Origin of the sequence: Microbacterium sp. EYE_78 (genome assembly GCF_023149035.1) — a bacterium.
Classification (GTDB): Bacteria; Actinomycetota; Actinomycetes; order Actinomycetales; family Microbacteriaceae; genus Microbacterium.
Map to the genome: position 1 here is coordinate 56835 of NZ_JAHXMY010000001.1, position 226229 is coordinate 283063.

Consider the following 226229-nt stretch of genomic DNA (forward strand, 5'->3'; position numbering starts at 1 on the left):
GCTTGCGCGCCTTGGGGACGACGCGCGGGTCGGCCGTGAAGATGCCGTCGACGTCGCTGTAGATCTCGCACACGTCCGCCTGCAGGGCGGCGGCGAGGGCCACCGCCGTCGTGTCGGATCCGCCTCGACCGAGCGTCGTGATGTCCCGGGTGTCGCGGCTGAACCCCTGGAAGCCCGCCACGATGACGATCGCACCCTCGTCGAGTGCTTCGCGCACGCGGACGGGCGTCACGTCCACGATGCGCGCGGCGCCGTGGGAGCTGTCGGTGATCATGCCCGCCTGGCTGCCCGTGAACGAGCGAGCCTCGAACCCCATCGAGTTGATCGCCATCGCGAGCAGCGCCATCGAGATGCGCTCACCGCTGGAGAGCAGCATGTCGAGCTCACGGGGTGCCGGCAGCGGCGAGACCTGCGACGCGAGGTCGAGGAGCTCATCGGTCGTGTCGCCCATCGCGCTGACAGCGACCACGACGTCATCACCTGCGCGGCGGGCGTCGACGATGCGTTTGGCCACACGGCGGATGCTCTCGGCGTCGGCGACGGACGAACCGCCGTACTTCTGGACGATCAGGGCCATGTCGGACACTCCCGGGTGGATGCCGGGCGCAGCCGGCGGGCGGAGACTCACGCCCGGACCCATCCTAAGGAGCGCGGCATGCGCACGCTGCCATGTGACGTGCGCAGTCACGTGCGCCGGGGGCTCCGACCGGTCGATCAGCCGCGCTGATTTAGGCTGGCGGACATGAGACGCCGCCGGATCCTTTCGTCTCTGCAGTCCCTCGTGCGAACCCCCGAGGTGACCTCGCCGCACACCGAGATGATCCCCGTCATCGACGACGCCTTCGCCGTCCGCGTGCTCGACCTCGCGATCCGGATCGGCGAGGCGATGCTCGCTGCGGGCGCCCCGGCGAGCGAGGTCACCCTGACGATCGTCCGCGTCGCGGGCATGTTCGGCCTCGACCCCGTCCACGTCGACGTCAGCTACAACTCCATCACCGTCGCGCACCACCGCAGCGGTGCGGATCGGCCGATCACGCTCATGCGCGTCGTGCGGACGCAAGCTCCCGACCACGCCCGGCTGCAGCGCCTGCAGGCACTGGTCGCGGAGATCCGATCCGGGATGCCGATCGACGCCGCACGTACCCAGTTCCGCGTCGTGCGCCGAACGCCGTTCGCCTACCACCCCCCGGTCGTCGTCGGCGCGCAGGCGCTTCTCGCCGTGGGGGTCGCCTTGATGTTCGGCGCCAACTGGCTCGTCATCCTCCTGACCTTCCTCGCCGCCGGCGCGACCGCGGTGACGCAGTTCCTCCTCGGCCGTGCGCGCGTGCCCTTCTTCTTCAGCCAGATCGCCGGTGCCTTCGTGCTCACCCTCATCGCGGCGCTCGCGCCGGGGCTCGAGGCCACCGGCTGGGCGGCGGCCGCCGACATCCGACCCTCCGTCATCGTGGCGTCGGGGATCGTGCTCATGCTCGCGGGCCTCACGGTGGTGGGCGCCGCGCAGGACGCGATCGACGGCTTCGCCCTCACCGCGATGGGACGCATCCTCGAGCTCACGACGCAGACCCTCGGCGTGGTGCTCGGCATCCTCATCGGCCTCGAGACCGCCCGAGTCGTCGGCGCCGGAATGGACCCGCCGAACGACCCGCTGCCCTTCGGTCCCCTGCCGCTGCAGTTCGTCGGCGCGGCGCTCATCGCCGTTGCGGTCACGATCTACAACGGCGCGGGTCTGCGGGTCGTCGTCGTCAGCGTCGGCCTGAGCGTCGTGGCCTGGGCGGGATACACCGCCTCGGTCGGACTCGGGTTCGACACCGCCGCGGCCAGCGGCGTCGGCGCCTTCGCCGGGAGCCTCCTCGGCATCGTGGCGGCGTACCGGCTGCACGTGCCCTCGGTCGCGATCACGACCGCGGCGATCCTTCCGATGGTGCCGGGAGCCGCGGTGTTCCGGGGTCTGCTCGGCGTCGTCGAGTCGGGGTACAGCACCGTCACCCTGCTCATCGGGTTCACCACGCTCGCCTCGGCGGCGACGATCGGCATCGCCCTCGCGGTGGGTGCATCGCTCGGCATCTATGTCGGGCAACCCCTGCGCGCCTCGCTCGGCAGCGTCATCAAGGCGCGAGCGCGGGTGCGCTCGTGAGCCCTACGCTCGAGGGATGAGCGCTGCGAGCGACGAGATCTGGAACCGCGCCCTGGAGGACGACGCCCCCACGACCGTGGGTGACGCCGCCGTGCGGCGGGTCGTGACCTTCCACGGCGCGGTGACGGACGCCGGACTCTGGTCGGCGATCGAGACGCACGCGGACGACGACGAGGCACCACTCGAAGCGATCGCCGACGCGTTCCGCACCCTGGGCCTCGAGGCCACCGCGGAGACCATCGAGCGCGCAAGCGCGGAACACGAGCAAACCGCCGGCATCGGCGACGACGACGCCTGGAGCGATGCGCAGGAGCGCGTCGACGACGAGTACATCGTCGAGGACGACGACATCACCGCCGCGATCGAACGCACCCTCGCGCAGGAGCCCGAGCTGTTCGCGCCGACCGGATGAGCGGCGTCAGCCGAGGGCTGCGGGTGGCGGCATCCGCCGTCGCCGAAGGCGGAAGCCCCCGGTGCCGGCGAGCCAGCAGCCCGCGATGACGAGCGGGAGCCCGATCGCGAGACCGACCGTCAACGCCTCGCCCAGCACGAGGGCACCGAGCAGGATGGCGACGATCGGGTTCGCATAGGTGAACAGGGGCGCCCGCACCGGACCGACCTCGGCGATGAGCGCGAAGAACACCACGAACGCGACGGCCGTGCACAGCACGCCGAGCGCGACGAGCGAGACGGTGCTCCTGACCGTCGGCATCTCGGGTGTCGTGAGCACACCGATCGGGAGGTAGAACAGGCCGACGGCGGCCATCGACAGCGTGATGGTCCCGAGCGAGGGGACGTCGTGCAGCTTCGTGGTGACGAGGAACGGCGCGATCGCGTACAGCAGCGCGACGAGCAGGACCTCGCCGATCGACAGGAGTCCCGGGATGCCGGCGACGGCCAGACCGGGACCCGCGACGATCACCACCAGTCCTGCGAACCCGAGGCCGAGCCCTGCCGCGCGCCGGGGTGCCAGGGCTGCGCGATCGCCGCGCACGAGCGCGATGAGTGCGGCGAAGAGCGGGACCGTCGCCACCAGCAGTCCCGTGAGACCGGACGGCAGGGTCTGCTCGGCGTGCCCCAGCAGGACGAAGGGACCCGCCATCTCGATCGCGCCGAACGCCAGCACCCACGGCCATCGGCGCAGGGCAGGACCCAGCGCACGTCGGTGCAGAGCGATCGGCAGGAGCAGGAGCGCCGCCAGCAGGGTCCGCCCGGCGACGACGGCCGCCGGGGAGTACGACGCGACGGCCTCTTTGATGAAGAGGTACGGCATGCCCCACAGGAGTGCCATCGCGGCGAACAGGAGCCAGCCACGGGAGGAGATCGTCGTCGTCGTCGACGGGGCGGATGCCTGGCTCACGCGCTCACGCTAGCGCGCCCCGACGACATCGACCGTCGCGGGCTCAGACGGTGCGGCGGCCCTCGAACGCGCGCCCGAGGGTGACCTCGTCGGCGTACTCCAGGTCGCCGCCCACCGGCAGGCCGGACGCGAGGCGCGTCACGCGGATCTCGAGCGTGTGCAGCAGGCGACTGAGATAGGTCGCCGTCGCCTCGCCCTCGAGGTTCGGGTTGGTGGCGAGGATCACCTCTGTCACGGTGCCGTCCGCGAGGCGCTGCATGAGCTGAGCGATGCGGAGGTCGTCCGGTCCGATGCCGGCGATCGGACTGATGGATCCGCCCAGCACGTGGTACAGACCTCGGAACTCCCTCGTGCGCTCGATGGCCGACACGTCTTTGGCGTCCTCGACCACGCAGATGAGGGTGCGATCGCGCCGGGGGTCACGGCAGATGGAGCACTGGGGCTGCTCCGAGACGTTGCCGCAGATCTCGCAGAACCGGACCCGCTCCCGCAGCTCGGAGAGCAGGTGGGCGAGCCTCGACACGTCGAAGGACGGGGTCTGCAGGATGTGGAACGCGATCCGCTGCGCGGACTTCGGGCCGATGCCCGGCAGCCGACCGAATTCGTCGATCAGGTCTTGGACGATGCCGTCGTACATGGATCAGCTGAACCTCGTGGGCGGCGTGTACGGCTCTTCTCGCACGAACCGCGCGCCGAGGATCTGCCGGACCACGGCCTCGCCGACGCGCTCGATGCCGCCCGGACGCGGGCCCCGCGGCGGCTCGGGTGGGCGGGGCGCGGGCACGGTCAGCGCCGGGATCGGGGCGTCGGCGTCCACCGGCGGCGGGACGTCATCCTCGTCCGGGGGCTCGAGCGCCTCGACCGGCATCACGTCGCCCTCGTGGACCGGAGCCGCCTCGCGCACCGCCGTGAGCGTCCGCACGGCGGACGGTGCGGCATCCTCGGGCTCGTCGTCGACGGCGAACTGCGCGGACGGGAGCCCGTCGTCACTCGGAATCGGTGCGACGGCCCATTCTGTCACCGGCGCGGCGCTCGCGGATGCGACGGCCGCGGGGGCTGAGCGCGAGGCCGACGGCGCGGCTGCGGTCGTCGATCCCCCGACGTCCCTCTGCGGACCGGTGTCGGGCGGGCCCGGATCGCGAGGACCCTCATGTCCTACCCCGCCGGGCGGTGGGGGCGTGGGGTCCGCGTCGTGGCGGGTCAGGTACTTCACGCGCACACCGAGGACGGAGAGGATCGCCGTCCGGAGGTCCTCGCTCGGCCCCTTGCCTGCGGTGAGCTTCTTGAACGACTGCACGTCCGAGTGGTTCTGGAAGGACAGGGTGAGGATGTCGCCCTCGGCGTACGCGACCGGACGGGATGCGGTCGCGATCATCCACGACGTGCGGCTGATGTCCTCGAGGCGCCGGAGGATCTCGGGCCACGAGTCGCGGATCTGCTCGAAGGTCACCGGCCCGCTCGGGACCGGTGGGGCGGGCGGCGCGGGTGTGGCGACGGCGGGCTCCGCGGGCGCGACCGTCCGGGCTGGTTCGGGGTTCGACGCCGACGGAGCCGGGGCAGACGCCACCGGGGCAGACGCCACCGGGGTCGACGGGACCGGGGCGGACGCCGGGGGCGCGGATGCCGGGACGGGCGACGCTGCTGCCGTCGCCGCGGGAGCGGATGCCGCGACGCCGGCGTCCGCGGTCGCGAGGACGCGGGCAACGAGCAGCTCGAGCTGCAGTCGAGGCGAGGTGGTGCCCGTCATGTCGTCGAGCGCCGTGACGACCAGGTCGGCGATGCGGGAGAGCCGGTCGGTGCCGAAGGCTGCGGCCTGGCGGCCCATCCGGTCGAGCTCGTCGGCGGGTACGCCGCGGAGGACGGCGCGCGCGCCCTCGCCGGTCGCGGCGACGATGATCAGGTCGCGCAGGCGTTCGAGCAGGTCGTCGACGAACCGACGCGGGTCCTGCCCCGTCTGCACGACGCGGTCGACGGCGCCGAAGGCCGCTGCGGCATCACGCGCCGAGAACGCGTCGACCACCTCGTCGAGGAGCTCGGCGTGGGTGTACCCGAGGAGCGCCACCGCTCGCTCGTAGGCCACGGCGCCGTCCTCGGACCCGGCGATCAGCTGGTCGAGCAGCGACAGGGTGTCGCGAGGCGAGCCGCCGCCGGCACGAACGACGAGGGGCAGGACGCCCGGCTCGACCGAGACGCCCTCGGCTGCGCAGAGCTGCTCGACGTACTCGAGCATCGCGGCGGGTGCGACCAGGCGGAACGGGTAGTGGTGGGTGCGCGAGCGGATCGTGCCGATGACCTTCTCGGGCTCGGTCGTCGCGAAGATGAACTTGACGTGCGCGGGAGGCTCCTCGACGAGCTTCAGCAGGGCGTTGAATCCCTGCGCCGTGACCATGTGCGCCTCGTCGAGGATGAAGATCTTGAACCGGTCGCGCGCAGGCGCGAACACCGCCCGCTCGCGCAGGTCGCGTGCGTCGTCGACGCCGTTGTGGGATGCCGCGTCGATCTCGACCACGTCGAGCGACCCTCCGCCGCCGCGGCTGAGCTCGCGGCAGCTGTCGCACTCGCCGCACGGGGTGTCGGTCGGCCCCTGTGCGCAGTTGAGGCAGCGTGCCAGGATGCGCGCCGAGGTCGTCTTGCCGCATCCGCGCGGGCCGGAGAAGAGGTAGGCGTGCCCGACGCGATCGCTGCGGAGCGCCGTCATCAGCGGCTCGGTCACCTGCGACTGCCCGATCATCTCGCCGAAGGTCTCCGGGCGGTAGCGGCGGTAGAGGGCGGTGGTCACCAGAACAGACTACGGCGTGGCACCGACATCCGACCCGTCGCCCGACGCCGCTCGGGAACACCCCGCCCCTGCGGGGCGTTGACCGCCGGCATGAGCGCCTCCCTCGTCGACGTCGCGGTGATCGGCGCCGGGCAGGCCGGGCTGTCGGCCGCCCACCACCTGCGACGGCGCGGGTTCGTCCCGGCGTCCTCGGGCGAGGACGGCCCGACGTTCGTCGTCCTCGATGCCGAGGACCGAGCCGGCGGAGCCTGGCAGCATCGATGGGCCACGCTGCGCATGGGGACGGTCAACGGCATCCACGAGCTCCCCGGTCATCCCGTGCCCCCGGCGGATCCCGCTGCGCCGAGCCGCGAGGTGCTGCCGGCGTACTTCGACGAGTACGAACGACTGCAGGACCTCCGCGTGCACCGGCCGGTCCGCGTGCGCTCGGTCCGCCGCGAGGACGACGATGCCGGCGGCCGCCTGCTCGTGACCGCCGAGACGCCGGACGGAGCGGCATCCTGGCGAGCGCGCTACGTCGTCAACGCGACCGGCACCTGGCGCCGTCCCTTCTGGCCCCACTACCCCGGGCAGGAGCGGTTCGCGGGCGTCCAGCTGCATGTGCACGACTACGTGGCCGCCGACGCCTTCGCCGGGCGTCGCGTCGTCGTGGTGGGAGCAGGGGTCTCGGCGATTCAGCTGCTTGACGAGATCTCGGCCGTCACCGACACCTTCTGGGTCTCGCGCGCCGAACCGAAGTGGGATGCCGACGCCTTCGACACGGCCGCCCGCATTCAGGCGATCGCCGGCGTCGAGGAGCGCGTGCGCCGGGGCCTGCCGCCCGGCAGCGTCGTCTCGGTCACAGGAGCGCACTGGTCGCCCTGGGCGCAGGCCGCGCAGGACCGGGGGGCGCTCGTCTGGCATCCCATGTTCACCGCCGTCGAACCGACGGGGGTGCGGATGCCGGACGGCACCCTCGAACCCGCCGACGCGATCCTGTGGGCCACCGGGTTCCGTGCCGACATCGCGCACCTGTCACCGCTGGGTCTGCGCACCGAGGCGGGCGGCATCCGGGTGCGGAACACCCGCGCGATCGACGAGCCGCGCCTCTTCCTCATCGGGTACGGCCCGTCGCAGTCGACGATCGGCGCGAACCGCGCCGGGCGGGACGCGGTGCGCGCGATCGTCGCGGCGATGCGGGAGACCGGATCGGCCTGATCCTCGGGACGACTCAGGCGTCGACGCCGACGTCGTTCGCGTCGACGGTGCGGATCTGCTGCGTCCGCGTGTCAGGCTCCAGTCGCGCCTGATCGTTCGCGCCCGAATCGGCCGTGACGATCGGGATCGTCCCGGTGTGCACCGGTACCGAGGTCGCCGCGGTCGCGTCGGGGACGGATGCCGACAGCAGCGTTCCGTCCTCACGGAGCTGTTCGCCGATCTGGCGGAGCGTCGGCCGCCCGGGGATGACCGGCCCCTGGCCTTCGAGCCGCACGGTGACGGTCTCTCCGCCGGCGACCGTGTAGCCCGCTCCCCGCACGGTGAACGAGACCGGGCCGCCCTCGCCGGCGGCGACCGTCAGCTCGTCGCGCCGGACCGTGACCTGCAGCCTCGTGCCGTGCCAGTGCAGCGTGTACGAGAGGGACGGCCACGCCGCGGGCAGTCGTGGATCGAAGCTCAGCGCCCCGCGGTGGTCGCGCATGCCGCCGAATCCGGCGACCAGCGCCGTCCAGACGCCGCCTGCGGAGGCGACGTGCACCCCGTCCGAGGCGTTGCTGTGCAGGTCGCCGAGGTCCACGAACGCCGACTGCCGGAAGTACTCGAGGGCGAGGTCCTGGTAGCCGACCTCAGCCGCGAGGATCGCCTGTACGACCGCGGACAGCGTCGAGTCGCCCGTTGTCAGCGCGTCGTAGTACTCGAAATCGGCGAGCTTCTCGGCGGGGGTGAACTGGTTGCCCTGCAAGAAGAGGGCCAGCACGACGTCGGCCTGCTTGAGCACCTGGTAGCGGTAGATCACGAGCGGGTGGAAGTGCAGCAGCAGCGGCCGCTGCTCCTTCGGGGTGTTCTCGAGGTCCCACACTTCGCGCTCCAGGAAGATCGCGTCCTGGGGGTGGATGCCGAGGGCATCGCTGTACGGGATGTGCATCGCCTCGCCGGCCGCCTGCCAGGCGATGGGTTCCGCTTCGTCGAGGTCGAGGCGGTCGACCATCGCGCGGTACGCTTCGGGCTCGTCGACCGACATCTCCCGCACGACGCGCGCCGCGTACCGGAGGTTGTACCGGGCCATGACGTTGGTGAAGAGGTTGTCGTTGACGACCGTCGTGTACTCGTCCGGTCCGGTCACGCCGTGGATGTGGAAGCTCTCGGGTTCGCCGCCCTCGGTGAAGCGCCAGAATCCGAGCGTCGCCCACAGCCGCGCGGTCTCGACGAGGATGTCGACGCCCTCGCGGTGCAGGAACTCCGTGTCGCCGGTCGCGCGGACGTACTTGCCGAGCGCGAAGGCGACGTCGGCGTTGATGTGGTACTGCGCGGTGCCGGCGGCGTAATACGCCGAGGCCTCTTCGCCGTTGATGGTGCGCCAGGGGAAGAGCGCACCCGCCTCGTTGAGCTGGCCGGCGCGCTTGCGCGCGGCGGGGAGCATGAGCGACCGCATCCGGAGCGCGTTCCGCGCCCACAGCGGGGTCGTGTAGGCCAGGAACGGCAGGACGTAGACCTCGGTGTCCCAGAAGTAGTGGCCGCTGTACCCCGAGCCGGTGACGCCCTTGGCGGGAACGCCGAGCGAGTCGGCGCGCGCCGCCGCCTGCGCGAGCTGGAACAGGCACCACCGGGTCGCCTGCTGCAGGTCGTCCTGCCCCTCGATCACGACGTCCGACCGCTCCCAGAACGCCTGGACCCAGGCCTCCTGGCGCTCGAAGAGGTGCGCGATGCCTTCGTGCTCGACGCGGTCGAGCGTCCGGCGGGCGCGCTCGACGAGCTCCCGCGCCGGGACGCCGCGGGAGGTGTGGTACGCGACGGCTTTGGTGATGGTGACGGGCACACCCTGGCGCGCCTGCACCCGGAAGACGTTCTTCGCGATGTCGGGTTCGACCAGCGACCTGGTCGAATAGTCGTTCTCCGTCTCGACGATGTGGTCGGCGACGACGGCCACGGTCATCCCGGATGCCGTGACCTTGTACGACAGCGCCGCACGGCTGCCGTCCTGCCAGTAGTCCTCGGGCTGGAGGACGCGATCGGTGAAGCCCTCTGCCTTCCGCGGATCGAAACCGGCGTCCTGCTTCCGGCCGGGCTTTCCGCCCCCGCCGTAGACGTCCTGACCGTCCTGCCGGTTCACCATCTGGCAGCTGACGGTCACCGGGGCGTCGGCGTTGAGGACCGTCACCGAGATGCGCATGACCGCGACGTGCCGCTCCTCGAACGAGACCATGCGCTCGTAGTCGATGACGACGTCCTTGCCGCTCGGTGTCATCCAGCGGATGTGGCGCGTCAGGACACCGCGACGCATGTCGAGGGCGCGCTCGTACTCCCGGAGATCGGCGATGTCGAGCGAGAGCGGCTCGTCGTCGACATAGACGCGCATGACCTTGCTGTCGGGCGCATTGATGATCGTCTGACCGACCTCGGCGAAGCCGAACGCCTGCTCGGCGTGCCGGATCGGGAAGATCTCGTGGAAGCCGTTGAGGAACGTGCCGTGCTCCTGCGCGTGCCGACCCTCGGGGTGGTTGCCGCGCAGTCCGAGGTAGCCGTTGCCCTCGGCGAAGAGGGTCTCGGTGACTCCGACGTCGTCGAGCGAGAACGAGGTCTCGACGAGACGCCACGGGTCCACGGGGAAGCGATGACGATCGATCATGCGGGTCTTTCTTCGGGTGGGGGGGTCGAGATGCCGGGGTCAGGCGAAGACCGCGAGGTCGTCGACGACGACGTGCGCGCCGACGCCCCGGAGGGTGTCGGCTCCTGCGCCGCGGTCGACGCCGACGACGAGTCCGTAGCCTGCGGCGACGGCCGACTGTACACCCGAATGGGCGTCCTCGACGGCGGCGCTGCGGGCGGGGTCGACGCCCAGCATCTCTGCCGCACGCGCGAAGACGTCGGGAGCGGGCTTGGACGCCAGCCCCTCCTCCTCCGCCACGACGCCGTCCATCACGACAGGGAACAGCTCGAGGATGCCGGCGGCCGTCAGGACCTCGCGGGCGTTTTTCGAGCTCGAGACGACCGCGATGGGGACGCCAGCCGCTCGGAGCTTCTGGACGAGGGCGAGCGATCCGGGGTAGGCCGCGATGCCGTCGGCGCGGAGCACCTGCTCGAAGACGGCGTTCTTGCGGTTGCCGATGCCGCACACCGTGTCCTGCGAGGGGTCGTCTGCGGGCTCTCCCCATGGGACCTCGACGTCGCGGGAGCGGAGCAGGCTCGCAACGCCGTCGTACCGCTTCTTGCCGTCGAGGTGCTCGAAGTAGTCCTCGTCGCGGTACGGCGGCTCGATGCCCCACCCCGAGAACAGCTCGGTGAACATGGTGCGCCAGGCGTGCATGTGAACCTCGGCGGTCGGTGTCAGGACACCGTCGAGGTCGAAGAGGACGCCGTCGTATCGGGTGAGGTCGGGGAGCTCGTCCATCGTCACCCTCTCAGGGTATCCGTCGGCGACCCCGCGATCAGGCGGCCTCCCGCGCTGGGCGAGGGCGTCATGCGGTCGCGACGGCGTGCGCCTGCCGCGCGATCTCGAGCTCTTCGTCGGTCGGGACGACGAGCACGGTGACCGACGAGTCGTCGGCCGAGATGACGCGGATGCCGCGATCGCCGGATGCGTTGCGCTCGGGGTCGATCCGGACCCCGGCGAAGCCGAACGTCTCGAGCGCCGCGGCGCGCACACCGGCCGAGTTCTCCCCCACCCCCGCGGTGAAGGAGATGACGTCGGCCCCGCCGAGTTCCGCGAGGTAGGCCCCGATGTAGGCGCGGAGCCGATGGATGTAGACGTCGAAGGCGAGGGCGGCGGCGGCATCCCCCTCCGCACGACCGCGTTCGACGTCGCGCATGTCCGAGACGCCGGCGAGACCGAGCAGCCCGCTCCGCTTGTTGAGGAAGGCGTCGAGATCGGCGGGGCTCATGCCCTCTCGGCGGGCGAGCACGCCGAGCACGGACGGGTCGACGTCGCCCGAACGGGTCCCCATGACCAGTCCTTCGAGGGGCGTGAGCCCCATGGAGGTGTCGACGGACGCGCCGCCCCGGATCGCCGCCGCGGACGCACCGTTGCCGAGGTGGAGGACGATCTGCGTCAGGTCGCCGAGCGGGCTCCCCACGAAGGCGGCCGCCGCCTCGCTGACGAACTTGTGACTGGTGCCGTGGAAGCCGTACTTGCGGATGCGGTGGCGCTCCGCCGTCTGCCGATCGATCGCGTAGGTGTATGCGGCGGCCGGCATGCTCTGATGGAACGCGGTGTCGAAGACCGCCACATGCGGGATGCCGGCGAACGCCGCTCGTGCCGCCCGGATGCCCTGGAGGGCGCCGGGGTTGTGCAGCGGGGCGAGAGCGGCGAGCTCGTCGATGTTGATCTCCACGAGCGGCGTGATCAGGGTCGGCTCGAAGAACCGGGCTCCGCCCTGCACCACGCGGTGGCCGACGGCGACCGGGCGGGTGTCGTCGAGGGACGGACCGTGCGCGGCGAACGCCTCGAGCATGACGGCGAACCCGGCGGTGTGATCGGGGATCGCCCGCTCGATCGTCGATGTCGCCTTCGTGGCCGCGACCGCGGGCCCGTCGGAGGCGAAGAACACGGTGTGGGTGGCGGACCCGGCATCCTCCCCGATCCGCTCGACGAGACCCGACGCGAGGCGCCGCTCGGTGTCGACGTCCACGAGCTGGTACTTGAAGGAGGACGACCCGCTGTTGATGACGAGGACGGGGGTCATGCGGATGCCTCCTCGGCGCCGGCGTTCTGCGCCTGGATCGCGGTGATCGCGATGGTGTTCACGATGTCCTCGACGAGCGCGCCCCGCGAGAGGTCGTTGATCGGCTTGTTCAGCCCCTGCAGCACGGGCCCCATCGCGACGGCGCCGGCGGACCGCTGCACCGCCTTGTACGTGTTGTTCCCCGTGTTCAGATCGGGGAACACGAAGACCGTGGCGCGGCCGGCGACGTCCGAGCCGGGCATCTTCGTGGCGGCGACGGCGGCGTCCGTCGCGGCGTCGTACTGGATCGGGCCTTCGACCAGGAGGTCGCTCGCCCGCTCGCGCACGAGCGCAGTCGCTTCGCGCACCTTCTCGACGTCCGCCCCGGAGCCGGACTCCCCCGTGGAGTAGGACAACATCGCGATACGCGGGTCGATGCCGAACTGCGCAGCGGTCGCCGCCGACGAGACGGCGATGTCTGCGAGCTGCGGCGCTGTCGGGTCGGGGATGACCGCGCAGTCGCCGTAGACGAGCACGCGATCGGCGAGCGCCATGAGGAAGACGCTGGAGACGACGTCGACGCCGGGCTTGGTCTTGATGATCTCGAAGGCGGGACGGATCGTGTGCGCCGTCGTGTGCGCCGCGCCAGAGACCATGCCGTCGGCGAGCCCGAGGTGCACCATCAGGGTGCCGAAGTACGACACGTCGGTCACGGTGTCGGCCGCCTGGCGGAAGGTGACCCCCTTGTGGGCGCGCAGCCGCTCGTATTCGCGCGCGAACTTGTCGACGTGCACCGCGTCGAACGGACTCAGCACCTCGGCCGCCTGGATGTCGAGGCCGAGCTCGAGCGCGCGCGAGCGGACCTCGATCGGCTCACCGAGGATCGTGATGTCCGCGATGCCGCGGGCGAGCGCGGTCGCGGCGGCACGGAGGATGCGGTCGTCGCCGCCCTCGGGCAGGACGATCCGGCGCCGGTCGCGCCGCGCGCGCTCGATGAGCCGGTACTGGAACATGAGCGGCGTGACGACGTCGGAGCTCGCGAGGCCGATCCGCCGCAGCAGGTCGTCCGTGTCGACGTGCTGGTCGAACAGGGCCAACGCGGTGTCGTACCGTCGCTGGGAATGGGCGGCGAGGCGGCCGCGCGCGCTCATGATGCCGCGCACCGTCTCATACGTGCCCTGATCGGTCGCGAGGATCGGCAGGTTCGAATCGAGGCCGTCGATGAGGCGCTCGACCGGGTCGGGCAGCTCGAAGGGCCCGTAGAGGACGATGCCCGACAGCGAGGGGAACGTCCCGGACGCGTTCGCGAGGAGAGCGGCCAGCAGGACCTCGGTGCGGTCGGCGGCGACGGCCAGGATCGCCGCGTCCTCGAGCCGCGGCAGCACGTTGTTCAGCGACATGCCCGCAACGACGACGTGCAGCACCTCGCGTTCGAGGAGCGCCTCGTCTCCCTTGACGAGGGTCGCACCGAGCGACCTCGCCACATCGCCGACCGACGGGGCCACGAGGTAGGCGTCCTCCGGGATCGCCCAGACCCCGATGTCGCCGGATGCGGCCGGGACCGCCCGCACGGCGGCCACCGTCTCGTCGAGCCGCGCGGGATCGGCGCGGTTGACGACGACGGCGAAGATCCCGGCGCGCTCGTGGGTGATCTCGCCGAGGGCCAGCGTCGCGAGGTGTCCGACCTGCTCCGGCGACAGCGCCGCCGAGTCCCGCTCGCCGTCGGCGTGCTGACCCGCGAGGACGACGAGGACCGGGGCGCCGAGGTTCGCCGCGATCCTGGCGTTGTAGCCGAGCTCGGCGGGGCTGCCGACGTCGGTGTAGTCGCTGCCGACGATGACGACCGCGTCGCACTGCGCCTCGACCGCCTTATAGCGCTCCACGATGCGGCCGAGCGCCGCCTCGGGGTCGGCGCGCACCTCGTCGTAGGTCACCCCGATGCACTCGTCGTAGCCGAGGTCGACACCGTCGTGATCGAGCAGCATCTCGAGGACGTAGTCGCGTTCCTCGGTGGAGCGTGCGATGGCTCGGAAGACGCCGACCCGGGGGGACTTGCGGCTGAGGGTGTCGAGCACGCCGAGGGCAATCGTCGACTTGCCGGAATGACCTTCCGCGGACGTGATGTAGATGCTCTGCGCCACGCGTCCAGCCTAGGCGGGTGCCCGATGACGGGGCTGGGAGCGCCGGAGAAAGAAAAGACTCTCCGCGAACCCGGCAGAGCCCGGTTACCCTTGCTACGTTTCCGTCCTGGGGGAGTTGGCCTGGATGCCGTCTCGCGGAGAGCTGCTGCAAGTCTACCCGACGTCCAGCGGGCTCCGACGACGCCCGGGTTAGCATCGGTCGGAGGCGCGCTGCCGCACTGACCGCCGAAGGGGGACGGATGACCGACGACCAGACGACGATGACGGCGCCCGGGGGGCTCGCACACGATCCCCGCCGACCGGCGGAGATCGATGCTGAGGTGTTCGCGTCGACCACGGCGGCGCTGACCGCGTCGGTCTCGAAGGTCATCGACGGCAAGCCCGAGGCCGTCCGATCCGCCCTCGTCTGCCTCCTCGCCGAGGGCCACCTCCTCATCGAGGACGTGCCCGGCGTCGGGAAGACGATGCTCGCACGCGCGCTCGGCTCGTCGATCGAGGCGACGGTGCGCCGCATCCAGTTCACTCCGGATCTCCTCCCCGGCGACGTGACCGGGGTGAGCGTGTACGACCCCGCGGAGCGCCGTTTCGAGTTCAAGCCCGGAGCGATCTTCGCCCACATCGTCATCGCCGATGAGATCAACCGCTCGTCGCCCAAGACCCAGTCCGCCCTGCTCGAGGCGATGGAGGAGCGTCAGGTCACCGTCGACGGGACGAGCCGCCGGCTGCCCGATCCGTTCCTCGTCGTTGCGACCCAGAACCCGCTCGAGATGGAGGGGACCTACGCCCTCCCCGAGGCGCAGCGGGACCGGTTCATGATGCGCATCTCGATGGGGTACCCGGATGCTGCGAACGAGGCGCTCATGCTGCGACAGCGCGACAGCGCGAATCCGCTGGACGCCGTCCGCGCCGTCATCGGATCCGACCGCGTCGCCGCCCTGATCGCGTGGGCGCGGAGCGTCCACGTCTCCCCCGCCGTCGAGGAGTACGCCGTGTCGCTGGCCCGGGCGACGCGCCAGCATCCGGACATCCGTCTCGGCGCGAGCCCTCGCGCGACGCTCCAGCTCGTGCGTGCCGCGAAGGTGTGGGCGGCGCTCGACGGACGCGAGTACGTCCTCCCCGACGACCTCGTGACGCTGCTCGAGCCGGTGTTCGCGCACCGGCTGATCGCTGCCCGCGGCACGACCGTCAGCCGCGGGCGCACGGGCGCCGACCTCATCGCGGCGACCCTCGAGTCGATCGTCGCCTCGGTGCGCGTCCCGGTCGCCACGCGGTGACCTCGACATGAGCAGGTGGCCGCTGACCCCGCGCGGGACCGGTGCGGTGCTCATCGCCGTGCTCTGTCTGATCCTCGCCCAGGCCCTCGGCGTCCCCGCGCTGGTCTTCTTCGGCGTGCTGCTGCTGGCAGCCGTCGGGATCTCGCTCGCCTCGCTCTGGGTGGGCCACCGCGACGACGGGGTCCGTCGCTCATTCGCACCGTCGGTGGTCGGCGTCGGCGGTGACGTCGACGTCCGCGCGCGGATCGAGTCGCGCACCCTCCTCCCCACCGTGGTCGGTCTTTGGGAGGACCGCCTCCCGCGCGGGATCGAGGGGGAGCCGGCCGGCGTCTACCCGGGGCTGCGCTCGGGACTCATCGCCGGCAGCCACGCCGTCGACGTCGCCTACCGTGTGACCGCTCGACGCCGCGGCGTCCGACCCATCGGTCCCCTCGTGGTCCAGACGACCGATCCGTTCGGACTCGCCCGCCGCACGCAGCAGCTCGGATCGACCGTGCCCCTCACGGTGACCCCGTCGATCGTCGAGCTCGAGGCGCTGGAGGACCTCCCCGGGGCGGCCGGCGGCACCATGCAGACGACGACGAACAAGCTCGGCGAAGGCGCTGACAACCTCATCCCCCGCGCGTACCTGCCGGGGGATTCGATGCGCCGCATCCACTGGCGCGCGAGCGCGCACCGGGGCGAACTGATGGTGCGTCAGGAGGAGCGCGAGTCGAACCCCGAGGCCGTGGTCGTCTTCGACCGCAGTCTCGCTCGGTGGAGCGCGGATGCGCTCCGCGCCCCCGGTGAGGACGCCGGCTTCGAGGCGGCCGTCTCGGCCGTCGCGTCGGCGACGTCGCGGTTCGTCCGCGAGGGGTACGCGGTCTCGGTCGTGGACGTCGACGGGACGGAGCTGGTGGAGACCATCGACGGCGGCGACAGCGCGGCCCTGGAGGCGATGGTGATCGGCTTCGCGACGCTCACGGCCCGCCGCGACGGGTCGCTCTCGCAGGTGGCGCCGCTGTTCGCCGGGTCGACGCTCGGTCCCGTCGCGGTCGTGACCGGCGAGATCGACGACGCGGATGCCGCCGCGCTCGCGCCCGTCGTCGGCCACAGCTCGCTCCCGGTGCTCTTCGCGCTCGGCGGCGAGGGCGACGCGCTCCGGATCGCGGCCGAGGGCGGCTGGCGCGTGCGGCCGCTCGAGGCCGAGGACGAGATCGACCGGCTCTGGGTCGACGTCGCGCGGGCCGACTTCGCCGCCGCCGAAAGGAGCCGTCGTGCCTCCTGAGAACCGCCGCGTCGAACGACCGCGTCACGACGGCGTGTCCACGATCGCGCTGCTCCTGGCCCTCGCCGCGGCGCTGGTGCCGCTGTTCTCGGTCATCGCCCCCGGCGCGTGGGTGGGTCTGTGCCTGCTGCTGACCGGAGCGCTTCTCGGCGCCGGGTATCTGCTGCGCCGACTGCGCGTGGTCGCGGCCCTCGTCACCCTCGTCCAGGCCCTCCTCTGGATCGCCGTGATGACGGCCGTCTTCTTCTCCGACGTGGCGTGGCTGCTCGTGGTCCCCTCCCCCGAGGCGTTCGAGCGCATCCCGCGGCTCATCGACATCGCGGTCGAGGACATCGCCGTCGGCGTCGCCCCGCTCGACGCGTCCGCGTCGCTCACCTTCCTCATCGTCGGCGCCGTGGGCCTGCTCGTCGTGGCGCTCGACCACGTCGTCCTCACGGCACGGATGCCCCTGCTCGCCGGCGTCGCCCTGATCGCCGTCTGGCTCATCCCGACCCTTGCCGTCCCCCGGGGCGTCGATCTCTTCGCGTTCGCGCTGCTCGCGGTCGCGCTCCTGTGGCTGCTGCGCACCGAGACCCGCCACCGGGCGCGCGCACGATCGGCCACCGCCCCGATGGGCGGCGTCGGCGTGGTCTCGGCGGTGATCGCGGCATCCGCCATCGTCGTGACCGTCATCGCCGCGCCGGCGCTCCCCGCTCCCACTGCGGCGGGCGGTGGCTTCGGCGGCGGCACGGCGATCGACGCCACGCTCAACCTCGGAGACGATCTGCGGCGGCCCGCCGAGGTCCCTGTCCTCCGCCAGTGGGGCGGGGTGGGCGGCCCCTCCTACCTGCGCGTCGCCACACTGACCGCCCTCGACGGCGAATCCTGGCGGCCCGATCGAGCCCGGACGGTCCCGCTCGAGGAGTGGACCCCCGGTGACGACTCGGGCGGCGACATCGACGTCCAGGAATCGACCACACGCATCCGGATCCTCGACCTCGCGTCGGCACAGCTGCCCGTCCCCTACCCCGCGACCGGCATCGAGGGGGTCACGGGGAGGTGGCGCGTCGCTCCGGAGGGGCGCACCGTGTCGTCCTCCGAGACCGCCGCGCGCGGCCAGGAGTACGAGGTGACGACGCGGATGCCGCGGCCCACCCTCGAGCAGGCGCGGGCGGCCGATGCGGGCGGCGGGCCCGAGGCCGCCCGCAGCCTCCCGGTCTCGATGCCCGACGACATCGGCGCGATCGCCGCCGAGGTCACGGCCGAGGCGACGAACGACTACGACCGGCTGCTCGCGCTGCAGAGCTGGTTCCGCGGCCCGGACTTCGACTACTCGCTCGACGCGCCGGTCGAGGACGGCTTCGACGGATCCGGCGTCGATGCGGTGTCGCGATTCCTCCAGGTGCGTTCGGGGTACTGCGTGCACTTCGCGTCAGCCTTCGCGCTGATGGCGCGCACGCTCGACATGCCCTCCCGCGTGGTGGTGGGGTTCCTCCCCGGCCTGCCGACCGGCGAGCTCGTCGGCGACGCGCGCGTCTACCAGGCGACCACCGCGCAGCTCCACGCGTGGCCCGAGGTCTTCTTCCCCGAGATCGGCTGGATCGCCTTCGAACCGACGAAGAGCCTCGGCACACCGCAGCGCTTCCTCTCCGAGGACGGCGGGTCGAACGAGCCCGAGGCGGGCCCGACGCCCAGCGCGAGCGCGGAGCCCAGCGCGAGCGCGTCGGCGGCCCCGAGGCCCGAAGAGGACGTGACGGCCGGCGGCACCAGCGCCGGGGGCGTGTCCGGAGTGAACCCCCTCCCCGGCGTCGCCGCGCTCGGCGCATTGCTCGTCGTCTTCGGCGCACCAGCGCTCGTGCACGCCCTGCGCGTCCGCTCCCTGCGCCGCCGCGCACGTGAGGGCAGCGCGGCGGCGGGGTGGCGGTTGACCCAGGATGCCGCCATCGATCTCGGCATCCCGGTCCCGGCGACCGAGTCCCCGAGGATGTTCGGCGACCGCCTCATCGACCGCCACGGCGCTCCGCGCGAGGCCGTCGACCGCCTGGTGGGTGCGATGGAGCGAGCGAGCTATGCCGCGCCGGCTGCGCAGCTCGCCGACGGCGGCGACGGGCTCGTCGCGGATGCCGCAGCCACGCGTGCCGCGATGTTCGCCGTCTCGACCCGTCGGCGACGGGTGTGGGGACGCGTCTTCCCCCGCTCCCTCGTCGTCCGTCCCGGCTCGACCTTCGCCGAGATGACGGCCGCAGACGTGCAGGCTGCGCGCACGAAGAAGCCCCGCACTGCATGAGTGCGGGGCTTCTCGAGCGCGGAAGCGACAGGATTTGAACCTGCGAGACGAGTTACCCCGCCTACATGGATTCCAGCCATGCTCCTTCGGCCGCTCGGACACGCTTCCAAAGGAAGACCCTACCACGGGGGCCATCTCCGGCCGATCAGCGCTGGCCCTCGAGGGGGACCCTCGACGGCGCCCTCAGGTCGACCGGCGGAAGGGCGCGGTCGGGTCGGCGCCGTCCGCGCGCAACCTGACCGGCGCGAGCCACACCGCGACCAGGAGCGCGGCCGCCCCCGCGATGAGCTTGTCGGCCATCGACGCCGCGAGGTTCGTCGACGACACCGCGACCCAGGACGGCGCACCCTCGGCCACGAGTGTGACGATCCACGGATCGGTGCCGTGCCCCGACAGCTCGCCGTAGATCAGCAGGGTGATCGGCACGGCCACGAGGGCGCAGGCCGCCCCCGCGCACACGCTGAGGGCAGCGAAGCGGACCAGGGGATGCCGCCCGCCGATGCGCCGAACCCCGTACCCCCAGACCAGGGCGCCGGCGACGTTCACCAAGGCGAACAGGATCGTCTCGGGCGTCGCCGTGAGTGTCCCCAGCAGGTTCGTGACGACGCCGACTCCCGCACCGAGCCACGGACCGAGGACGATCGCGACCACGGCGGTCCCGATCATGTCCAGGAAGACGGGGAGGTCGAAGCGCTGGGCGAGCGCACCACCCGAGAGGTTCATGAAGACGCTGCCCGCGAGGAGCGTGCCGACCAGCGCGCGTCGGAGCCACGGGTCTGCTCCCGGGTCCGGGTCGAGAGCGATCGAAGCGGTGGGTGGAGGTGTCGGAGCGAGGCGCTGATCCCCCGGCGTCGGAGTCGACGGCTCGGGCGCCGGGACGCCTGCCTGCGCGGCTGCGACGCGACGTCGCCATGCGTCCGCATCCGCGGCATCCGCCCCCAGCGCTGCCGCGATGTCGGCGACGAGATCCGCGTTCAGCCGCGCCCGACCCTCCCGGAACGCGTCGAAGACGGAGGAGCGTGCGACGCGGGCACGCTCCGGGGACAGCCCGCGCGCCTCTCGGAGACGCCCGATGCGCAGGGCGATCTCGGCGTACGAGATACCGCCGGCATCCAGTCGGAGTCGTTGCAGATCGCGCGTCACGTCGTCGAGTCGTGCCGTCGACGACGTCGAGGCAGCACCGTCCCCCGCCGTCGCGGACTCCCCGCTCATCACGCCTCATTCCTCCGCCGCGCGCACGCACGGCGCGTTGCTGCTCCGCGTCCGTCACACCCCCGCGCAGACGCCTGGACGACCCTATCGGAGACGGTCGGGGCCGGCCGAACGCGCCCGACGGGCGCCCCGGCCGGCCCTCTCGCTCCGCGGTCGGTGGACTCAGTTCAGGGGACGGGTGCTCGACGGGATCCGCCCGGCCGCATACAGGTCCGCGGCCACGTCCTGCAGCGCCGTGAGGGCGACCCGCTGCGTCAGCGGTCCGTAGGAGATGCGTTTCACCCCGAGGGACTCGTACTCGGCGGCCGAGAGGGCGCCGGGCAGCCCGATGACGCTGATGCGCCCGATGCCCTCCACCAACTGCGCGGTGGTGGCCTCGTCCAGGACGCCGGGGACGAACACGACGTCGGCGCCCGCGTCGAGGTAGGCACGGCCGCGTGCGATGGCATCGGCGATCGACTCCTCCAACGGCCGGTCGCCGCCGCGGACCAGCGCGTCGGTCCGGGCGTTGAGCGCGAACGGCACCCCCTCCGCGTCCGCGGCGGCGACAGCGGCGGCCACCCGCGCGACCGACTCGTCGAAGGGACGCAGGCGGTCCTCGATGTTCGCGCCCACGATGCCGACCCCGACGGCGCGGCGGACGGTGTCGGCCGTATCGGCGTACCCGTCGTCCAGGTCTGCGGTGACGGGGACATCCCCCGCGACGGCGACGATGCGCGACACCAGGTCGAGGGTCGTCTCGAGCGGGATGGTGCCGTCGTCGTACCCGAAGGTCGCCGCGATCGAATGCCCGGCTGTCGCAAGGGCGCGGGTGTCGGGCAACGCGAGGACGGCCTTGGCCGAGACGACGTCCCAGACGTTCACGACCCGGAGGATCTCGGGGGCGTCGTGCAGTTCGCGGAGCCGCCGTGCGCGGTCTGCCGTGGAGAGTGTGCTCATGGATCCACCCTTCCATGACATCGGATGCACCGGGGCGGAGTCGCGGGGTCCGCGTCACGGCATGTCATCGCGCTCGTCGCGGACCGGACGAACAGCAGCGACCCGGTGGCCGGAACCACCGGGTCGCCTACGGTCGGACGGGCCGACCGCTAGCCCACGTCGCCTCTCCAGGCACCGGTTTCAGCTCCGCGGGACTCGATGAACTCCTTGAACCGCTGCAGATCCTTCTTGACCGCGTGGTCGTCCACACCGAAGGCGGCGCCGACGGTCTCGACGAAGCCCTCCGGCTTCCAGTCGAGCTGGACGGTGACCCGGGTCTCGGTGTCGCTCAGACGGTGGAACGTGACGACGCCGGCGTGATCCTCGTCGACGCTCCTCCACGCGACCCGCTCGTCGGGATGCTGCTCGGTGATGTGGGCGGTGAACTCGCGCTCGGCGCCGCCGATCTTGACCTTCCACCGCGTCGTCGTGTCGTCGAGCTGGTCGATCGACTGCACGTAGCTGAGGAAGTGCGGGAAGGACTCGAACTGCGTCCACTGGTTGTACGCCGTCGTCACGGGTACCTCGACGTCGACGGTCTCGATGATGCTGGCCATGGGGCCTCCCCTTCCGTGCCGGTATGGCATCCATTCTCAGAAGGATGATCCGCAGGCCACAGGGGCTTGCGATCCGCGCGGATGACCTGTTACCGACCGTCAGCCACGGAAGTCGTCGGGATCGACGTCGTCGAGGAATCGGCGGAACTCCTCGACGTTCTCCTCCGGATCCTCGTCCTCGCCGGTGATGTCGGCGATGCCGGCCTCGTCGATGACGTCGTCGGCGACGAAGATCGGGGCACCACTGCGCGCGGCCAGCGCGACGGCATCCGACGGACGCGCGTCGAGCGCGACCGTTCCCGCCGCCAGCGACAGCGTCACCTCGGCGAAGAACGTCCCGCTCTCGATGCGGGTGACCTCGACCCGCTCCACCGCCGCATCCGTCGCCGTCACGATGGCTCGCATCAGATCATGCGCCAGCGGCCGAGGAGCCTGCGCACCCTCGATCGCGATGAGGATGGAGGTCGCCTCCTGGGCGCCGATCCAGATCGGCAGCACCCGCCCCGCTCCGGGGAGGGCATCGAGCGGCTTCAGCAGGATCACGTGGTCGCCCGCCGCGTCGACCGCGACACCCGCCACCCGCACCTGGACCATGGGACCTCCGGACGACCATGCTAAGACCCGGCCGGCGCGCCGGGTCAGCGGCGAGCGAGGATCTCGAGCGCCTCGCCCGACATGCGCTGGGTCGTCCACTCGTCCATCGGCTCCGCACCCACGGAGCGGTAGAACGCGATCGACGGGGCGTTCCAGTCGAGCACCGTCCACTCCAGACGCGAGTACCCCCGTGCGACCGCGACCTCGGCGAGGGACGACAGGAGCGCCTTCCCGTATCCCCGGCCTCGCTCGGATCCGTCGACGAACAGGTCCTCGAGCCAGATCCCGTGACGCCCTGTCCACGTCGAGTAGGTCACGAACCAGATCGCGATCCCCCGGATGCGGCCCTCCCGTTCGACGACGTGGGCGAAGACCTTCGGGTCGTCCCCGAAGAGCGCCTCCGTCAGCAGGGCCTCGGAGTTCGCGACGGCGTCGGGCTCACGTTCGTAGACGGCCAGGGCCTGGATGGAATCCAGCAGACCCGCCTCGTCTCCGGGAGCGGCGGCGCGGAGGACTGCTCCGTCGGCCAGGCTGCGGGACGTGAGCTCTGGTGTGCGCTGCATCCCTCGAGCGTACGGGGACGCCGCGCGGTCGCGGGATGTCCGGGCTCGTCCGGGAACCCCGTCCGGCGCAGAGGACCCGGCCTCGCGGTCACTACATTCGAAGGACGTGCCGCGTCCTGGGGGGGATGAGTACGGAACCGGTCGGGCCCGGTCCGCGCGTCGGCACTCCTGTCCGACCAGCGGGACACGGCGGGGCGGATGTCGGAAGGGACGGCATCCGTCCCCACCTGCCGCTCGGGCGCGGCAGATGATCGACCCGACCTCCGGTGCCGCCGACGCGGGCGCGCTACGCTCAAGCCAGCCTTTCCCGGAGCGAAGCGAGTTCACCATGGCCAGACGCGGCGCCAATCAGCCGAGCGTCGGCGGCTACAACGAAGCCGTCGTCCTCGACCAGATCCGCCGCTCGCACGGGCACAGTCGGGTGGAGCTCGCGGACGCGACCGGACTCTCGGCGCAGACGGTGTCCAACATCGTGCAGCGCCTGCTCGAAGCCGGCATCGTCGAGGAGGCGGGGCGGACCAGCTCCGGACGGGGCAAGCCCCGGACGACGCTCCGGCTCGTCGGCACGAGTCGCTACGCCGTCGGCGTCCACCTCGACCCCGGCGTCCTGTCCGTCGTCGTGCTCGGCATCGACGGCGACGTCGTCGCGCGGAACACCCGCGCCACGCCCGATCCGCACGACCCCTCCCGGACGGTGGGGGTCGTCACCCGCGACATCGAGAAGGTCATCGTCGACTCCGGCATCGACCGCGATCGCATCGTCGGTGTCGGCATCGCGGCCCCGGGGCCCATCGACGCCGCGCGCGGGGTGATCGTCGATCCGCCGAACCTCGCCGGATGGCATCGGGTCCCCCTCCGCGACGCGATCGCGAAGGAGACCGGCCTGGCGGTCATGCTCGACAAAGACGTCACCGCCGCGGCCGTCGCGGAGAAGTGGGTCGCGCCGCCCGGTGACGTGCAGAACTTCGCCTTCCTGTACCTCGGCACCGGTCTCGGCGTGGGGCTCGTCATCGGCGATGAGGTCGTCCGAGGCGGTTCCGGCAACGCAGGCGAGATCGGCCACATCGTGACCGACCCCGACGGCCTGCCCTGCGGCTGCGGGATGCGGGGGTGCGTGGCCGTCAGCTGCGCGCCCGCGCCGGTCGTCGAGGAAGCGGAGCGGCTCGGCGTGCTTCCGGCCGGGCGCGCGGGAAGCGATCCTCTCAGCATCGACGCCGCGTTGACGGCGCTGGTGGCGCTCGCCGACGGCGGGGACGTCGGCGCACAGGACCTGCTGCGCCGCGCCGGCGCGCGCGTCGCCCGCGCGCTCGCCGTGGTCAGCAATCTGCTCGACGTCGACCGCGTCGTCCTCGGCGGTCCCCTGTGGGATCGTGTCGCGCCGTGGTATTCGGCGACGATCCCGGACGCGCTCGAGCAGCTGCGGGTCGCCCGCGACATGCACCCGGTGACGGTGTCGGGCACCGCGCTCGGCTCGGATGTCGGTGCCATCGGGGCGGCCTGCCTGATCCTGGACGAGGCGTTGACACCGCGCACGACCTCCCTCCTCGTGCGGCACGCCTGACGCATCCCGTCACGACCCGCTCACCGCCTTGACGTCGCTATGTCCAAACGTTTGACTTACCGTGCCCGGACGACGAGTGCGGGCGTCGACGCCTGGAGCAAGGGGGCCCCATGAAGATCCGCATCGTAGTCGCATCCGTCTCCGCCGCCTCGGTGGCCGCGCTCCTCCTCGGCGGCTGCACCGCCGATCCCGGCGGTGGAAACGAGGACACCGTGACGGTCGTCTATTCCAAGACCGACGCCTTCACCGTGCTCGACACCCTCCTGCAGACGGCGAAGGAGGAGTTCGAAGCGGAGAACGAGGGCATCACCATCGACCTCCAACCGATCACGGCGACGGACGACGACTACAAGACACGGCTGCAGCTCTCGCTCGCGTCCCCCGACACCGCACCCGACGTCTTCTACGAGGACACCTTCAACGTCCGCAGCGACATCGAGGCGGGGTACCTCCTGAACCTCGACGACCGTCTGTCCGAATGGGACGACTGGGACATGTTCGGCGAGAGCGCCCGCAGCGCCGGTCAGGGCGAGGACGGCAGCATCTACGCCCTGCCACTGGGCACCGACACCCGGGTCATCTGGTACAACAAGACGGTCCTCGAGACGGCGGGCATCGCCACCCCGTGGCAACCCGAGTCGTGGGACGAGATCCTCGAGGCGGCCGCGCAGATCAAGCAGTCGCAGCCCGACGTGGTCCCCTTCAACATGTACGCTGGCACGGGCACCGGCGAGGGCACCGTCATGCAGGGCTTCTACGAGCTGCTCTACGGCACCGGCGACGGCACGGGACTCTACGACGACGAGACGGGCAAGTGGGTCGTCGGCTCGCAGGGCTTCGTCGATTCGCTCGCCTTCCTCGAGACCCTGTACGACGAGGGCTACGCGGTCACCCCGGATCAGGCGCTCGACCCCAACGTGTGGCAGGCGGTGTTCGGCGAATGGTTCCCCGAGAACACCCTCGGCGCGACCGTCGAGGGCTCGTACACCCCGTCCTTCTGGGTCGAGGGCGGTTCGTACCCGTGGGCCGAATACGGCGACGTCATGGGCGTCGCGCTGTTCCCGACGCAGAACGGCGAAGCGCCCGGCGGCGTGAGCATGTCGGGTGGCTGGACGCTGGCCGCCTCCGCGGAGACCGACGTCCCCGACCTCGCCTTCGAGTTCATGACCACGGTGCTCAACAAGGAGAACGCGCTCTGGTACGCGATCAACAACGCGCAGATCGCCGTCCGGACGGACGTCGCCGAGGACCCCTCATACCTCGAGGCGAACCCCTTCGTCGGGGCTGTGACGGATGCCGTAGCCGTGACCCACTTCCGTCCGGCGAACAGCGACTACCCGCAGATCTCCGTCGCCGCGCAGCAGGCCACCGAGGCGGTCATCACCGGACAGCAGAGTCCCGAAGAGGCCGCCGCGGCGTACGACGAGGCCGTCCGGCGGCTCGTCGGCGACGACGGGGTCGTCACCGGCTGACGGATGACCTCGACGATCGGACCGGCGACCGAGCTCGCCCCACCACGCCCGCGCGGACGACGTCGTCGTTCGCGCGTCGGCTCGCAGGCGACGCCGGCACGATCGCTGCCGCTCCTGCCTGCGATGGGTCTGCTGCTGCTGTTCCTCGCCGGTCCGATCGTCTGGGCCGTCGCGGGCTCCCTGACCGATCGGGCACTGAGCGGCGTCCGGGCGGCCCGGCCCGAGTTCGTCGGACTCCAGAACTACGAGCGGCTGTTCGCCGACCCCGTCCTCCCGCTCTCGGTGATGCTGACGGTCGTCTTCGTGGTGGGTTCGGCGATCATCGGACAGAACGTCCTCGGGATGCTGCTCGCGGTGCTCTTCCGCTCCGGCAGCCGAGTGGTCGCCGGCGCCGTGGGCGTCGTCGTCGTGACCGCGTGGGTGCTCCCCGAGATCGTCGCGGCCTTCGTCAGCTACGCCTTCCTCTCGGCCGACGGCACCTTGAACGCGATCCTCGCCGCCGTCGGCGTCGACGGCCCCAACTGGCTGTACACCTTCCCGCTGCTCGCGATCATCCTGGCGAACACCTGGCGGGGGACGGCGTTCTCGATGATGATCTACCGCGCCGCGCTCGATGATGTGCCGCCCGAGGTGACCGAGTCGGCGATGATCGACGGCGCCGGCGGATGGCAGCGCTTCCGCTCGATCACACTGCCGATGATCCGCTCCACGGTGTTCACGAACCTCATGCTGACCACGCTGCAGACGCTGTCGGTCTTCACACTCATCTGGGTGATGACCAAGGGTGGACCCGGGGAGCTCTCCAGCACGCTTCCGGTCCTCGCGTACGCGGAGGCGTTCTCCTTCGGCGACATCGGCTACGGCAACGCCATCGCCATCGTCATGCTGGCCCTCGGCGCGGTCTTCTCGGTCGGGTACGTCGTGTCGCTGCGACGGGCGGGGGCGGCCAGGTGAGCGCGGCGACGGCGACGCGGAGCATCGCAGCGCCCACGCGGTCGGCGACGCGGTTCTGGGCGAACCTCGTCCTCATCGTCATCGGGGCGCTGTTCGCGGCGCCGCTGCTGTGGGTGGTGCTCGCATCCGTCGACTCGGTCGCGAGCTATCAGGTCGCCTGGCCCGAAACGTTCACGCTCGACAACTTCACCGACGTCCTGACGCCCGAACTGACCCTGCTGCCGCTGCTCAACAGCATCCTGCTGTCCACCGGCACCGCTGTGGTCACGGTCCTCGTCGCGATCCTCGCCGCCTACCCGCTCTCGCGCTACCGTTCCCGCTTCAACGGCCCGTTCCTCTACTCCGTGCTGTTCGCGAGCTGCCTCCCCATCACCGCGATCATGGTGCCGGTGTACAGCCTCTTCGTGCAGCTGCGGCTGATCAACCAGCCGTGGGCGGTGGCGCTGTTCCTCGCGGCGAGTTCGCTGCCGATGGCGCTGTGGATGACGAAGAACTTCATGGACTCCGTGCCCGTCGAACTCGAGCAGGCGGCCTGGGTCGACGGGGCGAGCGCGATGCGGGCGCTGTGGACCGTGGTCGTCCCGCTCATGCGCCCCGCGCTCAGCGTCGTCTTCGTCTTCGTTTTCCTGCAGGCGTGGGGCAACTTCTTCGTTCCGTTCGTGCTCCTGCTCACGCCCGACTGGCAGCCCGCGGCCGTGTCGATCTACTCGTTCTTCGGCCAGTACGGCACCGTGGCGTACGGGCGCCTCGCCGCATACTCCCTGCTCTACTCGTTGCCCGTCCTCGGGCTCTACCTGCTCGTCACCCGCAGCCTGGGCGGCTCGTTCGCCCTGTCCGGCGCGGTGAAGGGCTGACGCCCGCACTCCCCCGACCCCCGCCAGGAGAGAAGCCCCCATGCATCGCAACGACCGTCTCGCCCTCCAGCGCATCGATCGGCTGACCGCCGACCGGCTCGCGCCGGCGACGCATCGCGAGCGGGCAGCGCTGCGCATCGAGGCCTGGGAGGTGCCGGGCGAACCGGTGCCGTTCGACGAGGCGGTCCGCCAGGCATACACCCCGGTCGAGATCGGCGCGTCCTGGGGACGTCCGTGGGGGACGGTGTGGTTCCACGTGACGGGCGCCGTGCCGGCGCACTGGCGCTCGCAGCCGGGCACCCGCCCCGAGATCGTCGTGGACCTCGGGTTCGACGGCTCGGCGCCCGGCTTCCAGGCCGAGGCGCTCGTCTTCCGCCCCGACGGTTCCATCGTCAAGGCCGTCGAGCCCCGCAACGCCGCCGTCCCCGTCGAGTCGGACGAGATCGACCTCTGGATCGAGGCGGCGGGCAACCCGAGTGTCGCCGGGACCTTCACCTTCGCCCCGACGCCGCTCGGCGACCGCGACACCGCGGGCGACGAGCCCATCTACCGACTGGCCCGCCTCGACCTCGCGCTCCTCGACGAGACGGTGTGGGAGCTGCGGCAGGACGTCTGGACCCTGCGAGGGCTCGTCGACGAACTCGACCCCGACCGCACGCGCCACGCGCGCGTCCTGGCCGCGCTCGGCCGTGCGCTCGACGCGGTCGACCCGGACGACGTCGCCGGTACGGCGAGCGCCGGGCGCGACGCGCTCCGAGCGGTCCTGTCCGCGCCGGCATCCGCGTCCTCCCATCAGGTGACGGCGGTGGGGCACGCCCACATCGACTCGGCGTGGCTGTGGCCGGTACGCGAGACGGTGCGGAAGGTCGCGCGCACCTTCTCCAACGTGCTCGATCTCATGCGCACCGAGCCCGATTTCGTGTTCGCCGCGTCGTCGGCCCAGCAGTACGCGTGGGTGAAGGAGCACTACCCCGAGCTGTACGAGCGGATGCGGCGGGCCATCGCCGAGGGCCGATTCGCCCCCGTGGGCGGCATGTGGGTGGAATCCGATACGAACATGCCGGGGTCCGAGGCCCTCGCCCGCCAGTTCATCGAGGGCAAGCGGTTCTTCCTCGAGGAGTTCGGGATCGAGCCGCTGGAGGTGTGGCTGCCGGACTCGTTCGGCTACTCCGCGGCGCTGCCGCAGATCATCACCGCCGCGGGATCACGGTGGTTCCTGACGCAGAAGATCTCGTGGAACGAGACCAATCGGATGCCGCATCACACCTTCCTCTGGGAGGGGATCGACGGCACCCGCGTCTTCACCCACTTCCCCCCGGTCGACACCTACAACGCCGAGCTGTCGGCGGCCGAGCTCGCCCGTGCGGAGCGCCAGTTCGCAGAGAAGGCGGATGCCGCATCCTCCCTCGTCCCCTTCGGGTGGGGCGACGGGGGCGGCGGACCCACGCGCGAGATGATCGCCGCAGCGCGCCGGACGGCGGACCTCGAGGGGTCGCCGAAGGTGCGTCTGGGCTCACCGTCGCAGTTCTTCGCCGACGCCGAGGCCGAATACCCCGATGCGCCGGTGTGGTCCGGGGAGCTCTACCTCGAGTACCACCGCGGCACCTACAGCGCGCAGGCGAGGACCAAACGGGGCAACCGGCGGAGCGAGCATCTGCTCCGGGCGGCCGAGCTGTGGGCGGCGACCGACACCGTCCGGACCGGCGCGGAGTACCCCGCCGAGCGCCTCCGCGAGCTGTGGCGCACGGTGCTGCTCAACCAGTTCCACGACATCCTCCCGGGCACCTCGATCGCCTGGGTGCATCACGAGGCCGAGGCCGCGTACGCCCGCGTCGAGCGTGAGCTCCGGCACATCATCGACGACGCCGTCCGCTCGCTGGCGGGGACCGGCGAGGTCCCGTTGACCGCCAACGCCGCGCCCGTCGGCATCGCCGGCGCGCCCGCCCTGGGTATCGCCGCCACGGCCGCCCCGGAGATCGTCGCTCCCGAGCGCGACGGCGACGGGTGGGTGTTCCGACACGACCGCTTCCACTGGGCGATCGACGCACGCGGACTCGTCGTGGGCGGGGTCGACCTGACCACCGGACGCGACCTGATCGATCCGTCGCACCCCGCCGGGCTCCTGCAGCTGTTCCGCGACACCCCGCGCGAGTGGGATGCCTGGAACATCGACGCCGAGGACGGCGCGATCCACACGGAGCTGGTGGAAGCCGCGCGCGTGGACGTCGACGGCGGCGACCTCGTGGTGGTGCGCGAGTTCGGCCGATCGCGGGTGGAACAGCGCTACCGGGTCGATCCCGGGTCCGGCGCTCTCGAGGTCGCGGTCGAGCTCGATTGGCACGAACGGCAGAAGATGCTGAAGCTCGCCTTCCCGCTGCGCGTGCGCGGCGAGCGCGCCGAGTCCGAGATCCAGTTCGGTCACCTCTCGCGGGGCATCCACGCGAACACGACGTGGGATGCCGCGAAGTTCGAGACCGTCGCGCACCGGTGGCTGCGGGTGGTCGAGGGAGACTACGGCGTGGCGGTCGCGAACGACTCGACGTACGGCCATGACGTGCAGCGTGCGCCCGGCGCTGACGGCGGGGCCCGCACGGTCGCGCGCGTGACGCTGGTGCGCGCTCCGCTGTTCCCCGATCCCGAGGCCGACCAGGGCTCGCACGACTTCCGTGTCTCGCTCCTGCCCGGCGCGACCGTCTCCGCCGCGGTCGCCGAGGGGTTCCGCCTCAACCTCCCAGCGGAGCAGATCCGCGGTGCCCGCGAGGTCGACGCGCTCGTGACGGTTGACGACCCCGGGGTCGTCGTCGAGGCGGTCAAGCTGGCCGACGACGGCTCGGGCGATGTGATCGTCCGACTCTACGAGGCGCTCGGCTCCGCGCGGCGGGCGACGATCGTGCCGGGGTTCGTCACGACGGGTGTGACCCAGACGGACCTGCTGGAGCGGACGATCGATCCCAGCGCGCTGCGGGAATCGGCGGACGAGGCGGTGCGGCTCGAGCTGTCGCCGTTCCAGCTGGTGACCCTGCGCATGGCGCGCTGAGGTCAGTCCAGGCCGCGGACGGGCACGCCGAGCCACTCACCGAGGTCGCGGATCTCGGCCAGGACCATCTCGCGCTCGTCGTCGTCGAACGGGACGAGTTCGTGGACCGCGCCGACGACGAGCGTCTCCTTCTTCTTGTCGAGGGCGGCGTCGAGGAGCCCGATGAACCGGTCTCCGACGAGGATCGGGTGCGCGAAGTATCCGTAGACGCGCTGGTGCTTCGGCTTGAACTGCTCGAGCACGAACGTGAAGTCGAACAGCTCCGTCAGACGCGGCCGGTCGAACAGCATCCGGTCGTACGGGTTGAGGATCGCCGCCCGCCCGCCCGGGTCGTCGGCGAGGGCTTCGACCGCCTCGGGGTCGACACGCCACCTCCACGCGCTCCCCTCGACGGTCGCCTCCTCGCCCGCCGCGCCGACGCCCGCCCACGGCGACTTCTGCCGGGCGATGCCGTACGCCTGCAGCCGTCGCCCCGCGAGGACGGCCTCGGCCTCCGCCGGGTCCATCGAGGCATCCACTCCGTCGTAGACCCGTTCGGCGAGGTCCCACACCCGCTGTCGCCCCACCCGCCCGCTCACGGCGACCTCGCCGAGGTACGACATGAGCTCGAGCATCCGGGGCACCTGATTGGAGCCGTACCAGCCGCTTTCGTTCTTCGCCTGCACGGCGCTCGTGTCGGGGATGTCCGCGGCGAGGAGCGCACCCTCCCGACCCAGCCGGGCGAGGATGTCCGCGCGGAACGCGGCATTCGCATCGAGGTATTGCCGGGTCGCCTCGCGCACCCGGCGCGTGCGCATGAGCGGCCAGAGCGCGGGCAGCAGCGACGACGGCCGGAAGTGACCGTCGTACTCGAAGAGCAGGCGGTCGTCCTCCACCGCCTTCGACAGCTGCCCGGGCTCGTACGACCACCCGATCCGCGACCAGCAGATCGAATGCTCGCTCGGGGCGATCACCGCGGTGGGATCGATCTTGATGGCGCCCAGCTGCTCCGCGAGCTCGACGACGTCCGCCGGACGGTCGGCATCGAGCAGCTGCGCCCGCACGGCGATGCGGCGAGCGTCGTCCCTCGTGAGCCGGTGCATGGCACGAGGCTAGCGGTGCCCGGCGACACCCCCTCGCGGACGTCCGGTCAGGTCGAGGGCGCGAGCGTCGGATCGACGGTGCGGCGCTCGTCGAACACGAAGCAGTCCCCGGTCCACCCGTCGTCGCCGACGTGTTCGAAGTACCCGAGGATGCCGCCCTCGAGCTGCAGCGCCGAGATGCCTTCCTCGCGCAGGTGCAGGGCCGCCTTCTCGCACCGGATGCCTCCGGTGCAGAAACTGACGACGGTCTTGTCCACCAGCTGGTCGCGGTGCGCCGTCGCCGCATCCGGGAACTCGGTGAACTTCTCGAGCCGCCAGTCCAGCGCGCCGTCGAACGTGCCGTGATCGACTTCGAACGCGTTGCGCGTGTCGAGGAGCACGACCTCGCGACCGGCGTCGTCGACACCCTGCCGCAGCCAGCGGCGCAGCGTGACGGGATCCACGGCCGGTGCGCGGCCGCTCGCAGGGCGGATCGTCGGCCTGTCCATGCGGATGATCTCGCGCTTGTGCTTGACGAGCATCTTCCGGAACGGCTGCGTGGCCGACCAGCTCTCCTTCGTGGTGAGGGCGGCGAAGCGCTCGTCCTGCTGCAGGTCGGCGACGAATCCGCGCACGCCATCGGCGTCGCCGGCGAGGAACATGTTGATCCCCTCCTCCGCGACGATGATCGTCCCGAGCAGCTCGCGCGTCAGCGCACGCTCACGCAGGATCGGGCGGAGGGCGGCAGGATCGGCGATGCGGGTGAAGAGGTACGCCGAGATGTTCAGGACGGATGCCGCCGTCCCACGCGAGTCGGCGTTCACCCGGCGACGAAGGATGCCGAGGCCGCGTCCAGCGCGGCGACCTGCTCGTCGGTGAGATCGATCGTCGCTCCCGCGATGAGCGCCTCGACCTGGTCGACCCGCGACGCGGAGGCGATCGGCACGGTGCCCTTGGCGCGCAGCCACGCGAGGGCGGCGGAGGCGACGGCGACGTCGTGGGCGGCCGCGACATCATCGAGCGCGGCGAGGACACCGAGGCCCGCCGGCGTCGCGAAGGCGGCCGCAGACCCTGCCCGCGGCGAGGACTGACCGGCGGCGTCGGCGCTGCGGTACTTGCCTGTGAGGAAGCCGCTCGCGAGCGCGGAGTACGGCACGACGGCGAGGCCCAGGTCGCGCGCGGCGGGCAGGATGTCCCGCTCGATGGACCGGTCCACCAGGTTGTACCGGGGCTGCGTGGCGATCGGCACGGCCGAGCCCTGTTCTCGCGCGATGGCGACCCACTCCCGGGTGCGCTCCACGGAGAAGTTGGACACGGCGGCGTGACGGACGACGCCGCGGGAGATCAGCTCGCCGAAGGCGGCGACGGTCTCTTCGAGCGGCGTGGCGGGGTCCTCCTCGTGGGCGTACAGCACGTCGATGGTCTGCACACCGAGGCGGGCGAGGGATGCCTCGGCCGCCGCACGCACGTTCGCCGCCGAGAGGCCGGGGAAACCGGGGTGCTTGGCGAGCTTGGTGGCGACCACGACGCCGCTCGGCCGCCGCGACCGCAGCCACTCGCCGATGATCGTCTCGCTCTCGCCGCCGGCATTGCCCGGAGCCCACGCGCTGTAGACGTCGGCCGTGTCGATGAGGTCGCCGCCGGCGGCGACGAAGGCGTCGAGGAGGGCGAAGGACGTGTTCCGGTCCGCCGTCCAGCCGAAGACGTTGCCGCCGAAGGCCAGTGGGAAGACGTCGAGGTCGGTCGCGCCGAAAGCAGTCATGCGTCCGATCCTCCCATCAGTGCGCGACGATCTCCTCGGCGTTCGCCTGGATCCAGACCATGAGCGGCATCATGCGCTCCATGAGCTCCTCGCCCATCGGGGTCAAGGAGTACTCCACGCGCGGCGGCACCTCGGGGTACGACGTGCGCGCGACGAGGCCGTCCTTCGCGAGCGTGCGCAGGGTCGAAGCCAGCATCTTCTCGCTGATGCCGTCGACACTGCGCCGCAGCTCTCCCCAGCGGCTCGTGCCGTCCGTGAGGGCGAGCAGGACGAGCACACCCCACTTGCTCATGATGTGATCGAGCACGGTTCGCGTGGGGCAGCCATCCTGGAAGACGCCCGGCGCCTCGGCACGCAGATTGCTGAAACTGACGACCATGTCGATAGCTTACCTGAAAGTGGGTACCCGAGGTTCGGAATGTTTCGTGACTTCCCGGGGGTTCTCTCCCTTCGACGCACCCCTCGCGTCCAGTGAAAGGACAGACCCATGACCATCCTCGTCACCGCCGCCGGCGGCGCCCTCGGCCACCTCATCGTCGACGCCCTCATCGCGCGCGGCGCCCTCGCCGGCGACATCGTCGCCGGGGCGCGCACCGTCTCGAAGGCCGCGGACCTCGCTGAGAAGGGCGTGCGCGTCGTGCCCCTCGACTACGGCGTGCCGGAGTCCATCGACGCCGCCCTCGAGGGCGTCGACTCCGTCGTGCTCGTCTCGGGCTCCGAGCCCGGCGTCCGCGTCGCCGGTCACCGCAACGTCATCGACGCCGCCGTCCGCGCGGGGGTCGAGCTGATCGCCTACACGAGCATCGCCCACGCCGATTCGATCGAGCTCCCGCTGGGTCCCGACCACAAGGCGACCGAGGAGGCCATCCTCGCCAGCGGCCTGCCCTTCGTCCTCCTCCGCAACAACTGGTACATCGAGAACTACCTCGGCGACCTCGCGCAGGCGGCGCACACCGGCATCCTCACCTCGTCCGTGGGCGACGCGACGGTCGCCGCAGCCGCGCGCATCGACTACGCCGAGGCCGCCGCCGTCGTGCTGCTCGAAGAGGGCCACGCCGGGCGCACCTACGAGCTCGCCGGACCCGCCGTGGGCTACGCCGACATCGCAGCCGCGATGGGCGAGGTCCTCGGCCGCGAGGTCGCCTACGTCGCCGTCTCCTCGGAGGACCTCGCCGCAGGCCTGGCCGCCGCGGGACTCGACGAGGGCACGGCGGGATTCGTCGTCGCACTGAACGAGGGCATCGCCGGGGGCGAGCTGTCGGACGCCGACGCGACCCTCGCGCAGCTCATCGGCCGCCAGACCACCTCGTGGGTCGACGCCTTCCGCGTCGCCCAGGCGAGCACGGTCGCCGCGCACTGAGCGTTCTCATACCCCGCGGCATCCATTCAGCGGAATGGATGCCGCGGGCGTAACGTTCGATCCATCATGGAACGCTTCGGAACCCTCTCCTTCGGGCACTACGGACCGCTCGGCGGCGGTCGCGAGCTGACCGCCGGCGACTCGATGCTGCAGGCGATCGACCTCGCCCAGGGCATGGACGAGCTCGGCGTCGACGGCGTCTACGTCCGCGTGCATCACTTCGCGCGCCAGCAGGCCGCCCCGATGCCGCTGCTGGCGGCGATGGCGGCGCGCACCTCGCGCATCGAGGTCGGCACGGGCGTGATCGACATGCGCTACGAGAACCCGCTCGCCCTCGCAGAAGAGGCCGCTGCGGTCGACCTCATCAGCGGCGGCAGACTCGCCCTCGGCGTCAGCCGCGGGTCACCCGAGAGCGTCGTCCGCGGCTACGAGGCGTTCGGCTACACCGGCTCGAAGGACCCGCGCGGCGCCGATCTCGCCCGCGAGCACTTCGACCTCTTCCTCCGCGCCATCGACGGCGAGGGCCTGGCCGAGCGCGACCCGAACAGCCCGTTCGGCGGCGGGCACGGCCTGCAGCGCATCGAGCCGCACTCTGCCGGCCTGCGCTCGCGCGTCTGGTGGGGCGCCGGCAACCGCGACTCGGCGGAGTGGGCGGGACGGATGGGCGTCAACCTGATGTCCTCCACGCTCCTCACCTCCGCCGACGGCCGACCGTTCGACATCCTCCAGGCCGAGCAGATCGACGCGTTCCGCACCTCGTGGCGCGAGGCCGGTCACGCCGGGACGCCCCGGGTCTCGGTCAGCCGCAGCATCTTCCCCATCACGACGGCCGAGGACGCCATGTACTTCGGCGGGCGCTCGGACGGCGACCAGATCGGCGTCATCGACGGCATGCGCTCCACGTTCGGCAAGACCTATGCCGGCACACCCGATGAGCTCGTCGAGCAGCTGCAGCACGATGCGGCCGTGCGGGAGGCCGACACCCTGATGCTGACGATCCCGAGCCAGCTGGGCGTCGCATTCAACCTCCGCCTCGTCGAGTCGTTCGCGACGCACGTCGCGCCCGCGCTCGGGTGGCGCTCCCCCGCGGCGACGCATGCGTGAGCACTGCGGCGACGCCCGCCTGAGTACTGCGGCGACGCCCGCCTGAGCCCTGCGGCGACGCCCGCCTGAGCCCTGCGGCGACGCCCGCCTGAGTACGGCGAGGTCCCATTCCGGCCGGGTATCGGCGCCCCGTTCCCGGCCGGAGTGGGACCTCGGCGCTCGCGGACAGGCGAGCCGCACGGTCAGCCGACGAGCGGGCCGCCCTCGCGCCAGTAGCCGAGGAAGGCGACGCGGTCCTTCGGGATGCCGTGGGCACCGACCAGCAGACGGCGCAGCCTCGTGACGGTCGCCGTCTCGCCCGCGAGCCAGACGTAGACCTCCTCCGGCGGCGCGTCCCGGGCGGCGCGGGCCCACGAGCGCACCGCCTCGTCGAGCGTCCCCGGCTCCTCGCGCTCCACCTGCCGCACCCGGTGCGGCGGCGCGACGGCGCCCGACAGGAGGTCGTCCGCGGGGTGCGCGGCATCCAGCAGCACTCGGCGACCGCGCCAGCGGGGAGCGACGCGACGATGTTGCGGGCCGCCGGGTAGGCCGTCTCGTCGGCGACGAGCAGGACGCGACGCGCGGATCCGGGATGCCAGTGGATGCCGTATCCGGTCCACCCCATGCGCCGGTCGGGCCCGGTGACCACGACGCGGTCGCCGGGACGAGCGGACGCCGCCCAGGCCGAGGCCGGTCCCGCTGGCGTGTGGAGGTACACGTCGACGTCGATCTCACCGGCCTCCGGTCTCACGGCCGCCGGCGTGTAGGTGCGCAGGACGTTCCCGACGGGCACCTCCGCCGGCGCGATGACGATCCGCCCGACCAACCCAACCACACCCACCCTCCCCGCCACGGTTGACCAGGATCCGGGCGGGCGACAGACTCGACACCACCCGCCGTCCCGCCTCCTGGAGCGCTGCATGACACGCATCCGCGTCGACCTCAACATCTCCCTCGACGGGTTCGCCACGACCACCGACCAGACCTCCGAGAACCCGTTCGGAGACGACTGGGGCCGACTCGTCGCCGACTACACCGCGACGCGCACGTTCCGCTCTCGCGTGCTGCACGACACCTCCGGCGAGGGCACCACGGGTGTCGACGACCGATACGCCACGCGCTACTTCGATCGACTGGGCGCCGAGATCATGGGCGCCGGCATGTTCGGCCTGCACCTGCACGGCGACGATCCGGACTGGCAGGGATGGTGGGGCGACGAGCCGCCGTTCGGCTTCCCCGTGTTCGTGCTGACGCACGCACCGCGTCCGTCCATCGAGATGACGAACGGCACGGTGTTCCACTTCCTGAACGCGACGCCCCGCGATGCGCTGGAGCGCGCCGTCGCCGCCGCAGGTGGAGCCGACGTGCGGATCGGCGGAGGCGGGGAGACCGTCCGCTCGTTCCTCCGCGAGGGGCTCGTCGACGACCTGCACGTGGCGATCGTGCCCATCCTCCTGGGCCGCGGCATCCGACTCTGGGACGACCTGCGGGGACTCGAACAGGGCTACCGGGTCACGTCGGAAGCCGCCGACAGCGGTGTCGTGCACATGACGTTCACGCGGGAGGCGTGATCACCACCCCATCGACCCCGGTGCACCCTTGAAGGGCCCGACGACGTCGGAGGTGATCCAGCCGCCGTAGAACCGTCCAGGCTGCGGGACCACGGTCTCATCCCCCACGGTGCACCGATCCATCTGCTGCGCGTAGACCGCGACCGTGTCGACGAGCGCCTCGTACCCGGGGCTCGGGTCGGGGTAGTTCCAGGCCGCACCGGCTCGGGCCTGGCCGCCGCCGTGGACGTCGAGGTATCGGGCCTGCCCCTTGTACTCGCAGAACGAGCTCCCCTCGGCGGGGGTCAGCGCACCCGGCACGAAGTCGGCGATCGGCAGGTAGTAGACGGGAGGATGACTCGTCTCGAGCACCCGCAGGGCGCGATCGGTCGTCACGATCCGTTCGCCGCCGAGCGTGATGGTCACGGTCCTTCGAACGGACTCGACCCGGGGCGGGCGCGGGTAGTCCCAGACGCTCTCCTGACCGGGACGGATGGGATCGGGGGTGGGATGCCGCATGCCCCCAGATTATGGGCGGAATCCCACCTGTCGGGCCGCCGGGGTCACCTCCGGTCCTGGGATGATGGTTCCATGACGTCACGGCGTCCCACTGCCTACAACGCGATCTCCACCGCCTCCCGCGTGGAGATCCTCCACCTGTTGCAGACGACGCCGCATCAGACCGTGGGAGAGCTGGTGCAGGCCACTGCCCTCCACCCGAACACGGTGCGCGAGCACCTCCAGCGCCTCGTCGAGCGGGGCTTCGTCGCGACCGAGACCGAGAAGCGGACCGTCAGGGGACGCCCCCGGGTCCTCTACCGGGCGGTCGACGGCGTTCGGGTGTCGAGCCCCGAGCATCGCCGCAAGGTGCAGGCGGCCGTCGAGCGGGGCGACCTCATGCGCCGGGTCATGCCCGAGACCGCGGGTGCGCTGACCGGCCAGGAGCAGCACCAGCTCGACGCCCTCGTCGAGCAGCTGCTCGACGGCGGTTTCGACCCCGTGATCGACGAGGACGACCTCACCATCGACCTCACCCCATGCGCGCACGCCGCCGATCAGGCCGAGACCCGCGAGACCCTCTGCGACGTCCACCTGAGCCTCATGCAGGGGGCGCTCAGCGAGGCCGGCGGTCCGCTCGCCGTCGACGGCATGCGGTCGACGTGCGACCCGCAGCAGTGCGTCATCACGCTGCTCCGTCGGCGTCCCGACGCCTGAATCGCCCTCCTCCGGAACCGTCGCTGACCGGGAGTTCTCAGGGCCCGCCATTTTGCACGGCCCATCGCACAGCGGGCCCGATCGCCGCGTCGTACCGTGAGTCCACACCCGTGGAAGGACCAAGCCCGTGGACGTTCTGGACCCGCTCATCCTGGCGCGCTGGCAGTTCGGACTGACGACGCTCTATCACTACCTGTTCGTGCCGCTCACCCTCGGCATGGCGCTGACCGTCGCCGTCTTCCAAACGGTCTGGCACCGCACCGGCGACGTGAAGTGGCTGCACCTGACCCGGCTCTTCGGCAAGATCTTCCTCATCAACTTCGCGATGGGCGTGGTCACCGGCATCGTGCAGGAGTTCCAGTTCGGCATGAACTGGTCGTCGTACTCCCGCTTCGTCGGCGACGTCTTCGGCGCGCCGCTGGCCTTCGAGGGCCTCATGGCATTCTTCTTCGAGGCAACGTTCATCGGCCTGTGGATCTTCGGCTGGGACAAGCTGCCGCGCCGCATCCACCTGCTGACCATCTGGGCGACCGCGTTCGGCTCCATCCTGTCGGCGTACTTCATCCTCACCGCCAACGCGTTCATGCAGAACCCGGTCGGCTACACGCTGAACCCCGAGACCGGGCGCGCTGAACTGACCGATTTCTTCGCGCTGCTGACGAACCCGGTGGCCCTCGCGGCCTTCCCGCACACGATCTTCTCGGCGTTCATGTTCGCGGCAGCCGTGATCATCGCCGTCGCCGCCTTCCACCTGCGCCGCGGTCAGCACGTCGAGACGATGCGTCCGGCGCTCCGGTACGGCATGTGGTTCATGCTCATCTCCTTCGCCGGCACCGCGATCAGCGGCGACCAGCTGGGCCTCGTGATGGTGCAGACCCAGCCGATGAAGATGGCCGCGGCCGAAGCACTCTGGGAGAACGCGTGCGGTGCCGACGCATCCTTCTCGATCTTCTCCATCGGCACCCCCGACGGGTCGGCCGAGGTGTGGTCGCTGCGCGTGCCGTACCTGCTGTCGTTCCTGTCCACCCACACGCTCGACGGATGCGTGGAGGGACTCAACGACCTGCAGGCCCAGTACACCGAGCAGTTCGGCGCCGGCGTCGACTACAGGCCCGAGATCTGGGTCACGTACTGGTCGTTCCGCTGGATGATGGGCTTCGGCGGCATCGCGACGCTCATCTCGGTCGTGGGGCTCTGGGTCACCCGCGCGAAGGCGACCCGCCCGGTCGCGGACTGGATGTGGCGCATCGCCATCTGGTCGGCTCCGCTCCCCCTCCTCGGCAGCCTCGTCGGGTGGATCTTCACGGAGATGGGCCGCCAGCCGTGGATCGTGTTCAGCCTCATGCTCACCGAGGACGGGGTCTCACCGAGCGTGCCCGGGTGGACGGTGCTCATCTCGCTCACGGCGTTCACGCTCATCTACGCCTCGCTCGCCGTGGTCGAGTGCCGCCTCATCCTGAAGGCGGCGCAGCAGGGCCCGGACCCCCTGCCCGGCCCAGACGACCCGGATCCGCGCGACCTGCCGATCGACCAGACCCCGTCCACGGTCTACTAGGAGCACGCCATGGATCTCGCCACCCTCTGGTTCTTCATCGTCGGCGCCTTCTTCGTCGGCTACTTCGTCCTCGACGGGTTCGACTTCGGCGTCGGCATGAGCCTGCCGTTGCTCGGGCGGAGCGAGGTCGCCCGGCGCCAGGTGATCAACACCATCGGCCCCGTGTGGGACCTCAATGAGACGTGGGTGATCGTCGCCGGGGCGGCGCTGTTCGCCGCCTTCCCGGAGTGGTACGCCACCTTGTTCAGCGGCTTCTACCTGCCGCTCCTGCTGATCCTGCTGGCCCTCATCCTGCGAGGCGTTTCGTTCGAGTACCGCCACCAGCGGGAGGGTCTGCCGTGGAAGCGGCGCTTCGACCGCATGATCGTGATCGGCTCCGTCGTGCCGGCACTGCTCTGGGGGGTCGCATTCGGCAACATCGTGCAGGGCGTGCCGATCGACGCCGACAAGGAGTTCACCGGCACCCTCCTCACGCTGCTGAACCCGTACGGGCTCTGGATCGGCGTCACGACACTGCTCCTGTTCTTCCTGCACGGCGTGTACTTCGTCGGGCTGAAGACCGACGGGCAGGTGCAGGAGGACGCCCACCGCCTCGCGCGCCGGGCGGCGCTGCCGACCATCGTCTTCGCGGCCGGCGCGGTGGTGTGGACCGTGGTCATCGCCATGGAGCGGGATGCGCCGCTGCTGTGGGCCGTGATCGGATGCGGCGCGGTCGCCGCCGTCGCGCTGCTCGCCTCGGCGATCGCCAACGCCCGCCGCCGCGACGGCTGGGCCTTCGCGCTCGGCGCCGTCACGATCGTGGGCGCCGTCCTCACCCTCTGGACCGCCCTCTTCCCGTTCGTGATGCCGTCCACCACCGACCCCGCGTTCTCGCTCACGATCACCAATGCGTCGAGCAGCGACTACACGCTCGGGGTCATGACCTGGGCCGCCGTCATCTTCCTGCCGGGCATCCTCGCCTACCAGGCGTGGACCTACTGGGTGTTCCGCAAGCGGGTGTCGCGCGCGCACATCGAGAAGGCGGATGCCGCCGCGGCGCACTGAACCGGACGCACCGACGATGGCACCTGACCCCACCGCCCCCGCGGCAGAGCTCCGGCAGCCGCCGGTCGACCCGCGCCTGCTGCGGTACGCCTCGGCATCCCGTGGCTTCTTCGTCGCGCTGGCGCTGCTCGCGCTCGTGCAGACCGCAGCCACCGTCGGGTTCGCGCTGCTGACCACGCGCGCGGTGGTCGACGCGATCGCGGGGGCGGAGCTGCCCGCGACTCTCGCGGCACTCGCCGGCGTCGTCGCACTCCGCTCGATCGCGTCGTTCCTGCGCGAGCGCGTCGCCGCCCGGGCGTCGGCGCGCGTGGAGTCGCAGCTGCGGACGGCGGTCCTGGATGCCGTCCGCCGCCTGGGTCCCGGCTGGCTGGCGACGCGCAGCACGTCGCGCGTCGCGCTCGTCGCGGGTCGCGGCCTGGATGCCCTCGAGCCCTATTTCGGCAGGTACCTGCCGCAGCTCGTCGCCACGGCGGTCTCGACACCCATCCTCGTGGCGGTCATGTGGGCGGCGGACTGGGTCTCGGGGCTGACGGTGCTGCTCACGATCCCCCTCATCCCGATCTTCATGATCCTCATCGGCATGGCGACGCGGTTCGTCCAGCAGCGCCAGTGGGACACCCTCGCGCGGCTCTCGTCACGGTTCACGGACACCCTTGCGGGGCTGTCCACACTCGCGGTGTACGGGCGCCAGCACCGCGCCGCAGCGTCGATCGGTCGAACCACCGACGACTACCGCCGCGAGACGATGAAGGTCCTGCGGGTGTCGTTCCTGTCGGGTTTCGCGCTCGAGTTCCTCGCGTCGATCTCCGTGGCCATCGTCGCCGTCTCGATCGGGTTCCGCCTGCTCGACGGGTCGCTCGCCCTCTCGGTCGGACTGTTCGTCCTGCTCCTCGCCCCCGACGCGTACCTGCCGCTGCGCCAGGTCGGCGTGCAGTTCCATGCGTCGAGCGAGGGCGTCGCGGCGACACGGGAGGTCTTCGAGGTGCTCGACGCGGCTGCGGGTCTGCCGGATGCGGCCGACGCCGACACCACTCCCCGACGGGTCGGGCTGCTCGCCCTCCGGGGCGTGGCCGTCCGTGGGCTGCCGCCCGTGCACCTCGTCGCGGCCGCCGGCGAGATCGTCCTCATCGAGGGGCCGAGCGGCGCCGGCAAGTCCAGCCTCCTCGCCGCGCTCCTCGGCACCGCGCCCTACACCGGCACCGTCGAGCTCGATGGCGCGGATGCCGCGTCCCGCCCCGCGTCGACGTGGCTCGCCTGGGCGGGTCAGCGCCCTGGCCTCATCGCGGGCACCGTCGCCGAGAACGTGGCGCTCGGTGATGCCGCGATGCCCGAGGATGTCGTCCGACGCGCGCTCGAGCTCGCCGCGATCCCGGACCTGGAGCCCGCACGCACGCTCGGCGTGCAGGGCGCGGGTCTGTCTGGCGGGCAGGCGCAGCGGGTCGCCGTCGCCCGAGCCATCGCACGGCACCTGCGCGGCGGGGCATCCGTCATCGCCCTCGACGAGCCGTCGGCCTCGCTCGACGCCGACACCGAGGAGCGGTTGTGGGGGTCGCTCCGGCGCCTCGCCGACGACGGCGCGATCGTGCTGCTCGTGTCGCATCGGGAGTCCGCCCGCCGGGTCGCCGATCGCACCGTGCGCCTCGACGGATCGGCGGTGACCGCGTGAGCGCGGCCTCGGACGTGCTCCGCGCCGCCCTCCCCGCGCCGCGCCGGATCTGGCCGGCGCTCGCCTCCGGCTTCCTGTCCGAGGCATCCGCGATCGCCCTGCTGGCGGTGAGCGCCTGGTTGATCGTCCGCGCGAGCGAGCAGCCGCTCGTCCTGTACATCACGCTCGCCGTCGTCGGGGTGCGCGCCTTCGCGCTGTCGCGGGCGGTGTTCCGCTACACCGAGCGCCTCGCCGGCCATGACGCCGTCCTGCACCGCCTGGCCGACACCCGCGCGGGCCTCGTGCGGCGGCTCATCCCGCACGCACCCGCGGGACTGGCGAGGACATCCCGCGGCGACGCCACCACGGCCCTCGTGGACGACGTCGACGAGCTGCAGAACCTCGCGCTCCGGGTCGTGCAGCCGCTCGTCTCATCGGCGACTGTGGCCGTCGGCGCCGTCGTGCTCGTCGCGCTCGTCTGGTGGCCCGCCGCGCTCACGCTGGTCGGCTGCCTCGTCGTGGCGGCGGTCGCGGCGAGCGCCTGGGGCTGGGCGGCGGGCGCCCGTGCCGAGCATGCCATCGCCCCGCGTCGCGCGCGCGTCCGAGCGACGCTGCAGGATCACCTGAGCGCGCTGGACGTCCTCGTCGCCTACGGGGCCGAGGGCGAGAGCCGCGAACGCGTGCGCGTCGCGGATGCGGAGCTGCGCGCCGCGGTGCTGCGGCGTGCGGGGGCGCAGGCGGGCACCGCGGCCGTCGTCGCCCTGGTCGCGGGCGCGGCGACGCTGCTCGCGCTCGTCGTGTCCGCACCCGCCCTCGCGACGGGCGGCCTGCCGGGGCCGGGCCTCGCCGTCGCGGTCCTCGTCCCGATGGCGGTGTTCGAGGTGTTCGCCTCGGTGCCCGCGGCCGCGTCGGCGTGGCGCCAGGTGCGATCGTCGGCCGACAGGATCGCGGCCGTCGTCCCCCGCACCGTCCCAGCGGAGATCCCCGCAGCCGGATCGCCGACCGGCGGGGCACCGCCCCTCGGCGACGGCCTGCGCCTGCGGGGCGTCGAGGCCCGGTGGCCCGGCGACCGGCATCCGCGTCTCCGGGGGGTGGATCTGGACGTCCGTCCCGGCGAGCGAGTCCTCCTCGTCGGGGCCAGCGGGGCGGGCAAGACCACGCTCGCCCACGCACTGGTCCGCTTCCTCGAGGTCGGTGGCGAGTACACGATCGGCGGGAGGGATGTGCGCGAGATCGCACCCGACGACCTGCGCCGCACCGTGGGACTGTGCGAGCAGCATCCGATGCTCTTCGACGAGGACATCCGCCATAACCTGCTGTTCGCCCGCGACACCGCCACGGACGGGGAACTGGAGGCGGTCCTCGACCGCGTCGGCCTCGGGGCGTGGCTGCGGGAGCGAGGCGGGCTCGACGCGCGAGTCGGCGAGCGGGGCGCGCTCGTCTCGGGCGGACAGGCCCAGCGGATCTCGCTCGCGCGGGCTCTCCTGCGCGGCTTCCCCGTCCTCGTGCTCGACGAGCCCACCGCGGGGGTCGACCCCGCCGCATCCGACACCCTGCTCGCCGATCTGCTGTCCGCAGTCGACGGCGAGCGCGCCGTCGTCGTCATCTCGCACGTGCAGGTGCCCGCCGCGCTCGTCGACCGCACGGTGCGCCTGGACGGCGGACGGATCGTCGAATGAGCCTCGGACTCAGGCCGCGTCGGGCTCCCGCTCCGCCGCCGCGGCGATGCGGTTCGCCATGCCCTGGAAGATGAACCCGTGGAACGGCAGGACGGCGAACCAGTAGAGCCGCCCCGCCAGGCCCTTCGGGAAGAAGACGGCCCGCTGGTCGTACCGCGAGCCGTCGCCGTCGGGGCTCGCCCGCAGCTCGAGCCATGCGAGGCCCGGCACCTTCATCTCCGCGCGCAGGCGCAGCAGGCGACCGTCCTCGACCGCCTCCACCCGCCAGAAGTCGATCGCGTCGCCCGCCGCCACCCGGCCACGGCTGCGTCTTCCCCGCTGCAGCCCGACGCCGCCGACGAGGCGGTCCATCCAGCCGCGGACGGCCCAGAGGAACGGCGAGGAATACCAGCCGTTCTCGCCGCCGATGCCGACGATGACCTTCCAGAGCCGGTCGGGCGAAGCCGAGGTCTTCGCCGTCTGCACGTCGGTGAAGACGACCCGCCCCGCCCACTCCGGGTCGCTCGGCAGCGGGTCGCTGGGCACCGAGGACACCTCTGCGTCCTGCCAGCTCGTCTCGACGGCGTCGGACTCGACCTTCCGCAGCGCCAGCCGGACCGCCTCGCGGTATGGCGTGAGTCCGCCCTCGGGCCGGGGCAGCAGGTCGTCGACCGCGTGGTCGTCCATGATGCATTCGTTCTGCAGCGACGCGATCAGCGGGCGCGCGATCGACCGGGGAACGGGCGTCACGAGGTTCACCCAGTGCGACGCGAGGCCCGGGGTGAGCACCGGCAGCGCCGCGATGGCGCGCTGGCGGAGCCCTGCCTCGAGGGCGTAGCCGTTCATCATCTGCCCGTAGCGCAGCACGTCCGGTCCGCCGATGTCGACCGCGCGGTTGACGTCGGAGCCGACCCGCGCCGCCGCGAGCAGATAGTGCAGGACGTCGCGGACGGCGATCGGCTGGATGCGGTTGCGCACCCACTTCGGCGCCGGCATGTAGGGCAGCACGTCGGTGAGGTGCCGGACCATCTCGAACGACGCCGAGCCCGATCCGATGACCACGCCCGCCTGCAGGACGAGGGTCGGGACCCCGCTGTGCAGCAGGGTATCCCCCACCTCGACGCGGGAGCGGAGGTGCGGGCTCAGCGCCACGCCGTCCGGGTGCAGTCCGCCGAGGTAGACGATGCGACCGACGGATGCCTCGGCCGCCGCATCGGCCACGGTCTCCGCCGCCCGGAGGTCCTTCGTCTCGAAGTCGCTCCCGCCACCCATCGAGTGCACGAGGTAGTAGAGGACGTCGACGTCGTCGACGGCCCGCGCGACGGCGTTCGCGTCCTCAGCGGCGCCCTCGACGACCTCGACCTCGCTCCCCCAGACGAAGGCGCGCAGGCGGTCCGGTGTGCGTGCCAGCACACGGACGCGATAGCCGGCCGACAGCAGCCGCGGCACGAGCCTGCCGCCCAGGTAGCCGGTGGCGCCGAGGACGAGGGCGCGGGGCGCGGACCCGTCCTCACGGGGCTGCGCGACGAGGGCCGGTTCGCGGCCGGTGGGGGCGGAGAGCTCGGTCATGCCGACACGATAGACCGCCCGTGACGGGGCTCGGGTCATGCCCACGGCATCCGGTTTGTCAAGGGATTCCGGGAGGGATGCGGGCGGCCGCGGCCCTCCGTACCGTGAAGAGATGGCCAGGTCACATCGTCCCCCGGTTGCGCCGTCCACACCCCGCATCACGCGGGCCCCCGCGCCGCCGCGACTCGAGGTCGACGACGTCATCGTCGTCGACACCAAGAAGGTGCGCACCGCCATCGGTGGCACCGTCGTCGGCAACTTCATGGAGTGGTTCGACTTCGGCATCTACGGCTACCTGGCCGTGACGCTCGCCGTGGTCTTCACGGCCGACCTCCCCGACCCGTGGGGCCTGCTCGTCACGCTCCTCGGCTTCGCCATCTCGTTCCTCGTCCGCCCCTTCGGCGGACTCGTGCTCGGGCCGCTCGGCGATCGCATCGGGCGACAGAAGGTCCTCTTCCTCACGATGGCGATGATGGCCGTGGCGACCGCGCTCATCGGGGTGCTGCCGACGAACGCGCAGATCGGCCTGTGGGCGATCGTGCCGCTCTACCTCCTGAAGATGGTGCAGGGCTTCTCGACGGGCGGCGAGTACGCCGGCGCGACGACGTACGTCGCCGAGTTCTCGCCCGACAAGCGTCGCGGGTTCTGGTCGTCGTGGCTCGACCTGGGCTCGTACGTGGGCTTCGCCGCCGGGGCATCCGTCGTCGCGCTGACCACCGTCATCACCGAGTCCGTCTGGGGCGAGACCGCGATGGTCGACTTCGGGTGGCGCATCCCGTTCCTCGTCGCGATCCCGCTCGGCATCGTCGCGATCTGGTTCCGTCTGAAGATCCCAGAGACGCCCGCCTACGAGAACGCAGCGCAGCACGACGCGGAGGTCGACCGCGAGGACCCGCTTGCCCGTCACGGGATCGGCGGCATCCTCCGTCACCACTGGCGCGAGGTGCTCATCGGCATCGCGATCGTGGCGGCGACCAACACCGCCGGCTACGCGCTCACGAGCTACATGCCCACCTACCTGGAGCAGGAAGTCGGGGTCTCCAACCTCGCCGCAGCCGTCGCGACGGTGCCGGTGCTGATCGTCATGTCCGCGTGCCTCCCGTTCATCGGCAAGCTCAGCGACCGCATAGGCCGGCGACCGGTCTACATGATCGCGGCCGGCTCCACGATCGTCCTCATGGTGCCGGCGTTCGCGATCATGCAGATCGGCGAGGAGTGGGCGGTGTTCATCGCCCTCGCGATGGTGGCGATCCCCGTCGCGTTCTACGTCGCCGTGTCGGCGTCGACCCTGCCCGCGCTCTTCCCGACGGCATCCCGCTTCGGCGCCATGGCGATCGCGTACAACATCTCGGTGTCGCTGTTCGGCGGCACGACGCCGCTGTTCAGCCAGGGCCTCATCGAGCTGACCGGCAACACGTTCATGCCGGCGTTCTACATCATGTTCTTCGCTGCGCTGGGCGGCGTCGCGCTGCTGGCGATGAAGGAGACCGCCAGGCGCCCGCTGCTCGGGTCGGTGCCCACGGTCGAGACGGCGGACGAGGCCCGTGCCGTCGTCGAACGACAGGATGCCGATCCGCTCATCGACACCTCGACGATGCCCATCCCGGTCGGCCGCCGCCGGTCATAGGTGGCGTCCGAATGCCCTCCCGCCGTGGCCCGAGGGCAGCGGCGCGAAACCGAGGCGGGTGTAGAACGCGAGCGCGCCGGTGTTTTGCGCCGACGCGACGAGGTGAACGCCGGACGCCCCGCGAGCGCGGAGCGCAACCGTCACGGCGTCGATGAGACGCCTGCCCCACCCCTGCCCCTGCAGGTGCGGCAGGAGGTCGATGTGCAGATGCGCCGGGAACGCGGCGGCGTGCGGCTCGGGCTTCGACCCGCGGCCGTAGGCGTAGAGGAGCGCACCGTCCTGCCGGGTCCGCTCGTGGTCCGGTCTCGGCCACCGGCGCGCGTGCCGGGGCCACCACTCGGCGCCGAACCACTCCTCGAACGCGTGCGTGTCGTCGGTGGCGACGGCGTACCCGGCGACCCGGCCCTCGTCGTCCTCCACGACGAATGCGAGGTCGGGGTGGCGCTCGGCGTAGGGCAGCACCCAGATGTGCCCCCAGATCGCATCGTCGTCGAAGATGCCGGTGGCGTCGGCCCCGGCATCCCCCGTCCTGACGCAGATCTCCTCGAGTGCCGGTTCGTCGCCGGGACGGAAGGGACGGATGCCGCTCACCCCGTCACCGCCTGCCGTTGCCGAACACGCCGCGGATGACGCTGCCGATGATCGACTGCGTCGTCTTCGAGCCGAGGATCTGCTCGAGCGGGGTCCTCTCGGGGCGGCGGGTGGTCCGCGTCCCGCCGGAGGTCTTCTTGATGAGACGGTCGTACTCGCGCTGCGCATCGCGCTCGGCCTTCTCCTGCGCCTTGTCCATCGCGGCCTTCTGCTTCGCGTACTCGGCGTCGGCCTTCGCCTTGTCGGCGGCGGCCTTGGCGGCATCCGCCTCGGCGTCGGCGGCGGCCATCTTCGCGGCGAGGATCTCGCGGGCGGACTCCCGGTCGACGGCGGTGCCGTAGGTCGCGAGCAGCGGCGACGCGGCGACCGCGGCGGACACGACCGCCTCCGGCGTCGGGGACATGAGGCCCTGCGGCGCGCGGAGCCGCGTCCACGCCACGGGCGTCGGGGCACCCTTCTCATTCATCACGGTGACGATCGCCTCGCCGATGCCGAGCTCCTGCAGCACCCGCTCGAGGTCGTACCCCGATGTCGGGTAGGTGCCGACGGTCGCCCGCAGCGCCTTCGCGTCGTCCGGGGTGAACGCCCGGAGCGCGTGCTGGATGCGCGATCCGAGCTGCCCGAGCACGTCGCTCGGCACGTCCTTCGGCGTCTGCGTCACGAAGAACACGCCGACGCCCTTCGAGCGGATGAGTCGCACCGTCTGGACGATGGCGGCGGTGAACGCCTTCGACGCGTCGCGGAACAGCAGGTGCGCCTCGTCGAAGAAGAAGACGAGCTTCGGCTTGTCGGCATCCCCCACCTCGGGGAGGATCTCGAACAGCTCCGCGAGCAGGTACATGAGGAACGTCGAGAACAGCTCGGGCTTGTCGGCGATCCCGGGCACCTCGAGCAGCGACACGATCCCGCGCCCGTCGGGCGCCGTCCGAAGGAAGTCCCGGACGTCGAACTCGGGCTCACCGAAGAACACGTCGGCACCGCCGTCGGCGAAAGTGATCAGCTCGCGGAGGATCACCCCCGCCGTCGCCGAGGACAGTCCGCCGAGCTCCTTCAGCTCGGGTTTGCCCTCGTCGCTCGTGAGGTGGGTGAGCACCGCGCGGAGGTCGGCGAGGTCGACCAGCGGCAGTCCGTGCGCGTCCGCGTAGTGGAACACGAGCCCGAGGCTCGACTCCTGCGTCTCGTTGAGTCCGAGCACCTTGCTGAGCAGCAGCGGCCCGAAGCCGGTGACCGTCGCGCGCACCGGCACGCCGGTGCCGATCCCGCCGAGCGCGAAGTACTCCGTGACGGATGCCGCCGGCTCCCACGCCTGCCCGATCGCCTCCGTGCGGGTCAGCAGCTTCGGATTCGACTCGCCCGGTGTCGCGACCCCCGTCAGGTCGCCCTTGATGTCCGCGGCGAAGACGGGCACGCCCTTCGCGGCGAGCTGCTCCGCGAGACCCTGCAGGGTGCGCGTCTTGCCGGTGCCCGTCGCCCCGGCGACGAGCCCGTGCCGGTTGGTCATCGCGAGCGGGATGCGGATCTGCGCCTCGCGGACCGGGTCGCCGTTCACGAGCGCACCGAGGTCGAGGGTCGCCTCCTCGAACGAGTACCCGGCGACGATGCGAGCGACCTCGTCCGCGTCGAGCGGTCCCTCCGATGGCGCGGATGCCGATGGGGCGGGTTCCGGCGCGGGCGCGGGCTCCGGCGACGCGGGGGCGGCTTCCGGCGAAGGCGCGGGCTCCGCCGACGGCGCTGCAGCCCCGGCGGGGTCGGTCTCCGGCGGGGCGGCTGCCGGGGACGGCGGCGGCGCGGCATCCGTCTCCCGACGGGCAGCGGACGCCCGTGCGGCGGCGAGCGCGGCCTGCGCCTGCGCGAGCTTCAGGGCGGCTTCGGCAGCGGCGGCCTCGGCTTCGAGTCGAGCGAGGTCTGCGGCGGCGGCATCTTCGGCGCTCATGGCGCTCAGCCTAGCGAGCGTCGACGCTCGCGCTCCCGGACGATCGGCACCGTCATGACCGCCGCGACGATGAGCGTGGTCGCGATCCCGAGGACGAGGGCGCCGAGGGTGTCCGTGAGCCAGTGCGCGTGCACCTGGGTGCGGCTGAACGCCATCAGCAGCGTCCAGCCGAGCCCGATGACGGCGACCCAGACGCGCGGGAAGAGGATGACGGCGACGGTCGCGATGACGGCCGCGTTCGCCGTGTGGCCCGACGGGAACGACCCGTGGTCCGAGATGACGAGGATCTCCTCGGGACGGAGGCGACCGAAGATGCTCTTCAGCAGCTGCACGACGAGGGCGCCGACGATGGATGCCGCGAGGAAGAACACGGCGCCCCAGGGTCGCCGCGCGGTCACGAGGAGCGCAGCGCCGGCGAGCGGGACGATGTAGGTCCCGACGATCCCGGCGCCCGCGACGTTCATGAACAGCGCGACCGGACGGATGCCGGGGAGGAAGGTCGCGACGTAGTCGTTCCACCAGGCGTCGAGGTCGATGAGCTCGGAATCGGTCGACTCGACGGCGATGCCGGTGGCGACGGTCACGATCAGCAGCAGGACGCCGATGACCGCCAGCCGCAGTCCGATGCCGACCTCGTGCTCGTGGGTGGGGACGCTCATCGCCCCATTGTGTCGGCGGGAGCCCACCGGCACGGACCCCTTGCGCGAGCACCCCGAACCCTGCATCCGGTGAGGGGAACCTATGAAGCCGCCCAGCAGGAGCCCGCTCCCCGGCTGTCGACGCATGTCGCCGAATAGGATTGGAGCCGCGCGCCCGCGCCGAACCCCGACGAACGAGGCCACACCTATGACCCCGAACGACTCCGCCGGACAGCGGAAGAGCGGCAACCCCGCCACGCAGGCTCAGCTCAACCTGACGGTCAAGCAGCAGCGTGAGCAGCAGAAGCAGCAGAAGCTCGCGGAGTACCAGCGTCAGCTGGCGAAGCGTCGCCGCACGAAGGCCACGTGGTGGATCGTCGGAGCGACCGCAGCCGTCCTCGTCATCGGTCTCGTCGTGGCATCCGTCATCTTCACGCCCCGCCCCGTGACGGTCGCCCGCGGCGACGGCGACGGCTCGGGCATCTCCGGGGTGCAGACCTACGAGCACACCGCGAACCACGTCGAGGGCGAGGTCGACTACGAGGAGACGCCGCCCACCGGTGGGGACCACAACGCGATCTGGCTGAATTGCGGCGTGTACGACCAGCCCGTGCCCAACGTCAACGCCGTCCACTCCCTCGAGCACGGCGCCATCTGGGCCACCTACGACCCCGCCCAGGTCGACCAGGCGCAGATCGACGCGCTCGAGGCGCAGCTGCCCTCGACCTACACGATCCTCTCGCCCTACGAGGGCATGGACACCCCGATCGCCGTGAGCGCGTGGGACGCGCAGCTGAAGGTCGACTCCCCCGACGACGAGCGCATCGGCGACTTCATCGAGGCGTACTGGCGCAACGTCAACGGTCCCGAGCCCGGCGCCGCCTGCTCGGGTGCCCTGGACGCGCCCGGCAAGCAGTGACCTCCGAGCCGATCGACGACACCGAGGCGGGGACGCGCACGCTCCCGCCCTGGTGGGTCCTGCTCCTGGTCGCGCTGGCGATCGGCGCGGTCGCATTCTCGATCGGACGGTTCTCGACCTTCGGCATCGCGGGGTCGACTCCCGCCGACGACTCCGCGGACGCCGGCTTTGCCCGCGACATGCAGGTGCATCACTCCCAGGCCGTCGAGATGGCCATGACGATCTACGCCGAGACCGACGACGACGAGCTCCGCACCCTCGCCTACGACATCGCGACCGGGCAGTCCGCCCAGCGCGGCGAGATGTTCGACTGGCTCGTCCAGTGGGGCCTGCCGCAGTACGGCAGCGAGCCGATGGCGTGGATGTCGGCGTCCGGCGACCCCGCCCACGGCGCGCATCAGGCGGCCACCGAGGACGGCTCGCCGATGACCGACGAGGAGATGCGCCAGGCGATGGGGATGGCCAGCGAGGAGGAGTTGCAGGAGCTCCGCGCGGCGACGGGGCGAGCCGCCGACTGCCAGTTCCTGACGCTCATGATCCGCCACCACGAGGGCGCCATCCCGATGGCCGACGCCGTCATCGAGCTCGGTTCCGACGAGCGCGTCACGACGGTCGCCGAGAGCATGAAGAAGGGGCAGACCTTCGAGATCCAGGCGATGACCTCGATGCAGCAGCGGTTGGGCTGCACCGGCTGATCCGTCCGCACACGGAAGAGGGGGATGCCGGTGGCCACCGGCATCCCCCTCTTCTCCGTTCCCGCCGGATCAGCCCTTCGTCGCGCCGGCCAGAAGACCGCGGACGAAGAACCGCTGCAGGGCGAAGAACACGATCAGCGGGACGATGATCGAGATGAACGTTCCCGCCGACTGCAGGAACCAGCGGTTGCCCCACGTTCCCGACAGCGAGTTCAGGGCCTGGGTGATCGGCAGCGCACCGGGCGACGCGAAGATCGTCGCCACGAGCAGATCGTTCCACACCCACAGGAACTGGAAGATCGCGAACGAGGCGATGGCGGGGGCGGCCAGCGGCAGGATGATCCGGAAGAACACCTGACCGTGACCGGCGCCGTCGACCCGCGCCGCTTCGATGATCTCGCCCGGGATCTCGGCGATGAAGTTGTGCAGCATGAACGTCGCCAGCGGGAGCGCGAAGATCGCGTGCGCGATCCAGACGCGGGCGAAGCTGTACTCGACCTCGTTCAGACCGAAGCCCGGGAAGATCGGCACATCACCGAGCGTCAGCCCATCGGAGAACAGGCTGAGCAAGGGCACGAGGGCCATCTGCAGCGGCACGATCTGCAACGCGAAGACGAAGATGAATAGCGCGCTGCGTCCTTTGAAGTCGATCCATGCGAACGCGTACGCCGCGAGCGACGCCATGACGATCGGGAACACCGTGGCGGGGACGGTGATCGCGAGCGAGTTGACGAAGCCCGACGCCAGCGTCGTCGATGTGCCGCCCGCCGTCGCCGCCTCAAAGTAGTTGTCGAGGGTGAATCCGGGATTCGCGAAGACGGTCCACCAGCCCGTCGACTGGGTGTCGGCGCCGGGACGGAACGACGTGACGAAGAGGCCGAAGGTCGGGATCGTCCAGAAGACGGCGATGATGACGGCCGCGATCGTCGCGCCCTTCGACGTCAGCTTCTTGTGCGCGATCGCCTCATTGCGGCGGGTCTCACGATCGACCTGCCGCTTGGTGCGGGTGTCGAGCGGTGCGGCCGGTGCCATCGGTGCGGCGGTCATCAGCGGATCTCCCTCTGCTTTGCCAGCGATCGCGCGTTGTAGATGATCAGCGGCAGGACGAACAGGAACAGCACGACCGCGAGCGCCGACGACTGGCCGTAACTCTGGAACCGCTGCTGCTGATTGACCATCTCGAAGCCGAGCACGGTCGTGTCGTCGCGCCCGCCGGTCATGACGGCCACGATGTCGTACACCTTCAGCGACGCGATGGTGATCGTGGTGAGGACGACGATCAGCGAGGAGCGGATGCCGGGGACGGTGACGTTGCGGAATCGCTGCCACGCGTTGGTGCCGTCGAGCTGCGCCGCCTCGAGCTGCTCGCTCGGGACCGCTTTGATCGCGGCCGAGAGGATGACCATTGCGAAGCCCGTCTGCGTCCAGATGAACACCACGAGGAGCATCAGCGTATTCACCACCGGCTTGATGGCGAGCCACGTGACCGGCTCCCCGCCGAACGCAGTGACGACGGCGTTCAGCAGACCGACCTGCTCGCCCTGGCGGGCGTCGTACATGAACTTCCAGATGATGCCGGCCCCCACGAACGAGATCGCGACGGGCATGAACACGAGGACCTTCAGGACCTTCTCCCCCCGAGCTCGGTCGATGAACACGGCGTAGGCGAGACCGATGGCGACCGAGACGGTCGGCGCGAGGAGTGCCCACAGCAGTGTGTTGATGACCGATACGGTGCCGGTCGGGTTCGTGAAGACCCAGATGTAGTTGTCGAGTCCGACGAACTCCGCGCCGGTCTTGTCGAAGAACGACTTGAAGAACGTGGAGATGGCCGGGTAGATGAGCCCCAGTGCGAGCATGATGCTGGCCGGCGCCATGAACAGAATGAGCTGGAACAGGTACCCGGCACCCTGACGGGATCGGAAGTCGGCGAAGAACAGCAGCGCGCCGACCAGCAACGCGATCGCGACGACGTAGAGGACGGCGTTGGCATAGGGGCGCAATAGGAGGAACGCGAGCAGCGGGATCGCAAGGCATGCGACCAGCCGCATGATGAAGTATCCGCGACCCGGCCTCGGCGCGAACTCGATGAGCACGAGGATGATCCCGACCACGGCGCCGAACACGAGCAGGATGACGGGGATCTGGATGAGAGGGTGCACGCCGCCCAGCCACACGAAGAAGCTGTTGAGCGAGAAGCCGATCGTGATGCGCGACGACTCCTCGCTCGAGGCGGTGAAGATCAGTAGCAGCAAAACTGAGGCGATGAGGATGAACCCGGCAGCGACGACGATGCGGGTGACCGCGCGCCCCTTCGGGTCGGCGGCGTGGACGGTTTCGGGTGTGGCTGTGTCGACGGGTCTGTCGACGGTCGTCTGCGACATGTGGAGCCCTTCTGGGTACTGCGGCGTACCCGAGCGACGGATGGGAGAAGCGGGGTCGGGCTGGTTCCAGCCCGACCCCGCTCGGCTCAGCCGATCGTCAAGCGACGATCAGTTCTCGTAACCGGCCTGGATGTCGGAGAGCACCGAGTCGGTGTCGCGACCGTCGATCCAGTCGACCATGCCCTTCCAGAACGAGCCCTGGCCCACGGTGGCGGGCATCAGGTCGGAGGCGTCGAAGCGGAACACCGTCGTCTCGTCCTGCAGCGTCATCATGGCTTCCTTCAGGAACTCGCTCGAGGCGAGGTCGGGGTTCGCGTTCTTGTTCGCGGAGATGACACCACCGAGCTCGACACGCGCGTCGGCGAACTCCGGCGACGCCATGAACTCGAGCACCTGCTGAGTGGACTCGTCGTCCGAGAACGCTGCGACGAACTCGCCGCCGCCCTCGATCTGGAGCTCGCCCTCGGTGTAGCCCGGCGTCAGGAAGGCGTAGACGTCACCGTCGGGCGCAACCTCCGGGGTGGCGCCGTCGGCCGTCTGCACGTCGAGGAAGTTCGCCGAGAGGAACGAGGCCTGGTGGGTGAGGGCGCAGTCGCCGCTCGCGACAGCGGCCGCGACGTCGCCGAACGCGGTGGAGTTGATGCTGCGCACGTCACCGTAGCCCGCGTTGACATAGTCCGGGTTGAGGAGGATTTCCCCCACCGCGTCGAATGCCTCCTTGATTTGCGGGTCGGTGAACGGAACCTCGCCGGCGACCCACTGGTCGTAGACGTCCGGGCCGGACTGGCGCAGGACGAGGTCCTCGATCCAGTCGGTACCGGGCCATCCCGACGCCGCCTCCGATGCGAAGCCGGCGCACCACGCCGGGCCACCGGTGGTCTCGACGATCGTGTCCGTCAGTGCAAGCATCTCGTCCCACGTCTTCGGGATCTCGACGCCCCACTCCTCGAACTGCTTCGGCGAGTACCAGACGTACCCCTTCAGGTTCGCGAGCATGGGCGCCGCGTAGAAGGTGTCGTCGAACGTGCCGTACTGCTTCCAGTCCGGCGACCAGTTCTCGTCGACCGCGCTCTCGACGGCCTCGGGGGCCGGCAGCACCTTGCCGGTGTCGACGAGGGCTTTGAGCAGACCGGGCTGCGGAACGATCGCGATGTCGGGGGCGTCGCCACCGGTGACCTTGGTCACGATGTTGCCCTCGAAGGACTTGTCGCCGACGTACTCGACCGTGATGCCGGTGTCCTCAGTGAAGCTCGCGAAGGACTCGTTGAGAGCGTCGGCTTCTCCGCCGGTGATGCCGCCCGAGATGCGAACTGTCGTCTTCCCCTCGCCGCTGCCGCCCTCGCCTTCCGTTCCGCCTTCCGCGCACCCTGCCAGCACCAGTGCTGCCGCGCCCACGAGGGCGACCGGGGCAAGAAGACGGTATCGCTGTGACAATGCCATGTAACTTCTCCTCTTTCGGGATCATCCGTCCGCCCAGAGGAGCCTTGTCCGCATCCATTGGGGAACCGATTCCAGGACAACCTACTGTCCAGGGCGCCCCCGGCACAACTGCGAAATATCAAGGTTCTGCAACCATTGATGCTGACTCCGGCCCCCTCGTGAGAGCGTTCTCAACTTGTTACCGTGGAACCGGTTCCCCGGGGCCGGTGCGACGACTACGCTGACATCCGACCGATGGGGACGGTTGGAACTGGTCGAGGAGGACCGATGCACACCATCGCCGACGTCGCCCGTGAAGCCGGCGTCTCGAAGGCGACCGCGAGCCGCGCCCTGACCGGCAGCCCACAGGTCTCGCCCGCCACCCGCGCGCGTGTCCACGAGGCAGCCCAGCGGCTCGGATACGTGGCATCCACGAGCGCCGTCAGTCTCGCCACGGGTCGTACCCGCAACGTCGGGGTCGTCATGCCGCACGTGAACCGGTGGTTCTTCGCCGAAGTCCTCGAGGGGATCCAGGAAGCCCTGCTCGAGCGTGGCTTCGACCTCACGCTCTACGACGCGACCCCGGGCAGCGAGAACCGTCGACGGGTGTTCGCCGAGTTCCTGAGCCGCAAACGGTTCGACGGCCTGATCGCCGTCGGCCTCGAGCCCGCCGAGAGCGAGATCGACACCCTGCTCGCCCTGCGGCAGCCCGTCGTGAGCGTCATCGGCACGCAGCGCACGACCAGCGTGGTCACGCTCGACGACACGCATGCGGCATCTCTCGCGACGGCGCACCTCGTCTCCCTGGGGCACCGGCGTGTTGCATTCCTCGGCGGGACATCGTCGACCCATTGGCCGCATGTCGAGTCGGCACGCTTCGAGGGGTACACCAACGAGATGCGGGACGCGGGCCTTGCGGAGCACATCACCCGCACGCCCGCCGAGCTGACGATGTCAGCCGGCTACGCGGCCGCCGTCGACCTGCTGAGCGACCCGTCCCAGCGCCCCACCGCGATCGTGGCCGCGTGCGACGAGGTGGCGATCGGTGCCATCATCGCGGCGCGGCGCCTCGGCATCCTGGTCCCGTCCGACCTCAGCGTCATCGGCATCGACGACCATGTCAACGCCGAGATGTTCGCCCTCACGACGCTTCGACAGGTGCCGCGAGATCAGGGGGCGACCGCCGTGGAGCTGCTGATGCGGCACATCGAGGACCCGACCGCGACACCGGAGAGCGTCGTCATCCGTCCCCGACTCGTGGTGCGGAACTCCACCTCCGCACCCGCCGGGGCGACCCCGGTCGCGGTCCGCGACGCCGCCTGGTCCTGACCGGCGCGCAGGGCAACGGCAGAGGGCCCCGGATGCCGAAGCATCCGGGGCCCTCTGAAAGGTGCGGGACCTTACTTGACGGTGACCGTCGCGCCGGCGGCCTCGAGGGCCTCCTTCGCCTTGTCGGCGGCTTCCTTGTTCGCGCCCTCGAGCACGGCCTTGGGAGCGCCGTCGACGACGGCCTTGGCCTCGCCGAGGCCGAGCGAGGTGAGCTCGCGGACGACCTTGATGACCTGGATCTTCTTGTCGCCGGCAGCCTCGAGGATGACGTCGAAGGAGTCCTTCTCCTCAACCTCTTCAGCAGCAGCGCCACCGCCGGCGCCGGCAACGGCGACGGGGGCAGCAGCGGTGACGTCGAACTTCTCCTCGAACGCCTTCACGAACTCGCTGAGCTCGACGAGGGTGAGGCCGGCGAACTGCTCGAGCAGCTCCTCGGTGGAAAGCTTCGCCATGATGTATCTCCTAGATAGATGGGGTTTGTGTAAAAGAGGTCGCTGCTCGCTCAGGCGGCGTCAGCGGTCTCCAGCTTTTCGCGAAGCGCGTCGATGGTGGCCGCAGCCTTGCCCATCGTCGCCTTCATCATGCCCGCAGCCTTCGCCAGCAGAACCTCACGGCTCTCGAGCGAGGCGTACTTGTTGACCTCGTCGGCCGTGAGGGCGTTGCCCTCGAAGATGCCGCCCTTGATCACGAGAAGCGGGTTGGCCTTGGCGAAGTCACGCAGAGCCTTGGCAGTGGCGACGAAGTCACCGTGCACGAAAGCGACGGCCGAGGGACCCTTAAGGTCCTCGTCCAGCACCGTGATCCCCGCGTTGTTCGCGGCGATCTTGGTCAGCGTGTTCTTCACCACGGCGTACTGCGCGTCCTGACGGATGTCGTTGCGCAGCTGCTTGAGCTGGGCAACCGTCAGACCGCGGTACTCGGTCAGCAAGACGGCGTTCGAGTCCTCGAAGTTCTTCGTGAGCTCGGCGACCGATGCATCCTTCTGCGCCATGGTCACTCCTTGATGTGTACGAGACGTCCCGCAGTGGCGGGACATCGACCTCGACGGTCGGGCTGCATGAGAAAAGCTCCGGCGCAAGCGCACGGAGCTTTGGGCCCGGTCTCCCGGAAGTCTGTCGTACACCTGCGTGGGCCCCTGCGATGCAGAGCTTCGATCGTGTGCGCGGACGCACGACGATGACCGACGGTCTTTGGCTTGTGCTCCAGTGTACGGCCCGTCCGCGCGGGCGCCAAATCCGGGCGGGACGCTGCGCCACCCGCATCCGCCAGCGCGCAGGCTCGTGCGGTTTGACCTGCGTGGGCTGCGCGCCACCGGCATCCACATCACGTTCTCTGGATGAGCGCACACGCTCTGAACGATTCACGACGTGTGGACTCGTGGCGAACACGTGATGTGGTCGGGCACAGGGCGGGCGGCGGGACGCGTGGGGACGAGAACGGGCGGCGGGACGCGTCAGCGCGGGAAGACGCCGAAGGCGCGCAGGCGAACCGCGAGCGCGTCCACCGACGCGATGTCGGCCCAACCGATGCGCACGACGCGATGCTGCGTCACGCCCCGGATCCAGTCCTCCCGCCGCTTCTCGGCCAGTAGGACCTCCTCGACGCTCCGACCGTCGCGCAGCCCGTCATCCCGGTACTTGATCTCGCCGTCGAACTCGACGAAGACGGCCTCGTCTTCGAGCTCGAGGTCCACCCGCAAGTCTGCACCCGACGGTCCGGGGACGCGCACCTGCATCCCGATGCGGCTGAACCCGATCTCCGCGAGCAGCCAGCGGGTGACGCTCTCCCCCGTGCTCTCCGCGCGGTCGTCCGCGAAATTGACGACCGAAACAGCCCGCCGCGCTCCCCGTGACGCGTGATGCCGCCGGCCGAGGTCGAGCACCGCCTGGCGGCAAATCTCAGCGGCCGCTCGATCGCCGCCAGCACCCTGCACTGCGCCGCGGAGTGCAGCGTCCACCGCCGCCACGCCGGTTTCGGGCGCCACTGTCCGGCACAGATCCCAGACAGTGCGGTGCAGCGTCGTGCACGGCATCCGGGACATGTCGGAAAAGAGGGAGACCCCACAGCACCGCCGCGGACTGGTACGAGAAGACGCTCGAGCCGCTGGTGCGCTCGGCATTCGCGGCGGCGATTTCGATCAGGTGTCGTGACTCCGGCCAGAGACCGGCGAGTGAAGCAGTGGGGACGTACCGATTGCGCTGCAGCCGGACGAGCCGACCGCCCCTGACCGCATCCGTGATGTCCCTCGACCGCCAGCCGGCCCGTTCGAGGGCAGCTCGATCGACGACTATCCGGCGTGCTTGCTCGATGGTGACGTTATGCAGCATGGGCAGAGCATGCGCCGCGAACCGGAGCGGCTCCGCCCGCGCTCAGCGATCGGGGACGTCGCGTAGTCTCGGCCAACTGGGGAGGAACCCCCCGGGCCGGTTCATGTTCTCCGGACGGGCACCCACGTCCCGACCCGCTCGAGACGTGGGTTGTCGTCGGGAGAACATGATGTGGACCCAAGGCGGGGGGATGCCGCAGCGCAGCGGACGCGTGCGCGCGTGAAGGGGCGCTCTCGCGGCGGGGCGCGGGCGCGGACGTCAGCGCGCGCTGAAGGCGGCGTCGAATGCGGCGGCGGCGGGCTCGTAGGTCGACAGGCGGCGGACGAAGGCGAGGGCTTCGGGCGCGCCGACGAGGCGGTCCATGCCGGCGTCCTCCCACTCCACCGACAGGGGGCCTGCGTACCCGATCGCGTTCAGCATGCGGAACGCGTCCTCCCACGGGACGTCGCCGTGCCCGGTCGAGATGAAGTCCCAGCCACGACGCGGATCCGCCCATGCGAGGTGGGACGAGAGCCGCCCGTTCCGGCCGTTGCCGAGGCGCTTCTTCGTGTCCTTGCAGTGCACGTGCAGGATGCGGTCGCGGAAGTCCCACAGGAACGACACCGGGTCGAGGTCCTGCCAGACCATGTGGCTCGGGTCCCAGTTCAGGCCGAAGGCCTCCCGGTGGCCGATCGCCTCGAGCGCGAGACGCGTGGTCCAGTAGTCGTAGGCGATCTCGGACGGGTGCACCTCGTGCGCGAAGCGGACGCCGACCTCGTCGAAGACGTCGAGGATCGGGTTCCAGCGGCGGGCGAAGTCCTCGTAGCCGGCATCCACCATGTCCTGCGACGCCGGCGGGAACATGGCGACGTACTTCCAGATCGACGACCCGGTGAAGCCCGTGACCGTCCCCACGCCCAGCTTCGCCGCCATGCGCGCGGTGTCCTTCATACCCTCGGCCGCGCGCCGCCGCACACCCTCGGCGTCGCCGTCGCCCCAGACACGGTCGGAGAGGATGTCGCGGTGTCGCTGATCGATCGGGTCGTCGCACACGGCCTGACCGCCGAGGTGGTTCGCGATGGCGAACGCCTGCAGCCCGTTGCGCTCGAGGATGTCCCGGCGACTGCGCACGTAGGCGGCGTCGTCCCAGCGGGTCACGTCGAGGTGATCGCCCCAGCACGCGATCTCGAGGCCGTCGTAGCCCCACTCCCCTGCGAGCCGCGCAACCTCCTCGAAGGGCAGGTCGGCCCACTGGCCCGTGAAGAGGGTGATCGGTCGCGCCATCGCGGTTCCTTTCTCGGAGGCCGGGCTCACCCGGCGAGCTCATTCGGTGGTCGATGTCCAGATGCTGCCCGCGGCGGAGCTGCGCTCGACGGCGTCGAGCACCCGCTGCACGTGCAGTCCGTCGGCGAAGGACGGCCGTGGGGCGGTGCCCTCGGCGATCGCCGTCGTGAAGTCACGAACCTGGTGCGAGAAGCCGTGCTCGTAGCCGAGCATGTGCCCCGTGGGCCACCAGGGTGCGAGGTAGGGGTGGTCGTGCTCGGTGACCAGGATGCGGCGGAAGCCGAGCTCGGTGCCAGGCGCGGTCGCATCGTAGAACTCGAGCTCGTTCAACCGCTCGAGATCGAACGCGAGGGCGCCGAGGGACCCGGAGACCTCGATGCGGAGCGCGTTCTTGCGCCCCGTGCGGAAGCGGGTCGCCTCGAAGGACGCCAGCGCGCCGGAGCGCAGCCTGCCCGTGAAGAGGGCGACGTCGTCGACGCTCACCCGCCCGCGCTCGACGCTCGCGGTCCCCGACAGCCCGATCCCCTCGCCGAGCAGCGGTCGCTCGTGGACGAGGGTCTCGACGATGCCCGAGACGCTGTCGACCGTCTCCCCGGTGATGAACTCGGCGAGGTCGATGGCGTGCGCCCCGATGTCGCCGAGCGACCCCGAGCCGGCCTTCGACCGGTCGAGTCGCCACGTCATCGGCGCCTCGGCGTCCATCAGCCAGTCCTGCAGGTACTCAGCGCGCACCTGTCGGATCTCCCCCAGCCGGCCCGCCGCGATCAGGTCGCGGGCGAACGTCGCGGCGGGGACCCTCCGGTAGGTGAACCCCACCATGGCCCGGATGCCGCGCGCCTCGGCGTGGGCTGCGGCATCCGCCATCGCCTCGGCTTCGGCGACGGTGTTGGCCAGCGGCTTCTCGCACAGCACGTGCTTGCCCGCTGCGAGGGCCGCCATCGCGATCTCGGCGTGCGTGTCACCCGGGGTGACGATGTCGACGACGTCGACGTCGCCACGGGCGATCGTCGCTCGCCAGTCCGCCGAGGACTCCGCCCAGCCCCACTTCTCGGCGGCTGCCGCGGCAGCCCCGGCATCCCGTCCGGTCACGACCTGCATGACCGGCTGGAGCGGGAGGTCGAAGAAGCGCGGCGCCACGCGCCAGCCCTGCGAGTGCGCGGCGCCCATGAAGCCGTGGCCGATCATGGCGACGCGGAGGGGTCCGGTCATGTCGGTGTCCTCTCGAGAGGGTGAGGGGGACGCCCGCGCACCGGGCGCCCCCGCCGGCGATCAGTCGAACGAGAGGTCGATGAACTGGTCGACGTTGTCCTTCGTCACGACCGGGGCGTCGAGGACGATCCGGTTCGGGATGCCGGGGGTCACGATGTCGCCCAGGGTCTTGTTCTGCGCGATCAGACGCGCGAGCGCCACACCGTCGGCCGCCTGCGTGGACGGGTAGATAACCGTCGCCTTCAGGACGGTGTCGTCGGCCTCGATCGCCTCCATGGCGCTGCGGCTTCCGGCGCCGCCCATCATGAAGAACTCGTCGCGGCCCGCGGCGTCGATGGCCGCCAGGACGCCGACGCCCTGGTCGTCGTCGTGGTTCCACAGCGCGTCGATCTGCGGGTTGGCCGAGAGCAGCTGCGACGCCGCCGACTCTCCGCCGGCGACGGTGAAGTCCGCCGCGACCCGGGCCGAGACCTCGAGTCCGCAGTCCTCGAGCGCGTCGGCGAAGCCCTGCGACCGGTCCTGCGTGAGGGGCAGCGAGTCGATGCCGGCGATCTCGGCGACGACGGCGTCGGGGTTGTCGCCGAGCTGCCCGCAGATGTAGGTGCCGGCCGAGACGCCCATGCCGTAGTTGTCGCCGAGCACGGTGGCGCGGGCGGCGAACGGGCTCGAGAACTCGCGGTCGACGTTGATGACGGGGATGCCCGCCTCCATCGCGGCGATCGCGGCCTCGGTGAGGGCTGCACCGTCGGTGGGCAGCAGCACGATCGCGTCGACACCGTCGTTGACGAAGGTCTCGACGGCGGCGATCTGTGCGATCGGGTCGTTCGTGCCCTCGGCGACACGCAGGTCCACGTCGTCGTAGCTGTCGGCCGCGGCCTGCGCGCCGGAGTTGATGGCGCCGAGCCAACCGTGGTCGGCGGCGGGGCCCGAGAAGCCGATGACGACGGTGTCGCCCGACTCCGCGTTCTCCTCGGTCGTGGTGCCCTGGTCCACGACGCTGTCCTCATCGGCGCCGGTGCCCGTGCACCCGGCCAGCAGTCCGATCGCGGCGACCGCGGCGGCCCCGGTCAGGACGAGGCGCGTCCGCGCCGTCATGCGTGAGCGCATGTCTTCCTCCTTGAATGTGATGCAGCTCTGGTGTGAAGCGACCAGCGCGCCTCTCGGCTTTCGAGTACGCACACGAGGAGGTCCGCGCTGACGAGGTCGAACATAACAGAACGAATGCCGTATGCGTCAACTTTTGTTTTTCTATCGTCAGAAGTCCGCGGCCCGCGACAGCTAGCGGGATGGTGCGGCCGATCACGGTCACATAACGACGCTCGGTATGTGGGGAGACCGCCATGAGTCCTCTGGTCGAATCAAACCCCGACGTGTTATGTTCGCCGCGTGATCAAAGTCGACCATGATTCGTCATTACTCGACGTCCGGGGAGTGACGAAGTCCTTCGCCGGCGTGCGGGCCCTGCGCGGCGTGGACCTCGAGGTGAGAGCCGGCGAGGTGCACTGCGTCCTCGGCCAGAACGGTGCCGGGAAGTCCACGCTCATCAAGACCCTCGCGGGCGTCCACCGGCCCGACGATGGTGAGATCCGTTGGAACGGCGACCTCGTCGACATCCCGGACCCGGATGCCGGCCTCGCTCTGGGCATCGCGACGATGTATCAGGAACTCGATGTCGTCGACGGGCTCACCATCGCCGAGAACATCTTCCTCGGGCATGAGCTGTCCCGCGGGGGCTTCACGCGTCGCGGCGAAGCGGCCGCCCGCACCCGCGAGCTGCTGCGGCGTCTCGGCCACGGCGGACTGTCGCCGCACGCCGAGGTCGGCTCGCTGAGTGCGGCGAACAAGCAGATCGTCGCGATGGCTCGCGCGCTCTCGCACGACGTCAGGCTCATCATCATGGACGAGCCGTCCGCCGTCCTCGACACGCACGAGGTCCAGAACCTCTTCGGCGTCGTCCGCGAGCTCACCGCGGCGGGCATCGCTGTCGTCTACATCACACACCGACTCGAGGAGATCCGGCAGATCGGCGACCGCATCACCGTGCTGAAGGACGGTCGCACCACGGCGACCAGCCTGCCGGTCGCCGAGACGCCGACGGCCGAGCTCATCAAGCTGATGACGGGCCGCGAGGTGGCGAACGTCTTCCCGCCGCACGCTCCCCCGGCGCAGGACGCCCCGGTGGTCCTCGAGGTCGAAGGGCTGTCGCTCCGCGGCGTCTTCGACGACGTCTCGTTCCGTGTCCGCGCAGGCGAGGTCGTCGGCCTCGCGGGGCTCGTCGGGTCCGGGCGCTCCGAGATCCTCGAGACCGTCTACGGGGCACGGCGCGCGACCGCGGGCAGCGTCCGGGTCGCCGGAAAGGCCCTGCGGAAAGGCTCGGTCGTCCACGCGGTGGCCGCCGGCGTGGGGCTGTCGCCCGAGGAGCGCAAGAGCCAGGGCCTCGTCCTCGACGAGCCGATCGCGATGAACGTCAGCCTTCCGTCGATGTCGAAGTTCTCCCGTGGCGGGTTCCTCGACTTCCGCGGGGAGCGCGCCGCAGCTCGCGCGCAGATCGACGCGCTCGAGCTGCGCCCCGCCGACCCCGACCGACCCGCGCGCACGCTCTCGGGCGGCAACCAGCAGAAGATCCTGCTCGCACGCTGGCTCGTCCACGGCACGCGCGTGCTGCTCCTCGACGAGCCGACGCGCGGTGTCGACGTCGGGGCCCGCGCCGAGATCTACTCGCTCATCCGGCGCCTGGCGGCCGACGGCAACGCCGTCGTCATCGTCTCGAGCGAGATCGAAGAGGTGATCGGGCTGTCCGACACCGTCCTCGTCGTGGCGGAGGGCCGCATCCTCTCCACCGTCCCGTCATCCCAGATCGACGAGCACGGTGTGCTCGACCTCGTCATGAAAGGAACCGCCGCGTGAGCGAGCAGACCACCACGGGGGCGGACACCCCGCTCACCCCGACCGACGCCGCCCCGACCACCTCGGCGATCACCACCGACGACACCCCCATGTGGCGCCGCATCCTCTCCGGCTCCGTCGGACGCAACCTCGGCCTCGTCCTGGCGCTCCTCGTCCTCGTCATCGTGGGAGCCGTGACCGCCCCGGACACCTTCCTCGGGCTGTCCAACATCATGGTGATCCTGCGGCAGGCGTCGATCATCGGCGTGATCAGCATCGGGATGACGCTGGTGATCATCGCCGGCGGCATCGACCTCTCCGTCGGGTCGGTCATGGGACTCGCCTCGGTCGTCGCCGCGCTCGCCGTCGTCCAGGACCTCGCCGATCAGTCGCACTGGATCGTCATGGTCGTCGTCGCCCTCGCCGTCGGCGTCTTCGCCGGCCTCCTCAACGGGATCGTGATCGCCTACGGCAACGTGGTCGCCTTCATGGCGACACTCGCGATGCTCGTCGGCGCCCGCGGGCTCGCCGAGATCCTCGCCGACCGACGCACCCTGCAGGTGGGCGGTCAGCGCGAGTTCATCACCTTCATGAACCTCGACATCCTCGGTGTCGACATGCTCATCTGGATCTTCCTCATCGTCGCCGTCCTCGGCTGGGTCCTGCTCAACCGCACCACGTTCGGTCGCCGCACCGTCGCCATCGGCGGCAACCGCGAGGCGGCGCGCCTCGCCGGCATCAACGTGAAGCGCCACGTCATGTACCTCTACGCGATCTCGGGACTGTGCGCGGGTGTCGCCGGCGTCATGATCCTCGGGCGCACGACGGCGGGCACGTCGGTCAACGGGGTGCTCTACGAGCTGGACGCCATCGCCGCCGTCGTCGTCGGTGGGACGCTGCTCATCGGCGGACGCGGCACGATCACCGGCACGGTCTTCGGCGTCCTCATCTTCGCGACCCTCACCAACGTGTTCGTCCAGAACAACCTCACGTCGTCCGTGCAGGCTGTCGCGAAGGGCGTCATCATCGTCGTCGCCGTCCTCCTCCAGCAGCGCTTCGCACGGCCGGCAGGCCGCTCGTCCTGAGCCGTCGCCGCGGAGCGTCATATGGACGGAGACCATAGCTCCGCGGAGGAGAATCGACGCGCGTGCCCGACTGCAGGACCCGGAAGAAGTGACCGATGACCGACTCCCCCACCGTGGCGCCCGGCGTCAGCGAACTCTTCCAGCTGCTGCGCGACGGCGCTCCGCGGACCCGCGCCGAGCTCGCGAAGTCCACCGGACTCGCCCGGTCGACGATCGCAGCACGGGTGGACGAGCTCATGCGGATGGGGCTGATCACCGCCGTCGCCGACAAGGTGTCGACCGGAGGGCGACCGCCGTCGCAGTTCGCGCTGAACCCCGGCGCGAAGGTGGTCGTCGCCGCTGATCTCGGCGCATCGCACGCGACCGTCGCGATCGCGGACCTCGCCGGCACGATCTTGGCCGAGTCGTCGGAGTCGATCGACATCGCAGACGGGCCGGATGCCGTCCTGACCTGGCTGCTCGACGGCGCGCGGCGCCTGCTCGCCGAGGTCGACCGCGACGACGCCTCGGTCGCGGCGATCGGGATCGGCGTGCCGGGGCCGGTGGAGCACTCCACCGGCAAGCCCACGAACCCGCCGATCATGCCCGGATGGGACCGCTTCGACGTCCCCGGCTGGCTGCAACGGCACATCGCCGTCCCCGTGCTCGTCGACAACGACGTCAACACCATGGCGCTCGGCGAGCGCGCGATCGCCTGGCCGGGCGTCGACAACCTGCTCTTCGTCAAGATCGCCACCGGCATCGGCGCGGGCCTCATCTCCGACGGCCACCTCCAACGCGGCGCGCAGGGGGTCGCGGGCGACATCGGCCACGTCCAGGTGGCGCGCGGGAACGACGTGCCCTGCACGTGCGGCAACCGCGGATGCCTCGAGGCCCTCGCCTCGGGCCCCGCGATCGCCCGCAGTCTGCGTGCGATCGGTGTCGACGCGCACACGGGCGGTGACGTCGTCGACCTCGTCAAGCGCGGCAACGTGGAGGCGATCCAGGCGGTGCGGCAGGCGGGTCGCGACATCGGCGAAGTCCTCACCACCTGTGTGAGCCTCGTGAACCCCTCCGTCATCGCGATCGGCGGATCGATGGCCCGTGTCGGTGAGCACCTCATCGCCGGTGTCCGCGAGGTCGTCTACGCGCGGTCGACACCCCTCGCCACAGCGCACCTCTCGATCGTGCAGTCGGCGACCGGCGCGCAGGCGGGCGTCCTCGGTGCGAGCATGCTCGCCGTCGAGCACGCCCTTTCCCGTGACGTCCTCGCGTCGGGTCTCGCGGCCGTCTGACCCCGCGGGGCGACGGATGCGGCGGGTCGGACGCCGGGCGCGGGAGGCCCGACTTAGGATCGTCGGGTGACCCCCGAACTCGCCGCCCGGATCGTCGCGGACTCCCGCGACCGGGTCGCGTGGATGCGGGCGCGCTCCCGCGGCATCACGGCGACCGACGTCGCGTCGCTCACGAGCGACCGCGCGATCCCCCGCGCCGCCGAGGCGAAGCTGAACGGGTCGGGCTTCAGCGGCAACGCCTACACCGATCACGGCAGACGCCGCGAGCCGGAGATCGCCGCCTGGGTCGCGGCGACCCACGGCATCGGCCCCTCGTCTGCGCTGTTCCACGCCGAGGTCGAGAAGCGTCACCTGGCGACGCCCGACGGGATCATGGTCGACACCGCGGGCCGCGTCGTGCTCGCCGAGATCAAGACCACCAACAAGACGTGGAAGTCGATCCCCCGCACCTACCTGCGGCAGGTGTGGTGGCAGCAGCACGTCCTGGGCGCCGAACGGACCCTCGTCGTCTGGGAGGAGCACCAGGACTTCGTGCCGCTCCGCGATGAGCCGCGCTGCGCCTGGATCGATCGGGACGAGACCGAGATCCACTCGTTGGTCCGACTCGCCACCGGCCTGATCGACGAGCTCTACCACCGGACCACGGGCAAGACCCCGCCGGTCCGCGAGACCGTCGCCGCGGTCAGCCGACGCGAGCAACTGCGCGAACGGGACATCTTCCGCGCCCTCGCCCTCGCGGACTGACGTCCGCCGCTCCGCCTGCCCCCTCCCGGGCGGTGTTCGTCATGGGCGGACGCCCGTTGGTTGACGCGGATCAATCATCGTCATATAGTTGACCTCTATCAATTGTTGACGTGCATCACCTATCTGGAGTCGAATGGCCACCTCCGCCCCGCCCGCCCCGCGCCGGGTCCTCGCCCCACTGTCAGGGCTCCTCCTCGGCATGTTCGTGTCGATGATCGCCTCGACGGTCGTCTCGACGTCGCTACCCGTGATCATCCACGACCTCGACGGCGACCAGGGAGCCTTCACCTGGGTCGTGACCGCGACCCTGCTGACCACTGCGATCTCGACCCCGATCTGGGGCAAGCTCGCCGACCTGGTGAACCGCAAGGCGCTCTATCAGATCGCGCTCGTCATCTTCGTCCTCGCCACGGCAGCCGCCGGCTTCGCGCAGGACCCCGCCACGCTCATCGCCTTCCGTGCGGTGCAGGGCCTCGGCGCCGGCGGGCTCGCGGCCCTCAGCCAGGTGCTGATGGCCGACATCATCAGCCCTCGCGAGCGAGGCCGCTACATGGGCCTGTTCGGCGCGGTCATGGCGGTCGCGACCGTCGGCGGACCGCTCCTCGGCGGCGTGATCACCGACGCGTTCGGCTGGCGCTGGAACTTCTTCGTCTCGCTCCCCGTCGCCGTCGCGGCGCTCATCATGGTGCAGCGCACGCTCCCCCACGCGAGCGTCAGCGCGCGTCGACCCAAGATCGACTACCTCGGCATCGTCCTGCTCTCGACGGCCGTCTCGCTGCTGCTCATCTGGGTCACCAGCGCCGGATCCAGCTTCGACTGGTGGGGCATCGAGACGATCCTCATGGTGGGCGGTGCGCTCGTCGCAGCCGTGCTCTTCGTGGTCGTCGAGCTCCGCGTCGCCGAGCCGCTCGTCCCGCTGACCCTCTTCCGCGACCGCACCTTCACGCTGTCCGTGGTCGCCTCGATCGCCACCGGCATCGCCATGTTCGGCGCATCGGTCTTCCTCGGGCAGTACATGCAGATGGCCCGCGGCGCGACGCCGACCGAGGCCGGCCTCATGACCATCCCGATGATCGCGGGCCTGCTCCTCTCGTCGGTCGGCGTCGGTGCGCTCATCACCCGGTACGGCCACTGGAAGCCCTACCTGATCGTCGGCAGCATCCTGCTCACCGCCGGTGCCACCCTCCTGTCGACCATCCACTACGACACCGACTTCTTCCTCGTGTCGGTGTACATGTTCCTGCTCGGCGCCGGCGTCGGCATGACGATGCAGAACCTCGTGCTCGCCGTCCAGAACAGCGCGAAGCCGTCGGAGATCGGCGTCGCCAGCTCGGGCGTCACCTTCTTCCGGAGCCTCGGCGGCACGGTCGGCGTCTCCCTCATGGGCGCGGCACTCGCCACCCGGGTGACCGACCTCTTCGGCGGAGCGCAGGAGCGCATCGTCGCAGCGCTGACCGCACTCGGGCCGGACGGTGCCACGTGGGCGAAGCAGCTGTCGTCGGGCACCCTTCCGCAGGTGTCGGCCATGCCCGAGCAGCTGCGGGTCATCGTCGAGGACATCTACGCGCAGGGCATCTCGTCTGCCTTCCTCATCGCCGTGCCGTTCGGCGTGATCAGCATCCTCGCGGTCCTGTTCCTCCCCAACCGCAGCCTCAGCACCATGACGACGACCGAGCGCCGGCACGCGTCCGAGGCCGACCTCGCGACGGTATCGGTGCCTGGAGGGATGGATGCCGTGACCGCTACCGGTTCGATCGCGATCCCCGCACAGGGCGTCCCGGGCGCCGACGGCGCGGAGACCCGCCGATAACATGGGCATGATGTCCGTCGAGTCCGACCGAGAGGCCCGCACCCAGGCGGTGCGGGCCCTCGAGGGCGAATTCAGCGACCTGATCACGCAGTTCCGGCGCCGGATCACCGAGAACGCGAACCGGGTCAGCCCCGGCATGCTGCCCGGTGCCTATAAGGTCTTCACGACCATCGTCCGCCACGAGCCCATCACCCAGTCCGCGCTGGCCGAGATGCTCGTGCTCGACAAGGGCCAGCTCAGCCGGACCGTCCGCGAGTTGACCGAGCTCGACCTCATCGAACGGACCCCCGACCCCAACGACGGTCGCTCGAGTCTGCTCACCTCCACCGCGCACGGTCGCGACCGCCTCGCCGAGGCCCGGATCCCTCAGGAGGGCGCGCTGCTGCGGGCGCTGGAGGACTGGCGCGTCGAGGACATCGAGAACCTCAGTCGCCTGCTCCACGCCCTCGTCGCCGGCGCGCGACCGGACGAGGAGGCGACCGCGTGATCGTGGATGCCGGGCGCCACCTCGCGGGCGGATTCTCGACTCGGTGACCACGGCGTAACACCGCCGAGACAATGGCGCGGTTGACTGGTGCTCCACCCAAGCACCACGCAGCGCCCGACGTCGAGCGCACGGTGAGAAGGAGCGTCCGATGCGATTCCGGCCGCTGCGATCCGCAGCCCCCACCGCCAGCGAGATCGTCGACGTGACGACTCCTCCCCCGGTCATGCGCGCCGTCGTCTACGACGCCACCGGCGACGCGGGCGTGCTGCACGAGTCCGAGGTCACCGTGCCCGAGCCCGCCCTCAGCGAGCTCCTCGTCCGCGTGATCGCGGCGGGCACGAATCCCATCGACGCGAAGACCCGGGCGGGGCGCGGCGTCTCACGTCATGTCGCGGAATACCCCACCACCCCGGGCTTCGACTTCAGCGGCGTCGTCGTGTCGAGCCCGTTCGAGTCGCACCCGCTGCAGCCCGGCGAGCAGGTGTTCGGCATGGTGCCCTTCCCCCGCACCGGCGGATCGTACGCGGAGTACGTCGTCGTTCCGAGTCTGTCGGTCACGCGCAAACCCGCCGCGCTCTCGCACGTCGAGGCGGCCGGCGTCCCCCTGGCGGCCCTGACGGCGTGGGGACTCGTCGTCGAGACGGCGCACGCGCACGAGGGTCAGCGCGTCCTCATCCACGCCGGCTCCGGGGGCGTCGGACACTTCGCGGTCCAGCTCGCGGCGTACTTCGGCGCCCACGTGACCGCGACGGGCTCGGAACGCAACCTCGGCTGGCTGCGCGAGCTCGGCGCGGCCGTCGCCGTCGACTACGCGACCACCCGCTTCGAGGACGTCGTCGGCGAGATGGACGTCGTCATCGACCTCGTCGGCAACGTGCACGACGACACGGGCGCGCGGTCACTCGGCGTCCTCCGCCCCGGCGGACTCTACGTCATGGTGCCCACGGGCGGGTGGCCCGACTACGCTGAGGCCGCTGCCGCGGCGGGAGTCCGGGCGACGACGTACAAGGTGATCCCCGACGGCTCCGTCCTCGCCACGATCGCGAGGCTGCTGGATTCCGGCGCGATCCAGGTGTACATCGACCGCGTCTTCGAGCTCGCCGACGCGGCCGAGGCCCACCGGGAGCTCGAGCGCGGGCATGCGCGCGGCAAGCTGGTCCTGCGCGTGGCGGACGCCTGATGCGCCGCATCCGCCTCGTCGTCCGCGGCGTCGTCCAGGGCGTCGGCTTCCGGTTCACTATGCAGCACATGGCGCAGCAGGCCGGCGCCACCGGCTGGGTCCGCAACCGCGGCGACGGCACGGTCCAGGCCGAGGTGCAGGGGACGGCGTCCGCCGTCGAGGCGGTCGTCGACTGGGCGGCGCGTGGGCCCCGCGGCGGGTCGGTCGACGACGTCGCGATGACCGAGATCGAGCCGCTGAGCGACGAGACCGGGTTCGAGATCCGTCGCGACGCCTGAGCGTCGCGGGTCAGTCCTCGAGCGGACGGAGGATCCGGTCGAGGAATCGCTTCGTGCGCTCCTCACGGGGTGCCGCGAACAGCTCGCGAGGATGCCCCCGCTCGACGATCCGACCGCCGTCGAAGAAGACTACCTCGTCGGCGACCTGCCGGGCGAACCCGAGCTCGTGGGTCACGATGACCATCGTCCACCCCTCCTCGGCGAGTTCCTTCAGCACCACCAGGACCTCGCCGACGAGCTCGGGGTCCAGCGCGCTCGTGGGCTCGTCGAACAAAAGGACGTCGGGCTGCAGTGCGAGCGCGCGGACGATGCCGACCCGCTGCTGCTGGCCACCGGAGAGTTCGTGGGGGTAGGCATCCCGCTTCTGCGCCAACCCCACCCGCGCGAGCAGCCGCTCGGCCTCGGCCGTCGCGACGTCCTTCGCCGTGCCGTGCGCGTGGACGGGACCCTCGATCACGTTGTCGAGCACGGTCAGATGCGGGAACAGGTTGTGGTGCTGGAAGACCATCGCGGAGCGGTCGCGGAGCGCTGCGCGCTCAGCCTTGCGGTCACGCGTCCGCGCGGGCGGCGCCGAGAAGTCGTGACGCTGCCCGTCGGCGAAGACGATCGTGCCCGATTCGGGGGTCTCCAGACCGTTCAGGCAGCGGAGGACCGTCGTCTTGCCGGATCCGCTGGGGCCGATGAGGCAGGTCACCTGTCCGCGTCCGACGGCGAAGTCGACGCCGTCCAGCACGACGGTGTCGCCGAAGGACTTCTGCAGGCCCGAGACGGCGATCAGTGGGGTCTCAGTGTGCGACACGGCGATCGAGCCTCCGTTCGATGCGGCCCTGACCGAAGGAGAGGACCAGGCAGAAGAGCCAGTAGATGAACGCCGCCTCGATGTAGACGACCATGAACTCGAGGCTGAAGGCGGCGATGTTCTGCGCGACCCGGAAGAGCTCGGCGACCGTGATGGATGCCACGAGCGAGGTGTCCTTCACGAGCGAGATGAACGTGTTCGACAGCGGCGGCACCGAGACGCGGGCCGCCTGCGGCAGAATGATCCGGCGCAGCGCGGTGGCGCGCGACAGCCCGACCGTGAACCCGGCCTCCCACTGTCCCTTGGGGACGGACAGGATCGCTGCCCGGATGACCTCGGCCGCGTACCCGCCGACGTTCAGCGACAGGGCGATCACCGCCGCCGGCCACGCCTCGATACGGACGCCGATCTGCGGCAGTCCATAGAACACGACGAAGATCTGGACCAGCAGCGGGGTCCCGCGGATGGCGGAGATGTAGAACCGGGCGATGCCGGAGAGCACCCGGTTGCCCGAGATGCGCATGAGCGCGGCGGCGATCGCGAGCGCGAGGCCGATCGCGAACGAGATCAGCGCGAGCGGGATGGTGACCGTGACCCCCGCCACGAACATCGGCCAGAAGGAGGTCAGGATCAGCTGCCACGTGTCGGTGTCCACCGGCATCCTCTCTCAGAACGGGAACGGGCTCGGCGAGACGCTGTGCAGCGCCGCGCCGAGCCCGCGGGAACGGATGTCACTCGGTGACGTCGGCTCCGAAGTAGGTGTCGCTGATCTCGGCGAGGGTTCCATCTTCGCGCAGCTCGGCCAGCGCGTCATCGATCGCGTCGATGAGGGCCGTCTTGTCCTTCGTCGCTGCGACGGCGCTCCGAGCGGGATCCGTTTCGGCCGCGATCTTGAGGCCGGTCGGTCCGTCGGTCTTCTCGTAGTCGAGGAAGGTGAGCTTGTCGTTGACCGTGGCCTCGACGCGGTCCTGGCGGAGCAGCTCGACGGCCTGGGCCCAGCCCTCGATGGGGGTGACGTCGGCGCCGGCCTCTTCGGCGAGCTGGTAGAAGTTGCTCGTCAGCGACTGCGCGGTCTTCTTGCCCTTCAGGTCGTCGAAGCTCTGGATCGAGTCGTCGCCCTCCTTGACGACCACGACGCTCGGCGAGACGGTGTACGGCTCGCTGAAGAGGTACTTCTCCTCGCGCTCGGGGTTGATCGAGACCTGGTTCGCGATGACGTCGAAGCGGCCCGCGTCGAGGCCGGCGAAGATGCCGTCCCACTGGGTCTCCTGGAACTCGATGTCGAGGTCGAGCTTCTCGGCGACGGCCTCGATGATCTCGACGTCGTAGCCGACGAGCGCGCCGCTCTCGTCGTGGTACGAGAAGGGGCGGTAGGTGCCCTCGGTCGCGACGGTCAGGGTGCCGGCCTTCACCAGTCCGTAGTCCTCCCCCTCAGCCGCGCCCGTTCCGGATCCGCCGGTGGAGCATCCCGCGAGGGCGATGACGGACGTGAGGGCGAGGGCGCCGAGAGCGGCGGTGCGGCGGGACATGGGTCTCCTTGGTGAGGGGAACGGGGGGCTGGCCACGCGTCGGGTGAGCGCGACCCCCCAGTACAACACCTCCGGGCGGAGGTTCTTCCCTCGTGTGACGATCTGTTGCTGTGAGCGTGCCCCACGCGGCGTCGGAGCGGACCGTCAGCGTGGGAGCCCGGCGACGAGCTCGGACAGCACGCCCGCCGCATCCCCACCCGACCCCAGCGCCGAGGCCTGCCCGGCCCAGAGCGACGACAGCTCGGCGTCGCCGGCGGCGGCCGCCCGGAAGACGCCGGTCAGCCAGTTCTGCGCGGGGAACGGTGCGATCGCATCCGCGGCCTCGATCTCGCGGACCGCACGATTCGGGATGCCCCGTGCCAGCCGCCCGCTCATGGCCCGGGTCAGGACGGTGCCGGTGTCGGCGGAGTCCGCAAGGGCGGCGCGGTGCCCCGCCGAAGCCGCGGACTGCCGCGAGCGCAGGAACGCGGACCCGACTTGGACGCCCGAGGCGCCCAGCGCGAAGGCTGCGGCGACGCCGCGGCGGTCGGCGACGCCGCCCGCCGCGATGACGGGGACGCCGACGGCGTCCACCACCTGCGGGATGAGCGCGAAGGTCCCGACGAGCGAGCGCTCGGCCTGCCCCAGGAACGTGACGCGATGACCGGCCGCCTCGGCGCCGCTCGCGACGATCGCGTCGACACCGCCGGCCTCCAACGCGCGCGCCTCGGCGACAGACGTCGCCGTCCCGATGACGCGGATGCCGCGGCGATGCGCCTCATCGACGACGCCGCGCGTCGGGACGCCGAACACGACGCTCAGGACGGCGGGCGCGGCATCCCACACCGCGTCGAGCTGCTCCTCGAACGGCGGCAGGAAGCGCGCCGGCGTCGCGGGCGGCTCGACACCGGCTGCGCGGTACAGCGGCGCCAGCGCGTCGCGTGCCGCCCCGAGGTCGACGTCGGCGGGGGTCACCTCGTCACCGGTCGGCAGCCACAGGTTCAACGCGAACGGCCGGTCGGTCGCCGCGCGCAGCGCCGCAGCGGTCTCGCGGATGCGCTCCCCGTCGTAGCCGTACAGCCCGAAGGAGCCGAGCCCGCCCCCGTCGCTGACCGCCGCGGTGAGGGCGACCGACGACATCCCGCCGAAGGGTCCGAGCACGATCGGGACGTCGATGCCGAGCATCTGCTCGAGTGTGCCGTGCATCCTCCGACGCTAGCAACGACGAAGGGGCCCCACCCGGAGGTGGAGCCCCTTGCGATCAGACGCGAGGTCAGACCAGTGCGTTGACGTCCAGCGGGATGCCGGGGCCGAACGTGGTCGAGACGGCGCCCTTCTGGATGTAGCGGCCCTTGGCGCTCGACGGCTTCAGACGCACGATCTCTTCGAGCGCGGCGTTGAAGTTCTCGTTCAGCTGCTCCTCGGAGAACGAGGCCTTGCCGACGACGAAGTGCACGTTGGCGTGCTTGTCGACGCGGAACTCGATCTTGCCGCCCTTGATCTCCTCCACGGCCTTGGCCGGGTTGGGGGTCACGGTGCCGGTCTTGGGGTTCGGCATGAGGCCGCGGGGCCCGAGGACCTTTCCGAGGCGACCGACCTGGCCCATGAGCTCGGGCGTGGCGACGGCCGAGTCGAACGCGGTGAACCCACCGGCGACCTTCTCGATGAGCTCGGCGCCGCCGACCTCGTCGGCGCCGGCGGCGATCGCGGCCTCAGCGGCTGCACCCGTCGCGAAGACGATGACGCGAGCGGTCTTGCCGGTGCCGTGGGGCAGGATGACCGTGCCGCGGACCATCTGGTCCGCCTTGCGCGGGTCGACGGCCAGCTTCAGCGCGACCTCGACGGTCGAGTCGAACTTGGCCGAACCGGTCTCCTTGGCGAGGGCGACAGCCTGCGCGGAGGAGTAGAACGTGGAGCGGTCGATCTTCGCCGCTGCTGCTTCGTAAGCCTTGGACTTCGCCATGATGATCTTCCCCTCAGCTCTCGACCGTGATGCCCATGGAGCGGGCGGTGCCGGCGATGATCAGCGAGGCGGCCTCGATGTCGTTGGCGTTCAGGTCGGGCATCTTCGTCTCGGCGATCTGGCGGACCTGATCCTTGGTCAGCTTCGCGACCTTGGTGGTGTGCGGGGTCGCAGAACCCTTCGCGACGCCGGCGGCCTTCTTGATGAGCTCCGCGGCGGGCGGGGTCTTCAGGACGAAGGTGAAGCTGCGGTCCTCGTAGACGGTGATCTCGACGGGGATGACGTTGCCGCGCTGCGACTCGGTCGCGGCGTTGTACGCCTTGCAGAACTCCATGATGTTGACGCCATGCTGACCGAGCGCGGGGCCGATCGGCGGCGCCGGGTTGGCTGCACCGGCGTTGATCTGCAGTTTGATCAGGCCGGTCACCTTCTTCTTCGGTGCCATTTCCTCTTCCTTTCACGAGCGAGGCGGAGGCCTCGTTCTCCCACGGTCCCGGCGGTTCCGGTCGTGGTGGTGTTCGCGCGCGCGACGAATCGGCGCACAAACCACATGAGTCTACCGCATCCGGCATCCTCCGGCACGACGAAGGCCCCGCCGGAGCGGGGCCTTCGCGGATCCTGCGGAGTCTTACTGCTTGGTGACCTGGTCGAAGCTGAGCTCCACCGGCGTCTCGCGCTCGAAGAGCGAGACGAGGACGGTGAGCTTGCCGCTCTCGGGCTTGATCTCGGAGATCGATCCGGGCAGGCCCGCGAACGAACCCTCCTTGATGGTGATCGTCTCGCCGATCTCGAAGTCGACCTCGGTGACGACGGTGCGCGCCTGGGTCGGCGAGCCCTTGGCGGCGCCGCCCTTCGCGGGGGCGACCTCCTTGGCCTCGACGAGCGGCTTGAGCATGTTGAACGCCTCTTCGAAGCGCAGCGGGGTCGGGTTGTGGGCGTTGCCGACGAAGCCGGTGACCCCGGGGGTGTGGCGGACGACGGACCAGGTGTCCTCGTTGAGCTCCATGCGCACCAGCACGTATCCGGGGATCCGGACACGGTTGACCATCTTGCGCTGGCCGTTCTTGATCTCGACGACGTCCTCCATCGGGACCTCGACCTGGTAGATGTCCTCTTCGACCTCGAGCGTGGACTTGCGCTGCTCGATGTTGGCCTTCACCTTGCGCTCGAAGCCCGCGTAGGAGTGGATGACGTACCACTTGCCCTCGAGCGAGCGGAGCTCCTGACGGAACGCCTCGTAGGGGTCCTCGGGGGTGTCGTCCTCGTCCTCGTCGGCGCCGAGCTCGGGGCCGTCGTAGGGCGCGACCTCGTCGGCTGCGGCGGCAGCGCGCTCGGCCTCCTCGTCGGCGAGCGACTCGGTGAGCACCTCGGCGGCGGCCTCGGCCTCGTCGGCCTGGTCGATCTCGAGCGCGTCGTTGACGACGCGGTCGGCTTCGGGATCCTCGATCACGACACTGTCCTCCCCGGTGGGCTCGTCGTCGACGGGCTCGTCGTCCTCGATGTGCAGCGCGGCGTGCTCGGCCGACTCGGCGGAGCGCTCCTGGTCTGCCAGGACGTTGCCCTCCTGCGCCTCGTCGTCCTCGCTGGACTGCTCCGCGGCGGTCGACCAGTCGGCGTCGTCGACGTATCTTTCAGTCACGTTGTTCACTTCCCTGGTTGGTCAGCTGCGGTGTGTTCAGCTGCGATGTTCGGGTGGGATGCCGGTGGTCGTCATCCCCTCGGAACGGGGTCGTCCGTCGTCAGCTCGGAACGCCGAAGACGACGTCGACGACCCAGGTGAACAGGAGGTCGAGTCCGTACACGAACGCCATCACGACGACGACGAAGGCCAGGACGACCAGGGTGAACTTCACCAGCTCCTGGCGGGTCGGCGTGACGACCTTGCGGAGCTCGGCGATCACCTGGCGGATGAAGAGGGCGATCCGCTGGAAGAAGTTGAGCTTCCTCTCGCGGGTGGCGCCGCTGCTGGCAGCGACGACCTCGCCGTTCGGCTCATCCTGGACCATTCAACCCACCTGTTGCTCGGTTCGAGTCAGCTGACGCTGACGCGCAGGGCGGACAGGAATCGAACCTGCAACCTGCGGTTTTGGAGACCGCTGCTCTGCCAATTGAGCTACCGCCCTAAGGTCTTGCGACCCGGGAATCCGCATCCTCCGGCGCCCATGGGCACGGCAAAAGATTGCAGACAACTGCGTCGTCCAGTGTACGTCATGGGCAGGGGCGGCGCGAATCACGCCGCCCCTGCCACGGCTCACGCGACGCGGACGAGCTTCTTGTTCACGAACTCGTCGGCGGCGAGGAGGCCGAGCTCACGACCGGTGCCGGAGCGCTTGATGCCGCCGAAGGGCAGCCCCGGCTCGTCGGCGAGGACGAGGTTCACGTAGACCATGCCCGCGTCGATGCGATCGGCCACCCGCGCCGCCTGCGCGTCGTCGGTCGTGAAGACGTAGGAGCCGAGGCCGAACGGGGTGTCGTTCGCGATGCGCACGGCCTCGTCCTCGTCCGCAGCTCGGTAGACGACGCCCGCGGGGCCGAACAGCTCCTCGCGGTACACGTCCATCTCGGGGGTGACGTCCGTCAGCACGGTGGGCGCGAAGAAGGCCCCGTCGCGCGTGCCGCCGGTGACGACCGTGGCGCCCTGGGCGACGGCATCCCGGATCTGCTGCTCGAGACGCTCGGCGGCGGCGACCGACGACAGCGGCCCGAGGACGGTGTCGGAGGACCACGGGTCGCCCACGCTGGCGGCCGACATTTTCGCGGTGAAGGCCTCGACGAACGCGTCGTAGAGACCGTCGACGACGATGAACCGCTTCGCGCCGTTGCAGGACTGTCCGGTGTTGTCGAGGCGCGCGTCGACCGCGGCCTGCGCGACGGCGTCGAGGTCGTCGGCCGACAGGACGATGAACGGATCCGACCCGCCGAGCTCGAGCGCGACCTTCTTGAGGTTGCGACCGGCGACCTCTGCGACGGCGGCGCCCGCGCGCTCCGACCCCGTCACGGACGCGCCGTGGATGCGGCGGTCGGCGATGACCTCGGCCGCCTGCTCGTTCGTCAGGTAGACGTTCGTGTAGGCCCCCTCGGGGAAGCCGGCGTCGCGGTAGATCGCCTCGATGGCCGCGGCCGACTCGGGGCACTGCGGGGCGTGCTTCAGGAGGATCGTGTTGCCGATCGCGAGGTTCGGCGCCGCGAAGCGCGCCACCTGGTAGTACGGGAAGTTCCACGGCATGACGCCGAGGAGCGCCCCCAGCGGCGCCTTGCGGATGACGGCGGTGCCGTCGCCCTCGATCGGCACCGGCACGTCGGCGGTGATCTCGTCGATGTGGTCGGCGTAGTACTCGGTGATGTCGGCCGCGAAGTCCACTTCGCCGAGCGCGCCGTCGATCTGCTTGCCCATCTCGCGGACGATGATCCCCGCGAGGTCCTGGCGGCGCTCTCGGTGCAGCTGCGCGACACGGCGCAGGAGGTCGGCGCGCTCGGCGGGCGTGGAGGTCCTCCCCCAGCCCTGTGCGGCGGCGTCGGCGGCGGCGAGGGCCGATTCGACGTCGTCGGCGGTCGCGGTCGGGTACGTGGCGTGGGTCTGCCCCGTGGCGGGGTCGATGACGGCGTAGTCGCTCATGATGCTCCTCTTCGTCCCGCTCAGGCGGGGATCAGGGTGTACTTCACGTTCAGGTACTCGTGGATGCCTTCGAGGCCGCCCTCGCGTCCCATGCCGGACTGTTTGACGCCGCCGAACGGCGCGGCCGCATTGGAGACGACACCGACGTTGAGACCCATCATCCCGGTCTCGAGACGGTCGATCATGCGGTGGCCGCGGGCGAGGTCCTTCGTGAAGACGTAGGACACGAGGCCGTACTCGGTGTCGTTGGCGAGACGGACCGCCTCGTCCTCGTCGGCGAAGGTCGCGATCGCGAGGACGGGGCCGAAGATCTCCTCGCGCAGGATCGCGCTCCCGGGCACGACCCCCTCGACGACGGTGGGCTCGTAGAAGGTCCCCGGACCCTCGGGCGCGCCGCCGCCGACGAGGACGCGCGCGCCGCGCTCGACGGCGTCACCGACGAGCTCCTGGGCCTTCGCCACCGCGCGGTCGTCGATGAGCGGACCGATCTGCACGCCGTCCTCCGTGCCGCGACCGATCCGCATCGACGAGACGCGCTCGGACACCCGGCGGGCGAACTCGTCGGCGACCGATTCGTGGACGATGAAGCGGTTCGCGGCCGTGCACGCCTGGCCGATGTTGCGGAACTTCGCGAGCAGGGCCCCCTCGACTGCCTTATCGAGGTCGGCATCCTCGAAGACGACGAACGGCGCGTTGCCGCCGAGCTCCATCGACACGCGGAGCACGCCTTCGGCGGCCTGGGCGATGAGCTTCTGCCCGACCGGGGTCGACCCCGTGAACGAGAGCTTCCGCAGCCGCGGGTCCGAGATGATCGGGCCCGACACCGCGCCGGAGGACGACGTCGTGATGACGTTCACGACACCGTCCGGCACGCCCGCCTCGGCGAGGATCTGCGCGAAGAACAGGGTGGTGAGCGGGGTGAGCTCGGCCGGCTTGATGACGACGGTGCACCCGGCTGCGAGCGCGGGGGCGATCTTGCGGGTCGCCATCGCGAACGGGAAGTTCCACGGCGTGATGAAGAACGACGGTCCGACGGGACGCTGCGACACGATCATGCGACCGGTGCCCTCGGGGTTCAGGCCGTACCGACCCGAGATCCGGACGGCCTCCTCGCTGAACCAGCGCAGGAACTCCCCGCCGTAGACGACCTCGCCGCGCGACTCGGCGAGCGGCTTGCCCATCTCGAGCGTCATGAGGAGCGCGAGGTCCTCCTTGCGCTCCTGCACGAGATCGAACGCCCGCCGCAGGATGTCGCTGCGCTCCCGCGGCGCGGTGGCCGCCCACGCCTCCTGCGCGGCCACGGCCGCGTCGAGCGCGCGGATGCCGTCCTCGGGCGTCGCGTCCGCGATGCGGCGGATGACCTCGCCGGTCGACGGGTCGTGCACCTCGAGCGTGCCGCCCTCCGCGGCATCCACCCACTGTCCGCCGATCAGCAGCTGATTCGGGATCTGCTCGAGCAGGTCGGTCTCGCGTGAGGTCATCGCGTGGTCTCGCTTTCTGCGCGCCGCGTTCGCGCGCTGGGTGGTGCGTCCATGGACAGCGTCTGCCCACGGAAGAAGGCCGGCCGGCGGACGGCCTGCCAGATCATGATGAGGATGCCGACCACGATGATCAGCACCCCGAGGATGAAGACGAGCCCCACGCCGAGGATCTCCGACCCCGAGCCGTAGTCGGGGTCCATCGAGTCGACGAGCGTCGTGACGAAGATCACCGCGAGGATGAGGCCGCCCACGAGCGGGCTGAGGAACGTCAGCAGGAACGAGCGCGCCGAGTCGAACCACTGCTTGCGGAAGTACCAGACGCACGCGAACGCGGTCAGCCCGTAGTAGAAGCAGATCATCATCCCGAGCGAGAGGATCGTGTCGGTGAGGACGTTCTCGCTCAGCAGCCGCATGACCGCGTAGAACACGGCCGCCACGATGGCCGAGACGATGGTCGCGTAGCCGGGGGTGAAGAACCGCGGGGTGACGGACGCGAACCGCTTCGGGAGCGCGCCGTAGTGCCCCATCGCGAGGAGCGTCCGGGCAGGACCGACGGCGGTCGACTGCAGCGAGGCCGCCGAGCTCGAGAGCACCGCGAGCGACACGAGGAACGCGAGCGGGCCGAGGACCGGATCGGACAGCGCGAAGAACACGTTCGCCGAGATCTCCTCGTTGCCGAGGCCCAGCGCCCCGGTGCCGACGCCGGCGAACATCATGAGCCCGATGGAGAGCATGAGGTAGAGCGCGACGACGAGGACGACGGTGACCATCGCGGCCCGCCCCGGGGTGCGGTCGGGGTCTTTCGTCTCCTCGTTCATGGTGAGGACGACGTCCCAGCCCCAGAAGATGAAGATCGACAGCGAGAGTCCCGCCGCGAACGCACTGAAGGACGAGACCTCGAACGGGTTCAGCCACGACCAGTCGAAGGCGAGGTGGTCGACGCCGTCGCCGCTGAAGCTCTTGACGAGCGCGACGACGGCGAACAGCACGAGCACCACGACCTGGAAGCCGACGAGCACGTACTGGAACTTCTGCGTCGTCTGCATGTCGCGGTACGAGACGAGCGTCGCCCCGAGGAGGAACAGCAGGCACACGGCGACGTTGATGAACGGGTTGAACGCGAGGTCGGCGATCCCGGCGTTGCCGCTGATCTGCGCGATCAGCAGGAAGAGGAACTCGACGGCGATGCCCGCGAGGTTCGACAGCACGATGACGGTGGCGGCGATGAGCCCCCACCCGGTCATCCAGCCGATCCACGGACCGAAGGCGCGGACGCCCCACGTGAAGCTCGTCCCCGAGTCGGGCATGACGCGGTTGAGCTCTCGATACCCGAGCGCGACCAGCAGCATCGGGATGAACCCGACGAGGATGATCGCCGGCACCTGCGTGCCGACGGCTGACACCGTCGGGCCGAGCGAGGCGGTGAGCGTGTAGGCGGGGGCGATCGTCGAGATGCCGATCACGACGGCGCCGACCAGGCCCACCGTCCCGGCGCTCAAGCCCTTGGCGGAGAGCCCGGCGTCCTGCCCTGCCGGGATCTTCTCGGGTGCATGCTGGCTCATCGTCGAGCTCCTTCGGGTCAGCGGGACGCTTCGGGTGTGCGGGTACGGGGAACGACGACCATCGGCACCGGGATCGAGCCGAGGAGCTTCGCCGCCGTGGAGCCGAGGAACAGGCGGCGGGGCTGCGCGAGGCGGCTGGAGCCCACCAGGATGAGCTCGCCGGGCAGCCAGTCGAGGTGGCCCACGGCATCCTCGATGCTGTCGCCCCGCGCGGTCACGATGTCGGCGCGGACCCCGTCGGGGATGGCGGCCAGGACGTCGTCCAGCACCTTCTCGGCGTGTGCGGCGCCCGCGAGACGGATGACGCCGGTGTCGACCGTCGGCGGCAGGTCGACGGTGACGAGGGAGACGAGCCGCAGCGACGCACCGGTCGCAGCCGCGAGCGCGACGGCCTCGTCGAGGAGGACGTCCGCTCCGGCGCGGGTGCCGACGGCGACGGTCAGTCGCGGGACCCCGGCATCCGTCACCCGCTTGCGGGCCCCGCGCGGGACGAGGACGACGGGGACGTCGGCGGAGTGGAGCAGCTGGCTCGTCGTCGAGCCGAGACGGTGGCGCCCGCGGGCACCGCCGTCAGCGGCACCCACGACGAGGTGCGACGCGCCGAACTCGTCCGCCGCCTCGACAAGCCCTTCGGCGAAGGATTCGCCGTAGCGGGCGTGCTCGCGGTGCACGACACCCGCGGGCACCGCGGCGGCCGCCTCGGCGAGCCAGGTCTGGGCCTGCTCGAGCAGGTAGCGGTCGTACGAGGCGTCCGGCGGCGTGATGACGCTGCGGCCCTCGGCGGGCAGGACGAGCACGATGTCGAGCTCGGACCCGGATGCCGCGGCGATCCCGGCCGCGACGGCCACTGCGTCGCGGCCCGCCTTCGTCGCGGTGTAGCCGACGACGATGCGGCCGGTCACGACCGGTCTCCCTCGAGGATGTTCCGTGCGGCGAGGCGGCCCATGCGGATCGCGCCGTCGACGTGTTGGTAGCCGGCTCCGGCGAGGTCGCTGCAGGCGAAGTGGATCGGACCGACGGGGGTGCGGAGGTCCGCGCCGTAGCGGTGCAGTCCGCCGAGGTCGAAGCTCGCGGCGTAGGCGCCGCGGGTCCACTCCTCGCTCCCCCAGTCGCTCTCGTAGTAGACGACCGTGTCCTTCGCCTCGGGCCCGTAGTAGTGCGAGAGCGACTCGAGGATCCGCTCCTTGCGCTCCTCGGCCGACAGACGGAAGACATCGTCGGCGTTGCGGTCCGAGACGAAGCCGACGAGGGTGCCGCGCGCGTCACCGTGGTTGGTGTTGTCGTACGCCTCGTGCACGAGCTCGTACGGACTGAACGCGGTGCCCGACAGCCCCTTGTCGCGCCAGAACGGCGTCTCGTAGACCGCGTGCACCTTGATGACGAAGCCCATCGACAGGTGCTGGTGCATCTGGTGCTGCAGCCGCGGCAGCGGAGGCACGAAGGAGATCCGGTTGTAGAGGACGGGTGCGAGCGCGAGCACCGCGGCGCGTGCGCGCACGGTCATGCCGTCGGCGTGGGCCGTCACACCGGCATCCGACCACTCGAGGGTGCGCACCGGCTGCTGCAGGAAGACGTCGTCGCCCAGGCGCTCGGCGAGATGCAGCGGCACCTGCTGCAGGCCGCCGACGACGCGCTTGTCGAGGATGAAGTCGGCGTCGACCAGGTGCGAATAGCTGCCGGCGCTGGCCGCCATGAGCAGGGACTGCAGGAGTGAGAAGGAGTGGGTGGGCTTCGTGAGCATGGCGGACCCGGTCGCGAACGCGAGGTTGCGGACGGCCTCGTCGTCGTCGGTCTGCTGCCGCAGCCAGGCGTCCCAGGTGACCGTGTCCCACTCGGCCGCCTTCGGGTGCGCGTAGGGCCGGTCTGGGTCGATCTCGGCCACCATCGCGTCGAGGCGGCGGGTGATCTCGTCGATCGTGCGCTCGGTCTCGGCGCTCACCGGGAACATCTCGCCGGTGAAACGGGAGACCTCGCCGGTCGGACCGATGTACACGCTGTCGCCCTCGCGGTAGCGACTGAACGTCTCGAGACCGAGGTCCTCGATCGTCTCGATGAGGGCGCTCTGGTCGGGCGAGACCCACTGCCCGCCGAGTTCGAGCATCTGACCGTCGACGACGTCGGTCCACAGCCGTCCCCCGACGCGCTCGCGAGCCTCGAGGACGGCCACCGACAGCCCGGCCCTGCGCAGCTCGTTGGCGGCGGTGAGGCCGGCGGCACCGGCTCCCACGACGACGATGTCACGGGTGATCTCGGTCATTCAGGACTCCTTGATGAGCGGGGCGGAGGTCGCCTGGTGGTCGGGACGGCGCTGGAGGTTCCGCCGCACGAGCGGCCAGAAGACGAGGAGCACACCGGTCGCGATGAGGCTCGTCCACACCTGCGAGCGGCCGGATTCGGTCGTCAGCATGACGATGACGACGGCCGCGATGGCGCCGATGAGGAGGATGTTCAGCCAGGGATGCAGCCACACCTTGAGCTTCAGGGCGGCGACCTCGTCGGGCGTCATCTTCTGCCGCAGCCGCATCTGCGTCAGGGCGATGAAGACGTACACGAAGAGCGCGACGAGGCCGGCGGAGTTCATGATGAAGTCGAAGATGCCCGAGCCCGGCGTGAGGAAGTTCACGAGCGTGGCGATGAGCCCGCCGATCGTCGAGGCCAGGAGCGCGACGACCGGCACCCCGCTCCGGGACTTCTGCGCGACGGCCTTCGGGGCGAAGCCCTTCTCGGCGAGCGCGGCGAACATGCGGGACGCGGAGTAGAGACCCGAGTTCAGCACCGAGATCACGGCGGTGAAGATGACCAGCTGCATGACGATGTCGGCGCCGGGGATGCCGAAGCGCGTCAGCGCGACCGTGAACGGCGCGTTGGCGACGTCGGTCGGCACGGGCAGCTCGTCCCACGGGACGACGGTCACGATGACGAGCACCGAGCCCACGAAGAAGAGCAGGATGCGCCAGATGATCGTGCTGGTGGCCTGCCGGATGCCCTTGGCCGGGTCGACGGACTCGGCCGAGGCCATCACGGCGATCTCGGTACCGAAGTACGAGAAGATCACGAGCGCGACGCCCGTGAAGGCGACGCCCAGGCCGTTCGGGGCGAAGCCGCCGTGCTCCCAGAGGTTCGGGACCGCGAAGGTCGCGTTCGGCCAGAGTCCCAGCGCGAAGAGGATGCCGGCGCCCAGAAAGACGACGATCGCGAGGACCTTGATGCTCGCCAGCCAGAACTCCACCTCGCCGAACGTGCGCACCGAGATCAGGTTCGTCCCCACGAACACGCCGATCAGGATGAGCGACCACGCCCACGAGGGCACCGCCGGGAACCAGGTGCTCATCGTCTCGCCGCCGAGCACCGCCTCGTAGGCGAGCACACCGACCCAGAAATACCAGTAGAGCCAGCCCACGAGGTAGGCGGCCCAGTCCCCGAGACCGACGCGGGCGTACTCCATGAACGACCCGATCGCGGGACGCGATGCCGCCATCTCGCCCAGCATCCGCATGGCGAGGAACACCAGCAGACCGCCGATCAGGTACGAAAGGATCGCGGCCGGGCCGACCTCGCGGATGACGTTCCCCGAGCCGACGAACAGGCTCGCCCCGATGATCCCGCCGAGCGTGATCATCGTGACGTGGCGCGAACGCAGCTTGCTCGAGCGCGCCTTCGTGACCGCGCCGAGCCCGGCGGAGGTCTCCGGCGACACCGGAGCATCCCACCCGTTCGAGCCCGGCACCCCCATCCTCAGAGCCCTCCGAGTGCGTCGGCGAGGACGCCGAGGCCCTCGCGCAGCAGCTCGTCGCCGATCGACAGCGGAGGAAGGAACCGGATGACGTTGCCGTAGGTGCCGCAGGTGAGGACGATGACGCCCTGCGCGATGCACGCCTTCGCGAGCGCCGCCGTGAGTGCGCCGTCGGGGGCGCCGGTGGTCGGGTCGACGAACTCGATGGCGATCATCGCGCCCCGCCCGCGCACCTCGGCGATGCGGGGGTCGGATGCGGCGATCTCGCCGAGCCGAGCGGTGAGGAGCGTCTCGATCTGCTGCGCGCGCTCGATGAGCCCGTCGTGCTCGAAGGCGTCGATCGCGGCGAGGGCGGCGGCGCATGCGACGGGGTTGCCGCCGTAGGTGCCGCCGAGCCCGCCGGTGTGGGTCGCGTCCATGATCTCGGCGCGACCCGTGACCGCGGCCAAGGGCATTCCCCCAGCGATGCCCTTGGCCGTGGTGACCAGATCCGGCACGATGCCGAAGTGCTCGCTCGCGAACATGGCGCCGGTGCGGGCGAACCCGGACTGCACCTCGTCGGCGATGAAGACGACGCCGTTCTCGCGGCACCAGTCCACGACGGCGGGGAGGAAGCCGTCGGCGGGGACGACGAAGCCGCCCTCGCCCTGGATCGGCTCGATGATGACGGCGGCGAGGTTGTCGGCGCCCACCTGCTTCTCGATCATCGAGATCGCCTTGGCCGCGGCATCCGCCCCGGACAGGCCGTCGCGGAGGGGGTACGAACCGGGCACGCGGTAGATCTCGGAGGCGAAGGGCCCGAAGCCGCTCTTGTAGGGCATCGACTTGGCGGTGAGCGCCATCGTGAGGTTCGTGCGCCCGTGATACGCGTGGTCGAAGGCGACGACGGCCTGCTTGCCGGTGAACTTGCGGGCGATCTTGACGGCGTTCTCGACGGCCTCGGCGCCGGAATTGAACAGCGCGCTCTTCTTCGCGTGGTCGCCGGGGGTGAGCCGGTTGAGAGCCTCGGCGACGTCGACGTAGGAGTCGTACGGCGAGATCATGAAGCAGGTGTGGGTCAGCTGCGCCGCCTGCGCGGCGATCGCCTCGACCACCTTGGGGTGGGCGACGCCGACCGTGGTGACGGCGATGCCCGACCCGAGGTCGATGAGCGAGTTGCCGTCGGCGTCGACGACGACGCCGCCCCCAGCGGCGACCGCCGCGATCGGGACGGTGTGCCCGACACCCGCGGCGACGGCGGCCGCCTTGCGGTCGATCAGCTCCTGCGAGCGCGGACCCGGGATGGCGGTGACGAGGCGACGCTCCTGCGGCAGGGACGGTCCGCCGAGGGGCGTGGTCGTGGGGGCGGTCGTGGTGCTCATGCGGCGAGCGTAGAGGTCGGGCGCGGCCCGGTCACTCGCCATTGCGTCTATTCTCGGGGCAAGACTGTACGTCACGTACAGCCAGGAGAGGTCGACGATGGTGGGTCGCGAGGCGGAGCCGACGATGCGGGCACTGCTCGCCCGGCGTGAGCTCGCCCTGCGGCTCGCGGACGACGAGGACCGGTTCGCCGCGGACGCGCTCGATCGCCCCACGCGCTGGGTGCACAGCTCCGACCTCGATGACCCGACGCCGTTCCTCGCCGAGGACCTGGTGCTCCTCACCACCGGGACGCAGTTCCCCGCGGACGGCGCCTACCCCTTCGAGGCCTATGTGCGACGGCTCGTCGAGCGGGGGGTCGCCGCGCTCGGATTCGGCACCGAGGTGGTGCGCGACGGCATCCCCCCGGGCCTCACCGCCGCCTGCCTCGAAGCCGGACTGCCGCTGTTCGAGGTGCCGTACAGCACGCCGTTCATCGCGGTCGCGCGGGCGAACGCCGAGGCGGTCGCCGCGCAGACGTACGCCCGGCGCACATGGGCGCTGTCGGCGCAGCGAGCGCTGGCCCTCGCAGCCCTGCGGCCGGACGGGCTCGGCGCGACCATCGCCGAACTCGCGCGGCAGCTCGACACGTGGGTGGGGATGTACGACGCGGCGGGCGAACTCGTCCGCGAGCACCCGGCCGGGGCGCTGTCGCCCGGGTCGACGGAGGTGCTGCACGCCGAGGTGGGCGCCGTCCTGCGTCGCGGGGCGCGTGCCGGCTCGGCGCTGCGGTCGGACGCCGACGCATTCACGCTGCAGACCCTCGGGCGCGGCGGCGAGCTCCGCGGCGTGCTCGCCATCGCCGCAGGCGAGCTCGACCGCGCCGGGCGGGACGTCGTGACCGCGGTGATCGCGATGGCAGGACTCGCGCTCGAGCAGCACCAGCGCCTGTCGCGGGCGCGCAAGGCGCTGCGGTCGGGGATGGTGCGCTCGCTCCTGACCGGCGACCCCGCGCTCGCGCGCCAGATCTCCCGCGACGTGTGGGGCGCCCTGCCGGCCGCTCCGGTGGTGGTGGCCGTGACGGATGCCGCCGGCAGCCGTTCCGACGCGCTGCTCGAACTCCTCGAGCTCCGGGCAGAAGAGCGCCACGGGGCACTGTTCTTCGGGAGCGTCGACGACGACGTGGTCGTGGTGGTCCCGGCATCCGCTGCAGCCGTCCTCGAGGAGTTCCCGGAGCGGTTCGGGGTGCGCCTGGGGGTGTCCGAGCCCACGCCCTACGCCGGGTTCGCACGCGCCGTCGACCAGGCACGCGCGGCGCGCAGTCGGGCGGCGGGTCCCGGCGTGGTGCGCTTCGCGGAGGTGCAGGCGGGCGGCATCCTCTCGGCCCTGTCGTCGGGGCAAGCCGCGACGGTCGCCGCGGCGTACCTCGACCCACTGCGTGCGCACGATCGCGAGCACGGTGCGCGGCTCGAGGAGACCGTGCGGGCATGGGTCGCCGCGGACGCCTCGAACGACGCCGCCGCCGCCGCGCTCGGCGTGCACCGGCACACCGTGCGCACGCGCCTCGCCGCCGCAGAGCGGCTGCTCGGCGTCGACCTGTCGTCGTTCGCCGGCCGCGCTGAGCTCTGGGCCGCCCTGCACCTCGGCGGGTGAGGGGTGGGCGCGCAGGAATCGGCGGCTCGCGCGAGCGTGCGCCAACTCCTCAGAACGCCACCGCCCTCAGGTCGACTCCCCGACCGCGACGCGTTTCGCGGCATATCTGAGGAGTTGGCGGCACACGCCCCGGCCTACTCCGGCGCGTGGGTCTCGAGGAACTCGTACAGGTCCGTCGTGTCGACGCCGGGGAAGGCCCCGGTCGGCAGCGTCGCGAGCAGCGTGCGGGGTGTGCGGACGTTCGGCCACGCCTGGTCGCGCCACGTGCGCTCGAGCTCAGCCGGTGGTCGTCGGCAGCAGACCTCGACGCCGTGCCGCGACACGCCCCGGTTCGGCGTCTCGCGGCCGATGAACCATTTCGTGTCGTCGAAGCGCACCCCGACGCTGACCGAGTGGGCGCCGTCGCTCGACGGCTCGACGCGTGCCGTGCACCAGTACGTCCCGTTGCCGGTGTCGGTGTACTGGTAGTACGGGTTGAACTTGTCGGGGACGTCGAAGACGACCCGGCTCGTCCACCGGCGGCAGCACAGCTGACCCTCGATCGACCCGAACCGGTCGGCGGGGAAGTTCACGTCATCGTTCTCGTACGCCTTCGTGATCGTCCCCGACTCGTGCACCTTCAGGAAGTGGACCGGGATGCCGAGGTGCCGGGTCGCGAGGTTGGTGAACCGGTGCGCGGCGGTCTCGTAGGAGACCGAATACGCGTCCCGGAGGTCCTCGATCGAGATCGCCCGGCGCGACTTCGCGTCCTGCAGGAACGCCGCGGCGTGCGACTCGGGCACCATCAACGCGCCGACGAGGTAGTTCGTCTCGACGCGCTGGCGCAGGAACTCCGCGTACGACCGCGGCTCGGCGTGCCCGAGGATGCGACCGGCGAGCGCCTGCAGCACCGGCGTTCGCGAGTCCCCGCGTCCCGGGATCGTGCTCGAGAGGTAGAGCCGACCGGTGCGGTTGTCGGCGACGGACCGGGTGGATGCCGGCAGGTCCGACACGTAGTGCAGCGAGTACCCGAGGTGCGCGGCGATCTCGGACGCGGTGCGCTGGGTGAGCGGTCCGCCGGGATGGTCGACGGCCGCGAGGATGCGCTCGGCTTGCTCCTCCAGGCCCTCGAAGTAGTTGTCCTGCCGCCGCATGAGGTGCCGCAGCTCGACATTTGCGCGCCGCGCCTCCTCGGGTGTCGCGGACCGCTCGTCGTTCAGCCGCTCGATCTCGCCGTGCAGCGCCAAGAGGGTGTCGAGCACGCCGTCCGGCACGGACTTGCCGATCCGGAACGGAGGGATGCCGAGGGCCTGGAACGTCGGCCCTTTCATGGCGCGCTCGAGGGAGATCTCGAGGGTCGCGCGCTCGTCGAGGGGTTCCGCGGCCAGCAGGGCGTCGATCGTCGTGCCGAGCGCGCGGGCGATCGACTGGAGGAGCGAGAGTTTCGGTTCACGCTTGCCCGTCTCGATCATCGACAGCTGGCTCGGCGCACGGGACACAGCGGCCGCCAGCTCGTCGAGCGTCATCCCGCGTGCGGTGCGCACCTGGCGGACACGTCGCCCGATGCTGAGGGCGTCCGGTGCGTGATCGGCGGATGCCGCATCCGCCCGATCTTCATCGATCGTCATGACCGGGAGTGTGTCACGAGAGCAGAAGAACGCGCAATCTTCACCTCGCAAATCTCCTCGACGACCGTCGTTCTTCTCGCACAGTGGTGTCACGACCCGCTCCCGACCCTCAGGAGGACGCCATGACCTTCCCCACGACACCCTCGGCCCGTCCGATGCGCGCCGGCGACCAGACGCAGACCGCCGCCGATCTGCAGGCGGAGTGGGATGCCGATCCGCGCTGGGACGGCATCGAACGCACCTACAGCGCCGAGGATGTCATCCGACTGCGCGGCTCGGTCCGCGAGGAGGCGACCCTCGCCCGCCGCGGCGCGGAGAACCTGTGGAACCTGCTGCACACCGAGGACTACATCAACGCCCTCGGTGCCTACACCGGCGGTCAGGCCGTGCAGCAGGTGCGCGCCGGCCTGAAAGCGATCTACCTGTCGGGGTGGCAGGTCGCGGCCGACGGCAACCTCGCCGGTCAGACCTACCCCGACCAGAGCCTCTACCCCGCCAACTCGGTGCCGTCCGTCGTCCGCCGGATCAACAACGCGCTGGCCCGACAGGACCAGATCGAGCACGCCGAGGGCGGCGCGACGCGCGACTGGCTCGCCCCGATCGTCGCCGACGCCGAGGCCGGCTTCGGCGGACCGCTCAACGCCTACGAGCTGGCGCACTCGATGATCCAGGCGGGGGCCGCCGGCATCCACTGGGAGGACCAGCTCGCCAGCGAGAAGAAGTGCGGCCACCTCGGCGGCAAGGTGCTGGTGCCGACGCAGCAGCACATCCGCACCCTCAACGCGGCGCGTCTCGCAGCCGACGTCGCAGGCGTCCCGACCGTCATCATCGCCCGCACCGACGCCCTGGCCGCCGACCTGCTCACGAGCGACGTCGACCCGCGCGACCAGGAGTTCACGACCGGCGAGCGCACGAGCGAGGGCTTCTACCGGGTGCGGCCCGGCCTCGACGCCGTCATCAGCCGCGGCCTCGCCTTCGCCCCGTACGCCGACCTGCTGTGGGTCGAGACCGGCGAGCCCGACATCGAGCTCGCCCGCGCCTTCGCCGAGGCGATCCACGAGCGGTTCCCGGGCAAGCTGCTCGCGTACAACTGCTCGCCGAGCTTCAACTGGAAGCGCCACCTCGACGACGACCAGATCGCGACCTTCCAGCGCGACCTCGGCGAGCTGGGCTACGCGTTCCAGTTCATCACCCTCGCGGGCTTCCACGCCCTCAACCACTCGATGTTCGACCTCGCGAAGGGCTACGCGGAGAGCGGCATGACCGCGTACGTGGCCCTGCAGGAGGCGGAGTTCGCCGCTGAGAAGGACGGCTACACCGCCACCAAGCACCAGCGGGAAGCCGGAACCGGCTACTTCGATCTCGTGTCCACGGCGCTCAACCCCGACAGCGCCACCCTCGCCCTGGTCGGATCGACCGAGACGGCGCAGTTCCACTGACATGACCGGATGCAGCTCGCATCCCCTTCTCCTCAGGAGTACGACATGACCCTCATCGACACCCCTCCCCCGCCCACCACCACGACGACCACCCTCACGATCCGCGGACCCATCCGCGAACGGTACGAGGAGATCCTGACGCCCGAGGCGCTCGAGTTCGTCGCGCAGCTGCACGATCGCTTCGGCGGACGGCGGCACGACCGCCTCGCCGACCGCATGCGCCGCCGCTTCGAGATCGGCAACGGGCAGGATCCGGCCTTCCGCTCCGACACCGCCCACATCCGAGAGGATGCTGAGTGGCGCGTCGCCGGCGCCGGACCGGGCCTCGAGGACCGCCGGGTGGAGATCACCGGCCCGACCGATCCGAAGATGACGATCAACGCGCTGAACTCCGGCGCACGGGTCTGGCTCGCCGATCAGGAGGACGCCACGAGCCCCACCTGGCGGAACGTCATCGAGGGGCAGCTGTCGCTGCGCGACGCGATCCGCGGGGAACTGCGGTACACGAGCCCCGAGGGCAAGGTGTACGAGGTCACCGCCGAGCGGACGCCCACGATCGTCATGCGCCCGCGCGGCTGGCACCTCATGGAGAAGCACATCGACGTCACCGACCGGCGCGGGCGGATCCTCGCGGCATCCGGTTCGCTCGTCGACTTCGGCCTCTACTTCTTCCATAACGCCGAGCGCCTCATCGAGGGCGGTCGCGGCCCCTACTTCTATCTGCCGAAGATCGAGTCGGCCGAAGAGGCGAAGCTGTGGGACGACGTGTTCACCTTCAGCGAGCGATACCTGGACATCCCGCACGGGACGATCCGGGCGACGGTACTCATCGAGACGCTGCCCGCCGCGTTCGAGATGGAGGAGATCCTCTTCGAGCTGCGCGACCACGCCGCGGGCCTGAACGCCGGGCGCTGGGACTACATCTTCTCGATGATCAAGAACTACCGCGGCCGGGGTGCGCGGTTCGTCCTGCCCGACCGCAGCCAGGTGACGATGACGGTCCCCTTCATGCGTGCCTACACGGAGCTGCTCGTGCAGACCTGCCACAAGCGGGGCGCATTCGCCATCGGCGGGATGAGCGCATTCATCCCGAACCGCCGCGACGCCGAGGCCACGCGGACCGCGTTCGAGAAGGTCGCCGCCGACAAGCGGCGCGAGGCGGGCGACGGGTTCGACGGCACGTGGGTCGCGCACCCCGACCTGATCCCGGTGGCCCAAGCCGAATTCGACGCCGTGCTCGGCACGCGCCCGAACCAGGTCGACCGGCTGCGCGACGACGTCACCGTGACGCCCGCACAGCTCATCGACTGCCACATCGGCCTGCCGATCACGGCGGCGGGCGTCCGGGGCAACGTGTCGGTCGGCATCCGCTACATCGAGGCGTGGCTGCGGGGGCTGGGCGCCGTCGCGATCGACGGGCTGATGGAGGATGCCGCGACCGCCGAGATCAGCCGCTCGCAGATCTGGCAGTGGATCCACCAGGACCTGTCGACCGAGGACGGCACGCCGATCACGCGGGACTCCGTCGAGGACCTCATCGCGCAGGTGCTCGCGGAGGTCCCGCGGCACGAGGGCGACCGGTTCGACGACGCGGCCGAGGTGTTCCGCGAGGTCGCGCTCGGCGCGGAGTTCCCCACGTTCCTCACGCTCGGCGCCTACGCGAGGTTCCTCGTCGAGGACTGAGCCCCCGGCATCCGCCCGTCACGGATCGCAACAGATCCCCGCCGACACGCCGCCCGCGACCCACCGCGGGCGGCGTGTCGCGCGGCACCCATTGCAATCTCGCACGCGTGCGTCAGTCGAGATCGACCGTCACCTCGCCGGCTTCGAGCCGGATCGGGGCGGTGTGGAGTCCGCGATAGATGTACTGCTCGTCCCAGCCGTGGAAGACGAGCACGTCGCCGTCGGGGGTGGGCACCACGTCCTGCCCGCCCGGTCCTCGGAAGGCACCGTCGCTGCCGGCGGTCGACAGGATCGGCTCGGACTGCTTCTCGTACGGCCCCTCGAGCTCGGCCGACCACGCGGCGCCGACGGCGTACGCATCCCCGCCGTAGTCGTTGGCGGAGTAGAGGAGGGCGTACCCGCCGTCCCGGGCCACGAGCGTCGGAGCTTCGACGAGCGTCCCCTCCCATGCCTGATCCTGCCGCAGCAGCTCCACCGCGTCGCCGTCCAGCGACAGGCCGTCCGCGGTCAGCGGCGCCATCATGATGCGGGTCGGCAGGGCGCAGCAGTTGCCGTCGGTCTTCCACAGCAGAAAGCGCGTGCCGCTCTCGTCGTCGAAGGTGGCGGCGTCGATCGCACCGCCGTCGTCGACGGGGCACACCAGGGGTTCGTCGGATGCCGGGGCGAACGCATCGTCGAGCGTCGCCGCGGTCGCGACACCGATGCACTGGCGCCCGGAGGCGGTGTGCTCGGCCGTCACATACATGACGTAGCCGTCGCCGAGGGCCGTCACCTCGGGTGCCCAGGTCCGCCCAGGCGACGCCCACGCCGGCAGGGTCGGCAGCGCATCGCGTCGCTCGACGGTCCATGCGTCGAGATCAGGGGAGGTCGCCACGCGGATGTTGAGCCCGTGACTTCCGGTCGCGAAGGCGACGTACCCGGCGTCCGTCGACACCACGTCCGGATCGGGGAAGTCCTCGTCGAGCACGAAGCCGGAGGCGGATGCCTGTCCGGATGCCGCCGGCGACGCCGCCGGTTCCGCGGCGCCGCATCCCACCGCCCCGGCGACGCCCGCGAGCAGGACGGCGATCAGTGCCGCGGCGCGCCTCATCCCTTGACCGCCGCCCCGGCGACGGAGTCCACGATCTGGCGCTGCGCGAAGGCGAAGAGGACGAGCACCGGGATCGACGCGATCGCCGCACCCGCCATCACGATGCCGAAGTGCGTGCGATACGCGCCCTGCAGCATGGCGAGGCCCGGCTGCAGCGTCATGTTCTCGGGCGACAGCAGCACGTACACCGGCCACAGGAAGTCGTTCCAGTTGCCCAGGAACGACAGCACGGCGAGTGTCGCGAGCGCCGGCTTCGCCAGCGGGAGCGCCACCTGGAAGAAGATGCGGAACTCCCCTGCTCCGTCGATGCGGGCGGCCTCCTCGATCTCGACCGGGACGCCGAGGAAGAACTGCCGCAGGAAGAACACGCCGAAGGCGCTGGCCGCGCCCGGAACGGTGATCGCGAGGACGGTGTCGAGCCAGCCGAAGTTCTCGACGATGAGGTAGTTCGGGATGAGGAAGACGACCGGCGGCACGAGCAGCGTCGCGATGATCAGCCCGAAGACGACGTTCCGTCCCGCGAACTCGAGGCGCGCGAGCGCGTATGCCGCCATCGAGGCGGTCACGAGGATGAGCACCGTCTGCAGCGTCGCCGCGGCGAAGCTGTTCCACAGCCACAGGAAGATCGGCTGCTGCCCGCTCAGCAGCAGCGTCTGGTAAGCCTCGAGCGAGGCCGGGTCGGGCAGCGCGTAGGGGTTACGGACGGCATCCGCATCGGTCTTCACCGACGTGAGCAGCATCCACACCAGCGGGAAGATGACGACCAGCGCGAGTGCGCCCAGGACGGCGTAGACGACGATGTTCCCGGGACGCCGCGGCGGTCGCCGGCGGGGCTCAGCAGGAGCCTGGGGCGGGGCGGGACGGACGGCGGTGTCGGTCATGAGACGGCTTTCTCGCTGCGCTCGCGCTGCAGACGGAAGTTGACGACGCTGATGATCGCGAGGAACGCGAACAGGACGTAGCTCATGGCGGATGCCGGGGCCATGTTGTTCTGCGAGAGCCCCTGATCGGCAATGTACATGATCGCTGTGCGCGTCTCGTTGCCCGGCCCGCCGTTGGTCAGCAGGAACGACTGCCCGAACATGTTCGCCGACGCGAGGATCGTGGTGGTCGTGATGAAGAGCATGACGGGACGCAGTCCCGGGAGCGTCACGCTGAAGAAGGTGCGTGCGGCGCCCGCGCCGTCCAGAGCGGCGGCCTCGTAGAGGTCGGTGTTGATGCCCTTGAGCCCGGCGAGGAAGATCACGGTGTTCAGCCCGGCGGTCCACCACACCGTCACGCCGACCAGCGACACCCAGACCCACGGCGTGTCGACCACCCAGGGTGTGTCGCCCGGGAGCCCCAACAGGCTCAGCAGATGGTTCAGGATGCCGGACTGCGTGTCGAAGACGTAGCTCCAGATGACACCGACGATCGCGACGCCCAGGACGTAGGGGGCGAAGAAGACGGTCCGGAAGAACGTCGCACCCCGCAGCCTGCGATTCAGCAGGACCGCGATGAACAGCGGGATCACGACGAGGAACGGGACGCTCAGCACGACGAACAGGCCCGTCGCGCGCATCGCGTTCCAGAAGTCCGCCGAGGTCGTCGACCCGGGGGTGAAGAGGTCGAGGTAGTTCTTCAGCCCGATGAAGTCCTGGCTGTCGCGGAACGGGCTCCAGTTCGTGAGGCTGATCCAGACCCCGAACACCGCCGGGACGATGACGAAGGTGACGAACAGCGCGAGGAACGGCGTCAGGAACAGGTAGGCGATGAGCGTCCGACGCCGGCGCGCGGGGCGCCCGGCGCGACCGCCCGGCCGACCGCCGGAGCGGTCGGCCGGAACGGCCGTCTTGGCGGCGAGGTCAATCGCCATACTTCTGCTGGTTCTGCTCGATGATCGCGTCGGCCTTCGCCTTCGCGTCGTCGAGGGCCTGCTGCGGCGACTTCTTGCCCGTCAGCGCCTCGTTGATGGCGGTGGTGATGAGGGCGTTGGCCTCGTTGATGCCGGGCGAGACCGTCTCGTAGTGCGCGTACTCCAGCTCCTCCATGAACGGCTCGAGGTTGGGGTAGTCCTCGAGGATCGCCGGGTCCTCGCGGACCGTGTTCGCGGCGGGGAGCTCCCCGGTCTCCGCCCATCCGGCGGAATTGTCGTTCATCCACTTCACGAAGGTCGCCGCGGCCGCGGTCTTGTCCTCGTCCTGACCCTTGTTGGCGGGGAAGACCCAGTGGGTCGAGCTCGACCAGACGGCTTTCTCGTCGCCGATCTGCGGGACCGGCGCCGCTTCCCACTCGAGGTCGCCGAAGGCGGTGTTGGTGGTCTGCCAGACGCCGTTCCAGTTGAACGCGGTGTCGCCGGCCAGGAGCGCCTTGATGTTGCCGTCCTGCGCGACGTTCTTCGGACTGTAGCCCTTGTCGACGAGATCGGTCATCCAGGTGAGCGCCTCGACACCGGCATCCGAGTTGAAGGTCGCCTCGGTGACGTCGTCGTTGTAGAGGTCTCCGCCGAACTGCCACAGCAGACTCTGGAACTCGAACGTGCCGGTGAAGACGTAGCCGTCGACCCACTCCCCCTGGACACCGGCCTGCTTCAGCTTCTCGAGCGCGTCGAGGTACCCCTCGCGGTCGGTCGGGATCTCGGTGAGGTCGGCCTTGGCCATGACGTCCTTGTTCGCGAACAGGCCGAGGGGAGTCACGCTCCACGGGACGGCGTACTGGGCGTCGCGGAAGTCGCCCATCTCGAACACGTCCGGCGGGAAGTCGTCCTCCCCGTAGCCGAGTCCGTCGATGATCTCGTCGGCGGGCTGCAGCAGGTTCTGGGCAGCATAGGTGGCGAGGTCGTCGCCGTGGAGGACCGCGACGTCGGGGCCCTTGCCGGCCTTCACGGCCAGCGGCATCTTCGAGGCGATGTCGGCCCACTCCTGGGGGACGTTCTTGACCGTGATGTTCTCGTGCTCGGCGTTGAACTGGTCGATGAGCTTCGGCACGATCGTCGGCGCCGCACCGCCCGTCCAGCCGTGCCAGAAGGTGACCTCGACGGCAGGACCGTCGTAGTCCTCGCCCGACACCCCTCCCTCGCCGGATCCGGACGCGCCGCAGGCGCTGAGTGTGACGGCCAGGGCCGCCGCGACGCCGAGACCGAGGCCCCGCGTGAGTCGCGTAGTCATGTGATTGCTCTCCTTTGAGTACGCCCTGCTCAGTCGCCTGAGCGCGCTGTGGTGGGTGCGGTCGAATGTACAGCGCTGAAAATTGACTGTCAACGGGGTCGGCGACGCCCCGCTCGTTCGGCGCTGTACTCTGTCCCGCGAACCCTTGGAGGGAGCCTCATGCGAGGACCGCGCCTGCAGGACGTCGCCGAACGCGCCGGCGTCTCGATGAAGACCGTCTCGAACGTCGTCCGCGACTACCCGCACGTGTCGGCGGCCATGCGCGAGAAGGTGCAGCGGGCGATCGACGAGCTGGGCTACCGACCGAACGTCTCGGCCCGCCGCCTCGCCACCGGCCGGACCGGCCTCATCGCCGTCGCCTTCGCCGACGTCGCCATCCCCTACTTCGCCGAGCTGGCCCACGTCGCATCGCGTCGCGCACCGGACTTCGACTACCGCGTGCTCCTCGAGGAGACGGACGCGACGATCGACGGCGAACGCGCGCTCATCGCGAGCTCCGAGGCGGGCCTCGTCGACGGGATGCTGTTCCAACCCTCCCGGATGAGTGCCGCCGAGATCGCCAGGCATCGCTCGGAGATCCCGATCGTCCTCCTCGGCGAGACCCCGGCGCCGCTCACGATGGACCACGTCATGATCGACAACGTGGCCGCAGCCCGCGAGATCACCGAGCACCTGCTCGCCCTCGGGCGGCGCCGGATCGGGTTCGTCGGACACGAGTCCACGGCGCTCAGCGAGACCTCCCGCCTGCGGCTGCTGGGGTACCAGGAGGCGCTGACCGGAGCGGGGATCACAGCAGATCCGCGGATGCTGGTGGCCACGGCATCCATCGACGCCACCGACACCGCGGCCGCCGTGCGCACCGCCCTGGCGGGCGGCTGGGACGTCGACGCCATCGTCTGCCGCGACGATCTCGCCGCCCTCGGGACGCTGCGGGCCCTGCAGGAGCGCGGCATCCGGGTCCCCGAGGACGTCGCCGTCACCGGGTGGGACGACACGCGACTGAGCGCCGTCACCTTCCCGAGCCTCACGAGCGTCAGCCCGGACGTCGACGCCCTCTTCGTCCGCGCCATGGCACTCCTCCTCGAGCGCATCGGCGGGTACGACGGCGTCGGACGGCACGAGATCGCCCCGCACCGCATCGCGGTGCGCGAGAGCGCCCCGTGCGCAGCCCGCAGCTGACCCGCAGCATCCCTCGGTATTGCGGGTTTACAGCGCTGCACAACCTGAGGCATGCTGGACGCCATGATCGACGACGACCACGGTCCGCTGCGCGCGAGCACGCAGGACGGCAGCCACCCCCGCCCGCAGATGATCCGTCCGACCTGGACCGACCTCAGCGGCGTCTGGTCGTTCGCGCACGACGACGACGATCGCGGCATCGCCGCGGGCTGGCCTGCGTCGGGGGTGTCCGAACGGGAGATCGTGGTCCCCTACCCGCCGGAGTCAGCCGCCTCGGGGGTCGGCGACACGGGCTCGCACCGTGTCGTCTGGTACTCGCGGGAGCTGACGCCCGCCGACCTCGCCGCAGCAGGGCACGCGGACGGCCGGCGCCTGCTGCTGCACTTCGGCGCCGTCGACTACCGCTGCGACGTCTGGATCGGCGGGATGCGCGTCGGAGCGCACGAGGGCGGTCACACGCCCTTCACGCTCGATGTCACCGAGTCCGCCACGCCCGGCGCGCAGATCGTCGTGCGCGTCGAAGACGACCCGCACGACATCGCCCAGCCCCGCGGCAAACAGGACTGGCGCGAGGACCCGCACGTCATCTGGTACCACCGCACCTCGGGCATCTGGCAGCCGGTGTGGGTCGAGAGCGTGCCGCCCGTGCACGTCACCGCGCTGCGGTGGACCACCGACCCCCGGGCGGGCGTCGTCCGCGCCGACATCGAACTGTCGGCGACGCCCGTGGGAGCCGTCGACATCGAGGTGGAGATCTCCTTCGAGGGGGGCCGTCTGGCAGCCGTCCGCACGGTTGCCGCGGCCGACGAGGTGTCGGTCGTCCTCCCCGTCGCAGCGCTCGGCAACGGGCAGGCGTACGAGGAACTCCTCTGGTCGCCCGAGCATCCGCGCCTGATCGACGCCGACGTGCGGATCGGCGACGACACCGTCGCGTCGTACCTCGGCATCCGCACCGCCGACGTCGGCCGCGGCCGCTTCTGGCTGAACGATCGGCCGTACTTCGTCCGCTCGGTGCTCAGCCAGGGGTACTGGCCGGACACGCACCTGGCCGCCCCGTCGGCGTCGGCGCTGCGCGACGAGGTCGAGCTGATCAAGTCGCTCGGGTTCAACGCCGCGCGTGTCCACCAGAAATTCGAGGATCCGCGGTTCCTGTTCGCGGCCGACTCGCTCGGGCTGCTGGTGTGGGGCGAAGCGCCCGCGACGTTCACCTTCACGACGAAGTCGGTCGAGCGGACCACGCGGGAGTGGCTCGAGGTCGTCCGCCGCGACGTCTCGCACCCCTCGATCGTGACCTGGGTACCGCTCAACGAGAGCTGGGGCGTGCAGCACATCGCCTCGGATGAGCGGATGCAGCACTTCGCGCGCTCGCTCGTGGCGCTGACGAAGGCGCTCGACCCGACCCGGCCGGTCGTCTCGAACGACGGCTGGGAGCAGGTCGACACCGACATCGTCGCGATCCACGACTACGAGTGGCGTCCCGAGGTGGTGCGGCAGCGCTACGCGACGGATGCCGACGTCCGGCGTCTCGTCGACGGCGTCGGCCCCGCCGGGCGCAGGCTGATCCTCAGCGGCGACGTCGACGGCGCGCCGGTGATGCTCACCGAGTTCGGCGGCATCTCGTTCGACACCGCGTCGGCCGACGGCGCATGGGGGTACTCCGCGGCCGCATCCGCCGAGGACTTCGACGAGCGGCTCACCGGACTGATGGAGGCCGTGCGCGCCAGCGAGGCCCTGGCGGGCTTCTGCTACACGCAGCTCACCGACACCCTGCAGGAGACGAACGGCCTGCTCACCGCCGACCGGGCGCCGAAGATCCCGGTCGAGCGCATCCGCGCGGCGATGCTCGGCGACGAGCGCCGCTGAGCGGCATCCGCCCGGCACCGGGCCCCCGGCATCCGCCCGTCACGGATCGCAATGGATCGTGGCCGACACGCCGCACGCGACCGTCCGCGGGCGGCCTGTCGCGCCGGATCCATTGCGATCGCGTACGCCGCGTGTCAGTCGAGTCGACCGCGAGGATGCCCCGTCAGTCGCGACCGTGCCGCGGCTTGCGCTCCGGGCGGTCGCCGTACGAGCGCGTGGGGCGGTCGTCGTAAGAGCGCTTCGGGCGCTCCCCGCCGGGACGGCCGCGGTCGGGGCGGATCTCGATGAGCTGGCCCGAGATGCGCGTCCCCTTCAACCGCTCGAGGACGGAGGCATCCATCGACGTCGGCAGCTCGACGAGCGAGAAGTCGGGCCGGATCGTGATGGCGCCGAAGTCGTCGCGGCCGAGGCCGCCCTCGTTGGCCAGTGCGCCCACGATCTGGCGCGGCTCGACGCGCTGGCGACGGCCGACCGCGATGCGGTAGGTCGTGAAGTCGCCCTTGCCACGCCGCTCGCGCGGCCCGTCGGCGCGGGCCGGCCGGTCCTTGCGCGCGCCGCGATCCGCGTCGGCGGCGACGGCCTTGGCGAGCTCGTCGCTCGCGGGGTCGAGCAGCAGCGGGGTCTCGCCCTGCGCGACGACGGCGAGGGCGGCGGCGACGTCCTGCTCGGGCACGTCGTGGTTGCGGACGTAGTGCGCGATGACGTCACGGAAGCCGGCGATGCGGTCGGTCTCGCCCAACGCGGCCGTGATCGCGTCGTCGAAGCGCGCAAGGCGCGTCGAGTTGATGTCCTCGGTCGTCGGCAGCTGCATCTGCGTGGGCGCCTGCCGCGTCGCGCGCTCGATGTGCGCGAGCAGGTAGCGCTCGCGCGGTGTGACGAAGCTGATCGCGTCGCCCTTGCGCCCGGCGCGGCCGGTACGGCCGATGCGGTGCACGTACGATTCGGTGTCGGTCGGGATGTCGAAGTTCACGACGTGGCTGATGCGCTCCACGTCGAGGCCGCGGGCGGCGACGTCCGTCGCGACGAGGATGTCGAGCTTGCCGTCCTTCAGCTGCTGGATGCTGCGCTCGCGCTGCGGCTGCGGGATGTCGCCGTTGATCGGCGCCGCGCTGAACCCGCGGGCACGCAGCTTCTCGGCAAGGGTCTCGGTCTCGTTCTTCGTGCGGACGAAGATGATCATCCCGTCGAAGTCCTCGACCTCGAGGATGCGAGTGAGGGCGTCGACCTTCTGCTGGTACGACACGATCAGGTAGCGCTGCGTGATGTTCGTGTTGGTGGAGGTCTTGGTCTTGACCGTGATCTCCTCCGGGTCGCGCAGGTACTGCTGCGCGAGACGGCGGATGGATGCCGGCATGGTCGCCGAGAACAGCGCGACCTGCTTCTCGGCGGGGGTCTGCGCGAGGATCTGCTCGACGTCCTCGGCGAAGCCCATCTTCAGCATCTCGTCGGCCTCGTCGAGGACGAGGTTCTTCAGCGCGGAGAGGTCGAGGGTGCCCTTCTCGAGGTGGTCCATGATGCGACCGGGGGTTCCCACGACGATGTGCACGCCGCGCCGGAGCGCCGACAGCTGCACGCCGTAGCCCTGACCGCCGTAGACGGGGAGGACGTGCACGTTCTTCATGCGGGCCGCGTAGGACTCGAACGCCTCGCAGACCTGGAGCGCGAGCTCGCGGGTCGGGGCGAGGACCAGCGCCTGCGGCGTCTTCTGCGTCAGGTCGAGGTTCTCCATGATCGGCAGCGCGAACGCGGCTGTCTTGCCGGTGCCGGTCTGGGCCATGCCGACGACGTCGCGGCCGCCGAGGAGGACGGGGATGGTCGCGGCCTGGATCGCGGACGGCGTCTCGTAGCCGAGGTCCTTGATGGCGGCGAGGACGGGACCGGTCAGACCGAGCTCATCGAAGCCCGGAAGGGCGGGGGTGTCGGGGGAATCGGTCTGGGTCTCGGGGGCACTCACCTCCCTAGCGTAGAGGAGTCGGCCTGGGAAGCGCCCCCGCGGGCATATGATGGTCCGTTGCGCCCGACGATGAAACGGAATGCTTCGTGATCGAGATCCTGACCCCCGACCAGATCGACCGTGCCCGCACGACGGGCGCCCTGGTCGGCGACATCCTGCACGGGATCAAGGATCGCGTGAAGCCCGGCACGAACCTGCTCGAGATCGACCAGTGGGCGAAGGAGATGATCCTCGGCGCCGGCGCCGAGTCCTGCTACGTCGACTACGCCCCCTCGTTCGGCCGCGGCCCGTTCGGCCACTACATCTGCACGGCCGTCAACGACGCCGTCCTCCACGGGCGGCCGCGCGACCAGCGGGTCGCCGCCGGCGACCTGCTCACCCTCGACCTCGCGGTCAAGACGAGCGGCGTCGCCGCGGATGCCGCGATCAGCTTCACCGTCGGCGGCGGAGCCCACGCCGAGAACGACGCCCTCATCAGCGCGACCGAAGAGGCCCTCGCCGCCGGCATCGAGGCGGCGCAGCCTGGCGCGCGGATCGGCGACATCTCCGCCGCCATCGGCGACGTCCTCACCGGCGCCGGCTACCCCGTGAACACGGAGTTCGGCGGTCACGGCATCGGCACCACGATGCACCAGGACCCGCACGTGTCGAACATCGGTCGCGCGGGCCGCGGCTACCGTCTGCGCCCGGGGCTCATGCTCGCGATCGAGCCGTGGGTCATGGTCGACACCGACGAGCTCATCGTCGATGAGGACGGCTGGACACTGCGCAGCAAGACCGGCTCGCGGACGGCCCACACCGAGCACACGGTGGCCATCACCGAGTCCGGCAACGAGATCCTGACGCGACCCAGCCGCTGAGCAAGGTCACCGCCTCGGGACGGTCGACCCCCGGATGACGAGCCGGACCGGGAGGTGACGGACGCCCTCGCCCATCTCTGAGCCGTCGATCGCCTCGAACACGCGCTGCGCCGCCCGCCGGCCGAGCTGCTGCAGATTGGCGTCGATGCTCGTGAGTTCCGGGCGTGAGTTGGTCGCGAGGAGCTCCCAGTTGTCGTATCCGATGACCGCGAGGTCCTCGGGCACCGACCGGCCGAGATCCCGCGCAGTGTCGAGCACGCCGCGGGCGATCTGGTCGGATGCCGCAAACACCCCGTCGATCTCCGGGTACCGGGTGAGCAGGGTGGCGGATGCCTCGCGCCCCCAGTGCTCCGACCAGTCCCCCGAGACCGGATCGCCGACGAAGTCCAGGCCGGCATCGGCCAGCGCCGCCTTCGCGCCCTCGAGTCGCTCCCGCGCCGCCGCGTACGTGGGGTCGCCGGAGATGTGCGCGATGCGGGTCCGCCCGCACGCGATGAGATGCTCGATGGCCAGGCGACCGCCGGCGCGATTGTCGGGAGTCAGGGAGAGGTCACGGTCGTCGTCCGAGGGCGCATACGCGTAGACGACCGGTACCGGGATGTCCTGACCGAGCGAGGGGCGCGGATCGGTCTGACGGCCCACGACGATGATGCCGTCGACCCTCCGGCTCAGCAGGGCTCGCAGATGATGCTGCTCGCGGATCGCATCACCACGCGCGTCGCAGAGGAAGACGTTGACCTGGCCGGCACCGAAGGCGTCCTCCGCCCCCATCAGGATCGGCAGCATGAAGCGACCGTCCAGGTCGCTGGTGAGCAGGCCCACGGTGCCCGTCCGCCCCGCCAGAAGGCCCCGCGCCATCGCATTCGGCGTGAAGGCGAGGTCCTCGGCGACGTCCAGGACGCGACGACGGGTCGCGGGGGCGACGTCGCTGCGACCGTTCATCGCCTTGGATGCGGTCGCCAGCGAGACGCCCGCCGCCCGCGCGACGTCGCTGAGCGTCGTCGTCCGAGCGCCGGTGTCGCCAGTGGTCATGCGAACCCTTTTCGAAATCATTTCGGTGGACTGCATTGACCCTACCCCTTCGTCCCGCTATCGTCCCGAAATGGGTTTCGATATTTTCGGAACCGGAGGCAGCACCCGGTGCCTGCGGCGCCCGCTGCAGCATCCACTCGACGAAGAGTTAGAGGACATCGCGATGAACACCTTCTCCCGCCGCTCCCGACGGCGGACACTCACAGCACTCCTCGCGGCCGGCGCCCTCGCCGGTTCGCTCGTGGCCTGCGCCGGCGGCGGCAGCCCCGGCACCACCGCACCGGAGGACATCCCGGCCGAGGGCGTCGACGACGGGTCGACCCTGACGCTCTGGACGCGAGCACCCCTCGAGAAGCAGGCGAAGCTCCTCGTCGAGGCGTACAACGACACGCACGAGAACCAGGTCGAGCTCACCGTCGTGCCGAACGACGACTACGTCGCGAAGGTCGGAGCCGCCGCCGGGTCGGGCGGCCTGCCCGATCTCTTCGCCGCCGACATCGTCTACGTCCCCAACTGGGTCGAGCAGGGCCTGTTCCAGGACATCTCCGCGCAGATCGACGGCCTCGACTTCAAGGACCAGATCAACAAGGGCCACCTCAACGCCGGGACCGTCGACGGCAAGGAGCACGTCCTGCCTTTCGTGCTAGACCTCTCGATGCTGTTCTGGAACAAGGAGCTCTTCGAAGAGGCGGGCCTCGACCCCGAGAAGGCGCCGGCCGATCTCGAGGAGTTCGCGGCGGCGGCCAAGGCGATCCAGGCGCTCGACAAGCCCGACGTCTACGGGACCGCCACCGGCCTCAACTGCGGCGGATGCCTCGTCTTCACCTGGTTCCCGACGGTGTGGGCCGATGGCGAGGACGTCCTGAGCGATGACGGGACCGAGTCCCTCCTCGCGAGCGACACCGCCAAAGAGGTGTACGCCACCTGGAAGGACCTGTGGGATTCGGGGGCCGTCCTGCCGAGCTCGCAGGACGAGGCGGGGCCGACGTGGACCGCCGGCTTCACCGAGGGCAAGGTCGGCCTCATGTACTACCCCGCCACCCTCCTGTCCTCGACGCCCTTTGACGCCGGCGTGGCCGGTATCGCCGGGCCCGACGGCGGCGCATCGACGTTCGTCGGCGGCGACGGGATCGGCATCTCGAAGGACTCGAAGCAATCCCCGCAGGCCTGGAACTTCCTGAACTGGCTCATGTCCGAGGACGCGCAGGTGGGCGTGCTCGCCAAGAACAAGGACGTGGTGTCGCGCGCCGACTTCTCGTCCAACGAATTCTCCGACGCCGACCCGCGTCTCGTGACGATCAACGAGGTGGCCGGCCAGGGCGACACCCCCGTCGCCCTGAACTTCCAGCAGGCGTTCAACGCCCCCGGGAGCCCGTGGCTGACGCTCGTGCGCAACGCCGTCCTCGGTGACGACGATTCCGTCGACGCCGACAACGACGAGATCACCGCCGTCCTCCAGCAGTGATCCAGCGGTCGGTGCCGCGCCGGTCCGTCGGCGCGGCACCGACCTCCCCCGCCCCCGAAAGGTCGACATGGTCGTCACCGCTCCTGCCGTCGCACGCCGACGGCGATCCCGTCCGCTCGGCGGCCCGGCGCAGGGCTGGGGGTTCGCCGCCCCCACCGCGCTGTTCGTCGTCTTCCTCTTCGTGATCCCGCTGCTGCTGGTGCTGCAGATGTCCGGCTCGGACTGGCCGCTGCTCGGCGGCAACCAGGGACTGAACCTTCCCGAGAACTATCTCGACGCCGTCGACCACCGACTGTTCTGGGACTCGATCCGATTCACGGTGCTCTACACCGCGGTGACGACGGTCCTCCTGATCGGTCTCGGTCTGGGTCTCGCGCTCCTCGTGCAGGAATCGACGCGATGGAAGGGGTTCCTCCGGACGGCGTTCCTCGTTCCGAGCGCCCTCGGCCTCGCATCCGCATCACTGCTCTTCTACGTGCTCTACTCGCCGATCGCGGGGCCGTTCGCCGACCTGATGGATGCCTGGGGCATCACCTTCCTCGGCACGCCGGAGGGCGCGCTGTGGTCGACGGTGTTCCTCATCGTCTGGCGCTACGCCGGCTTCTACATGCTCCTCATGCTCGTCGGGCTGCAGGGCATCCCCGACGAGGTGTACGAAGCCGCGCGGATCGACGGCGCGTCCCGGTGGCAGACCTTCCGCGACATCACCGTGCCGCTGCTGCGCCCGACCTTCGCACTGACGACGGTCATGTGCGTCACCGGATCGCTCCTCGCCTTCGAGCAGTTCTACATCCTCACCAAGGGCGGCCCCGACAACAGCACGGTCACCGTGGTGCAGCTCATCTACAGCGTCGCGTTCCAGGGCCAGAACGACCTCGGCATCGCGGGGGCGCTGTCGGTCATCGTGCTCCTCGCCCTGATCGTGATCAACATCTTCCAGCTGCGCGCCTTCCGGCGCCCCGACGAGAGCTGACCTCGATGACCGTCACCGCCACCCGCACCCTCATCGCACCCGGTTCGACACCGACCTCGCCCCGGCGCCGTCGCTCTCGCGCACAGCGCGTCGTGCTGGGCATCCCCTCCGCCGTCTTCACGACGGCACTCGCGATCATCTTCCTGTACCCGCTGATCTGGACCGCCGTCTCATCGTTGGGGCCCCGGGCGGGCACCAGCCAGACCGACGGCTGGGGGTTCGGCAACTACCTCGCCCTCGCCGACTATCAGGCGGGCGTGTGGGTCTACCTCGGCAACTCGCTCTTCGTGTCCCTCCTGACGGTGGCCCTCACCCTGCTCCTGTCGCTGACCGGCGGCTACGCGTTCGCACGGTTCTCGTTCCCCGGCAAGAACGTCCTGTTCCTGCTCGTGCTGGCGATCCTGATGGTGCCGTACGCGACACTCCTCATCCCGCTGTACGTGCTGCTGAACGCCGTGGGGCTCCAGAACTCGCTGGTCGGCGTGGCGCTCGTCATCACGATGTTCCAGCTCCCGTTCTCGATGTTCATGATGCGGGTGTCCTTCGAGTCGGTCCCCCGCGAGTTCGACGAGGCGGCGATGGTCGACGGCTGCTCGACCTTCAGTGCGCTGTGGCGCGTCCTCCTGCCCGCGGTGAAGCCCGGCCTGATCACCGTGGGGTTGTTCGCTTTCCTCACCGCGTGGAATGACTTCTTCGCCCCGCTGATCCTCATCAACGATTCCGCGCGGATGACGCTGCCGCTCGCGGTCGCGAACCTGCGCGGGCAGGTACAGGGGGTGGTGGACTACGGCGCGACCGAGGCGGGCGTCGTCGTCCTCGCGCTGCCGTGCATCCTCCTGTTCCTGATCCTGCAACGCCACTACGTCCGCGGCTTCATGTCCGGCGCTTTCAAGGGATGACCAAGATGCCTTCGACCACCGGGACCACTCCGGCCGCTTCCCCCACCGGGGCGACCTCGACCACCGCACCAGTGCTCTCCGGGCCGGTCGCGCCCGCTGTCCCCTCGAACGGCCGGCTGCGCCCCCTGGGGCTCACGGAGGTGCGCCTCACCGACGGGTTCTGGAACGAGCTCCAGGCGCGCAACGCGTCGGCGACGATCCCGCACATCCGGGCGCGCCTGGAATCGGAGGGGTGGCTGCCCAACTTCGACCTCGCCGCCGCCGGCGCACTGCCCGGCGGGCGGCGCGGACGGGAGTTCTCCGATTCCGAGGTGTTCAAGTACCTCGAAGCCCTCGCGTGGGAGCTGGGACGCAGGCCCGACGATCGTGCGGAGGAGGAGTTCCGCCGCACGGTCGCGCGGATCGCCGCCGCGCAGGAGTCGGACGGGTACCTGAACACGATGTTCGGACGCACAGGGCAAGACCCGCGCTGGTCCGCCCTCGAATGGGGCCACGAGCTGTACTGCCTCGGGCACCTCTTCCAGGCGGCGGTCGCGCGATCCCGCACCCGCCCCGACGCGGACGACGGACTCGTCGACGTGGCGCGACGCGCCGCCGACCTCGTCTGCCGGACCTTCGGCGACGGCGGCATCGAACGCGTCTGCGGTCACGCCGAGGTCGAGACGGGCCTCGCAGAACTCGGTCGCGCGCTCGCTGAGCCGCGCTACATCGCGCAGGCGTCGCTGTTCATCGACCGGCGCGGGCGCGGGACGCTCGCCGACATCGAGTGGGGCAGGTCCTACTTCCAGGACGACGTCCCCGTCCTCGAGGCGGATGCGCTCCGAGGTCACGCCGTCCGGGCGAACTACCTCGCCGCGGGCGCCGTCGACGTCGCCGTGGAGCAGGGAGACGATGACCTGCTGGATGCCGTCCGCCGCCAGACGGCGCACGCCGTCGCCCGGCGCACCTACCTCACGGGCGGCCAGGGGTCCCATCACCAGGACGAGGCGTTCGGCGAGGACTGGGAGCTCCCGCCGGACCGCGCGTATTCGGAGACGTGCGCCGGGGTCTCCTCGGTCATGCTCTCCTGGCGCCTGCTCCTCGCCGACGGCGCCACGGCGCACGCCGATCTCATCGAGCGGACGCTCTTCAACGTCGTCGCGACCGCCGTGGGGGACGACGGCAGGTCGTTCTTCTACGCGAACACGCTGCACCAGCGCACGCCCGGACAGGCGGTCGATCCGTCAGGGACGTCCCCTCGGGCGTCGTCGTCCCTGCGTGCACCGTGGTTCGACGTGTCGTGCTGCCCTCCGAACGTCGCGCGCACACTCGCCGCGCTCGGGTCCTACGTCGCGACCGCCGACGACGAGGGCGTGCAGCTGCACCAGTACGCCGCAGCCGAGATCCGCACCCGTGCACCGTTCGGCGAGCCCATCGGCCTGCGGGTGGAGACGGTCTACCCCGAGCAGGGGACGATCCTCGTGCACGTCACCGAGACGCCGGCGGCGCCGTGGACCCTCTCGCTGCGGGTTCCGTCGTGGGCCGGCGGCGCGACCCTGGTCGACGGCGGTTCCCGCCGCGCCGTCGACCCTGGACGGGTCGACGTCCGCCGGGCCTTCCGGGTCGGCGACGTCATCGAGCTGCACCTGCCGATGGCGCCGCGGGTGACCCACCCGCATCCGCTCATCGACGCCGTCCGCGGCTGTGTCGCCGTCGAACGCGGTCCCGTCGTCTACGCGCTGGAGTCCGTCGACCTCGGCGCATCGGTCGACACCGCGGTCGTCGCCGCAGACGTGTGCCCGGAGGAACGCGACGGCGGGATCTGGGTGGCCGTCGGCGTGCGGGATGCGGGTTCGGCGCCGTGGCCGTACGGCGACCCGGACGCCTCGGGGGTCGCACCGGCATCCGTCCGCCTCGTGCCGTACCGCGACTGGGGCAACCGAGGGCCGTCGACCATGCGGGTCTGGCTGCCGACCACCTCGTGAGCACCGTTCGGCCGGTGACCGCCGACCACCCCGACGGTACGCTCGGAGGGTGACCGAACGCGCACCCCTCTCCCGCAAACTGACCGCCATCGCCGAGTCCGCGACCCTGAAGGTCGACGCCAAGGCCAAGGCCCTCCAGGCCGCCGGCCGACCGGTCATCTCGTACGCGGCGGGAGAGCCTGACTTCGCGACCCCGCAGTTCATCGTGGATGCCGCGGCCGAGGCGCTTCGCGACCCCGCCAACTTCCGTTACACCCCCGCCGCGGGCCTGCCCGTGCTCCGCGAGGCGATCGCCGCCAAGACCCTCCGCGATTCGGGTCTGGAGGTCTCGCCTTCGCAGATCATCGTCACCAACGGCGGCAAGCAGGCCGTGTACCAGGCCTTCCAGGCGGTCGTGAACCCGGGCGACGAGGTGCTGCTGCCCGCGCCGTACTGGACGACCTACCCCGAGGCGATCGCCCTCGCCGACGGCGTGCCCGTCGAGGTCTTCGCGGGGGCCGACCAGGAGTACAAGGTCACCGTCGAGCAGCTCGAGGCTGCCCGCACCGACAAGACGACGGCGCTCGTTTTCGTCTCGCCATCGAACCCGACCGGTGCCGTCTACACCCCTGAGGAGACGAAGGCGATCGGCGAGTGGGCGCTGGAGCACGGCATCTGGGTCATCAGCGACGAGATCTACCAGAACCTCGTCTACGAGGGCGCCCGTGCGGTGTCGATCGTCGAGGCCGTCCCCGACCTCGCCGGTCAGACGATCCTCGTCAACGGCGTCGCGAAGACCTACGCGATGACCGGGTGGCGCGTGGGCTGGATGGTGGGCCCCGCCGACGCGATCAAGGCGGCTGCCAACCTGCAGTCGCACCTGAGCTCGAACGTGAACAACGTCGCGCAGCGCGCCGCACTCGCCGCCCTGACCGGACCGCAGGACGAGGCCGAGAAGATGCGGCAGTCCTTCGACCAGCGCCGCGGCGCCATCGTCGCCGAGCTGTCGAAGATCCCCGGTGTCACCGTGCCGAACCCGCTCGGCGCCTTCTACGTCTACCCCGACGTGACGGGCCTGCTCGGCCGGGAGTGGCACGGCGCGCGCGTGGAGACGTCGCTTGAGCTCGCCGACCTGATCCTCGAGAAGGCCGAGGTGGCAGTGGTCCCGGGTGAGGCGTTCGGGCCGTCGGGGTACCTGCGACTGTCCTACGCGCTCGGCGACGACCAGCTCCTCGAGGGCGTGCAGCGCCTCCAGCGCCTGTTCGCCTGACGCTTCGGCGCCGGATTCCGGCGAGGTGTCGAATCCGGGTGTCCTCGTGCGTCGATCATGCATACCGTGTCGATCACAACGAGAGGAAGATCCCGATGCGCTACATCATGTTCGTCGCCGTCGACCCCGAAGCCGAGCCCTATGACCGCGAGCAGGACACCATCGGCTCGTGGGTGGAGGAGATGACCGCTCGAGGCGTGGCGGTCGACGGCGAGCGGTTGCGCCCCGCGACCGATGCGACGACGGTCCGCGTCCGCGCCGGAGAGCTCCTCGTGACGGACGGCCCCTTCACCGAGTCGAAGGAGTGGATCGCCGGGTTCGACATCCTCGAGTGTCGCGATCTCGACGAGGCCATCGAGGTCGCGGCGAAGCATCCGATGGCCCGCTTCGGCCGACTCGAGCTCCGCCCGTTCTGGCCGCTGGAACTCGATGACGCCGGGCGTCCGGCCGAGCGGGACGCCCAGGAGTGAGTCATCACCGGTGAGGGGCGCGGTGAGGATGTCGCCGACATCCTCACCCGCGCCCACCGCGACGAATGGTCGCGCATCGTCGCGACGCTGATCCGTGCGACTGGCGACTGGACCGTCGCCGAAGACGCCGCGCAGGAGGCGTTCGCGCGCGCCGCAGCCAGCTGGCCCGCGGACGGGGTTCCCGATGCGCCGGGCGCGTGGCTGCTCACCGTCGCCCGCCGGGCGGCCGTGGATGCCCTGCGCAGACACGCCGCACAGCGTCGACGCGCGGACGCGCAAGGGATCGCCGACACCCTCGCCGGCCGGCACGTCTCGGGCGATCCGGCGGATCAGGCGACCCTCGGGTGGGAGGAGCGCGTGGACGACCGCCTGCGGCTCATCTTCACCTGCGCCCATCCGGCGCTCGCGCTCGAGGCGCGCGTCGCGCTGACCCTCCGGATCGTGGGCGGGCTGCAGACCGACGAGATCGCCCGCGCCTTCCTGGTGTCCACTCCGACGATGGCGCAACGGATCGTGCGGGCGAAGCGTCGCATCGCCGGAGCAGGCGTGCCCTACCGCGTCCCCGACGAGTCGGAGCTCCCGCACCGGCTGCACGGCGTCCTCAGCGTCCTGTACGTGATCTTCTCCGAGGGCTACTCGAGCGCGGGGGGTCAGCCGCTCCGCGACGACCTGGCCGGCGAGGCGATCCGACTCGCGCGGATGCTCGTCGAGCTCGTCCCGGTGGAGCAGCGGGACGACCCACGGGCGCTCCTGGCGCTCATGCTGCTGCAGCATTCCCGTCGGCGCGCGCGGGTCGTGGGCGGTGCCGTCGTCCCGTTCGACGAGCAGGACCGCTCGCTCTGGAACCGGGGCGACATCGACGAGGCGGCCGCGCTGCTGCGGGTGCCGGTCGTGCGGCGCACCTCCTACCGGGTGCAGGCCGAGATCGCCGGAGTCCACGCCCTCTCCGCCAGCCCCGCGCAGACGCCGTGGCGGCAGGTCGTCGAGCTGTACGACGAGCTGGGCGGGTTCGTGGACTCCCCCGTGGTCGCGCTGAATCGGGCGATCGCCGTCTCGTTCGCGGACTCGCCGGAGCGAGGGCTCATCGCGCTCGACGACACCGTGGCATCGGGGCATCTCGCCGGCGGGCACCTGGTGCCCGCCACCCGCGCCGACATGCTGCGACGTGCCGGCCGGCTCTCCGAGGCCGCCGATCTGTACGCCCTCGCCGCATCCCGTGCCCCCAGCGATCCGGAGCGGCGGTTCCTCGAACGTCGCCGTCTCGACGCGCTCCACCGCGCGGGGCGCTTCGACCCGCGGCGCGAGTGACCCGAGCGCTCAGAGCTCGACGTCGAAGAGCACCGGCTCGGGCTGCAGGAGGACGCCGAACTCGGACTGCACCCGCTGCTGGATCAGCCGGGCGAGCGCCGCGACCTCCTCGGCCGTCGCGTTCCCCCGATTGGTGAGGGCGAGCGCGTGCTTCGTCGACAGCGACGCCCGCGAGCGCGGCAGGTGGAAGCCCTTCCGCATCCCGGCCTGCTCGATGAGCCAGGCCGCGCTGATCTTGACGGGCGGCACCCCGCCCGGCTGCGGCGGGATGAACCCGTCGAACCGGTCGAGCGGGATGACCCGGTCCTCCCGCTCCGTGACGACCACCGGCCATCGCGGCGCCTCGGCGGGCAGTGTGGCGGCGAACCCGGCCGAGACGACGGGGTTCTGGAAGAACGAGCCGGCGCTCCACGTGTCGTGGTCGGCGTCGTCGAGGACCATGCCCTTGCGTCCGCGGATCTCGAGGACCGTGTCGCGGATCCACGCGAGCGAGACCGCGGCATCCGCCTCGAGTCCGAGCGCTGAGCGCAGCTGCTGACCGCGGACTCGCACGTCGCCGTGCCCGACCTGTGCGAGCTCGAGCGTGACGGAGAGGATCACGGCCGAGCGTTCGGGCACCGACCCGTAGTGCTTCTTGAGGACGGATGTCCGAAGGCCCAGCCCCAGTTCGGATGCCGGGACGGTCGAGACCTCGCCGGTCGCCTCGTCGATGAGGTCGACCTCGACGAGCGTCTCGACGATCTCCTGCCCGTAGGCGCCCACGTTCTGAATGGGTGCGGCCCCCGTCGTCCCCGGAATCCCCGACATCGCCTCGATGCCGCTGAGCCCAGCCGCCACGGTCTGGGCGACGAGGTCGTCCCAGGAGTGCCCGGCCTGCACCTTGAGCCGCACGCGACCCGGGTTCGGCGACGGCAGGCGTTCGATCCCCGACGTGCGCACCAGGATCGCGGTGCCGTCGAACTCGCCGTCCGCAAAGAGCAGGTTCGATCCGCCGCCGACGACGATCCAGCGATCGCCCGAAGCCCAGACGTCGCGGAGCGCCGCGACGAGCTCGTCCGTCGTCGTCGCCTCGACCATCCGCTCCGGGGTGCCGCCGACGCGGAGGGTGGTGAGGTCCGCGAGCGGACGCGGTGCGATCTCGGCCATGCGGATCAGGATGCCGCGCGCACGCGCACCTGCGCCTTGCCGAGGACCGTCGTGCCCTCGTGCGAGACGGTCAGATCGATGCGGAGGGCGTCGTCGTCCACGGCGCCGACCTTGGCGACGACCTGCACGTCGGCACCCGCGTCGGTGTCGACGACGACGGGGCGGGTGAAGCGGACGCCGTACTCCAGGATGCGGCCGGAGTCGCCGAGCCACTCGACGATCGTCTCGACCGCGACACCCATGGTCAGCATGCCGTGCGCCAGGACGCCGGGAAGCCCGACGCGCTCGGCGACGGCGTCGTTGTAGTGGATGGGGTTGAAGTCGCCCGACGCCCCCGCGTAGCGGACCAGCGCGGCTCGCGACAGGTGGACGGTCCGCTCGGCGACGACGGTGCCGATCTCGAGGGTCATTCGTCTCCTCCCACCAGCAGGACGCTCGTCGCGGTCACGACGTGGTCGCCCGCGGCATCCGTGATCTCGGCCTCACTCGTGACCATCGCACCCTTGCCGAAGGCGCGGATGCCGGTGACGGTCAGCTGGGCCGACAGCTCGTCGCCCGCGACGATGGGCCGCGTGTACCGGAAGCGCTGCTCGGCGTGCACGACCCGCTCGAGGACGATGCCCGAGTCCGGCTCGGCGAGGAGCTGCTGCAGCGTGATGTCCTGGACGACCATCGCGAAGGTCGGCGGCGCGACCACGTCGGCGTAGCCGAGAGCCTCCGCCGCGGCCGGGTCGTCGTGCTGCGGGTCGGTCGCGAAGACGGCGCGGGCGAACTCGCGCACCTTCTCGCGGCCGACGAGGTACGGGGTGGTCGGCGGGAACGCGCGGCCTTGCAACTCGGGATTCACGGGCACCGCTCGATCCTACCGGGCGCCCTTCCGACCCAGGCCGGGCGCCTCCCGCCCGAGGCCGAACGCCTCAGGCGCGTCGACGCGACCGCCAGGCCTTCACGGCCATCTGCACCGCGATGAAGGCGAGGTACGCCGCGAACAGGATGTTGGCGGTCAGCGGGTCGATGAGGGTGGCGATCCACGCGCCGAGCGCCGTGGTGGTGCACGCCGACACGCCGATGACGGCAGCGGCCACGAGGTCGACGTTCCGGCGACGCAGATTGCCGACCGTCCCCGAGATCGCCGTCGGGATCATCATGAGCAGCGAGGTGCCCTTGGCCTCGAGGTCGCTCGTGCCGAAGAGGAACATGAGCGCGGGCACCACGATCACTCCCCCGCCGACGCCGAGCAGGCCCGCCATGACACCGGTGAACACACCCAGGACGGCGAAGCCGATGCCGGTCAGCCAGGTGAGCGGCACCTCCGCATCCCGCGACGGCACGACGATGAAGAGCATGACGATGACGACGACGAGGAAGGCGACGAACCCCCACCGGATGGCGTTCTGCGACAGTCGGGCCAGCAGCCAGGTGCCGATCTGGGCGCCCCCCACGGCGAAGGCAGCCAGGATGATCGCGGGGATCCACGCGACCGATCCGGTCGCCGCGTACGAGACGACGCCGACGGCGGCCGTCGGGACGATCGCGGCGAGCGACGTTCCGGCCGCGAGGCGCTGGTCGAAGGCGAGCAGCCCCACGAGCAGGGGCACGATGACGGTGCCCCCGCCGACGCCGAACATGCCCGACATGAGGCCGGCGAGCAATCCGATCAGCAGCGCGCCGAGGTAGTACCGGGGCGTCCGCACGGAGGTCGCGGGGGCGGTCACGGGCGACGGTCCGGGGAACAGCTCACCGTCCGACCCTACTCCCGCCCTCATCGGCACCGGCCGCAGGAATACGATCGATGCATGTCGTCTTCGCTCGTCCTCGTGGCCAATGCCGGTGATTCCTCGATCAGCACGTTCCGCCTCACGGACGGCGCACTCGAGCGGCTCGCGGTGACGACCGGGATCACCGGCTGCTCGAACTTCGCCGTCGACGTCGACCGCGGTCTCGTCTACGCGTCGGTCAAGAGGGACGACGAGCATCCGGATGCCGGCATCCTCACCCTTTCGCTGGATCGCGAGACCGGCGAACTCACCCCGCGCTCGCGCCGAGCGCTGCCCGGCGGCGCGATGAACTACCTCGCGCTCACCCGCGACGGGGCAGCACTGCTCGGCGCCGCGTACGCAGGCGGATACGGGATCGTGTGTGCGGTCGGCGACGACGGCGCGGTGTCGGACCCGGTGTCGGAGGTCCGCTTCCCCCGACTGCACAGCGTGCTGGCGAGCGCGGACGGCCGGTTCGCCTACTTCGTCTCGCTCGAAGCCGACGTGATCGCGCAGTACCGGGTCGAGGACGACCTGACGCTCGCCCCGCTCGATCCCGAGGTCGTCGCAGCTCCCGAGGGCAGCGGCCCGCGCCACCTCGCGTTCGCCGACGACGAGAGCGCGGTCTACGTGCTGACGGAGTTCACCGGCGAGGTGCTGCAGTATGCACGCGACCCGCAGACCGGTGGCCTCGAGCTGCGATCGAGCACGCCCGCGCACGACCCGTCCGAGAAGCTGCGCCACAGCGTGATCGACGAGGACCCGCGAGAGAACCACTACGTCTGGGGCGCGGACATCCACCTGAGCGAGGGGGTCGTCTGGGCGTCGGAGCGGACGGCCAGCACGCTCGCCGCGCTCGCCGTCCGCGAGGACGGCTCGCTCACTCCCCCGGCCGGATTCGTCCCGACCGAGACGCAGCCGCGCGGCTTCGCCATCAGCCCCGACCGCACCGCGCTCGTCGCCGCCGGCGAGCGGTCAACGACGGTGACGGCGTACCGCATCGCCGGTGCCGAGCTCGAACGGACGGACCGCGCCGAGACGGGCCGCGGCGCGAACTGGGTCCGCTTCGCCTGAGGCCCCCGGCGCCTCAGCGCAGGAACTGCTCCGGGTCGAACTCGTCGATCGGGATGATCCGCACGCGCGGCAGCTGCGCGTCGAATGCGCCCGCGTCGTATTCGAGATCGAAGAAGCGGACGCCGGGGATCTGCGCGAACCCCGCATTGCGGAACTCCTCGAAGCCCAGCACCCCGATCCGGCGCGACCCGTCGGCGAGGACGCCGAGGTCGTCGACGAAGTCGCCGTCGTGGCTGACGAGCACGACATCGTCGCCGTGCTGCTGCAGGGCGCGGAGCGTCCGCTGGATGGCGAGGTCGACGACCTTCTCGTCGGCGTCACCCGACAGCGGCACGGGCTGGTAGCCGAGGGCCAGGAGCGCCTGCACGAACGACATCGGCAGGTTGGTCGACGCGTTCAGGAAGAACAGGCCGCGGGCATCCTGGTTCCACTGGTCGGCGACGAAGGACAGGATGCGGTCCCACCGCGGACGCTCGTCGGGCTGGGGCCGACGCCCGAGGATCGAGCCGCCGAGCGTGGCGTCGATGTTCTCGCCGTCGACGAGCACCCAGGTCCTGCGATTGCCGGCCATGCCGCCTCCTCCGCGCACACGGCCATCGATGGCCCGGCGCACCCGACTCATCCTAGGCGGGGGGAGCGCCGCACCCGGGTCAGCGTCGGCGGCCGAAGACGCCTGCGAGGAGGGCGTGCAGCAGCGGCAGCACCGAGCCGGTCATGAGCACGCCGCCGAGCACCGGATCCTCGGGACGCAGGACGGCGCCGCCGACCAGCAGGGCGGTGAACAGCATCCCCGACAAGCTCCTCCGACCGATCTGTTCGAGGCGGGCGACCCGGCGCTCGAGCGCCGGATCGGGGAAGGAGACGCGGCGATCCTCGACACGGGTGATGAACTCGTCGGCACGCCCCGGCAACCGGGATGCGGTCGCGAGGACGCCCGCGGCGCGGCGCACGGCATCCACCACCGCCCCTCGACCCTCCTCGCGCACCAGCCGCGAGGCGTAGGGCTCCACCGAGTCCCACAGGTTGAAGTCGGGGTCGAGCGCGCTGCAGACTCCCGAGGTCAACGACATCGCGCGGACGATGAGAAGGAAGTTCTCGGGCAGCTGGAACGGCAGCGAGCGCACGACGTCCTGGAACTCGATGGCGAACGCCCGGAACTCCCGAGGGTCGACCTCGCGCAGCTGCGCGAACCCCATGCCGCCGAATCGGGCGAAGAGTTGCGTCATCGCCCGTTCGAGCTCCGTCGTGTCGGCGCTCGGGAGCAGCACCCCCACATCGCGGATGCTCTGCACCAGCGCCGCGCCGTCGCGCGCGGCGACCGCGATCATGAGACGTCGGAGCCCCGCGCGCAGCGACGGCGGCACCTCGCCCATCATCCCGAAGTCGATGAACGTGAGCGTCCACGGCGGGCCGTCGGCGCCGTCAGCGTCCGGCCTCGGCGTGACGAAGATGTTGCCGGGGTGCGGGTCGGCGTGGAAGAAGCCGTGGGTGAAGACCTGGTCGAACATGACCGACGCGAACACTGCCGCCACCTCCGCAGGCTCGATGCCGGCGGCGAGGAGGGCGTCGTGGTCGGTGATCTTGATCGCCGTGACGTCCTCGAGGGTGAGCGTGCGGCGCGACGTGCGCTCCCACACGACCTTCGGGACCGCGACCCGGGGGTCGTCGGCGAAATCCGCGGCGAAACGCTCGCCGTTCGCAGCCTCATGGAGGTAGTCGATCTCCTCGAGGCTCGTGACGGCGAACTCCTCGACGAGCGACGGAGCGTCGACCCGGTCGGCCACGATCCGCACGTGGCTCAGCCACCCGCCCACGCGCCGAAGCGCCGCCAGGTCGGTGTCGACGATCGACTGGATGCCGGGACGCTGCACCTTCACGACGACCTGGTCGAGTCCGGCGATGGCGGCGTCCTCGTCCGAGAGCACGCCGCGATGGGCCTGACCGAGCGATGCCGCAGCCACCGGAACGGGCTCGAAGTCGGCGTAGACGCGCTCGAGTGGTGCTCCGAGCTCCGCCTCGGCCACGGAGCGGATGCCGGGCAGTGGCACCGCGGGCACCTCGTCCTGCAGCCCCTCGAGCTCCTTGGTGATCTCGGGCGGCAGCACGTCGAGCCGGGACGACATGAACTGTCCGACTTTGATCATGAGTCCGCCCAGGTCGATGGCGAGCGCATGGAAGCGACGCGCGATGCGACGCATCCGCGCCGAGCGCCCGCGCGCGCCGAGGCGCGCGAGGCCGATCCGCGGCAGGAAGAGCTCGAACCACCACGTGACGACGAGCGCGCGTGCGGCGAACCGCAGGATGCGGCGGTACCGCGCGCGCGTCGCACGCTCGTCGGGTACGCCGAACGGGTCCCGGCGCCGTGCTGCCACCCGGGTCAGCCCTGAGCGAGCAGGGCGTACAGCTTGCGACGCGCCTCGTCGAGGACGTCGACCGCCTGCTGCACCTGCTGCGGCGTGCCCGTACGACCGACCTGCGCGGCCGCCTGTGCGAGCTCGACACCGGCCTTGGGCAGCGCCGTCGCCCGTCCGCTCTCCTTGGGCGTGCTCTCCCACGGCGCGGATGTGCCGGTGCTCGATTCGGCCGCGAGGCGTCCGGCATCGGTCAGCGAGTAGGTCTTCCGACCGCCCGCTTCCTCTGCGACGATCAGGCCCTCGTCGGCGAGGAGCTGGAGCGTGGGGTAGACCGAGCCGGCGCTCGGCTTCCACGACCCGCCGCTGCGTGCGTCGATCTCCTGGATGATCTGGTAGCCGTGCATCGGCCGCTCCGCGAGCAGGGTGAGCACCGCCGTGCGCACATCGCCGCGACTCATCCGCGAGCCGCCGCTCGGTCGCTGCTCGAACGAGGACAGGACCTGCTCGACCTTCTCCCAGACGCCCGCACCGAGCGACCCGAGATCGTTCAGATTGAAGCCCTGCGAGCCGCCGAAGCCCCGCCCGCCGAAGCCCTGCGACCCGAAGCCTGAAGTACCGAATGAGCTGTTCATGATGTCTCCTTCGAAGTGGTGACCGATACCTGACGATATATCGCTCACAGTGGCCCGGGGCCGGTGCCAGAGGATTCCCAGGCGCTCGATCAGGACTTTTCTTGATCGAGCGGGCGGCCCGGATGTCCAGGTAACGTTCGGGTAACGCTCAGAAACCTAGGCCAGACTCCAACACTCGTGCCCGCCCGAACGGTCACGCGCGCTCATTCGAGTGTGTCTCTCGCTACACGGAACCACTTTTCTGCATGCCTACTGACACGACGACTTCTGCCTCCCGCCGCTCCCTCCGTCTGGAGGGACGCCGCACCGAACGCCGACTCCGGCGTCGCCCACTCCTCGTGGCGACCACCCTCACCGCCGCACTGGCCGTCGCTGCCAGCGCGACCGCGATGGCTCCCGCGCCGAGCGCCGCACAGCCGGACGAGGGCCGCCCCTCCATCGCGCTGGCGTCCTTCACGCAGGCACTCCCTGACACCCTGACCGCCGCCGTGGCCCCCACGACTCCGGTCTCGGAGGTCGACAGCGCCCTCGATGGCGCGGACGCCGCCGTCGCGGCATCCGAGGACGTCACCGCCGACATCACCCGCTCCAAGCTGGACGTCGGCACCGACGACACCACGGTCGACACCGCTGACCTGCAGGATGCCGTCGGCCACCTCGAGGCCGTCTCGTCCATCCCCGTCCTCGACACCGAGGCCGCCGCCGCCGCTGTCGTCGCCGAGACCGAAGAGGTCACCGAGGCGACGAGCGCGTTGCGCGGACGCTTCGACGCCGCCGTCGAGAAGGAGAAGGAGCGCAAGGCCGAGGCCGCGCGCAAGGCCGCCGAGGCGAAGGCGAAGGCTGAGGCCGAGCGCAAGGCAGCCGAGGAGGCTGCCGCCGCCGAGGCCGCCGAGGAGTCGTCCTCCTCGTCCTCGAGCTCGTCCTCCTCGACCGGCTCCAGCAGCGCGAAGGGCCTGTCCGGCGGCGCCGTCGGCGGCACCTCGCCGGCCGACGCGCAGGCCACCGCCCGCGGCATGATCGGCAACTACGGCTGGGGCGACGACCAGTTCTCGTGCCTCGTCTCGCTGTGGAACAAAGAGTCGGGCTGGAACTACCGGGCCTCGAACCCGTCCAGCGGCGCCTACGGCATCCCGCAGGCCCTCCCCGGCAGCAAGATGGGCTCGGCCGGCTCCGACTGGCAGACCAACCCCGCCACCCAGATCGCGTGGGGCCTCGGCTACATCGACGGCCGATACGGCTCGCCGTGTGGCGCGTGGGGTCACTCGCAGTCCAACGGCTGGTACTGACCTCCGCTGCACCCGCGGATGCCGCGGGGCGACCGACACTCGTCGGGAGCCCCGCGGCATCCGTCGTTTCACGGGCCCGTCGCGCGCTCGCGTGCCGAACGGCGGAGATCCGGCGCGGCTCGCCGTGGCCGGCGGCTGTCGGCGGCGTGTCGGGGGACGTCTCCGCCAGACGGCACCGGCGGAGGGCCCGGCTCAGGCGGTGAAGAAGGCCTCGGCGACGCGGGACAGGTCGTGAAGGTCGCTGACGCCGGCGAGTTCGCGCGCCGAGTGCATCGACAGGATCGGGATGCCGACGTCCACGGTCGCGATGCCCAGACGCGTCGCGGTGATCGGGCCGATCGTCGAACCGCAGGGGACCGCGTTGTTCGAGACGAACTCCTGCGATCCGACCCCGGCGGCGTCGCACCAGCCGTGCCAGGCAGCCGCTCCGGCGCCGTCGGTGGCGTAGCGCTGGTTGGCGTTGATCTTGAGGATCGGTCCCGAGCCGAGGCGCGGCTGGACCACCGGGTCGTGCTTGTCGGCGTAGTTCGGGTGCACGGCGTGGCCGACGTCGCTCGAGACGCACCACGAGTCGGCGAGCGAGCGCAGCTGCTGCTCGCGGTCGGCGCCCAGCGAGAGCTGCACGCGCTCGAGCACGTCCGCGAGGAAGGGCCCCGCCGCCCCCGACCGCGTCGCCGAGCCCACCTCCTCGTGGTCGAAGACCGCGAGCATCGCGATGCGCCGTGCGTCGAACCCGTCGGCGACCCGCTCGAGCGCCGCGACCCCGGCATGCACGGACGCGAGGTCGTCGAGGCGGCCGGACGCGAAGAACACGTCGTCCTTGCCGAAGACGGCGCCGCGAGCAGCATCCGCCGTCACGACGTCGTAGCCGCGGATGCGGGATGCGTCGACGCCCGCATCGGTAGCGAGCTCGCCGAGCAGGTCGGCCGCGTCGGCGTCGCCGAGCCCCCACACCGGCTGCGTCTGACGCTGACGGTCGAGAGCGAGACCGTCGTTCACCTCCCGATCGAGGTGGATCGCCAACTGCGGCAGCCGCAGGAGCGCCCCGGTCGCGGCGAGGACGCTCGTGCCGTCGTCGAGGACGAGTCGCCCCGCGAGGCGCAGCTCGCGGTCGAGCCACGAGTTCAGCAGCGGCCCGCCGTACACCTCGACGCCCGCCTGCAGCCAGCCGTGGCTCCCGGTCGTCGGACGCGGCTTGAGCTTGAGTGCCGGGGAGTCGCTGTGCGCCCCGAAGACGTGGATGCCGGTGGCGGCATCCGCCCCGGACGGCACCACCCACGCGAGCACGGCGCCGTCGCGAACGACCAGGAACCGCCCGCCCGGCTGCGCCGGCCATGCCTCGCGCTCGTCCAGCTCGCGGAACCCCGCCTCGAGGAGCCGCCGGGCGACCTCGGCAGCGGCGTGGTAGCTCGACGGGGCGGCGGCGACGAAGTCGGCGAGGTCGGCGGCGTGCTCGAGGGCGGCGGAGCCGGTGGGCGTGGGCATGGGGAACCTCCGAGAGGGGATGCCGGGCGGGGACCTTTCGATCGTAGTTTCCCGGTGGCGCAGCATCGCGGCGGCGCAACCCCGTGGCGCCGTCGCGGCCGAAGGCGGTAGACCGGGGCGCATGGCGAAGAAGGACGATGCGATCACCCTCGAGGTCGACGGGCACGAGGTGCGCCTCTCGAGCCCCGAGAAGATCGTCTTCCCCGACCAGGCGATCACCAAGCGCGACCTCGCCGAGTACTACCTCGCCGTCGCCGAGGGCGCGATCCGCGGCGTCGCCGATCGGCCGATGGTCCTCAAGCGCTTCGTGAAGGGCATCGACCAGGAGGCCTTCTTCCAGAAGCGGGTTCCCGAGAACCGGCCGGACTTCGTCTCGTCGGCGACCCTGCGGTACGCCTCGGGGACGAGCGCCGAAGAGGCCGTGATCCGGGATGCCGCGGGGCTGGTCTGGGCGGTGGGGCTCGGATGCCTCGACCTCAACCCGCATCCGGTGCGCGCCGACGACCTCGACCACCCCGACGAGCTCCGGATCGACCTCGACCCGATGCCCGGGGTCGAATGGTCCCAGATCGTCGACGTGGCCTTCGTCGCCCGTGACGTTCTCGACGACGTGGGACTCGTGGGCTGGCCGAAGACGTCGGGGTCGCGCGGCATCCACATCCTCGTTCGCACCGACCGCGCGCACGACTACCCTGCGGTGCGACTCGCGGCCCAGGCCTTCGCCCGCGAGGTCGAGAACCGGGCGCCGGGCCTTGCGACCGCGCACTGGTGGAAGGAGGAACGCGGCGAGAGCGTGTTCGTCGACTTCAACCAGAACGCGAAGGACCGCACGGTCGCCTCCGCCTACTCCGTGCGCCCGCTGCCGGACGCGCGCGTGTCGACCCCCGTCGACTGGGACGAGTTGCGGGAGATCCGGCCGGAGTCCTTCACCGTCCGCACCGTGCCCGCTCGGTTCGCCGAGCGGGGCGACCCGCACGCGGCCATCGACGACGCGCCCGGCTCGCTCGCCGCGCTCCTCGAGCTCGCCGACCGGCTGGGACCCGCCGAGCGTGCGCCGCGCGGGGGCGACGGGTCGGGCCGGCGGCAGTCGACGATGCCGCTCATCGAGATCTCGCGAGCCGCGACGAAGGACGAGGCGCTCGAGGGCCTCGAGCGGTGGAAGCGTCGCCACCCCGACGTCGTGGCGAAGCTCTCGCCCGCCGACGTGCTCGTCGACGGCATGCGCGGGTCGAGCTCGCTCTGGTATCGCGTCCGCGTCAACCTGCAGCACGTTCCCGACGCCGAACGGCCCGCCCAGGAGCCGCTCGAGGTCGACTACGACCCGTGGACGCGCTCCTCGGGTCGAGGCTCCTGAGCGTCCTCCTCGCGGCGACCCGATCCCAGCGCGAAGGTCGCGCCGAGCCCGATGACGAGGAAGCCCGCTGCCGTCAGCGCCGCCGCGCGCGTGCCGTCGGAGAAGGCGGTGCGGGCGGCATCCGCGGCCACGGCGTTCGACGGATCGGCCTCGAGGCCGGCGATCGCGGCGCCCGCCGAGTCGACGACCGCCGAGACGACCGTATCGGCCGTCTCGTGGGGCACGCCCGCGTCATCGAGGGATGACGCGAGCACGCCGCCGGTGGTCGTGAACAGCACGGTGCCGAGGATGGCGACGCCGAGCGCCGAGCCGACCTGTCGGGCGGTCGACTGGATGCCGGAACCCTGGCCGGACTTCTCGACCGGGACGTCCTGCAGGATGACGCCCGTGAGCTGCGCCGTGGCGAGACCCACGCCGAACCCGTACACGCCGAGCGCCGGGATCAGCCAGCCCCACGCGGCCTCCGGTCCGATGACGAAACCGGCCCACGCGATGCCGATGATCTCGGCCAGGATGCCGACGCGCACCACGCCGACCGCGGGCACGCGGCCGCTCAGCGCCCCCGCGGCGCCACTCGCGACGAACGACCCGCCGGCGAGTGCGAGGAGGAGGAACCCGACCTGCAGGGCGTCGAAGCCGAGCACGAACTGCAGCCACAGCGGCAGGGCGAGGATGAGACCGAACTCGCCCAACGAGACGACGAGCGCCGCGATGTTGCCGTTCCGGAACGACGAGATCCGGAACAGCGAGAACTCGATGAGGGCGTCCTGACCGCGGCGCGTGCGGCGCAGCCCCCACCAGACGAACAGGACGAGCGCCACGAGGGTCAGCGCGAAGGCGAACGGGATGGGCGAGATCGCCAACGGCCACGACCAGCCGCCGATCGCGAGGCCGTCCTCGGCCGTCCACCAGCCGAACGAACGTCCTTCGATCAGACCGAACACGAGCGAGCCGAAGAGCAGCACCGACAGCGCGGCACCGACGCCGTCGATCGAGCGGCGGCCTGCGCCGCGAGACTCCGCGACGGTCAGGACGACGCCGACGACGATGATGACGCCGAGGGGCACGTTGATGCCGAACGCCCAGCGCCACGAGAACGCCGTCGTCAGCCACCCGCCGAGGAGGGGCCCGACCGCCGCCATGCCGCCGATGGTCGATCCCCAGACGGCGAAGGCGATGCCGCGCTCGCGTCCGCGGAACGTGGAGTTGATGAGCGACAGCGTCGTGGGGAGGATCATCGCCCCGCCGACGCCCTGGACGAAACGGGACAGGATCAGCAGTTCACCGGTCGGCGCCAGCGACGCCAGCACCGACGACGCCGCGAAGATCGAGACGCCGAGGAGCATCACCCTGCGCCTGCCGAAGCGGTCGGCGAAGGCGCCGAACAGCAGCAGCAGCGAGGCGAAGACGAGGGTGTAGACCTCCTGCACCCACTGGACCTCGGTGGAGCTGATGCCGAGCTCCTCGACGATCGACGGCACCGCGACGTTCACGATCGTCGAGTCGACGATGATGAGCGAGACGGCGACGCTGATGAAGACGAGACCGAGCCACCGCCGCGATTCCTTCGCCATGAGATTTACCTCGCTTTTCTAGCAATTCGACAGCGATAGTACTCCTCTCGGCGACGTGCGAAACCCGTCAGATCCTGTGGATCTCGACGGAGCGGATCTCACCGGCGTCGAGCGCGAGGGTCATCAGCGTGTGATCGGGCTGACGACGGCGGTCGGTGGGCGATCCGGGGTTGAGCAGGCGCATCCCGCCTGGGGTGGTCGTGTCCCACGGGATGTGGCTGTGCCCGAAGACGAGCAGGTCTACGTCCGGGAACGCGGCATCCATCCGTTCCTCGCGTCGTTGCTTCTGCCCGGTCTCGTGGACGACGGCGAAGCGGACGCCCTCGACGTCGCGCCGCGCGACCTCGGGCAGCTCGGCCCGAAGGTCGTCGCCGTCGTTGTTGCCGTAGACGCCGACGACGTCCCCGTGCCCGCGCAGGTCGTGGAGGACGGATGCCGCGACCCAGTCGCCGGCGTGGGTGATGAGATCGGCGGCGTCCGCCGCGCGGAGCACCGCGTCCGGCAGCCGCCGCGCACGGCCGGGGATGTGCGTGTCGGAGATCAGCAGCAGGCGGGTGGTCACCGCGGAAGGGTAGCCGAGGCGCCCGCGGGAGGACAGCCCCTGCGCCCTCCCCCGGTCGACGACGAAGGTGGATGCCTGCCCCGTCGAGCTCTCGGCGGTGGCGACCCCGACGGAAGGACCCCATCATGAGCACCCCCGACCTCCCCGGCGACGACGGCATCCGCATCGACCCGAACGACGCGCCCACCGGTGACACCACCGTCGGCGACACGGCCGCCGCGGACGCCGAGTTCGAAGGGCGACCGATCAGCGACGCGACGACCGGTGACGACTCCGCCACGTCGGCCGATGCGGGCTTCGGCGACAGCGCCCCCGAGGGCTTCTCCTCCGACACCGAGGAGACATATGCCGCAACCGACATCCAGCCCGAGTCGCAGGGTCAGGACCCGGTGGTGGCGGAGCTCGGCGAAGAGGGCGAGGGCGACCTGTCGCCCGAGGACCTCTGACACGGACACCATCGGAGCAGGGATGGACGGTCACGGTCACGGGGCGTCGAGCCCGGCGGTGGCCGTCGCCCTGCTCGCTCCCTTCGCGGTCGCCGCGCTCACGTACGCCGTCGCCGCGGCGCACGAGTCCCGGCGCGGACGGGCCTGGCCGCTGCATCGGACGGTGATGTGGATGCTGGGGCTCGCGCTCCCGGCATCCGCGGTGTTCGTCGTGCTCACCGGCGCAGTGTCCGCCACCGTGCATGCGGCGATGCACGTCGCCGTCGGCATGGCGGCGCCGGTCCTGCTCGTGTGGGCGGCCCCCGTCACCCTCGCCCTCCGAACACTCGCCGTGACCCCCGCCCGCAGGGTCAGCCGCGTGCTGCGGTCCGCACTGGTGCGAGCGGTCGGCCATCCGGTCACGGCGGCCGTGCTGAGCGTCGGGACGCTGTGGCTCCTGCACCGCACCGAGCTCCTCGCCGTCCTCACCGCGCATCCGCTCGGTCACGCGGCGCTCCTCCTCCACTTCCTGGCCGCGGGTGTGCTGTTCACCGCCGCCGTCGCCCCGGTCGACCCCTCGCCGCATCGCGCGTCGCTGCGCACCCGCGCCGTGGTGCTCGCGGCGGCCGCGGCGGCCCATGGCATCCTGTCGAAGCTCGTATACGTCGACGCCGGCGGCGCGGATGAGCGCGCCGGGGCGCAGATCATGTTCTCCGGGGGCGATGCGGTCGACCTCGCGCTGATGCTGGCGCTGTGCGCCCAGTGGTATCGCGCGGCGGGACGCACCCTGTCGCGGCGATCGCCGGCGCTGCGGGGCACCGCATGACGCCGCGACCGTGGCGGGCCCGCGCGTACGGCGCCGGGGCGCTCCTGGGCGTCGCCGCGATGGCCGCGGTGGACGAGATCGTCTTCCATCAGCTGCTCGGCTGGCACCACTTCTACGACGACGCGACCGCCGACATCGGGATCCTGTCCGACGGCATCCTCCACACCCTCGAGCTGTTCGCGTTCGCGGCGGGACTCTTCCTCATGCTCGACGCGCGGCGGCGTCCGGCCTTCCGCGCGGCGCACGGGTGGGCCGGGTTCCTCGTCGGGCTCGGTGCCTTCCAACTGTGGGACGGCGTCGTCGACCACAAGCTCCTGCGGTTGCATCAGATCCGCTACGGAGTGGACCTCGTGCCGTACGACGTCGCCTGGAACGTCGCCGGCGCCGTGCTCCTGGCCGCAGGTCTCGTGCTCACCCTGCGGCTGCGCCGGGCAGCGCGTCCCGCGGCGGGCGGACGGCGCACGCCGCGAGCGTGACCAGCGCCGCCGCGACGAACGCCAGGCGGAGATCCGCGACGTCGGCGAGCGCGCCGAGCAGCGGGGCGCCGAGCGCCTGACCCACAGCGAGGGCGAGGAAGGCCACACCGACCCCCGTCGAGGGGCGTTCCTCGAAGACCCGGGTGCTCCAGATCAGCAGGATGCCCGTGAGCCCGATGTAGACCGCGCCGAACGCGCCGCTCGCGCCGATCGCGACAACGGGGGAACCGGGCCACGCCGCGAGGGCGGCCGTGGTCGCCGCCGCGACCAGGAGGAGCACCCGCCAGGCGGGCCCGAGACCCCATCGACTCACGAGGTCGCCCGCGCCGGCGCCCAGGAGTCCGCACGCTCCGAGGACGATCCACGCCCACGTCGACGCATCCGACGCCTGACCGCCCGCGGTCTGCAAGAGGTCCTGACCGAACGTCCACACAGCCGCCGTCGCGACGCCCATGACCGCCGCGGCGACGGTGAGGGCACCCGCGCCCGCCGGCAGCCGCCGCCGCGGCGGGCCAGCAGAGCGCTCGGCGCGCGCCGTCGGGACGCTGATCGCCGCGGCGATCGCGGCCACCACGGAGAGGACGGCGAACGCGGCCCACGCCCACCGCCAGTCGCCCTGGACGAGGAGCGCGACCGGGCCCGAGACGACGACACCGAGTCCCGTGCCCGCGTTGACGACGGTCTGCACCCGGTCGCGGCGCCCCGGCTTCACCGATCGGCCGATCGCCTGCGCGAGCGGCGGCGACGCCACACCGGTGCTCGAGCCGGCGAGCGCCACGCCCAGCGCGAGCGTGCCCGCGTCCGGGGCCGCGGCGATCGCCGCCGTCCCGACCGTCGCGAGGACGCCCGCCAGCGCGGCGATCAGACGGGCACCGACCCGAGGGCTGAGCACCGTCGCGACGACGATCCCGCCGCAGTAGGCGAGGTAGCTCAGCGAGGCGATGAGCCCGGCCGTCGCGCCGTCGAGGGAGAAGTCGGCGCGGAACGCGGGGACGAAGAGTCCGTAGGCGAAGCGGGCGAGCCCATAGGTGGCCGCGATCAGCCAGATGCCCGCGGCGGCGAGCACGACCGTCCGCCGCGTCGTCAGGTATCGGTCGGCCACGGCATCCTCCTCTGACTTCACAGATCTGTGAAGTAGCCTAGGCGCATGTCGACGACGGGCGGGCCGCAGCAGGTCGAACTCACGCGGGGCGCGACGCGGATCCTGGATGCCGCGACCGCCCTCTTCTACGAGCGCGGCATCGCGGGGGTGGGCGTCGACACCATCGCGGCGGCCTCCGGTGTCACCAAGCGCACGCTCTACGACCGGTTCGGGTCGAAGGACGCCCTGGTCACGGCCTACCTCCGGCGACGGGATGCCGATTGGGCGGCACGCTGGGAGCGAAGGATCGCCGGCGCCGCGGGGCCGGCATCCCTCACCGTCTTCGACGCCTACGCGGAGGACGCCGAGCCGTCCGGCAGGGGGTGCGCCTTCCTCAACGCCGCCGCCGAGCTGCCGCCCGGCCACGAGGGATGGGGTGTCGTCCGCGCGCACAAGGCGCGGGTCGCGGGTCGCGTCGCCGAGCTCGTGGAGCGCGACCTCGGGCGTCCCGACGGCGACCTCGCGGAGCTCATCTTCCTGCTCGTCGAAGGCGGGATCGCGCACCAGCGGGTCGACGGGGACTCGCGTCGCCTGTCAGCCGCACGACGGCTCGCGGCCGGTCAGCTCGCCGCCCGGCGTTGACCGCACACGCCGCGCCGTCGGCGATTGCAATGGATCCCGCCGGACACGCCGCCGTCCGGGTTGCGAACCCGGCGCGCCGCGCCGGATCTGTTGCAATCGCGAACGTCGGCGGGCTGACCGCACACGCAGAAGGGGCCCTGCGTGCGCAGGACCCCTTCCGTGGTGGCGTCGCGACTCAGAAGTCGAAGTCGCCGATGTTGTCCGCGTTGAAGACGAACGGGTCGCCGAGGAGCACGGTCGCACCGTCTTCGACGGTGAACTCGCCGAGCTTGCCCGCCTCGAACGTGTCGCCGGCTTCGCCGGTGATGTCGCCCTTCGCGAGCGCGTCCGCGGCGAACGCGGCGAGGTAGCCCAGGTCGGCCGGGTTCCACAGCGCGAACGCCGTCACGGTGCCGTCCTCGACGTACTCGCGCATCTGGTTCGGCGTGCCGAGACCGGTGAGGGCGACCTGCCCCTTGTACTCCGAGTCGGAGAGGTAGCGGGCGGCGGCGGCGATGCCGACGGTGGTCGGCGAGACGATGCCGTTCAGCTCGGGGTAGGTCTGCAGGAGCGCGGCGGTGCGGTCGAACGAGGTCTGGTCGTCGTCGTCGCCGTAGACCACGTCGACGAGCTCGATGTTCGGGTGGTCCGCCTCGAGCTGCTGCTGCATGAGCTCGATCCAGGCGTTCTGGTTGGTCGCGTTCGCGGAGGCCGACAGGACGGCGATCTGCCCCTCGTCGCCGATCTGCTCGGCAATGAGGTCGACCTGCACCTTCGCGATGCCCTCGGACGTGGCCTGATTGATGAACAGGTCGCGGCAGTCGGGGTTCGTGTCGGAGTCGAAGGTGACGACCTTGACGTCCGCGGAGCGCGCCTCGTCGAGGGCGTCGCAGATCGCCTCGGGGTCGTTCGCCGAGACGATGAGGGCGCTGGCGCCCTGCTGCGCGGCGGTCTGGATGTACTGCACCTGCGAGGTCGGGCTGGCCTCGGACGGGCCGACCTCCTCGAAGGACGCGCCGACCTCGTCGGCTGCCTCCTCCGCCCCCGAGGTGGAGGTGTCGAAGTAGGGGTTGCCGAGGTTCTTCGGGAGCATCGTGATGGAGACGTCGCCGCCGCCGTCACCCCCGTCGCCGCCGGCCCCGCCGCCGCCGTTCGAGCTGCAGCCGGCGATCACCAGCGTGGCACCCAGAGCGAGCACGGCGATCGCGCCTGCCCGTCGCGTGCGCGTGAATCCGAACATCATTGTTTCCTTCCGTGGTGCGATGGATGTCGCGTTGTGTACTAGCGGGTCGGGCCCCCGGCGGCGCCGCCGTCGGCGCCGCGTCGTCCCGTCCTCCGCCCGAGTGCTGCAGCCCTGCTCCGGTGCAGCCAGGCGAGGAGGCTCGCCGACACCACCGAGAGGATGAGGAGCACCCCGGTGATGACGTTGATGATGTCGCTCGTGACGCCCGCCAGCCGCAGCGCGCTGCCGAGCGTTCCGATGAGGAGGACGCCTGCGATCACACCGTGCAGGGCGCCTCGACCGCCGAAGATCGAGACGCCGCCCAGGAGCACCGCGGCGATGATCTGCAGCTCCATCCCCATGGCGTTGTCACCGCGGGCGTTGGAGTACAGGAGCGTGAAATAGACGCCGGCGAAGCCCGACACCGCGCCCGAGAGCACGAAGAGCGTGAACTTGCTGCGGGCGACGTCGATGCCCGAGAAGTGCGCGGCCTCCTTGTTCAAACCGATCGCGTACAGCGATCGACCGAACGGCGTGAAGTGCAGGAGCACCGCGAACACGATCGCGAGCACCACGAACGGCACGATGATCACCGGGATCGGCGTGCCGGGGATGTTCGCCTTTGCCAGGTCGGTCCATTCCTCGGGGAAGTCCGTGATCGCCGTCGTCCCGAGCAGGCCCACCGCGATGCCGCGGAAGAGCGCGAGCGTGCCGATCGTGACGGCCAGCGACGGCAGTCCCACGACCGTCACGAGGAAGCCGTTGATCGCGCCGGCGATGGTCCCGACGAGGATGGCGACGAGCGCCGCGAGGGGGAAGGGCAGTCCCGCCTGCGTGAGGATGCCGGTCATGACGCTCGAGAGACCGACGATGCTCGCCACCGACAGGTCGATCTCCTCGGTGATGATGATGAGGGTCATCGGCAACGCGATCAGCAGGATCGGCGCGATGTCGCGCAGGAGGTAGGTGACCGTCAGCGGACTGTCGAAGTTGCGGACGGTTCCCAGCGCGACCGCGATCACCAGGATCAGGATGCCGATGATCGCCGCCTCGCGCGTGAGCAGCGCGCGGCGCCACAGCGGTCGCCCGTAGTCGCGGTAGGTGCGCACCGTGGCGGTGCCGGTGGTGACCGCAGTCATCGGTCGTCCTCCCGTTGTGCGATGAGTCGTCGATGCTGCCTGACCGCGAGCACGCGGTCGAGGACGATCGAACCGAGGATGAGGACGCCGACGACGGCCCGCTGCCAGAAGTCGTCGATGCCGAGGATGGGGAGCGCGCGGTTGATCGTCAGCAGCAGGTAGGCGCCGATCGCTGCGCCCCAGACGGTTCCAACGCCTCCTGAGATCGCCACGCCGCCGATCACCGCCGCGCCGATGGCCTGCAGCTCCCAGCCGAACCCGGCTGCCGAGCTGACGGTGCCGTAGCGGGCGGCGTACAGCACACCCGCGAGGCCCGAGAGCGCTCCGGACACCACGAAGGCCGAGATGATCCGGCGATTGACCTTCAACCCGTAGAGGTGGGCGGCGGCCGGGTCGGATCCGATCGCGTAGAACTCGCGTCCGCCGCGGATGTTGCGGAGGTACCACGCCGCCGCGATCAGCACGACGACGGCGATGATCGTGAGGACCGGGATGCCGATGAGCTGCTGCGTTCCGAGACCGCGGAACTCCCGCGGCAGATCGGACGCATTGATGCGGTCGCTACCCGCCCACGCGACGTTGATGCCGCGGTAGATGTACATCGTGCCGAGGGTGATGACCAGCGCCGGCACCTTCGCCCACGCCACGAGCAGACCGTTGATGGCACCGAGGATCCCGCCCAGGACGATGCCTGCGACGAACACGAGGATGACCGGGGCCCCCTCGATGTCGATGAACAGGCGTCCCGTCAGGTAGGCGGTGAGCCCCACGGTCGACCCCACGGACAGGTCGACGTTCCGGGTGATGATGACGATCGCCTGCCCGACGGCCACGAGCAGCAGGAGCGACGGTGTCAGCAGGAGGTCGCGGAACCCGTCGGGTGAGAACAGGAAGTTGCCGTTCGCGGCCGTCGCGGCGATGACGACGACGATGAGTGCGACGGCGATGCCGCTCTCGCGGGCGGTGGCGATCGAGCGGACGAAGGTCTTCGCTCCGGATGCCGCGCCCGTCGGCCGCGCCGTGGTGATCGTCCCGCTCATGCTGCCGCTCCCGCATCCGCCGTGGCCGCGAACATGACCGCTTCGGGCGTCGCGTCTTCTCTCGAGAACTCGCCGGTGAGCCGGCCCTCGCGCATCACGAGCACGCGATCGGCCATGCCGAGCACCTCGGGGAGCTCGGACGAGATCATCAGGATCGCGAGGCCCTGCTGCGCGAGCTCGCTGAGCAGCCGGTGCACCTCGGACTTGGTGCCGACGTCGATGCCGCGAGTGGGCTCGTCGACGATGAGGACGGTCGGCTCCGTGGCGAGCCATTTGCCGAGCACGACCTTCTGCTGGTTGCCGCCGGACAGTGTGCCGGTCTCGGCATCCAGCGCCGCGGTCTTGACCTCGAGGCGACTCGCCCAGACACGGGCGGCGGCGTTCTCGAGCCCGCTCCAGAGGAGGCCCCAACGCGCCAGCTTGGACCGGATTGCGAGCGTCACGTTGCGCGAGACGCCGTCGTCGAGGACGAGGCCCTGCTTGCGGCGGTCCTCGGGGACCAGGGCGATGCCGCGGACGGTCGCCTTCTGCGGGCTGCCCTTCGGGAGCGGCTGACCGTGGAGGGTGACCGTTCCGGACTCGTAGGTGTCGACGCCGAAGACCGCGCGAGCGACCTCGCTGCGGCCCGCACCGACGAGTCCGGCGAGGCCCACGATCTCACCTGCGCGCAGTTCGAAGGACACGTCGCGGAACACGCCGCGCCGGGTGAGCCCGTCGACCCGCAGGACGACGTCGCCGACGGTCGACGGCAGCTTGGGGAACAGCTCGGTCACGTCGCGACCCACCATCTGACGGACGAGGTCGTCGACGGTGGTGTCGGCCAACGGGGTCGTCTCGACGTAGGAGCCGTCGCGCATGACGGTGACGGTGTCGCACAACGCGAAGACCTCGTCGAAGCGGTGGGAGATGAACAGCAGGGCCCGACCCTCGTCGCGGAGGCTGCGCGCGACCGCGAAGAGGCGCTCGACCTCGACGCCCGACAGTGCAGCGGTGGGCTCGTCCATGATGAGCACCCTCGCGTCGAGCGAGATGGCTTTCGCGATCTCGATGATCTGCTGGTCGGCGATCGACAGCCCCTCGGTGACGCGGTCGGGGTCGAGACCCACGCCGAGCCGCTGGAAGATGCGGCTGGCCTCGTCGCGCATCGCGCGGCGGTCGATCCGCCCGATGCGACTCGTGGGCTGGCGCCCCATGAAGATGTTCTCCGTCACCGACAGATCGGGGAAGAGCGTGGGCTCCTGATAGATCACGGCGATGCCGGCGGCCTTCGACTGGGCGGTGCTGGTGAAATCCACCGCCTCGCCGTTCAGGCGGAACTCCCCCGCGTCCCGGCGGTACAGGCCGGCGATGATCTTCACGAGCGTCGACTTGCCTGCACCGTTCTCACCGATCAGGGCGTGGATCGATCCGGGCTGGAGCACGAGGCTGCCCGAGCGCAGCGCGACGACGGCTCCGAAGGACTTCATGACGCGGGAGAGTTCGAGCGCCGGCGGTGCAGCCTGCGGTTCGCCGTCGAGGACCACGGGTTCCTCCTCATCGAGGGTTGCTGTTCGGGTGAATGTCGGTGATCATTGCCTGAATCGATTCAGAATGATTTCACGCTACTGTATGGAACCGACCCGCAGTGGTCAAGCGACATCACGAGAGAGATCGAATCGTGACCCCGGTGGAACAAGGAGGTGCCATGCCGGTCCGCATCCGTGACGTCGCCGAGCGCGCCGGCGTCTCCGTCGGCACGGTCTCGAACGTCCTCAACCGGCCTGAGGAGGTCTCCCCCGAATCCGTCGAGCGGGTCACCCGCGCGATCGAGGAGCTCGGATACGTCCGCAACGACGCGGCCAGAAAGCTACGAGCGGGAGACTCCCGGACCGTCGGTTTCGTCGTCCTCGACGGGCAGAACCCGTTCTACAACGACGTCGTGCGTGGCGCCGAGGACGAGGCGACCAGACACGGCATCGCGATCCTGTACGGCAACACAGACGAGGACGTGTCCCGTGAACGTCTCTACCTCGACCTGTTCCAGGAGCAGCAGGTGCGCGGCCTGCTCATCGCGCCCTACGGCGACGTCACCGGCCGCCTGCAGCGGCTGCGAGCCAGCGGCATCGCCGCCGTGCTCGTCGACCGCTTCAGCGGTGACGGGAGGTTCTCCTCGGTCTCCGTCGACAGCGTCGCGGGAGGGCGGCTCGCCGTCGAGCACCTCATCGAGACCGGCCGGCGCCGCATCGCGTTCGTCGGCGGCCCATTCGACATCCGGCAGGTCAACGACCGGCTCGCCGGAGCTCGGGCGGCCGCAGACAACGCCGGGGCACACGTCGACCTCGAGGTCGTGGCGACCGGCGCGATGACGGTCGACGAGGGCGCCGCGGCGGGCGCCCGCATCCTCTCCCGCCCTCGTCGCGAGTGGCCCGATGCCCTCTTCGCCGCCAGCGACCTCGTCGCCCTCGGCCTGCTGCAGTCGATGACCGTGGACGGGCGCGCGTCGGTGCCGGGCGACATCGCCATCATCGGCTTCGACGACATCCCGTTCGCCGCCGCAGCCGCGGTCCCGCTCTCGTCGATCCGGCAACCGAGCCGCATGATCGGACGCACCGCCATGCGCGTCCTGCTCGAAGAGGCCGAGGACCCCGACAGCATCGCACGTCAGACCGTCTTTCCTCCCGAGCTCATCGTCCGGGCGTCGACGGCGGGCTGACCCTCAGTACTCCAGGTGCCCGAGATCGGGATGGGGCGAGAAGACGACGTCGGATGATCCGCCGTGGAGCTCGAAGACGATCAGCTCGTTGTCGCCGGCACGGGTGCTGGAGGCGGGCACGAAGAGCGTGTGCTGCGGGCCGCGCGTCCAGTACCGGCCGAGGTTGAAGCCGTTCATCCATGCGACGCCCTTGCCCCAGGAGCGGGTGTCGAGGAAGAGGTCGGCGGGCTCGTCGAGTGAGAAGCGCGCACGGCCGAAGGCGGGCCCTGCCAGCGCTCCCCCGGTCGTCGCATCGAGCGCGCGCCGCACGAGGCCGATCGAGGCGAGGTCGAGGGGCAGCACCTGCCAGTCCGTGAGCGGACGGTCACCGACCCGAGCCCGTCCGATGAGCCCCTTCGGTTCGCCGATGCGGACGCCGTAATTGACGCGACCCTGGTCCTCGACGAGCAGCTCGAGCACACCGGCCGCGTCGGCGGGGAGCGCGAGCGCCGTGTCGTGGTGGTCCCGCGCGAGGACGCCGACGGGCGCGCCGTCGACGCTCACGAGGGCACGGTCGCGGATCTCGTCGATGTGCAGCACCTCGCGCCCCTCGGTACGGACCCGGGTGCGATAGACGGCGAAGCCGGTGAAGGCTCCGAGGTCGTCCATGGACGGCGGGTGCTCGGACGTGTGCCACTGCCCCAGCTCGTCCACGACGTCGGCGAGCGCGACCGTCTCGGTGATCGTGGCGGCCGGGGTCGGAGCCGCCGGTCGCGGGGCGGGGAGCGCGTCCGCGACGTCGGTGAAGCGGGCGAGCACCTCGCGGAACGCGGCGTACTTGGCCGTCGGCGCACCCGTCTCGTCGAGCGGGGCGTCGTAGTCGTAACTCGTGACGAGCGGCGAATAGACGCCCTTGTCGTTCGCGCCGTTCGTGAAGCCGAAGCTCGTGCCGCCGTGGAACATGTAGAGGTTCACCGACGCGCCCGCCTCGAGCAGGTCGGCGAGGTCCTGCGCGGACTCCTCAGGAGTCGTGGTGTGGTGATGCCCGCCCCAGCTGTCGAACCAGCCGTCCCAGAACTCCGAGCACATGAGCGGCCCGGTCGGCTGATGCTCGCGGAGCGTCGCGAGCCGCTCGCGTGAGCGCGAGCCGAAGGATGCGGTCTTGTGGAGCCCGGGGATGCTGCCCGCTTCGAGCATCTCGGGCGTGGGCTGGTCGACCGTGGTGAGCGGGACCGTGATGCCGGAGTCGCGGGTGATGTCGACGAGCGCGCGGAGGTAGGAGGCATCCGACCCGTAGGCGCCGTATTCGTTCTCGATCTGGACCAGGATGATGGGCCCGCCGCGGTCGATCTGCCGGGGCACGAACACTTCGCCGAGTGCGCGCAGGTAGGTTTCGACGGCGGCCATGAACTGCGGCTCGTTGCGGCGGACCCCGACCGTGCCGGAGCGGAACAGCCACGCCGGCAGTCCGCCGCCGTCCCATTCCGCGCAGATGTACGGACCGGGGCGGACGATCGCATACATGCCCTCGTCGTGCACCTCGTCGAGGAAGCGTGCCAGGTCGAGCTGACCGCTGAGGTCGAAGACGCCCTCCTGCGGCGCGTGTGCGTTCCACGCCACGTAGGTCTCGATCGTGTTGAGCCCCATCTGCTTGGCCTTGCGGATGCGGTCGCGCCACTGATCGGGGTGCACCCGGAAGTAGTGCAGGGCACCGGAGAGGATGCGGAACGGGCGGCCGTCGAGCTCGAAGTGCTCGTCGCCGATGCGGAAGTCGGACATCGACCCTCCAGGTCGGGTGATACGTGGGGCGGACGTGATGAGGGGGATGCGGCGGGTCGCGCCGCATCCCCCTCATCGCGGGTCACTCGACGGTGAAGCCCTGCTGGTTGCCGTAGTCGGTCAGCTGCTGCTGCCAGATCTCCAGACCCCCGTTGAGGTCGCCGGAGTCGAGGTAGGACTGGCCGACGGTGTCGCCGAAGATGCTGTTCGCGTACACCTGGTACGGCAGGTACTGCCATCCCTCGGGGACGTTGTTCGCCGCGTCGACGAGGACCTCGTTGATCTTCTGGCCGCCGAAGTACTCGGGCGCCTTCGCGAGGAACTCGTCGGACTGCAGGTCCGCCGTCGTGGCCGGGAAGCCGCCCGATGCGAGGAAGACCTCGATCGAGGCGGGGTCCGCGTTGAGCCACTTGAGGAAGGCTGCGGCGAGCGCCGGGTTCTTGCTCTGCTTCAGGACGACCTGGCCGCCACCGCCGTTCTCCGCGGTCACCGGGGTGCCGTCGTAGGTCGGCATGGGTGCGACGCGCCAGTCGCCGGATGCCTCGGGCACCGATGACTCGAGGACACCAGGCATCCACGCACCGGTCAGCAGGGTCGCGATAGTGCCGTCGCCGAGGGCGCGGTACCACTCGTCGCTCCACCCGGGGGTGGTGGCGAGGAGGTCCTGTTCGACGAGACGGTTCCAGCTGTCGGCCCACTTCTTCGAGCCTTCGTCCTGCAGGTCGATCGACACGTTCGTGCCGTCTGCGGAGAACGGGCGGCCGCCGGCCTGCCAGATCATGCTCGTCGCGAAGCCGGCGTCGCCGGTGTCCGAGGTGATGTACGCGTTCGGGTCGGCCTCGTGGAGCTTCTCGGCGGCGGCGACGTACTCGTCGTACGTGGTCGGCACCTCGATGCCGTACTCGTCGAAGACGGTCGCGTTGTAGAACATGGCCATGGGGCCGGAGTCCTGCGGGAGGCCGTAGACGGCGTCGCCGACGGTGACCGCGCCCCACGGGCCGGGGGTGTACTGGTCCTTCAGGTCGCCGAAGCCGTAGGGGGCGAGGTCGACGAGCGACTCGGAGAGCGCGAACTGCGGGATGGCGTAGTACTCCACCTGCGCGACGTCGGGCGCACCCGATCCGGCCGTGATCGCGTTCTGGAGCTTCGTGTACTCCTCGGTGTTGGTCCCGGCGTTGACGAGCTTGACGTCGACGTTCGGGTACTCCTTCTCGAACGCGGCGACCTGGGCCTCAGCCGACGGGGTCCAGCTCCAATAAGTGATGGTGCCGCCTTCTTCGAGCGCTGCCTCGAGCTCGTCGGCGCTGCCGCCGGGTGCGGCGGACGGGGTTCCGCCGCCGCCGCAGCCCGCGAGGGCGAGACCGACGGTGAGGGCGGATGCCGCGACGACGACGATGCGTCGGGCGCGGGGTCGGGTGAGGGTGGACATCTTCGTTCCCTTTCGTAGTGGTGGTGCGAGGAGGTTGGTGCGGGGATCAGGCCTTGACGCTGCCGGCGCTGAGACCGGACTGCCAGAAGCGCTGCAGGACGAGGAAGGCCGCGACGATCGGGATGATCGTGAGGAGCGACCCGGTGATGACGAGGTTGTAGATCGGCTGCGCCGCGACGCCGGACGCCTGCGCGCTCCATTGGCTGAGCCCGACGGTGAGCGGATACCAGGTGGGCTCGCTCAGCATGATCAGCGGGAGGAAGTAGTTGTTCCAGGTCGCGACGATCGCGAAGAGCAGCACCGTGACGATGCCCGGGGCGAGCAGCCGCAGCGAGATCGTGAAGAACGTGCGGAACTCCCCCGCCCCGTCGATGCGGGCGGCCTCGAGGAGCTCGGTCGGCACGGCGTCCACCGCGTACGTCCAGATGAGATACAGCCCGAACGGGCTGATCAGCGACGGCAGGATGACGGCCCACGGCGTGTTCGTGAGCCCCAGCTGGCTGAACATGAGGAACGTCGGCACGGCGAGGGCCGTCCCGGGGATCGCCACCGCGCCCAGCACGAGCGCGAAGACCGCCCGGCGCCCGGGGAAGGCGTACTTCGCCATGCCGTAGCCGGCGACGGTGGCGAGGAGGGTCGCACCCCCCGCGCCGACGACGACGTAGAGCAGGGTGTTGCCGAACCACTGGACGAAGATGCCGCCCCGGTAGGTCAGCGTGTCGACGATGTTCTGCCAGAGGTTGAAGTCCGCGCCGAACCAGAGTCCGAACGACGAGAACAGGTCGCCCTGGTCCTTCGTCGCGTTGAAGAGCAGCCAGGCGAGCGGGACGATCGAGTAGATGACGAAGATCGCCATGACGATCGTGAGCACGATCGACTTCTTCTGCCGCCGGCCCTGCGAGCGGACGTAGGTCGGACGCCGGGTCCGCCGGGCGGGGCTGGTGTCGCGGGTGGTCACGAGCTCGGTCGCGGTCATCTCAGCGCACCTCCTGGCGGGAGCCGCGCACCTGGACGATGTAGGCGATGACGGCGGTGATGACGCCCATCACGATCGCGACGGTGGCGGAGTAGTTGAACTGCTGACCCGCGAACGACAGGTTGTAGGCGTACATGTTCGGGGTGAAGAAGCTCGAGATCACATTCGGTGCGAGGTTCTTCAGCAGGTTGGGTTCGTTGAACAGCTGGAAGCTGCCGATGATCGAGAAGATCGTCGCGATGACGATCGAGCCGCGCAGCGACGGGATCTTGATGCCCGTGACGATCCGGAACTGGCCCGCCCCGTCGATCTCCGCGGCCTCGTACAGCTCGGTGGGGATCACCTTCAACGCTGCGTAGAAGATGAGCATGTTGTAGCCCATGAACTCCCACGTGACGATGTTGCCGATCGAGGCGAGGATCCAATCGGCGCTGAACGGCTGCAGCAGGTCGAACCCGATGAGGTCGTTGATCGACCCGGAGAGGCCGAACTGGTTGCCGTAGATGAAGCCCCAGATGAGTGCGGCCACGACGCCGGGCACGGCGTAGGGCAGGAAGATCGCGATGCGGAAGAAGGATGCCCCGTGCAGCCGCGCGCTGTCGATCGCCAGTGCCGCGACGAGCGAGAGCGTCAGCATGATGGGCACCTGGACCACGAGGAACAGGGCGACGCGGCCGAGCGACTCCCAGAACTTCGCGTCCTGGAACAGGGCGACATAGTTCTCGAGCCCGACGAACGCGTTGCCCCCGACGAGCTGCTGACGGAACAGGGTCAGGTACAGCGCGTAGACGACCGGCGCGACGAGGACCGCGAGGAACACGATCATGAACGGGCCGACGAAGGCCCAGCCGCGCCAGTCGCGGCGGGTGCGGCGGACGGCCGGAGCCGCCGAGCCGAGGCCCGCTGCGGCGGTCGGGGGTGCTGACGCCATCGTCATGTCAAAGTCCGTTCGTTGACGAGAAGTGCGGAATGTTTACGCGAACATCGCTGGTCGGGAGCATAACATGTTTGCGTAACCACCGAGATCCACCGGCGAGGCCGACGAAGGACCTGGAGCCCATGACCACGAACGACACCTCACCGTCGAGGCGGCGCCGCGCAGCATCCATGGCCGACGTCGCGCGGCACGCAGGCGTCTCGTCGCAGACGGTGTCGCGGGTCTCCAACGGGCTGACCAACGTCGACGAGACGACGCGTGAGCGCGTGCTCGCGTCCATGCGCGCCGTGGGCTATCGCCCCAACGGCGCGGCGCGGGCGCTGAAATACGGACGCTTCCACACCATCGGCGTGATCATGTTCACGCTCGAGACGCTCGGGAACGTCCGGACCCTCGACGCGATCGCGACCGAGGCCGCGATCGCCGACTACAGCGTGACCCTCATGCCGGTGCCGGACCCGACGATGGGCGCCGTGCGCGGTGCCTATCGTCGCCTCACCGAGCAGGCCGTCGACGGCATCATCATCATCTTCGAGGCGTCATTGCTCGACCGCGTCGAGATCACCCTCCCACCGGGGCTGCCTGTCGTCGTCATCGACTCGAACGCGGGGTCGGGGTACACCGTCGTCGACACCGACCAGGCCCTCGGTGCGCGCCTGGCCACGCAGCACCTCCTCGACCTCGGCCACCGTCAGGTGTGGCACATCGCCGGGCCGACGTCGTCGTTCTCCGCGATGCACCGCGTCGAGTCGTGGCAACGGACGCTCGACGAGGCCGGCGTCGCACCGCCCGACCCCCATCACGGCGACTGGTCGACCGAGTCCGGCTACCGCATCGGCCTCGAGCTCGGCGCGCGCGACGACGTGACGGCCGTGTTCGCCGCCAACGATCAGATGGCCCTCGGTGCGATGCGTGCGTTCCACGAGCTCGGCCGCTCGATCCCCGGCGACGTCAGCGTCGTCGGCTTCGACGACATGGACGAGGCCCGGGCGTTCTGGCCGCCCCTGACGTCGGTGCACCAGCACTTCCGCGAGGTCGGACGCGTGGCGATGGCGCGGCTGCTGTCGCAGATCGCGGACCCCTCGGCGGGGGGAGGGACGACCCTCATCCCGACCGAGCTGGTCGTCCGCGACAGCAGCGGACCCGCTCCGCGCTGATCCCGGTCAGTGCGCGGCGATCGGCGCCTGCGCGTCGTCGGCGGGCCTCCGGACGAACGCCGCCAGCACGACGGCGACCGTCGCGACGACCGCGCCGACCGTGAAGGCGGTGTGGACGCCGGACGCGACTGCGCCGACGGCATCGGTACCGGATGCCGCGGCCGCCGCACCACCGACCGACATGAGCGTGACGAACAGGGCCGTGCCGGCGGCGCCGGCGACCTGCTGCAGCGTGCTGACCGTCGCGCTGCCGTGCGAGTACAGTCGCTGCGGCAGCGAGCCGAGCGCTGAGGTGAGCAGCGGCGTGAAGACGAAGCCGAGCCCCAGGTTCAGTGCCATGTGCACCGCGACTATCCAGGCGACCGAGGTGCCTTCGCCGAAGGTCGCCATCCCCCACAGCGCCGCCGCGGCGACGACCATGCCGGGCAGGACGAGGGGGCGCGGCCCGAACCGGTCGAAGAGCGATCCGACGATCGGCGCGATGACGCCCATCAGGACTCCGCCGGGCAGCAGCATCAGGCCGACGGCGAGGGTGTCGAGCCCGAGCACCTGCTGCAGGTAGATGGGCAGGAGGATGAGCGAGCCGAACAGCGCAGACATCACCACGATGACGAGGACCACCGCCAGGCTGAACGAGCGCGAGCGGAACGTGCGCAGGTCGAGCAGTGCGGCATCCGTCTTCTGCAGCGCCAGCTGACGGACGACGAACAGTGCGAGGGATGCCGCGCCGAGGACGAGCGGGATCCAGACGGGCACGGGCGCGTGCCCCGACGCGGACTCGCCGATCGAGCTCAGCCCGAAGATGAGGCCGCCGAAGCCGACGGCCGAGAGGACGACGGACAGGACGTCGAACCGGGCGTCGCGCGTCTCGGTGACGTTCTGCACCCACAGGGCGCCGAGGGCGATGGCGAGGAGGGCGATGGGGAGCACCAGCCAGAACATCCAGCGCCAGTCGAGGGCCGAGAGGATGAGGCCGGACACCGTCGGCCCGACGGCGGGAGCGACGGCGATGACGATGCTGATCACGCCCATCATCCGCCCGCGATGGGTGGGAGGCACGACGTTCAGGACGGTGGTGAACAGGAGCGGCATCATGATCGCGGTGCCCGAGGCCTGCACGACGCGGCCGACCAGCAGCATCCCGAACCCGGGCGCCAGCGCCGCGATCAGCGTGCCGATCGCGAACAGGGTCATCGCGGTGAAGAACACCTGACGCACGGTGAAGCGGACCAGGAGCGATCCGGTGAGCGGGATCACGACGGCCATCGTCAGCAGGAAGCCCGTCGTCAGCCACTGCGCGGTGGCGGCCGTGATGTCGAGGTCGATCATCAGGCTGGGCAGCGCGACGCCCATGATCGTCTCGTTGAGGATGACGACGAAGGCGGCGACGACGAGCAGCGCGATGACCGGCCCGGTCTTCGGGGCGGACGCGGGGATCGTGGGGGCGGACGCCGTGTCGGGACGGGAGTCGCTGAGAGTCATGGGGTGCCTTCGAGGTCGGTGCGCGGCGCGAGGTTCGGTCGATTCTATCTGACAGTGACTGCCACATTGGCGTGAACTGCAGATTTGACGATGGGTGCAACAATGGGCGCATGGACCGGTATTCCCCCGACGAGGCGGCGCCTGCGGACCGCCCCACCGAGGGGCTGCGGGAGCGGCGGCGGCGCGAGACCCAGCGCGAGCTGTCGGATGCCGCGATCGAGCTGTTCGAGCAGCGCGGCGTGTCCGGAACCACGGTCGACGACATCGCGCATCGCGCCGGCACCTCCCCGCGCACGTTCTTCCGCTACTTCGCGACCAAAGAGGCGGCCGTCCTGCAGCCGACCGAGGAGTCGGAGTCGATGCTGCGTGCGGTGAGCGACGCGGTGGGCAGCGGAGAGCCGCTGCTGCGCGCCCTCGAGAGCAGCTGGCTGGCGCAGATCGCGTGGTTCGACTCGCGTCCGGACGAGCACGACCGGGTGCTCCGCGTTCGCCGTCTCGTCGGCCACGAGCCGACCCTGCTCGCGCTCGTCCTGCGCACGGAGGCGGAACAGGTGGATGCGCTCACAGACACCGCGGTGGATGCCGCCGGTGCCGACGCCGACGTCCTCACCGCTCGCGCGGCGATCGGGATCATCTTCCTCATCGTCCGGCTCGCCTTCGACGAGTGGGCTCGTCGCGCCGAGCTCGGCACCTCGGCCAGCGTGCGCGAGATCTACCTCGAGATCCGGCGCAGCACCGTCGCGATGAGTGATCAGTTGGGCGATCCGCCCGCCTGATCGTGTGGACGTGTGGCCGCGTGCCCCTCACGCCGGGAGCAGGCGCTCCATCCCGGCGATGAAGACGTCGACGTCGAAACGCAGCTGGTCGGCACCGTGATTGTCGATCCGGCTCTCGATGAGCTCGCGCAGTGCCGGATACTCGCCGGGTGAGCGTTCCAGTGCGCTCCGCACGCGCGCGACCTGCACGTCGTCGGCGGACCGTCCGGACATGACGACGTCCCGGGCGAAGCCCTGGCAGATGCTGACGAGCAGATGCATGCCGCGGCTGGCGGTCTGGGTGTCGAACCCCGCCTGGCGCAAACGGGCGGCCACGACCTCGGCCGGTCCGACGATGGACAGGTCGTTCGGCGAGGTGAAGTGGAGGTGACCGAGCCACGCGCCGATGTCGACGACGCTCTCGGTGAGCGCCGTCGCGTACCCGCGGCAGGCGTCCTGCCACGACTCCCCGAGGTCGGCCCGCGAAGCGTCGAAGCGTCGCCGGAAGGCGTCGATCGCGAGCATCTCGAGGAGGCTGTCGCGGTCGGTGACGTGATGGTTCAGCGCCTTCCGGTCGACGCCGAGGGCGTCCGCGACCTGCTGCATGGTCAGCGTCAGCGGGTCCAGGTCGCGCGCGGCCGAGAGGATGCGGTCACGCGTCAGACCCGCGCGCGTGCCCCGCCCTCGGCGAGGACCGTTCGACGTCGACATGACACACCCTTCCGCCCGCGCTCGGCCGAGGGTAGCATTTCCCGTGCGGGAATAGATCGATGCGACAGCGTCGACGCTCCAGGCCGCACTCCACGGAAGGACGACACATGACCCACTCCCTCACCGGCGCATCGACCATCGGCGAATGGCTCGACAGCGAGACCGGCGGCCCCCTGCTGCGAGGGCTGCTCGCGGCATCCGGCTCATCCGAGGACGCTCTGGCCCCGGTCCGCGGCCTTCCCTTGCAGCAGCTGGTCGCCCTCAGCCAGGGCCAGATGCCGCAGTCCGTCATCGACGACCTCGTGCTCCGCGCGAACGACGGCGTCATGCCCGCCGCCCCCGAGGCCGCCTCGGACGAGCCGACCTGGGCGGGCCGCTTCGCGGGGAAGACCGTCGTCGTCACCGGCGCCGCTTCGGGCATCGGCCGCGCGACCGCAGCCCGCGTCGCCCGGGAGGGCGGCCGGGTGATCGCGACGGACATCTCCGCCGACCGCCTCGCGGAGTTCGCTGCTTCGATGCCGGATGCCGACATCGTGCCGGTGGCGGGAGATGTCACCACGCAGGACTCCGTCGACGCCATCGTCGAGGCGGCCGGGGGTCGCATCGACGCGCTGGCCAACGTGGCCGGCATCAACGACGACTTCTCGCCGCTCGCGGAGACGAGCGACGCGATATGGGAGCGCGTGATGGCCGTCAACGTGACGGGACCGTTCAAGCTGACGCGGGCCGTGCTCCCGTCGATGCTCGCCGCGGGGCGCGGGTCCGTCGTCAACGTCGCATCCGAGGCTGCACTGCGCGGCAGCGCGTCGGGAAACGCCTACACGACGAGCAAGCACGCAGTGATCGGCCTGACCAAGAGTGCCGCCGTGATGTACGGCCCGCAGGGCATCCGGGTGAACGCCGTCGCGCCGGGAGGGGTGGCCACCGGCATCCCGTTCCCCCCGAACGTCTCGGCGTACGGTCAGGAGCGGCTCGGCCAGTTCCACGGCAGCATCCCGTCAGTCGCCACGGCCGAGCAGATCGCGGCGTCGATCACCTTCCTGCTGTCCGACGACGGTGTGAACATCAACGGTGCGGTGCTGGCCAGCGACGGCGGCTGGTCCGCACAGTAGGCGCGTCAGCCTTGAGTCGGGTCGTACCCGACGGAGCGCAGGCGGAAGCCCCCTTCGACGGCGCGGACGCCCACGACGCGGCCGGTGAACCCGCCCGCCACCTCGGTCGAGAGGTACCGACCGTCGAGGCGGCCGAGGTCGTGCTCGACACCGGCCTGGACGACGGCGAGTCGGATGTCATCGGGACCCTGCGTCGTCGCCTGGACGGAGCGCACCACGACGCGCACCGCACCACCATCCAGCCCGACGGCGTCGGTGAGCGGGAGCTCCAGAGAGCCGATGCGCGCGACGGCGACGGCGGACCCGTCCGATACCCGGGCCTCCACCCAGTGATCGTCGTCCAGACGGAGCAGGATTCCCGCGACGCCGTCGACGCCGTCGACCTCAGCGCTGAACGTCCAGTGCGCGTCCGTCACCCGGGCGACCACGGCGGTCATCGCGCGAGACGACCCGGCGGCGGTCCGGATGAGCGTCCCGGATGCATCGTGGCCGCCGATCTGGTCGTCGACGGCCAGACCGGGCGACACCCACCGCGGGTGCAGCGGACCCGCAAGGTCGTCGGAGAACGAGCGACCGACGCTCGGGACCGTGAAGTGGTCCTCGTCGAAGACCGGCCACTCGTGCTCCCACCGCACACCTGCGAGGAAGGTCTCACGCCCGTTCACGTGGAACATCGGGGTGATCCCCCGGGGGCGGACCGCCAGGTAGACCGCCGCCCACTCCCCCGTCGGCGTCTCGACGAGATCGGCGTGCCCCGTGTTCTGCACCGGGTGGGAGGTGCTGCGATGCGTGAACACCGGGTTGGTGGGCGCGGCCACGAACGGCCCGCGCGGGCTCTGCGACCGAGCCACCGTCACGGCGTGGCCGCGCTCGGTGCCGCCCTCGGCGATCACGAGGTACCACCAGCCGTCGTGCAGATACAGATGCGGCGCCTCGGGAAAGGCGAGACCGGTGCCACCCCAGACCCGGTAGGGCCCTTCCAGCACGGTCCCGCTCTCGATGTCGACGCGCGCTTGGGCGATGCCGCGCATCGCGGGGGCGGTCGAGCAGTAGGTCACGTAACAGTCGTCCCCGTCCCATGCGAGGTCGGGATCGATGCCCGGCAGCCCCTCGACACGGCGCAACGGAGACCATGGTCCCGCCGGATGCGTCGCCGAGGTGAGCACCTGCCCCGTGGCACTCGCGACGTCGGTGGTGATGATCCAGAAAGTCCCATTCCGATGCCGGATCGTGGGCGCGTAGACACCGCCGCTGGATGCCGCATGGCCCGGCACCCAGTCCTGCGCCGCCGAGAAGGCGTTGCCGATCTGCGTCCACGACCGCAGGTCGCGACTGTGCCACACCGGGATACCAGGCGAGTACTCGAAGGACGAGTTGACGAGGTAGTAGTCCTCGCCGGCACGGCAGATGCTCGGATCGGGGTGGAAGCCCGGGATGATCGGCTCGAGCGAGGCGGGGAGGGTGCTGCTCACGTGACTCCTGTCGCGGGGATGCCTCGCTTCGAGGAGCGGGACGGCCTGATGCTCATGACCTGAGTCACAGTACCGGCGTCGCGCAGTCCCGACGGGTCCGCGACCCGCGCCGGTTCACGGAACCCCCGGACACAACAAAACCCCCGGGTGGAGCCGGGGGTTTTGCGTAGCGGGAGCGGGGCTTGAACCCGCGACCTCACGATTATGAGTCGTGCGCTCTCACCAACTGAGCTACCCCGCCACGAGCATCCGAGAGATGCTGCGAGCCCCGAGTCAGGATTGAACTGACGACCCCTTCCTTACCATGGAAGTGCTCTGCCACTGAGCTATCGGGGCGTGCTGCCCGCACGCGGGCAACTAGAAGAGGATACCAGAACCGCGGCATCCGCCATGACACCGGGTCAGTCCTCGGTGTGCTCCTTGAGCCACGGAACGGGGTCGATCCGGGTGGTGCCGCCGAGCAGCACCTCGAGGTGCAGGTGCGCCCCGGTGGACTTGCCCGTGCTGCCGACCTGGCCGATGACCTGGCCGGCCTCGACCGTCTCGCCGGGCGAGACGCGGAGCGAGCCGTACTGCATGTGCCCGTAGCGGGTGGAGACGAGCTCGCCGTCGATGATGTGATCGATGACGACCGTGACGCCGTAGTCCCCGCCGGCCTCGGTCGCGATGCGGACCGTGCCGCCGGCGACGGCGTGGATCTCGGCGCCTGCGCCGGGCGTGAAGTCGGTGCCGTGGTGGGCCCGCGAGAACTTCGAGAGGTACGAGGTCGATCCGAATTGCGCCGAGATCGGCACCCCGACGGGGAACGGCCACTGGACGGCGGCGGTCGAGTCGTTGACCCAGGTGCCGGCGAACTGGGTGACACCAGCATCGGCGGCGACGTCGCGCATCGACTCGATGCCGTACTCGTCCGAGCGCTCGAGGTCGATCGACTTCACGTCGGATGCCGCGACGTACGCCTGGATCTCGGGCTCATCGGCATCGGCGGCCGGAGCGACCAGCGAGATGTCGCTGCGGACCTCCTGGCCGAAGGCGCCGACGGCGAGGACCGGGGTCGTCGTCCCGACGGCGAGGAGTCCGACGACACCGACGACGCTCACGGAGAAGGATGCCGCGGCCATGCGCTTCAGCGCGACCTTGCCGCGACGCGGGCGGACCGCTGCGGCCGACCGCACTCGGGTGGTCTGCTGCCGACGCTCGTCGGCCTCGACGGCGGCGCGGGCGACCTGCACGGGTGTCTCTCCCGTGAAGGAGAAGACCTTGGCGGCCGCCTCGAACTCGTCGATCAGCTCGGCGTCCGACGCGTCGGCAGCGACGTGCGTCGAATCCGCGGCGGGCAGGACGATCGTCTCGTCCAGGAATGCGGGAGCCTGCGGGACCGACGGGATGTCGGCGTCGACTCGGCGGGTGGATCGGGTCCGGCGGCGGGTCGGCAGGGCCGTCGCGGCGGCCTCGGCGACAACGGCCTCGGGGAGTGAGACGGCCGCAGCGGCGGGTGCAGGCGCGAGCGCATCGGCTGCAGACGCATCGGCGACCGCGGGTCGCGTACGACGGCGGCGCGTCGGTACCTGCGCGGCGGCCGCAGCCTTGGCCTCGTCGACAGCCTTCGCGAACGCGATGACCTCACCCATCGCCGCGACCGCCAGGACGGCGGCGCCCTCGGCAGCGTTCTCCGTCACGGAGTCGCCAGCCGGCGCAGCCGACGCCTGTCCGCCCTCCGCGTCATGCGCGACGGCGTCGGAGGGGCGGCCGGCTCGGCGGCGAAGCTCGGCACGCGTCAGCGGCACGGCGTCGGACGCGGCGGGTCGCCGGTCACGACGCGCGCCGACGGCGCCGGTCGTGGGGATCTCGAGGGTCAAACGTGCGGGCTCTCGGGTAGAGCGGCTGGGCGGCCGCGGCTTCAGGTCTACAGTCCTCCGCTCGGGCAGCGAAGGTAACGATCAGATAACCACGCTACACGACGGCGCTGAAAAAGGCATGTGCACTCACACTCCGGCGATCCGCTCGGCGATCCGGTCGTGCAGATCCGCTCGGGCGGCGATGGTCATCTCGCTGCCGGGGCGGCCACCGGGCGAGCCTGAGATCCGTCCCCCCGCCTCGACCACGAGCAGGGCGCCGGCGGCGTGATCCCACGGCTGCAGACCCCGTTCGAAGTAGCCGTCCAGCCGGCCCGCCGCGACATACGCGAGGTCCAGCGCGGCCGACCCGGCGCGGCGCAGGTCGCGCAGCAACGGCATCACGGCCGCGACGCGCGCGAGGTCGCCCGCGTGATACTTCGGGTCGTAGCCGAAGCCGGTGGCGACCAGGGCACCCGCGTCGCCGGGTTCCGACACGGAGAGACGGGTCGAGCCGTGCCACGCGCCGCCGCCGCGGACGGCGTGGAACACCTCCCCCGTCACCGGGTTGTGCACGGCCGCTGCTTCGGCGATCCAGTCGGTCGGCGTCGGGTCGCCGGTGACGGCCGCGATGCTGACGGCGTAGTGAGGCATTCCGTAGGCGTAGTTCACCGTGCCGTCGATCGGATCGACCACCCACGTGATGCCCGACGAGCCCCGTTCCGCACCGGACTCCTCACCGAGGAAGCCGTCCTCGGGCCTGTCCTCCGACAGCCGGGCGCGGATGAGCGTCTCGACCTCCCGGTCGGCCTCGGTCACGATGTCGGCGATCGCGGACTTCGTCGCGGCGATCGCGACGCCCTCCTGTCGCCGTCGACGCGCGAGCTCGCCCGCTTCCCGGGCGATGTCGATGGCGAGGTCGGCGAGCGCGGCGGCATCCATGGCCTCCACGCTACGCCCGCTAGGTTGAGCACCATGACCGCCATCCGAGACGTCGTCATCGTCGGCGGAGGGCACAACGCCCTCGTCGCCGCGGCCTACCTCGCACGAGCCGGACGCTCTGTGACCGTGCTCGAGCGGGACGATCACGTCGGCGGCGCCGCCGTCTCCGAACGCCCCTGGGCGGGCGTCGACGCGCGCCTGTCGCGGTACTCGTACCTCGTGAGCCTTCTGCCTCGCACGGTGATGGACGACCTCGGCCTCGACATCCGGCTGCGCCGCCGGCGCTACTCCTCCTATACGCCGATGCCGGACGATCCCGCGCGGGGCGTCCTCATCGACGGAGGGGATGCCGCAGCCACCGCCGCGAGCATCGAGCACGCCACGGGCGACCCGGGCGAGGCCGCGCGGGTCGCCGCCTTCTCCGATCGGCTCGCGCCCCTCGGCCGCGGCCTGTTCCCGACGATCACCGAGCCCCTCTCCGCCGAGCGCGACGCGCGGCGCCGAGTCGGCGACGACGGCCTCTGGGACGCCGTCACCGCCCGCCCGCTGGGCGAGCTGATCCGCTCGTCGCTGTCGAGCGACGTCGCTCGGGGCATCGCCTTCACCGACGGTCTGATCGGGACCTTCTCCCGCTCCGACGACCCGTCGCTGCGCCAGAACCGCTGCTTCCTGTACCACGTGATCGGCGGCGGCACCGGCGACTGGGACGTGCCGATCGGCGGCATGGGCGCCGTCAGCGCATCCCTCGAGCGGGCCGCACGGGCTGCGGGCGCCGAGATCCGCACGGGCGCCGACGTGGTGGCCGTGTCACCCGACGGCGAAGTGACACTGGCGGACGGCGAGCGGGTCGGTGCGCGGGTCGTGCTCAGCGGCGTCGGGGCGTCCGTCCTCGACCGGCTCATCCGCGCAGCGGGTGCGCCTGGGGGGGACGTCGCCGCGCCGGAGGGCGCGCAGATCAAGGTGAACATGCTGCTGCGCCGGCTCCCGCGCCTGCGCGACACGACGGTCGACCCGCGTGCCGCGTTCGCGGGGACCTTTCACATCAACGAGACGCTGACCCAGTTGGATGCCGCCCACGACCGCGCCGAGGCAGGGGGCATCCCCGATCCCCTGCCGGCGGAGATCTACTGCCACTCCCTCACCGACCCCTCGATCCTCGGGGAGGAGCTGCGAGCGAGCGGCGCGCAGACCCTCACCCTCTTCGGACTGCAGGTGCCGCACCGGCTCGTGACCTCGGGTGCGGCGGACCGGTCGACGCTGCTCGCGGCCGCGCAGTCGTCGCTGGATTCCGTGCTCGCCGAAGCCATCGCGGACGTCGTCTTCGAGGCGCCCGACGGCTCGCCGTGCATCGAGGCCCGGACGACCGGCGATCTCGAGGAGTCGCTCGGGATGATGGGCGGCGACATCTTCCACGGTGATCTGTCGTGGCCGTGGGCTGACGACGACGAACCGCTCGAGACGCCCGCCGAGCGGTGGGGCGTCTCGAGCGGTCACGAGCGTGTGCTGCTGTGCGGGTCCAGCGCACGGCGCGGCGGCGCCGTCAGCGGCATCGGCGGTCACAACGCCGCGATGGCGGCACTCGAACTGCTGTCGCGCGGCTGAACTCAGCTCTGCGGCGGCACGGGCGGCGCCGGAGGGACGTCCGGCGTGCCGGGCAGCGGCGGGACCGGGGGCGCCGGCCGTTCGGGTGCTCCGGGGGCCGCGGGCGGATCCTGCGGGGCGGCCGGGGGCTCGGGTGCGCTCGCGCTCGTCGCGACCGGCGGCTGGGACGCGTGGGGAGCGCCGGCGGCGCCGTACGGCTGCTGCGGATAGGTCGGCCAGCCCGTGTAGTAGGCGTTCCAGTCCGGCGAGCCGTCGGGCATGACCGGGAGGGGCGTGCGTCCATCCGCGTACGTCGGCCACGCCTGCGGCTGCGCGGGGGCCTGCTGCGGGTAGGCGTGGTGCCCGTAGTCCGGCTGGCCGTGCGCAGGCTGTGCGTACGCCTGCGCCCCGGCACCCTGCGACGCGGAGCCCTGTGCCGGCTGCGGCGCGTACTGCGCGTCGGAGTACGGCGAGACCGCCGGGCGCGGCCGCTTCGGCGCGAAGAGCGCGTTGACGAGCGGGACGAGTGCCGTGCCGACCGCAGCGAGGATCGCGAGGGACACCACCACACGCCAGTAGATGTCGCGGAACTCCACGAACTCGGCGAGCATCAGCGCCAGCACCAGCATGAGGGCGAGGATCACGACCAGGCCCATCGTCACGTAGGTGACGATGCTCGTGAAGGTGGTCTGGTGACGTGCGTAGGCCTTCGCGAACAGCCGGATGTGGAGGAGCGCCCCCTGCAGGATCAGCACGATCAGCAGGAACGTGAAGAACCGCTGGATGCCGACGCCGAACGCGTCGTCATCCTCCGGCATCCAGATCAGGAACGCCCCGACGAGCAGTGCGAGGACCCACGACACCATGCTCGCGAGGGCGAACCACGCGGGGCGGCGGGCGGCGAGGGACGACTCGAGGATCGCGATGCCCGCGAACCCCGCCAGGAGCAGGATGGTCATGAACGCCCGCTCGACGATTCCGTTCGAATCGCCGACGATGACCCAGACCACGCAGACCAGGGCTGCGGCGATCAGGGCGCCGATCGCCACCCAGATGGCCGCGCGGAAGATCTTGCTCGATCGGGGGGCGGTGATCGGTTCGCTCATCCTCGACATCCCTTCGGCGGGGTCCTCCCCCGCGACGCCCCCATCCTGTCAGACGGGCCGCGTCCGAGTCCTGCCGTCCGCCCAAATGCAGAAGGACCGCAGAGGGTTCTCTGCGGTCCTTTTCTGTGGCGAGTGAGGGATTCGAACCCCCGAATGCAATGCAGTCTGATTTACAGTCAGATCCCTTTGGCCGCTTGGGTAACTCGCCAGGTGCGCACCCGCCCGGCTTTCTCAGTCGACCGGAGGCGCGATCACCCATCCTACCCTCACCGGGGCCGGTGGGAAAAACCAGCCCGTCAGGCCGCCGAGGCGACCCGCTCGACGAAGGACTCGAGGCGGTGACGAGTGCCGTCGATGCGACGGTCCACGCTTGCGCGGATCTCGCTGGGCGCCAGCGGGCCGGCGATCCTGACGTTCTCGTGGCAGGTCAGATCGGCGCAGACGTAGGTGCCGACGCTGTCGCCCCGATCACCGGCATCCCCCGTCCGCCTGGCAGTGAACATGGTTACCTGGTTGCCGGGCTGCATCGTGTGGCAGATGTTGCACATGGCCGAGCGCGCGGCCGCGCCGTTCGCCGCCCGGAGGACGATGCCGGTGGGTTCGCCGTCGATCTCGGCGACGACGTACCCGCGGCTCTTCGTCGTCGGGTCGCGCCACGCGAGGAAGTCGAGGTGATCCCATTCGAGGATCGGGAAGTCGTGGGGTGGCTCCAGGCGCTCACGCTCGTCCCGGGTCGCGTTGACGAGCACGTCGCGCAGCTGCTCTTCGGTCAACGGCTGCATGCCGACAGTCTAAAGACGCCTCCGGACGGAGGGACCGGCTCAGGCCGAGACGGCGAGATGGATGGAGATCCCGGCGATCAGCGCGATGCCCACGACGCATCCGATGGCCGGCCACAGGTATCCGCGTCGTCTGATGATGGCGTACACGAGTCCGACGATCCCCGCGAGCATGGCGACCGCGCCGCCCGCGACGACGACGGGGAGCGTGAAGAGGACGAGCCAGCCGTAGTCGCCGTCGAGCCCCGCCATGAGGCCGGTCACGATGAGGGTGGGCAGCAGCGCCAGCACGCTCAGCGCGATCGCGCCGATACCCCAGGCGCGTTGCGCGGTGAGGGGCTGCTCGGGGGCGGTGGTGGTCACGCGGCCAGACTAGGCCTCGGCTCGATCGTCGCCCGGAGGGCGCGCGGTCACTCGTTCCAGTCGATCGTGCGTGAGGTCGGGCGGAGCTGGACGCGATCGCCCGGCTGCAGGACCCGCGACGCGCCGGCGTCGTTGAAGGCCTGCACGGTCTGGGAGTCGACGCAGAACCGGTCGCCGATGCCACGGTAGGTGTCGCCCGGCTGCACGGTGTAGTACGTCGGAGTCCCGTCCACCTTCTCGACCGCCCCCTCGGCGTACTCACCCGAGCCGCTGTCGACGATGGTCCCGCTCAAGGAGACCTGGCGCGTCGCGCCGTCGCCGGTGATCTCGATGCGCGCGATCGCATCGCAATCCTGGTGTGTGCGATACCCGCCCCGCAGTTCTTCGTTCAATCGGATGACTCGACTTTCGGCATCCGTCGCCAGTGCGAGGTACGTGTCCGCATAGATGCCGGTCGCGTCATCGATGTCGTTGAGGTCCGCGATGACGGCGGAGTCGAGGCAGAAGCGGTCGGCGATGCTCCAGTAGGAGTCGCCGCCGGCCACGAAATACACGCTGGGAAGCCCCGCCTCGCTCGCGGTGACCGACCCGTTTGCGCCGCTTCGCGCTCCCGAGTCCGTCCCCGGCGTGACACCCGCGCAGCGAGCCTCCACCTCCGGCGTCGGCGTGGGTGTCGACTCGACGGTGGTCGTCGGGACAGAGGTCGGCGTCGCGGTCGGCGTCGGCGTGCGCGTCGCGGCCGGTGTGGGAGTCTGCCGCTCGGCAACCACCTGGTCGGTGGGGATCAACCCGACCAGCCCGGGCGCGGCGATCGCCGCCAGCCCCACGACGGCTCCGACGGCGATCCCGACCATGACCTTCGCGCGCCGCTCCACGCCTCGACGCTATCGGCGGTGGGCGCCCGGGCGCCACTCGCGGCATCCAGCCCCCCGGAGGCGAGTCCCCGGCACCGCCGCCGGACGGCGAGCGCAACCCCGTGGCGGGGCGCTCCCCCGACGGTACGCTCGGAGGCATGGCTGACTCCTCCTTCGACATCGTCTCCAAGATCGACCGCCAAGAGGCGGACAACGCCCTCAACCAGGCCCGTAAAGAGGTCGAGCAGCGCTACGACTTCAAGGGCACCGGCGCGTCGGTCGAATGGAGCGGCGAGTCCATCCTGATCAAGGCGAACAGCGAGGAGCGCGCGAAGGCGGTCCTCGACGTGCTCCAGTCCAAGCTCATCAAGCGCGGCATCTCGCTGAAGAGCCTCGACTCGGGCGAGCCCCAGGCCTCGGGCAAGGAGTTCCGTCTCGTGTCGACCCTCAAGGAGGGCATCTCGTCGGAGGATGCGAAGAAGATCAGCAAGATCATCCGCGACGAGGGTCCGAAGTCGGTGAAGTCCCAGATCCAGGGCGACGAGCTGCGCGTGCAGTCGAAGTCGCGCGACGACCTGCAGGAGGTGCAGCGGATGCTGAAGGCCGCCGACCTCGACGTCGATCTGCAGTTCGTCAACTACCGCTGAGGACGACCGTCGCGGCGGGATGTCAAGCCCGGGCGGCTGTCGGAGCCCTCGCCTACCGTGAGAGCACGCACCACGAGCAAGTGAGGACCCTGCGTGCCTGAGCATCACCACCCCACCGCCGGGACCGTCTGGTCGCGGGTCGAAGACGGATTCCACGTCGGCAGCCGCGACGGCAACTTCCTGGGCTACATCGAGCGGCAGCGCGACGGCCGGTTCACCGCGTTCGACATGCGCTCCCGCGCGGTCGGCACGTTCGCCGAGCTCGTCGCGGCGATGCGTACGCTGTCTGCATCGCCGTCCGCCGTCGCGGGCGACCCGGGCATCTTCACGATCAGGGAGCACAGATGACCAAGCCGGACGGGTCCCTGTTCTCCGTCGTGTACTCGAGCATGGCGCGCGAGTCGTTCGACGACGCCGCGCTGCGAGCCCTGCTCGAGCAGAGCCGCGCAGCGAATGCGGCGAACGACGTGACCGGGATGCTGCTGTACCGCAACGGGCGCTTCATCCAGATCCTCGAGGGACCCGAGGACGCCGTGCGCGAGACGATGGCGCGCATCGAGCAGGACACCCGGCACGCGAACCTGCGCGTCCTCATCGATGAGTTCATCGAGGCGCGCAACTTCGCCGACTGGACGATGGGCTTTCAGCCGATCGATTCGCCGACCGACGACGTCCCCGAGGGCTTCCGCGACACCTTCGACGACCTGGAAGCCCACGACGACCCCTCGATGACGCTTCGCGCGGCACGCGAGCTCAGTCTCTGGTTCCGCGTCCGCGCGACGCAGGGCCGCTGACGCGTACGCGTACGACGACGGCCCGGACCCCTCGCGGGTCCGGGCCGTCGTCGTGTGCGCGTCAGAGCGTGCGGGCGAAGGGGTCGAAGTCGACCGGCACCGCGGGCACCGGCGTGACCGTGCTGTCGATCTCGATGTACTGACCGGTCTCGGCCGAGTCCTGCGCCGAGAGGAGCACATCGAGGACGTGGAACCCGAGCTCGCCGGTCGCGACGTGCGGACGATCCTCGGCCACTGCGCGGACCATGTCGAGCACGCCGAGACCGCGGCCGACGACCGTGCCCTGCTGCTCGACGTCGATCCACTCCTGCTCGGTCTTCATGCCGTCGCGGAAGACGCCGAGCGGCTTCACGTACCGGGTGGGACCGTCGAAGCGGTTGGGGTCGGGCAGCACGATCGAGCCCTCGGTGCCGTGGATCTCGACGACCCCGTGCCGTTCGAGCGCCGAGTCGAAGCTCAGCAGGTGCGTGCCGTGCTGGCCGCCCTCGAACGTCGAGACGACCTGCACCGACGAGGGCACCTCGACGGGGAAGGTCTCGCCGGCGCGCGGACCGGTGTGGATGTGCCGCTCGGTGCGGAACCGCGAGCCGCGTGCAGCGACACCGGCGATCGGACCGAGCAGGCTGACCAGCGCCGAGAAGTAGTACGGCCCCATGTCGAGGAGGGGTCCGGCGCCGCGCGCGAACAGGAACGCGGGTTCGGGATGCCACAGGTCGGGCCCCTGCGTCTGGAACGCCGTCTGCACGAACAGCGGCGTGCCGATGACGCCCTCTGCGATGGCGCGCTTGGCGGACTGGAAGCCCGGGCCGAGGATCGTGTCGGGTGCCGAGCCGACGCGGACGCCCGCGGCCTCGGCATCCCTCAGCAGCTGGCGCGCACCCTCGCGGTCGAGGCCCAGCGGCTTCTCGGTCCACACGTGCTTGCCGGCGGCGACGGCGCGGGCGGAGACCTCGATGTGGGACTCCGGGATCGTGAGGTTCACGACCAGCTCGACCTCGGGGTTCGCGAGGACGTCGTCGAGCGTGCCCCACGATGCGACGCCGTGCTCTTCAGCCTTGGCTTGCGCCCGCTCGGGGATGAGGTCGCCGATCGCGACCACCTTCACGTCGGGGAACGAGGTGAGGTTCTCGAGGTAGGTCTGACTGATGACACCGGCACCGACGATGCCGACTCCGACGGGAGCGGTCATGCGATGAACCCGCCGTCCTTCAGGAAGGCGTACGACGCGGCGATGTCCTCGAACACGTCGCCGGGAGCCTTGTCGTACTCGATGACGGCGTACTGGATCGCCGTGCCCGCCTGGAGCGACGCGGCGAGGGGCACGTCGCCGGTGCCGGCGCGCAGCTGCTCGAGCGAGTCGGAACCGAACTCCTCGGCGCCGGGTGCCCAGGGGTTGGATGCCGGGGCGATGCCGTCCTTCACGTGCACGGCGACGAGCCGGTCGCCGATCCGCTCGACGAGGGCCGGCACGTCCTGGCCGCCGGTGAGCGCCCAGAACAGGTCCAGCTCGATCTGGACGCGGTCGTCGGTCAGCTCGAGGAAGCGCTCGTAGGCGGTCTGCCCGTCGAAGGACTTCACGAACTCCTGCGCGTGGTTGTGGTAGCCGACGGACATGCCGAAGCCGGCTGCGGTCTCGACGAGACGGTTGAGGCGCTCGGCGATGTCGGCGACGCCCTCTTCGGTGAACCAGCGCTCGGCGGGGACGAAGGGGTCGATGACCGTGGTGATCCCGATCTTCGCGGCGGCCTCAAAGACGACCTCGGGCGCCGGCGTCGGGATGGACCCGTCGGGCGTCCACAGCTCGTCTGACAGCAGCGGGGCGTGGCCGGTGGGAGACGCGAGCCCGCTGGCGTCGAGCGCCGCGCGGATCTCGTCCGGGCGACGGACGAAGTCGAACGCCTCGACGTTGCGCAGACCGATCGCCGCGAGCTTGTCGAGGGACGCGGGCATGTCCTCGCTGAACTCCTTGGCGAGGGAGTAGAGCTGAACTGAAGCGATGGGCAGAGCCATGAGCCTTCCTTCGTACGTCGTTGTCGGATGCCGCGGGGCGGCGTGGCCACGACGATAGCAGAAAAACCTCCACGTGGAGGTTTTTCTTCGCCGGAGCCGGTACGGTGGGCGTGTGAGCGACCTCCCCCCTGCCGACGAGCCGTCCGTCGACGCCGTGATCGGCCGGCGAGGACTGCAGCCGAAAGGCATCGCCCGCCGGCAGGAGATCCTCGATCGCGCCATCGAGGTCTTCCGCGAGCGCGGCGCCGACGGGACGTCGCTCCGGAAGATCGCGGAGGCCATCGGCGTCTCGCACGCCGCGCTCCTGCACTACTTCGACTCGCGCGAGCAGCTGCTCATCGCCGTCTACGCCCACGCCGAGCATCGCCGCGGCGACAAGCCCGGGAGCACACCCGGCGTCGAGACGATGATCGACGCGGCGATCGCGAACGTCGAGGTGCCCGGTCTCGTCACGCTGTACACCACGCTGCTCGCGGCATCCCTCGAGGCCGACAGCACGCTCGGCCGAGACTACTTCGGTGCGCGCTTCGCACGCCTGCGGTCCCGGCTGACCCAGAGCCTCCTCGACCAGCAGCAGCGCGGCGAGGTCCGGGACGACGTGTCGGCCGAGCATCTCGCGGCACTGATCATCGCGGCATCCGACGGCCTGCAGGTGCAGTGGCTCATCGAGCCGTCCGTCGGACTCGAGTCGACGCTGAGGACGCTCGGCGAACTCCTGAAACCGCGCCGATGAGTGCGACACCCGCCGGCCCCACGCTCACGAGGGGGCTCGTGCTCGTCCTCGGGTTCCTGTCGGCGATCGGTCCGTTCGCGATCGACATGTACCTCGCGTCGCTGCCGCAGATCTCCCGCGACCTGGGCGCCGCGCCCGCCACCGTGCAGCTCACCCTGACCGCGTTCCTCCTCGGTCTCGGAGCGGGTCAGCTGCTGCTCGGCCCCCTCTCGGACACCTGGGGGCGACGGCCCGTCCTGCTCGGCGCGACCGCGGTCTTCGCCGCCGCGAGCATCGCCCTCGTGTTCGCCCCCGTCATCGAGGTGTTCATCGGCCTCCGTCTCCTGCAGGGCCTCTCGGGCGCGGCGGGCGTCGTGATCGCGCGAGCCATCGCGGTCGATCTCAGCACGGGTCGGACCGCGGTACGGGCCCTCAGCCTGATCGCGACGGTGGGCGGTCTCGGCCCCCTCGTCGCGCCGCCGATCGGCGGGCTCGTCGCCGGGTTCGCCGGCTGGCGCGGAGTGCTCACCGCCCTCGCCCTCATCGCCGCCGCGATGCTGCTGTTCGCCTGGCTCGCCGTCCCCGAGTCGCTGCCGCGCTCGCACCGCCACACCGGCGGACTGCGCGCCATGGGGGCATCCTTCGCGCACTTCGTCCACGACCCCGTCTACCTCGGCTACGCCGCCGCCTATGCGAGCGGGTTCGCCGGGCTCATGGCGTACGTGTCGGCATCCCCCTTCGTCGGACAGAACATCCTCGGGATGTCACCCTTCCTCTACGGACTCGGGTTCGCCGGCGGTGGCTCCGCCCTGCTGGTCGCGAACCTCGCGAACGCGCGCTTCGCACCTCGCGTCGGCCCCGAGCGTATGCTCGCGGTCGGCACCTCGATCAGCGCGCTCTCGGCGACCGTGATGACGGTCGCCGCGGCCACCGGCATCCTCTCGATCCCACTGTTCCTCGCCTGCGCGTTCGCGACGATGGGGTCGGCGGGGCTCACCTTCGGCAACGCCAGCGCCCTCGGACTCGCCCGCGCGACGACCCGCAACCGCGGCGCCGGATCTGCGCTGATGGGGGCCGGCCAGTTCGCCGCCGGCGCCCTGGTGACCCCGATCGTGGGACTCTGGGGCGAGGAGACCGCCCTGCCCATGGCGCTGACGATGCTCGTGGGCGCCTGCCTCAGCCTGGTCCTGGGTCTGACCTCGAACCGGGCCTCGCACCGGCGCTGAGTCAGCGCGGGACCAGCGCCCCACGCAGCAGCCACTGCTCGAGCCGCCGGTAGACCTCCCGGCGCGGGGCGGGGCGCGACAGGAAGAGGTCGTGGAGACCGCCGTGGATCCGGGCGACCGTCACGTCCCGGCCGATGCGGGTCGCGGCCCGGGCGATGTCGTCGACGACGAGGACGGAGTCGCTCCCGATCATCTCCGCGTTCCACGCGAACGGGTTGGTGGACGACCCTGACAGCATCACGAGGGCGGGACACCCGACCTCGAGACCGGCAGCGACGCGACGATGCCCGTCGACGACGGCCGACAGCCACGCCGGGTGCGTGGCGAAGCCGCGCTCCGGTCGCCAGTCGGCCCGGTAGCCCTGCGCGGGCAGCGCGCCGATCTCGGCCTGCGCCCGGGTGTAGAACCCGAGGTCCGCGACCGGATGGGTCCCGAGCGGATCGAGGCGGGCACGCGCCTGCACGAGCGGCGCCACGACCTGACGGCCCAGGGTGCCGATCTGCAGCTCGAGCCAGGGACTGTTGAGCACGAGGGCATCGACCATTCCGGGATGCCGCGCCGCCCACAGCGTGGCGGTGAGCCCCCCGGTCGAGTGCCCGACCACCACGAGGCGGCGCTCGTCGGGCGCGTCGACGGTCTCGAGCCGGCCCATCGCGGCCAGCGCGGCCGCGATGTCCGCGTCGTAGACGTCCAGGGATGCGACGAAGCCCGGCGTCTGCCCCTCCCGCAGGCTCCGGCCGTACTTCCGCAGATCGAGGGCGTGGAACCGCGCGCCGAGGGAGGTCCAGAATCGGGCGTGCTCGACCTGGAAGAAGTAGTCCGACCACCCGTGCAGATAGAGGACGTCGACATCCCGCAACGGGCCCAGGAGCGCCCGCAGCCGAGCGGGCAGCAGCCGCACCAGCGTCGCGACGACCTCGCCCTCGTCGTCAGCGCCGAGCGGCAGGGTCAGCTGCTCGAACGGTCGACCGAGGAGGTCGGTCTCCCACTCCGCAGCCACCGCCATGACTCACTCGCCGCGCGAGACCCGCACCATCTCGTCGCGGTCGACGACCTTGATCCGCGCGCGTTCGTGCGGCTTCCCGAGCGAGATCTCGTGCTCGTCGAGGCGGTGCCATCCGTCGAGATCGGTCCACGCCACCTGACGCTCGGCGAGCAGCGCGACGATCGCCTCGTCGGACGGGTCCTCGGGCGTCCACCACGAGGCCTGGTCGTTGATGAGGTGACGAACCGTCTCCATCGCGTCGGACTTGGTGTGGCCGATGAGGCCGACCGGTCCGCGCTTGATCCAGCCGGTCGCATAGACGCCGGGCACGCGCTCGTTCGAGCCCTTGTGCAGGACCTGCCCCTCGTGGTTCGGGATGACCCCATGACGCTTGTCGAACGGCACATCCGGCAGCGGCGAACCGAAGTACCCGATGGCACGATAGACCTGGCCGACCGCGATCTCGCGCATCTCACCGGTGCCCTCGACACCGCCCGACCCGTCCGGACGCGTGCGCTCGTAGACGATCGCGGCTGCGCGACCCTCGGCATCCTTCTTCACCTCGACGGGGCGGGCGTAGAAGTGCAGGTGCAGGCGACGGCTCGCCTCGCCCCCGGCGTTGTTGACGCTCGGGCGCTGGCGCCACGACTGCAGCACGCGGTCGATGACCATGACCTGCTTGTTCGAGGCGATCGCCGTCTTGGATGCCTCGTCGTAGTCGAAGTCCTCGTCGTAGACGACCATGTCGACGTCGTTCAGCTCGCCGAGCTCGCGGAGCTCCAGTGGGGTGAACTTCACCTGCGCGGGTCCACGGCGGCCGAAGACGTGGACGTCGGTCACCGGCGACGCCTTGAGGCCGTCGTAGACGCCCGCGGGGATCTCGGTGGGCAGGAGGTCGTCGGCGTGCTTCGCGAGGATGCGGGCGACGTCGAGGGCGACGTTGCCATTGCCGAGGACGGCGACGGATGCCGCATCCAGCGGCCATTCGCGGGGGAAGTCGGGGTGGCCGTCGTACCAGCTGACGAAGTCCGCGGCGCCGAAGGATCCCTCGGCGTCGATGCCGGGGATCTCGAGGTCAGCATCCTTGATCGCGCCGGTCGCGAAGATGACCGCGTTGTAGTGCTTCTTGAGGTCGGCGAGGGTGATGTCGACGCCGAAGCGCACGTTGCCGAAGATGCGGATGTCGCCGCGATCGAGGACGTCGCGGAGCGCGTTGATGATGCCCTTGATGCGCGGGTGATCGGGCGCGACGCCGTACCGGACCAGGCCGTAGGGGGCGGGCAGGTGGTCGAAGAGGTCGATCGACACCTCGAACTTGCGCTCCGCCTTGAGGAGGATGTCCGCCGCGTAGATGCCGGCGGGTCCTGCGCCGACGATGGCCAGCCGGAGCTTGGTCATGGGTGTCCTTTCCGAGAGCCCGCACGAGGGGCGTGACGAAGAAGCGGCGGTGCGCCGGTGGTCAGCTGGAGCGGTCGACGACGACCTGGGCGAAGCGGGTGAGCGACTCGCGGACGAGGCCGTCGGGGAGCGGCGCGAGGGCTGCGATGGCGCGGTCCGACCACTCGTGCGCGAGCGTGCGGGTCGACTCCGTCGCAGGGTGCACCCGGAGCTCGGCCAGCGGCTGGTCGAGGATCGCGGGATCGGCGCCGTCGGAGATGCGCGCGACGCCCTCGTCGATCGTGACCTTCAGGGCCTGCGACGCCGGGTCGGCGGCGCGCCCGAGCAGGAGGTAGGGCATGGTCGGGACGCCGGCGCGGAGGTCGGTGCCGGGGACCTTGCCGGTCTCCTCCGCGTCCGCCGAGAGATCGATGACATCGTCGAGCAGCTGGAAGGCCACACCGACACGCTCGCCGAACTCGCGGACGGGGGCGGCGTACTCGTCGGACGCGTCCGAGAACACGACGCCGGTCTCGGCCGCGGCCGCGATGAGCGATCCGGTCTTGTCGCTCAGCACCTGCAGGTAGAACTCGACCGGGTCATCGCCCGCCTGCGCGCCGACGGTCTCGTGCATCTGGCCGAGCACGAGGCGCTCGAACGTGTCGGCCTGCAGGCGGATGGCCCGCTCGCCGACCTGCGCCATGAGCTGGCTCGCGCGGGAGAAGAGGAGGTCGCCGGTGAGGATCGCGACGCTGTTGCCCCAGACCGCGTGTGCGCTGGGGACGCCGCGGCGGCGATCGGCCTCATCCATGACGTCGTCGTGGTACAGCGAGCCGAGGTGGGTCATCTCGAGCGCCGTGGCGCCGGCGATGACGTCGTCGTTGACACCCGAGCCGAGCTGCGCCGTGAGGATGGACAGCATCGGCCGCATCCGCTTGCCGCCCGCCTCGTAGAGGTAGCGCGACGTGACATCGGCGAGCGAGTCGCCGACCTTGAGCTCGCCGGCGAGGCGCTCCTCGACGAGGTCCAGCCCCTCCTCGACGGTGCCGAGCAGCTTGCGCATGCGGGGACCGACGAAGATGCGCTCGGTGACGCCGAGACGGCTCGCGATCTGCGAACCCGGAGTACCGGGGCGGGGGATCATTCCTCCAGCGTACCCGTCGCGCCCGACGCCCGGTTCGGGGTTGCGGGCTTGCTCGCGCGGTGCAGGGCGACGATGCCGAAGCTGAGGTCGCGCCAGGCGACGTCCGCCCAGCCGGCCTGCCGGATGCGGCCCGCGAGCGTGCGCTGGTCGGGCCAGTCGCGGATCGATTCGTTGAGGTAGTCGTACGCGTCGGCGTTGGTGCTGACCGCCTTCGCCACGATGGGCAACACGCGGTCGTTGTAGAAGCGGTACAGGCTCCGCATGAGGGATGCCGGCGGGTGCGAGAACTCGCAGATGACGAGCGATCCACCGGGCTTGGTGACCCGCAGCATCTCGCGCAGGGCCTTGTCGGGGTCGTTCACGTTGCGCAGCCCGAACGAGATCGTCACGGTGTCGAACTCGGCGTCGGCGAAGGGCAGCGCCGTCGCATCGGCCTCGACGAAGGACAGGTTCGGGATGCCGCCGTGCCGCCGCTTCCCCTCCGCGATCATGCCGGCGGAGAAGTCGCCCGCGACGACCTCTGCACCCGAGCGGGCGAGCGAGACGGAGCTGGCGCCGGTGCCCGCGGCGAGGTCGAGGATGCGCTGCCCGGGCCGCGGTGCGACGGCGCGGGTGGTCGCGATGCGCCACAGCCTGTCGTTCCCGAGGCTGAGGACCGTGTTGGTGCGGTCGTAGCCGGCGGCCACCTCGTCGAACATTCCGCTGACGCGGGAGGGGTCCTTCCCGAGGTCCGCGCGGGTGGACGGGGTGCGGGAGGTCTCGTCGGTCACCCGTCGAGTCTAGGCCGCGGGCCTCCGTCGGGCTGCGGGCGCGGCTGTGCCACCCGGGCCCGGATTAGGCTGAGACGGTGACCCCGTCTGCGCTCAGCGCTCCCCGACTGCGCGCCGTCACTCGGCGGATCGAGCCGGTCGATGATGCCCTCTCCTTCGCCGCACCCGACGACCCCATGGTGTGGTCGCGCCGCGGCGACATGCTCGTCGGCTGGGGTCGGGCGGCCGAGCTGCCTGCGACCGTGTCCGCCGTCGACTGGTGGCGTGCCGTCGCCGAGGTCGCCGAGGTCGACGACAAGGTACGGATGCCGGGGTCCGGCCTCATCGCGTTCGGAGCGCTGCCGTTCGATCCCGATCACACGTCATCGGGTGCGACGCTGACGGTGCCGAAGATGATCATCGGACGTCGCGGCGACACGAGCTGGGTCACGCACGTCTTCGTGGACGGCGAGCCCGAGCGTCCGCAGCCGCAATCCATCCCGTTCGGGCCGCACTGGTCGGCGACCGTCGGTCCCGGCGCGTGCACGCCCGACGGGTATCAGGCCACCGTCCGCGCCGGCCTCGACGCGATCGCATCCGGTGAGGTCGCGAAGGTCGTCCTCGCGCGGGACCTGGTGGGCACGGTCCCGGCGGGCGCGGACCTGCGCCGCTTGGTGCGGGCGCTCGCCTCGGCATACCCCGACACCTGGACCTTCGCGGTGGACGGACTGATCGGGGCGAGCCCCGAGACCCTCGTGACCGTCTCGGGCGGGACCGTCACCGCGCGGGTGCTCGCCGGCACCGCCGCGCGCGGTGCCGACGCGGACGCCGACGTCGCGGCATCCCTCGCCCTCGCGACCAGCACGAAGGACGGCGACGAGCACCGCTACGCGGTGCAGAGCGTGCTGACCGCGCTGCGCCCTCACACGACCGCGCTCGTCGCCGAGGCCGAGCCGTTCATGCTGAAGCTCCCGAACGTCTGGCACCTCGCGACGGATGTCGAGGGCACCCTCGCCCGGTCGGCGTCGGCGCTCGACCTGGTCGAGGTGCTGCATCCGACGGCCGCCGTCGCGGGCACGCCGACGCCTGCCGCTCTGGACGTGATCCGACGCGTCGAGCCGTTCGACCGAGGCCGCTACGCCGGTCCGGTGGGTTGGATCGACGGGAACGGCGACGGCGAGTGGGCGATCGCCCTGCGCTGCGCGCAGTTCGAGACGGCGGCCGACGGAATCCACCTCACCGCCCATGCCGGTGCGGGCATCGTCGCGGGGAGCGACCCCGAGACCGAGATGCTCGAGACCCGCGTGAAGTTCCGACCGATCGTCGACGCGCTGGCCTGAGGCTGCGCCGACGGGCGGTCAGCCGCCCAGCGGGAAGACGAGGCTGTGCTCTTGGCCGTCCTCGTATGACACGAGCTCGACCTCGCGGAGGACCTCGCGTTCGGGGCGATCGGATCGACGGACGCGAGCGGATTCGAGCTCGCGCCATGCGTCGTCCGCGAGCGTCTTCCCGTAGACGACGGACATGTGGAAGATCCAGTCGTCGAGCGGCAGTTCACCGAGTCGTCGGAGGTCAGTCGTCTCCAGCGCGTCGGTCAGGGTCGCATACGCCGAGACGAGGGAATCGGTGCGGGCGAGTCGGAGGATGAGGATCCGCCAGGGATCGGGAAAGGCATCCACCCCGTCGACGACGAGCTCGATCGGCTGCTGCGCGGCTGCCCAGGCGCGTACGAGCTCGCCGAGCTCGTCACGACGTGTCGACTCGAAGAAGCCGCGGAGTGTGACATGGCCGGTGTGAGGGTGTGGGAGATCCGTCGTCGAGAGGGCGTCCCGTTGTTCCGCCGAGTAGAGATCGGCGACCCCTGAGACCGGCCGCAGCACGAGGTACTGCTGACCTTCGAGAGACGCGAGCTGCTCGGGCGTGTTCATGAACCGCCGCCTCATCGACTCACTCCGCCGCCTCGACCATCCCGCCCCAGCCGTCGTAGAGCCCGCCGTCGCCTTCGACGGCGTCGATGACCTCGCGCAGGAACACCCGCACGTTCGCGTCGGTGAGGTCCTCGGTGCGAGCGGCGCGGAGCACGGGTTTGAAGCGGTGGCGGGCGAGGGCGACCTCGAAGCCCGCAGCCGACAGCGTCTCGGCCGCAGCGACCGCATCGCGGCGCCGGGAGAAATAGGCGAAGTGCTCGACCTCGCGCGGCGCATCGAGGTCGTCGCCCATTTCGAGGCGCTCGGCACGCGCCTGCTCCCACATCGTCCACTGCTCGTCGAACGTCGGCATGCGGACAGTATGGAGCACCCGTGCGCGACACGTTCGCACGTCGCACGCGCAGTGCGGATACGTTGACGGTATGCGTCCCGCCGCCCGCCGCGCCCTCTGGATCGCGGGCGCGGTCGTCCTCGTCGGGCTCATGGGTGTGATGTGGAGCACCTGGACGAGCATGTGCATCGACTACGTGAACGCGCCGGGCGTCTGCGTCTCCGAACCAGCCGTGGGCGCGCCGCAGAGCGTCGTCCTCACGGTGCTCGGCCTGGGTGGAGCCACTGCGTGCATATGGATGGCCGCCCGTGGTGCCCGCTCTCATCGCGGTGACGACGCGTGTTGCCGACACTCGGGTCGACTCGGTGGGGACACGTCACGCTCGTGTCGGGCATCGCTGTCGGCGTGGGCATCCTCATCCTCATCGCGGCCGGCGTGTGGTCGGCTGCCGACTACAACGCCTACGAGGATCTCCACGGCGAGGGTGCGACCAGGCCGGTGCCGGTGGCGATACCGGTCACCGGTGGCATCGGTGCGTCTCTCGCGGTCGTCGGGGCCGTCCTCTTCGTCGTCGCGGCCGCCCGGGCGCGGGTCGCGAGAAGGCCGTCTCGCTGACACGCGGGCCCTCTCTCGCTGGCACCTCGAGACGGGACCGATGTCGGAGGTTGCTGCTTCAATCGGAGTATGACGGAAGCGGTGGAAACCCCAGATGGCGAGGACCATTTCGCCGTGCTCGCGGGGATCATCGCGGAGGTTCAGGAGGTGGAGCGCGTCGTTGCTGCCCGGCCAGATCCGACAGTTGCGGGTGCTCGCCGCGGCCGGCCACTTGGCGCAGGCACAAGCGGTCACCGCGAACACGCGGGTGCGGATGCACGACATGGCGTTGCGGGCGATCGCGGCGGAAGTCGGCGGGGTCATGCGGGTCGCGGACCGGACCGTGCAACGGCGCATCGACGACGCCCTCGTCATCATCGACGGCTACCCGGCCGCCGTCGCCGCGTGGGAGGCGGGACGGATCGTGCGGGGACACGTGCAGGCGATCGTCGAGGCCGGGAACGCGGTGCCGTTCGAACTGCGGGGTGAGTTCGAAGCGCTCGCGATCGTGCGGTGCGAGCAGGACACGCCCAACCGGGTTCGGGCGGAGCTGCAGATCCTGGCGCAGCGGATGCACCCCCGCTCGTTCGCGGAGCGGCACGAGGATGCCGCCGCCGGGCGGTGCGTGCGGGTGATCCCCGGGCGGGACGGGATGAGCGACCTGATCGCCACCCTGCCGACGGTGATCGCCGAGGGGATCCACGACCGGCTCACGCAACAAGCACGGGCGATCATCGACACCCGGGGCGAGCGGACCACGCCCGACGACGACGTCGCCGCGTCCGACGCGCGCTCGACGGACCAGGTCCGCGCCGATGTGCTCGCCGACCTGCTCCTCGCCGGCACCCCGGCGCTCGATGACACCCGTGACACGACCGCGGGGCCACTCGGGGCGATCCGCGCCCGCGTGCAGATCCTCGTCCCCGCGGCCACACTCACCGGTGCGGACGACGGGCCGTGCGACCTCGTCGGCCGGTCGCCCATCGACCCGAACACCGCGCGGCGTCTCGCAGGTGACACCCGGATCTGGGAACGCTTGTTCCACGACCCCGTCACGAAGGTCACGACCGCGGTCGACTCATACCGGGTCCCGGCCGGGATGCGCCGGTTCCTGCAAGCCCGGGACCAGCACTGCCGGTTCCCCGGATGTCGCGTCCCCGCGATCCGCTGCGAGATCGACCACACCCACGACCACGCCCTCGGCGGCCGCACCGAAACCTGCAACCTCGCCCACCTCTGCCAACGGCACCACTCGATGAAGCAGTTCACCCGATGGCGAGTGCGACAACTGTCGGGTGGTGTCCTGGAATGGACCTCACCCGCAGGCAGGACCTATAGAGAAGACGCACCCACACCGGCCGTCGCCTTCACCCCTGCCACGCCGCAAGCCGCACCCGGCACGCACGAGCCCCCACCGGCATCCGACCCGGCACCCTTCTGAAACGACACCGGTCAGATCCAGCACGCGCCGCACTCGCGACGACAGACGCGGACACGCGCGGACACGCGCGGACACGCGACGACGACGCGTTGCATGCCGGCGCCCGACATCCGCGCGGCGCCCGCCGAAGGCCCGTATGCAACCCTCCGCGGCGAACGCACAGTTGAACCAGCCGAACCCGCGCATCCCCCGACCGACGCGCCTCACTAGCCTCGAGTCATGACGACGGGCGATCTCGAGCAGCTGCGCCCCGTCCCGCCCTTCGCCCGCGACCGCACGGCGCACGCGTGGGTCGTGATGCGCGGCGTCGGCGATGCCGGGGACGCGATCTGGACGGTCGCGCTCGCCTGGACGGCCGTGCAGACGACGACGCCCGCCATCGCGGGCCTCATCGTCGCAGCCGGATCGATCCCCCGCGCACTCGCGCTCCTGTTCGGCGGCGTCCTCGCCGACCGCCTCGACGCGCGGCGGATCATGCTGCTCTTCAACATCGTGCGCACCGTCGTCATCGTCGCGGTCGCCGTCTGGTGCGTCATCACCGAGCCGACGGCGACCGTGCTGCTCCTCGCCGCCCTGCTGTTCGGACTCTGCGATGCGTTCTACGACCCGGCGAGCGGCACGATCTCCCGTCAACTCGTCCGCCGCGCCGACCTCGCCGCATACGGCGGTGCCACACAGACCGCGAGCCGTCTCGGCGGGATGGTCGGCGCCGGCCTCGGCGGTGTCCTCGTCGCGCAGACGGGACTGGCCGGTTCCGCCGCCGTCAACGCGGTCACCTTCGCACTCCTCGTCGCGTTCATCGCGATCTGGCTGCGGCCACGGTTCGCGCTCCCCCGCGCCTCGCACGAACCGATCCTCCGCGGCATCGCCGGCGGTTTCGCACACCTCCGCCACACGCCCACCACGCGCGCACTCGTCATCGCCCTCGCCACACTGAACGTCGCCGCCGCCCCGGTCCTCGGCGTCGGCGTCGCGCTGCGCTCGGACGCGGAGGGGTGGGGCGCGGAGGCGCTCGGCCTCTTCGGGACCGTCGCGGGGCTCGCCGCCACGATCGGCGCCGTCATCGTCGTCCGCTGGCGTCCGCGCAACGAAGCACGCGCCGGCTTCCTGGCCTTCGCGCTGCAAGGCCCCGCCATCATCGCAGTCGGCATCGGGCCGTACTGGCTCGTGCTGGTCGCCGGCGTCGCCATCGGCTTCGGTGCAGGATTCGGCTCGGTCCTGCTCGGCGCGACCTTCGCCGGCATCACCGAGCCGAGCTACCTCGGTCGGATGGGCTCGATCATCCGCCTCGGCGACGACGCGCTCCGCCCGCTCACCACTGTGCTCTTCGGGGTCCTCGCCTCGGCGACCGCGCTCTGGCTGCCCTTCATCATCTACGGATCCGCCTTCACGATCCTGATCGTCGCGCTCCTGATGAACCGAGACCTGCGGCGGCTCTCACTTCGAGACGCCGCCGGCTGACCTTCTCGGCGCTGCCGGCCGTTCGCCGGTGACGACTACGGTGGCAGGATGCGTCGCCGCCTCCCTCTGACACTCGCACCCCTGCTCGCCCTGACCCTCGCGGGGTGCGCGACGGTCGACACAACGACCGCGGAGCAGATCGAGGCGGGCTCCACCGCCGAAGTGGAAGCCGACGCGGAGGGCGTCGTCGGCGCGGATGCGGCGGCGCAGGCGAAGGCGCAGGCTTGGCTCGACGCCGCGCAGCTCCCTCCCGGTGCGGCGCCGGCTGATGCGGGCGTCGCACGGTTCAGTTCCTGGACGGGATGGCCGTGCGGACCGGTCGAAGAATTGGAAGGCTTCTGGTCGATCCCCGGCGCTACCGTGAGCGACACGATCAACTGGCTGCGTGCGCACCCGACCGCGGACCTCATCTCGACGGCCGGCGCGTACCCGCTCGAGGAGTCCGACGTGCAGTCGGCGGCCATCGGATTCATCCCGACCGAGGGCGCCCAGGAGGGGGTTGTCTACACGGTTGAACGTGTGCCTGACGGGGTCGCGGTCCGCGCCGAAGTCGCCGCCCAGACTGCCGACGCCGCCTGCCCCGAGCTCGAGGACGGCGGCGAGTGGGGCGCACCCGGTCAGGGGTGAGCGCCCCCACCGAAGTCCGTCGCTACCCTGAGCCCGTGACCTCCGCCACGACCGCTTACGCCGCGCGAGCGTCGGAGTACACCTCGCTCCTCGGCTCGATGACCTCGGTCCACCCGCAGGACCGCCTGACGATCGACACCTGGGCCAAGGGGCTCACCGGGCCCGTCCTGGACGCCGGATGCGGCCCCGGGCATTGGACCGCCCACCTGCGACGACTCGGCCTCGACGTGCGCGGGATCGACCTCGTCCCGGGGTTCGTCACCCACGCCCGCCGGGCCCACCCCGGCATCCGCTTCGAGCTCGAGAGCATCGACGACATCCGCGAACACGATGCCTCGCTGGGCGGCGTGCTGTCGTGGTTCTCCACGATCCACCACGACCCGGATGCGGTCGCGCGACCGCTCTCGGAGTTCGCCCGCGTCCTCCGCCCGGGCGGACGCCTCGCGCTCGGCTTCTTCAGCGGTCCGCGCGTCGAAGCCTTCGACCACGCCGTCTTCCGCGCCCACCGGTGGCCGGTCGAGACCCTCGCGGACCTCCTCTCCGCCGCCGGCTTCGACGTCACCGGGACATACCTGCGAGAGGAGCGAGGGCAGCGCGCGGTCGGCACCCTCGTCGCCGAACGACGCCCGGACCTGCATCGGCCATGACCTCGACGCACCCTCCCACCGTCGTCCTCCTGCACGGCTGGCCCGGCCTGCCCTCCGACTACGACGCCGTCATCGACGGCCTCGGCGACGTCCGCGTCATCGTCCCCGCCCTCGAGGGCTTCGGACCGGGCTTCGACGGGATGCCTCCCGTTGCGGCCGCGACAGCCGCAGCGCACGCGACGCGGCTGCTGGCACACCTCGATCGCAACGGCATCCGCTCCGGCGTCGTCATCAGCGGATACGACATCGGCAGCCGGATCGCCCAGGCGGCGCTCCGCACCGACCCGGGCAGGTTTGACGGCGCGGTGCTGACCCCGGCCTACCCGGGGATCGGTGACCGGGCGGCATCCCCCGCCCTCGCCTCGGTGTTCTGGTACCAGCACTTCCACCGCGAGCCGGTCGCGGCAGCACTCATCGACGGCGACGAACGCGCCGTCCGCACCTACCTGACCCACATCTGGCGCTCGTGGCATGGGCACGGCGCGGAGCCCCCGCACCTGGACGAGATCGTCGCCGAGTACGCCCGCCCGGGCGCGTTCGCCGCGAGCCTGCAGTGGTACGCCGCGAACCGCGGGTACGCAGCGGGCGACGCGCCGATCACCGTCCCGACGACGATGCTGTGGCCGGACCGGGACCCGCTCTTCCCCGTGGAATGGTCCGACAACCTCTCACAGCACTTCGCCGACGTGCGGCTCGAGACGGTCGCCGACTGCGGCCACTTCGTCCCGGTCGAGCGACCCGACGCCGTCATCGCGGCGATCGGACGGCACCTGCAGCGCTGACCGCCTCAGGTCGCCGCGAGCCGCGCCTTCTCCGCCTCGACGTCGAAGTCCGCCGCGGGCCACTGCGGGTCGATCCGCTCGAGCACGTCGATGAGCAGCGCCTGCACGGCGAGCCGGGCGTACCACTTGTGGTTCGCCGGCACGACGTACCAGGGCGCCTCGTCCGTCGACGTCCGGTCGAACGCCGCCTGGTAGGCCTCCATGTACGCCGGCCAGAGCTCGCGCTCGTCGACGTCGCCGGGGTTGTACTTCCAGTGCTTGTCGGGCCGTTCCAGCCGCTCCCCCAACCGCGCCTTCTGCTCGTCGCCGGAGATGTGCAGCATCACCTTCACGATGTGGATGCCTCGGCTCGCCGCCCGCTGCTCGAAGTCGACGATCGCCGCGTAGCGACGTTCGATCTCCTCCGCCGGCGCGAGCTGCCGCACCCGCCCGATGAGCACGTCCTCGTAGTGCGATCGGTCGAACACCCCGATGTACCCGGCGTCGGGGACCTCCTTCTCGATGCGCCACAGGAAGTCGTGCGCGAGTTCCTCGGGTGAGGGCTTCTTGAACGCCTTCAGGTGGACGCCCTGCGGGTCGGTCGCACCGATGACGTGCCGGACGATCCCGCCCTTGCCTGCGGAGTCCATCGCCTGCAGCACGAGCAGGACCGCGGGCGCATCGGGCTGCGAGCGGCTCTGCGCGTACAGGCGCTCCTGCAGCTCGTCGAACCGCGCCGCGCCGCGCGCGAGGTCGGCCTGCCCGGCCTTCTTGCCGGCCTCGTACCCCGGGGTCGATGCCGGGTCGACGTCGACGAGGCGGAAGCTCTGCCCTACCCGCAGCAGCGCCGCGGGGTCACCGATCCACTGATCCTGGCTCTTCGAGGTCATGCGGCCATCCTGCCGCGCCCCGGCCGACCGCGCGACGGTCTTGCGGATGCCGTCGCTACCGCGCCAGCGGAACCTCGATGATCTGACGGCCGCCCACCGGAGACGTCAACGCCTGATCCAGCGCGCCCCGAGTGGTGACGCGGCGGTACTCCCAGCCGTAGGCGCGGGCGAGCTCCTCGAGTCGCGCGGTCTGCGGCGTGTACTGGACCCGGTCGAACTCCTCCGCCGTCGCGACAGCGGCCACCTCGAGACCGTCGAAGATCGTGCCGCCGCCGTCGTTGCCCACGATCACCTGGATGCGCGGCTCCGGCTCGGGAGCCGGATGCAGGAGCGCCCCGACGTCGTGCAAGAACGCGAGATCGCCCAGCAGCACCCGTGTCACCCCGGGTGTCGTCCCCCGCTGCGAGGCCGCAGCGATACCGAGTCCGGTCGCCACGGTGCCGTCGATGCCGGCCAGTCCGCGGTTCGCGTGCACGGGCACCTTCTTGCCGCCGAGGAGCTCGTCGGCGACACGCACGAGGCGGGACGACCCGAACATCAGCCGGTCGTGCGGCCAGGTGGCCCGCCAGACGGCGTCGACGAGCGCCGCGCGATCGAGGGGCGCACGGATGGCGCCGAGCTCGGCCGAGATCGCACCGAGCCGCTCGGCCGGGACCCCTGACGACAGCGCGTCGACGTCCGGCGCGGCCGGGCTGAGATCGACCGCGGCATCCCGCGATGCGCGCATCCACATCCCGAGCCAGTCCCGGTCCGCGTCGCCGGGGCGCACGGTCACGACGTCGACCGCGGTCGTCTTCCCGTTCAGGTTGAGCTGCTCGCCGGGCCCGCTGACAGCGAGCACGTCGACGTCCTCACGCGCCAGCAGTCGCGCGACCTCCCGGCTGAGCGTGGGATGCCCGAACACGACCGCTCGCTCGATGCGGCCGCCGAGGTCCGGGTCGGACAGCAGCCGGCGGTAGCCGTGCACGAGGTGTCGCCCGTACCTGGCGCCGCTGACGATCTCGGCGATGAGCGGGAACCCGCCAGCATGGGCCAGCGCCTCGGCGGCCGCGCCCGCGTCGGCTCCGGCGACGACGACGGTGCGAGGGCCGCGCTCGAGCGCGGCCGCGCCTGCCTCTGGCGTCTCCTCGGCGGCGCCGACACCACCGCCGCCCTGGTAGTGCGCGCCCCACTCAGCGTCCGCGGTCGCGTCCGCGTCCGATGATCCGGATGCCGCCGCGACCCCGTCTGCGGTCGGCAGCCACTCCGGCAGCCGACCGGCCAGCGGCTCTCGCGACGGCGTGTTCACATGCACGGGACCTGCGACCCGCGTGCCCACGCCGACCGCAGCATCCCACGCCTCGTCCGCCGCGAGCCGGAAGGGTGCCACCGCGGCGGCCGCGATCCCGTCGGCGACGTCGTCGGGGACCGGGAGATCCGCCTCATGGCGCACGAAGCCGGTGAACATCCCCGGCTGCCTGGTGGCCTGATTCGCGCCGACCCCGCGGAGCTCGGGAGGACGATCCGCCGTGAGCAGCAGCAGCGGCACGCCGGAGTGGTGTGCTTCGAGGACGGCGGGGAGGAGATTCGCCACGGCGGTGCCGGAGGTGCAGACGACGACCGCCGGCATCCGATCCTCCCGCCCGATGCCGAGCGCCGTGAACCCGGCCACGCGCTCGTCGATGCGGACGTGCAGCCTGATCAGACCGCTGCGCTCCAGTTCGGCTGCGACGAGCGCGAGCGCCTGTGAGCGCGAGCCGGGCGAGAGGACGATGTGGCGCAGACCGCGCTCGACGAGACGCCCGAGGATCGCGGCGGCCGCGTCGGTCGCGGGCGCGCGGCCGGGCCGGTCGCTCGTCACCATGTCAGGGGCGGGTGCCGCGGGACTGCTCGTCGGTGTCGTCGTCCGCCGGCGGGTCGGCCCGGCGATCGCGCGGGTCGTCCGCTTCGGAGTCGAGGGCCGCCAACTCCTCCTCGAGGCGCCGGATGCGGTCGTCCTGGTCGCTGACCGTGCCGATGCGGCCGAGGAACTCGGGGTTGTCGTCGGGCGCCTGGAACATCACGCGGCTGGTCGAGCGCCGCGAGCGACCGATGACGAACCACAGGATGCCGCCGACCACGGGCAGGAGGATGACGATGAGGATCCAGATCGGCTTGCTCACGCCCCGGTGACGGGTGGGCGGCTGCAGCGCGCAGTCCACGATGCTGTAGACCCAGAACGCGGCCAGCAGCAGCGCCAGAACAAGGTACACGCGCGCCATTCCTCCATCCTAGGCTCGCGAGCGAGGCGCGGACGCTGCCCGGGGGACCTCCCAGGTCGGCCGGTAGCATGAGGGGATGCGTGCCCGCTCCGCCCTCGTCTTCGCGCTGCTGCGGCTGCTCGCGTTCTTCGTGCCGTTCGGCATCATGATGCTGTTCCCCGTCATGCGCGAGCAGTACTGGCTCGCGGCGATCTTCGCCGCCCTCATCGGCCTGAGCCTGTCGATCCTCTTCCTGCGCCGACCGCTCGACGAGATGTCGGTCGGCATGGCCGAGCGGCGCGAGGCCCGGCGCCGGGCGAACAGTGATGAGGCCGTTGAGGACGCGTTCGGCGACGACGAGACGCAGACGCCCCGCTGAGCGGGGTCAGCCCACGTAGGCCCAGAGCACGAAGGCGCTCCACGCGAGCGAGGCGATCGAGCTCAGCTGCAGCGCGACGATGAGCTCGCGCGGCGTCCGATAGGTCCAGACGATGAGCGTCGCCGAGAGCGTCGCGAGCAGCACCAGCAGCGACAGCCACGCGATGGGGTAGAACTGCGCGAGCAGCACCGAGATCGCGAACGGCAGCAGCATGAAGACGGTGTAGAGCGCCTGCGACGCGCGGCGGCCGATCAGGACGGTCAGCGTGCGCTTACCGGCGACACGGTCCTGTTCGATGTCGCGCAGGTTGTTGGTCACGAGCACCCCGCAGGCGAGGAAGCCGACGCCGAGCGAGGGCAGCCACGACTCCTGCGGGATGACCCCCGTCTGCACGTAGGTGGTGCCCACGGTGGCGACCGGCCCGAAGAAGACGAAGACGAACAGCTCGCCGAGCCCGAAGTACCCGTACGGCCGCTTGCCCCCGGTGTAGAACCACGCGGCGACGATGCAGACGGCACCCACAGCGAGCAGCCACCAGTACTGCGTGCGGATGACGACGGCGAGCCCCACGAGCGCGGCGATGCCGAAGAAGATGAGTGCCGCCACCAGCACCGCGCGCGGCGAGACGCGTCCTGATGCCGTGAGCCGAGTGGGCCCGACGCGGTGGTCGTCGGTGCCGCGGATGCCGTCGCTGTAGTCGTTGGCGAAGTTCACCGCGATCTGCAGCGAGACCGCGACGACCAGGCAGCACAGCGCGAGCACCCAGTGGAAGCGGTCGCCGACGACGATCGCCGCACCGGTGCCGACGAGGATCGGGCTGATCGCGAGCGGCAGGGTCCGCAGCCGCGCGGCGCCCACCCAGTCCCGTGCGGTGACCGGGGTCGGCTTCGGCGGGGCGGCCGAGACGCGGGTCTTCGCAGGGTTGCCGCGCGAGCCGGAGCGCTTCGACGCGGTGGTGCGGGGGGTCTTTCGGGATGCTGCCACGAGCAAGGATCCTATGCCCGGACGCTCACGCCTCGTCCGCCAGGAGGCGCCCGAGCAGCGCACGGTCTGGTTTGCCGCTCGAGGTGAGCGGCACCTCGTCGAGGACGAGCAGCTCCCGCGGCCGCGCCGGTGCGCCGATCGCGTCCCCGACGATGCGTCGCGCCTCGTCGAGCAGTTCGGGCTCGGGCCGGCCGGCGAGGGCTGCACGCGACAGGACGACGACGGATGCCGCGCCCCACCGCTCGTCCGCCGTCGGAACCACGACCGCGCCCGCGAGTCCCGGCAGTGTCCGCACGGTCTGCTCGACCCGGTCGAGCGAGACGTTCACCCCGCCGGAGACGATCACGTTGTCGCGACGGCCGGTGACCCGCAGCATCCCGCCCTCGACCGAGCCGAGGTCGCCGGTGCGGTACCAGCGCATGCCGTCTCCGTCTCTGACGAAGGCATCCGCGGTGCGCTCCGGGTCGCCGATGTAGCCGTCGGCGAGCATCGGCCCGGCGAGCTGCACCTCGCCGTCCTCGATCCGCAGGCGGGCACCATCCAGCGGCACGCCGTCGTACACGCAGCCGCCGCTCGTCTCGGTCGATCCGTAGGTGCGGACGATGCGGGCCCCGAGCGCGGCGGCACGCTCGGCGAGCGCGGGCGGCAGCGCCTGTCCGCCGACGAGGACGGCCTCGAACGAGGCGAACGCGCCGGCGACCGCGGCATCCGCTTCACCGGCGTCGACGAGCGTCTGCACCTGCGCGGGCACGAGGGAGGTGTACGTGGGGACGCGGCGTCCACCCTCGCTCGCGGCCATCGCCGAGGCGGCCGCGGTGAACGTCTCGGGCGTGAACGAGCCGGCGAGGATCGCGGGGTCGCGTCCGGCGACGAGCGCCCGCACCATCACCTGCACACCCGCGACATAGGTGCCGGGCAGTGCCAGCAGCCACGAGCCGCTCCCGATCCGCTCGGCGGTCGCGAGCGCGGACGACGTCAGCGCGGAGCGACTGAGCGCGACGGACTTCGGGTACCCGCTCGATCCGCTGGTCGTCACGACGACCGCCGTTCCGGCGGGAACGTCCTCGGGCATCCCCGAGGGGCCGCCGAGCGCCACCGCGGGTCCCGCGCCAAGGACCGCGGCCCGCAGCGCCCGGAGGACGTCGCGCGGGTCGTCGGAGTCGAGCGTGCGCAGCTGCATCGGCGCCCTCAGTAGTGGTAGGGATACGGCGACCAGTCCGGGTCGCGCTTCTCGAGGAAGGCGTCGCGCCCCTCGACGGCCTCGTCGGTGCCGTAGGCCAGGCGCGTGGCCTCGCCCGCGAACACCTGCTGCCCCACCATGCCGTCGTCGATCGCGTTGAACGCGAACTTCAGCATGCGGATGGCCGTCGGCGACTTGCCGAGGATCGTCCGCGCCATCGAGATCGCTTCGCGTTCGAGATCGGCATGCGGCACCACACGGTTGACAGCGCCCATCTCGTAGGCGCGCTGCGCCGAGTACTCCTCGGCGAGGAAGAACACCTCCCGTGCGACCTTCTGACCGACCTGGCGCGCCATGTACGCCGAGCCGTATCCGGCGTCGAACGAGCCGACGTCGGCGTCGGTCTGCTTGAACCTGCCGTGCTCCGCGCTCGCGACCGAGAGGTCGCACACGATGTGCAGCGAGTGTCCGCCGCCTGCCGCCCAGCCCGGGATGACGGCGATCACGACCTTCGGCATGAAGCGGATGAGACGCTGCACCTCGAGGATGTGCAGCCGCCCCGCGCGGGCCGGATCGGGAGCGGTGGCGTCGTCGGCCGCGTAGGTGTACCCGTCGCGGCCGCGGATGCGCTGATCCCCGCCGGAGCAGAAGGCCCAGCCGCCGTCCTTCGGGCTCGGGCCGTTGCCGGTGAGGAGCACGACGCCGACCTTCGGGTCCTGCCGGGCGATGTCGAGGGCGCGGTACAGCTCGTCGACGGTGTGCGGCCGGAAGGCGTTGCGCACCTCGGGGCGGTCGAACGCGATGCGCGCGATCCGCCCGTCGTGGGAGACGTGCGCGGTGATGTCGGTGTAGTCCGCGGCGCCGGGCGCCTCGGTCCACTCGGCCGGGTCGAAGAGCTCGGAGACGGTCACCAGCCCAGCCTACGCGCGGGGGTGCGACGGATGCCGGGCGGCGGCCGGCGTCACGAGGCGTCGCCGAGCGTCACACCGACGGTGCCGCGCCGCCGCCCGCCCTACCCTGGAGCGGTGACCTCCCGCATCCTCCCCGCCCTCGCCGCCGCCGCGCTGGCGCTCGCCCTCACCGCCTGCGCGCCCGAGGCGGCACCCGCCGAGCCGAGCCCGTCACCGTCCATCACGTTCGCCGCGGACTGCACCCCCGAGAGCGGCGTCACCGTGATCGTCGACGGCGGCGACCTCGCCGGTGCGGACGAGGTCGCGACCGACACGTGCGTCGCCGCGGACGAGCCGATCGCCGCCCTCGACGCCCTCGCGCAGGCGGGCGTCGAGCTGGAGGGGTCGGAGGAGTACGGCGACGCGATCGTCTGCCGCGTCGACGGGCAGCCGTCGGCCGACGAGCCGGTCGGATCCAGTGAGGACCCGGCGTACGTCGAGACGTGCAAGAGCATGCCGGCGGGCTTCGCGTACTGGGGCCTCTGGGTCAAGTCCTCCCCCGACGGCGAGTGGGGCTTCGCGCAGGAGGGCATCGAGACCCTCACCCTCGCCCCCGGCGAGAGCCTGCAGCTGCTGTTCTCGCTCGACGGCGCACCGGCGGCACCGGCGGCGTGACCTTCCGACCCGGACCGCTGCGCGCCGCGGCCGCCCTTGCGGCCGGGTTCCTCGTCGTCCGGGTGGTCTACCGGGTCCTCTTCGCCGGGGCGGGCGGCGACGGCGCACTGCTGCTCGACCTGCCCTCCTGGCGCCTGCCGGCACCCTTCGCGCACGTCGAGCTGCTCGGACCCGTGACATGGGACGGCATCGCGGATGCCGCGGCATCCGCTCTGCCGATCGCCGCGAGCCTGCTCGTCGTCGGGGTGATCGTCGCCGCCCTCGACGTGCCCCGACTGCTCGCGCGCGCCGCTCGCCGGGGGCCGCTGCAGGGCACCGCCCGGGCCCTGGCGATCGCCTGGGCGACCCTGCCGGCGCTGGCCGAGGCCGCGCGGCGCGCGCGCCGGGCGGCACGGCTGCGCGGCGAGCGACCCGGTCCGCGGCTGCTCGCGCCGATCCTCGAGCGGACGCTCGAACGCGCGACGACGCTCGGCGCAGCGCTCGAGGTGCGGGGGTACGCGGGGCGCGGCGCCCCGGGCGCGTGCGAGCGTCCGGTCGAGCTGCGCGGCGCCGCGTTCGGCTTCGCCTCGCGCACCGTCGCGCGGGTGGATGACCTCGTCCTGCCGCACGGGTCGCTGACGCTGCTGGTCGGACCGACCGGGTCGGGCAAGACGACGCTGCTGCGCGCCCTCGCAGGACTCCACGGCACGCTCGACAGCGGGTGGCTCGCCGGCGAGGTGCGCGTCGTCGGCCTGCGGCGCGCGGATGCCGCTCCGCGCGACACGGCGCGGACGATCGGCGTCGTGCTGCAGGATCCGCGGGCCGGCTTCGCGACCGAACGCGTGCGCGACGAGATCGGCCTGACGCTCGAGCTCCGGGGCGTGGCACCCGTGCTGGTCGACGCCCGCGTGCGCGAGGTGGCGGAGCGGACGGGTGTCACCGCCCTGCTCGACCGCCCCCTGCGCGGCCTCTCGGCCGGCGAGGCGACCCTCGTCGCGATCGCCGCGGCCGTGGTCGACCATCCCATCCTGCTGCTGGTCGACGAACCGCTCGCCGACCTCGATGCGGGCGCGCGCCACCGCATCGTCGATCTGCTCGACCGCCTCGCGCACGAGGCGGGCGTCTGCGTCGTCGTCTCGGAGCACCGGGCGGCCGAACTCGCGCCGCGGGCCGACCGCATCGTCGCGGTGGGCGACCCGCACGTGGCGCCGCTGCCACTGCGACGCGCCGCGGCATCCGGTGCGACGGCGCTGCGCGCCCGCGGGATCACGGTGCGGCACGGCGACATCACTGCCGTCTCCGCCGCCGACGTCGAGGTCGCGGGTGGCGAGATCGTCGCCCTCATGGGAGCGAACGGCGCCGGCAAGTCCAGCCTGCTCGAGGCGCTCGCGCTCGGGGGTCAGCGAGTGTCTGCGCCCGGCCGTGTCGCGCTCGTCCCGGACGCGTCGGACGACCTGTTCGTCCGCGACTCGGTCGCCCGGGAGTGCCGGCGCGCCGACCGGCGGGCCGGCGTCGCCGCGGGCGACACCGCCGCCCGCTTCGCGGCGCTCGTCGGCCTCGCCGCCGACGATGCGGCGATGGCGAGGCATCCGCGCGACCTGTCCACCGGGCAGCGGCGATGCCTCGCGATCGCGCTGCAGACCGCGGGACGCCCCGCCGTCGTTCTCGTCGACGAGCCGACCCGCGGGCTCGACCCCGCGGCCCGGGCGCTCGTCGCACAGGCGCTCATCGCGCAGGCGGAGACGGGCGTCGCGGTGCTGTTCGCGACGCACGACGGCGAGCTCGTGTCCGCGATCGCCGATCGGGTGCTCGCGATGCGCGGCGGTGTCGTCACGGCGGGCCTGACGCAGCCGCATCCCCCGCGCGAGGTGGGTGCCGAGCCCGGTCTCGCAGCACCGGATTCGGATCAAGTCGCCGGATTCGGAGTCGATGCCGCACCGGCATCCGATTCCGACGTCGATCTCCGAATCCGTGACGGCGCTCGCACCCCGCGCTGGCGCGCCGCGGCGCTGGTCGTCGCGACCCTCGCCGCCGTCGCCGCGTTCGCCTGGCCGCTCGCCGCACCTGCTGTGCCGTCGCAGGCGCAGGACGCCGTCCCCGTCATCGCGCTCGCGCTCGCACCGATCGCCGTGCTCCTCGTCTTCGTCGCCCTCGACGCGTCGATCCGCTCGGCGCAGACCCTCGCGCTGCTGGCGACGCTCGCGGCCATCGGCGCGGCCATCCGCATCGTGGGCACCGGCGTGGGCGGCGTCGAGGCGCTCTTCGTCCTGCTGATCCTCGCCGGGCGCGCGTACGGCGCGCGATTCGGGATGCTGCTGGGCGCCGCATCCCTCGCCCTCAGCTCCCTGGTGTTCGGCGGCGTCGGCCCGTGGCTGCCGTTCCAGATGTTCGCGTGCGGGTGGGTCGCCGCGGGCGCCGGTCTGCTGCCGAAGCGGGTCCGGGGCCGCGCCGAGGTGGCGATGCTCGCGGTGTACGGGGTCGTCGCGTCGTACCTCTTCGGGCTCGTCATGAACCTCTGGTTCTGGCCGTTCGCCGTGGGCGCCGGCACCTCGATCTCGTATGAGGCCGGTGCGCCGATCGGCGAGAACCTCGCGAGCTTCGCGCTGTATTCGCTCGTCACCTCGACCGCGGGCTGGGACACCGTGCGCGCGGTCACGACGGTCATCGGGGTGCTGCTCGTCGGGCGCGCGGTCCTCGCCGCCCTGCGGCGCGCGAAACCGGTGGCGATGCGTCCGGTGCGCGCTCCCACCGCCCCCGGACGGCCCGCGATCGTGCGAAGCTTGTAGAGCGGCCCTTTTCCCCCGACGGGTGCCGCGGAAGGACCCCGCATGAAGATCACGAGATCATCCGATTGGCGGGATGCCCTCCCCTTCGAAGTGCCGCTCCTGGCGTCCGAGGCCGTGCCGGGCGAGCCGACGCGATGCGTGGGATGCCCCGCCGCGGCCGAGCCGCGAGACCGCAGCGAGCTGTGGGTCGTGAAGCACCGGCATCCGAACAACCACGCGGGCTTCGTGCGTTACTACTGCGTCGAGCACAAGCCGAAGACCGCTCCCCCGCCCCCTCCCTCCGTCGCTGCGCCGAGCAAGCCGCGCGGCGCTGCCTCGCGTGCGCCGAAGCCGGAGCGGACCGTCGCCCCGAAGCGCGCCGCGCCGTCGCTCGACGTCGTCCGCGCGATGTGCCCGGACTGCTTCGTCGAGGTCTCGGCGACCGGCGTTTGCGGGATGTGCGGACAGCAGGTCGCCTGAGCGATCACGGTTCCGACGGCTGCGCGTCGAGCAGCGACGGCGCCTCTGCCCGCCACCACGCGTCGATCGCGTCGAAGGATGCTGCGGGCAGCAGACCGCTTTCGGTGGTGCGGACCGCAGGCGCGGTGCCGTCAGGAGCGATCAGGCGGACGCTCCGCAGATAGACGAGGTCGGTGCCGTCGACCACGACCCGGACGTGCGGCTCAGCCCCCTCGCTGACCGTGACCGCCCCGTCGTCGCCGCGCACCGCACCCGGGCACGCGGCCACCGCGCCCAGGATCGGCGCGACCGACGCCTCGCGCGAGGTGCGGAACCGCCATGCCGCCACCGCGAAGAGGAAGTCGCCGTCCTCGGCGGTGCGCGCCCGCTCCGCACCCGAGATCTGCCGGACCGCTCCGGCGTGGAACATGTAGTCCATCTGGTCGGGCGCCACACGCATCAGGTCGTCGGGCGCGGCGAGCGCCGGCTCGCAGGGCTCGGACTCGTACCGCGGCTGCGTCGCCGCGGGTGCACAGGCCCCGCCCGCCCGCTCGAACGCTTTCGCGACGGCAGTCGATTCGGGGCTCTCATCGATGTCGGGAAGCACCTCGAGCGCCTCCCACAGCGGGATGTCGAAGTCCTCGATCCGTTCCGCGCACAACTCGAGATCGGCGTCGAATCCGGGCTCCACTGCGGGTGACTCGCTGGGCGTCTCGACCGGCGTCTCGAGTTCAGCGGTCGACACGCAGCCCGTCAGCAACGACGTGGCGACGAGGACCACGGCGAGACGGGCGAAGCGCATCCTCGCAGTATGGCGGGGCCGTGCATCCCTCGCCAGCGCACTGTCGGAGGTCGCGCATACCGTCGGCCCGTGGCGGAACCGGTGCGGCTGTGGTGGGCGAGGCGGCAGTTCTCCCGCGGGCGCGAGGTGCCGTACGAGGTAGGGGCGTATCGCTCGGCGTGGGCGGCCTATCCCGAGCTGATCCGTCAGTACCACCCGGATCTCAACGAGGGCGTGACGCTGTCGCAGATCCCCCCGGCCGCCGATGTCCTGTTGTGCTGGGAGTGCAGCGCCGGCCATCGGTTCGCCGCCACCCCCAGCGAGCAGCGGGAGCGGCCCGGCAGAGTGCGCCGACGGTCGGCGTGGTGCCCGGAGTGCAGCGCCCTCGCGGCTCCCCGACCGGTGCGGGTGACCGGGCGAGCGGACGCCGCGACGGTGCTGTCCGCCGTCGCCGACGCGAGAGCGGTACGGATGCCGGTGGCTCCGGCACCCCGTTCCAAGCCCGCCGCACGCCGCGTCGTCGACCTCTGCGACAGGACTCCCGACCTGCCCGTCGGCGAGCCCTTCGCGAGCGCGTGCGCCCCGAAGCCGGCGTCGGCGGCCGAGGCCGCACTCCGCGCACGCCTGACCGACGCCCTGCTGTTCACACCCGGGCTCAACGCCGTCCGCACCGGGCGCCCGTTCCACCGGCATCGGGAGGTGTGGCCCGACATCCTGCTCCCGGAACTCCGCGTCGCGATCGAGTACGACACACCCGGTCGTCACGGCCTGGAGCACGTCGGCAGCCGCGAGACCTCGGACCGGAGGAAGGACGCGCTCCTGCGGGCCGCCGGGTGGGAGGTGGTGCGCGTGCGCACCGGCGGACTGCAGTCGCTCGGCGAGCACGATGTCGTGCTCACGAGTGCGGGGCGTCGAACGGTGCCGATGCTGATCGAGGCACTCCGCGGCATCCGCGGCGCACTCCTCGTGGACGCCTACCTCCGGTGAGCTCAGGAGTAGGCGCGGTGCACGTGCCAGTGGCCGCCCTCGCGGTAGACGTCGAAGACGAACGACTGACCCGACGGGTCCGTCGCCTGGAAGCGCCAGGCCTCGACGCGCGCCCGAACGGGACTCGGCAGCGGCGTCGGCATGTCGGTGACCTCCCAGCGCCGCCGACCGAAGAACATCCGCGCCGGCACACCGTCGTCGAACCAGAGGGTCAGATCGTGCTCGGATGCCGCGGTGCTCATGACATCAGATCGTAGAACACAGATACGACACTGTGTCGGGATTGAGTTAGAACGTATGAGCGAATTGCGGGTCCGGCCTCACGGCGCCGGCCGCACGCCGTCGAAGGGCGTGAGCGTGCTCCACTGGCCCTCGTCTTCGGAGAGGAAGAGGCGGACCGGCCCGTCGCCGAGCATTGGGTCGCCATCACCGTAGGGGCGATCGGAGCAGTTGTCCGCGGTCGAGCCGACGCGGATCGTGTCGCCCGCGCGGAGGTCGCCCTTCTCCGCGACATCCACCGTGACGACATACGCGTTCGCGTCGTAACCGAGGATCCTCTCCGTACCGTCGGGCTCGACAGCCCTCGTGACGACGACGGCCTCGGCACTCGCAGCCCGCTCGTCGTCCGTGTCGAACGAGACCCAGGACGCACACGCCTGCGCCTCCACGAATGGGATGCCGTCGGCGCCGCACCCGGCGAGCCCCGCACTCAGCACCGCCAGCCCGACCACGATCGTCACCGTCCGCAGCACACCGCACCCCCTGTCCCAGAGTGTCCCACCCTGGGACATCGCCTCGCCAGCGACGGCAACGGCCCGCCGGTGCGAGACCGGCGGGCCGTGCAGACGAGCTCGTCAGCCGAGCGAGACCGCGCTCCACGAGACCGGCGGCAGCGTGACCGTCAGCGTACCGTGCGACACCGTCGCGGTGTCGTTCGGCTGCGGCGCGACGCGTTCGCGGTCCTCAAGGGTGTTCTTCGCGGTGATGTCGTCATCCGCCAGCGTGTGGGTCTCGAGCACCGAGACCTCTCCCAGCGCCGACACGTCGACGGAGACCTCGATCGCCTCGGTGCGGCTGCGGTTCACGAGGAACAGCGCACTCCGGCCCGCCTCCGCGTCGTGCGTCGCGACGGCGTCGACCAGCGGCACCTCGCCGTAGACGGCCGTCTCGTGCGTCGGCGCATCGAGCTTGACCTGCAGCGCGACGCCCTGCGCCAGGCGCGACGTGATCGAGAACGGGAAGAACGTGGTCTGACGCCACGCCGGTCCGCCCGGCTCGGTCATGATCGGCGCGATCACGTTCACCAGCTGCGCGAGCGACGCGCTCGCGACGCGGTCGGCGTGCTTGAGGAGCGAGATCATGAGGTTGCCGAAGACCACCGCATCCAGCACGGAGTAGACGTCCTCGAGCAGGCGGGGCGCGACGGGCCAGTTGTCGATCCCCTCGATCTTGTCGACGCCGTGGAACCGGTCGATGTACCAGACGTTCCACTCGTCGAACGAGATGTCGATCTTCTTCTTCGAGCCTCGGACGGCTCCGACGTGATCGGCCGTCGCGACGACCGTCTCGATGAACCCGTCCATGTCGACCGCCGAGGCGAGGAAGCTGTCGACATCCCCGTTCTTCTCCTCGTAGTACGCGTGGCACGAGATGAGGTCGACGTCGTCGTAAGTGTGGCCGAGGACGACGCGCTCCCATTCGCCGAAGGTCGGCATGTGGGCGCTCGACGAGCCGCACACGACGAGTTCGATCGACGGGTCGAGCTGCCGCATCCCCTTCGCCGCCTGCGACGCGATCTTGCCGTAGTCGTCCGCGGACCGGTGCCCGAGCTGCCACGGGCCGTCCATCTCGTTGCCGAGACACCACATCCGCACATCGAACGGTTCGGCCCGCCCGTTGGCGACGCGTCGATCACTCAGCTCGGTGCCGGAGCGGATGTTCGAGTATTCGAGCAGGTCGATCGCCTCGAGCGTCCCGCGCGTGCCGAGATTGACGGCCATCATGAGGTCGCTCCCGACCTTCTCGAGCCACGACGAGAACTCGTGCAACCCGACTTCATTCGTCTCGGTGGAGTGCCATGCCAGATCCAGGCGACGCGGACGCTCCTCGACGGGGCCGACCGAGTCCTCCCACCGGAATCCCGACACGAAGTTGCCACCCGGGTAGCGGATCGTGTCGACACCGAGCTCCTTGACGAGATCGATCACGTCCGTGCGGAAGCCCTCGGCATCCGCGCTCTCGTGCCCGGGCTCGTAGATGCCGTCGTAGACGTGACGGCCGAGGTGCTCGACGAAGCCTCCGAAGAGCTTTCGACGGACGGCGCCGATCGCGAAGGCGGGGTCGACGGTGAGACGTGCGGAGGGCATAGAGACGCTTTCTGGTTCGAGGGACGGCGAGAGGGGTACGGAGGTCACTTGACGGAGCCGAGGGCGAGCCCGCCCTGCCAGTACCGCTGCAGCAGCAGGAAGGACAGCAGCAGCGGGACGACGGAGATGAACGCGCCCGAGGTGATGAGGTTCCAGACCTGTTCACCGCCGGCGCCGGCGTTCGACAGCGCGAGCCACCGGTTCAGGCCAACGGTCACGGGCAGCAGCTGGGGGTCGGTGAGGACGGCCAGCGGCAGGAAGAAGTTGTTCCATGTGCCGACGACCGACAGCAGGAGGACGGTGACGATCGCGGGTCGCAGCAGGGGCACGACGATCGTGCGGAAGGTCCGCCACTCCCCCGCGCCGTCGATGCGCGCGGCTTCGAGCAGCTCGTCCGACACCGCATCCTGCGTGTAGACCCGCATGAGGTACACGCCGAACGGGTTCAGCAGCGAGGGCAGGATGACCGCCCACGGGGTGTTGATGAGCCCGTACTGGCTCAGCAGCATGAACGTCGGGATGACGAGCGCGGTCAGCGGCACCATCACCGAACCGAGGATCATGCCGAAGACGAATCCGCGACCGCGGAAGCGGTACTTGGCGAACCCGTACCCCGCGAGCACCGCGACCACCGTCGCGCCGAGGCCCGACACGAACGCGTACAGGAACGAGTTGCCGAGCCATCGCCAGTAGATCCCGCCCTGGTGGGTGAACAGCCCCTGGACGTTGGTGAAGAAGTCGCCGGGCTCGTCGAACCAGAACGCCGGGCTGGAGAAGAGTCCCCCGGTGTCCTTCGTGGCGGCGACGAACAGCCACCAGATCGGGATGACGAAGTAGATCGCGAGGATGATCAGCAGCACGTGCGAGCCGATGCGTCGCTGCCCGCGGGGCCGGCCCGCCGAGCGGTTCTTGCGTGACGGGATGCCGGTGACCGTCGTGTGGGCCTCGTCCGAGACCGACGCCGTGGTGGGGAGGGCGGACATCACTTCAGTCCGTTCTGCTTGCGGGTGAGGAAGAGGAAGCCGAACGAGCCGATGAACACGAGCACGCCGAGCGAGAAGGCGATCGTCGACGCGTAGTTGAACTGGCTGTAGCTGAAGGCCAGCGCGTAGGCGTACATGTTCGGCGTGTAGTCGGCCGGCAGCGCGCCGGACGCGATCGAGCGAAGGACGGTCGGCTCGGTGAAGAACTGCAGCGTGCCGATGAGGGCGAAGGTGATGACCATCACCATCGACGACGAGATCATGGGCACCTTGATGCGCGTGGCGATCTGGAAGCCGTTCGCCCCGTCGATGCGGGCTGCCTCGTACACGGCCGGGTCGATCGCCCGGAGGGCCGCGTAGACGACGATCATGTAGTACCCGGCCCACTGCCACGTCACGACGTTGACCAGGCTGAAGAAGATCGAGTCGCTCGCGAGGAAGCTCGGGGCATCCAGTCCGAAGAGGCCGAAGACCGTGGTGGCCGGGCCGAAGCGGGGGCTGTAGAGGAAGCTCCACATCAGCGCGCCGATGACCACCGGGATCGCGTAGGGCGCGAAGATCAGCAACCGCGACAGCTTCGACAGCCACGTCGCGAGGGAGTCCAGGACCAGCGCCGCGACGATCGCGACGATGAGCTGGGCGGGGATCATCACGACGGCGAACAGCACGACGCGGCCGAGGCCGCCGAGGAACAGCGGGTCGGTGAATGCCTTCACGTAATTGTCGGCCCCGACGAACTTCGTGCCCGTCGCCAGCGTCGAGCTGAACAGGCTCATCCCGAACGCGTAGATGAGGGGGAAGACGAGGAACGCCGCGAAGACGATGAGGAAGGGGGCGATGAAGAGCCAGCCGACCTGCTGCCGGCGTTGGATGCCGCTGCGGCGGCGCGGCGGCGCGGGCCGCTCGAGTACCTGAGTGGTCATGGTGTCGCTTCCGGGGAGGGGCGGGGGCCGGGTGCACCGGCCCCCGCCGCGCGTCAGTCGGTGAGCTCGAAGCCCTGCTCGGTCGCGTACGACTCGAGCGTCGACTGCAGGTCGTCGAGGGCGGCCGCGGCATCCTTCTCCTTGTCGACGACGACCGCGGTCACCTCCTGCTGCAGCTGGTCGTACGCGTAGTTCTGGAACGGGCTGAATGTGAAGCCCGAGTATCCGGATGCCGCCGGCAGGAACACGTCCTTGTTGATCTGCTGCCCACCGAAGAACGGGTACTCGAGGTCGCGGAAGTAGTCCGACTCGAGGACCGGCTTCCACAGCGGGAACAGGGCGGCCTGCTCGATGCCGATCTTCCACGCCTCATCGGTCCCGAAGATCTCCTTCGCCACGATCGCGGCGGCCTCCTTGTCGTCGGCCTGCGACGTCACCGCGAACGTCGACCCGCCCCAGTTGATCTGCACGGGATTGTCGACGTCCCACTGCGGGACGGGAGCGGCACGCCAATCGGCGCCCTCGTCGGAGCCCTCGAGGCCCTGCAGGTAGCCGGGGCCCCACGCCGCCGCGACGTAGATCGCGTACGAGCCGTCGACGAGCTTGGTGTTGTAGTCGGCCGTGAAGGCCTCGTCGACGGCGACGAGCCCCTTGTCGGCGAGGTCCTGCCAGAACGCGAGGACGTCCTTCGACCCCTGGTCGGCGACGTCGATGCCGATCTCCTGCGGGGACGCGCTGTCGTAAGTGAACGGGACTGAGCCCGCCTGCGCGAAGAGCGCCTGCGTGAACGCGCGACCGTTGGGCGGGAAGTTCGCGAGGACGCCCGGCGCACCCTCGTCCTTGAGCTTCTGCGCGGCGGCGGCGAATTCATCCCACGTCGTGGGCGCCTCGATGCCGTACTGGTCGAGGATGTCCTGCCGGTACAGCATCCCCATCGGGCCGCCGTCGACGGGGATGGCGTAGACGGCGTCGCCGCTGGAGACGTCCTTCCAGGCCCCCTCGGTGTAGTCGCCCTGCACGTCGGCCGCACCGTACTCGGACAGGTCGACGAGGGAGTCGCGGATCGCGAAGCTCGAGAGCACCTCGGCCTCGAGCATGATGACGTCGGGGGCGCCGCTGCCGGACTCGATGGCGGTCGAGAACTTCGTGTACTCGTCGTTGCCCTGACCCGCGTTCGTCCAGCAGATCTGGACGTCGTCGTGGTTCTCGTTGAAGAGGTCGACCACATCCTCGAACGCCGGGTACCAGGCCCACACCGACACCTGGGTGGCGTCGGGGTTGACGATCTCGTTCGTGCACGATTCTTCGGCGGCACCGGCACCGGCGCAGCCGGTGAGTGCGGCAGCGGTGACGACGGCGACGCCTGCGCCGGCGATGACCTTGGACTTCATGGGCTGTGAGCTTCCTCTCGCGGTGTGGACACCGGTGTCGAACGGAGACGGATGCGGGTGCGTCGTTGCACGGGGCGCGATGTGGCACTCGCTTTACAACGTTAGAAGTAAACGTTGTAAAGCGATGATGACCGCTCGTCCGAGACGTGTCAAGGGGCGTTACGCCAGGGGCGCCGACTCGCGGACGGCGAGCCGGAAATCGGCCAGCAGCAGCGCGGGCTCGTGCGGCTCCCCCGGTGCGGCGACCCGCGCGAGCAGCGTCTCGACGGCGGTGCGGGCGATCCACTCCTGGCCCGGATCGACGGTCGTGAGCGACGGGATCGAGTACTGCGCCTCATCCAGGTCGTCGAAGCCGACCACCGCGACGTCCTCGGGAACCCGGCGCCCGCTCTCCTGCAGGACGCGCATCGCCCCGAGGGCGAGGGTGTCGTTGAGCCCGAGGACCGCGTCGAAGTCGACACCCCGATCCAGCACGTCGTGCATCGTCCGCGCGCCGTTCGCGCGGTGCCACATCGTCGTCGAGCCGACGAGCGCCGGATCGAAGGGGATGCCCGCCGCCTCCAGCGCCTCGCGGTAGCCGCGCAGGCGCAGCCCCGCCGAGCCGATGACCTCGCCGTCGTGGGCGCCGATCACCGCGACCCGTCGCCGGCCCGCCGCGATGAGGTGCTCGGTGGCGGATCGCGCCGCCTCGACGTTGCGCATCGTGACGTGGTCGACCGGCCCGTCGAAGACCCGCTCGCCCAGGAGCACCATCGGGTAGGGCACGCGGAGGCGCTCGGCATCCTCCTGCCCCATGCCGAGCGGGCTGAAGATCAAGCCGTCGGTGAGACCGCGACGGGGGCTTCGCAGCAGGTCCAGCTCGCGGTCCCGGTCGCCGCCCGTCTGCTCCACGAGGACGACGACGCCGCGACGCTCGGCCTCGGCGATGACCAGTCCCGCGAGTTCGGCGAAGTAGCTGAGCGCAAGATCGGGCACGGCGAGCGCGATCGCCCCGGCGCGCCCGCTGCGGAGGTTCCGCGCAGTGAGGTTCGGGGTGTAGCCGAGGTCGGCGATGGCGCGCTCGACCTTCTCGCGCGTCGCGGGTCGGACGTGGGGGTGGTCGTTGATGACGTTCGAGACCGTCTTGATCGAGACGCCGGCGACCCGTGCGACGTCGTGCAGTGTCGGCGACATGACCCCTCCCCGCGTCACTGTACAACGTTGCAAGCCCCCGACGGTGACGCATCCGCCTCAGTAGGCTGGCGCGATGAGCGCAACGGCGAGGAACGCAGCACACGGGGCGAAGAACAGCCGGGCGGTGCAGACCCTCGCTCGAGCCGGCTTCGCCGCCAGCGGCCTGGTCCACATCCTCATCGGCGTCATCGCCGTCTCGCTCGCCATGGGCGGGGGCGGCGGCGAGAGCGCCGACCAGTCGGGTGCGCTCGCGCAGCTCGCTGCGGCGCCGGGCGGCGTCTTCCTGCTCTGGGCCGCGACCGCAGGGCTCGCCGCCCTCGGGCTCTGGCACCTCCTCAGCGCGTTCCTCGACCGATCGAGCGGGTCGGGCAAGGATCGCGCGAAGCACGTCGTGAAGAACGGCGCGAAGGGCGTCGTGTACCTGGCCATCGCCGCGACCGCGGGAACCGTCGCCGCCGGAGGTTCCGCCAGTTCATCGGGCTCGACGAGGTCGCTCACCGCCGACCTGCTCGCCACCCCGGGTGGCGTCGTCCTCGTGGTCGCGATCGGCCTGGTGCTCGTCGGCATCGCCGGCTATCTCGTGTTCAAAGGCGTGACCCGCCGCTTCGAGGAGGACCTCCGGATGCCCGCAGGCACCGCAGGAACCGCCGTCCGGGTGCTCGGCACCGTGGGCTACGTCGCCCGAGGCATCGCACTCGCCGGCGTCGGGGTGCTGTTCCTCGTTGGCGCGGTCACCAACGATCCCGAGAAGTCGAGCGGCCTCGACGGCGCGCTGAAGTCGTTCCTCGACCTGCCGGCCGGTGTCGTGATCGTCATCGTGATCGGCGCGGGCTGGATCGCCTATGGGGTCTACGCCTTCTTCCGCGCGCGGTACACCCGTCTCTGACGGTTCAGGCGGCTCTGACGGTGCCCGCGGCTCAGACGGAGAAGTACTTCGCTTCGGGGTGGTGGAAGACGAAGGCATCCGTCGACTGCTCGGGGTGCAGCTGCAGCTCCTCGCTCAGCTCGACCCCCATCCGCTCGGGCCGGAGGAGTTCGACGACCTTCCGCCGGTCTTCCATGTCGGGGCACGCGGGGTAGCCCAGCGAGAATCGGGCGCCGCGGTACTCCAGCTTGAAGAGCCCCGCCGTGTCGGCCGGGTCCTCGCCGGCGAAGCCGAGTTCGGCTCGGATCCGGGAGTGCCAGAACTCCGCGAGCGCTTCGGTGAGCTGCATGACGAGCCCGTTGAGCTCGTAGTAGTCGCGGTAGCGGTCCTCCGCGAACAGCTTCGCGGTGACCTGGTCGATCCGCGCGCCGGCGGTCACGAGCTGCACCGGCAGCACGTCGACCTGGCCGGACTCCCGCGATCGCACGAAGTCCGCGAGGCAGAGGTGCCGGTCGCGGCGCTGCCGCGGGAACGCGAACCGCAGGCGTTCGGCGCCCACGTCGCCGCCCGACCCGCCATCGGGCGAGAGCAGCCCCGGCACGCCCAGGCGACCCTCGGCATCCGCCCCGTGATGCAGCACCAGGACGTCGTCCCCCTCGCTCACGACCGGGAAGTAGCCGTAGGCGACCGAGGCGTCGAGCATCCCCTCGCCGAGGATCCGATCGAGCCAGTACCGCAGCCGGGGCCGGCCTTCCGTCTCGACGAGCTGCTCGTACGTCAGTCCGTCCGCCCCGCGGCCGGGCTTGAGCCCCCACTGCCCCATGAAGGTCGCCCGCTCGTCGAGGAACGCGGCGTAGTCGGCGAGCGCGATGCCTCGCACGATGCGGGTGCCCCAGAACGGCGGGGCGGGCACGGGATTGTCGGATGCCACGTCCGACCGCCCGGGCATGGCCTCGGGCTCGGTCAGCGTGAGCCTCGACCCGGCGGCGTGGATCCGCTTCTTCAGCGCCGGGAGGCCGACGGATGCGGCATCCGCCCCTCGCGCGATCTTCACGAGCGGCTCCATGAGCGCGAGCCCTTCGAACGCGTCCTTCGCGTAGCGCACCTCGCCCGGGAAGATGCCGGCGAGGTCGTCCTCGACGTAGGCGCGGGTGAGCGCGGCCCCGCCGAGGAGGACGGGCCATCGGCCGGCGAGCCCGCGGGAGGCGAGCTCCTCGAGGTTCTCCTTCATCACGACCGTCGACTTGACGAGGAGTCCGCTCATGCCGATGACGTCGGCGTCGTGCTGCTCCGCCGCGGCGATGATGTCGGCGATGGGTTGCTTGATCCCAAGGTTCACGACCGTGTAGCCGTTGTTGGTGAGGATGATGTCGACGAGGTTCTTGCCGATGTCGTGGACGTCGCCGCGGACGGTCGCGAGCACGATCGTCCCCTTGCCCGCCGCGCCGGTGCGCTTCATGTGCGGCTCGAGCAGGGCGACCGCCGTCTTCATGACCTCGGCGGACTGCAGGACGAAGGGCAGCTGCATCTGCCCGGCACCGAATCGCTCGCCGACGACCTTCATGCCTTCGAGCAGGTGGTCGTTGATGATGTCGAGCGGGGCGACACCATCCGCGCGGGCGAGGTCGAGGTCGGCTTCGAGCCCCTTCAGCTCGCCGTCGATGATGCGCCGCTCGAGCCGCTCGCCCACCGGCAGCGCGGCGAGCTCGGCGGCTCGCTGATCGCGCAGCGCCGCGGTGTCGACGCCCGCGAAGAGGTCGAGCATGACGGCGAGCGGATCGTAGGTGACGGCACCGTCGGCATCCCGCTCGCGACGGTCCCACACGAGGTCCAGCGCGACCTTCCGCTGCTCGTCGGGGATCGAGGCCAGCGGGACGATCTTCGCGGCGTCGACGATCGCCGAGGTGAGCCCCGCCTGGGTCGCCTCGTGGAGGAAGACCGAATTGAGCACCGACCTCGCCGCGGGGTTCAGCCCGAACGACACGTTCGAGACCCCGAGCGTCGTGTTGATGCCGGGGTACTTCGCGACCAGCCCTCGAATCGCTTCGATGGTCTCGATCGCGTCGCGCCGGGTCTCCTCCTGACCTGTCGCGATGGGGAACGTGAGGCAGTCGACGACGATGTCCGAGACCCGCATCCCCCACTCGTCCACGAGCTCGTCGACGAGTCGCGATGCGATGCGCAGCTTGTCGTCGGCCGTGCGCGCCTGCCCCTGCTCGTCGATGGTCAGCGCGATGACGGCGCTGCCGTGCTCCTTGACGAGCGGCATGATGCGCCCGAACCGGCTCGTCGGTCCGTCGCCGTCCTCGTAGTTGACCGAGTTCACGACCGGCCGGCCGCCGATCAGCTCGAGCCCCGCCTGCAGCACGGCCGGCTCGGTGGAGTCGATGACGAGCGGCAGGGTGGATGCCGACGCGAACCGCGAGACGACCTCGCGGACGTCCGCGACGCCGTCACGCCCGACGTAGTCGACGCACACGTCGAGCAGGTGCGCGCCGACGCGGATCTGGTTCCGCGCGATTTCGACGCAGTCGTCCCATCGGCCCTCGAGCATCGCCTCGCGGAACGCCTTCGAACCGTTCGCGTTGGTCCGCTCGCCGATCGCGAGGTAGGCGGTGTCCTGATCGAACGGCACGTGCTGGTACAGCGACGCGATGCCCGGCTCGATCTCAGGGGCGCGGGATGCCGGTGCGCGCAGCGGTCGCAGCCGCTCGACGACGGCGGCCAAGTGCTCTGGCGTCGTGCCGCAGCATCCGCCCACGAGACCCAGCCCGAATTCGCGCACGAACTGCTCGTGCGCGGTCGCGAGCTCGTCGGGCGTGAGCGGGTAGTGCGCGCCGTCGGCGGTCAGCACGGGGAGCCCGGCGTTCGGCATGCACGCGACCGTCACGGTCGAATGCTTCGAGAGGTGGCGCAGGTGCTCGCTCATCTCGGCGGGCCCGGTCGCGCAGTTCAGCCCGATCGCATCGACGCCGAGCGGCTCGAGCGCGGTGAGCGCCGCGCCGATCTCGGAGCCCATGAGCATCGTGCCGGTGGTCTCGACGGTCACCTCGACGAAGATGGGCAGCCGCACCCCGCGCGCCACGATCGCCTGCTTGCAGCCGTTGACGGCGGCCTTGGTTTGCAGCAGGTCCTGCGAGGTCTCGACGAGGAGCGCGTCCGCACCGCCGTCGATGAGCCCCTCCGCCTGCAGCGCGAACGTCTCCTTTAGGTGCTCGTACGTCGTGTGCCCCAGGGAGGGCAGTTTGGTGCCGGGTCCCATCGAGCCGAGCACCCAGCGCACGCGACCGTCCGAGTCCTCGGCGGCTTCGGCGCGCTCACGCGCGATGCGGGCCCCGGCTGCCGCCAGCTCGTGGATGCGGTCGTCGATCCCGTAATCCGAGAGGTTCGACCAGTTCGCGCCGAACGTGTTCGTCTCCACGGCGTCGATCCCGGTCGCGAGGTACTCGTCGTGGATCGCGGCGATCATGTCGGGGCGCGAGACGTTTAGGATCTCGTTGCAGCCCTCGAGCTGCTCGTAGTCGTCGAGGGTCGGCTCGTGCCGTTGCAGCATCGTGCCCATCGCACCGTCGGCGATCACGACCCGCTCGGCGAGCGCGTCCAGCAGCGCCTGTGCCCGCGCGGGACGCGGCACCGATTCGACGTCGAGCGGAAACCGGAGGGCGACGGGACTGCTCACCCGCGCGAGTCTACTTGCGCCCCCGCATCGCGGACCCGCCCGACGACCACGGGCGTCACCGCACGCGGCGGGGCCAGGATGGGGGCATGCACCTGCCTCCGCTCGCCGACCTCCGCGCGACGGCGCGCGTGGTCGCACTGCCCCTGCACACCCGGTTCCGCGGCATCGACGTCCGCGAGGCGATGCTGCTCGAGGGCCCCGAGGGGTGGACCGAGTTCTCGCCCTTCACCGAGTACGGCGACGAGGAGTCCGCGACGTGGCTCGCCGCCGCGATCGCCTGGGGCTGGGAGCCTGCGCCCCCGGCGCGGCGCGACACGATCCCGGTGAACGCGACGGTGCCGGCGGTGGCGGCGGCATCCGTCCCGGACGTCCTGTCGCGCTTCGACGGATGCCGGACCGCGAAGGTCAAGGTCGCCGAACCGGGGCAGGTGCTCGCCGACGACGTCGCCCGGGTGCGCGCGGTGCGGGAGGCGATGGGGCCGGAGGGACGCATCCGCATCGATGCCAACGGCGGATGGAACCTCGACGAGGCGGAGCACGCGGTCCACGCCCTGGCCGCCTTCGACCTCGAGTACGTCGAGCAGCCGTGCGCGAGCGTCGAGGAGCTCGCCGAGCTGCGTCGGCGCATCCGCTACATGGGCATCCCGATCGCCGCCGACGAGAGCGTCCGCAAGGCGGCGGATCCCGTGGCGGTGGCACGAGCCGGAGCCGCCGACCTGCTCGTCATCAAGGCCCAGCCCCTCGGCGGGGTCGCCCGGGCGCTCGCGGTCGTCGCCGAGGCTGGTCTGCCCGCCGTCGTCTCGAGCGCGCTCGACACGTCCGTCGGACTGTCGATGGGCGTGGCGCTCGCGGCATCCCTCCCCGACCTCGAGTTCGACTGCGGCCTGGGGACGGCGTCACTGCTCGCGGCGGACGTGACGGCCGAGCCGCTGCGGCCCCGCGACGGAGCGCTGACCGTCGGCCGGGTGGCCCCGGATGCCGCGATGCTCGACGCCCATGAGGCGGCGGCCGACCGGCGGGACTGGTGGCTCGCGCGACTCGAACGCTGTCACGCGGTGCTGGCGGGCTGACGCTCAGCCGGCCTCGACCAGGAGCGGCACCAACTGCTCGAGCCGGGCCTGCATGTCGGCGTTCGCCTGACGCTCGGACCTGCCCTCGAGTGCGGATTGCACCGTGCACTGCTCAGACACATCGAGCAGCAGTCGCGCGGCGTCGCCCAGCGGCATCCGCAGCCGCAGCCCGTGGGTCTCGGTCACTTCGCGGATGATCGCCTCGACCCGGCCGTGCATCTGCGCCCGCCACGCGAGGAACGTCTCGGCGAGGCGCGGGTCGCGCAGCGCCTGCGTGCGGATCTCGCTGAGCAGCTGCGGCTCCATCCGCTCCGCCAAGGACATGTCCGCGATCTGCCGGACGAGATCCAGCGGATCGTCACCGCCGGAGAGGCGCTTGACCCGGACGGACACCTCGTCGAGCTTGGCCTCGGCGAGGTGCGTGATGAGGGCGAGGAACAGCTCGTCCTTCGATTCGAAGTTCGAGTAGAAGGCTCCGCGGGTGAAGCCCGCGCGTTCGCAGATCATCTCAACGGATGCCGCGTCGAGCCCGACGTCGCCGAAGACCTCGTGGGCGGCCTCGAGGAGGCGCGCCCGGGTGTTCTCGCGACTGCGCGCCATCTCACACCCACCCCTCAGACTTCCGTCACCGATGTCGGACTACGATACACGTGTGTATTGGATACAGCGCTGTATCGAAGCCGTCCGACTCTGACCAGGAGCGCCCGTGTCCACCATCCTCTTCACCCTCGGCCGATGGGCCTACCGCCACTCGTGGCGCGTGCTCATCGCCTGGGTCCTGCTGCTCGCCCTCGCCGGCGGCGGCGTCGCCCTCTTCATGAAGGGCACCGACAACTCCTTCACGATCCCCGGCACCGAAGCCCAGGAGGGCATCGAGCTGCTGAACCGCACCTTCCCCCAGGCGAGCGGCGCCAGCGCACAGCTGATCGTGGTGACGCCCGAGGGCGAGACGGTCGAGGATGCACCCCTCCGCGGCGAGATCGACGACCTCGTCACCCGCCTCGGCGACATCGAGGGCGTGACCTCGGCGACCTCGCCGTTCGACGAGATGGTCGACGGCCTCGTGTCGGACGACGATCGCGCCGCGCTCGTGCAGATGCAGTTCGACGGTCAGGCCACCGACGTGTCGGACGCGACCGTCGAGGCGGTCGAGGCCGCGGCATCCGACTTCGCCGACGCCCTCCCGAGCGGCGCGCAGTCCGCCCTCGGTGGCGACCTGTTCGCCACGTCGATCCCGGCGCTGTCGATCATCGAGGCGGTCGGCGTGCTGATCGCCCTGTTCGTCCTGATCGTCACGTTCCGCTCCTTCGCCGTCGCCTGGTTCCCACTCGTCAGCGCCCTGATCGGCGTGGCGCTCGCGATCGCCCTGATCTACGTCTCCACGGCGCTGACGACGATCTCGTCGACGACGCCGATGCTCGCGGTCATGCTCGGCCTCGCCGTCGGCATCGACTACGCCCTGTTCATCGTGTCCCGGCATCAGGACCAGGTGCGCGCGGGCATGGAGCCCGAGGAGTCCGCCGCGCGCGCCGTGGGCACGGCGGGCTCGGCCGTCGTGTTCGCCGGCGTCACCGTCATGATCGCGCTCGTCGGACTCAGCATCGCCGGCATCCCCTTCTTGTCGACGATGGGCATCGCCGCGGCCGTCGCCGTCGCGGTGGCCGTCGCTGTCGCCGTGAGCCTGACCCCCGCCCTCCTCGGCTTCGCGAAGGGCCGCGTCGTGGGCTGGGGCGGCCGGATGCTGCAGCGCGGCGTCTCCACGAAGCGTCGCCGGCGTGCGAAGGACGCGGACGCCGACGGCGAGCCGGCGCCCGAGCGGCGCGCCGCCACGCCGGCACCGACGCGACCCAACCGCTGGGTGATGCTCGTCACCCGGCATCCGATCGTCACGACCGTCGCCGTCGTGGTCGGCCTCGGCATCATGGCGATCCCCTCGGCGAGCCTCCACCTCGCGCTCCCCAACGCCGGCGTGCAGCCCCCGTCGAGTCAGGCCCGCCAGGCCTACGACCTGAACGCCGAGTACTTCGGCGCCGGCTCGAACGGCCCGCTCATCATGACCGGGACGATCGTCACCTCCACCGATCCCCTCGGCCTCATGGACGACCTCAAGGCCGAGGTCGAGGCGATCCCCGGCGTCGAGCGGGTCGCCCTCGCGACGCCGAACGAGACCGCCGACACCGGACTCATCCAGATCGTCCCCACGACCGCGCCCGACGACCCGGCGACCGCCGACCTCGTCCGCGAGCTCCGGTCGCACCACGACGAGTGGCTCGACGAGTACGGTGTCGACCTGAAGGTCACCGGATTCACCGCAGTGGGCATCGACATCTCCGACCGGCTCGGCGCTGCACTGCTGCCCTTCGGGATCTTCGTCGTCGGCCTCTCGTTCATCCTGCTGATGGTCGTCTTCCGCTCCATCTGGGTGCCGCTCAAGGCCACGCTCGGCTACCTCCTGTCGATCCTCGCCGCCTTCGGCGCCGTCGCCGCGGTCTTCGAATGGGGATGGCTCGCCGATCTGCTGCACGTGACCCGCACCGGCCCGGTCATCAGCTTCATGCCGATCATCCTCATGGGTGTGCTGTTCGGTCTCGCGATGGACTACGAGGTCTTCCTCGTCTCGCGCATGCGCGAGGACTTCGTCCACGCGGCACGGGCCCGCGGCGGTCGGGCGAACCGCGAGACCGCGATCGCCGCCGTCCGCAGCGGCTTCACCGCCTCGTCCCGCGTCGTCGTGGCAGCGGCCGTCATCATGTTCGCCGTCTTCGCCGCCTTCGTGCCCGAAGGCGACAGCTCGATCAAACCCATCGCCCTCGGATTGGCCGTCGGCATCGCTGTCGATGCCTTCCTCGTGCGCATGACCCTCGTGCCCGCCGTGATGACGCTGCTGGGCGACAAGGCCTGGTGGATGCCGCGGTGGCTCGAGCGACTGCTGCCCCACGTCGACATCGAGGGCGAGGCAGTCGAGCACGAGCGGGCGCACGCCGACTGGCCCGAACGGGACTGGCCGGGTGCCCTCGCCGCCGACGACCTCGAGGTGCGCGCCGAGACCGCCGGCGACGACGTCGTGCTGTTCTCCGGAGCGAGCGCGCGGGTCCCCGACGGCGGGACGCTCCTCGTCACGGCCGACGACCCGCACGCCTCGCGGGCGTTCCTTCTGACGGTCGCCGGGCGCATCGCCCCGTCGGGCGGGTTGCTCCGCGTCGCCGGGCACCTGCTGCCCGGACGGGCGGCGTGGGTCCGCGCACACACCGGTGTCGCCGAACTCTCGGGCGCGGAGGCACCGCTCACCGAGCTCCGACGTGCACTCGCCGGCCGCACCCGCTTCGTCGCGATCGCCGGGATCGACCTGCTGAGCGGCAGCGACCGCGATCAGGCTGCCGCCCTGCTGCGGGATGCCACGAACACGGTCGCCGCGCGCGGCGCGGCCCTCACTGTCGTCGCCTCGGCACGCGACCTCGACGCAGCCCGCGCGCTGCTGGCCGAGGCCTACCGGCCCCGCGCCGAGGTCCTCCGCCTCACCCCTTCCTCCCCCGCATCCGTCACCGCACCGGCCCCGGCCGCCACCGACACCACCACCGACACCCAGGTGATCCCCTCATGACCCTCCCCATCGAACGCTCCCAGTCCCGCAGGCCCGTCTCGTGGATCACGCTCCTCGGCGTGCTCCTCCTGCCGGCGATCATCGGCGGCATCCTCGTCGCCGCGCTCTACAACCCGACCGAGCGCCTCGATGCGATGAACACCGCCATCGTGAACAACGACGAGCCGGTCGAGATCGACGGGCAGACCACTCCCCTGGGCCGCCTCCTCACGGCCGGCCTCGTCGAGGGCTCCGATGAGCTCGACAGCAACCTCACCTGGACGATCTCCAACACCGCGGACGCCGAGGACGGCCTCGAGGACGGCACGTACGACGCGATCGTGACGATCCCGGAGAACTTCTCCTCGGCGGCCACCTCGACCGCCCCCGGCGGCACACCCGAGCGCGCGACGATCGAACTGACTACCTCGCCCGACGCGCGCATCGTCGACGACGCCATCACCACGCAGGTCACCCAGACCGCGGCATCCGTCCTCGGCGAGCAGTTGACGACGACCTACCTCGAGAACGTCCTGCTGGGCTTCACCACCCTCGGCGAGCAGCTCGGCGACGCTGCGGACGGCGCGACCCAGCTGGCCGACGGCGCGGACGACGCCGCCGACGGCGCGGCGCAGCTGTCCGACGGTGCCGCCACGGCCGCCGACGGCGGGTACTCCCTCGCCGACGGCGTGCGCGAGCTGGCCGGCGGGGCGCAGGGCCTGTCGACGGGCATCGCCGCGATCGGCACCGGCGCAGCAGGGCTCGCCGGTGGCGCGCAGCAGCTCGCAGACGGGGCGGGAGCAGCGGCCGACGGCATCGACCGACTCGCCGACGGAGCCGACCAGCTGTCGGCGGGCGCATCCGCCACGGCGGGCGGGCTGAACGACCTGGCCGACGGGGCGAGGCCGCTCGCCGACGGCACGCAGCAGCTGGCGGACGGTCTCGCCGACGCCGCCGAGCAGACCGCCGCCATCCCCGCGATCCCGAGCGACGTCGTCGCCGGACTCAAGGCCCTGACCGCAGACGGGGAGCAGAACCGCGAGGCGGTGACGACCATCGTGCAGGCGCTGCAGTCCGCCTCCGCCGCGTGCGACCCGGCCGTCGACGCCGACCTCTGCGCAACGCTGGCGGACGCGTCCGCCGATGCGACCGCCGCCCTGCCCGGCCTGCAGCAGGTCGTCGGAGATTCCGAGCAGCTCGCGAAGGACATCGACGCGATCGCCCAGTTCGGCCCGACCCTCAGCACGGGGCTCGGCCAGTCGGCCGTGGCTGCACAGCAGCTTGCGGGCGGCATGGACGAGCTGGCCGACGGTGCCGACCGGCTCGCCGGCGGCGCCGACCAGCTCGCGACGGGCGCGTCGGGGCTCGCTGACGGGGCGGGACAGGCAGCCGCCGGCGTCCGACGGCTCGCGACCGGCGCCGACCAGCTCGCCACCGGCGCCGACGGACTCGCCGACGGTGCGGGGCAGCTCGCCACCGGGGCCCAGACCTTCGCCGCCGGCGCGGGCACTGCGGCATCCGGCACCGACGAGCTCGCGAACGGCATCGGCGCCCTCGCCGACGGCGCAGGACAGCTCGCAGACGGCAACCGGCAGCTCGCCGACGGCACCGGTGAGCTCGCCGATGGCCTGGGTCAGGCCGTCGACGGCGTCCCGACCTACACCGACGCGCAGGCCGCGGACCTCGCTTCGATCGTTGCGAACCCCGTCGTCGCGGACGGCACGGGCACCTCGCTCTTCGGCGCCTCAGCGGTGCCGCTCCTCGCGACGCTCGCCCTGTGGTTCGGCGGCCTGGCCTCGTTCGTCGTCCTGCAGGCCGTGCCGCGGTCCTCACTCGCGTCGCGCCGCTCGTCGGCCGCGCTGGCGCTGCGCGCCCTCGCCCCGGGCGCGGCGATCGGCGCCCTGCAGGGCGTGCTCGTCGCCGTCGTGGTGCAGCTCGCCGCGGGGTACGACGCCGGCGCGTGGGCGGCGTTCGCCGCGATGTGCGTGCTCGCGGGTGTCGCCTTCGCCGCGGTGAACCATGCGCTGGTCGCCCTCTTCGGCGGCGTCGGACGATGGATCGCCGCACTCGTCGGGGTGCTCGCGATCGCGACCGGCATCGTGTCGACCGTGCCGGGGACCCTGCTCGATGTCGCAGGCCTCATGCCGACCGCACCGTCGTACACCGCGATGCTGGCCGCGCTGACGGATGCCCGGGGCGGCGCCGCGGCAGCCACCGGGCTCGTCGTCTGGACCCTCCTCGCCGTCGGCGCGAGCATCCTCGCCGTGACCCGCCATCGGTCGACGTCGGCGCGGGCGGTGCTCGCCCAGCCGGCCTGATCGAGACCGAAGGCCCCGTCCACGCGGACGGGGCCTTCGTCGTCTCATCAGTCCGAGCGTCGGACCGTCGTCGTCATCGTCAGCTCGTGCCCGCCGGGCACCTCCGCTGCGGCCAGGGCCACCCGGATCTCCGCGATCTCGGACAGGGAGGTGAGGTGGGTCCCGCCGCACGGCAGCTCGACGACGCCCTCCGGCAGCTCGCACCGCCAGCTGCGGCGACCGGCCAGCGTCGGATCGTCCCGGTGGACGCCGACCGTCCCGGGCGTGCCCGCCCATCCGCGCAGGACGTCGTTCACACGCGCCTCGACGTCGGCGAGGTCCGCGAGGGCGGCGGGATCGAACCCCTTCTTCCGCAGCGACTTGCCGATGCGATAGACGTCGGTCGACCCGTTCTCGGTGATCCGGCTGGACTGGATCGCCAGCGCGTCGAATGCGGGGTGGCCCGCGGCATCCGTCACGACCGTCTTCGTCCAGGCGTCCGAGAGGGCTGCGTCGAGGGCGAGGGATGCCAGGTGGCACCCGGTGTGCCCCGCCGACAGGGCGCGTCGCAGCCGCGCGTCCACGGCGGCCTCGACGGTGTCGCCCGCGGCCGGACCCGGCGCCTCGACGACGTGCACGACGACGAAGGTCCACCCGTCCGTACCGGTGCGGACGGGGAGGTCCGGACCGACGTGCAGCTCGCCGTCGTGGACACCGGCGGTCAGCACGGCGAGGACCGGGAGGTCGCCGCCCGCGGTGCGCAGGGTGCCCGCGTCGGCCGGCTGGTCGGGCCACGCGGTGTCGACCGGGTGGAACGGGGTCCGATCGAGCACGACACCGACCCGACCACCCGCGAGCGGCACGACGTCGACGACGGTCGCCGTGCCCGTCAGGTCGCCGTCCGGGTAGGTGACGACCGTGGGCGCGAGATCCGTCAAGAGTTCAGGCCGCTGTAGGAGTGCAGGCCCTGGAAGAACTGGTTGACGATCGTGAAGTTGAACAGCACCGCGCAGAAGCCGACGATCGACAGCCAGGCGGAACGGACGCCGCGCCAGCCGCGGGTCGCGCGGGCGTGGATGTAGCCGGCGTAGACGACCCAGATGACGAAGGTCCAGACTTCCTTGGTGTCGAAGCCCCAGTACCGGCCCCACGCGTCGTTGGCCCAGATCGCCCCGGCGATGAGGGTGAAGGTCCAGAGGACGAAGCCGATGATCGCGAAGCGGTAGGCGAGGGACTCGAGCACCTCGGCGCTCGGCAGCGTGCGCAGGAACGGCAGCCGCGTGCGGGGTGCGGCATCCGATCCGACGGCGGCGAGCGCGATGCGCTCGCGACGGGTCTGCAGCAGCTGCACCACCGACAGGGCGAAGGCGATCGCGAGGAAGGCCGAGGCGAGGGACGCCACGAAGACGTGGATGACGAGCCAGACGCTCTTCAGAGGGTCCGAGAGCGGGACGACCTCGACGTAGTACGCGAGGGCCGCACCCCCCAAAAGCACGACGATCAGTCCGTTGATGAAGGCGCCGAGGAATCGCAGGTCGTACTTCACCAGCACGCCGAGGAAGACCGCCACCACCAGGAGCGTGCCGGTGAGAGCGAACTCGTAGTTGTTGGACCACGGCACCCGACCGGCGGCGATGCCGCGGGTGACATCGGCACCGAGGTGGAACAGCCACGCGATGGTCGTCAGCATGACGCCCAGACGCGCGAACAGATAGCGGCCTCGCTGCGAGGGCGCCGCTTCGAGGGCCACCTTCGCGGCCGCCTCTTCGGCGCGGATCTCGTCGATCGACTGACCGCCCGCCGCAACCAGCGAGCGGGCCTTGGCGTCCTGGGTCTGCAGGGCGAGGTCGGAGCGACGGGCGAGGTCGACGGTGAATGCGAGGAAGCCGAGCGTGTAGACCGCGATCGCGGTCCACAGCAGCAGGACGGAGATGTCATCGAACGACATGGCGGGCCCTTCGGGGGACGGGTGGTATCAGTCTACGTTCGCCCGCGTGTCACGGGCCGGGGCGGATGCCTCATCGGTGCCGGTCTCGGACCCACCGAGCGCTGCGCGGTGCTGACGCGCGAGGTCGGCGACGGCGACGGCGATGGCCGGGTCCTCGCCGCGGGCGAGACCGGCGTACTCCAGGCGGACGGTGTCGCCCTCGGGTGTCGCCTTGACCCACATCCGGCGGCGCGGGACGAACAGGGCGGTGAACAGGCCCAGCAGTGCGAGGATCGCGAACACCAGCACCCAGGTGGCGCTCGAGTCGTTGTGGATCGAGAGCGAGATGTACCGCTTCACCGATTCGGGGGCGCCCGCGCGGGTCTCGTCCTCGAAGGTGACGGTGCCGCGACCGCCCGGCAGGTCGACGGTCTGACCCGGGACGAGCTCGAGCGAATCGACGTCGGACTCGTTGCCGGCGATCTGCGTCATATCGTCCGTGTTCAGCGCGTACACCGACCGCGGGGTGCCGTCGTCGATGCCGAGATCCCCCTCGTAGACCCAGAAGGTCAGACGCGGGTTGACGAGGTCGCCGTAGATGGAGGTCAGCGCACCGCTGTCGAGCGCGCCGGCGGTCGGATAGAAGAACCCGACCATTCCCAGCTGCTCGCCCCCGGTGTCGGGCACCTTCACGACGCCCTGCGAGGTCATGGTGGCACTCTGCGGCAGGAACGGCACCGCCTCGCTGAAGACGACGTCGCCGGCGCCGTTGCGCACCGTGATGGTCGGTGCGTACCCGTTGCCCATGAGGTAGATCCGATCGCCCGCCATGGTGATGGGGTGGTTCACGCGGATGACCTGGCTCTCGGCATCCTGACCCGGGAACCGCGTCGTCACGTGCGCCGCGAAGTCGCCCGCCTGCCCGGCACCGGGCGTGCCCGGCTCGGCGTAGGTGACGTCGAACTCATCGAGCGCGATCGAATACGGCGGCAGCGCCTCGGTGTCGACGAAGCGACCCGGGTTGAACGAGGTGTAGCCGAGCCCCAGCGAGTTCACGAACCCGTCGCCCTCGGTGATGACGGTCTGCCCCGTATAGGTGAAGCCGCCGCCGATGCCGACGGAGATGAGGATGCCGACCAGCGCGCCGTGGAAGAGCAGGTTGCCCGTCTCGCGCAGGTAGCCGCGCTCCGCCGAGACCGACGCGACGCCGCGCGCGTCGTACCGCTCGACGCGGTAACGGGCGGAGCGCAGCTGCGCCTCGGCGAGGTCGACGGCGTGGGCGGCGTAGCCCGCGGCATCCTCCCCCTCGGGGAGTGCGACCGACGCCTGCGCGCGGTCGTCGAGGCGGGCCAGGCGTGCGGGCGTGCGTGGCGGGCGCTGGCGCAGCGCCTTCCAGTGGTGCTTCGTGCGCGGGAGGACGCAGCCGATGAGCGAGATGAACAGCAGGATGTAGATCGCGGAGAACCACACCGACGTGTAGACGTCGAACAACTGCAGCGCGTCGAAGGTGGGGAAGAGGTCGGGGTTCGTCACCCGCCACTGCGAGACGCCGTTCGGGTCGGCGCTGCGCTGCGGCACCAGCGACCCCGGGATCGCGGCGATCGCGAGCAGGAGCAGCAGGACGAGCGCCGTGCGCATGCTGGTGAGCTGGCGCCATCCCCAGCGCAACCAGCCGACGACGCCGAGCGCGGGCTGGCCACCGCTGAACACCGGACGCTCGTCGCCGGTCTTGTCGAGGTGGTCGCTCGGACGGAGGGGGCCGTCGACCTCGGCGGTCGTGCCGCGCTCAGAGGAACGTCGGGACACCCGCCACCACCCCCTGGAAGGCGGACATCAGCGCGGTCCAGGCGCCCGAGACCATGAGGACGCCGAGCACCACGAGCAGCAGTCCGCCCACGATGTTGACGACGCGGATGTGGCGCCGCACGAAGGCGACCGAGCGGGTCGCCCAGTTGGCGCCGAGCGCGAGCAGGATGAACGGCAGCCCGAGACCGAGCGAATACGCCACCGCGAGGAGTCCCGCGCGGCCCGGGTCGGCCTGGCTGTAGGCCATGCTGAGGATCGCAGCCAGTGTCGGGCCGATGCAGGGCGCCCAGCCGATGCCCATCGCGAGGCCGAGGAGCGGCGCACCGACGAGCCCGAGGTTCTGCCGCAGCTGCGGGCGGTAGATCTTCTGCGCGAAGCCGAACACCCCGAGGAACACGAGCCCCAGCACGATGACGACCACGCCGAGGACGCGGGTGATCAGCTCCTGGTACTCGAGGAAGACGCGGCCCAGGGTGCCTGCGAACAGCCCCATCGAGACGAAGACGACGGTGAACCCGGCGATGAAGAGCAGGACCCCTCCGAGCAGCCGACCGCGACCGGGTGCGGCGACGCGGGGCTTCGTGGCGGTCGCGACCGCTCCCTCGGCACGGGACGCGGCCCCGCGTCGCTCCGCCTGCGGGGTCACCGCGCCGCCGAGGAACCCGAGGTAGCCGGGGACGAGGGGCAGCACGCACGGCGAGAGGAACGAGACGAGACCGGCGAGTGCGGCGATCGGGATCGCGAGCCACAGCGCTCCGTCGAAGACGATCGAGCCGGGGTTCATCCCTCCTCCGCCAGCGCGTCGTCGACGAGGGTGCGGAGGGTGGAGGCATCCTCGAGCTGTCCGAACAGACGGGCCGCGACCCGACCCTCGCGGTCCACGACGAGCGTGGTCGGTGCGGCCTGGAGCGAGGTCCAGTCCGCGAACTCCAGCTTCAGGTCGACGTCTCCGCGGGCGAGGATCGAGGGGTAGGGCACGCCATAGGTCTTCTCGAACGAGGCCGCCTGCTCGGGCCCGTCGTAGATGTTGACGCCGAGGAACTGCGCGCCGTCCGCGGAGGTGTCGTCGTAGGCCTCCTCGAGGAACGGCGCCTCGGCCCGGCACGGCCCGCACGCGGCGTACCAGAAGTTCAGGACGAGGACGTCGCCGGCGAACTCGTCGCTCGAGACGGTGGAACCGTCGACGGCGGTGCCGCTGAAGGAGAGCGCCTCGCCGCGCTCGGCCGCCGGGATCTCCTCGACGGTGCCGTTGCTGGAGATGAACCCCTGTGTGTTGCCTTCGCGGTACTGGTTCGAGAGGTCGTCGTTCGCGCCCGAGCAGGCGGCGAGACCGACGGCGAGCGCGAGGACCGCCACGGCCGAGAGGATGCGGCGCCTCATACGGCCCCCACATCCACGGCGCCGGCGGTCGCGGCGGGCTCGGCGTAGTCGACCTCGCGCCAGACGTCTCCCGAGAGCTCGAAGCTCGTGACGCTGGACAGCTCGCAGCGGCGCCGCCGCGGGTCGTGCCGCAGCGGCAGGCCCGCGACCGCGAGGTGCGTGATCCAGATCGGCAGCTGATGCGAGACGATGACCGCGTCGCCGGAGGTCGTGCGATTCCAGGCGTCCCTCATAGCGGCGTCCATCCGGGCGACGACCTCGGCGTACGCCTCGCCCCAGCTCGGCAGGGCGGGGGTGCGCAGGTGCCACCAGTTGAGGGGGTTCCGGAGGGCATGCCGCATCCGACGCCCCTCGAAGACGTTCGTCGGCTCGATGACCCGCGCGTCGATGAGCGGCTGCAGACCGAAGATCTCGCCGAAGGGGGCGGCGGACTCGCGGGCTCGCTCGAGCGGCGACGCCACGAGCGAGCGGACGGGACGCCCCTGCCGCTTCAGGTACTCGGCGGCACTTCTCGCCATGCCGTGACCGTCGTCGCTGAGGTGGAACCCCGGAAGTCGCCCGTAGAGCACGCGGTCGGGGTTATGGACCTCCCCGTGGCGCACGAGATGAAGGCGGGCGGCGGGCACCCCTTCAGTCTACGTGAGGGGGTCCTATGGGGGACCTGAGCGCAGGCTGCGAGGGGCGGCCTTCAGGCCGAATCGCCGGAGGCCTTCGCGCGTCCGTCCCGCACGACCGCGCGGACGCGGACGACGACGAACCACACGACCAGCACGACGACGACGACGATCACGATGTTCTGGAAGACACCGGCGTACTCCTCGACGATGTGCCAGTTCTCGCCGAGGAAGAACCCGGCGAGCACGAAGATCGAGTTCCAGATGAGGCTTCCGGCCGTCGTCAGCAGCCCGAACTTCCACCAGTGCATCTTCGAGACGCCCGCGGGGATCGAGATGAGGCTCCGGAACAGCGGCACCATCCGCCCGAAGAAGACGGCCACGGCGCCGTGTCGCTCGAACCAGGCAACGGTCTTCGTGACGTCCTCGCCCTTCATCAGCGGGAGCTTCTCGGCGATGCGGGTGAGGCGGTCGGCCCCCAGCACGCGTCCGAGGACGTACAGGATGTAGGCGCCGAAGACGGAGCCGAAGGTGGTCCACGCGATCGCCTCAGCGAGGGTGAACGCGCCGCGCGAGGCGGCGAGGCCGGCCAGCGGCAGCACCACCTCGCTGGGGATCGGCGGGAAGAGGTTGTCGAGACCGACGGCGACCGCGGCACCGGGAGGACCGATGAGGTCCATCAGCGACACCACCCAGTCGGCGAGGGCGGACAGCCAGGAGCCGTCGCCGGATCCGGAGCCGGACGCGGCGTGGAGAAGGTCGGTCATCGGGTGCACTCTCGCCCTCGGTGATCGGATGCCCGGCCGGGCCCCTGAACCCTCAGCCTACGGGCGCCCGCAGGCCCGCGCCTGGGGACTGGCCGTACACTCCGCTCGGGGTGGCCGGACACCACCCGCCGCGTAGACTCTCCCCTCGTGAGTGAACGCACCCTCGTCCAGCAGCTGCAGTCCCGTGAAGACGGTCCCGTCTCGGTCTCCGGATGGGTCGAGACCGTCCGTGATCAGAAGAAGGTGCAGTTCGTCATCCTCCGCGATGAGACCGGCGCGGTGCAGCTCGTCAATCCCGCGACGCGCCCCGCTGAGGACGGCAGTGCGCAGGATGCCGCGGCCCTGGCCCTCACGGACCTCATCTCGAACCTGTCGACGGGCACCTTCCTGACCGCGACCGGTGAGCTCAAGCACGACGAGCGCGTCAAGCTCGGCGGCGTCGAGATCAAGATCGGCGGTCTCGAGATCGCGGCCGCCGCGCTGCCCGAGACGCCGATCGCGGCCGACTCGGGTCTCGACAAGCGCATGGACTGGCGCTTCATCGACCTGCGCCAGCGTCGCAACAACCTGGTCTTCCGCATCCAGACGACGCTCGAGCACGCGATGCGCAGCTACTGGGTCGAGCGCGACTACATCGAGGTCCACTCCCCCAAGCTCATGGCGTCGCCGTCGGAGTCCAACGCCGAGCTCTTCGAGGTGCCCTACTTCGAGGACAAGACGGCGTACCTGGCCCAGAGCCCGCAGTTCTTCAAGCAGATGGCCCAGGTCGCAGGCTTCGGCAAGATCTTCGAGATCGCCCCCGCCTTCCGCGCCGACCCGTCCTTCACCTCGCGCCACGCGACCGAGTTCACCTCGATCGACGCCGAGATCAGCTGGATCGACTCGCACGAGGACGTCGCGCGCATGCAGGAGGAGCTCCTCCAGACCGCGATCCGCGCCGTCGCCGATAAGCACGGCGACGAGATCAAGGCCCTGTTCGACATCGACGTGGTCGTCCCCGAGCTCCCGTTCCCGCGCATCCCGCTCGCCGAGGCCCGCGAGATCGTCGCGGCCCGCGGCTACGCGATCCCCCGCACCGACGGCGACCTCGACCCCGAAGGCGAGCGCCAGATCGCGGCCCACGTGCAGGAGACCTACGGTCACCAGTTCGTGTTCATCACCGACTACCACCCCGAGATCCGCGCGTTCTACCACATGCGCGACGAGGAGACCGGGCTGACGAAGTCGTACGACCTGCTCTTCAACGGCGTCGAGATCACGACGGGCGCCCAGCGTGAGCACCGCGTCGATGTCCTCATCGAGCAGGCGAAGGAGAAGGGGCTCGACCCCGAGCACCTCGACTTCTACCTCGACTTCTTCCGCTTCGGCGCCCCGCCCCACGGCGGCTTCGGCATGGGCCTCGCGCGCGTGCTCATGCTGCTGCTCGGCCAGGACTCGATCCGCGAGGTCACCTACCTCTTCCGCGGACCGACGCGCCTCGCGCCCTAACACGGCACCCCACCCGTTCGGCAACGGCTCGGCTTCGGCCGGGCCGTCGCCGTATCGTGGCTGACTCCGCGACGAGAGGAGCAGCCCGCGATGTGGGACGGATGGATGGAATTCGGGATCGCAACCCTGATCGGCGTCGCCGCGGCGACCGTGGTCGCCGGGGTCGCGGCGGTGACGCTGCGCGTCATCACACGACGACGCCGGTGGGCGGGTGTCCTCAGCCGGCAGTCACGCGCCCCGTTCCGGATGCTGCTGCTCGTCGTCGCGCTCTGGGGCGCGGTGCAGACGACGTTCCCGGATGCGACGTGGCGCAGCATCCTGGCGCAGATCCTCACCATCCTCATCATCGCGGCGAGCGCGTGGCTGCTCGCCTCGCTGGTCGTGGTCGCGACCGACGTCGCCCTCGGCCGCTACCGGATCGACGTCCCCGACAACCGCGTAGCCCGACGCATCCGCACCCAGACCCTCATCGTCCGCAGGCTCGCGATCGCCCTCATCGTGATCATCGGCATCGGCGCGGCGCTCCTGACCTTCGACTCGGTGCGAGCGGTCGGCGCGAGCGTCCTGGCGTCCGCCGGCATCGCCTCGGTCGTGGCGGGTCTTGCCGCCCAGTCGGTGCTCGCGAACGTCTTCGCCGGTCTGCAGATCGTCTTCAGCGACGCGCTGCGCGTCGACGACGTCGTCGTGGCGGACGGCGAGTGGGGCCGCGTGGGCGAGATCACCCTGAGCTACGTGGTGCTCGACCTGTGGGACGACCGCCGGCTCGTGCTGCCGTGCACCTACTTCACGACGACGCCGTTCGAGAACTGGACCCGTCGCGGGTCCGAGCTCCTCGGCGCGGTCGAGATGGACCTCGATTGGAACGTCTCGCCCGAGCGGATGCGCGAGCACCTGCACGACGTCGTCGAGCGGACCGACCTGTGGGACGGCCGCACCGCGGTGCTGCAGGTGACCGACGCCGTCGCCGGGTACGTCCGCGTCCGCATCCTCGTGACGGCGAAGGACGCGCCGACGCTCTTCGACCTCCGCTGCCTCGTCCGCGAGGCCATGGTCTCGTGGGTGCAGCGCACCATGCCGCAGGCACTCCCCGTGCAGCGCGTCGTGATGGCGGATGCCGGGGCGCAGCCGCCGCACGATCGTCACGGCGCGGACCCCACGCCCACCCACGACGGCCTGTTCACCGGCAGCATCGAGGCCGAACGGCGGGCCAGCACGTTCACGAACGCCATCCCCGTCGTGCGCGACCCGGAACCCGGTCGCTGAGCGCCGGCCGACCCGTCGCCCACGCGTCATCGATCGTTCACTCCGCATGAGCCACCGGGTCATCCGCCGCCCGTAGGTTCCCCTCGTCCCCCCGTGCGTCGCGCTGTTCTGCGCGCGCAGGACAACCGAGAGGAATCGCATGTCCCGTCCGTTCCCGCGCCGCGCGTCCGTCGCCGTCGGCCTTGTCACCATCGCCGGCCTGTCGCTGGCCGCCTGCGCCGCCACCCCCGGCGCCGAGAACGCCGCCGGCGAGGCGTCCGTCGCCTCGACCGCGACGAGCGTCGAGGACTTCGGCAGCTTCGAGGACCTCGAGGCCGCCGCCAAAGCCGAGGGCAACCTCAACGTGATCGCGCTTCCGCGCGACTGGGCGAACTACGGCGAGATCCTCGACCTGTTCGCCGACCGCTACCCCGAGATCACGATCAACGAGCAGTCGCCCGACGTCTCGAGCGCCGAGGAGATCACCGCGGCCGAGACGAACGAGGGCCTTGACACCGCCCCCGACGTGTTCGACCTCGGGTTGACCGTAGCCCTGCAGAACACGGACCGGTTCGCGGCCTACCAGGTGCAGACCTGGGACGACATCCCCGATGAGCTCAAGGAGCCGACGGGCCTGTTCGTCGGCGACTACGGCGGGTACATGTCGGTCGGCTACGACTCCGCGAAGTTCGACGGGCCGGCCGAGCTCGACGACCTGCTCGGGGATGACTACCGGGGTGCCGTCGCCATCAACGGCGACCCGACCCAGGCCGGTGCCGCCTTTGCCGCGGTGGGCCTGGCCGCGGTCCAGTCGGGTGGGACGCTCGACGACTTCCAGCCCGGCATCGACTTCTTCTCGGAGCTGAACGCCGCGGGCAACATGCTCAAGCTCGACGTGACGAGCGCCACGGTCGCGAGCGGCGAGACACCGGTCGTCTTCGATTGGGACTATCTGAACGCCGCGCACACCGCCGACGTCCCGACGTGGAAGACCGTCGTCTTCGACGGCGTCGGCTACGCCGGCTACTACAACCAGGCGATCAACATCGACGCGCCGAACCCTGCCGCCGCACGTCTGTGGCAGGAGTTCCTCTACAGCGACGAGGTGCAGAACCTGTGGCTGAAGGGCGGAGCGCGCCCGGTCCGGATGGAGGCGATGACGGACGCCGGCACGATCGACGCCGACCTCGCCGCGGCACTCCCGGAGGCCCCGGCCGAGACGGTCGTCCCGACGGAGGAGCAGTCCACCGCCGCCGGCGAGCTGCTCGGCGCGAACTGGGCCGCGGCGGTGCAGTGACGACCACCGCACCGGCGGGACACGCGACGTCCGGCAGCCCGCTCGTCGCACGCGAGGGGTCGGAGCGAAACGCTCCGGCCCCTCGCGGGCGCGGCCCGCTCGACTGGTCCTGGCTGGGCCTCGTCCCCTTCGCCGGCTACCTCGCGCTCTTCCTCGTCGTCCCGACGTTCCTGGCGCTCGGGACCGGCTTCGTCGACGGTGACGGAGCCTTCACCTGGGACAACATCGCGGCCCTCGGCGACCCCGTCGTCCTTCAGACGTTCTGGAACTCCACCTGGGTCTCACTCCTGACCGCAGCGATCGGTGCGATCCTCGGCGCGCTCGTGTGCGTCGCGATGCTCGGCCTCCCCGAGCGGGGCATCGTTCGCACGACCGTGGACGCAGCTTCCGGGGTCCTCGCCCAGTTCGGCGGCGTCATGCTCGCCTTCGTCCTCATCGCCACCATCGGCACGCAGGGCGTCGTGACCCGCATCCTCGACGATGTCCTCGGGCTCGACATCTTCGCCGGGGGTGCCTGGATCTACGCTCTCCCCGGCCTCATTCCGGCGTACGTCGTGTTCCAGGTGCCGCTCATGGTCATCACCTTCATGCCGGCCCTGTCCGCGCTGAAACCGCAGTGGCTCGAGGCGCACCTCACCCTCGGCGGAACGGTCCGCGGGTTCTGGCCGCAGATCGGGATGCCCGTGCTCGCCCCCTCGTTCTTCGCGAGCTTCCTGCTGCTGTTCGCGAACGCCTTCTCGTCGTACGCGACGGCGGCGGCCCTCGCCAGTCAGGGCTCGCAGATCGTGCCGCTGCAGATCCGCAACGCCCTCACGAGCGAGACGCTGCTCGGGCGGGAGAACCTCGCCGGGGCGCTGGCCCTCGGGATGATCGCCGTGGTCGCCGTCGTCATGGCGATCTACGCGCTCGTGCAGCGACGCGCCGCGAGGTGGCAGTCATGACGTCCTCGTCGCTGGCTCCCTCTCGGACCATGCGTCTCGTGATCGGGATCGTCGTCGGCATCGTCTTCGCGGTGCCGTTCCTCGCGACGGCCATGTTCACCCTTACGGCCGCCGACGGCACGCTGACGCTCGACCGCTGGGCGGCGCTCTTCGACCCGGCGGCAGCGGCACGGTACCGCCCGGTCTGGACGGGCCTCGTGAACTCCTTGGTCCTCGCCGTCGTCACCGTGGCGATCGTGCTCCTCGTGTTCGCGCCGACGATGGTGCTCGTGCATCTGCGGTTCCCGCGCCTTCGCCGCGGGTTCGAGTTCCTCGCGCTGCTGCCCATCACCATCCCCGCGATCGTGCTCGTGGTCGGGCTCGCACCCATCTACCTGCAGATCGGACGCACCCTGGGGACGGGCGCATGGACGCTCGCGTTCGCGTACGGCGTGCTCGTGCTGCCGTTCGCCTACCGGTCGATCCAGGCGGCCATCGACGCCGTGGACCTGCGTACCCTCACCGAGGCAGCGCGGACCCTCGGCGCGGGGTGGCCGATCATCCTGTTCCGCGTCGTCGCGCCGAATCTGCGGCAGGGGCTCCTGGCGGCATCCCTCATCTCGGTCGCGGTCGTCCTCGGGGAATTCACGATCGCGTCGCTGCTGAACCGTCAGGTGCTGCAGACCGGTCTCGTCGTCATCAACAAGCAGGATGCCTGGGCCTCGGCGATCTTCACGCTGCTCGCACTCGCATTCGCGTTCGTCCTGCTCCTCGCCATCGGCCGCGCCGGACGTGCCGGCTCCGAAAGGAACACACCGTGACCATCGACTCCACCCCGACGGCGCGGAGCCTGCCCCGCACGGCCGACAACACCCTGCTCGCGGGCGCGGGCGACGGCACCCGCGTCGAGCTGCGCGGCATCGTGAAGGACTACGGCACCACCCGTGTGCTCCATGGGGTCGACCTCGATGTCGCCCCCGGCGAGTTCATCTCCCTGCTCGGCCCATCGGGATGCGGCAAGACGACCGCGCTCCGGGTCATCTCCGGGCTGGAGCCGGCGACGTCCGGCTCGGTCGCCTTCGGGGGCTCGGACATCACCCGCATCCCGACGAACAAGCGCGACATCGGCATGGTCTTCCAGGCGTACTCGCTCTTCCCGCACCTCCGCGTGCGCGAGAACGTCGCGTTCGGTCTGCGACGACGCAAGGTGGATGCCGCAACCGCCCGCCGTCGGTCGGGCGAGGCTTTGGACCTCGTCGGCCTCGGACACCTCGCCGACCGCTACCCGCACGAGCTCTCCGGAGGCCAGCAGCAGCGTGTGGCGCTCGCGCGAGCGCTCGTCACGGAGCCGCGCGTGCTGCTCCTGGATGAGCCGCTCTCCGCCCTGGACGCGAAGGTGCGCGTGCAGCTGCGCGACGAGATCCGCCGGATCCAGCTGCGACTGGGGACCACCACCGTCTTCGTCACGCACGACCAGGAGGAGGCGCTGGCGGTCTCCGACCGGATCGCCGTCATGGACGCGGGCCGCATCGAGCAGGTCGGCACCCCCGAAGACCTCTACCGGCATCCCGCGACGCCACGGGTCGCCGCCTTCGTCGGCCTGTCCAGCGCCGTCCAGGGCATCGTCTCGGCCGGCGGCGTCAGCGTGTGGGGGACGGTCGTCCCCGTGCAGGGGGACGCCCCGGACGGCCCGGTGGACGCGCTCGTCAGACCGGAGCACGTCCACCTCGTCGGCGTCGGACAGGGCGTCGGAGCCGTCGTGGAGGAGAGCACCTTCCTGGGCAGCATCCGCCGGACCCTGGTCCGCACCGACGACGGCACGCTCGTCAGGCTGCAGCATCCAGCCGATGAACGCCTCGAGTACGGCGAACGCGTGCGGATCGCGCTCTCGCCCGTCCCGCTCTCGGTGCGGGGGCGCTGAGCGCCGGCTGACCCGGGTCAGACCTCGAAGTCGACGGCCATCCGGGAGCCGGTCACGCTCCGGATGTACGCGACCACCTCGAGGTGGGCCGGATGCTCCTGGTAGGCCTGCAGCGCGTCGAGGTCGTCGAGGTCGAGGACGAGCGAGACGTCCGCGTTGGACTCCGGGACGGCGACGTTCGTGCCGACGCTCAGCGAGCGGACGCCGGGGATCACGCCGTCCAGGCCGCCGAGCAGGCGCGCCACCTCGGCCGCGTGCGCCGCGCGCGTCGCGGCGTCGTCTGCGGCCATCTTCCAGATCACGACGTGGCGGATCATGCGCGCGCCCCCGCGGTCAGTGCCGTGCGGAGCCGATCAGCGGAGACACGCCAGTGCGCGTGCAGCTCCCCGTCGATCAGGACGACGGGGATCTTCTCCCACCACTGGGCGTGCAGCGCTGCGTCGTCCGCGATCGAGAGCTCCTCGATCTCGACCTCGCCCTCGGGCAGGTCGGCGACGACGGTCTCGACGATCTCGCGAGCGACGTCGCACAGGTGGCAGTCCGGCTTGGAGATGAGGGTGAGTGCGGTCACCCCCTCATTCTCCCCGCTGGCGCGGGCCCTGGACGCAACACGAAGCGCCCCGACGATCGGCGGACCGACCGGGGGCGCTTGGTGTTGCGTGCCGCTTACTTCTTGTTGCGGCGCTGGTGGCGAGTCTTGCGAAGCAGCTTGCGGTGCTTCTTCTTCGCCATGCGCTTGCGGCGCTTCTTGATGACTGAACCCACGGGAAACCTCACTAGATCGGGGTCTGGACGCGCGGTGTTCGCGTCCGGGAACGGCACAAACGGAAAAATGCCTCAGGGCAGTCTAGCCGACGTCGGCGATCGGCCGCTGCAGGGCCTCGGTGACCGCCGACTCGGGCACGCGGTAGCTGCGACCGAAGCGGACGGCGGGGAGTTCGCCGGAGTGCACGAGGCGGTACACGGTCATCTTCGACACGCGCATCAACTCCGCCACTTCCGCGACGGTCAGAAAGCGCGCGTCCGAAATGCCCGACATGGTGTCCCCTTTTTTAGTTCCCGTCCCCCGAATCCCTCAACAGTAGGGGCTCGGCGGGACCGGTGTAAACCGGTGTGACGGATGTGACCGGTGGGATCAGCGTCCGGGCAGCTTGCCCAGCACGCTCGCGACGGCATGTTTCGCGGATGCGGCGGCTCGACCGACCACCTCGGCGGCATGTGCGGCACCGTCGGGCAGCGCAGGGGCGTGGGCCGCGGCATCCTCGTCGGTCGCGAAGAACGGGAACAGCCAGTCGTCGACCTCGTCCAGCGGCGCGGGAGACAGGCTGTAGTAGCGGTGCTGGCCGAGTTCGCGGACCGAGACGAGGGATGCCTCGCGCAGCACCTTGAGATGCTTGGACACCGTCGGCTGGCTGACTCCGAGCGACGACACGATGTGCGAGACGCTGGTGCCGTCCGCCCCCGACACGGCTCGTTCGCGCAGCAGCTGCAGGATGTCCCGACGAGTGCCGTCGGCGATCACGTCGAAGATGTCCGCCATGGCATAAGGGTAGCCCGCCCTCGCGCGGGAGTACCATGACAACGATCTGAACGAGGAAGGGGCGCGGATGACGGGCCTGGCCGTCGACGAACGCGCCCCGCGGGGCGGCCCTGCGTGGCATCGTCGGGTGTTCTCCGCGCTGCGCGATCTCGCCACGGCATCCCCCTCCCGGTTCGCCGTGCTGATCTTCTCGGCGCTCATCCTGGTGTTCACCGCCCTGTTCTCGCTGCCGATCATGGCGGCGGACGGGCGGGTCACGCCGCTCCCCGATGCGCTGTTCACCGCGGTGTCGACCATCTGCGTCACGGGACTGGCCACCGTCGACATGGCGACCCATTGGTCGCCGATCGGGCACGTCTTCATCTTCATCGGCGTGAACGTCGGAGCGATGGGCGTCCTGACTCTCGCGTCGATCCTCGGACTGGTCATCTCCAAGCGCCTCGGTCTGCGCGCGAAGCTCCTCGCCGCCGGCGACAGCAACCCGATGCGGGCGCACGGCGGGCCCGTCAACGAGGGGCAGGCCGTGCGGCTCGGCGAGGTCGGCCAGCTGCTGTCGACCGTCGCGCTGTCCACATTGGTCATCGAAGCGGCCCTCGCCGTCCTCCTGTACCCCGCGCTCCTCGCGAGCGGGGTCGATGCCCTCACCGCGCTGTGGGAGGCCCCCTACTACTCGGCGATGGCCTTCACCAACACGGGCTTCACCCCGAACGCCGAGGGCCTCGCGCCGTTCGCACAGAACTACCTGCTGCTGACGATCCTCATGGCCGGCGTCTTCCTCGGATCGATCGGCTTCCCCGTCATCTACGCGCTCTGGCGCCACCGCTGGCACACCCGGCGCTGGACGCTCCACGCGAAGCTGACCCTCATCACCACCGTCGTCCTGTTCTTCGTCGGCGCGCTGGCCTTCGTCATCCTCGAGTACGGCAACCCCGAGACCTTCGGGACGATGGATGCCTGGGACACGACCTTCCAGGCCCTGTTCCTCTCCGCGATGACCCGGTCCGGCGGCTTCGCCATCATCGACATCGACGAGCTGCACGAGTCGTCGCTGGTCGTCGGCTCGATGCTCATGTTCGTGGGCGGCGGTTCGGCCTCCACGGCGGGAGGCATCAAGGTCACGACCCTCGCGGTCCTCGCCCTGGCCGTGTGGTCGGAGGCGAAGGGACGCCCGAGCGTCTCGGTCTTCGGCCGCCGCATCCCGAGCGACGTCCAGCGCGTGGCCCTGTCCGTCGTCGCCTGGGGCGCGACCATCGTGGCGCTGTCGACGATCACGATCGCGCACCTGACGAAGGCCCCGCTCGACGAAGTCCTGTTCGACGTAGTCTCGGGCTTCGCGACGGTGGGCCTGTCGACGGGGCTCACGCAGGAGCTGCCGGACTCCGCCGTCTTCGTCATGGCCCTCACGATGTTCATGGGCCGCGTTGGTACAGTGACACTCGCCGCGGCGGTGGCCGCGACCAGTCGAACGCAGCACTATGCGCTGCCCGTGGAGAGGCCCATCGTTGGTTGAGCAGTTGCGCAGCGATTCGCCCGTCCTCGTCATCGGCCTCGGTCGCTTCGGCGCCGCCTGCGCCGGCGAGCTCGACCGGCTCGATCGCGACGTCCTCGCGATCGACGACAGCCTCGACCTCGTGCAGAAGTGGTCGGAGCGGGTGACGCATGCCGTCCAGGCCGACGCCCGCAACATCGAGGCTCTGAAGCAGATCGGCGCGCAGGACTTCCAGGTCGCCGTCGTCGCGGTGGGGTCCTCGATCGAGGCATCCGTCCTCATCACCGCCAACCTCGTCGACCTCAAGGTCCCGCAGATCTGGGCGAAGGCGGTCTCGCAGTCGCACGGCAAGATCCTGGCGCGCGTCGGCGCGAACCATGTCATCTACCCCGAGCGCGAGGCGGGCGAGCGCGTCGCGCACCTCGTGAGCGGTCGGATGCTGGACTTCATCCGCTTCGACGACGACTTCGTGCTCGCGAAGATGTACCCGCCGCGGTTCATCCGCGGCGTCGGCCTGAACGAGTCGGGCGTGCGCTCGAAGTACAACGTCACGGTCGTCGGCGTGAAGAGCCCCGGCAAGCCGTTCCGCTACGCCGAGGCATCCACCGTCGTGACCAACCACGACCTGATCATCGTGTCGGGCACGAACTCGGACATCGAACGGTTCGCCTCACTCGACCGCTGACGCAGCGGGCGCTCACACCTCGCGCTGCGCGTTCTCCAGGAGTCGCGCCAGCAGGCCGGACAGAGCCGCCCGGTCGTCGTCGCTGAATCCGTCGAGCAGACGCTCGTCGTGTGCGAGGGCACGCGGCATCTCGCGCACCACGAGCGCGCGGCCGGCGTCGGTCAGCGACAGCTGCACCGCGCGGCCGTCGCGATCGGACCGTTCCCGCCGGAGCAGGCCCGCCGTCTCGAGACGCGTCGTCAGCTTGGTGGTCGCCGCACCGCTGAGCATGGTCTCGGCCGTCACCTCGCTGGCCCGCAGGGGGCGGTCCATCCGAGCCAGTGCGCACAGGACGTCGAACTCCGAGCGGGTGACCCCGCTGTCGGCGAGGAGCCGCTCGATCTGCGAGGTCGCGAGCGTACTCGTCCGATGCAGCCGGCCCCAGACGTCGATGGCGGAGGTGTCCATCCCGGGCATCGCTGCCGCCCACGCGGCACGGATGCGGTCGATCAGGTCGGTGCGGTCGGTCACCGCTGCAGTCTACGAGACCACCGAAATTAGTTCACTAGTGAATCACCGGTGTATCATTGCGGGAATGACCGCCCTCGACACCGGAACGCCCACGACCACCGCCGCACCACCCGCCGAGCCGCGCCTGCTCTCGCAGCCGCCCGCCGTCTGGGCGATCGCCTTCGCCGCGATGGTCGCCTTCATGGGCATCGGTCTGGTCGGGCCGATCCTGCCGACCGTTGCCGCCGACCTCCACGCGACACCGGTGCAGACCTCGCTCCTGTTCACGAGCTACCTGGTCGTGACCGCGTCGGCGATGTTCTTCACGAGTTGGCTGTCGACCCGGATCGGCACGCGCGCGGTCATGATCATCGGCCTCTCCGTCATCGCCCTCTCGGCGGTCGGGTGCGCGCTCTCCCCGAGCGTCGGCCCGCTGATCGGCTTCCGCGCCGTCTGGGGTCTCGGCAACGCCCTGTTCCTCTCGACCGCCCTCGCCTCGATCGTGTCGGCCTCGGGCGGGCGCAGCGCACACGCCGTCATCCTCTACGAGGCCGCGCTCGGCATCGGACTCGCCGTCGGGCCGCTCGTGGGGGGCCTACTCGGACAGATCGGCTGGTTCGCCCCCTTCTGGGGAACCGCATCGCTGTTCGCCGTCGGGGTGGCCGCGCTCCTCGTGCTCGTCCGCGACCCGGGACGGGCGGCGCAGCGCAGCGCGCTCTCCGCGCCATTCCGGGCCTTTTCCGACCGAGGGCTCCTCGCCATCAGCGTCGTCGCGTTCCTCTACAACGCGGGCTTCTTCGTGACCCTGTCGTACACCCCCTACGCCCTCGAACTCCCGGCGGTGGGGATCGGCCTCGTGATGATGGGATTCGGCATCGGCCTGGCGATCGCCGGGGTCGTGATCGCTCCCCGCCTCACGCGGCGGTCCTCCGTCGTGACGGTGCTGCTCTGGTTCCTGATCGCGTTCGCCGCGACCCACGTCGCCGCAGCCCTCAGCGCCGGAGACCGCCCGGCGCTCATCACCTGCGTCGTCCTGCTCGGCGTCGAGATCGGTGCCGTCAACACGATCCTCACCGAGGCGGCGATGGAGGCGACCACGCTCCCCCGCGCCGTGGCGAGCTCGGCGTACTCGGGGTTCCGGTTCTTCGGCGGCGCGATCGGCGCTCCGGTGGGCACCGCCCTGGCCGTCCTCGGCGCCGGCGCGCCCTACGCGGCCGCAGCCGTCGCGGCGGCGATCGGCGCAGCCCTGCTGTTCGCGTTCCGGCGACTCATCGGGCGCGCGGAGCACCGGGTGGCCCTCGACGATCGGACCGTCGCCGAGGACGTCACGCTCAGCGAGGGCTGAACACGCTCACGATCCTGCAGCGAGCTCGCGGGCACGCGCGAGGGCAGCGTCGGTCGCCTGCGAGAACAGCCCGTCGAGATTCGCCGTCTGAAGCACGCCGATCGCGCGCTCGGTGGTGCCCTTGGGACTCGTGACGCGGCGCCGCAGCTCGGCGGGATCCTCCCCCGACGCCGCCAGCAGGGCGGTGGCGCCGATGAAGGTCTGCTCCGCCATGAGTCGCGCGTCGTGCTCGTCGAAGCCCTTGCCGCGAGCAGCCTCGGTCAGCGCCTCGACGAGCAGGAAGACGTACGCGGGCCCGGAGCCCGAGATGGTCGACAGTGCGTCGATCTGGGACTCCGGCACCTCGATGACGACGCCGCACGTCTCGAACACGCGCCGCACGAGCGCCATGTGCTCGTCCGACGCGGTCGTGCCTGCGGCGAGGCCGGTGACCGCCGCACCGACGACGGCGGGGGTGTTCGGCATCGACCGGATGACAGGGATCTCGGGGCCGACGATCGACTCGAACGTCTCGATCGTGACGCCCGCCGCGAGACTCACGACCACCGTCCCCGGCCGCAGGGACGCCGCGATCTCACGCAGCAGATCGGGGACCATGGCGGGCTTCACGCCGATGAGCACGACATCGGCGGCGGCAGCGGCATCCGTGTTCGCCGTCGGGGCGTCGGCGAGCGCGACGCTCGTGACGGCATCGAGTCCGACGAGCTCGCGCGCCTTGTCGGCGGTGCGATTGGTCACCGTGACCGACGAGGCCTGCCCGGACCTCGAGATGCCCTGTGCGATCGCTCCTCCCATCGAACCGGCTCCGAGGATGGCGACGGGAGGAAGGGTGTGACTCATCCCCCCATCCTGTCATCCGGCACTCATCCACGGCCCGGGTGGCCGGCGCAAGACACTGGGAGGGCTCAGCACCCCGGCCTATCATCGGCACATGGCTCTCCTCGACGGAATCACGTCCCGAATCATCGACACGGACCGCCTGAGCGTCACCATCCTCGAACGCGCCGGCGATGCTCCCGAGACCGCGGCGGACCAGACGGTCGTCCTCCTCCACGGATCCCTGTCGTCGAGCCTGGTCTGGCAGGAGCTGATGCAGGATCTCCCCTCCGAGCTCCGGGTGATCGCGATCGATCTGCGCGGCTTCGGCGGCACCGAGCACATGCCCGTCGACGCCGGACGCGGCGTCCGGGACTTCAGCGACGACGTCGCCGAGACGCTCGACGAGCTCGGCATCGCGGCGCCCCACCTCGTCGGCTGGAACCTCGGCGGCGCCGTCGCCCTGCAGTTCGCGCTCGAGCACCGCGTCCGCACGATCCTGCTCGAATCGCCGATCTCGCCGTACGGGCTCGGCGGGACCCGCCGGGACGGCACCCGGCTGACCGACGACGACGCCGGCTGCGGCGGCGGCACGGTCGGCGCCGACGTCGTCCGCCGGTTGAACGACCGCGACGACTCGGCCGATGCGCCCACCTCGCCGCGCAGCATCTTCCGCACCGCCTTCGTCGCCGAAGGCTTCACCACCGAGCACGAGGACCTCTGGGTGGAGGCCATGCTGTCCACCTCGACGGCCACGGGGAACTATCCCGGCGAGTCCCAGCACAGCCCGCACTGGCCCGGCTTCGCACCCGGTCGCTTCGGCGTGCTGAACGCCCTCGCCCCCGGCAACTTCGACGTCTCGTCCATCGTCGACCTGCCCGACAAGCCGCAGATCCTGTGGATCCGCGGTGTGCTCGACCCGCTCATCTCCGACGCCTCCTTCTCGGACGCGAACCACCTCGGCGCCCTCGGCGTCCTGCCCGACTGGCCGGGCGACGAGGTCGCCCCGGCGCAGCCGATGGTGTCGCAGACCCGCGACGTGCTGCGCCGGTACACGGATGCCGGGGGCACTGCGACCGAGCTCGCCCTGGACGGCGTCGCCCACACACCGCACCTCGAGCGGCCCGCCGTCTTCCGGCGGGCGCTGCTCGAGCTCATCGGCTACATCGGGTCGCCGGCGTCGCCGGCACCGCCGACCGAGGCGATCATCCTCAGCTCGTCCGACTGACGGACGCGGTCAGCGGCGGGCCTCGAAGAACGCCCGCAGTAGGGCCGCGGCCTCGGCCGCTCGGACCCCTCCCACGACCTCGGCGCGGTGAGGCATCCGTCGGTCGCGCAGCACGTCGTACACCGACCCCGCGGCCCCGGCCTTCTCGTCCCAGGCACCGAAGACCACCCGGCCGACGCGCGCCTGCAGAATGGCGCCCGCGCACATGACGCACGGCTCGAGGGTCACGACGAGGGTGCAGTCCTCGAGGTTCCACGACCCGAGGGCGGATGCCGCGGATCGCAGCGCGACGACCTCGGCATGGGCGAGCGGATCGCCGTCGTGTTCGCGGAGGTTGCGCCCCTCGCCGATGATCGCGCCGGCACGCACGAGGACGGCACCGACGGGGACGTCGTCGTGAGCGGCAGCGGAGCGTGCGAGCTCGAGCGCCCGCGTCATCGCCGCGTCGTCGGCGGCGGGAACGGGCAGGCTCACGTCGTCAGCGTAGCCCCGGGTAGCCTGGACCCATGCGTGTGCACGTCGCCGACCACCCCCTCATCACCCACAAGCTCACGGTGCTGCGCGACAAGCGCACCACCTCGCCGGTGTTCCGCCAGCTGACGGAGGAGCTCATCACCCTCCTCGCCTACGAGGCGACCCGTGGCGTCCGGGTCGAGGAGATCGAGATCGACACTCCGGTGACGCGCACGAAGGGCGTGAAGATCAGCGAGCCGCGACCGCTCGTCGTCCCGATTCTGCGGGCGGGTCTCGGCATGCTCGAGGGCATGACGAAGCTGCTGCCCACGGCCGAGGTCGGCTTCCTCGGGATGGCGCGCAACGAGGAGACGTTCGAGCCGTACACCTACGCCGAGCGCCTGCCGGACGACCTGAGCGACCGGCAGTGCTTCGTGCTCGACCCGATGCTCGCCACCGGCGGATCGCTCGGCGCAGCGATCGACTTCCTCTTCGCCCGCGGCGCGCAGGACGTGACCGCCGTCTGCATCCTCGCCGCCCCCGAAGGCCTCGCCGCGATCGAGAAGCAAGTCGGCGACCGCGACGTGACCCTGGTCCTGGGCGCGC

Annotated in this window: 209 protein-coding genes, 5 tRNA genes, 1 other RNA gene and 1 pseudogene (2 of these 216 cut by a window edge); 88 read left to right on the plus strand and 128 right to left on the minus strand. The window is 70.9% G+C overall.

The genetic code is table 11. From position 1 onward, the window contains the following. Positions 1–577: the beginning of an aspartate kinase gene (locus tag KZX17_RS00280; RefSeq protein ID WP_248171687.1), read on the minus strand. 710 nt of this gene lie to the left of the window's left edge; the window shows 577 of its 1287 coding nt (coding positions 1–577); the start codon lies at positions 575–577; its stop codon lies off the left edge, out of view. Positions 578–742: 165 nt separating this feature from the next. On the opposite strand from KZX17_RS00280, the gene KZX17_RS00285 reads away from it, so the two are divergent. Both KZX17_RS00285 and KZX17_RS00290 read left to right on the plus strand, forming a co-directional pair. Then, positions 743–2134, plus strand: a complete 1392-nt coding sequence (locus KZX17_RS00285) for a threonine/serine exporter ThrE family protein (protein ID WP_248171591.1) — start codon at positions 743–745, stop codon at positions 2132–2134. A 16-nt stretch (positions 2135–2150) separates the two neighbouring features. Beyond that, on the plus strand, positions 2151–2546 hold the full coding sequence (locus tag KZX17_RS00290) for a hypothetical protein (protein ID WP_248171590.1): 396 nt from the start codon (positions 2151–2153) through the stop codon (positions 2544–2546). Between the two features lie 6 nt (positions 2547–2552). Here the strand turns inward: KZX17_RS00290 and KZX17_RS00295 are convergent, their stop codons facing one another. Genes KZX17_RS00295 through KZX17_RS00305 form a run of 3 tightly spaced genes read right to left on the minus strand, consistent with a single transcriptional unit; the run spans position 2553 to position 6273 of the window. Next, entirely contained in the window at positions 2553–3494 is a 942-nt protein-coding gene (locus tag KZX17_RS00295) for a DMT family transporter (RefSeq protein ID WP_248171589.1), read from the minus strand. Positions 3495–3537: 43 nt separating this feature from the next. Further along, a complete protein-coding gene (gene recR / locus KZX17_RS00300) occupies positions 3538–4131 on the minus strand; it encodes a recombination mediator RecR (RefSeq protein ID WP_248171588.1) in 594 nt (197 codons plus the stop codon). Between the two features lie 3 nt (positions 4132–4134). Continuing rightward, positions 4135–6273, minus strand: a complete 2139-nt coding sequence (locus tag KZX17_RS00305; RefSeq protein WP_248171587.1) for a DNA polymerase III subunit gamma and tau — start codon at positions 6271–6273, stop codon at positions 4135–4137. 90 nt (positions 6274–6363) lie between these two features. Between KZX17_RS00305 and KZX17_RS00310 the strand changes: the two genes are divergently transcribed. Next, positions 6364–7470, plus strand: coding sequence for an FAD-dependent oxidoreductase (locus KZX17_RS00310; RefSeq protein ID WP_248171586.1), 1107 nt, complete (start codon positions 6364–6366; stop codon positions 7468–7470). A gap of 13 nt (positions 7471–7483) precedes the next feature. Here KZX17_RS00310 and KZX17_RS00315 read toward each other — a convergent pair whose 3' ends face one another. From KZX17_RS00315 to ffs, 5 genes are all read right to left on the minus strand, one after another. Then, positions 7484–10096 (minus strand): glycoside hydrolase family 65 protein, encoded by a 2613-nt coding sequence (locus KZX17_RS00315; protein ID WP_248171585.1) that lies wholly within the window; start codon positions 10094–10096, stop codon positions 7484–7486. A gap of 39 nt (positions 10097–10135) precedes the next feature. Next, positions 10136–10858 (minus strand): HAD family phosphatase, encoded by a 723-nt coding sequence (locus tag KZX17_RS00320; protein ID WP_248171686.1) that lies wholly within the window; start codon positions 10856–10858, stop codon positions 10136–10138. Positions 10859–10925: 67 nt separating this feature from the next. Next, on the minus strand, positions 10926–12149 hold the full coding sequence (locus KZX17_RS00325) for an acetate/propionate family kinase (protein WP_248171584.1): 1224 nt from the start codon (positions 12147–12149) through the stop codon (positions 10926–10928). Further along, positions 12146–14269 carry a phosphate acetyltransferase gene (gene pta / locus KZX17_RS00330; RefSeq protein WP_248171583.1) on the minus strand — a complete coding sequence of 708 codons (2124 nt, stop codon included), beginning with the start codon at positions 14267–14269 and terminating at the stop codon, positions 12146–12148. The genes KZX17_RS00325 and pta overlap by 4 nt, the downstream gene beginning before the upstream one ends. A 50-nt stretch (positions 14270–14319) precedes the next feature. Then, positions 14320–14416, minus strand: an RNA gene (ffs, locus tag KZX17_RS00335) — signal recognition particle sRNA small type. A gap of 113 nt (positions 14417–14529) precedes the next feature. Between ffs and KZX17_RS00340 the strand changes: the two genes are divergently transcribed. The 3 genes from KZX17_RS00340 to KZX17_RS00350 are packed head-to-tail and all read left to right on the plus strand — an operon-like array spanning position 14530 to position 19076. Then, a complete protein-coding gene (locus KZX17_RS00340; RefSeq protein WP_374107925.1) occupies positions 14530–15543 on the plus strand; it encodes an AAA family ATPase in 1014 nt (337 codons plus the stop codon). A 7-nt stretch (positions 15544–15550) separates the two neighbouring features. Then, positions 15551–16810, plus strand: coding sequence for a DUF58 domain-containing protein (locus KZX17_RS00345; RefSeq protein WP_248171581.1), 1260 nt, complete (start codon positions 15551–15553; stop codon positions 16808–16810). Next, entirely contained in the window at positions 16800–19076 is a 2277-nt protein-coding gene (locus tag KZX17_RS00350) for a DUF3488 and transglutaminase-like domain-containing protein (protein WP_248171580.1), read from the plus strand. Before KZX17_RS00345 ends, KZX17_RS00350 begins: the two co-directional genes overlap by 11 nt. Positions 19077–19095: 19 nt before the next feature. Here KZX17_RS00350 and KZX17_RS00355 read toward each other — a convergent pair. From KZX17_RS00355 to KZX17_RS00380, 6 genes are all read right to left on the minus strand, one after another. Further along, positions 19096–19184, minus strand: a tRNA-Ser gene (locus KZX17_RS00355). Positions 19185–19259: 75 nt separating this feature from the next. Then, positions 19260–20288, minus strand: coding sequence for a hypothetical protein (locus KZX17_RS00360; RefSeq protein WP_248171579.1), 1029 nt, complete (start codon positions 20286–20288; stop codon positions 19260–19262). A 162-nt stretch (positions 20289–20450) separates the two neighbouring features. Beyond that, positions 20451–21227, minus strand: coding sequence for an isocitrate lyase/phosphoenolpyruvate mutase family protein (locus KZX17_RS00365; RefSeq protein ID WP_248171578.1), 777 nt, complete (start codon positions 21225–21227; stop codon positions 20451–20453). 149 nt (positions 21228–21376) lie between these two features. Further along, complete coding sequence (locus KZX17_RS00370; RefSeq protein ID WP_248171577.1) at positions 21377–21823, minus strand: SRPBCC family protein; 447 nt, start codon at positions 21821–21823, stop codon at positions 21377–21379. 99 nt (positions 21824–21922) lie between these two features. Next, entirely contained in the window at positions 21923–22417 is a 495-nt protein-coding gene (locus tag KZX17_RS00375) for a bifunctional nuclease family protein (RefSeq protein WP_248171576.1), read from the minus strand. A 44-nt stretch (positions 22418–22461) separates the two neighbouring features. Next, positions 22462–22980: a GNAT family N-acetyltransferase gene (locus tag KZX17_RS00380; protein WP_248171575.1), complete on the minus strand. Its 519-nt coding sequence runs from the start codon at positions 22978–22980 to the stop codon at positions 22462–22464. A 328-nt stretch (positions 22981–23308) separates the two neighbouring features. Between KZX17_RS00380 and KZX17_RS00385 the strand changes: the two genes are divergently transcribed. The 5 genes from KZX17_RS00385 (at position 23309) to KZX17_RS00405 (ending at position 30858) form a co-directional block, all read left to right on the plus strand. After that, on the plus strand, positions 23309–24541 hold the full coding sequence (locus tag KZX17_RS00385) for an ROK family transcriptional regulator (RefSeq protein ID WP_248171574.1): 1233 nt from the start codon (positions 23309–23311) through the stop codon (positions 24539–24541). A 110-nt stretch (positions 24542–24651) separates the two neighbouring features. After that, positions 24652–26013, plus strand: a complete 1362-nt coding sequence (locus tag KZX17_RS00390) for an extracellular solute-binding protein (protein WP_248171573.1) — start codon at positions 24652–24654, stop codon at positions 26011–26013. A 3-nt stretch (positions 26014–26016) separates the two neighbouring features. Further along, the gene (locus KZX17_RS00395) at positions 26017–26967 is read left to right on the plus strand and encodes a carbohydrate ABC transporter permease (protein WP_248171572.1); all 951 of its coding nucleotides are present in this window, start codon (positions 26017–26019) and stop codon (positions 26965–26967) included. Then, positions 26964–27821: a carbohydrate ABC transporter permease gene (locus KZX17_RS00400; RefSeq protein ID WP_248171571.1), complete on the plus strand. Its 858-nt coding sequence runs from the start codon at positions 26964–26966 to the stop codon at positions 27819–27821. The genes KZX17_RS00395 and KZX17_RS00400 overlap by 4 nt, the downstream gene beginning before the upstream one ends. 40 nt (positions 27822–27861) lie before the next feature. Beyond that, positions 27862–30858, plus strand: coding sequence for a glycoside hydrolase family 38 C-terminal domain-containing protein (locus KZX17_RS00405; RefSeq protein ID WP_248171570.1), 2997 nt, complete (start codon positions 27862–27864; stop codon positions 30856–30858). Positions 30859–30860: 2 nt separating this feature from the next. On the opposite strand, the gene KZX17_RS00410 is transcribed toward KZX17_RS00405, so the two are convergent. The 4 genes from KZX17_RS00410 to KZX17_RS00425 are packed head-to-tail and all read right to left on the minus strand — an operon-like array spanning position 30861 to position 34060. Further along, positions 30861–31940, minus strand: coding sequence for a DNA glycosylase AlkZ-like family protein (locus KZX17_RS00410; RefSeq protein ID WP_248171569.1), 1080 nt, complete (start codon positions 31938–31940; stop codon positions 30861–30863). Between the two features lie 47 nt (positions 31941–31987). Beyond that, positions 31988–32743: a sulfurtransferase gene (locus KZX17_RS00415; protein WP_248171568.1), complete on the minus strand. Its 756-nt coding sequence runs from the start codon at positions 32741–32743 to the stop codon at positions 31988–31990. Next, a complete protein-coding gene (locus KZX17_RS00420; RefSeq protein WP_248171567.1) occupies positions 32740–33681 on the minus strand; it encodes an aldo/keto reductase in 942 nt (313 codons plus the stop codon). Before KZX17_RS00420 ends, KZX17_RS00415 begins: the two co-directional genes overlap by 4 nt. A gap of 16 nt (positions 33682–33697) precedes the next feature. Then, positions 33698–34060 carry a helix-turn-helix domain-containing protein gene (locus tag KZX17_RS00425; protein WP_248171566.1) on the minus strand — a complete coding sequence of 121 codons (363 nt, stop codon included), beginning with the start codon at positions 34058–34060 and terminating at the stop codon, positions 33698–33700. A 108-nt stretch (positions 34061–34168) separates the two neighbouring features. Between KZX17_RS00425 and KZX17_RS00430 the strand changes: the two genes are divergently transcribed. Next, a complete protein-coding gene (locus tag KZX17_RS00430; RefSeq protein WP_248171565.1) occupies positions 34169–35041 on the plus strand; it encodes an SDR family oxidoreductase in 873 nt (290 codons plus the stop codon). Between the two features lie 66 nt (positions 35042–35107). Continuing rightward, positions 35108–36145: an LLM class flavin-dependent oxidoreductase gene (locus KZX17_RS00435; protein WP_248171564.1), complete on the plus strand. Its 1038-nt coding sequence runs from the start codon at positions 35108–35110 to the stop codon at positions 36143–36145. A gap of 182 nt (positions 36146–36327) precedes the next feature. Here the strand turns inward: KZX17_RS00435 and KZX17_RS00440 are convergent, their stop codons facing one another. Beyond that, positions 36328–36618, minus strand: coding sequence for an SIP domain-containing protein (locus KZX17_RS00440; RefSeq protein ID WP_248171563.1), 291 nt, complete (start codon positions 36616–36618; stop codon positions 36328–36330). Between the two features lie 194 nt (positions 36619–36812). Further along, positions 36813–37073: pseudogene (locus KZX17_RS00445) on the minus strand (siderophore-interacting protein); the annotation flags it as partial. On the opposite strand from KZX17_RS00445, the gene KZX17_RS00450 reads away from it, so the two are divergent. After that, entirely contained in the window at positions 37045–37695 is a 651-nt protein-coding gene (locus KZX17_RS00450) for a dihydrofolate reductase family protein (protein WP_248171562.1), read from the plus strand. The pseudogene KZX17_RS00445 and the gene KZX17_RS00450 sit on opposite strands and share 29 nt — an antisense overlap. Here the strand turns inward: KZX17_RS00450 and KZX17_RS00455 are convergent, their stop codons facing one another. After that, complete coding sequence (locus KZX17_RS00455; protein WP_248171561.1) at positions 37696–38193, minus strand: DUF427 domain-containing protein; 498 nt, start codon at positions 38191–38193, stop codon at positions 37696–37698. A gap of 72 nt (positions 38194–38265) precedes the next feature. Here KZX17_RS00455 and KZX17_RS00460 point away from each other — a divergent pair, with 72 nt between their 5' ends. The 5 genes from KZX17_RS00460 (at position 38266) to cydC (ending at position 44812) form a co-directional block, all read left to right on the plus strand. After that, a complete protein-coding gene (locus KZX17_RS00460) occupies positions 38266–38889 on the plus strand; it encodes a metalloregulator ArsR/SmtB family transcription factor (RefSeq protein WP_248171560.1) in 624 nt (207 codons plus the stop codon). Between the two features lie 127 nt (positions 38890–39016). Beyond that, a complete protein-coding gene (locus KZX17_RS00465; RefSeq protein WP_248171559.1) occupies positions 39017–40444 on the plus strand; it encodes a cytochrome ubiquinol oxidase subunit I in 1428 nt (475 codons plus the stop codon). Positions 40445–40453: 9 nt separating this feature from the next. Next, positions 40454–41488 carry a cytochrome d ubiquinol oxidase subunit II gene (cydB, locus tag KZX17_RS00470; RefSeq protein WP_248171558.1) on the plus strand — a complete coding sequence of 345 codons (1035 nt, stop codon included), beginning with the start codon at positions 40454–40456 and terminating at the stop codon, positions 41486–41488. 16 nt (positions 41489–41504) lie between these two features. Continuing rightward, on the plus strand, positions 41505–43154 hold the full coding sequence (gene cydD / locus KZX17_RS00475) for a thiol reductant ABC exporter subunit CydD (protein WP_248171557.1): 1650 nt from the start codon (positions 41505–41507) through the stop codon (positions 43152–43154). After that, positions 43151–44812, plus strand: coding sequence for a thiol reductant ABC exporter subunit CydC (gene cydC, locus KZX17_RS00480; RefSeq protein WP_248171556.1), 1662 nt, complete (start codon positions 43151–43153; stop codon positions 44810–44812). The genes cydD and cydC overlap by 4 nt, the downstream gene beginning before the upstream one ends. A gap of 9 nt (positions 44813–44821) precedes the next feature. On the opposite strand, the gene KZX17_RS00485 is transcribed toward cydC, so the two are convergent. Further along, on the minus strand, positions 44822–46360 hold the full coding sequence (locus KZX17_RS00485; protein ID WP_248171555.1) for an SDR family oxidoreductase: 1539 nt from the start codon (positions 46358–46360) through the stop codon (positions 44822–44824). A gap of 112 nt (positions 46361–46472) precedes the next feature. Here KZX17_RS00485 and KZX17_RS00490 point away from each other — a divergent pair, with 112 nt between their 5' ends. Continuing rightward, on the plus strand, positions 46473–47987 hold the full coding sequence (locus KZX17_RS00490; protein WP_248171554.1) for an MFS transporter: 1515 nt from the start codon (positions 46473–46475) through the stop codon (positions 47985–47987). Here the strand turns inward: KZX17_RS00490 and KZX17_RS00495 are convergent. The 3 genes from KZX17_RS00495 to KZX17_RS00505 are packed head-to-tail and all read right to left on the minus strand — an operon-like array spanning position 47982 to position 51170. Beyond that, a complete protein-coding gene (locus KZX17_RS00495; RefSeq protein ID WP_248171553.1) occupies positions 47982–48578 on the minus strand; it encodes a GNAT family N-acetyltransferase in 597 nt (198 codons plus the stop codon). The genes KZX17_RS00490 and KZX17_RS00495 overlap by 6 nt on opposite strands. Before the next feature lie 4 nt (positions 48579–48582). Then, the gene (locus KZX17_RS00500) at positions 48583–50511 is read right to left on the minus strand and encodes a helicase HerA-like domain-containing protein (protein WP_248171552.1); all 1929 of its coding nucleotides are present in this window, start codon (positions 50509–50511) and stop codon (positions 48583–48585) included. A gap of 5 nt (positions 50512–50516) precedes the next feature. Beyond that, positions 50517–51170, minus strand: a complete 654-nt coding sequence (locus KZX17_RS00505; RefSeq protein WP_248171551.1) for a phosphatase PAP2 family protein — start codon at positions 51168–51170, stop codon at positions 50517–50519. A gap of 187 nt (positions 51171–51357) precedes the next feature. Between KZX17_RS00505 and KZX17_RS00510 the strand changes: the two genes are divergently transcribed. Both KZX17_RS00510 and KZX17_RS00515 read left to right on the plus strand, forming a co-directional pair. Further along, a complete protein-coding gene (locus tag KZX17_RS00510) occupies positions 51358–52068 on the plus strand; it encodes a DUF3105 domain-containing protein (protein ID WP_248171550.1) in 711 nt (236 codons plus the stop codon). Next, the gene (locus KZX17_RS00515; protein ID WP_248171549.1) at positions 52065–52763 is read left to right on the plus strand and encodes a DUF305 domain-containing protein; all 699 of its coding nucleotides are present in this window, start codon (positions 52065–52067) and stop codon (positions 52761–52763) included. Before KZX17_RS00510 ends, KZX17_RS00515 begins: the two co-directional genes overlap by 4 nt. 69 nt (positions 52764–52832) lie before the next feature. On the opposite strand, the gene KZX17_RS00520 is transcribed toward KZX17_RS00515, so the two are convergent. The 3 genes from KZX17_RS00520 to KZX17_RS00530 form a co-directional block, all read right to left on the minus strand. Continuing rightward, positions 52833–53810, minus strand: a complete 978-nt coding sequence (locus KZX17_RS00520) for a carbohydrate ABC transporter permease (RefSeq protein WP_248171548.1) — start codon at positions 53808–53810, stop codon at positions 52833–52835. Continuing rightward, the gene (locus KZX17_RS00525; RefSeq protein ID WP_248171547.1) at positions 53810–55147 is read right to left on the minus strand and encodes a carbohydrate ABC transporter permease; all 1338 of its coding nucleotides are present in this window, start codon (positions 55145–55147) and stop codon (positions 53810–53812) included. Before KZX17_RS00525 ends, KZX17_RS00520 begins: the two co-directional genes overlap by 1 nt. Positions 55148–55255: 108 nt before the next feature. Next, positions 55256–56587 carry an ABC transporter substrate-binding protein gene (locus KZX17_RS00530; protein ID WP_248171546.1) on the minus strand — a complete coding sequence of 444 codons (1332 nt, stop codon included), beginning with the start codon at positions 56585–56587 and terminating at the stop codon, positions 55256–55258. A gap of 267 nt (positions 56588–56854) precedes the next feature. Between KZX17_RS00530 and KZX17_RS00535 the strand changes: the two genes are divergently transcribed. Beyond that, a complete protein-coding gene (locus KZX17_RS00535; protein ID WP_248171545.1) occupies positions 56855–57895 on the plus strand; it encodes a LacI family DNA-binding transcriptional regulator in 1041 nt (346 codons plus the stop codon). Between the two features lie 71 nt (positions 57896–57966). Here KZX17_RS00535 and rplL read toward each other — a convergent pair whose 3' ends face one another. From rplL to KZX17_RS00565, 6 genes are all read right to left on the minus strand, one after another. Further along, positions 57967–58347 carry a 50S ribosomal protein L7/L12 gene (gene rplL, locus KZX17_RS00540; protein WP_248171544.1) on the minus strand — a complete coding sequence of 127 codons (381 nt, stop codon included), beginning with the start codon at positions 58345–58347 and terminating at the stop codon, positions 57967–57969. 50 nt (positions 58348–58397) lie between these two features. Continuing rightward, complete coding sequence (rplJ, locus tag KZX17_RS00545; protein ID WP_248171543.1) at positions 58398–58886, minus strand: 50S ribosomal protein L10; 489 nt, start codon at positions 58884–58886, stop codon at positions 58398–58400. A gap of 462 nt (positions 58887–59348) precedes the next feature. Then, the gene (locus KZX17_RS00550) at positions 59349–59879 is read right to left on the minus strand and encodes a hypothetical protein (protein ID WP_248175545.1); all 531 of its coding nucleotides are present in this window, start codon (positions 59877–59879) and stop codon (positions 59349–59351) included. 601 nt (positions 59880–60480) lie between these two features. Continuing rightward, positions 60481–61485: a sugar phosphate isomerase/epimerase gene (locus KZX17_RS00555; protein ID WP_248171541.1), complete on the minus strand. Its 1005-nt coding sequence runs from the start codon at positions 61483–61485 to the stop codon at positions 60481–60483. Between the two features lie 39 nt (positions 61486–61524). Next, complete coding sequence (locus KZX17_RS00560) at positions 61525–62670, minus strand: Gfo/Idh/MocA family protein (RefSeq protein WP_248171685.1); 1146 nt, start codon at positions 62668–62670, stop codon at positions 61525–61527. 84 nt (positions 62671–62754) lie between these two features. Continuing rightward, a complete protein-coding gene (locus KZX17_RS00565; protein ID WP_248171540.1) occupies positions 62755–63801 on the minus strand; it encodes a substrate-binding domain-containing protein in 1047 nt (348 codons plus the stop codon). A gap of 324 nt (positions 63802–64125) precedes the next feature. Here KZX17_RS00565 and KZX17_RS00570 point away from each other — a divergent pair, with 324 nt between their 5' ends. From KZX17_RS00570 to KZX17_RS00605, 8 genes are all read left to right on the plus strand, one after another. Then, the gene (locus KZX17_RS00570) at positions 64126–65601 is read left to right on the plus strand and encodes a sugar ABC transporter ATP-binding protein (protein ID WP_248171684.1); all 1476 of its coding nucleotides are present in this window, start codon (positions 64126–64128) and stop codon (positions 65599–65601) included. Then, positions 65598–66665: an ABC transporter permease gene (locus KZX17_RS00575; RefSeq protein WP_248171539.1), complete on the plus strand. Its 1068-nt coding sequence runs from the start codon at positions 65598–65600 to the stop codon at positions 66663–66665. The genes KZX17_RS00570 and KZX17_RS00575 overlap by 4 nt, the downstream gene beginning before the upstream one ends. 95 nt (positions 66666–66760) lie before the next feature. After that, positions 66761–67939 (plus strand): ROK family transcriptional regulator, encoded by a 1179-nt coding sequence (locus tag KZX17_RS00580; protein ID WP_248171538.1) that lies wholly within the window; start codon positions 66761–66763, stop codon positions 67937–67939. Between the two features lie 66 nt (positions 67940–68005). Next, positions 68006–68683: a YqaJ viral recombinase family protein gene (locus tag KZX17_RS00585; RefSeq protein ID WP_248171537.1), complete on the plus strand. Its 678-nt coding sequence runs from the start codon at positions 68006–68008 to the stop codon at positions 68681–68683. Between the two features lie 133 nt (positions 68684–68816). Continuing rightward, positions 68817–70493 carry an MDR family MFS transporter gene (locus KZX17_RS00590; RefSeq protein WP_248171536.1) on the plus strand — a complete coding sequence of 559 codons (1677 nt, stop codon included), beginning with the start codon at positions 68817–68819 and terminating at the stop codon, positions 70491–70493. A gap of 7 nt (positions 70494–70500) precedes the next feature. Then, entirely contained in the window at positions 70501–70980 is a 480-nt protein-coding gene (locus KZX17_RS00595; RefSeq protein WP_308194544.1) for a MarR family transcriptional regulator, read from the plus strand. A 148-nt stretch (positions 70981–71128) separates the two neighbouring features. Next, the gene (locus KZX17_RS00600) at positions 71129–72160 is read left to right on the plus strand and encodes an NADP-dependent oxidoreductase (protein ID WP_248171534.1); all 1032 of its coding nucleotides are present in this window, start codon (positions 71129–71131) and stop codon (positions 72158–72160) included. Then, positions 72160–72438 (plus strand): acylphosphatase, encoded by a 279-nt coding sequence (locus KZX17_RS00605; RefSeq protein ID WP_248171533.1) that lies wholly within the window; start codon positions 72160–72162, stop codon positions 72436–72438. Before KZX17_RS00600 ends, KZX17_RS00605 begins: the two co-directional genes overlap by 1 nt. 10 nt (positions 72439–72448) lie before the next feature. On the opposite strand, the gene KZX17_RS00610 is transcribed toward KZX17_RS00605, so the two are convergent. The 16 genes from KZX17_RS00610 to gabT all read right to left on the minus strand — a co-directional run bounded on the left by KZX17_RS00610 (position 72449) and on the right by gabT (position 88461). Next, positions 72449–73237: an amino acid ABC transporter ATP-binding protein gene (locus tag KZX17_RS00610; RefSeq protein ID WP_308194543.1), complete on the minus strand. Its 789-nt coding sequence runs from the start codon at positions 73235–73237 to the stop codon at positions 72449–72451. Further along, complete coding sequence (locus KZX17_RS00615) at positions 73224–73847, minus strand: amino acid ABC transporter permease (RefSeq protein ID WP_374206649.1); 624 nt, start codon at positions 73845–73847, stop codon at positions 73224–73226. Before KZX17_RS00615 ends, KZX17_RS00610 begins: the two co-directional genes overlap by 14 nt. A 121-nt stretch (positions 73848–73968) precedes the next feature. Continuing rightward, the gene (locus KZX17_RS00620) at positions 73969–74766 is read right to left on the minus strand and encodes an amino acid ABC transporter substrate-binding protein (RefSeq protein ID WP_248171531.1); all 798 of its coding nucleotides are present in this window, start codon (positions 74764–74766) and stop codon (positions 73969–73971) included. A gap of 144 nt (positions 74767–74910) precedes the next feature. Next, positions 74911–75951, minus strand: coding sequence for a nitronate monooxygenase family protein (locus tag KZX17_RS00625; RefSeq protein WP_248171530.1), 1041 nt, complete (start codon positions 75949–75951; stop codon positions 74911–74913). Between the two features lie 67 nt (positions 75952–76018). Then, a complete protein-coding gene (gene rplA, locus KZX17_RS00630; protein ID WP_248171529.1) occupies positions 76019–76708 on the minus strand; it encodes a 50S ribosomal protein L1 in 690 nt (229 codons plus the stop codon). A 13-nt stretch (positions 76709–76721) separates the two neighbouring features. Next, positions 76722–77153, minus strand: a complete 432-nt coding sequence (gene rplK, locus KZX17_RS00635; RefSeq protein ID WP_036310030.1) for a 50S ribosomal protein L11 — start codon at positions 77151–77153, stop codon at positions 76722–76724. A gap of 183 nt (positions 77154–77336) precedes the next feature. After that, positions 77337–78347 carry a transcription termination/antitermination protein NusG gene (gene nusG, locus KZX17_RS00640; protein ID WP_248171528.1) on the minus strand — a complete coding sequence of 337 codons (1011 nt, stop codon included), beginning with the start codon at positions 78345–78347 and terminating at the stop codon, positions 77337–77339. A 100-nt stretch (positions 78348–78447) separates the two neighbouring features. Next, positions 78448–78714, minus strand: coding sequence for a preprotein translocase subunit SecE (gene secE, locus KZX17_RS00645; RefSeq protein ID WP_248171527.1), 267 nt, complete (start codon positions 78712–78714; stop codon positions 78448–78450). Positions 78715–78758: 44 nt separating this feature from the next. Beyond that, positions 78759–78831: transfer RNA gene (locus tag KZX17_RS00650), tRNA-Trp, on the minus strand. Between the two features lie 128 nt (positions 78832–78959). Next, complete coding sequence (locus tag KZX17_RS00655; RefSeq protein WP_248171526.1) at positions 78960–80324, minus strand: NAD-dependent succinate-semialdehyde dehydrogenase; 1365 nt, start codon at positions 80322–80324, stop codon at positions 78960–78962. A gap of 20 nt (positions 80325–80344) precedes the next feature. Continuing rightward, positions 80345–81805, minus strand: a complete 1461-nt coding sequence (locus KZX17_RS00660; protein ID WP_248171525.1) for an NAD-dependent succinate-semialdehyde dehydrogenase — start codon at positions 81803–81805, stop codon at positions 80345–80347. Further along, positions 81802–83367, minus strand: coding sequence for an APC family permease (locus KZX17_RS00665; protein WP_248171524.1), 1566 nt, complete (start codon positions 83365–83367; stop codon positions 81802–81804). The genes KZX17_RS00660 and KZX17_RS00665 overlap by 4 nt, the downstream gene beginning before the upstream one ends. 17 nt (positions 83368–83384) lie before the next feature. Continuing rightward, positions 83385–84269: a universal stress protein gene (locus tag KZX17_RS00670; RefSeq protein WP_248171523.1), complete on the minus strand. Its 885-nt coding sequence runs from the start codon at positions 84267–84269 to the stop codon at positions 83385–83387. After that, a complete protein-coding gene (locus KZX17_RS00675) occupies positions 84266–85624 on the minus strand; it encodes an NAD(P)/FAD-dependent oxidoreductase (RefSeq protein WP_248171522.1) in 1359 nt (452 codons plus the stop codon). Before KZX17_RS00675 ends, KZX17_RS00670 begins: the two co-directional genes overlap by 4 nt. Further along, positions 85625–87100, minus strand: coding sequence for an amino acid permease (locus KZX17_RS00680; protein WP_374107919.1), 1476 nt, complete (start codon positions 87098–87100; stop codon positions 85625–85627). It abuts the gene before it with no gap. 2 nt (positions 87101–87102) lie between these two features. After that, positions 87103–88461, minus strand: coding sequence for a 4-aminobutyrate--2-oxoglutarate transaminase (gene gabT, locus KZX17_RS00685; protein ID WP_248171520.1), 1359 nt, complete (start codon positions 88459–88461; stop codon positions 87103–87105). 97 nt (positions 88462–88558) lie between these two features. Here gabT and KZX17_RS00690 point away from each other — a divergent pair, with 97 nt between their 5' ends. Then, complete coding sequence (locus KZX17_RS00690; protein WP_248171519.1) at positions 88559–90091, plus strand: PucR family transcriptional regulator; 1533 nt, start codon at positions 88559–88561, stop codon at positions 90089–90091. 134 nt (positions 90092–90225) lie between these two features. Here KZX17_RS00690 and KZX17_RS00695 read toward each other — a convergent pair whose 3' ends face one another. Then, positions 90226–91698 carry a helix-turn-helix transcriptional regulator gene (locus tag KZX17_RS00695; RefSeq protein ID WP_248171518.1) on the minus strand — a complete coding sequence of 491 codons (1473 nt, stop codon included), beginning with the start codon at positions 91696–91698 and terminating at the stop codon, positions 90226–90228. Between the two features lie 122 nt (positions 91699–91820). Here KZX17_RS00695 and aceA point away from each other — a divergent pair, with 122 nt between their 5' ends. Then, positions 91821–93137 carry an isocitrate lyase gene (gene aceA, locus KZX17_RS00700; RefSeq protein WP_248171517.1) on the plus strand — a complete coding sequence of 439 codons (1317 nt, stop codon included), beginning with the start codon at positions 91821–91823 and terminating at the stop codon, positions 93135–93137. A 45-nt stretch (positions 93138–93182) separates the two neighbouring features. Further along, complete coding sequence (aceB, locus tag KZX17_RS00705) at positions 93183–94820, plus strand: malate synthase A (RefSeq protein ID WP_248171516.1); 1638 nt, start codon at positions 93183–93185, stop codon at positions 94818–94820. 112 nt (positions 94821–94932) lie between these two features. Here the strand turns inward: aceB and KZX17_RS00710 are convergent, their stop codons facing one another. From KZX17_RS00710 to KZX17_RS00725, 4 genes are read right to left on the minus strand one after another with little or no spacing between them, the layout of a single operon-like run. Beyond that, positions 94933–95910, minus strand: a complete 978-nt coding sequence (locus tag KZX17_RS00710) for a glycoside hydrolase family 43 protein (protein WP_248171515.1) — start codon at positions 95908–95910, stop codon at positions 94933–94935. Continuing rightward, positions 95907–96791, minus strand: coding sequence for a carbohydrate ABC transporter permease (locus KZX17_RS00715; RefSeq protein WP_248171514.1), 885 nt, complete (start codon positions 96789–96791; stop codon positions 95907–95909). Before KZX17_RS00715 ends, KZX17_RS00710 begins: the two co-directional genes overlap by 4 nt. Next, a complete protein-coding gene (locus KZX17_RS00720; protein WP_248171513.1) occupies positions 96788–97765 on the minus strand; it encodes a carbohydrate ABC transporter permease in 978 nt (325 codons plus the stop codon). The genes KZX17_RS00715 and KZX17_RS00720 overlap by 4 nt, the downstream gene beginning before the upstream one ends. Then, on the minus strand, positions 97755–99056 hold the full coding sequence (locus tag KZX17_RS00725) for an ABC transporter substrate-binding protein (RefSeq protein WP_217530765.1): 1302 nt from the start codon (positions 99054–99056) through the stop codon (positions 97755–97757). The genes KZX17_RS00720 and KZX17_RS00725 overlap by 11 nt, the downstream gene beginning before the upstream one ends. Positions 99057–99215: 159 nt before the next feature. Here KZX17_RS00725 and KZX17_RS00730 point away from each other — a divergent pair, with 159 nt between their 5' ends. Both KZX17_RS00730 and KZX17_RS00735 read left to right on the plus strand, forming a co-directional pair. Next, positions 99216–100235 carry a LacI family DNA-binding transcriptional regulator gene (locus tag KZX17_RS00730; protein WP_248171512.1) on the plus strand — a complete coding sequence of 340 codons (1020 nt, stop codon included), beginning with the start codon at positions 99216–99218 and terminating at the stop codon, positions 100233–100235. Positions 100236–100298: 63 nt separating this feature from the next. After that, complete coding sequence (locus KZX17_RS00735; RefSeq protein WP_248171511.1) at positions 100299–102098, plus strand: glycoside hydrolase family 2 protein; 1800 nt, start codon at positions 100299–100301, stop codon at positions 102096–102098. 163 nt (positions 102099–102261) lie between these two features. Here the strand turns inward: KZX17_RS00735 and KZX17_RS00740 are convergent, their stop codons facing one another. Beyond that, positions 102262–104052 carry a DEAD/DEAH box helicase gene (locus KZX17_RS00740; protein WP_248171509.1) on the minus strand — a complete coding sequence of 597 codons (1791 nt, stop codon included), beginning with the start codon at positions 104050–104052 and terminating at the stop codon, positions 102262–102264. A gap of 86 nt (positions 104053–104138) precedes the next feature. Between KZX17_RS00740 and map the strand changes: the two genes are divergently transcribed. Then, the gene (gene map, locus KZX17_RS00745) at positions 104139–104912 is read left to right on the plus strand and encodes a type I methionyl aminopeptidase (RefSeq protein WP_248171507.1); all 774 of its coding nucleotides are present in this window, start codon (positions 104139–104141) and stop codon (positions 104910–104912) included. Between the two features lie 6 nt (positions 104913–104918). On the opposite strand, the gene KZX17_RS00750 is transcribed toward map, so the two are convergent. Next, on the minus strand, positions 104919–105944 hold the full coding sequence (locus KZX17_RS00750) for a LacI family DNA-binding transcriptional regulator (protein WP_248171505.1): 1026 nt from the start codon (positions 105942–105944) through the stop codon (positions 104919–104921). A 163-nt stretch (positions 105945–106107) separates the two neighbouring features. Between KZX17_RS00750 and KZX17_RS00755 the strand changes: the two genes are divergently transcribed. The 7 genes from KZX17_RS00755 to KZX17_RS00785 all read left to right on the plus strand — a co-directional run bounded on the left by KZX17_RS00755 (position 106108) and on the right by KZX17_RS00785 (position 114272). Then, positions 106108–107409 (plus strand): sugar ABC transporter substrate-binding protein, encoded by a 1302-nt coding sequence (locus KZX17_RS00755; RefSeq protein ID WP_248171503.1) that lies wholly within the window; start codon positions 106108–106110, stop codon positions 107407–107409. Between the two features lie 67 nt (positions 107410–107476). Beyond that, complete coding sequence (locus KZX17_RS00760; protein WP_248171501.1) at positions 107477–108382, plus strand: carbohydrate ABC transporter permease; 906 nt, start codon at positions 107477–107479, stop codon at positions 108380–108382. 5 nt (positions 108383–108387) lie between these two features. After that, the gene (locus KZX17_RS00765; RefSeq protein WP_248171499.1) at positions 108388–109281 is read left to right on the plus strand and encodes a carbohydrate ABC transporter permease; all 894 of its coding nucleotides are present in this window, start codon (positions 108388–108390) and stop codon (positions 109279–109281) included. Positions 109282–109286: 5 nt separating this feature from the next. After that, positions 109287–111245, plus strand: coding sequence for a glycoside hydrolase family 127 protein (locus KZX17_RS00770; protein WP_248171497.1), 1959 nt, complete (start codon positions 109287–109289; stop codon positions 111243–111245). Positions 111246–111294: 49 nt separating this feature from the next. Then, the gene (locus KZX17_RS00775) at positions 111295–112494 is read left to right on the plus strand and encodes a pyridoxal phosphate-dependent aminotransferase (RefSeq protein WP_248171495.1); all 1200 of its coding nucleotides are present in this window, start codon (positions 111295–111297) and stop codon (positions 112492–112494) included. A 95-nt stretch (positions 112495–112589) separates the two neighbouring features. Further along, positions 112590–112964, plus strand: a complete 375-nt coding sequence (locus KZX17_RS00780; RefSeq protein ID WP_248171493.1) for a YciI family protein — start codon at positions 112590–112592, stop codon at positions 112962–112964. 75 nt (positions 112965–113039) lie between these two features. Beyond that, complete coding sequence (locus tag KZX17_RS00785; RefSeq protein ID WP_248177339.1) at positions 113040–114272, plus strand: RNA polymerase sigma factor; 1233 nt, start codon at positions 113040–113042, stop codon at positions 114270–114272. 9 nt (positions 114273–114281) lie between these two features. On the opposite strand, the gene KZX17_RS00790 is transcribed toward KZX17_RS00785, so the two are convergent. The 4 genes from KZX17_RS00790 to KZX17_RS00805 all read right to left on the minus strand — a co-directional run bounded on the left by KZX17_RS00790 (position 114282) and on the right by KZX17_RS00805 (position 117133). Beyond that, positions 114282–115418, minus strand: coding sequence for a UDP-N-acetylmuramate dehydrogenase (locus KZX17_RS00790; RefSeq protein ID WP_248171491.1), 1137 nt, complete (start codon positions 115416–115418; stop codon positions 114282–114284). 5 nt (positions 115419–115423) lie between these two features. Then, a complete protein-coding gene (locus tag KZX17_RS00795) occupies positions 115424–115828 on the minus strand; it encodes a MaoC/PaaZ C-terminal domain-containing protein (protein ID WP_248171489.1) in 405 nt (134 codons plus the stop codon). Further along, positions 115825–116271, minus strand: coding sequence for a MaoC family dehydratase N-terminal domain-containing protein (locus tag KZX17_RS00800; RefSeq protein ID WP_248171488.1), 447 nt, complete (start codon positions 116269–116271; stop codon positions 115825–115827). The genes KZX17_RS00795 and KZX17_RS00800 overlap by 4 nt, the downstream gene beginning before the upstream one ends. A gap of 64 nt (positions 116272–116335) precedes the next feature. Beyond that, positions 116336–117133: a sulfite exporter TauE/SafE family protein gene (locus KZX17_RS00805; RefSeq protein WP_248171486.1), complete on the minus strand. Its 798-nt coding sequence runs from the start codon at positions 117131–117133 to the stop codon at positions 116336–116338. Between the two features lie 81 nt (positions 117134–117214). Here KZX17_RS00805 and KZX17_RS00810 point away from each other — a divergent pair, with 81 nt between their 5' ends. Then, the gene (locus KZX17_RS00810) at positions 117215–118249 is read left to right on the plus strand and encodes a beta-propeller fold lactonase family protein (RefSeq protein ID WP_248171484.1); all 1035 of its coding nucleotides are present in this window, start codon (positions 117215–117217) and stop codon (positions 118247–118249) included. Positions 118250–118262: 13 nt separating this feature from the next. Here KZX17_RS00810 and KZX17_RS00815 read toward each other — a convergent pair whose 3' ends face one another. The 3 genes from KZX17_RS00815 to KZX17_RS00825 all read right to left on the minus strand — a co-directional run bounded on the left by KZX17_RS00815 (position 118263) and on the right by KZX17_RS00825 (position 121235). Further along, positions 118263–118820: an NYN domain-containing protein gene (locus tag KZX17_RS00815; protein WP_248171482.1), complete on the minus strand. Its 558-nt coding sequence runs from the start codon at positions 118818–118820 to the stop codon at positions 118263–118265. A 79-nt stretch (positions 118821–118899) separates the two neighbouring features. Further along, positions 118900–120621: an AarF/ABC1/UbiB kinase family protein gene (locus KZX17_RS00820; protein ID WP_248171480.1), complete on the minus strand. Its 1722-nt coding sequence runs from the start codon at positions 120619–120621 to the stop codon at positions 118900–118902. Positions 120622–120626: 5 nt separating this feature from the next. Beyond that, entirely contained in the window at positions 120627–121235 is a 609-nt protein-coding gene (locus KZX17_RS00825) for a PadR family transcriptional regulator (protein WP_248171478.1), read from the minus strand. 338 nt (positions 121236–121573) lie between these two features. Between KZX17_RS00825 and KZX17_RS00830 the strand changes: the two genes are divergently transcribed. After that, positions 121574–122521, plus strand: a complete 948-nt coding sequence (locus tag KZX17_RS00830) for a hypothetical protein (protein ID WP_308194539.1) — start codon at positions 121574–121576, stop codon at positions 122519–122521. Positions 122522–122713: 192 nt separating this feature from the next. Here KZX17_RS00830 and KZX17_RS00835 read toward each other — a convergent pair whose 3' ends face one another. Then, a complete protein-coding gene (locus tag KZX17_RS00835; protein WP_248171474.1) occupies positions 122714–124006 on the minus strand; it encodes a M18 family aminopeptidase in 1293 nt (430 codons plus the stop codon). Between the two features lie 121 nt (positions 124007–124127). Here KZX17_RS00835 and ligD point away from each other — a divergent pair, with 121 nt between their 5' ends. Then, positions 124128–125360 (plus strand): non-homologous end-joining DNA ligase, encoded by a 1233-nt coding sequence (ligD, locus tag KZX17_RS00840; RefSeq protein ID WP_248171472.1) that lies wholly within the window; start codon positions 124128–124130, stop codon positions 125358–125360. Here the strand turns inward: ligD and KZX17_RS00845 are convergent. Together KZX17_RS00845 and KZX17_RS00850 are read right to left on the minus strand one after the other, a co-directional pair. Then, a complete protein-coding gene (locus KZX17_RS00845) occupies positions 125321–126934 on the minus strand; it encodes a DHA2 family efflux MFS transporter permease subunit (RefSeq protein WP_248171470.1) in 1614 nt (537 codons plus the stop codon). The genes ligD and KZX17_RS00845 overlap by 40 nt on opposite strands. 67 nt (positions 126935–127001) lie before the next feature. Beyond that, a complete protein-coding gene (locus tag KZX17_RS00850; protein ID WP_248171461.1) occupies positions 127002–127496 on the minus strand; it encodes a metallophosphoesterase in 495 nt (164 codons plus the stop codon). 125 nt (positions 127497–127621) lie between these two features. On the opposite strand from KZX17_RS00850, the gene KZX17_RS00855 reads away from it, so the two are divergent. From KZX17_RS00855 to KZX17_RS00865, 3 genes are read left to right on the plus strand one after another with little or no spacing between them, the layout of a single operon-like run. Next, positions 127622–127942, plus strand: a complete 321-nt coding sequence (locus tag KZX17_RS00855; RefSeq protein ID WP_248171459.1) for a hypothetical protein — start codon at positions 127622–127624, stop codon at positions 127940–127942. 22 nt (positions 127943–127964) lie between these two features. After that, the gene (locus KZX17_RS00860; protein WP_248171457.1) at positions 127965–128747 is read left to right on the plus strand and encodes a cytochrome c oxidase assembly protein; all 783 of its coding nucleotides are present in this window, start codon (positions 127965–127967) and stop codon (positions 128745–128747) included. Then, positions 128744–129223, plus strand: coding sequence for a DUF2243 domain-containing protein (locus KZX17_RS00865; protein WP_248171452.1), 480 nt, complete (start codon positions 128744–128746; stop codon positions 129221–129223). Before KZX17_RS00860 ends, KZX17_RS00865 begins: the two co-directional genes overlap by 4 nt. Here KZX17_RS00865 and KZX17_RS00870 read toward each other — a convergent pair. Continuing rightward, positions 129159–130325 carry an MFS transporter gene (locus KZX17_RS00870; protein WP_248171450.1) on the minus strand — a complete coding sequence of 389 codons (1167 nt, stop codon included), beginning with the start codon at positions 130323–130325 and terminating at the stop codon, positions 129159–129161. The two genes, KZX17_RS00865 and KZX17_RS00870, sit on opposite strands and share 65 nt — an antisense overlap. Before the next feature lie 45 nt (positions 130326–130370). Between KZX17_RS00870 and KZX17_RS00875 the strand changes: the two genes are divergently transcribed. Beyond that, positions 130371–130946 carry a TetR/AcrR family transcriptional regulator gene (locus KZX17_RS00875; RefSeq protein ID WP_248171449.1) on the plus strand — a complete coding sequence of 192 codons (576 nt, stop codon included), beginning with the start codon at positions 130371–130373 and terminating at the stop codon, positions 130944–130946. A 175-nt stretch (positions 130947–131121) separates the two neighbouring features. Here the strand turns inward: KZX17_RS00875 and rhaS are convergent, their stop codons facing one another. The 4 genes from rhaS to KZX17_RS00895 are packed head-to-tail and all read right to left on the minus strand — an operon-like array spanning position 131122 to position 135792. Beyond that, a complete protein-coding gene (gene rhaS / locus KZX17_RS00880; protein WP_248171681.1) occupies positions 131122–132165 on the minus strand; it encodes a rhamnose ABC transporter substrate-binding protein in 1044 nt (347 codons plus the stop codon). A gap of 41 nt (positions 132166–132206) precedes the next feature. Then, the gene (locus KZX17_RS00885; RefSeq protein ID WP_248171447.1) at positions 132207–133286 is read right to left on the minus strand and encodes an ABC transporter permease; all 1080 of its coding nucleotides are present in this window, start codon (positions 133284–133286) and stop codon (positions 132207–132209) included. After that, a complete protein-coding gene (locus KZX17_RS00890) occupies positions 133283–134326 on the minus strand; it encodes an ABC transporter permease (RefSeq protein ID WP_248171446.1) in 1044 nt (347 codons plus the stop codon). The genes KZX17_RS00885 and KZX17_RS00890 overlap by 4 nt, the downstream gene beginning before the upstream one ends. Beyond that, complete coding sequence (locus KZX17_RS00895; RefSeq protein ID WP_248171680.1) at positions 134323–135792, minus strand: sugar ABC transporter ATP-binding protein; 1470 nt, start codon at positions 135790–135792, stop codon at positions 134323–134325. The genes KZX17_RS00890 and KZX17_RS00895 overlap by 4 nt, the downstream gene beginning before the upstream one ends. A 218-nt stretch (positions 135793–136010) precedes the next feature. On the opposite strand from KZX17_RS00895, the gene KZX17_RS00900 reads away from it, so the two are divergent. Beyond that, positions 136011–137018, plus strand: coding sequence for a LacI family DNA-binding transcriptional regulator (locus KZX17_RS00900; protein ID WP_248171444.1), 1008 nt, complete (start codon positions 136011–136013; stop codon positions 137016–137018). Positions 137019–137021: 3 nt separating this feature from the next. Here KZX17_RS00900 and KZX17_RS00905 read toward each other — a convergent pair whose 3' ends face one another. The 4 genes from KZX17_RS00905 to KZX17_RS00920 all read right to left on the minus strand — a co-directional run bounded on the left by KZX17_RS00905 (position 137022) and on the right by KZX17_RS00920 (position 142118). Continuing rightward, positions 137022–138776, minus strand: a complete 1755-nt coding sequence (locus tag KZX17_RS00905) for a beta-galactosidase family protein (RefSeq protein WP_248171443.1) — start codon at positions 138774–138776, stop codon at positions 137022–137024. 82 nt (positions 138777–138858) lie between these two features. Further along, the gene (locus KZX17_RS00910; protein ID WP_248171441.1) at positions 138859–140205 is read right to left on the minus strand and encodes a sugar ABC transporter substrate-binding protein; all 1347 of its coding nucleotides are present in this window, start codon (positions 140203–140205) and stop codon (positions 138859–138861) included. 46 nt (positions 140206–140251) lie between these two features. Then, the gene (locus KZX17_RS00915) at positions 140252–141181 is read right to left on the minus strand and encodes a carbohydrate ABC transporter permease (protein ID WP_248171440.1); all 930 of its coding nucleotides are present in this window, start codon (positions 141179–141181) and stop codon (positions 140252–140254) included. Position 141182: 1 nt separating this feature from the next. Next, positions 141183–142118, minus strand: coding sequence for a carbohydrate ABC transporter permease (locus tag KZX17_RS00920; protein ID WP_374107918.1), 936 nt, complete (start codon positions 142116–142118; stop codon positions 141183–141185). Between the two features lie 122 nt (positions 142119–142240). On the opposite strand from KZX17_RS00920, the gene KZX17_RS00925 reads away from it, so the two are divergent. Next, the gene (locus KZX17_RS00925; protein ID WP_248171438.1) at positions 142241–143275 is read left to right on the plus strand and encodes a LacI family DNA-binding transcriptional regulator; all 1035 of its coding nucleotides are present in this window, start codon (positions 142241–142243) and stop codon (positions 143273–143275) included. 6 nt (positions 143276–143281) lie between these two features. On the opposite strand, the gene KZX17_RS00930 is transcribed toward KZX17_RS00925, so the two are convergent. Continuing rightward, positions 143282–144757 carry a DHA2 family efflux MFS transporter permease subunit gene (locus KZX17_RS00930; protein WP_248171437.1) on the minus strand — a complete coding sequence of 492 codons (1476 nt, stop codon included), beginning with the start codon at positions 144755–144757 and terminating at the stop codon, positions 143282–143284. 110 nt (positions 144758–144867) lie between these two features. On the opposite strand from KZX17_RS00930, the gene KZX17_RS00935 reads away from it, so the two are divergent. After that, positions 144868–145533 (plus strand): TetR family transcriptional regulator, encoded by a 666-nt coding sequence (locus tag KZX17_RS00935; protein ID WP_248171436.1) that lies wholly within the window; start codon positions 144868–144870, stop codon positions 145531–145533. A 27-nt stretch (positions 145534–145560) separates the two neighbouring features. Here the strand turns inward: KZX17_RS00935 and KZX17_RS00940 are convergent, their stop codons facing one another. Beyond that, positions 145561–146223, minus strand: coding sequence for a TetR/AcrR family transcriptional regulator C-terminal domain-containing protein (locus KZX17_RS00940; protein WP_248171434.1), 663 nt, complete (start codon positions 146221–146223; stop codon positions 145561–145563). Positions 146224–146330: 107 nt separating this feature from the next. Here KZX17_RS00940 and KZX17_RS00945 point away from each other — a divergent pair, with 107 nt between their 5' ends. Beyond that, positions 146331–147335, plus strand: coding sequence for an SDR family NAD(P)-dependent oxidoreductase (locus tag KZX17_RS00945; RefSeq protein ID WP_248171432.1), 1005 nt, complete (start codon positions 146331–146333; stop codon positions 147333–147335). A 5-nt stretch (positions 147336–147340) separates the two neighbouring features. Here KZX17_RS00945 and KZX17_RS15145 read toward each other — a convergent pair whose 3' ends face one another. The 5 genes from KZX17_RS15145 to KZX17_RS00970 form a co-directional block, all read right to left on the minus strand. Then, complete coding sequence (locus tag KZX17_RS15145; RefSeq protein WP_248171429.1) at positions 147341–148807, minus strand: glycoside hydrolase family 43 protein; 1467 nt, start codon at positions 148805–148807, stop codon at positions 147341–147343. A gap of 167 nt (positions 148808–148974) precedes the next feature. Continuing rightward, a tRNA-Met gene (locus KZX17_RS00955) sits at positions 148975–149048 on the minus strand. Between the two features lie 23 nt (positions 149049–149071). Next, positions 149072–149143, minus strand: a tRNA-Thr gene (locus KZX17_RS00960). A gap of 65 nt (positions 149144–149208) precedes the next feature. Further along, complete coding sequence (locus KZX17_RS00965; protein ID WP_248171427.1) at positions 149209–150666, minus strand: M23 family metallopeptidase; 1458 nt, start codon at positions 150664–150666, stop codon at positions 149209–149211. Between the two features lie 126 nt (positions 150667–150792). Continuing rightward, the gene (locus KZX17_RS00970; protein WP_248171425.1) at positions 150793–151584 is read right to left on the minus strand and encodes an inositol monophosphatase family protein; all 792 of its coding nucleotides are present in this window, start codon (positions 151582–151584) and stop codon (positions 150793–150795) included. A gap of 33 nt (positions 151585–151617) precedes the next feature. Here KZX17_RS00970 and KZX17_RS00975 point away from each other — a divergent pair, with 33 nt between their 5' ends. Then, the gene (locus KZX17_RS00975) at positions 151618–153186 is read left to right on the plus strand and encodes an NAD(P)/FAD-dependent oxidoreductase (RefSeq protein ID WP_248171423.1); all 1569 of its coding nucleotides are present in this window, start codon (positions 151618–151620) and stop codon (positions 153184–153186) included. A 2-nt stretch (positions 153187–153188) separates the two neighbouring features. Here KZX17_RS00975 and KZX17_RS00980 read toward each other — a convergent pair whose 3' ends face one another. The 5 genes from KZX17_RS00980 to KZX17_RS01000 all read right to left on the minus strand — a co-directional run bounded on the left by KZX17_RS00980 (position 153189) and on the right by KZX17_RS01000 (position 156288). Continuing rightward, a complete protein-coding gene (locus tag KZX17_RS00980) occupies positions 153189–154271 on the minus strand; it encodes a hypothetical protein (RefSeq protein ID WP_248171421.1) in 1083 nt (360 codons plus the stop codon). Positions 154272–154397: 126 nt separating this feature from the next. Beyond that, positions 154398–154479 (minus strand) — tRNA-Tyr (locus KZX17_RS00985). Between the two features lie 88 nt (positions 154480–154567). Further along, positions 154568–155053, minus strand: coding sequence for an FBP domain-containing protein (locus KZX17_RS00990; protein WP_248171419.1), 486 nt, complete (start codon positions 155051–155053; stop codon positions 154568–154570). A gap of 39 nt (positions 155054–155092) precedes the next feature. Continuing rightward, complete coding sequence (locus tag KZX17_RS00995) at positions 155093–155413, minus strand: hypothetical protein (protein WP_248171417.1); 321 nt, start codon at positions 155411–155413, stop codon at positions 155093–155095. A 47-nt stretch (positions 155414–155460) separates the two neighbouring features. Next, on the minus strand, positions 155461–156288 hold the full coding sequence (locus tag KZX17_RS01000) for a LysM domain-containing protein (protein WP_308194538.1): 828 nt from the start codon (positions 156286–156288) through the stop codon (positions 155461–155463). Positions 156289–156425: 137 nt separating this feature from the next. On the opposite strand from KZX17_RS01000, the gene KZX17_RS01005 reads away from it, so the two are divergent. The 3 genes from KZX17_RS01005 to KZX17_RS01015 all read left to right on the plus strand — a co-directional run bounded on the left by KZX17_RS01005 (position 156426) and on the right by KZX17_RS01015 (position 157708). Next, positions 156426–156914 (plus strand): YajQ family cyclic di-GMP-binding protein, encoded by a 489-nt coding sequence (locus tag KZX17_RS01005; protein WP_248171415.1) that lies wholly within the window; start codon positions 156426–156428, stop codon positions 156912–156914. 93 nt (positions 156915–157007) lie between these two features. Further along, entirely contained in the window at positions 157008–157262 is a 255-nt protein-coding gene (locus KZX17_RS01010) for a hypothetical protein (protein WP_248171413.1), read from the plus strand. Further along, on the plus strand, positions 157259–157708 hold the full coding sequence (locus tag KZX17_RS01015) for a BLUF domain-containing protein (RefSeq protein WP_248171411.1): 450 nt from the start codon (positions 157259–157261) through the stop codon (positions 157706–157708). Before KZX17_RS01010 ends, KZX17_RS01015 begins: the two co-directional genes overlap by 4 nt. A 61-nt stretch (positions 157709–157769) precedes the next feature. On the opposite strand, the gene KZX17_RS01020 is transcribed toward KZX17_RS01015, so the two are convergent. Both KZX17_RS01020 and KZX17_RS01025 read right to left on the minus strand, forming a co-directional pair. Continuing rightward, positions 157770–158897 (minus strand): Gfo/Idh/MocA family protein, encoded by a 1128-nt coding sequence (locus KZX17_RS01020; RefSeq protein ID WP_248171409.1) that lies wholly within the window; start codon positions 158895–158897, stop codon positions 157770–157772. Then, a complete protein-coding gene (locus KZX17_RS01025; RefSeq protein WP_248171408.1) occupies positions 158894–159718 on the minus strand; it encodes a sugar phosphate isomerase/epimerase in 825 nt (274 codons plus the stop codon). The genes KZX17_RS01020 and KZX17_RS01025 overlap by 4 nt, the downstream gene beginning before the upstream one ends. 112 nt (positions 159719–159830) lie before the next feature. Here KZX17_RS01025 and KZX17_RS01030 point away from each other — a divergent pair, with 112 nt between their 5' ends. Both KZX17_RS01030 and KZX17_RS01035 read left to right on the plus strand, forming a co-directional pair. Then, entirely contained in the window at positions 159831–160451 is a 621-nt protein-coding gene (locus tag KZX17_RS01030; RefSeq protein WP_248171406.1) for a TetR/AcrR family transcriptional regulator, read from the plus strand. Continuing rightward, positions 160448–161656 carry a multidrug effflux MFS transporter gene (locus KZX17_RS01035; RefSeq protein ID WP_248171404.1) on the plus strand — a complete coding sequence of 403 codons (1209 nt, stop codon included), beginning with the start codon at positions 160448–160450 and terminating at the stop codon, positions 161654–161656. Before KZX17_RS01030 ends, KZX17_RS01035 begins: the two co-directional genes overlap by 4 nt. A 1-nt stretch (position 161657) precedes the next feature. Here KZX17_RS01035 and KZX17_RS01040 read toward each other — a convergent pair whose 3' ends face one another. The 4 genes from KZX17_RS01040 to KZX17_RS01055 all read right to left on the minus strand — a co-directional run bounded on the left by KZX17_RS01040 (position 161658) and on the right by KZX17_RS01055 (position 165932). Continuing rightward, entirely contained in the window at positions 161658–162662 is a 1005-nt protein-coding gene (locus KZX17_RS01040) for an alpha/beta hydrolase (protein WP_282443387.1), read from the minus strand. Between the two features lie 3 nt (positions 162663–162665). Beyond that, positions 162666–164039, minus strand: coding sequence for an FAD-dependent oxidoreductase (locus KZX17_RS01045; RefSeq protein ID WP_248171402.1), 1374 nt, complete (start codon positions 164037–164039; stop codon positions 162666–162668). A gap of 61 nt (positions 164040–164100) precedes the next feature. Then, positions 164101–165162, minus strand: coding sequence for a polyprenyl synthetase family protein (locus tag KZX17_RS01050; RefSeq protein ID WP_248171400.1), 1062 nt, complete (start codon positions 165160–165162; stop codon positions 164101–164103). Next, a complete protein-coding gene (locus tag KZX17_RS01055) occupies positions 165159–165932 on the minus strand; it encodes a demethylmenaquinone methyltransferase (RefSeq protein ID WP_248171399.1) in 774 nt (257 codons plus the stop codon). Before KZX17_RS01055 ends, KZX17_RS01050 begins: the two co-directional genes overlap by 4 nt. A gap of 77 nt (positions 165933–166009) precedes the next feature. Here KZX17_RS01055 and KZX17_RS01060 point away from each other — a divergent pair, with 77 nt between their 5' ends. Further along, positions 166010–167251 (plus strand): isochorismate synthase, encoded by a 1242-nt coding sequence (locus KZX17_RS01060; RefSeq protein WP_248171397.1) that lies wholly within the window; start codon positions 166010–166012, stop codon positions 167249–167251. 18 nt (positions 167252–167269) lie between these two features. Here KZX17_RS01060 and KZX17_RS01065 read toward each other — a convergent pair whose 3' ends face one another. Then, on the minus strand, positions 167270–167839 hold the full coding sequence (locus KZX17_RS01065; protein WP_248171395.1) for a 2'-5' RNA ligase family protein: 570 nt from the start codon (positions 167837–167839) through the stop codon (positions 167270–167272). Between the two features lie 19 nt (positions 167840–167858). Continuing rightward, positions 167859–168191, minus strand: a complete 333-nt coding sequence (locus KZX17_RS01070; protein WP_248171393.1) for a ribonuclease E inhibitor RraB — start codon at positions 168189–168191, stop codon at positions 167859–167861. 363 nt (positions 168192–168554) lie between these two features. Here KZX17_RS01070 and KZX17_RS01075 point away from each other — a divergent pair, with 363 nt between their 5' ends. The 6 genes from KZX17_RS01075 (at position 168555) to KZX17_RS01100 (ending at position 173722) form a co-directional block, all read left to right on the plus strand. Beyond that, positions 168555–168785, plus strand: a complete 231-nt coding sequence (locus KZX17_RS01075) for a hypothetical protein (RefSeq protein WP_248171391.1) — start codon at positions 168555–168557, stop codon at positions 168783–168785. 160 nt (positions 168786–168945) lie between these two features. Next, on the plus strand, positions 168946–170205 hold the full coding sequence (locus KZX17_RS01080; protein ID WP_248175542.1) for an HNH endonuclease signature motif containing protein: 1260 nt from the start codon (positions 168946–168948) through the stop codon (positions 170203–170205). Between the two features lie 219 nt (positions 170206–170424). Next, on the plus strand, positions 170425–171666 hold the full coding sequence (locus tag KZX17_RS01085) for an MFS transporter (protein WP_248171389.1): 1242 nt from the start codon (positions 170425–170427) through the stop codon (positions 171664–171666). 48 nt (positions 171667–171714) lie between these two features. Then, the gene (locus KZX17_RS01090; protein ID WP_248171388.1) at positions 171715–172293 is read left to right on the plus strand and encodes a hypothetical protein; all 579 of its coding nucleotides are present in this window, start codon (positions 171715–171717) and stop codon (positions 172291–172293) included. A gap of 35 nt (positions 172294–172328) precedes the next feature. Beyond that, the gene (locus KZX17_RS01095) at positions 172329–172940 is read left to right on the plus strand and encodes a class I SAM-dependent methyltransferase (RefSeq protein ID WP_248171387.1); all 612 of its coding nucleotides are present in this window, start codon (positions 172329–172331) and stop codon (positions 172938–172940) included. Then, positions 172937–173722 carry an alpha/beta fold hydrolase gene (locus KZX17_RS01100; RefSeq protein ID WP_248171386.1) on the plus strand — a complete coding sequence of 262 codons (786 nt, stop codon included), beginning with the start codon at positions 172937–172939 and terminating at the stop codon, positions 173720–173722. The genes KZX17_RS01095 and KZX17_RS01100 overlap by 4 nt, the downstream gene beginning before the upstream one ends. A 5-nt stretch (positions 173723–173727) precedes the next feature. Here KZX17_RS01100 and KZX17_RS01105 read toward each other — a convergent pair whose 3' ends face one another. From KZX17_RS01105 to KZX17_RS01115, 3 genes are read right to left on the minus strand one after another with little or no spacing between them, the layout of a single operon-like run. Further along, a complete protein-coding gene (locus tag KZX17_RS01105; RefSeq protein WP_248171384.1) occupies positions 173728–174591 on the minus strand; it encodes a polyphosphate kinase 2 family protein in 864 nt (287 codons plus the stop codon). Between the two features lie 55 nt (positions 174592–174646). Next, positions 174647–176434: a 2-succinyl-5-enolpyruvyl-6-hydroxy-3-cyclohexene-1-carboxylic-acid synthase gene (menD, locus tag KZX17_RS01110; RefSeq protein WP_248171382.1), complete on the minus strand. Its 1788-nt coding sequence runs from the start codon at positions 176432–176434 to the stop codon at positions 174647–174649. A gap of 1 nt (position 176435) precedes the next feature. After that, positions 176436–176831 carry a PLD nuclease N-terminal domain-containing protein gene (locus KZX17_RS01115; protein WP_248171380.1) on the minus strand — a complete coding sequence of 132 codons (396 nt, stop codon included), beginning with the start codon at positions 176829–176831 and terminating at the stop codon, positions 176436–176438. 76 nt (positions 176832–176907) lie between these two features. Between KZX17_RS01115 and KZX17_RS01120 the strand changes: the two genes are divergently transcribed. Continuing rightward, positions 176908–177189 (plus strand): DUF4229 domain-containing protein, encoded by a 282-nt coding sequence (locus KZX17_RS01120; protein ID WP_248171378.1) that lies wholly within the window; start codon positions 176908–176910, stop codon positions 177187–177189. 6 nt (positions 177190–177195) lie between these two features. On the opposite strand, the gene KZX17_RS01125 is transcribed toward KZX17_RS01120, so the two are convergent. Genes KZX17_RS01125 through KZX17_RS01135 form a run of 3 tightly spaced genes read right to left on the minus strand, consistent with a single transcriptional unit; the run spans position 177196 to position 180264 of the window. Beyond that, positions 177196–178173, minus strand: coding sequence for a 1,4-dihydroxy-2-naphthoate polyprenyltransferase (locus KZX17_RS01125; protein WP_248171376.1), 978 nt, complete (start codon positions 178171–178173; stop codon positions 177196–177198). A 25-nt stretch (positions 178174–178198) separates the two neighbouring features. Further along, positions 178199–179353 carry an AMP-binding protein gene (locus KZX17_RS01130; protein ID WP_248171374.1) on the minus strand — a complete coding sequence of 385 codons (1155 nt, stop codon included), beginning with the start codon at positions 179351–179353 and terminating at the stop codon, positions 178199–178201. Between the two features lie 8 nt (positions 179354–179361). Further along, positions 179362–180264 (minus strand): 1,4-dihydroxy-2-naphthoyl-CoA synthase, encoded by a 903-nt coding sequence (locus KZX17_RS01135; RefSeq protein ID WP_248171372.1) that lies wholly within the window; start codon positions 180262–180264, stop codon positions 179362–179364. A 114-nt stretch (positions 180265–180378) separates the two neighbouring features. Between KZX17_RS01135 and KZX17_RS01140 the strand changes: the two genes are divergently transcribed. The 3 genes from KZX17_RS01140 to KZX17_RS01150 are packed head-to-tail and all read left to right on the plus strand — an operon-like array spanning position 180379 to position 184142. After that, a complete protein-coding gene (locus KZX17_RS01140) occupies positions 180379–180918 on the plus strand; it encodes a hypothetical protein (protein WP_248171370.1) in 540 nt (179 codons plus the stop codon). Then, a complete protein-coding gene (locus KZX17_RS01145) occupies positions 180915–183683 on the plus strand; it encodes an ATP-binding cassette domain-containing protein (RefSeq protein WP_248171368.1) in 2769 nt (922 codons plus the stop codon). The genes KZX17_RS01140 and KZX17_RS01145 overlap by 4 nt, the downstream gene beginning before the upstream one ends. Before the next feature lie 42 nt (positions 183684–183725). Further along, positions 183726–184142 carry a glucose-6-phosphate dehydrogenase gene (locus tag KZX17_RS01150; protein ID WP_248171366.1) on the plus strand — a complete coding sequence of 139 codons (417 nt, stop codon included), beginning with the start codon at positions 183726–183728 and terminating at the stop codon, positions 184140–184142. Positions 184143–184146: 4 nt separating this feature from the next. Here KZX17_RS01150 and KZX17_RS01155 read toward each other — a convergent pair whose 3' ends face one another. Further along, positions 184147–184923, minus strand: coding sequence for a hypothetical protein (locus KZX17_RS01155; RefSeq protein ID WP_248171364.1), 777 nt, complete (start codon positions 184921–184923; stop codon positions 184147–184149). Between the two features lie 69 nt (positions 184924–184992). Here KZX17_RS01155 and KZX17_RS01160 point away from each other — a divergent pair, with 69 nt between their 5' ends. Beyond that, a complete protein-coding gene (locus KZX17_RS01160; protein WP_248171362.1) occupies positions 184993–185889 on the plus strand; it encodes a zinc-ribbon domain-containing protein in 897 nt (298 codons plus the stop codon). A 2-nt stretch (positions 185890–185891) separates the two neighbouring features. Here the strand turns inward: KZX17_RS01160 and KZX17_RS01165 are convergent, their stop codons facing one another. From KZX17_RS01165 to KZX17_RS01195, 7 genes are all read right to left on the minus strand, one after another. Then, a complete protein-coding gene (locus KZX17_RS01165; protein ID WP_248171360.1) occupies positions 185892–186131 on the minus strand; it encodes a hypothetical protein in 240 nt (79 codons plus the stop codon). Between the two features lie 78 nt (positions 186132–186209). Further along, on the minus strand, positions 186210–186629 hold the full coding sequence (locus tag KZX17_RS01170; protein ID WP_248171358.1) for a hypothetical protein: 420 nt from the start codon (positions 186627–186629) through the stop codon (positions 186210–186212). Between the two features lie 114 nt (positions 186630–186743). Then, positions 186744–188255, minus strand: coding sequence for an alpha-N-arabinofuranosidase (locus KZX17_RS01175; protein ID WP_248171356.1), 1512 nt, complete (start codon positions 188253–188255; stop codon positions 186744–186746). Positions 188256–188299: 44 nt separating this feature from the next. Then, positions 188300–189238 (minus strand): carbohydrate ABC transporter permease, encoded by a 939-nt coding sequence (locus KZX17_RS01180; RefSeq protein WP_248171354.1) that lies wholly within the window; start codon positions 189236–189238, stop codon positions 188300–188302. Next, positions 189238–190161, minus strand: a complete 924-nt coding sequence (locus KZX17_RS01185; protein ID WP_248171352.1) for a carbohydrate ABC transporter permease — start codon at positions 190159–190161, stop codon at positions 189238–189240. Before KZX17_RS01185 ends, KZX17_RS01180 begins: the two co-directional genes overlap by 1 nt. 53 nt (positions 190162–190214) lie before the next feature. Next, positions 190215–191552: an ABC transporter substrate-binding protein gene (locus tag KZX17_RS01190; RefSeq protein WP_248171350.1), complete on the minus strand. Its 1338-nt coding sequence runs from the start codon at positions 191550–191552 to the stop codon at positions 190215–190217. A gap of 159 nt (positions 191553–191711) precedes the next feature. After that, the gene (locus tag KZX17_RS01195; protein WP_248171349.1) at positions 191712–192725 is read right to left on the minus strand and encodes a LacI family DNA-binding transcriptional regulator; all 1014 of its coding nucleotides are present in this window, start codon (positions 192723–192725) and stop codon (positions 191712–191714) included. A 73-nt stretch (positions 192726–192798) separates the two neighbouring features. Here KZX17_RS01195 and KZX17_RS01200 point away from each other — a divergent pair, with 73 nt between their 5' ends. Beyond that, on the plus strand, positions 192799–193611 hold the full coding sequence (locus KZX17_RS01200; RefSeq protein WP_248171348.1) for a DUF1206 domain-containing protein: 813 nt from the start codon (positions 192799–192801) through the stop codon (positions 193609–193611). A 31-nt stretch (positions 193612–193642) separates the two neighbouring features. On the opposite strand, the gene metH is transcribed toward KZX17_RS01200, so the two are convergent. Beyond that, positions 193643–197269, minus strand: coding sequence for a methionine synthase (metH, locus tag KZX17_RS01205; protein WP_248171346.1), 3627 nt, complete (start codon positions 197267–197269; stop codon positions 193643–193645). A gap of 86 nt (positions 197270–197355) precedes the next feature. Between metH and KZX17_RS01210 the strand changes: the two genes are divergently transcribed. After that, positions 197356–198339: an o-succinylbenzoate synthase gene (locus KZX17_RS01210; RefSeq protein WP_248171345.1), complete on the plus strand. Its 984-nt coding sequence runs from the start codon at positions 197356–197358 to the stop codon at positions 198337–198339. A 3-nt stretch (positions 198340–198342) separates the two neighbouring features. Here the strand turns inward: KZX17_RS01210 and KZX17_RS01215 are convergent, their stop codons facing one another. Then, a complete protein-coding gene (locus KZX17_RS01215) occupies positions 198343–198939 on the minus strand; it encodes a TetR/AcrR family transcriptional regulator (RefSeq protein ID WP_248171344.1) in 597 nt (198 codons plus the stop codon). A gap of 106 nt (positions 198940–199045) precedes the next feature. Here KZX17_RS01215 and KZX17_RS01220 point away from each other — a divergent pair, with 106 nt between their 5' ends. Both KZX17_RS01220 and KZX17_RS01225 read left to right on the plus strand, forming a co-directional pair. Then, the gene (locus tag KZX17_RS01220) at positions 199046–201940 is read left to right on the plus strand and encodes an MMPL family transporter (RefSeq protein WP_248171343.1); all 2895 of its coding nucleotides are present in this window, start codon (positions 199046–199048) and stop codon (positions 201938–201940) included. Beyond that, entirely contained in the window at positions 201937–204237 is a 2301-nt protein-coding gene (locus tag KZX17_RS01225) for a YhgE/Pip domain-containing protein (RefSeq protein WP_248171342.1), read from the plus strand. The genes KZX17_RS01220 and KZX17_RS01225 overlap by 4 nt, the downstream gene beginning before the upstream one ends. Before the next feature lie 47 nt (positions 204238–204284). Here KZX17_RS01225 and KZX17_RS01230 read toward each other — a convergent pair whose 3' ends face one another. From KZX17_RS01230 to KZX17_RS01260, 7 genes are all read right to left on the minus strand, one after another. After that, entirely contained in the window at positions 204285–205154 is an 870-nt protein-coding gene (locus KZX17_RS01230; RefSeq protein ID WP_248171340.1) for a metal-dependent hydrolase, read from the minus strand. Then, positions 205151–206164: a c-type cytochrome biogenesis protein CcsB gene (gene ccsB / locus KZX17_RS01235; RefSeq protein ID WP_248171338.1), complete on the minus strand. Its 1014-nt coding sequence runs from the start codon at positions 206162–206164 to the stop codon at positions 205151–205153. Before ccsB ends, KZX17_RS01230 begins: the two co-directional genes overlap by 4 nt. A gap of 27 nt (positions 206165–206191) precedes the next feature. Next, complete coding sequence (locus KZX17_RS01240; RefSeq protein ID WP_248171337.1) at positions 206192–207949, minus strand: cytochrome c biogenesis protein ResB; 1758 nt, start codon at positions 207947–207949, stop codon at positions 206192–206194. Continuing rightward, on the minus strand, positions 207930–208733 hold the full coding sequence (locus tag KZX17_RS01245; protein WP_248171336.1) for a cytochrome c biogenesis CcdA family protein: 804 nt from the start codon (positions 208731–208733) through the stop codon (positions 207930–207932). The genes KZX17_RS01240 and KZX17_RS01245 overlap by 20 nt, the downstream gene beginning before the upstream one ends. Next, a complete protein-coding gene (locus tag KZX17_RS01250; RefSeq protein WP_248171334.1) occupies positions 208730–209329 on the minus strand; it encodes a TlpA disulfide reductase family protein in 600 nt (199 codons plus the stop codon). Before KZX17_RS01250 ends, KZX17_RS01245 begins: the two co-directional genes overlap by 4 nt. Beyond that, a complete protein-coding gene (locus KZX17_RS01255; protein ID WP_248171332.1) occupies positions 209326–209955 on the minus strand; it encodes a histidine phosphatase family protein in 630 nt (209 codons plus the stop codon). Before KZX17_RS01255 ends, KZX17_RS01250 begins: the two co-directional genes overlap by 4 nt. A gap of 62 nt (positions 209956–210017) precedes the next feature. Further along, positions 210018–210710 carry a DedA family protein gene (locus tag KZX17_RS01260; protein ID WP_248171331.1) on the minus strand — a complete coding sequence of 231 codons (693 nt, stop codon included), beginning with the start codon at positions 210708–210710 and terminating at the stop codon, positions 210018–210020. Positions 210711–210857: 147 nt separating this feature from the next. Between KZX17_RS01260 and aspS the strand changes: the two genes are divergently transcribed. The 6 genes from aspS to KZX17_RS01290 all read left to right on the plus strand — a co-directional run bounded on the left by aspS (position 210858) and on the right by KZX17_RS01290 (position 217578). Then, a complete protein-coding gene (aspS, locus tag KZX17_RS01265; RefSeq protein WP_248171330.1) occupies positions 210858–212198 on the plus strand; it encodes an aspartate--tRNA(Asn) ligase in 1341 nt (446 codons plus the stop codon). A 90-nt stretch (positions 212199–212288) separates the two neighbouring features. After that, positions 212289–213461, plus strand: a complete 1173-nt coding sequence (locus tag KZX17_RS01270; RefSeq protein ID WP_374107915.1) for a mechanosensitive ion channel family protein — start codon at positions 212289–212291, stop codon at positions 213459–213461. Between the two features lie 139 nt (positions 213462–213600). Further along, positions 213601–214737, plus strand: coding sequence for an ABC transporter substrate-binding protein (locus KZX17_RS01275; RefSeq protein WP_248171327.1), 1137 nt, complete (start codon positions 213601–213603; stop codon positions 214735–214737). Continuing rightward, positions 214734–215678, plus strand: a complete 945-nt coding sequence (locus KZX17_RS01280; protein ID WP_248171326.1) for an ABC transporter permease — start codon at positions 214734–214736, stop codon at positions 215676–215678. The genes KZX17_RS01275 and KZX17_RS01280 overlap by 4 nt, the downstream gene beginning before the upstream one ends. Then, positions 215675–216478 carry an ABC transporter permease gene (locus tag KZX17_RS01285; protein ID WP_248171324.1) on the plus strand — a complete coding sequence of 268 codons (804 nt, stop codon included), beginning with the start codon at positions 215675–215677 and terminating at the stop codon, positions 216476–216478. The genes KZX17_RS01280 and KZX17_RS01285 overlap by 4 nt, the downstream gene beginning before the upstream one ends. Continuing rightward, the gene (locus KZX17_RS01290) at positions 216475–217578 is read left to right on the plus strand and encodes an ABC transporter ATP-binding protein (RefSeq protein WP_248171322.1); all 1104 of its coding nucleotides are present in this window, start codon (positions 216475–216477) and stop codon (positions 217576–217578) included. The genes KZX17_RS01285 and KZX17_RS01290 overlap by 4 nt, the downstream gene beginning before the upstream one ends. A gap of 17 nt (positions 217579–217595) precedes the next feature. Here the strand turns inward: KZX17_RS01290 and KZX17_RS01295 are convergent, their stop codons facing one another. The 5 genes from KZX17_RS01295 to KZX17_RS01315 form a co-directional block, all read right to left on the minus strand. Next, positions 217596–217895, minus strand: coding sequence for a Dabb family protein (locus KZX17_RS01295; RefSeq protein ID WP_248171321.1), 300 nt, complete (start codon positions 217893–217895; stop codon positions 217596–217598). Beyond that, positions 217892–218149: a glutaredoxin family protein gene (locus KZX17_RS01300; RefSeq protein WP_248171320.1), complete on the minus strand. Its 258-nt coding sequence runs from the start codon at positions 218147–218149 to the stop codon at positions 217892–217894. The genes KZX17_RS01295 and KZX17_RS01300 overlap by 4 nt, the downstream gene beginning before the upstream one ends. 95 nt (positions 218150–218244) lie before the next feature. Then, positions 218245–218343, minus strand: coding sequence for a 30S ribosomal protein bS22 (locus tag KZX17_RS01305; protein WP_003792170.1), 99 nt, complete (start codon positions 218341–218343; stop codon positions 218245–218247). Between the two features lie 82 nt (positions 218344–218425). After that, complete coding sequence (locus KZX17_RS01310) at positions 218426–218617, minus strand: helix-turn-helix domain-containing protein (RefSeq protein ID WP_248171318.1); 192 nt, start codon at positions 218615–218617, stop codon at positions 218426–218428. Positions 218618–218713: 96 nt separating this feature from the next. Beyond that, positions 218714–219118, minus strand: a complete 405-nt coding sequence (locus tag KZX17_RS01315) for a helix-turn-helix transcriptional regulator (RefSeq protein WP_248171316.1) — start codon at positions 219116–219118, stop codon at positions 218714–218716. A gap of 67 nt (positions 219119–219185) precedes the next feature. On the opposite strand from KZX17_RS01315, the gene KZX17_RS01320 reads away from it, so the two are divergent. Together KZX17_RS01320 and KZX17_RS01325 are read left to right on the plus strand one after the other, a co-directional pair. Then, positions 219186–220628 carry a TrkH family potassium uptake protein gene (locus KZX17_RS01320; protein ID WP_248171315.1) on the plus strand — a complete coding sequence of 481 codons (1443 nt, stop codon included), beginning with the start codon at positions 219186–219188 and terminating at the stop codon, positions 220626–220628. After that, positions 220594–221292: a TrkA family potassium uptake protein gene (locus tag KZX17_RS01325; protein WP_374206626.1), complete on the plus strand. Its 699-nt coding sequence runs from the start codon at positions 220594–220596 to the stop codon at positions 221290–221292. The genes KZX17_RS01320 and KZX17_RS01325 overlap by 35 nt, the downstream gene beginning before the upstream one ends. A 12-nt stretch (positions 221293–221304) precedes the next feature. Here KZX17_RS01325 and KZX17_RS01330 read toward each other — a convergent pair whose 3' ends face one another. Next, positions 221305–221802 (minus strand): MarR family transcriptional regulator, encoded by a 498-nt coding sequence (locus KZX17_RS01330; protein WP_248171312.1) that lies wholly within the window; start codon positions 221800–221802, stop codon positions 221305–221307. 64 nt (positions 221803–221866) lie between these two features. Between KZX17_RS01330 and KZX17_RS01335 the strand changes: the two genes are divergently transcribed. Next, on the plus strand, positions 221867–223126 hold the full coding sequence (locus tag KZX17_RS01335; RefSeq protein WP_248171310.1) for an MFS transporter: 1260 nt from the start codon (positions 221867–221869) through the stop codon (positions 223124–223126). Between the two features lie 6 nt (positions 223127–223132). On the opposite strand, the gene proC is transcribed toward KZX17_RS01335, so the two are convergent. Then, a complete protein-coding gene (gene proC, locus KZX17_RS01340; RefSeq protein ID WP_248171309.1) occupies positions 223133–223966 on the minus strand; it encodes a pyrroline-5-carboxylate reductase in 834 nt (277 codons plus the stop codon). Positions 223967–224057: 91 nt separating this feature from the next. Here proC and KZX17_RS01345 point away from each other — a divergent pair, with 91 nt between their 5' ends. Continuing rightward, positions 224058–225170 (plus strand): alpha/beta fold hydrolase, encoded by a 1113-nt coding sequence (locus KZX17_RS01345; RefSeq protein WP_248171308.1) that lies wholly within the window; start codon positions 224058–224060, stop codon positions 225168–225170. 9 nt (positions 225171–225179) lie between these two features. Here the strand turns inward: KZX17_RS01345 and tadA are convergent, their stop codons facing one another. Continuing rightward, the gene (gene tadA / locus KZX17_RS01350; RefSeq protein ID WP_248171676.1) at positions 225180–225608 is read right to left on the minus strand and encodes a tRNA adenosine(34) deaminase TadA; all 429 of its coding nucleotides are present in this window, start codon (positions 225606–225608) and stop codon (positions 225180–225182) included. Between the two features lie 68 nt (positions 225609–225676). Between tadA and upp the strand changes: the two genes are divergently transcribed. After that, positions 225677–226229: the 5' portion of a uracil phosphoribosyltransferase gene (upp, locus tag KZX17_RS01355; RefSeq protein ID WP_248171306.1), read on the plus strand. 80 nt of this gene lie beyond the right edge of the window; only the first 553 of its 633 coding nucleotides appear in the window; its start codon is at positions 225677–225679; its stop codon lies beyond the right edge, outside the window.

What these genes read in the sequence shown, in the direction of transcription:
- KZX17_RS00285 (WP_248171591.1), top strand. Translation starts at nt 743, where the DNA reads ATGAGACGCCGCCGGATCCTTTCGTCTCTGCAGTCCCTCGTGCGAACC.
- KZX17_RS00290 (WP_248171590.1), top strand. Translation starts at nt 2,151, where the DNA reads ATGAGCGCTGCGAGCGACGAGATCTGGAACCGCGCCCTGGAGGACGAC.
- recR (WP_248171588.1), bottom strand. Translation starts at nt 4,131, where the DNA reads ATGTACGACGGCATCGTCCAAGACCTGATCGACGAATTCGGTCGGCTG.
- KZX17_RS00310 (WP_248171586.1), top strand. Translation starts at nt 6,364, where the DNA reads ATGAGCGCCTCCCTCGTCGACGTCGCGGTGATCGGCGCCGGGCAGGCC.
- KZX17_RS00315 (WP_248171585.1), bottom strand. Translation starts at nt 10,096, where the DNA reads ATGATCGATCGTCATCGCTTCCCCGTGGACCCGTGGCGTCTCGTCGAG.
- KZX17_RS00320 (WP_248171686.1), bottom strand. Translation starts at nt 10,858, where the DNA reads ATGGACGAGCTCCCCGACCTCACCCGATACGACGGCGTCCTCTTCGAC.
- KZX17_RS00325 (WP_248171584.1), bottom strand. Translation starts at nt 12,149, where the DNA reads ATGACCCCCGTCCTCGTCATCAACAGCGGGTCGTCCTCCTTCAAGTAC.
- KZX17_RS00340 (WP_374107925.1), top strand. Translation starts at nt 14,530, where the DNA reads ATGACGGCGCCCGGGGGGCTCGCACACGATCCCCGCCGACCGGCGGAG.
- KZX17_RS00345 (WP_248171581.1), top strand. Translation starts at nt 15,551, where the DNA reads ATGAGCAGGTGGCCGCTGACCCCGCGCGGGACCGGTGCGGTGCTCATC.
- KZX17_RS00360 (WP_248171579.1), bottom strand. Translation starts at nt 20,288, where the DNA reads ATGAGCGGGGAGTCCGCGACGGCGGGGGACGGTGCTGCCTCGACGTCG.
- KZX17_RS00365 (WP_248171578.1), bottom strand. Translation starts at nt 21,227, where the DNA reads ATGAGCACACTCTCCACGGCAGACCGCGCACGGCGGCTCCGCGAACTG.
- KZX17_RS00370 (WP_248171577.1), bottom strand. Translation starts at nt 21,823, where the DNA reads ATGGCCAGCATCATCGAGACCGTCGACGTCGAGGTACCCGTGACGACG.
- KZX17_RS00375 (WP_248171576.1), bottom strand. Translation starts at nt 22,417, where the DNA reads ATGGTCCAGGTGCGGGTGGCGGGTGTCGCGGTCGACGCGGCGGGCGAC.
- KZX17_RS00380 (WP_248171575.1), bottom strand. Translation starts at nt 22,980, where the DNA reads ATGCAGCGCACACCAGAGCTCACGTCCCGCAGCCTGGCCGACGGAGCA.
- KZX17_RS00385 (WP_248171574.1), top strand. Translation starts at nt 23,309, where the DNA reads ATGGCCAGACGCGGCGCCAATCAGCCGAGCGTCGGCGGCTACAACGAA.
- KZX17_RS00390 (WP_248171573.1), top strand. Translation starts at nt 24,652, where the DNA reads ATGAAGATCCGCATCGTAGTCGCATCCGTCTCCGCCGCCTCGGTGGCC.
- KZX17_RS00395 (WP_248171572.1), top strand. Translation starts at nt 26,017, where the DNA reads ATGACCTCGACGATCGGACCGGCGACCGAGCTCGCCCCACCACGCCCG.
- KZX17_RS00405 (WP_248171570.1), top strand. Translation starts at nt 27,862, where the DNA reads ATGCATCGCAACGACCGTCTCGCCCTCCAGCGCATCGATCGGCTGACC.
- KZX17_RS00410 (WP_248171569.1), bottom strand. Translation starts at nt 31,940, where the DNA reads ATGCACCGGCTCACGAGGGACGACGCTCGCCGCATCGCCGTGCGGGCG.
- KZX17_RS00420 (WP_248171567.1), bottom strand. Translation starts at nt 33,681, where the DNA reads ATGACTGCTTTCGGCGCGACCGACCTCGACGTCTTCCCACTGGCCTTC.
- KZX17_RS00425 (WP_248171566.1), bottom strand. Translation starts at nt 34,060, where the DNA reads ATGGTCGTCAGTTTCAGCAATCTGCGTGCCGAGGCGCCGGGCGTCTTC.
- KZX17_RS00430 (WP_248171565.1), top strand. Translation starts at nt 34,169, where the DNA reads ATGACCATCCTCGTCACCGCCGCCGGCGGCGCCCTCGGCCACCTCATC.
- KZX17_RS00435 (WP_248171564.1), top strand. Translation starts at nt 35,108, where the DNA reads ATGGAACGCTTCGGAACCCTCTCCTTCGGGCACTACGGACCGCTCGGC.
- KZX17_RS00450 (WP_248171562.1), top strand. Translation starts at nt 37,045, where the DNA reads ATGACACGCATCCGCGTCGACCTCAACATCTCCCTCGACGGGTTCGCC.
- KZX17_RS00455 (WP_248171561.1), bottom strand. Translation starts at nt 38,193, where the DNA reads ATGCGGCATCCCACCCCCGATCCCATCCGTCCCGGTCAGGAGAGCGTC.
- KZX17_RS00460 (WP_248171560.1), top strand. Translation starts at nt 38,266, where the DNA reads ATGACGTCACGGCGTCCCACTGCCTACAACGCGATCTCCACCGCCTCC.
- cydB (WP_248171558.1), top strand. Translation starts at nt 40,454, where the DNA reads ATGGATCTCGCCACCCTCTGGTTCTTCATCGTCGGCGCCTTCTTCGTC.
- cydD (WP_248171557.1), top strand. Translation starts at nt 41,505, where the DNA reads ATGGCACCTGACCCCACCGCCCCCGCGGCAGAGCTCCGGCAGCCGCCG.
- KZX17_RS00485 (WP_248171555.1), bottom strand. Translation starts at nt 46,360, where the DNA reads ATGACCGAGCTCTCCGCCCCCACCGGCCGCGAACCGGCCCTCGTCGCG.
- KZX17_RS00490 (WP_248171554.1), top strand. Translation starts at nt 46,473, where the DNA reads ATGGCCAGGTCACATCGTCCCCCGGTTGCGCCGTCCACACCCCGCATC.
- KZX17_RS00500 (WP_248171552.1), bottom strand. Translation starts at nt 50,511, where the DNA reads ATGAGCGCCGAAGATGCCGCCGCCGCAGACCTCGCTCGACTCGAAGCC.
- KZX17_RS00505 (WP_248171551.1), bottom strand. Translation starts at nt 51,170, where the DNA reads ATGAGCGTCCCCACCCACGAGCACGAGGTCGGCATCGGACTGCGGCTG.
- KZX17_RS00510 (WP_248171550.1), top strand. Translation starts at nt 51,358, where the DNA reads ATGACCCCGAACGACTCCGCCGGACAGCGGAAGAGCGGCAACCCCGCC.
- KZX17_RS00520 (WP_248171548.1), bottom strand. Translation starts at nt 53,810, where the DNA reads ATGACCGCCGCACCGATGGCACCGGCCGCACCGCTCGACACCCGCACC.
- KZX17_RS00525 (WP_248171547.1), bottom strand. Translation starts at nt 55,147, where the DNA reads ATGTCGCAGACGACCGTCGACAGACCCGTCGACACAGCCACACCCGAA.
- KZX17_RS00530 (WP_248171546.1), bottom strand. Translation starts at nt 56,587, where the DNA reads ATGGCATTGTCACAGCGATACCGTCTTCTTGCCCCGGTCGCCCTCGTG.
- KZX17_RS00535 (WP_248171545.1), top strand. Translation starts at nt 56,855, where the DNA reads ATGCACACCATCGCCGACGTCGCCCGTGAAGCCGGCGTCTCGAAGGCG.
- rplL (WP_248171544.1), bottom strand. Translation starts at nt 58,347, where the DNA reads ATGGCGAAGCTTTCCACCGAGGAGCTGCTCGAGCAGTTCGCCGGCCTC.
- rplJ (WP_248171543.1), bottom strand. Translation starts at nt 58,886, where the DNA reads ATGGCGCAGAAGGATGCATCGGTCGCCGAGCTCACGAAGAACTTCGAG.
- KZX17_RS00555 (WP_248171541.1), bottom strand. Translation starts at nt 61,485, where the DNA reads ATGGCGCGACCGATCACCCTCTTCACGGGCCAGTGGGCCGACCTGCCC.
- KZX17_RS00560 (WP_248171685.1), bottom strand. Translation starts at nt 62,670, where the DNA reads ATGATCGGCCACGGCTTCATGGGCGCCGCGCACTCGCAGGGCTGGCGC.
- KZX17_RS00565 (WP_248171540.1), bottom strand. Translation starts at nt 63,801, where the DNA reads ATGCGCTCACGCATGACGGCGCGGACGCGCCTCGTCCTGACCGGGGCC.
- KZX17_RS00580 (WP_248171538.1), top strand. Translation starts at nt 66,761, where the DNA reads ATGACCGACTCCCCCACCGTGGCGCCCGGCGTCAGCGAACTCTTCCAG.
- KZX17_RS00590 (WP_248171536.1), top strand. Translation starts at nt 68,817, where the DNA reads ATGGCCACCTCCGCCCCGCCCGCCCCGCGCCGGGTCCTCGCCCCACTG.
- KZX17_RS00595 (WP_308194544.1), top strand. Translation starts at nt 70,501, where the DNA reads ATGATGTCCGTCGAGTCCGACCGAGAGGCCCGCACCCAGGCGGTGCGG.
- KZX17_RS00600 (WP_248171534.1), top strand. Translation starts at nt 71,129, where the DNA reads ATGCGATTCCGGCCGCTGCGATCCGCAGCCCCCACCGCCAGCGAGATC.
- KZX17_RS00605 (WP_248171533.1), top strand. Translation starts at nt 72,160, where the DNA reads ATGCGCCGCATCCGCCTCGTCGTCCGCGGCGTCGTCCAGGGCGTCGGC.
- KZX17_RS00615 (WP_374206649.1), bottom strand. Translation starts at nt 73,847, where the DNA reads ATGTTCGTGGCGGGGGTCACGGTCACCATCCCGCTCGCGCTGATCTCG.
- KZX17_RS00620 (WP_248171531.1), bottom strand. Translation starts at nt 74,766, where the DNA reads ATGTCCCGCCGCACCGCCGCTCTCGGCGCCCTCGCCCTCACGTCCGTC.
- KZX17_RS00625 (WP_248171530.1), bottom strand. Translation starts at nt 75,951, where the DNA reads ATGCACGGCACACTCGAGCAGATGCTCGGCATCGACGTCCCGATCGTG.
- rplA (WP_248171529.1), bottom strand. Translation starts at nt 76,708, where the DNA reads ATGGCGAAGTCCAAGGCTTACGAAGCAGCAGCGGCGAAGATCGACCGC.
- rplK (WP_036310030.1), bottom strand. Translation starts at nt 77,153, where the DNA reads ATGGCACCGAAGAAGAAGGTGACCGGCCTGATCAAACTGCAGATCAAC.
- secE (WP_248171527.1), bottom strand. Translation starts at nt 78,714, where the DNA reads ATGGTCCAGGATGAGCCGAACGGCGAGGTCGTCGCTGCCAGCAGCGGC.
- KZX17_RS00655 (WP_248171526.1), bottom strand. Translation starts at nt 80,324, where the DNA reads ATGAGCGACTACGCCGTCATCGACCCCGCCACGGGGCAGACCCACGCC.
- KZX17_RS00660 (WP_248171525.1), bottom strand. Translation starts at nt 81,805, where the DNA reads ATGACCTCACGCGAGACCGACCTGCTCGAGCAGATCCCGAATCAGCTG.
- KZX17_RS00665 (WP_248171524.1), bottom strand. Translation starts at nt 83,367, where the DNA reads ATGAGCCAGCATGCACCCGAGAAGATCCCGGCAGGGCAGGACGCCGGG.
- KZX17_RS00675 (WP_248171522.1), bottom strand. Translation starts at nt 85,624, where the DNA reads ATGACCGAGATCACCCGTGACATCGTCGTCGTGGGAGCCGGTGCCGCC.
- KZX17_RS00680 (WP_374107919.1), bottom strand. Translation starts at nt 87,100, where the DNA reads ATGGGGGTGCCGGGCTCGAACGGGTGGGATGCTCCGGTGTCGCCGGAG.
- gabT (WP_248171520.1), bottom strand. Translation starts at nt 88,461, where the DNA reads ATGAGCACCACGACCGCCCCCACGACCACGCCCCTCGGCGGACCGTCC.
- KZX17_RS00690 (WP_248171519.1), top strand. Translation starts at nt 88,559, where the DNA reads ATGGTGGGTCGCGAGGCGGAGCCGACGATGCGGGCACTGCTCGCCCGG.
- KZX17_RS00695 (WP_248171518.1), bottom strand. Translation starts at nt 91,698, where the DNA reads ATGACGATCGATGAAGATCGGGCGGATGCGGCATCCGCCGATCACGCA.
- aceA (WP_248171517.1), top strand. Translation starts at nt 91,821, where the DNA reads ATGACCTTCCCCACGACACCCTCGGCCCGTCCGATGCGCGCCGGCGAC.
- aceB (WP_248171516.1), top strand. Translation starts at nt 93,183, where the DNA reads ATGACCCTCATCGACACCCCTCCCCCGCCCACCACCACGACGACCACC.
- KZX17_RS00710 (WP_248171515.1), bottom strand. Translation starts at nt 95,910, where the DNA reads ATGAGGCGCGCCGCGGCACTGATCGCCGTCCTGCTCGCGGGCGTCGCC.
- KZX17_RS00715 (WP_248171514.1), bottom strand. Translation starts at nt 96,791, where the DNA reads ATGACCGACACCGCCGTCCGTCCCGCCCCGCCCCAGGCTCCTGCTGAG.
- KZX17_RS00720 (WP_248171513.1), bottom strand. Translation starts at nt 97,765, where the DNA reads ATGGCGATTGACCTCGCCGCCAAGACGGCCGTTCCGGCCGACCGCTCC.
- KZX17_RS00725 (WP_217530765.1), bottom strand. Translation starts at nt 99,056, where the DNA reads ATGACTACGCGACTCACGCGGGGCCTCGGTCTCGGCGTCGCGGCGGCC.
- KZX17_RS00730 (WP_248171512.1), top strand. Translation starts at nt 99,216, where the DNA reads ATGCGAGGACCGCGCCTGCAGGACGTCGCCGAACGCGCCGGCGTCTCG.
- KZX17_RS00735 (WP_248171511.1), top strand. Translation starts at nt 100,299, where the DNA reads ATGATCGACGACGACCACGGTCCGCTGCGCGCGAGCACGCAGGACGGC.
- KZX17_RS00750 (WP_248171505.1), bottom strand. Translation starts at nt 105,944, where the DNA reads ATGACCACTGGCGACACCGGCGCTCGGACGACGACGCTCAGCGACGTC.
- KZX17_RS00755 (WP_248171503.1), top strand. Translation starts at nt 106,108, where the DNA reads ATGAACACCTTCTCCCGCCGCTCCCGACGGCGGACACTCACAGCACTC.
- KZX17_RS00760 (WP_248171501.1), top strand. Translation starts at nt 107,477, where the DNA reads ATGGTCGTCACCGCTCCTGCCGTCGCACGCCGACGGCGATCCCGTCCG.
- KZX17_RS00765 (WP_248171499.1), top strand. Translation starts at nt 108,388, where the DNA reads ATGACCGTCACCGCCACCCGCACCCTCATCGCACCCGGTTCGACACCG.
- KZX17_RS00770 (WP_248171497.1), top strand. Translation starts at nt 109,287, where the DNA reads ATGCCTTCGACCACCGGGACCACTCCGGCCGCTTCCCCCACCGGGGCG.
- KZX17_RS00780 (WP_248171493.1), top strand. Translation starts at nt 112,590, where the DNA reads ATGCGCTACATCATGTTCGTCGCCGTCGACCCCGAAGCCGAGCCCTAT.
- KZX17_RS00790 (WP_248171491.1), bottom strand. Translation starts at nt 115,418, where the DNA reads ATGGCCGAGATCGCACCGCGTCCGCTCGCGGACCTCACCACCCTCCGC.
- KZX17_RS00795 (WP_248171489.1), bottom strand. Translation starts at nt 115,828, where the DNA reads ATGACCCTCGAGATCGGCACCGTCGTCGCCGAGCGGACCGTCCACCTG.
- KZX17_RS00810 (WP_248171484.1), top strand. Translation starts at nt 117,215, where the DNA reads ATGTCGTCTTCGCTCGTCCTCGTGGCCAATGCCGGTGATTCCTCGATC.
- KZX17_RS00815 (WP_248171482.1), bottom strand. Translation starts at nt 118,820, where the DNA reads ATGGCCGGCAATCGCAGGACCTGGGTGCTCGTCGACGGCGAGAACATC.
- KZX17_RS00825 (WP_248171478.1), bottom strand. Translation starts at nt 121,235, where the DNA reads ATGAACAGCTCATTCGGTACTTCAGGCTTCGGGTCGCAGGGCTTCGGC.
- KZX17_RS00835 (WP_248171474.1), bottom strand. Translation starts at nt 124,006, where the DNA reads ATGCCCACGCCCACCGGCTCCGCCGCCCTCGAGCACGCCGCCGACCTC.
- ligD (WP_248171472.1), top strand. Translation starts at nt 124,128, where the DNA reads ATGGCGAAGAAGGACGATGCGATCACCCTCGAGGTCGACGGGCACGAG.
- KZX17_RS00845 (WP_248171470.1), bottom strand. Translation starts at nt 126,934, where the DNA reads ATGGCGAAGGAATCGCGGCGGTGGCTCGGTCTCGTCTTCATCAGCGTC.
- KZX17_RS00855 (WP_248171459.1), top strand. Translation starts at nt 127,622, where the DNA reads ATGAGCACCCCCGACCTCCCCGGCGACGACGGCATCCGCATCGACCCG.
- KZX17_RS00860 (WP_248171457.1), top strand. Translation starts at nt 127,965, where the DNA reads ATGGACGGTCACGGTCACGGGGCGTCGAGCCCGGCGGTGGCCGTCGCC.
- KZX17_RS00865 (WP_248171452.1), top strand. Translation starts at nt 128,744, where the DNA reads ATGACGCCGCGACCGTGGCGGGCCCGCGCGTACGGCGCCGGGGCGCTC.
- KZX17_RS00875 (WP_248171449.1), top strand. Translation starts at nt 130,371, where the DNA reads ATGTCGACGACGGGCGGGCCGCAGCAGGTCGAACTCACGCGGGGCGCG.
- rhaS (WP_248171681.1), bottom strand. Translation starts at nt 132,165, where the DNA reads ATGTTCGGATTCACGCGCACGCGACGGGCAGGCGCGATCGCCGTGCTC.
- KZX17_RS00885 (WP_248171447.1), bottom strand. Translation starts at nt 133,286, where the DNA reads ATGACTGCGGTCACCACCGGCACCGCCACGGTGCGCACCTACCGCGAC.
- KZX17_RS00890 (WP_248171446.1), bottom strand. Translation starts at nt 134,326, where the DNA reads ATGAGCGGGACGATCACCACGGCGCGGCCGACGGGCGCGGCATCCGGA.
- KZX17_RS00895 (WP_248171680.1), bottom strand. Translation starts at nt 135,792, where the DNA reads ATGAAGTCCTTCGGAGCCGTCGTCGCGCTGCGCTCGGGCAGCCTCGTG.
- KZX17_RS00900 (WP_248171444.1), top strand. Translation starts at nt 136,011, where the DNA reads ATGCCGGTCCGCATCCGTGACGTCGCCGAGCGCGCCGGCGTCTCCGTC.
- KZX17_RS00905 (WP_248171443.1), bottom strand. Translation starts at nt 138,776, where the DNA reads ATGTCCGACTTCCGCATCGGCGACGAGCACTTCGAGCTCGACGGCCGC.
- KZX17_RS00910 (WP_248171441.1), bottom strand. Translation starts at nt 140,205, where the DNA reads ATGTCCACCCTCACCCGACCCCGCGCCCGACGCATCGTCGTCGTCGCG.
- KZX17_RS00915 (WP_248171440.1), bottom strand. Translation starts at nt 141,181, where the DNA reads ATGACCGCGACCGAGCTCGTGACCACCCGCGACACCAGCCCCGCCCGG.
- KZX17_RS00920 (WP_374107918.1), bottom strand. Translation starts at nt 142,118, where the DNA reads ATGACGATGGCGTCAGCACCCCCGACCGCCGCAGCGGGCCTCGGCTCG.
- KZX17_RS00925 (WP_248171438.1), top strand. Translation starts at nt 142,241, where the DNA reads ATGACCACGAACGACACCTCACCGTCGAGGCGGCGCCGCGCAGCATCC.
- KZX17_RS00930 (WP_248171437.1), bottom strand. Translation starts at nt 144,757, where the DNA reads ATGACTCTCAGCGACTCCCGTCCCGACACGGCGTCCGCCCCCACGATC.
- KZX17_RS00935 (WP_248171436.1), top strand. Translation starts at nt 144,868, where the DNA reads ATGGACCGGTATTCCCCCGACGAGGCGGCGCCTGCGGACCGCCCCACC.
- KZX17_RS00940 (WP_248171434.1), bottom strand. Translation starts at nt 146,223, where the DNA reads ATGTCGACGTCGAACGGTCCTCGCCGAGGGCGGGGCACGCGCGCGGGT.
- KZX17_RS00945 (WP_248171432.1), top strand. Translation starts at nt 146,331, where the DNA reads ATGACCCACTCCCTCACCGGCGCATCGACCATCGGCGAATGGCTCGAC.
- KZX17_RS00970 (WP_248171425.1), bottom strand. Translation starts at nt 151,584, where the DNA reads ATGGATGCCGCCGCGCTCGCCGACCTCGCCATCGACATCGCCCGGGAA.
- KZX17_RS00975 (WP_248171423.1), top strand. Translation starts at nt 151,618, where the DNA reads ATGACCGCCATCCGAGACGTCGTCATCGTCGGCGGAGGGCACAACGCC.
- KZX17_RS00980 (WP_248171421.1), bottom strand. Translation starts at nt 154,271, where the DNA reads ATGAGCGAACCGATCACCGCCCCCCGATCGAGCAAGATCTTCCGCGCG.
- KZX17_RS00990 (WP_248171419.1), bottom strand. Translation starts at nt 155,053, where the DNA reads ATGCAGCCGTTGACCGAAGAGCAGCTGCGCGACGTGCTCGTCAACGCG.
- KZX17_RS01005 (WP_248171415.1), top strand. Translation starts at nt 156,426, where the DNA reads ATGGCTGACTCCTCCTTCGACATCGTCTCCAAGATCGACCGCCAAGAG.
- KZX17_RS01015 (WP_248171411.1), top strand. Translation starts at nt 157,259, where the DNA reads ATGACCAAGCCGGACGGGTCCCTGTTCTCCGTCGTGTACTCGAGCATG.
- KZX17_RS01020 (WP_248171409.1), bottom strand. Translation starts at nt 158,897, where the DNA reads ATGACCGCTCCCGTCGGAGTCGGCATCGTCGGTGCCGGTGTCATCAGT.
- KZX17_RS01025 (WP_248171408.1), bottom strand. Translation starts at nt 159,718, where the DNA reads ATGGCTCTGCCCATCGCTTCAGTTCAGCTCTACTCCCTCGCCAAGGAG.
- KZX17_RS01035 (WP_248171404.1), top strand. Translation starts at nt 160,448, where the DNA reads ATGAGTGCGACACCCGCCGGCCCCACGCTCACGAGGGGGCTCGTGCTC.
- KZX17_RS01040 (WP_282443387.1), bottom strand. Translation starts at nt 162,662, where the DNA reads ATGGCGGTGGCTGCGGAGTGGGAGACCGACCTCCTCGGTCGACCGTTC.
- KZX17_RS01045 (WP_248171402.1), bottom strand. Translation starts at nt 164,039, where the DNA reads ATGACCAAGCTCCGGCTGGCCATCGTCGGCGCAGGACCCGCCGGCATC.
- KZX17_RS01050 (WP_248171400.1), bottom strand. Translation starts at nt 165,162, where the DNA reads ATGATCCCCCGCCCCGGTACTCCGGGTTCGCAGATCGCGAGCCGTCTC.
- KZX17_RS01065 (WP_248171395.1), bottom strand. Translation starts at nt 167,839, where the DNA reads ATGAACACGCCCGAGCAGCTCGCGTCTCTCGAAGGTCAGCAGTACCTC.
- KZX17_RS01070 (WP_248171393.1), bottom strand. Translation starts at nt 168,191, where the DNA reads ATGCCGACGTTCGACGAGCAGTGGACGATGTGGGAGCAGGCGCGTGCC.
- KZX17_RS01085 (WP_248171389.1), top strand. Translation starts at nt 170,425, where the DNA reads ATGACGACGGGCGATCTCGAGCAGCTGCGCCCCGTCCCGCCCTTCGCC.
- KZX17_RS01090 (WP_248171388.1), top strand. Translation starts at nt 171,715, where the DNA reads ATGCGTCGCCGCCTCCCTCTGACACTCGCACCCCTGCTCGCCCTGACC.
- KZX17_RS01100 (WP_248171386.1), top strand. Translation starts at nt 172,937, where the DNA reads ATGACCTCGACGCACCCTCCCACCGTCGTCCTCCTGCACGGCTGGCCC.
- KZX17_RS01105 (WP_248171384.1), bottom strand. Translation starts at nt 174,591, where the DNA reads ATGACCTCGAAGAGCCAGGATCAGTGGATCGGTGACCCCGCGGCGCTG.
- menD (WP_248171382.1), bottom strand. Translation starts at nt 176,434, where the DNA reads ATGGTGACGAGCGACCGGCCCGGCCGCGCGCCCGCGACCGACGCGGCC.
- KZX17_RS01115 (WP_248171380.1), bottom strand. Translation starts at nt 176,831, where the DNA reads ATGGCGCGCGTGTACCTTGTTCTGGCGCTGCTGCTGGCCGCGTTCTGG.
- KZX17_RS01120 (WP_248171378.1), top strand. Translation starts at nt 176,908, where the DNA reads ATGCGTGCCCGCTCCGCCCTCGTCTTCGCGCTGCTGCGGCTGCTCGCG.
- KZX17_RS01130 (WP_248171374.1), bottom strand. Translation starts at nt 179,353, where the DNA reads ATGCAGCTGCGCACGCTCGACTCCGACGACCCGCGCGACGTCCTCCGG.
- KZX17_RS01150 (WP_248171366.1), top strand. Translation starts at nt 183,726, where the DNA reads ATGAAGATCACGAGATCATCCGATTGGCGGGATGCCCTCCCCTTCGAA.
- KZX17_RS01155 (WP_248171364.1), bottom strand. Translation starts at nt 184,923, where the DNA reads ATGCGCTTCGCCCGTCTCGCCGTGGTCCTCGTCGCCACGTCGTTGCTG.
- KZX17_RS01165 (WP_248171360.1), bottom strand. Translation starts at nt 186,131, where the DNA reads ATGAGCACCGCGGCATCCGAGCACGATCTGACCCTCTGGTTCGACGAC.
- KZX17_RS01175 (WP_248171356.1), bottom strand. Translation starts at nt 188,255, where the DNA reads ATGCCCTCCGCACGTCTCACCGTCGACCCCGCCTTCGCGATCGGCGCC.
- KZX17_RS01180 (WP_248171354.1), bottom strand. Translation starts at nt 189,238, where the DNA reads ATGTCCGCCCTCCCCACCACGGCGTCGGTCTCGGACGAGGCCCACACG.
- KZX17_RS01185 (WP_248171352.1), bottom strand. Translation starts at nt 190,161, where the DNA reads ATGACCACTCAGGTACTCGAGCGGCCCGCGCCGCCGCGCCGCCGCAGC.
- KZX17_RS01190 (WP_248171350.1), bottom strand. Translation starts at nt 191,552, where the DNA reads ATGAAGTCCAAGGTCATCGCCGGCGCAGGCGTCGCCGTCGTCACCGCT.
- KZX17_RS01195 (WP_248171349.1), bottom strand. Translation starts at nt 192,725, where the DNA reads ATGTCGCCGACACTGCACGACGTCGCACGGGTCGCCGGCGTCTCGATC.
- KZX17_RS01200 (WP_248171348.1), top strand. Translation starts at nt 192,799, where the DNA reads ATGAGCGCAACGGCGAGGAACGCAGCACACGGGGCGAAGAACAGCCGG.
- KZX17_RS01210 (WP_248171345.1), top strand. Translation starts at nt 197,356, where the DNA reads ATGCACCTGCCTCCGCTCGCCGACCTCCGCGCGACGGCGCGCGTGGTC.
- KZX17_RS01215 (WP_248171344.1), bottom strand. Translation starts at nt 198,939, where the DNA reads ATGGCGCGCAGTCGCGAGAACACCCGGGCGCGCCTCCTCGAGGCCGCC.
- KZX17_RS01225 (WP_248171342.1), top strand. Translation starts at nt 201,937, where the DNA reads ATGACCCTCCCCATCGAACGCTCCCAGTCCCGCAGGCCCGTCTCGTGG.
- ccsB (WP_248171338.1), bottom strand. Translation starts at nt 206,164, where the DNA reads ATGTCGTTCGATGACATCTCCGTCCTGCTGCTGTGGACCGCGATCGCG.
- KZX17_RS01245 (WP_248171336.1), bottom strand. Translation starts at nt 208,733, where the DNA reads ATGAACCCCGGCTCGATCGTCTTCGACGGAGCGCTGTGGCTCGCGATC.
- KZX17_RS01250 (WP_248171334.1), bottom strand. Translation starts at nt 209,329, where the DNA reads ATGAGGCGCCGCATCCTCTCGGCCGTGGCGGTCCTCGCGCTCGCCGTC.
- KZX17_RS01260 (WP_248171331.1), bottom strand. Translation starts at nt 210,710, where the DNA reads ATGACCGACCTTCTCCACGCCGCGTCCGGCTCCGGATCCGGCGACGGC.
- KZX17_RS01270 (WP_374107915.1), top strand. Translation starts at nt 212,289, where the DNA reads ATGTGGGACGGATGGATGGAATTCGGGATCGCAACCCTGATCGGCGTC.
- KZX17_RS01275 (WP_248171327.1), top strand. Translation starts at nt 213,601, where the DNA reads ATGTCCCGTCCGTTCCCGCGCCGCGCGTCCGTCGCCGTCGGCCTTGTC.
- KZX17_RS01285 (WP_248171324.1), top strand. Translation starts at nt 215,675, where the DNA reads ATGACGTCCTCGTCGCTGGCTCCCTCTCGGACCATGCGTCTCGTGATC.
- KZX17_RS01295 (WP_248171321.1), bottom strand. Translation starts at nt 217,895, where the DNA reads ATGATCCGCCACGTCGTGATCTGGAAGATGGCCGCAGACGACGCCGCG.
- KZX17_RS01310 (WP_248171318.1), bottom strand. Translation starts at nt 218,617, where the DNA reads ATGTCGGGCATTTCGGACGCGCGCTTTCTGACCGTCGCGGAAGTGGCG.
- KZX17_RS01315 (WP_248171316.1), bottom strand. Translation starts at nt 219,118, where the DNA reads ATGGCGGACATCTTCGACGTGATCGCCGACGGCACTCGTCGGGACATC.
- KZX17_RS01320 (WP_248171315.1), top strand. Translation starts at nt 219,186, where the DNA reads ATGACGGGCCTGGCCGTCGACGAACGCGCCCCGCGGGGCGGCCCTGCG.
- KZX17_RS01325 (WP_374206626.1), top strand. Translation starts at nt 220,594, where the DNA reads ATGCGCTGCCCGTGGAGAGGCCCATCGTTGGTTGAGCAGTTGCGCAGC.
- KZX17_RS01335 (WP_248171310.1), top strand. Translation starts at nt 221,867, where the DNA reads ATGACCGCCCTCGACACCGGAACGCCCACGACCACCGCCGCACCACCC.
- proC (WP_248171309.1), bottom strand. Translation starts at nt 223,966, where the DNA reads ATGAGTCACACCCTTCCTCCCGTCGCCATCCTCGGAGCCGGTTCGATG.
- KZX17_RS01345 (WP_248171308.1), top strand. Translation starts at nt 224,058, where the DNA reads ATGGCTCTCCTCGACGGAATCACGTCCCGAATCATCGACACGGACCGC.
- tadA (WP_248171676.1), bottom strand. Translation starts at nt 225,608, where the DNA reads ATGACGCGGGCGCTCGAGCTCGCACGCTCCGCTGCCGCTCACGACGAC.